We start from the raw sequence: 215,021 nt of genomic DNA, 5'->3' as shown, positions 1-215,021 counted from the left end.
CCCGGACGCAGCGCAGCGCTTCTTCAGCGGTGCGCTGCGTCCGGGGCCCATCGGAGCTTCTGGGTCCCGGCTCTGCGCCGCACCGCTACGCGCTGCGTCGCGTCCGGGACACGAGGGTGGAGTTACGGCACCACCGGCGTTCCCGCCGGCAGCGCAATTCCCTTCTCGCCCGCGACCTGCCGCAGCAGGTCGGGGCGGTCCGAGATGATCCCGTCGACACCGATCTCGATCATGCGCGCCATGTCCTCGGACTTGTTGACGGTCCAGACCACGACGCGCAGTCCGAGCGTATGGGCTTCCGTGATCAGTGCCGCGGTCACGTCGCCGAAATAGGGCGACCAGATCGCGCCGCCCGCAGCCTTGATGGTTCGCGGCAGCGAGCCGCCGTGATCGGCCGGACTGAAACCCGCGGTCCAGTTGGTGGCCTTGTCGAGTGCGACGGTCTGGCCCGAGCCGCGCTGGAGCGTCAGGTACACGGTCGGCATATCAGGCGCCTGCTGCTGGACGAGCCGCAAGGTCCGCCAGTCGAACGACTGGATCATGACGCGGTCTGAAAACTTTTCGGTCGCGATCAGCCCGAGCAGCTTTGCGACGAAATCTTGCGGATCGCGCGATTCCTCCGGATGGTTCGGATCGATCTTGGTCTCGATATTGAAGCGCATGCGGGTGTTGCCGGACTTGCGCACCAGCGCGAACAGCTCGCTCAGCGTGGGAATGCGCGTGCCCGGCACGGCACGCTGGTCGGGGAATTGTTTGGCGTAGGCACTGTCGGGACGGATCTGGCCGACGTCATAGGTCATGACCTCTTCGCGCCGCAGTTTCACGAACGGCGTGCCGGGCGGGGCGATGTAAGCGCCGCTCGCGTCCCGTGTGATGTCAGGATTGAGCCCGCGCTCATGCGAGATGACGACCTCGCCATCGGCGGTGATGCCGACGTCGAGCTCCAGCGTGTCCACGCCCATCGACAGCGCGTTGGCGAAGGCTGGCAGGGTATTTTCCGGCATCAGCGCGCGCCCGCCGCGATGTGCCTCGAGATCGAAGGCCATGGCCTCTCCCGCGATCAGGATCGAGATCGCAGCCAGAACTGTCGCAGCAGGTGACGGCATCACAGACCGAACGGCAAGAGGAAGGGGCGGAATTCACACGGATTTTGGCGGGCAGAGCCTATTCTATAGGCTTTTGCGCCTGTTGAAACCCTGGGCTGCGGCTTGGGTTGCGCCCGCCCGGCTTGTATATACTCATGGAGGCCGCCCTGGAATTCCGACCGTGCAACAGAAACGCGATCACCGCATCATTCGCAGCCGGCATTTTCACAAGATGCAGCGGCGGCATTTCATCGTCTTCGACGTCCTGCCCTTCGTCGGTACGCTGATTGCGTTGGGCTTGCTGCTCTATCGTCCGATCGGCGCCATGGAGCTCGGCCTGTTCTTCGGCTTCTGGCTGATCACCGGCCTCGGCCTCACCGTCGGCTACCACCGCCTGTTCACCCACCGCGCCTTCGCGACCTCCACGACGATGAGCGCGATCCTGATCATCATGGGATCGATGGCGGGCCGCGGTCCCATGCTGTCCTGGGCGGCGATGCACCGGCGGCACCATGAGTTGTCCGATCACGACGGCGATTTGCATTCGCCGCGGCTGCATGGCGACGGCTTGCTCGGCCGTCTGCGCGGCTTCATTCATGCGCACCTGACCTGGATGATCGCGCACGATTATCCCAACGTCGCGCATTACGTGCCGGACCTGATGGCGGACCGCAGGCTGGTCGCCGTCAACAGCTACTATTACAGCTGGGTTGTGCTCGGCCTGCTGCTGCCAGCTGTGATCGGCGGCCTCGTGACGATGAGCCTGTGGGGGGTGCTGAGCGGCTTCTTGTGGGGCGGCGTGGTTCGCATGTTCGTGGTCGAGCAGACCTTTTCCGCCATCAACTCCATCATGCACACTTTTGGTGCGCAGCCTTTCGTCACCCGCGACGACAACAGCCGCAATCTCGGCCTGATGGCCTGGCTCGGCTGGGGCGAAGGCTGGCACAACAATCACCACGCTTTTCCGTATTCCGCGGCCTTCGGCCTGCGCTGGTTCGAGTTCGATCCCGGCTTCATCTTCATCCGGGCGCTGGAAGCGCTCGGGCTTGCCTGGGACGTCAAGGTGCCGAGCGAGGAGAAGATCGCGCGGCGCATGTCGCGGCAGCCGGGCGATGCCGCGCCCGACCTGGAAACGGGCTGAGCATCATCGGCCGGCGTGAGCGCCGGCGATGGTGCAGCCTTGATCCGATGCTGTTCAGCGACTACCCCTTTCTCCTGGTCTTCCTGCCGGCGGCGCTGCTGATCTACCGTCTGGCCGATCCGTATCCGCATCTGCGGGTCGGCGTGCAGGTCGCGTTGTCGCTCGCCTTCTATGCCTGGGGCAGCCCGTCCTTCATCCTGCTCCTGATCGCCTCGATCGCGATCAACTGGATCGCATCGGTCGCCTATGGGCGGGTGAAGTGGAAGGCGGTGCTGACGCTCGTGATCGCGCTCGATCTCGCGGTGCTGGCGCTGTTCAAATACGCCAACTTCCTGCTCGCCAATCTCGGCCTTGTGCTTGGCACGACGCTGCCGGCGCTCGACATCGGGCTGCCGCTCGGCATCTCCTTCTTCACCTTCCATCACATCATGTATCTGGTCGATCTGAAGCGTGCCCGGGCGCCGCTCTACACGCTCGACCGCTACGCGCTCTACATCGCCTTCTTCCCGCAGGCGATCGCGGGGCCGCTGGCGCGCTGGTCGGAGGTGATGCATCAGTTCGGCCAGCAGGTCTATGTGCCAGGCTGGCAGCGCCAGTTCTGCATCGCGACCTGCTTCATCGCGCTCGGCCTGCTCGAGAAGGTCGTGATCGCCGACGGCATCGCGCAACTGCTCGATCCCGTCTACGTGCAGGCCGCCAACGGGCCGCTTGCGAGCGGCGATGCCTGGCTCGCCTTCTGCTTCTCGTTCCAGATACTGTTCGACTTCTCCGGCTATTCCGACATCGCGATCGGCCTTGGCCTGCTGTTCGGCGTGCAGCTGCCCTACAATTTCAATGCGCCGCTGCGTTCGACCAATATCCAGGATTTCTGGCAGCGCTGGCACATCACCCTGATGCAGTTCCTGCGCGACTACGTGTTCTATCCGCTGGTGAACACGCGCCTGTTGCCGCGGCGCTTGCTGCCGGTGCAGTTCTTCGGCGCGATGATGATTACGATGGCGCTGTGCGGTCTGTGGCACGGCGCAAGCTGGACCTTTGTGCTGTGGGGCGTGCTGCACGGCCTTGCTCTCGTGGGCTGCACTTTGTGGCGCCGCTATGGTCCGGATTTCCCGTCATGGCTCGGATGGGTGCTCACCGTCCTGTTCGTGCTCGCGACCGGCGTGATTTTTCGGGCGGGATCGGTGGAGGCGGCCTGGCATGTTTTCGTCGGGCTGGCTTCGCCGCTGCCGCTGGAGCGCGGCGGGCAATTGTGGCCGCTGGTGGCCGCGCCGTTGTTCGCCTTCTTGCTGCCGGCGAGCCAGGACATCGTCGCATTCTTCACCCGCCGTCCGAATGTGGTGATGGCGAGCCTGCTCGGCATCGGGATTCTGGCCCTGCTGATTCAGATCGGCGAACGAGGGATACATGAGTTCGTCTATTTCCAGTTCTGACGTCTCACCCGGATGGGGGCGTAGCCTTGCGGCCTGCTTCGGCACGCTGGTGCTGAGCGCTGCGTTGATTGCGACGCTCGTGATCCTGGTCGATCCCTATGACAGCGGCCGGTTTGGCGCCTTTGGCATTGTCGGCGTGAGCGATCGCAACCCCTGGACGGCCAATGCCAGCCGCGCCCGCGACCCGCAGTTTGATTCCGCCATCCTGGGCAATTCCACCGGGCAGTTGCTCGAGCCCGCAAGACTGGATGTGGCAACGGGTCTGCGCTTCGTTCAACTCGTCGCGCCCGGTGCCGATCCGCGCAGCGACCTCGCGATCCTCGATTTCTTCGCCAGACACCACCACACGATCCGGGCCCTGGTCGTCTCGGTGGATCAGCCCTGGTGCAGCAACACCGTGCTGCCCCTGCCGAAGGACCCGTTTCCGTACTGGCTCTATGAGGGCGGCGCGCTGCGCTACCTTGGCAATCTCTTCACCTGGGCCGCGCTCGATCGCTCTTTCCAGCGCATCGCCATCGCGCGCGGCGCACGCCAGCCGGTCCGCGCGGACGGTTATTGGAATTACGAGGAACTATGGGCGCCCGGCGCGAAACACCCCACCGCCGCGGAGCCCGCGAAGGCGGCGCCGTTCACGGGAAAAATCACCGATAGTTTTCCCTATGCCGGCATGCTGGCGGCTGAGATCGCAAAACTTCCGCGCGATGTGTCGGTCGTGCTGGTGATGCCGCCGACCTTTCACACGATGGTGCCTGTGCCCGGCAGTCGTGATGCCGCGGTTCATACGGCTTGCAGGGAGGCCTACCGCGCCATCATCAGCGGGCGCGCGAACAGCAACCTGATCGACTACCGCATCGGCAACGCGCTGACGCGGGACCCCGCGAATTTCGCCGACCTCGTCCACTACCGCGCGCCCATCGCGCGCAGGATTGAAGAGGGCATTGCAGCCAGCCTGCGCGCCGGTGAGGCGGCCGAGATCAGCTTCTGAAGCCTAGCCGATCTCCTCGAACCCGCCGTCGAGCCAGAGTTTTCGCGCCAGCGTGCGCTGGATCTTGCCGCTGGTGGTCTTCGGCAGGGTGCCGGGCCGGATCAGAACGATGTGACGTGCGGAGAGCTCGTGGCTGTCGGCAATGGCTTCGCGGATCCGGTCCTTGATCTTGTCGCTGTCGATCGCATGGCGTGCGGTGCGCTCGACCTCCTGCACGATGACCAGTGTTTCTTCGCCGCTCTCGTCCGGCACCGAGAACGCCGCGCCGCAGTTCTCGCGAAGTGCGCTGTCCAGCGTCTGCACCGTGCGCTCGATGTCCTGCGGATAATGATTGATGCCGCGGATGATGATGAGGTCCTTGATCCGCCCGGTGACGAACAGTTCTCCTGATGCGTCGAGGAAGCCGAGATCGCCGGTGCGCAGCCACGTGCCGTCCGCGCCGGCGATCTCCGCGTTGAGGCCGTCGCGCGTCGCCTCGTCGTTGCGCCAATAGGCGCGGGCGACATTGGCGCCGCTGACCCAGATCTCGCCAATGCGGTCGGCGGGCAGCCGTGCGCGGTCCTCCGGGTCCACGATCGCGATCCGCTCGCCGGCGAGGGCGCGCCCGCAGCCGACGGCAATCTGGGTGTCTTCTCGGCTGGAAGGCGGCTCCGCAGCATGCGCCTGAAGCGCCGTGCGGCTGACGCTGCGTGTGACGTGACCGTCCCCGCGCGCCCCGCCTGAAATCAGCAGCGTCGCCTCCGCCATGCCGTAGGCCGGATACATCGCGCGCGGATCGAAGCCATGCGGTGCAAATGTCTGGACAAACCGTTCAATGGATTCCGCATGGACGGGCTCGGCGCCGTTCAGCGCGATCCTGAGCGAGGAGAGATCGACGCCCTCCATCTGGTCGGCGCGATAGCGGCTGACGCAGAGGTCGAAGCCGAAATTGGGGCCGCACGCGACCTCCGCGCGATAGTGCGAGATCGCGCGCAGCCAGCCGAGCGGCCGCTGCATGAACGCGTTCGGCGCCATCAGTACACAGGTTGCGCCGACATAGAGCGCTTGCAGTGCGTTCAGAATCAGCCCCATGTCGTGATAGAGCGGCACCCAGTTGACGTAGGTGGACTGCCCGGTGTTGCCGAGCGCGAGCCGGATCATCTCGAGATTGGCGAGCAGATTGGCATGGCTCACCATCACGCCCTTGGGCTCCGACGTCGAGCCGGAGGTATATTGCAGGAAGGCGATGGCGTCCGAAGTCGGCTCGGGCAGATCCGCTGACACGCCATGATCGGCGAGATCGACCTCGATCCACCGGATGTTCTCTTGCGCAAAGCGTGCCTGCAGATCGCCGCGGAGCGCGAAAGCTGACGTGGTGAGCGCCAGCGACGGCGTGCAATCGGCAAGGATCGCGGCGCTGGCATCACGCGCGCTGTTTCGCCGGGGCATCATCATCGGCACTGCGATGATGTCAGCCATCAGGCAGCCGAAGAATGCCACCAGAAATTCGAGGCCGGGTGGAAACACCAGGATCGCACGGTCGCCGGGCCGCGCGACTTTGGTCAGGCGCGAGGCGAGCGCCGTTGCGCGCTCATGCAGTTCGCGGAAGGTGAGGGTGGTTTCCTCCGTCCCGCGATCGGAGACGAAGACATAGGCGCGGTCGTCGGCCTGCTCTGCCGCGCGCTGGGCCAGCACAGCCACGAGCGAGCGGAAGGTTTCCATCGGGCTGCGCCGGTTTCAGCCGCCCTCAGGCGGCGGTGCGGATCGCGCGCTTGTCGGCGAGAAATCGCGACAGCGCCTCTACGGTCGGATGGTCGTAAAAGTCGTCGGTCGACAATTCGATGTCGAGCTTCTCCTCCAGTTCCATCATGAGATAGACGAGCATCGCCGAATCGAGGCCGAGGCGGTTGAACTTTGTGGCGGTGTCGACCCGATCCCTCGAGATTCGCAGGATGTTGGCCAGAGCGGTCACGCAGAAATCCGAAATCTGCTCGCGAGTCATGTCATTTCCCAGAAACAATCAGAAAGACAATACGGGCGACCCCAAGGTTGTCAATTTGGCTGAAACGCCGCGGCGTTGAAGGTTGGGGACTGTTGCCTTCCTGCGTCGCTCGGCTGCTCAATTCATGCACAAGCCGGCGCTATCTCCAACTGTCGACAGGGCCAATGGCTGCCCGTATCCTCCCGAAATTGCCTTTCGATGCGCGTGACGGGGTTTTCGCATGAGCCGCGCCCGCTTGTTTGCCGCATTTTTCCTTCTGGTCCTGCTGTCCGGGCCGGCCTCCGCCCAGCGCGGCAATGATTTTGATTCGCTGCTGGCGCAGATGAATGCGGCCACGCAAACCGGGCGCTGGGCCGACGGGCTCGCCGCCGCCCAGAAGCTCGAAAACCTGGTGCGCCGCCGGCAGGGCGCCGACACCATGAACTATGCCGGCGTGCTGCACAACGAGGGCATGTTCCTGCACAATCTCGGCCGCTACCCTGAAGCCATCGACAAGCTGAATGCGGCGCTCGCCATCAAGCTGCGCAACAACGACGTCGCCTCGACGCTACGCACCTCGCACATCCTGGTCGGATCGCTCGGCATGCTCGACCGCCGCGCCGATGCGACCAATGTGGCCGAACGCGCGCTCGCGCTGGGCACAAGCGCTTTCGGCGCCAATGACGTGCGCCTCGCGGACACGCTGGCCGCGCTCGGCGGCCTCGCGCGTGACAAGGAGAATTTCAAGGAAGCGACCGGCTATTTCGAACGGGCGCTCGGCGCACTGCAAGCCGCCAATGCGCCGCCCTCCGACGTTGCCTCGGCGATGGACAGTCTCGGCGACGTCTACGGCCTGCTCGGTCGGTTCGACGACGGCGAGCGGCTGCTGACGCAGGGGCTCGATTTGCTCGACCGCAGCTTTGGCAGAGGCGCCGAGGCCGCGCCGAACTACGACAAGATGCTCAACGATCTCGGCAACCTCTATTCGGACGCGGGCCGCCTGACGGAAGCCGAGGCGGCGATGCGGCGCTCGCTCGCGATCACCCGGATGCGCAATGGGGAAGCGCATCCGAACACCGCGGCGGCCATCGGCAATCTCGCAACTGTGCTCGAGCATGAGGCGCGCTATGCCGAGGCGGAAAAGCTCTACCAGCAGGCACTTCAGGCCTATGAGCGGATCTACGGTCCCAACCATCCGACCACCGCGATCGGGCTGAACAATCTCGCCAATGCCTATTCCGCCCAGGGCAGGAACGAGGCGGCCGCAGGCCTTCAGGAACGTGTGCTCGTGATCTACGAGAAGGCCTTTGGCCCTGACAGCCCCGATGTCGGCCGCGCCCTGAACAATCTCGCCAACAGCTATGCCAGCCTCGGCCGCAACGATCAGGCGCTCGGTCTCTACCGCCGCTCTCTGGCCGTGATCGAGCGCAAGTTCGGCGAAGGCAGCGGCCCGAGCGCGCTGGCGATCGGCTCGCTGGGACAGTCCCTGATGGACGCCGGCCAGTTGGATGAGGCCAGGCAATATCTCGTCCGATGCCTCGAGATCGACGAGCGCATGCTCGGTGGCAAACATCCGCAGCTCGTCAAGGATCTGCGCGCCGTCGCGCTGCTCGATCTCAAGAGCGGCAATGTGGCGGACGCGCGCAGCCGGCTCGACCGCGCGCTGGCGATTGCGCTGGACAGGCTCGGTCCGCGCCATCAGGACACCATTGCAACCCTGATCAACCTCGCCGACGTCGATCGCCGCGAAGGCAAATGGCCGGACGCCCTGGCGCGGCTGCGGTTGGCATCCGCCACGCTCAACGCGCAGCGGAATACGCAATTCACCCGCTTCACCGAGCTCGATCCCTGGCTGATCGAGGCGATCTGGCGCGTCACGGATGGCAAGCCCGACGACGCGGCAAAGGACGAGGCTTTTGGCGCCGTGCAACGCGCGCACGAGACCAGCGCGGGCGCCGCGCTGGCGCAGATGGCGGCGCGGTTCGGTGCCGGCAATGACGCGATCGCAGGGTTGGTGCGACGGCAGCAGGACCTGAAGGTGAGCCTGGAGACTCTCGACAAGCGCGTGACGTCCGAACTCGGACAGGCGGACGGCAGGCGTAACGACGCACTGATCGCCAGCCTGCGTGCGCAGGCGGCGCAGACGCACAAATTGCTCGATGACATCACGGCGCAGCTCGACCGCAACTTTCCCGCTTACGCCGATCTGTCCAACCCGCAGCCGCTGTCGATGGCACAAACGCAGGGCCTGTTGAAACCGGACGAGGCGCTGGTGACGTTCATCGCGCTCAGCGACAAGACCTACGCCTTTGCCGTGACGCGCGAGACGAGTGCGCTACGCCAGATCGCATTCGGCAACCGCGAGATAAGCGACCGTGTCGCACATCTGCGGCAGGGGCTCACTGATCCGGAGGCCGCCAAGGCGTCGTTCGACCTCGATGCGTCTTTCGAGCTCTACGCCGCGCTGTTCGGACCGATCTCCGCAGATATCGCCGGCAAGCCGAAACTGCTGATCGTCCCGGTCGGCGCGCTCACCAGCCTGCCGTTTCATGTGCTGGTGACGCAGAAGCGGGACGCTGTGTCCGCCGATCGTTACCAGCAGGCCGCGTGGCTGCTCAACGAGCGCGCGATTACGGTGCTGCCGTCGGTGCCGAGCCTGCGCGCGCTGCGGAGCTTTGCCAAGGACTCGCGGGCGCAAAAGCCGTTCATCGGGTTCGGCGATCCCGTGTTGCAGCGCTCGCCGGGTGACAAGCGCACGGGGCGCAACGTGCAGCCGTACCAGAGCTACTATGACGGCTCCGCCGTTGACCTCGATCGGCTGCGCGCCGGCCTGCCGGCGTTGCCGGAGACGGCAGGCGAGCTCCGGGCCGTGGCGCGCGCGCTCGGCGCTTCGCCGCAGGACGACGTCAAGCTCGGCCCGGCGGCAACCGTGACCAGTGTGAGCGCCTTGCCGCTCGATCAATACCGCGTCGTCGATTTCGCCACCCACGGCCTTGTCGCCGGCGAGGTCAATGGCCTCAGTGAGCCGGCGCTGGTGCTGACGCTGCCGAACCGGCCGACCAGCGACGACGACGGTTTGCTCACCGCCAGCCGCATCGCAAAACTCAAGCTCGATGCGGACTGGGCGGTGCTCTCCGCCTGCAACACCGCGGCCGGCGACAAGCCCGGTGCGGAGGGTCTCTCAGGCCTTGCGCGCGCATTCTTCTATGCCGGCGCACGGGCGCTGCTGGTCTCGCACTGGCCGGTCGATTCCGATGCGGCCGTGCGCCTGACCACGGGGGCGTTCTCGGAACTCACAGCGCATCCCGGCGTCGGCCGCGCCGAGGCATTGCGGCGGTCGATGAAGGCCTTGATCGCGGACCGGTCCTCGCCGCGCAACGCCGATCCCGCGGTGTGGGCGCCGTTCGTGCTGGTCGGCGAGGGCGGTTGACGGCAGCCGCGAAGGAGCGAAACTGATCCGCAAAAGAAGATCGGTTCCGGGAGCGATTCACATGCGGCATGTCTTCATCGCAATAATGGCGGTTCTCATGGTCGGACAGGCGGCAGCCAAGGATGTGCTTTCGGGGGCGAGCCTCTATGAAGATGTGAAGCGCTATGCCTCCTTCGGTCTGCACCGCTTCGGCTCGCCTGGCGATCGTGCGACGGCGGACTGGATCGCCGGCGAAATGAAGCAGGCCGGGTTCGAGGTCAGTTTCCAGCCCGTCGTGCTCGGGCGGCAATATGTCGTCGAGCGGGCCAGCGCCGAGGCTGATGGCACGAGGATCGAGGCGACGCCGTTCTGGTGGCCGCCGGAGGACAAGGCCAGCTTCCATCTCGCCGCGCCGCTCGCGCGCGATGGCGATGTCACCGGCAAGGTCCTTTTGCTCGATCTGCCGTTCGATCGCGGCGCCTATCTGGGGCCGACCCACCGTGCGGCGATCACGGAAGCCGCGGCAAGGAAGCCGGCGGCCATCCTGCTGACGATCGGTAATCCCGCCGACGATCGCTTCGCCTATAACGTCACCCAGGAGGATGCGCCCTGGCCGGTGCCGGTGATCGTGGTCGGTGCGGCATCGCGAGCGGTATTCGAGCGCGCGCTTGCCTCAGGCGCGCCGGTTACCTTCGACGTCAATGGCCACTACGAGCGCGATGTTGCCGGCCGCAACGTCATCGCCGAGATCGGGGCCGGCCACGGGCCGACCGTCGTTGTCTCCACGCCGATGACCGGCTGGTACTCCTGCGTCTGCGAGCGCGGTCCCGGCATCGCCAATTTCCTCGCACTGGCGCGCACCGTCGCTGCGGAAAAATGGCCGGCGCACTTTGTCTTCATCGCCACCGCCGGGCACGAGATCGGCCATGGCGGCATGGAGCTGTTTTTGAAGCACGGCGCGCCAGCGCCGAAGGACACGCTGGCATGGATTCATTTCGGGTCGTCGAACGCCTGCTATGCCTTTGCGGAAGGCGCCCGCACCGAGCGCCCCGAGCAAGAGCGTTATCTCGTGCTGAGCAAATCCGCAGTCGCGCTGACCGACGAGGCCTTTGCAAAAGTCGAAGCCAAACGCCTGGTGACGGAGAAGCAGGCGGTCGGTGAGCTGCGCGACGTGCATGCGGCGGGCTACGCCAATTTTCTCGGCATGGCCGGGCGCCATCGCACGTTCCACACGCCCTCGGACGATCTCGGCGCGACCGGGCCCGAGATCCTCGAGCCGGTCGCCCGTGCCTTCGTCGATGCTGCGCGAAAGATCGTTGAACGCGGCAACGCCGCGTTCCGGTAGCGTCAGTTCTGATAGTAATAGCCGCGCGGCTGGTAATACTGCCGGGGCTGGGGCTGATAGTAGGTGCCCTGCTGGCCATAGCCCTGATTGTAATATTGCTGCGGCTGCTGTTGATAGACCTGCGCGTCATAGAGCGGGCGGCTGGCCGAACGCGGTGCGGGATAGCGCGCGCCGGCGTCGCTGCCGTCGGCCGGATAGATGTAATTGTCGTCCTGCGGCATGTAGCGGCGGGCCGGCTGCGCCGGCGGCGCGAGATTCACGGGATCGCCCGATGTGGCGTACTGCTCTTCGGCGGGTTGCGGAGCGCGGGCGACCGCGGTGGGGTTGCGGCCACGCGGATTGCGCGCCAGCGCTACCTGCGCCGAGCCGGTCAGCGTCACCGTGGTGTTGAGCACGCCCTGCTGCTGCACCAGCGCATAGAGCGTCGAGGCGTTCTGCCGCGACAGCCGCACGCAGCCGTGCGACGCCGGTGAGCCGAGGCGGCCGACCGAGTCGGTGCCGTGGATGGCGTGCCCGACCTTGGTGAAGAAGATCGCGTGCGGCATCGGCGCGTCGTCGAATTCCTTGGAGTAGTGGTCCTCTTCCATGCGGAAGGTGCGGAACGCGCCGTTCGGCGTTTCGCGCGAGGGGATGCCTGTCGACACCGGCCAGTGATAGCGCGCGACGCCGTCGACGGCGACGGTCATCTGCTGATTGTCCTTGTCGACGGTGATCTCGACCTTGGCTTGCGCGGTGCCCGCGCTCAAAAGCATCAGGGATGTGAAAGCAATAAAAAACGAACGCATCTGACTTCTGGCCTCCGGCCTGTTCGCGCAAGCGCCGCGGCTCTCCGTCCCCCGGCGTGCACTATGCCCGCAATCCGGCTTTCGTTCCCGCGGCCCGCCTGCCCATCGTTAACGCTACGCCGGGCGTAAGCAAGGTCGCTTTGTGCCGCGCCGCCCGTGGCGATGCTGACATTTTCGCGAGCGGATCCGTTCATGTTGGCGCCAATTTGTCATGAAGACGCAACCAATTGGCCGCATCGGCGTTGAGACGGAGCCCACCTTTGCCAGCGGCTTTCGCCGCGGGCTCACCCCTTAGGAAACGTGATGAACAAAGCTCATGTCGCCGCCGCGTCGTTGCCGTCGGGCTTGCCTTGCCGCTTGCTCCTTGCAGGTGCCGCTATCGTTCTGACCCTGACGTGCCTGCCGCATCCTGGTCATGCCCAAGGCATCGTGCGCGGCGCTCAGGATGGTGCCTATGAAGGTAACCGTATCGCCGGACCGGTGGGCGGCGCGGTCGGAGGTGTCGTCGGGGCCGGCGTTGGCGGAGCCGTAGGTGCCGTGGATGGCATCCTCGGCATTCCCTATCACGGCCATCGCCGCTGCCGCGGATATTACGACGGCTATAATCGCTTCCACTGTTACCGGTGAACCGACTGTCGTTACTCCAGGCGCGCGACTTCGTCGCGCCCTGGAATGCAGCTCAATTCTTCAGCCGGTACCCGGTGCGGAAAATCCACCAGATCGCGGCGAGGCAGATCACCAGGAACGCCGTCGTCATACCGATGCTGACGGCGACGCTGACATCGGCGATCTCGTAAAAGCTCCAGCGAAAGCCCGAGATCAGATAGACGACCGGGTTGAGCAGCGCCACCGTGCGCCACGTCGGCGGCAGCATGTCGATGGAATAGAAGCTGCCGCCGAGGAAGGTCAGCGGCGTCACCACCAGCATCGGGATCATCTGCAGCTTCTCGAAGCCGTCGGCCCAGATGCCGATGATGAAGCCGAACAGGCTGAAGGTCACCGCCGTCAGCACCAGGAAGGTCAGCATCCAGACCGGATGGTGGATGTGCAACGGAACGAACAGCCCGGCGGTCGCCAGGATGATCAGGCCCAGAATGATCGACTTGGTCGCGGCGGCGCCGACATAGCCCAGCACGATCTCGACGTATGAGATCGGCGCCGACAGGATCTCGTAGATCGTGCCGGTGAATTTCGGGAAGTAGATGCCGAACGAGGCGTTGGCGATGCTCTGCGTCAGCACCGAGAGCATGATCAGGCCCGGCACGATGAAGGTGCCGTAGCTGACGCCCTCGACCTGGCTGATGCGCGAGCCGATGGCGGCACCGAATACCACGAAATAGAGCGACGTCGAAACCACGGGCGAGACGATGCTTTGCAGCAGCGTGCGCCAGGTGCGCGCCATTTCGAACAGATAGATGGCGCGGACAGCGCGATAGTTCATGACGTCCTCACGAGGTCGACGAAGATGTCCTCGAGCGACGATTGGGTCGTGTCGAGATCGTTGAAGCGGATGCCGGCATTGCGGAGGTCGCTCAGCAGGCTGGTGATGCCGGTGCGCTCGCCCTTGGTGTCGTAGTCGTAGACCAGCGTCGCGCCGGAATCGCAGAGGTCGAGCTCGTAATGGGCAAGACTCTCGGGCAGCACGGAGATCTTGCCCTGCAAGTGCAGCGTCAGCCGCTTCTTGCCGAGCTTCTGCATCAAGGTCGCCTTGTCCTCGACCAGCACGATCTCGCCCTTGTTGATGACGCCGATGCGGTCGGCCATCTCCTCGGCTTCCTCGATGTAGTGCGTGGTGAGGATGATGGTGACGCCGGACTGCTGAAGCGTGCGCACCACTTCCCACATGCCCTTGCGCAGCTCGACATCGACGCCGGCGGTCGGCTCGTCCAGGAACAGGATCTGCGGCTCGTGCGACAGCGCTTTCGCAATCATCACGCGGCGCTTCATGCCGCCGGAGAGCGTGATGATCTTGTTGTCCTTCTTGTCCCACAGCGAGAGGTCCTTGAGGACCTTCTCGATATGCGCCGGGTTCTTCGGCTTGCCGAACAGGCCGCGGGAGAAGCTTACGGTCGCCCACACGCTCTCGAAGGCGTCGGTGTGGAGTTCCTGCGGGACGAGGCCGATCAGCGAGCGTGCCTTGCGGTAGGAAGTCTGGATGTCGTCGCCGCCGACGAGGACCTTGCCCTCGCTCGGATTGGCGATGCCGCAGATGATCGAGATCAGCGTGGTCTTGCCGGCGCCGTTGGGGCCGAGCAGCGCAAAGATCTCGCCGCGCTTGATGTCGAGATTGACGTTCTTGAGCGCCTTGAAGCCGGACCCATAGGTCTTCGACAGATTGGCGACGGAAATGATGGAAGACATGATGGCCGCAGGGCTGGGGGCAAGACTGGGGAAGGGGGAGGCTGGAACCGGCCCGGGCGGGGCAGGTCAGCGGAGCCCTGAGATAGGAAGGCCCTTGCCCGGTCGCAATTGGCCGGAGAAAAATGGCCTCAAAACAGGCCCTTCGGTGGCAGGTTTCGGGCAAGTGTTGCGCTATGGCCACGGGCTGCTGCTAAGATTGTCGCTCACGCGGCTCTTTGTTGCGTCTGCGAGCAGGCCATGGCTACGATTCCGGCCAATCGCAAAGCGTATTGTCCCCAGGGAAAAGATCGATGAGACCGAACGGCCGTCACACCGCCGGCGCCAGCCAATTGCCCGCCCTCCGTGTGTGGGCGATCTGCCTGCTCCTGCTGTCAGCTGTTGCCATCAGCCCGACCACCGCCAAGGCGGCGCCGAGCCAGGCTGCGGCTGCGACCACGCATGTCTACCTGCTCCGCGGCGTGCTCAACATCTTCTCGCTCGGTCTCGACACGATCGGCTCCCGCCTCCAGGCGCAGGGCGTCCCGGTGACCGTCGCGAACTTCGTGTCCTGGTCCTCGCTCGCCGATGAGGCCGCGGCCAACTACAAGGCTGGTCGAGTCAGGACCATCGTCCTGGTCGGGCATTCCTCCGGCGCGACCGCGCTGCCGGACATGATCGCCAAGCTCAATCAGCTCGGCGTGCCCGTGAAGCTGGCGATCGGCCTCGATTCCGTGTTCAAGACCAAGCTTTCGACCGGCGCCGAGCGCTACATCAACATCTATATCGGCGATGGCCCCGGCGAGCCGGTGCGGGCCGCGGCCGGCCTGCGCGGCAAGCTCGACAATGTCGACGTACGCGGCACCGGTGTCGGACATATCTCGATCGACAAGAACGAGGCGATCCAGCGCCGCGTCATCGGCGAGATCGACGCCGCGATCATGCGCTCGCGCGCTCCGGCGCCCGTCGCAGAACCCGGCGCACCCGCCGCACCGCGGCAGGCGCGCTCCGCGGCGGCAACGGCGCCCCGGAACTGAAGTTTCCTGCCAGAAACGAGCTGACCTCGTCATGCCGCCGTCGACTTGATTGTCGTCGGCGGCATTGTCCTGTCTGGGCACTGAAAGCGCTTCGCAAGGGCTCCTCGGGCGAGCCGAGCGGAACCCGGCGTTCAATCGGGTGTTGTTGCACCATGGCCCAGAAACGCAATGCCGGTCCGATGTCAGTTCAGCCCGAACGCACCTGGGCAGCGCGGCCTGTTGGCGGGAATGCGCCCGCCGTGAAGCCGCGCTTGCGATCGAACCATTTGAGCGCGAAGCGAGCTGGCATGTTAAGACAGCAGGCACTCCGGATGCAGCGTGCGTTGCTCGCCGGCAGGAACGACGGCGGCAAGAGCCCTTTGAAGTGATGAGCCGGTCTTGCGGCGTGCCGTCCGTTTGGGGCCAGAACACGTGAAGATATTTCAGTGCCCGTCATGCCTTCAGCCTGTCGCGTTCGAGCACGTCGCGTGCGCGAATTGTGGCACCCAGCTGGTGTTCGATCCTTCGTGCATCAACCTGACGAAACTCGCGCTCAATCAGTCCTGCCGCAATCGCGAGATCATCGGTTGCAACTGGTGTGTCGAGGGTGCGGACTGGTACTGCGCCTCCTGTCGCCTCACGCGGACCATCCCGCATCTTGGCAGCACCAGGAACGTCATGCTTTGGCGGCGGGTGGAGGAGGCCAAGCGCCGTCTTCTCTACGATCTCCGTCGGCTGGGGCTTCCGCTCGTATCCCGCAGCGGTGACCGTGTGGTGTTCGACATTCTCTCCGACGAGATCAATCCGATCCTGACGGGGCATCTTTCGGGCGTGATCACGCTCAATCTCGCAGAAGCCGACGATGTCGAGCGCGAGGCCCGCCGCGTCGCGTTCCGGGAGCCGTACCGCACCCTGCTCGGGCATTTCCGGCACGAGATTGGACACTTCTACTGGGACCTGCTGGTCAACGGCACGGCATTCCAGGCGCCGTTCAAGCTGATCTTCGGCGACGAGACGCAGGATTATCAGGCCGCGATCAGCGGCTACTATGGACGCACCGATCGTTCATTCGACCGGAGCGGCTTCATCAGCGAATACGCGACGTCCCATCCCTGGGAGGATTGGGCGGAAACGTTCGCGCATTTTCTCCACATCCTGTCGACACTCGACTCGCTCGCAGGCCTGCCGCTGTCGCTGGACGAGCGCGCACGGCAGACCCTGGTGGACCCCTATCTGGAGAGCGACTTCGAGGCGCTGCTGGCGTTGTGGACCCCGCTCTCCCGCGGCCTCAACGAGCTCAACCGGTCGCTCGGGATGAGCGACGCCTATCCGTTCGACATTTCGCCGGCGGTGAAGGGCAAGCTGCACCTCGTGCACATGGCGATCAGCGCATTCCGCGAGCAGCAAAAGCTGGCGGCGTAACGTCGCAAAGAACAGCTTCCGTTACGTCAGGAAGCCGCGAATGGCATCCGCGATCTCGCTGGCATGCGTCTCCAATGCGAAATGACCAGTGTCGAAGAACTGCACCACGGCATTGGGATTGTCGCGCTTGAAGGCCTCGGCGCCAGGCGGGATGAAGAACGGATCGTTCTTGCCCCAGGCTGCGAGGAATGGCGGCTTGTGCGTGCGGAAATATTCCTGGAAGGCGGGATAGAGCGCGACGTTGCTCTTGTAGTCGCCGAACAGGTCGAGCTGTACGTCGTCCGAGCCGGGGCGCGCGAGATAGAATTTGTCGAGGTTCTGGCCGTCCGGCGACACGGTCGTCGGATCGGAGACGCCATGGGTGTACTGCCAGCGCGTCGCCTCCGGCGTGAGGAAAGCGCGCAGCGCCTCGCGATTGGCGGGCGAGGGGTCCTGCCAATAGGCCTTGATCGGAGTCCAGCCGTCGCTGAGGCCGTCCTCATAGGCGTTGCCGTTCTGCGAGATGATGGCCGTGATGCGCTCGGGATGACGCAACGCAAGCCGGAAGCCGGTCGGCGCGCCATAGTCGAACACGTAGACCGCGAAGCGATCGAAGCCGATCACTTCGGTGAAGCGATCGATCACCTTTGCGACGTTGTCGAAGGTGTAGCTGAAGGTCTCGCGCGAGGGCATGTCGGACTGGCCGAAGCCCGGCAGGTCAGGCGCCACGATATGAAACCTGTCGGCGAGCAGTGGGATCAGGTCGCGGAACATGTGGCCGGCGCTCGGGAAGCCGTGCAGCAGCAGGAGCTTCGGCGCACCGGCGGGACCGGCCTCGCGATAGAACACCTTGAAGCCGTCGACGTCTGCAGTGCGGTAGGTGGTCTGGGTCATGGCCGTCTCCGTTGCCGGTAGTAACCTTTTAAATGCTATTATGGAGGTTACTTGCGGATGTCGTAACTTGTCAATGGCCATTTTAGAGGTTACTTAGGTCCGGCATCTCTCTGACCGGTCAGGGACCAGTTCATGAACAGACCGCCCGCCATGTTCATCGCCGACTCGCTCGGCCTCGACTTCCTCAACTCGGTGGCGACGCCGGTCGAAACGCCCGTCGACTGGATCGACGATGGCGACGGTCTGATCGACTGGCTCGCCCAGGCGAAGCTGGTGCCGGCGGACGAGTTGGAGGTGCTGAAGGCGCGCGCAATGCCAAGCGAGTGGGACAGGGTCGCGAGTGAGGCACGCGCCTTGCGCGAATGGTTCAGGGGCTTCGTGCGCAAGCATGCGGGCCGGCCGCTCACGGCGGCGGCTCTCAAAGAACTGGGTCCGTTGAACGGCCTGTTGGAACGCGACGAGACCTTCAGCCGGATCGAATCCGGACACGGCGATGGCGGCGCTCTGTCACTGCGCAGGAAGCGGCGCTGGCGATCGCCCGAGGCCTTGCTGCTGCCGGTCGGCGAAGCGATGGCGAAGTTTGTCTGCGAGGAAGACTTCACCGACGTGAAGGCGTGCGAAGGCCATCATTGCACCATGCTGTTCGCCGACCATACTCGCAGGCGTGCGCGGCGGTGGTGCATCATGGCAGTCTGCGGCAATCGCGCCAAGCAGGCGGCGCATCGCAGTCGGCTCAAGAGCAGGCAGTAATCGACGAGATCCCGCTGCTTCAGCAAGCGGACGCTCTATCGCTTCCTGACCAGTTTGAGCTGACGAGCAGTGCTTTGAGGGCGCGGCTTGCTCGCCGTGCTCTGCGCTTCAGGCGGCCTCAGGAAGCGGACGAGCATTGTCCTCAGATGCTCCACGCTCTTCCCGATATCCAGCTTGGGATCGCGGATTGGCATGGCGCGGGATCCGTCGATGAGGGCGATCAGGATGTTCGCCGTTGCGTCCGGATCGAGGCCGGCATCAACCCGTCCCTGGTTTTGTGCCTGGCGCAGGAAGTCGCTCCACATGCGCCGGACTGCCGCGGTGTGCCGTTCGATGACCTTGGCGAATTCGGGATTGCGGGCGGCCTCCGCGAGGCCGTCCAGGTTGAGGATTTGAGCGGGACGAAACCGCAGACTGGTTTCCTCGATGTCGGCGAGCAGCGCCTCGACCACGTCGGGGGCGGCGAGAATCTTTTCGAACCGCGCAGCCGTACGAGCGAGACCCATGTCGATCAACGTCTCGATGATCGCCACCTTGCTCGGAAAGTAGTGATAGAGGTGCCCCGGACTGATCCCGGCCTCGGTGCAGATGTCCGTCGTGCTGGCGCCACGGAAGCCGTCCCGGGTGAAGCAGCGAAGCGCCGCGCCGAGAATCTCGCCGCGCTTCTGCTCATGCTTGACGGGGTCGACTTTCCTCAAACCGGACATCTCCATTCACACTCGCCCCGTTTAGCACGACGATTCGCCACGAGAAAATCAAAATTAGAGAGTTCCATCTATTTATGTTGACGAACGTTGCGGGGCGTGACAGTGATTATTAGAGTAATCTCTCTAATAATGCGCCGATGCGGGAATGGGACCATGCGCTTTCCACGGACGGCCCTGATGAGCGTCGCGCTGGCTCTCGGTGGGTGCGCGGCCGCGCCGCTCGAACGCGCCGGTTCGCTTCGAAGCTACGACCGGATGTCTGACGCGAACGGGCTGGTGACGCGATCGCAGATCCGGGTGAACAAGAAGGATGTGCTGGCCGCGAAGACGATCCGGATCGCATCGACTGTCTTTCCCGCGCGCGCCGACGTCCCCTTGAATGAAAAGGAGCGGCGCCTGGTCGCGAACGCGATCAGCCGCGAGCTGTGCCTCCGCCTGAGCGAGCGTTTCCGCATCGTGTCTGCCGATGATGACGCTGACCTCACGGTGCAGGCGACGGTGACGCATGCCACGCCGACCAATCCGACCGCCTCCGGCGCGTCGAAAGCGCTGTCGATTGCCAAGACCGTTGTCCTTCCCGCCGTGCCCGTCCCGGTGCCGCGGCTTCCGGTCGGGCTCGGCGGTCTGTCGGTCGAAGCGGAAGCGCGCGACTTCGCGGGGTTTCAGAAAGCGGCGATGGTGTGGGCGCGCAACGCCAACTCCATCTCGAATTCTGCGCGGGTCGCCAACGAAGGCGATGCCTACGATCTCGCCGCTGATTTCGGTGCGGACTTCGCCAAGCTGGTCACCACAGGAGAGTCGCCGTTCGGCGGCATGCCTGCGCTGCCTCCGATGGACAGCATTCCCGTGCGGTTTGGTGGTGCGCCCAAATATGTCGCCTGCGAGGCGTTCGGACGGTTTCCCGGCATCACCGGCTTCGCAGGGCAGGGGCTCGGCCTGCCGCCGGCCTGGACGGATTCCGGCGCCAAGGAAAGTCCGACCAACAATCCGGCACCGGCGCCCCAGGTGACTTCAGAGCCGGCGCTCACGCAATGATCCGGCAATGATCCGGATGCATTGCCTGTTGCGCCCGACTTCAACAACTTTTCGTAGCCGACCAGAGTAGAGGACATGACCCGAGGAACAATTCGCCCCCTGCGCCAAAGTGCAGCGCGCGTGAGCGCGAGCAGCATTCCGCTCTTTACCGCTGACGAAGCGTGGAGCCGGACGAACGCGGATCGGCGTGCAGCCGGCGAGACGGACGACCAGGACTCGATGCTCGAGCCCGGCTTCTGGATGACGGCCCTGGTCGCGTTCCTGCCCACGGTCGCGGGCTGCCTCTATCTCTTCCTGACCCAGGGATGAGGCGCGTATCGAGCGCGGCGGCCCTGTCCGCCGTCCTGACGCTGCTGCTGGCGGGGTGTGCGTCGAGCGCGAATCTGCCTCCTGTCTATCAGCCCTCGCGTCCGCCGGCCTCTAAGGCGGTGCAGGAGGGCGTCAGGAAAGCAGCCGCCGAGGCCAAGCTGACCGGCGGACTCGAGACATCAGCCGTCCGCCATGCCGACCATGGTCCGGGATCGTATTTCGTCTGCCTGAGGCAGCGCGAGCCGTCAGCCGGCAAGCGTCCCGTCTATTCGGTCTTTTTCGATGATGATACCTACAAGGGGATCCAGACTTCGGTGATTCTCGAGGCCTGCGAAGCCGAGCCATGGGTTCCGTTCAATTGATGATGCTTGGGCGGTCAGAATGAGCACCCGGGGCTGCGGGTGTTGCGGGCCTGGTTCCGTGCCCCAAAAACCACCCAATCGGCGGTCACTAAGCGCCTTGGCGGAGGCCTTTGCCTCCCGCGGTGGGACTGCTGGACTGATGATTGATTTGAGGCGGTTAGTCGTGCTGGCAGCGGCCGCGCTGCTCGCTCTGGGCACCGGCATGGCCGTTGCCTCACCGGCCAAACCGAAGCGCGCGGCGACCGCAACCGCTGCGCCGCCGCCACCCGCCCCGCCCGCCGAGCCGCTGCCGCCGCCAAAAATCTACCTGTTCCGCGGCGCCATGGGGCCGATCTTCTCGACCGGCATGGACCGGCTCGGCGAGAAGCTGACGAAGGCCGGCTTCTCGGCCGACGTCAACGAATTCACCATCTGCCGTTGGATCGGCGATCGTGCCATCTCCAGCTACAAGGAGAGCCCGGCGCCGATCGTGCTGATCGGCCACTCGATGGGCGGGCTGTGTTCGGTCATCATCTCCGAGATGGCGGCCAAGGAGAACATCCCGATCAGCCTCGTCATCGCCATCGATCCGGCGCATGCGACCGACGACGTGCCGCTCAATGTCGAGCGTTTCATCAACATCTTCCTCTCCGACAGCGTGCTCGGCGGCGGCGACGTCGTGGCTGTGCCCGGCTTTCGCGGCCATTATGCGAGCTACGACCTGAAGGAAAACAGCCGCGTCTCGCACATCAACATCGAGAAGTCGGACGACATCCATCGCCAGATCGTCGAGATGGTGACGCAGCTTCCCCGCATCCCCCCGCAGACCCAGGCCGACGCCGTGCCGCTGCGCTATCGCGTGCCCGGGGATACGCTGGTGGAATTGTGGGACAGCGGCGTGCGACTGCCGGTCCGCCGCGGTGACACCATGGAGAGCATCGCCGCAGCCAATCGCGTGCCGCTCTGGTCGCTCGCACAGAGCAATTCGCTTGCAGAGAACGCGCAGCTGACGCCGGGCCAAACCATCATCGTCCCGCGTCATCTGACGCCGCCGGAGCCTGCCGCCGCGATGGCGGCGCCGCCGCCTGGGAGGAAGTAGTTGTTCTTCGCCTCTCCCCGCGTGCGGGGAGAGGCCGGCGCGCGAAAGCGCGGCGGGTGAGCGGGACTCTCCACGAGTCCGTCTGTTACCGATTTTGTGGAAGCAGCCCCTCACCCCGACCCGTAAGAACGGGGAGAGGGAGAGAACTACACATTCGACCCGTGGATCGCGTCGATCACTGCGTCGGTCACCTCTTTCGTCGTCGCCTTGCCGCCGACATCAGGCGTCAGCACGCCGGCGGCGCAGACGCGCTCGACGGCCGTCATCAGCCGCACGGCCGCGTCCTTCTCACCGAGATGCTCGAGCATCTGCGCGCCGGTCCAGAACGTTGCGACCGGGTTGGCGATGCCCTTGCCGGTGATGTCGAAGGCCGAGCCGTGGATCGGCTCGAACATCGAGGGGAAGCGGCGCTGCGGATCGATGTTGCCGGTCGGCGCGACGCCAAGGCTGCCCGCCAGCGCGCCGGCGAGGTCGGAGAGGATGTCGGCGTGCAGGTTGGTCGCAACGATGGTGTCGAGGCTCTTCGGATGCAGCGTCATGCGCACGGTCATGGCGTCGACCAGCATCTTGTCCCAGGTCACGTCGGGGAATTCGGTCGCGACTTCGGCTGCGATCTCGTCCCACATCACCATGCCGTGGCGCTGCGCGTTCGACTTGGTCACGACGGTCAGGAATTTGCGCGGCCGCGACTGCGCGAGCTGGAATGCGTAGCGCATGATGCGGGTCACGCCGACGCGGGTGAACACCGCAACCTCGGTGCCGACCTCTTCCGGCAGGCCCCTGTGTGCGCGGCCGCCCATGCCGGCATATTCGCCTTCCGAATTCTCGCGCACGATCACCCAGTCGAGATCGCCGACCCCGACATTGCGCAGCGGCGAGGCAACGCCCGGCAGGATTTTTGTCGGCCGCACATTGGCGTATTGGTCAAAGCCCTGGCAGATCGGCAGGCGCAGGCCCCACAGCGTGATGTGATCGGGCACATCAGGCGCGCCGACCGCGCCGAAATAGATCGCGTCGAACTTCTTCAGTTCAGCCAGACCATCGGCCGGCATCATCACGCCGTGCTTCTTGTAATAGTCCGAGCCCCAGTCGAACGTCTTGATGGTGAAGGCGAGGTCGCCACTGCGTTTGGCCAGTGCTTCCAGCACGCGGACGCCGGCCGAGATCACCTCGGGGCCGATGCCGTCGGCGGGAATGGCTGCGATCGAATGGGTGCGCATGAAGATGCTCCGTTTGGGATGTTAGCGGGATTGCGGGACGGGTTCGACGGGCGCGGTCTGCGCGCGCGACAATAGCAGGGTCAGGACCGCCGAGAGAATGAGCAGGCCGCTGACGAAATAGAGTCCGCCGACGAAGCTGCCGGTCTGGTCCTTGATCCAGCCGATCATGGCGGGGCCGACGAAGCCGCCGAGATTGCCGATCGAGTTGATGGTGGCGATGCCGGCCGCCGCGGCAGGACCGGATAGGAACAGCGTCGGCATGCTCCAGAGCGGCGGTTTTGCCGAGGAGATGCCGATGTTCACGAGCGCGAGCGCGACCAACACGGCGACGACGCCGCTCGCGAGCCCGGCATAGGCGAGGCCTACGGCGGCGATCAGGCAGGCCCACACCACATGCCAGGTACGCTCGCCGGTGCGGTCCGAATGCCGCGCCCACAGGATCATGGCGATGACGGCGGCGGTCGCCGGCAATGCGTTGAGGAAGCCGACCTGGAGCGAAGACAGGCCGAACTGCTTGATGATCTGCGGCGCCCAGACGCCGAGCGTGTAGAGCCCGGCCGAGGTGCCGAAATAGATCAGCGACAGCGCCAGCACGCGCGGATCGGCGAGCCCGCGCCAGATGCTGTGGCTCGCCGTCGCGGCCTTGCTGGTGGTCTCCACGTTCATGGTCTCGATCAGCCAGCGGCGCTCGTCATCGGCGAGCCATTTCGCCTTCTCGGGACGATCAGTCAGGAAGCCGAGCACGACGAAGCCGAGCAGCACCGCCGGCACCGCTTCCAGCACGAACAGCCATTGCCAGCCCTTGAAGCCGAGTAGTCCGTCCATCTCCAGCAGCGCGCCCGAGATCGGCGAGCCCAGCACGGTCGAGAGTGGTGCTGCCGCCATGAACAGCGCGGTGACAGCGGCGCGCTGGCGCGCCGGGAACCAGTAGGAGAGATAGAGGATAATGCCGGGAAAGAAGCCGGCTTCGGCAACACCGAGCAGGAAGCGCAGGATGTAGAAGCTGGTCGGCCCTTGCACGAACGCCATCGTCGCCGAGACGATGCCCCAGGTGATCATCACCCGCGCGATCCAGATCCGCGCGCCGATCTTGTGCAGGATGATGTTGGAGGGCACCTCGAACAGGAAATAGCCCCAGAAGAAGATGCCGGCGCCGAAGCCGTAGACCGCGGGCGACAGGCCGATGTCCTTGTTCATCGTCAGCGAGGCAAAGCCGATATTGACGCGGTCGATGAAGGCCACGAAGTACAGCAGCATGATGAAGGGAACGATGCGCCAGGTGATCTTGCGCAGCACGCGCGTCTGAATCTCGCTCGTCATCCTGGCCTCCCTCAAGTTCTGGTTTGTTGTTGTGAGACGGACCCATGGGGGTCCATGCAGGTCACGAGCCTAGGCGGGGGAGGCGCAGGGACTCAATTGGCGCTGGTTTATACAAAAAAATGATATAATCCTTGCCGGGGGAGACGAGAGGACCTGGGATGGAATTGCATCAGCTCAGATGCTTCGTGGCGGCAGCCGAGCAGTTGCATTTCGGCCATGCGGCGCAGCAGCTCCAGATGCTGCCCTCCGCCCTCGGCCGGCAGATCAGGCTGCTGGAGGAGGATCTGGGCACGCGGCTGTTCGCGCGGACGACGCGCGCCGTCTCGCTCACGGAAGACGGCGCGACACTGCTGCGCGACGCCCGTGCGATCCTCGCCAAGGTCGAGGCGGTCGAGAACAATTTGCGCAACCGCTCGCGTGCGGGCGCTGCCCGGCGGCTGCGGGTCGGCGCCATCGACAGCGCCGCGGCGGGATTATTGCCACCGCTGTTGCGCGATTTCCGCGACAAGCATCCTGAGATCGCGGTGCAGCTGCTCGAGGACAAGACCGTTCGGCTGCTGCCCAAAATCCTCACTGGCGCGCTCGATCTCGCCTTTGTCCGTCCGCCCGACAGTGCCGACAAGCGGCTCGAATTCCGCGATCTGCTCCAGGAGACCGCCATCGTCGCATTTCCGCAGCGGCATGCGCTCGCCGAGCGCAAGTCGGTCACGCTGGCGCAGATCTCCGACGAGGCGATGCTGGTGCCGGACCGCCGCTCGCGGCCGCACAGCCACGACCTCACCATCAAACTGTTCGAGCAGGCCGGTCTGACGCCGCGCATCGTGCAGGTCGCCGACGAGAAGCAGACCATCATCCATCTGGTGGCAACGAAGCTTGGGGTCGCGATCGTGCCTCGCTGGACCACGCGAATGGCGGTGACCGGCGTCCGCTTCGTGCCGCTGCGGCCGAAACAAATCGGCCCGGTCGGCCGGCTGCCGCTTGCGGCCGCCTGGCTGCGCGGCTCGCGCGATCCGGCCCGCGATGCCATGCTGGCAGTGCTGGCGGCGCGCCTGCGCAGCTATGCGCGAGAGGCGTGAGCAGCTATGACATTGGCCTGGACAGAAGGTGGAAGGTGATGACGGATCAGAAAGCTTCGAGCGAATTGCGGGTGGCCATCGCGGGCCTGGGCTCGATCGGCACCAAGATCGCGACCGCGCTCGATCAGGGCATCGAAGGGCTGGTGCTGTCGGCCGTGGCCGTGCGCGATCCCGCCAAGCATCAGGCGTTTCTGGGCGGCCTGCGCCGTCCGCCATCCGTGCTGCCGATCGACCAGCTCGGCGAGGCCGCCGACATCGTGGTCGAATGCGCGCCGAGCAGCCAGCTGCGGGCGATCGTCGAGCCGGCGGTGAAGCGTGGCAAGGCCGCGGTCGTGGTCAGCGTCGGCGGCCTGCTCGACAATTTTGATCTGGTCGATCTCGCGCGGGCCAATGGCGGCCGCATCATCGTGCCGACCGGTGCGCTGATCGGGCTCGACGCCGTCAACGCCGCGGCCATCGGCACCATTCACTCCGTTAAAATGGTGACGCGCAAGCCAATCGACGGCCTGAAGGGCGCGCCGTTCATCGTCGAGAACAAGATCGACATCGACAATCTGCGCGAGCCTCTGAAACTGTTCGAGGGCAGCGCGCGCGAAGCGGCGAAGGGCTTTCCGGCCAATCTCAACGTCGCGGTGGCGCTGTCGCTCGCGGGCATCGGGCCGGACCGCACGCAGGTGCAGATCTGGGCCGACCCGACCGTGACCCGCAACGTTCACCGCATCGAGGTCGAGGCGGATTCGGCGCGCTTCTCGATGTCGATCGAGAACATTCCGTCCGAAAATCCCAAGACGGGGTTGATCACCGCACTGTCCGTGATCGCACTGCTCCGCAAGCAGCGCGCCACGCTCTGCGTCGGGACGTGATTTCTTGGCCGAGGCGACGGTGCGCTCCCTCTCCCGCCTGCGGGAGAGGGCAGGGGAGAGGGTGTCTCGACAACGAAGAGCCTCCCAGAGGTGAGAACCCTCTCCCGGCGCTTCGCGCCGACCTCTCCCGCAAGCGGGAGAGGTGACCGCCGATGCCGCAATCGACTCGACCTCAACTCGCTTGGCCCTAAGCCCCCGTCACGCGCCAGATCACGTTGCCGACGTCGTCGGCCATCAGCAGCGACTTCTTGTCGGGGCCGATCACGACGCCGACCGGGCGGCCGTAGGATTCCTTCTCGTCCGGGGACAGGAAGCCCGACAGGATGTCGCGACCGGGGCCGGAGGGTTTTCCGTTCTCGAACGGGATGAACACCAGCTTGTAGCCGGACAGCGTGCTGCGATTCCACGAGCCGTGCTGGCCGATCACCATGCCGTCGGGGAAACCGGGCAGGGTGCCCGCGGGCATCCAGCACAGGCCGAGCGAGGCGGTGTGGCCGCCAAGCGCGTAGTCCGGGGTGAGCGCCTTGGCGACCATCGCAGCATCCTGCGGCACGCGGTCGTCCACCGTCTTGCCCCAATAGCAATAGGGCCAGCCATAGAAGCCGCCGTCGCGCACCGAGGTGAGATAATCCGGCGGCGTCTCGTCGCCGAGGCCGTCGCGCTCATTGACGACGGTCCACAGCACGTTGGTGTTCGGCTCCCAGGCAAGGCCGACGGGATTGCGCAGGCCCGCACCAAAAATGCGATGCGTGCCGGCGACGAGATCGAGTTCGTAAACGGCTGCGCGGCCTTCCTCGACCTCCATGCCCATCTCGGCGATGTTGCTGAGCGAGCCGACGCCGGCGTAGAGCTTCCTGCCGTCGGGGCTTGCGAGCAGGCTGCGCGTCCAGTGACCGCTCGGCTTGAAATTGGTGAGCCGCTTGCCCGGCGCGGTGATGCGGTCGGCATTGGCGACATAAGGAAAGGCCATCACGCCGTCGGTGTTGCCGACGTAAAAAGTGTCGCCGACCAGCGCCATGCCGAACGGCTGGCTGAGATTTTCCATGAAGGCGCCACGGACTTCGGCGACACCGTCGCCGTCCTTGTCGCGCAGCAGCGTGATGCGGTTGGCGGAAACGCCGAGCGCTGCGGCGCGCCGCATCGTCGCCTGCATCGCGTAGTGAAACACGCTGCGCGGCGCGCCCGCAATTTGCGTCGCTTCCGCGATCAGCACGTCGCCATTGGGCAGCACCTCGATCCAGCGCGGATGGTCGAGCCCGGTCGCGAACGCATTGACCTTGAGCCCAGGTGCGGTGGTCGGCTTGTGGCCCTCGCTCCAGCCGCGCGCAGTCGGCATCTTCAGCGTCGGGATCGCGCCTTGCGGCTTGGCTTCGGGAATGGCGGGGGTCTGGCCCCAGGCGGGCGCGAACTCGGTGCCCGTCATTTTGCGCCATTGCAGCGCGATGCCGCCGATGAACGCGACGAACTGCGCGAAGATACTGGAAAAATTCATGAGAAGCCCCTGTCGAACCCTGAAGGCACAGTCAGACGCCGGATCGCCCAAGCCCCGCGCGGGCCAAGGCCTAGTATTCCTGCCTGATCGTCGACCTCTCCAGATCCACGATGAAATGTCGACGTGCCTCGTTGCGCGCGCATCCAACTGGCTGGCGGCAAAAAGGTCAACCGCCGGGGAACGCGATGGACGTCTATTCCCGCGGAATGGCAGCCGATCAAATTTGCATGGAGAGGGGGCGATCTCGGTTTCTGGCTAACCGCTCCAGGCGCACCTCAGGATGGCGGGACTGGTCGCAGTGCTTGCGGAGAAAGCGGAAGGCGCGGCCCGCCTTTACCGCGGCGACAAAAACGGAATGATCATCGGCACGCGGCGGCAATAGGCGCCATACGCGTCCTCGCCGAGCTCCTTCGACAGGAACACTTCTTCCATCCGGCCCTTCTGCCACATGCCGAGCGAGATCAGGATGGCGCCGAGGATCGTCGTCACCAGGCCGATCGCAACGCCGGTCACCAGCATGCCGAAGATCAGCCCGGTGTAGATCGGGTGGCGCACGATGCCATAGGGGCCGGTGTCGATGACGCGGTGATCTTCCTTGTGGGTGATGGTATTGGACCAGAACTTTCCGAGATGCAGCCGGCCCCACCAGGCGAAGGCGATGCCGGCGATCGAGAGGATGGCGGCAACGGCGATGCCGGTGTTGCCGAGCACCCAGAGCGGCTTCCAGCCCAGGATCTCCGCAATCCAAGGCGTGTACAGGATGCCGCCGACCAGGATCGGCAGGCGATAGCGCTGCGACTCCAGCGTCATGACCTGCTTCTTGGTCCGCCCCTGCCAGAACGAGGCGCCCACCCAGCTGGCGAGAAAAGCGACCCAGATCAGGGCCAGGAGCTCAGTCGGCCAGGTCGTGGTCCAGCCGCCCCAGGCGACAGAGAGAAGCTTGCTGAAATCGAAGGACATGAAGGTTCTTTGCGTTTGGGCGGCGGCTTCAGCTCGCGCGCGAGGACAGCGCGTGGTGCTCGATGGCGCCGGAGGGCCGCTGGCCGTTGCGGGCGAGCAGGTGGGTGATGGTCTCGCGCAGCACGGGCTCGATCGGGCGCGGCGAATAGCCGAGCTCGTTACGCGCTTTGCCGATCGAAAGGTCGCTCGCGGCCAGCGCAATGCGCACGCCCTCGGCGGTGCCGTTGGGCGGCCGGCGCGTGAAGTTGTCGGACAGATATTCGAGCATGATGCCGGAGAGCTCGGCGATCCGGCCGGGCACGACGACCGGGAACTGCCGGCGGCCACTCATCGCCGACATCATCCGCAGGATCTGGCCGAGCCGGACGCAGTCGCCGCCGAGGATGTAGCGCTGGCCGATGCGGCCGCGCTCCATGGTCAGCACGAGGCCCATCGCGACGTCGCGGACATCGACGAGATTGACCAGGAAGTTGAGATGCGGCTGCACCTTCTTCTGGAGGAAGTACCAGAGCATCGCGGTCGGCGGCGTCAGATTGTGGTCGGCAGCGCCGATCGGCATGGTCGGCGTGCCGATCACGAGCGGAAAGCCGCTGGCCGCAGCCTTCGCCGCAAAATGCTCAGCGAGCGACTTCGACCGCGTATAGGCGCCGGGCATGGCGTCGGCCGGCTGCAGCGCCTCCTCGGCCGGAATGCCGTTGAGGTCGGTATAGGGGAACAGGATCGATTCCGTCGAGCAGTGCAGAAAGCGCGACACGCCACGCTTCATCGCGGCGGCGAGCACGATTTCGGTGCCGCGGCAATTGACGTCGTGAAAGTCCTGCTTGTTGGCGACCCACATGCCGGGCAGGCCGGCGAGGTGATAGACCTGATCGACGCCGGCCAGCGCGGCATCGACCGCGGCGCCGTCCAGCACCGAGCCATGAACATATTCGACGTCGGCGTTGGCCGCGGCCGGTGCCCGGACATCGAGCACGCGCACGCGCTGCCCACGGGTGCGGAGCGCTTCGACGAGATGATGTCCGATGAAACCGCTGCCACCGGTAACCAGTACGAGAGCCATGAAGAAGGTTTGCTGTTTCGCTTCTGGAGCTATCGGGTTGAAAGGGAGTTGGTCGGAACAGGCGCCAGAATCGCGGCAAGGTCGCGACGGAAGCCCAATGCAATGAACAATTTCGCCATGACAAACATCGGTCCAAGCAGGAAATGCGCGGGATGGTCCACCATCGAAGGCTGCCGTTCCTCGAAAACCCTGTGGCCGACGATCTGTGCGGCGACGCCAAATCCGATCAGCACCGCAAAAATCGACCACATCATGACGATCGAGACCTGATTGCCGATTGTGGTTGCGACCGAAAGCAGCACGATCATCGCCGCGAGGATGCCGAGGCCGATCCCGGCGTCCAGCATCAGCCAGTAGGCCAGCACGGGCAGGGCCAAAATCACCGCCAGGCTCACCTCGACCCCGAAGACGGAGAAATGCACGAGGGTCAGCGGCAGCACGGCGCCGGTGAAGAGCAGGAGGATACCGATAACGTGCATCGCGCAGTTCCAGGGATCGCGATGATATTCGACGTAATCGGCCAGTTGGCGTTGAAAATAGCCAGCCATCTCAGTCTCGTGCAGCATTGGGGGCGGAAGGACGAACAGAGCCTATAGCACCGGATAGGGCAGTGCACAAACCGGTGCTATTGTCGCGCGAAACCGTGCTGTCGCGCTGTGAGACAGGTCACAAAACGGTCAGGACTTCAAAGGGTTCCGTCAGGCGCCGAGGTATGCTCGCTCAGTGCTTCTTGGCGGGCTTTTTCGCCGCAGGCGCAGGTGCCGCAGCCGGGTGCGCGGGCGCCTCCTCCGGCACCTTGGCATAGGTTGCGATTTGCAACTGGCCGTTGACGGCGGAGGTCGGCTTGGCCCGGTCGAGAAACTGCTCCTCGCCGAGGCCGATCGGGTGCAGCCGCTTGGTCGAGATCTTGAACGTGTTCACCAGCACGTCGCGGATCGCGTCCGCCCGGCGCTGGCTCAGGATCGCGTTGGCCTCGCGCGTCTTCGAATTGGACTCGACGTGGCCGACGATCAGGAAGGTGTAGGGCAGCAGCGAGGCGTGAACCAGCGCGTCCGCGATGCGGCCGACGGTCTGGTAGGAGGCCGGCTGGATGATCGGGGTGTCGGCATCGAACTGGATCTGCGCGTTGAAGGTCGGCAGCTTGGCGAGATCAGGCGCGATCAGCGGCCGGTTCACCGGACCCGGATCGTTCTTGATCCTGGCCTTGGCGCGCTCCATCACCTGCAGCTTCAGCGCGGGAAGATCGACCTCGGCGGCTTCCTCGAAATGGTTGAGCTTCTCGACGATGTCGTCGCGGGTCGGCGGCGCCGTCTGCGCGCTTGCTGTGCCCGCGAGCAAAGCGAGACCAAGAGCGATGCTGATTCCGGCGGCGGAGAATCCCCTGGCGCGCATCAGCGATACCCCGCGTCGTCGACGGCCTTCAGGCAGTTGTTGCTGATGCCCTTGGGCGTCGAGACCAGGCAGGGGATCGACTTGCTGGTCTCCTTGGTCGAGCCGCCGCAGACCTTGACGATCTCGCGCTGGCAGGCGTTCGCCACCGTGACGCGCGCGGCAACCCGCTTCTGGATGGCGTCGAAGGCGCCGAGATAGTCGCTCTGGCACTGCTGGGACAGCACGTCGCGGTTGCGCGACAGGCATTCCTTCAGCCGGGTGGAATCCGGATTGACGCCGCGGCAATTGGCGACGATTTCCGCGCCGCAACTCTTGGCCAAAAGCCCGATCGAATCGCCAAAGCTCATGGTCTCCGCCGCGCTAAGCGACGGCATAACCAATGCCAGCAAGATCAGTGTGATGGAGCCCCGGACCATGGGCGCATCTGATACGGGGAAGTTCGCGGTGGTCAAGGGGCGTTCGGGCGAGAACTGTCGAGAGTCCGGCGAGTGCGGCGAACAGTCCTCACTCCGTGGCCTCGGTGAGGGGTGGCCATTCGATCAGGGCGATTGTGTGTTTCCCGAGGTCGTCGGTAAATTCCGGATCGGCCTTGAGCTGGTCCAGCGTCCGCGGCGGGGGAAGCTGGCGGCCGTCCTCGGCCAGCTCCTGAGCGTAGAATTCGAGAGCGTCCGGCGCGCTCTCGAGGGCCTCGTCGACGTCGTCGCCGCCGGAAATGCAGCCGGGCAGGTCCGGAAACCACAAGCTGACGGCGTCGTCCGGGCCGGCATCTTCGATGATGGCAACGTACTGAGGCATGTCAGCCTCACGCCCGCTGCACAAAGCTGTCCACGACCTTCTTCTCGCCGGCCTTGTCGAAGGCGATGGTGAGCTTGTTGCCGTCGATCCTGGTGACGCGGCCGTAGCCGAATTTCTGGTGGAAGACGCGGTCGGAGAGCGAGAATTCGGACGTCGTGCCGGTGGATTTGGCGACCAGCTCGCCCTCGATCGTCAGCGGCCCGCGGCGGCGCGAGGAGAAGCTGCCGAAATCGGGGCCTGCCGATGAGGAGGACGAGAACGTCGCGGCCTCTTCCTCGAAGCCGCTGTGTCCGCTACCGCCATTGCGGCCACCACCCCGGTTGCGGTTGCCTTCTCGGTTGGCCTGCGCACGCTGCCAGCCCGGTGTCGAATAGGTCGAGCCGAACGCCTCCATGTCGTCGAAGCGCGAGGCGCCGTAGCCCCCGGTGCCGCCCCAGGCCGAGCCGCCCTTGGATTCGGTGATCTCGACATTGGCCGCCGGCAATTCGTCGAGGAAGCGCGACGGGATCGTGGTTGTCCAGGTGCCATGGATGCGCCGGTTGGTCGCAAAATAGATCATGGCCCGGCGGCGGGCGCGGGTGATGCCGACATGGCCGAGCCGGCGCTCTTCCTCGAGGCCCGCGCGGCCCTGTTCGTCCAGCGTGCGCTGGCTCGGGAACAGGCCTTCCTCCCAGCCGGGCAGGAACACGTTGTCGAATTCGAGGCCCTTGGCCGAATGCAGCGTCATCAGAGACACCGCGTCGTCCTCGGCGCCGTTGTCGCGGTCCATCACGAGGGAAATATGTTCGAGGAATCCTTGCAGGTTCTCGAACTCCTCCATCGAGCGCACGAGTTCTTTCAGGTTCTCCAGCCGGCCCGCAGCGTCCGCCGAACGGTCCTTCTGCCACATCTCGGTGTAGCCGCTCTCGTCGAGCACGATCTGGGCGAGATCGGTGTGTGCGGTGACCTCGCGTGCGGCGCGCCAACGGTCGAACTGGGCGACGAGATCGCGCAAGGAGCCGCGCGCCTTGGGCTTGAGCTCGTCGGTCTCGACCACGGCACGCGCCGCCTCGAACAGCGGAATGCGGCGCTTGCGGGCGTGGTCGTGCAGCATCTGCACGGTGGCATCGCCCAGGCCGCGCTTGGGCGTGTTGACGATGCGCTCGAAAGCGAGATCGTCGGCCGGCGAATTGATCACGCGCAAGTAAGCCAGCGCGTCGCGGACTTCGGCGCGCTCATAGAAGCGCGGGCCGCCGATGACGCGATAGGGCAGGCCGAGCGTGACGAAGCGGTCTTCGAACTCGCGCATCTGGTAGGAGGCGCGCACCAGGATCGCGATCTCGTTCAGCTTGTCGCCCTGGCGCTGGATCTGCTCGATCTCCTCGCCGATGCCGCGGGCTTCCTCTTCCGAATCCCAGGAGCCTGTGACCGTGACCTTCTCGCCCTCGACGTCCTCGGTGCGCAGCGTCTTGCCGAGCCGGCCTTCATTGTGCGCGATCAAATGCGAGGCCGCTGCAAGGATGTGGCCGGTCGAACGGTAATTGCGTTCGAGGCGGATCACCTTGGCGCCGGGGAAATCGTGCTCGAAGCGCAGGATGTTGTCGACCTCCGCGCCGCGCCAGCCATAGATCGACTGATCGTCGTCGCCGACGCAGCAGATGTTCTTGACGTGCTCCCTCGCCCCGCTTGCGGGGAGAGGGTCGGGGTGAGGGGGAGTCTCCACGAGTTCGCTGCTTGGAGAGTCCCCCTCACCCGCCGCGCCTTGCGCGTCGGCCTCTCCCCGCAAGCGGGGAGAGGCGAAGGAAGAAGCTGTCGGCGCCTGCGACAAAAGCCGCAGCCACAGATACTGCGCGACGTTGGTGTCCTGATATTCGTCGACCAGGATGTATTTGAAGCGCTGCTGGTACTGCCGCAGGATGTCCGGGTGCTCGCGGAAGATGCGGATATCTTCCAGCAGCAGATCGCCGAAATCGGCGGCGTTCAAGATCTTCAGCCGCTCCTGGTAGCTCGCATAGAGCTTGCCGCCCTTGCCGTTGGCGAACATGGCAGCTTCGCCTGACGGCACCTGCGACGGCATCAGGCCGCGGTTCTTCCAGCCGTCGATCAGGCCGGCCAGCATGCGCGCCGGCCAGCGCTTGTCGTCGATGTTCTCGGCCTGGAGCAGCTGCTTGAGCAGCCGGACCTGGTCGTCGGTGTCGAGCACGGTGAAGTTCGACTTGAGCTGCGCCAGCTCGGCATGGAAACGCAGGATGCGCCCGCCGATGGAGTGGAAGGTGCCGAGCCACGGCATGCCTTCCACCGCGTGGCCGAGCATCTGGCCCAGCCGGTGCTTCATCTCGCGTGCGGCCTTGTTGGTGAAGGTCACCGACAGGATTTCGGCGGGCCGGGCCCGGCCCTGGCTCAGGATATGGGCGATGCGCGTGGTCAGCACCCGCGTCTTGCCGGTGCCGGCGCCGGCCAGCACCAGGACCGGGCCGTCCAGCGTCTCGACCGCCTCGCGTTGCTCCGGATTGAGGCCGGACAGATATTGAGGACCCACCGAGGCGCGCGCACGCGCGGCGATGCCGCCGGCTGCGGGTTGGTGGTCGGGTACGCCTGTGATCTTGCTCGGCTCGGTCATGCGAATCATTGGCCCACGATGGCACCACGCCGTCGCGGGAGGGAGCCTTCATAACAGGGATTGGTGCCTATATGGGGCGCCGGGGCGGGGTTTTCCACGTGCGCGGCAGGCCGATTTGTTCCTGCTGGCGACGCGAATTTCCAGCGGCAACCGGCCGGAACCAACGTTCCGCGTCGGAGATTGTTTGGGCAAGTGAGGCGCGCCAGCCGCGCCGATCGCAGACAGTCATCCAAACAGAGGTTCGGGCCATGCTGAGCTGGGTTGTGACGTTTCTGGTTATCGCACTGATCGCCGGTATTCTGGGCTTTGGCGGCATCGCCGGCGCATCGATCGAAATCGCCAAGATCATCTTCTTCATCGCGATCGTTCTGTTCCTGGTCTCGGCCGTGGTCGGACTGGCGCGCGGCCGCAGGGTCTAGCGCCTTCACCTCTCCCCGTCGGGGAGAGGTGAACCAAAATCGGCTGACGATATTTGAGCCACTACCGTTTCGAGGGCATCGTCACGCTGCGGCCGATGCCCTCGGGCCGCGCCAGGGTACTGTGAACCTTGGCGATGCCCCCGATGCGCTGCTGGATATCGGGCGGAAACGCCGCAACGCGCCGCGCTGTCATGTCCATATGCAGCGACATGTTCTCGGACGTGGCGGACAGCCAGCCCTCGGTGCCGTGCCGCATCTCTTCGAACGTATGCAGCCGCTTGTCGTCGGCTTCCAGCAGCCACACCAGGATCTGCACGGGATCGCGGAGATGGATCTCGCGCAGATAACGGACATGGCATTCGGCGGTGAAGGTCGAGCCGTGGCGCTCTTTCTTGTAAGTAGGACCGATCCCGAGCTCGAGCCAGAACTCGTCGATCGCACGGTCGAACATCACGTTATAATAAGCCATGTTGAGATGGCCGTTATAGTCGATCCATTGCGGCTCGATCTGCATGATCGAGGAGCGGAACGGCTCGGCCTTGGTCGCTGCGGCAACGGTCTCCGGCATGTGTTCTTCCCTAGCTATGCGTCCGGTCGCTTGACTTGACCGGTTAGATGTCCTTTGCCACGGTCTCTTCTCGTCGGAGGAATTTCCGTGGGTACGACCATCACCAATAATCCGCCGCGGCCGGAGCCGAAAGCCCTCGCGAGCGCATTGGAGCAGCTTGCCGCACGCTTCGGCAACCGCCTCATCACCTCGCAGGCCGTCCGCGAGCAGCACGGCCATACCACCACATGGATCGTCAACCAGCCGCCTGACGGCGTGGTGATGGCGCAGGAGACCGCCGACATCCAGGACGTGGTGCGGATCTGCGCCAGGAATGGCGTGCCCGTCATTGCCTTCGGCACCGGCACCTCGCTCGAGGGCCAGGTCAACGCGCCCGCGGGTGGCATCTCGATCGATCTGCGCGACATGAACAAGGTGCTGGCGGTGCACGCCGAGGACCTCGACTGCGTGATCCAGCCCGGCGTCACCCGCAAGGCGCTCAACGAGCATCTGCGCGACCAGGGGCTGTTCTTCCCGATCGATCCCGGCGCCGATGCTTCGCTCGGCGGCATGGCCTCGACCCGTGCCTCCGGTACCAATGCGGTGCGCTACGGCACCATGCGCGACAGCGTGCTGGCGCTGAAGGTGGTGCGCGGCGACGGCGAGATCATCACCACGGGCACGCGCGCCAAGAAGTCATCGGCCGGCTACGACTTGACGCATCTGTTCATCGGCGCCGAAGGCACGCTCGGCATCATCTCCGAGCTGACCATTCGCCTGCGCGGCATCCCCGAGACGATCGCGGCCGGCGCGGTGTCGTTCGAAACCGTGCATGGCGCGTGTCAGGCCGTGATCCTGGCGATCCAGACCGGCATTCCCGTGGCGCGCATCGAGCTGCTCAACGCCGCGCAGGTGAAAGCCTGCAACGCCTATTCGAAGCTGACGCTGCCGGAGACGCCGCTGCTGCTGATGGAATTCCACGGCAGCGAGATCGAGGTCGCCGAGCAGTCCAAGGCCTTTGGCGAGATCGCCAGGGATTGCGGCGGCGGCGATTTCTCCTGGACCACCAAACCCGAGGACCGCACAAAACTGTGGCAGGCACGGCATGACGCCTATTGGTCCGTGAAGGCGCTGCGGCCCGGCGACAGCATCGGCGTGGTCGCAACCGACGTCTGCGTGCCGATCTCGCGGCTGGCCGAATGCGTCGGCGAGACCGAGGAAGATCTCAAGCGGCTCAATCTGTTGTCGCCGATCGTCGGCCATGTCGGCGACGGCAATTTCCATTGCTCGCTGGTGTGCGACACCAACGATGCCGACGAGATGGCGCGCGGCGAGGAATTCATGCATCGCCTGGTCGAGCGCGCGCAGGCGATGGACGGCACCTGCACCGGCGAGCACGGCATCGGCCAGGGCAAGCAGAAATACCTCAAGGCGGAACTCGGCCCTGAGGCGCTCGATGCGATGCGCGCGCTGAAGAAGGCGCTCGATCCCCAGAACATCTTCAACCCCGGCAAGATCGTGCCGGAGGCATAGCGCGCGGCGTGATCGCCGTTTATGCTCGCTCCATCATCACGGAGCGGGCAATGCGCTGGTTCGCGCGCAAGACGCGACAGGACATCTGGGACGAAGCGATAGAATGGCCGCTCGGCGATATCGAAGCCGCCGATCGCATCCGTGCGATCTGTGAGGCCGCGGCCGCAAGTGCCGCAGGTTCAGCGCGCAACGACAAGCGCGCCAGCGAGCGATACGAGCGCGCGGCCAAGGTCGCGATGGAAATCGCCATGAAGATCGCGGACGCACTGATGCGCGACGACGCGGTGCATCGTATTGTCGATCTCTGCATGAAGGCCAACGACCTCAAGACGGCGCAGATCCTGTTCCGCGCGATCCACGCCAGCTGGATCCGCGAGACGATACAGCGGGATCACCCAACGCTGGTGCAGTGAAGGCGGTGCGCTCCCTCCCCCGCTTGCGGGGGAGGGCTGGGGAGAGGGTATCTCCGCAACGGGACAATCCCTAGAGGAAAGAACCCTCACCCGGCGCTACGCGTCGACCTCTCCCGCAAGCGGGCGAGGTGCACCGAGACCGCGGCACGATCGGTTCGACTCAGAACCCGCTGACTCTACTTCGCCAGCTTGCGCACGGCCTCGTCCACGCTGCGGAAGACGTGCGCGCGGGGCAGCGCATCGAACAATCTGAAGCGCTCGAACGCGGCCTGCGCGCGCACCGATTCCAACCGCGCCAGCGCAACCGTGACGCCCTGTTCGCTGCACGCCCTGAACACGTCGAGCAGGATCTGCGCGGCGGTGAAGTCGATCTCGACCATGCCGCTCGCTTCCAGCACGAGGAGCTGCGGCGTCCCGCTGCTGAGCACCTTGGTCACGTCGCTGCGGAAGCCCGGCGCGTTGAGGAAGGACAACGGCGCCTGGAGGCCGATCACGGCGACGCCTTCGATGCGTTCGCCCTCGATGTGCGGATGCGCCGGCCACCAGATCGTGGTGCCCGGCACGCGCTCGAACTCGACGAGTCTCGCGCGCGTGGTGCTCCAGATGCCGTGCAGCAGCGACAGCACGATGCCGAGGAAGGCGCCCTGCTGGATCGGCAGCACGATGATCAGCGCGGCGGTCGCGACGATCAGCAGGAACTCGCTCGGGGATTGGCGGTAGATCGTGACGATCTGCTTCAGACGAATGATGCGCAGCGCAACGAACAGCAGGATGCCGCCGAGGGCTGCGTCCGGAACGTGCTGCAGCAGTCCCGTGCCGAACGCGAGCAGCGCCAGCACGATCGCCGCCGCGGCAAGGCCCGCGAGCTGCGATTGTCCGCCGGTCTCGGCGACGATGCCCGTTCGCGGCGGGCTGGCATTGACCGGAAACGCGCCGAACAGGCCGGATAGCACGCTGCCGGCGCCGGCGCCGAGGAAATCGCGATCGACATCGGCGGGCTTGTCGGGGTCGGACGGGAATGAGCGCGTCGTCGCGGCGGTCTGCACCATCACCACGATCGTGATCACGAAGGCGAGCGACACCAGATGCACCCAATGCTCCGGCGCAAGCTCGGGCAAGGTGAGCCGCGGCAGCGTTCCCGGCACCACGCCGACCACGCTGACGCCCTTGCTTTCGAGGCCGAGACCGATCGTGGCCAGCGTCGCGGCGACGAGCCCGATCAGCGCTCCTGGAATTCTTGCGCTGATCTTCTCGGAGACGAAGACTGTTGCGAGCACACCGAGGCCGATGCACAGCGTGAAGGGATTGCTGCGGCCGAGCTCGCCAGCGAGCACGCCGATGCGATCGAGCGTCGGCCCGCTCGGCGACTTCAGTCCCAGCACGCCGGGCAATTGCGACACGATGATGTGGACGGAGATGCCGGCGAGGAAGCCGACCATCACCGGGACCGACAACAGGTTGGCGATGCCACCGAGACGAAAGGCGCCGCCGGCGAGCATCATCGCGCCGACCATCAGCGCCAGCGCGATCGCAAACCCCTGGTATTCGGGCGAGCCGGTAGCGGCGAGCGCCGCGAGCCCGCCGGCGAAGATCGGTGTGATCGTGGAATCGGCGCCGCAGGACAGGAAGCGGTTGCCGCCGAGCAGCGCGAAGCCGAGCGAGCCCGCCATGAAGGCGAAGAAGCCGATCTGCGGCGCGAAGCCGCCGAGCCGCGCGGTCGCCATCTGCTCGGGGATCGCGATCGCCGCCAGCGTCAGCCCCGCCATCAGGTCGCCGGGCAGCGAGTAGGATGCGAGCGAGCGGAAAAGCGGCCAAGAGTCCTTGGCAGGCGTGTCGTGCGGCATCGATGTGGAATCCCCGGAAAGGCTGACGTCGGCCGATCAGACTACAGCATTTCCGGATTGGAAGGAGGCGAATGAGAATATCCGCAACTCTCGTGTCCCGGACGCGGTGCGGCACGACGTGCCGCTCCGCAGAGCCGGGACCCATCGTGCCGCACGGTACGCTGCCGCATGGGCCCCGGCTCTGCAGGGCACCGCAAGAGCGCTGCGCTGCGTCCGGGGCACGAGAGGTGCGGATACTCTCAATACCTGCTGCGGTTGCCGTAGTCGCCGCGTCCGTAGCCGCCACCACCACGGCCGCCCATGCCCATGCCGAGACCGATCCCGACACCGATTCCGACGCCTAGGGCTTCGGGCGGCGGGCCGGGCGGCGGCGCGCGTTCGTAGACCACTTCGTCCGGCGGCGGCCGGCGCGGCTTCGGCGGCGTCTCGACCACCTTGCGCTTCGGCGGGGTGTCGTCGACCCGCTTCTTGATCAAGGGCGCGACCGCCGGGTTCACCGGCGAGGCCGGCGGCGTGGGCGTCGAGCACGGGCAGGTCGGCGCCATTGCCACGGCGACCGGGGCAGGGGTCGCTGCGGCCGCAACCGGCAAGGCATAGTTGCGGTTCTGCACGCGAAGCAGCAGCCGGCGCGCGGTCGCAGCCAAGTCGCTGTTGTCCCAGTTGTTCAGATAAGCCTCGAACGAGGCGCGGGTGTTGATCGCGGTGGCGCGCTCCCAGGCCAGCATCTGGCGCCGGCGCTCCAGCACCGTACGCAGGCGCGGCGCGCGGGCGTCCTGCGTGTACAGCTCGATATAGGCCTGATACGCCTCGATGGTATCGTCGGCGATCACGAGCTCATAGGCAGCCTTCGGCTCCTTGCCCTGCAAATCCTTGCGCCAGTCCGCGACGCTGCGCGTGCCGCCGGCCAGCGCCATGGCGGATGCGCCGGGAATGGGAGGCTGCGGGCTGCTGCTCTCGCCGCCGAAGAACTTGAAATCGGTCGTCAGCGACGAGCTTTCCCACGGAATCTGCCGTCCGTCGGTCGATTGCGCGACGGCGATGCGGATGCGCTTGAACACTTCCTCGATCGGCAGGTTCGGTTGCTTGGCAACCGAGAGCGCCGCCGTGGTGTAGGGGCTGTCGATGCCGGAGCCGTCTTCGGCTTCGGCACCGGGCGAGGTCGAATAGGAAATGAAGGAGCCGGGCGCGCCGGCCTTGGTGTCGACGATCGCAAGCCCGTGGCCCGCGCCGCTCAGCGCAGGGAACGGGTTGTTGCGGCAGGCATCTAACATGAAGATGCGCGCCCGCGTCGGCAGCGCGCCGAGCGTGTTGAGCAAATCGTTCAGCCGCACGCCCTGGAGCGGAATGTCGGCCTCGCGCTTGGGATCGAGATCGACCGGCACCAGATAGTTCTCGCCGTCGATCTGCAGGCCGTGGCCGGCATAGAACACCAGCGCGACGGTGTCGGCGCCGCTGGCGCTGACCTTGCCGGCGAAGTCCGAGATCGCTGTGCGCATCTCGCTCTGCCCGAGGTTGGCCGCCGTGGTGACGGTGAAGCCGGCATTGCCGAGCAGTTCCGTCATGCCCTTGGCGTCGTTGGCGGCGTTGGGCAGCTCCGGCACGGTGCGATAGGCGGACTGGCCGATCACCAGCGCAAGCCGCGCTTCGGCCGCGGCCTCCGTCGGCGCCATCAGTTGCGTGAGCGCAACAAGGCCGGAGGCAAGGAACAAACTGCGAAGGACCGGACGGCGCATGGTGTCAACTCCATCGGCAATGCGCGCGAAGATGTCACCTTTTCTAGCCGTTCGCCATGACCCTGTCTGTGCACTGGATCACGCTCCGGGCTGGAGCAAATGGGCAGCGGAACTGCCGGAGCTGGCGCCTCAGGCCTTGCGTCGTCAGAACAGGTCGCGATCCCAGGGCGGTTCAGGCGCGAAATGCGCGGCAAGAAAGTCGATGAAAGCGCGCACCTTGGCCGGCGGACGCCGGTCGGGCAGGTAGACCGCATGCACCGCCGAGGCCTGGATTTCCGGCTGGTCGAGCGGAAGCGCGACCAGCGTGCCGGCGCGAAGGTCGTCGGCGATGATGAAGGTCGGCTGCCGCGCCAGCCCGAGGCCGGCCAGCGTCGCGGCGCGCAGCGCATCGCCATTATTGGCGCGCAAGGTGCCGCTGACCTGGACGCGGATCTCGCCGTCGACGCCGAACAGCCACTCCGCCGCGCTTGCCTGCTGCGAGAGCGTGTAGCCGAGACAATTATGCGCGGCGAGGTCGGCGACACTGCGCGGTGTGCCGTACCTGGCAAGATATGAAGGTGCCGCGCACACCACGAGGCGGTTCGGCGCGAGCTTCCGCGCCATCATGCTGGAATCGCGGAGCCTGCCGATGCGGATCGCGAGGTCCCAGCCTTCCTCGGCGAGATCGACGAGGCGGTCGTTGAGGCCGAGCTCGACGGTGACCTCGGGATGCCGCGCCAGGAACTCGGCGATCACTGGCGCGATCTGCCGCGTGCCGAACACGACGGGGACGTTGACCCGGAGCAGCCCGCGCGGCTCGACGCGCTCGCGCGCAACCGCGGCGTCGGCGGTCTCCATGTCGGCGAGGATGCGCTCGGAGGATTCCAGATAGCTCCGTCCGGCCTCGGTGATCGACAGCCGCCGCGTGGTGCGGTGAAACAGCTTGGTGCCGAGCCGCGCCTCGAGCGCGGCGACATGCTTGGTCACCATGGTCTGCGACAGGCCCATGGCCCGGGCCGCCCCCGACAGGCTGCCGATTGCCGCCACCTTGGCGAACACTTCCAGGCCGGTCAGCCGGTCGAGCATCTATTTCACTCTGCTGGTGTGAGGTATAATTCCAAAATAGCCAATTATCATTCGAATGGGAATAGATCATAGCGCAGTGCAGCAAAGGAGACTGCCATGATCGATTCCCGTACCGCCCCCTACGCCGCGCTGGTGCTGCGCGTGACGCTGGGTGCGCTGTTCCTCGCGCACGCCAGCCTGAAGCTGTTTGTGTTCACCCCGGCCGGCACCGCAAAGTTCTTCGGCAGCCTCGGCTTCCCGCCCGAGCTCGCCTATCTCATCATGACGGTGGAAGTCCTCAGCGGCTTCGCCCTGATCCTCGGCGTCTGGACCCGCTATGCGGCGCTGGCCGGCATTCCGATCCTGCTCGGTGCCATCTTCACCGTGCACGGCGCCGCCGGCTTCTTCTTCACCAATCCGAAGGGCGGCTGGGAATTCCCCGCCTTCTGGGCGATCGCGCTCGCGGCGCAGGCCCTGCTCGGCGACGGCGCCTATGCGCTGCGTCCGTCCCGCGATGTCGCGGCGGCAAGCGGCCAGCTCAGCGGCGCGCACTCGCGCTGAGGTCCCGGCATCTGCACAAACATGGAAGCCGCGGGATCATGGTCCCGCGGCTTTCGTCATTTTGCTGCGTGCCAAACCATCAATCTGCGTTCGGCATTGATCCATACCTGAATTGGATCGATCCGCGTCAAACTTGCATGGCGGGCTTTGTCGCTGCCGTGCGGCATGATCGAAAAAACCTATGAAAGCAGGCGTTCCGCTGCGGTCTCTGCCGAAGCGCCTGCGTCTCTCGCCATCGCGGTGCCCCGGCCGCAACCCTTGCCTGTGCCGTCGCTTTGGCCATACAGTCGATGCAAAGGCCACGGCAACGATCGCGGCCGCGAACAAAAATATCGGGGAGAGACCGCACCATGACCATCGTGCCCGTGAACCGTCGCGCGTTCATCAAGTCATCGGCGGCGGTCACCGCCGGCCTCGTGCTCTCTCCCGCCATCATCGGCCGCGCCGAAGCTGCGACGCTGAAGCTGAAATGCTCCTCCTCGCTGCCCAACGATCCCAAATACGCCAACGGCCGCGTCTACTACGACAACCTCGTCAAGAACCTGAAGGCGAACGGCCTCGGTGAGCAGATCGAGGTCGCGTTCTTCCCGGACAACCAGCTCGGCCAGGAAATCGACGTCATCAATTCGGTGAAGCTCGGCGTCATCGACCTCATGGTGTCGGGCTCCTCGATCTCGGCCAATCTGGTGCCGCTGGTCGGGACCTTCGATCTCGGCTTTCTGTTCTCGAGTTTCCCCCAGCAGACCAAGGCATTCGATTCCGGCGCCGCCAAGCCGATCGAGGACGCGCTGCTCAAGGGCGGCAATATCCGCATCATCGCCTGGGCCTATAATTTCGGCTCACGCAGCGTGCTGGCGAGGAAGCCGGTGAAGACGCCGGAGGATCTCGCCGGCCTCAAGATCCGCACGCTGCCAAATCCCGTCATCACGGAATGCCTGCGCCTGATGGGCGCTGCCGCGACGCCGCTGGCATTCGGCGAAATCTACACGGCGTTGCAGGCCGGCGTGCTGGATGGGCTGGAGCACGATCCGCCGACCATCCTGGCCAGCAAGTTCTTCGAGACCGCAAAATTCTATGCGCTGACGCAGCACAATTTCTCGCCGCTCGCGATCTACTTCAGCGACATGACCTACAACCGCATGGATCCGAAGCTGCGCGACGGCTTTCTCGATTCCGCGAAGAAGGCCGCGATCGACACCCGGGCCCATGGCCTTGCGGTCGAGAAGGAAGCGCTGGCGGCCTTGACCGAGAAGGGCGTGACGGTGGCCGAATGCGACCGCGAGGCGTTCAGGAAGCGCGTCGCGCCGCAGCACGAGAACTTCATCAAGGCGCGGCCGGACTCCAAGGCCGTCATCGACATCATCCGCGCGACGCAGGCCTGAGATGGCGATGGCGAGCGCCGTGTCTCTCTCGGGCGAGCGGCACGGGAGCATTAGTCTTTTGCTTCGTCTCAGCGACGCGATCGCGGCGGTCTTGCTTGCCGCCGATCTCGTGGTCGTCTGCGCCTCCGTGCTGCTGCGCTTCTGCTTCAACGCGCCGGTCGAATGGGCTGACGACGTCGCGCGAGGCTTGATGGTCGGCTCGGCCTTCTTTGGCGCTGCGAGCGCGCTCGCGCGCGGCGAGAATGTCGGCGTGTCGTTCTTCCGCGACCTGTTACCGGTCCGCCAGCGCACGCTGGTCGACGCCGCCAGCGCGCTGCTGGTCGTGCTGATCTCGGGTTATGTCGCCTATAACGCCATCAAGCTGGGATCATTGACGGCTGGCCAGACCACCGGCTCCGGCCTGCCGCTGGAGCTGACCTTCTATCCGATGGGCATCGGCGCGCTGTTCATGACGGTGTTCGCGATCGATCAGCTCTGCGCCAGGCCGCTCCCTGATATCGTCAGGGGTCTCGTTGCGATCGCCATCGTCACCGGCCTCTATCTGGCCTGGGATTATCTGTCGCCGTCCTCGGTGCCCTCGGCGGGGACGCTGATGCTGATCGGCTTCTTCGCGACGCTGTTCGGCGGATTACCGATCGGCTTTGCGCTGGCGCTGGCCGCGCTGATCTTCATCTGGGTCGAGGGCGCGCTGCCCGGCGTGATCTTCGCCCAGCAGATGGCGCGCGGCATCGACAATTTCGTGCTGCTCGCGATTCCCTTCTTCATCCTCGTCGGCTACCTCATGGAAGCCAACGGCATGTCGGTGCGCCTGATCGAGCTGTTGCAGCGCGCGGTCGGGCGCATGCGCGGCGGTCTCAACGTCGTGATGGTCGCCTCGATGGTGCTGTTCTCCGGCATATCGGGCTCGAAGATGGCCGATGTCGCTGCGGTCGGCTCCGTCTTGATCCCGGCGGCGCGCCGCTCGAAGCAGAATCCGGGCGGCGCGGTGGCGCTGCTCGCGGCCTCCGCGGTGATGGCGGAGACGATTCCGCCCTGCATCAATTTGATCATCTTGGGTTTCGTGGCGAACCTGTCGATCGGCGGTCTGTTCATGGCGGGGCTGCTGCCGGCGGCGCTGATGGCGCTGGTCCTGATCGCCGTCTCCATCATCTTCGGCAAGCCGCCAACGGAAGTCGAGGACGTCGAGCCGCAGGCGCCCGTGTCGGGCCTGTGGAGCGGCGCGATCGCGGCGTTCGGACTGATCTTCATGATCTTCTTCGGCTTCAAGAGCGGCTTTGCGACCGCGACCGAGATATCGGCCTTCGCCGTGGCCTATGCGCTCGTCGTCGGCAGCCTCGTGTTCCGCGAGCTCAGCTTCAGAACGGCCGCGCACAGCTTTGTGCAGGCCGCGACGCGCGCGGGACTCGTGCTGTTCATCGTCGCCGCCGCGCAATCGCTGGCGTTCACGCTGACCCTGCAGCAAGTGCCGCATGCAGTCGGCGACTTCATGCTCGGATTGTCCAAGACCAGCGGCACCTGGCTGTTCATCCTGCTCGCGATCGCCGTGCTGATCGTGATGGGCTCGGTGCTGGAGGGCGCGGCCGCGCTGATCATCTTCGGGCCGCTGCTGTTGCCGGTGGCCGTGCAGCTCGGCGTCGATCCCCTGCATTTCGGCGTCGTGCTGGTGATTGCGATGGGCATCGGCCTGTTCGCGCCGCCGCTCGGGCTCGGGCTCTACGGCGCCTGCCTGATCGGCAACGTCCCGATCGAGCAGACAGTGAAGCCGATCATGGGTTATCTTGGCTTGCTGTTCCTCTGCCTGCTCGTCATTGCCTTCGTGCCATGGCTCTCGACCGCGCTGCCGCGGGCATTCGGCTATTGACGGAGTCTTGTCGTGAAGGTCCTGCTCGCACACACGCCGGAGATGCGGCGCAATTACTACGGTAACCGCAGCCTGAACGGCTTGCGCGCGGCCGCCGAGGTGATCCTGCACGAGAGCGACGAGACTCTGGACGCAGCCGGCCTCGTGCGTGCTGCGAAAGATGTCGACATCATCGTCGCCGATCGCATGACCGAAGGGCGCACCGAGATCTTTGCGCAACTGCCGCGCCTGCGGGCCTTCGTCCGCTGCGCCGTCGATATCCGCAATGTGGATGTCGATGCGGCCTCAAACGCCGGCGTGCTCGTGACCCGTGCCGGTCCCGGCTTCGTGCAGGCGGTCGTCGAGCTTGCGGTCGGCTTCATGGTCGATCTCTCCCGCGGCGTGTCGCGGACGACGGCCGACTACCAGGCCGGCCGCAAGCCGGAGGCGCGTATGGGGCGCCAGCTCGCCGGCAGCAAGATCGGCATCATCGGCTATGGCAGCATCGGGCGCTACCTCGCCGAGGTCGCAAAAGTCCTGCGCATGGAGGTGCTGGTCGCAGACCCCTTTGCGACGATCAGCGACGGTGCGATCAAGCATGTCAGTCTCGACGAGCTCCTCGCCGCATCGGACTACGTGGTCTGTCTCGCCATCGCCAACGAGCAGACCGAGAATCTGATCGGGGAGGCGGCACTGGCGCGCATGCAGGCGCATACTGTCTTCATCAATCTCTCCCGCGGCAATCTCGTCGACGAAGCGGCGCTGGCCAAGGCGCTGCGCGAGAATCGTATCGCGGGTGCGGCGATGGATGTCGGCCGCGCGCCCGACCAGATGCCGGCGCCCGAACTGGCGAAACTTCCCAACGTCATCGCCACGCCGCATGTCGGCGGCCTGACGCCGCAGGCGATCGAATACCAGTCGCTGGAAACCGTGCGGCAGGTGGAAGCGATCGTCAAAGGCGAGGCGCCGCAAGGCGCGGTCAACGCCGACCGCTGGACGCGGCGGCCCTAAAGCCTGTCCACCGCCCTGAACGTCCCGTCCTTCTGGATCACCGTCAGAAACACTTTTGGCGGCGTGTCGATCATGTGCATGCCGACGGTGACGACGTTGCCGCTGATGTCGAAGCGGCCGACATCGTTGATAACGCGCAAGAGGCTCGCGCGCGTCGGTTGCGGTCCGGCCTTTTCCAGCGCGGCGGCCGCGAGGCGGCCGGAGAGATAGCCTTCGAGCGATACGAAATCCGGCGTCAGCGTCGGGTCGACCGCCTTCTGCGCCGCCTGGTAATCCGCGACGAGTTTGAGCGAGCGATCCCACGGAAACGGCACGACCTGCGAGACGATGACGCCCTCGCCGTCGGGGCCGAGCTCCTTGGCGAGCGCATTGGCGCCGACGAAGGAGATGTTGACGAAGGTCGGATAGGCGCCGCTGCGGTGCGCGAGCTTGATGAACTCGGCGCAGGGCCCGTAGGTCCCGACCATGACGATGGCCTCGGGCTCGGCGCGCTTGATCATCCGCCAGGCCGAGGCGACGGCGCGGGTGTTGCGCTCGAAGGTGCCTTCGGAGGCAAGCTCGAGGCCGCGCTTGGCGAGCGCGCGCTTGACGCCGGCAAGACCATCGCGGCCGAAGGAATCGTCCTGGTAGAAGATGCCGATGCGGGTGAAGTGGCGATCCTCGGTGAGGTGCTTGACCCATGCCTCGGCCTCCGCGCTGTAGCTCGCGCGGATGTTGACGACGTTCGGAAGCTCGAGGTCGCGCAAAAATTCGGCGCCGGTGAATGGGCCGATGAAGGGGACGTTCCGGGCGCTGGTGATCGGGATGGTCGCGATCGCGGTCGGTGTGCCCACCGCACCGATCAGCGCGAACACCTTGTCGTCCTCGATCAGCCGCAGCGTCTGCGCCACCGAACGATCGGGATCATAGCCGTCGTCGCGGCTGACGAGCTGGAGCCTGCGGCCATGGACGCCGCCCTTGTCGTTGATTTCGGTGAACGCGGCGACGATGCCTTGCCGCATGCGCTGCCCGAGCGCGGAGGAGGGGCCTTCGAGCACGGCCGCCTGGCCGAACAGGATCGCATCGTCGCTGACGCCGACCTCGTCGCCTTTCGCCGGCAGCAAGGCTGCGGCCAGCAATGCGATGATCAAGGCGAAATATGTCGCGGATCGCGATCGTGTCATGTCGATGCTTGTCGGATAGGGACGGTTCCCGGAAACGATAATTCTGTCGGCTGAACAGGTCGCTAAGGCGTGCCGCAGTGGTGATCCGTAAGACTCCGGGTAAAACCGGTAACTTATTGCCAGACTGCGGCAATCTGCTGGGCAATCGTTAACTAAGCCGTGCAATGCGGGACGACCGGGTTCCGAAATTTCGCACTTTTTAACCCCGATCCTTGTCCGATAGTGGCTTCGGCGGCTCAACCAGAAGTACGAGCTGCCGCACGGATGGGGACTTGCGGATCAAGATGGGCGGTCGCGATCAGAACGATCAGGATCGGGGGCGGAAGACCGGATGGTGGCGTGCCGCGCCGCTGCTCGGGCTCTATCGCCCTGCGCTGGTCGCGGTTGCCGTCGGTCTGCTGTTCTCGATCGTCGGTGCGGCCGCCGTTGCGCGGTGGGAAGACCGCGTCAACAAGATCGAGTTCGAGAACGCCGCCGAGACCGAAGCGATCGTCATGCAGAACGGCATGAGCGAGTACATCTCCAGGCTCGTCGCGTTGCGCACGCTGTTCGAATCGACCAACGAGGAAATCACCCGCAGCGAATTCGAGACCTTCAGCTCGCGCCTGTTCGAGCGCCATCCCGGCATGCTGCGCATCGCCTGGCTGCCGCGCGTCAACCGCAAGGAGCGCGCCGAATACGAGGCCGCGGCGATCACTGACGGCGTATCGGGCTATCGCATCAAGTCGCTCCAGGGGGACGCCTTCGCGGCCGCGCCGCAGAGCGACGAATATTTCCCGGTGTTCTACTCGACCCAGCCGAAGACCTCGTCGGTCTATGGCATGGATTACGCGACCATCCCGGAGCGTCGCGCAGCGCTGGAGCGCGCGCGCGACAACGACCGGGTCGCTGCCATCCGCACGCGTCTCTACGAACCCAAGGAAGGCGGCCGGCTGCCCGACGTCCTCGTCGCCATTCCCGTCTATGCCAAGGGGACCTCGCGCGAGACGGTTGCGGACCGGCGCCGCAACCTCGCCGGCTTCGTCGTCGGTATCTTCGATCTGCCGCTGCTGATCCAGTCCATTCGCGTGACCACCGGGGCAAGTCCCGCGGTCAGTATGAACATCTATCCGCCGTTCACGGGGCAGATCGTCAGCCTGGAAGAAATGCTGCCGGATTTTTCGTCGGCCGCCACGGCGCCGCAGTCGATGCGGGATATCGCGCGGGCTCTGCACTGGTCGGGCGGCCTCAAGATCGGCGACACCGACTGGCAGGTGCGCGCCGTGCCGACGGCCGGCGGCGCGCTGGAGACGGCCTATGACCGCGCGGTCGCGGTCCTCATCGTCGGCATGTTGCTGACGTTGTCGCTCTCGACCTATCTGATGCTCGCAAGCCGCAATTCGCGGCGGCTCTCGCTGGCGAACCGTCGGGTGCTCGAGCTCGCCCAGACCGACATCCTGACAGGCCTGCCGAACCGCGCCTTCTTCCTCGCCCGGCTCGACGAGCTCAACGGCCAGCTCAACGACGGAGGTTCGACCTTCTCGATCCTGATGCTTGATCTCGACCGCTTCAAGAACGTCAACGACTCGCTCGGTCACGGCGCCGGCGACATGCTGCTGCGCCAGGTGGCGCAGCGGCTGAAATCCGCGCTGCGCGCCGGCGACGTGCTGGCGCGGCTCGGCGGCGACGAGTTCGCCATCATCCAGGAAGCCTGCGAGGACCAGCGTGCCGGCTCGACCGAGCTGGCGGGGCGGATCGCAAAGCTCGTATCCGAGCCGTTCCTGCTGCCGGGACATCGCGTCGAGATCGGCACCAGCATCGGCATTGCGATCGCGCCGGATCACGGCAGCGACCAGGAGCAGTTGCTGAAGAAAGCCGACCTTGCGCTCTACCGTTCGAAATCGGCGGGCCGCAACTGCTTCACCATCTACGACGAGGCGATGTCGGCCGAGCTCGAGGCGCGCAGCACGCTGGAAGGCGATCTGCGCGACGCCATCGCCCGCTGCCAGCTCGAGGTGCACTACCAGCCCTTCGTCGATGCGCACAGTGGTGAGCGGCGCGGCTTCGAGGCGCTGGTGCGCTGGCGGCATCCGACACGCGGCCTGATCCCACCGGATCAGTTCATTCCGCTCGCCGAGGAGACCGGGCTGATCGTTCCGCTCGGCGAGTTCGTGTTGCGGCGCGCCTGCGCGGATGCGGCCGGCTGGCCCGCGGGCCTCGCGGTCGCCGTGAACCTGTCGCCGATCCAGTTCAAGGAGGCCGAGCTGTTCGGGATGATCTCCGCGGCGCTCGCCGATTCCGGCCTGCCGCCGCAGCGGCTGGAGATCGAGATCACGGAATCCGTCCTGCTGGAGCGCGGTGTCGAGAACCTCGCCTTCATGGAACGGCTGAAGCACATCGGCATCGAGTTCGCACTCGACGATTTCGGCACCGGCTATTCCTCGCTCAGCTATCTGACCACGTTCCCGTTCGACAAGATCAAGATCGACAAGTCGTTCATCCGCAACCTCACGCACCAGCCGCGCTGCTCCGCTATCATCGCCTCGATCGTGACGCTGGCGCGCGGGCTGGACATGTCGGTCACGGCCGAGGGCGTCGAGACAGCCGAGGAGTTCGAGCGGCTGAAAGCGCTCGGCGTGAATTTTGCGCAAGGCTATCTGTTCGGACGTCCGCAGCCGGTCGACCAGATCGCGTTCGACGAATCTGTCCGGCCCTCGCGGCGCGACGCGGCCTGAGCGCACGCCTAGAAACATTTGAACATCAACGAGAGGTCGTCATGCCCGGGCTTGTCCCGGGCATCCACGTACTTTGTTCCGCGTAGCGAAGACGTGGATGGCCGGGACAAGCCCGGCCATGACGTTGTGGCAGCTGTTGCGCTGCGCCAGAAATACATTCGCGAAAATCGCTTGACCCAAGCCTTCCCGGATGGTCGGTAGCACCATCTAGGGATGAAACAAAAACAACATGCGGCTTCCGTTCTTCTACGGCTGGGTCGTGGTCGCGGTGACCTTCGTCACCATGGCCATTGGGGTCAACGCGCGCACCGCCTTCTCTCTGTTCTTTCCGCCGATCATCTCCGAGTTCGGCTGGGAGCGCGGCATCACCGCGGGCGCTTTCTCGTTCGGTTTCGTGGCCTCCGGCGTGGCGAGTCCGTTGATCGGCCGCCTGATGGACCGCGCAGGTCCCCGCGCGGTGATGGAGCTCGGCGTCGTGCTGATGAGCGGCGGGTTGCTGCTCGCCCCGCTCACCAGCGAGCCCTGGCATCTCTACGTGACCATCGGCGTCATGGTCGGCGCCGGCAGCGTCTGTCTCGGCTATTCCGGCCAGTCGCTGTTCCTGCCGAACTGGTTCATCCGCAAGCGTGGCTTCGCCATCGGCATCGCCTTTGCGGGCGTCGGCATCGGCTCGGTGACGCTGCTGCCATGGGTGCAGCACATGATCGAGCAGACCGGCTGGCGCACCGCCTGCACGGCAATGGGCCTGCTCATCCTCATCGTGCTGGCGCCGATCAACCTGTTCCTGCACAGGCGCCCCGAGGATATCGGCCTTCAGGCGGACGGCGACGCCGCGCCGGCCGCCGGCGCCGTCAAACCAATCTCCAACGTCGTCGATCCCGTCTGGGTCAATACCGAGTGGACGCTGAAACGCGCCGTCGCGACGGCCCGGTTCTGGTGGATCGCGGTTGGCTATTTCTCCGGCTTGTACATCTGGTATGCGGTGCAGGTGCACCAGACAAAATTCCTGCTCGACATCGGCTTCAGCCCCGGTGTTGCGGTGTGGGCGCTCGGCGTCGTCAGCCTGCTCGGCATTCCCGGCCAGATCCTGCTCGGCCATGTCTCCGACCGGATCGGGCGCGAGTGGGTGTGGGCGATCAGCTGCGCGGGCTTTGCGATCTGTTTCGCGGCGCTGATCGCGTTGAAATTCCAGCCGTCGCTGTGGCTGGTCTACGTCATGGTGTTCACGCAAGGTGCGCTCGGTTACGGCCTTACCTCGATCATGGGCGCGGTGGTGTTCGAGATTTTCCAGGGCAAGCACCAGGGCAGCATCTTCGGCATGATCATGCTGGCGGCACTGGCGGGCGGCGCGGCGGGCCCGTGGCTGACGGGTTTCCTCTACGACCGCACCGGCGACTACACACTCGCCTTCGCCATCGCCATGGTCGTGAGCGGCCTGTCGGCGCTGTCGGTGTGGCGGGCATCGCCGGGCAAGGTGCGGGCTGTGGCGGGACGGTTGCACAAGCTCAAGCCCAACCTTGCTGCTGAATAAGTTCCGTACGCATCAAGATACCTTCGCCGTTTTCGCGAAATGTTAAGCACGTCGCCTCATGGCCCGAGGCGAGGGATTTGCAAAAACGTCTTGGACACCATCGGAGCGTTAGCGTCGGGTCGATTGCCGTATTTTCCCGATGCCTTCCGGGTCGAACGATGTCCGCCTCCGATTGTCTTGTGACAGAAATTCCGGACGTGCTGCGCGCCGCGCTCGAATGCGCCGACGATGCTGTCGCCATCGTCGATGACACGCATCGCATCACGCATTTCAATGCCGCGGCCGAGCGGATCTGGAAGCTTGCGCGCACCGACGTGCTCGGTCGCGATGCAGCCATTCTTACCCTCAAATGCCTTCAGGCCGACGCGGTCACGGATTTCCGCGATGAGATCAGCCTCGTCCGGCGTGACGGCAGCCGCATCAAGGCGCTCGTGTCGATGTCGTCTGCGAGCGTCGACGGCAGGGTCCATCACATCGTGTTCGCACGCGACGTCACAGCCGACGCGGAACGCCGCGTCAGGATCGGGTTGCTCCACGCCGTCGCCGACCAGACCAACCGCGCGGTCATCATCACCGACGTCGAACAGAACATTGTCTATGTCAATTCGGCTTTCACCGCGCTGTTCGGCTACTCCAGCGAGGAGGCCGAAGGCCGCCGCGCCGGCGAGCTCATCGCCGGCTGCCACACCGATCGCCAGGCCATCGCCAGACTCGTCAAGCGCCTGATGCACGGCGGTCGCCGCGGCGAAGCCGAGGTGCTCGCCTACGACAAGGACGGCGAGGAGATCTGGGTCTGCGCCCGCCTCGACGCCTTCCGCGACAGGAAGGGCAGGGTCAAGCATATCTTCGCGCTGCTCGAGGACATCACCGAGACCAAGCAGCTGCGCTCGCTCCAGCAGCTCATCATGGGTGCGCTGGCCGACGAGGTTCCGATCACCGACATCGCCGACCGGCTGTGTCGCCGCGTCGAGGAGATTGCGCCCGACGTCGTCTGCTCGCTGCTGCACGTCGATGCCGCGGGCCTGGTGCATCCGCTCGGCGGTCCCAGCCTGCCCGAGGACTACTCCCGCGCGCTTGACGGCATCGCGATCGGCCCCAATGTCGGCTCCTGCGGCACCGCCGCCTTCTATGGCGAGCCGGTGCTGGCCGAAGATATCGACACCGATCCGCGCTGGCAGCCCTACAAGGCGATGCCGCTCGGGATCGGCCTGCGCGCCTGCTGGTCGACCCCGGTCAAGGCCAAGGACGGACGGGTCATCGCCACCTTCGCCTTCTACTATAGGGAACCGCGTGCGCCGAGCAACTGGCACCGTCGCATCGTCGATGCCTGCGTCAACCTCGGTGCGTTTGCGATTGAGCGCAAGGAGGCACGCGCGGAGATCGCGCGGCTGGCCTATCACGACATCCTGACCGGCCTGCCCAATCGCGCGCAGCTGCGGCACCTGATCTCGGCCGCAATCGACGCCTGTCCGGCCGGCAGCCACGTCGCGCTCGCCTTCCTCGACGTCGACCATTTCAAGGACGTCAACGACACGCTCGGTCACGCAGCCGGCGACGAGCTGCTGATCCAGCTCGCCCAGCGCCTGCGCGAGCAGATCGGGCCCGAAGATATCCTGGGCCGGCTCGGCGGCGACGAATTCGTCATCCTGCTGCCGCAACGGACCGCCGAGGGTGCCGAGCGCGTCGCGGCCGGGATCACCGAAGCGCTGTCTGCGCCCTTGCGGCTTGGATCCAGGCAGATGCAGATGTCGGCCAGCATCGGCATCAGCCTCTATCCCGATCATGCCACCGACATCGACACCCTGATGCAGCAGGCCGACGCCGCCATGTACATGGCCAAGCAGGCCGGGCGTTCGACTCATCGCATCTTCAGCGCGGAGATGAACGGGCTCACCGAGCAGAGGCTGGCGCTGATCGCGGCGTTGCGCAAAGCCATCGCAGAGGGCGCGCTGACGCTGAGCTATCAGCCGCAGATCCGCAGCTCCGACGGCGCCATCCACGGCGTCGAGGCGCTGGCACGCTGGCACGATGCCGTGCTCGGCGATGTCTCGCCGGCAAAGTTCATCCCGCTTGCCGAGGAGTGCGGCCTGATCGAGCAGATCGGCCTGTGGTCGGTGCGCGAGGCCTGCCGGCAGATGGCGAGCTGGCGCCGTGCCGGGCTCAATATTCCATGCGTGTCGGTCAATTTGTCGCCGATCAATTTCCGCAACGTCACGCTGGCCGCACGGCTCAGGGGCATCCTCGCCGAATACGATCTGCCGTCGGATGCGTTGATGCTCGAGATCACCGAGGGCGCGTTCATGCAGGACAGCGTCGCCGCGCTGGAGACGATGAACGCGATCCGCGAGCTCGGCGTGGGGCTCTCCGTGGACGATTTCGGCACCGGCTATTCCAGTCTCAGCCGTCTCGCTCATCTGCCGATCCGCGAACTCAAGATCGACCGCAGTTTCATGCGCGACATCGAGAAGGACGCGGGCGCCCTTGCGATTGCCACCGCCGTGGTGCGCGTCGGCCAGGGGCTCGGCATGACCGTCGTCGCCGAAGGCGTCGAGACCGAGGGCCAGCGCAAGGTGCTGGCCGAGCTCGGCTGCGACGTCGTGCAGGGCTTCCTCTACGCACCCGCGCTGGCGCCCGTCGCCTTCGAGCGCTGGCTGATCGAGCACTGCGCCGAGCAGGCGCGGGCGATGCTGGGACGGCTCGATCTTGCGGCGGCGGGTGAGGGCGCGGTGAGGCGGTCGGCCTAGGGCGCGCGGCTTGTCTCGTCGCGTTGGCATGGCACCCAGGGACAATGCCTATCGCGATCACATCGCGTTATAGCGCGCCGCACTTCTGACCGCGTCGTCGATCTCACCAGCCAGCTCGTCTTCGCCGATTTGATGCAGATCAGTTGCCAATGACGATGCCTGCTCGGTGCTCATCGAGAGCGGCTGGTCAATGTCGTAGCAGAATTTGATGCGCCAGATCGGGTCGCGATTTCGATGAGGCTCGATCAGCACCACCGGAAGATCGGGCAAGCCGTTCCGGAGCAGCAGCAGCGACAAGCTGGTCATTGGAGCCAACGCATCAAGTTACTCCAATCGTACCTAGTTTGATTTTGGTCGCCTTTGATGTCGTGGCAACGCGTAGTGAATGGTCAGCAGGCTTGGCTTGCCGTCATCGAAGATCAAGTGATCCGCCAGGCCCATTTCCGCGCGCATCGCGTTACAGCAGAAGATCATCCATGGATCGAAAAGCGGGAGCTTGCTCACGGACCGGTAAAGCTCACCACATTCGATGGTCAGGTCCTGCCGGCCTTGCGCGCTCGCCAGTTCGAACCGGGATCGAATCTCTTGCCGGAAATGATCCATTGAAACCATGCGACATCCGATAGCCGCTCCGAAAGGCGGATCAGCCAGCCAAGGTTGGGATTGAGCAAGTGTCCCTCGTCAACTCAGACGTCAGGTCTTGTGACCATAGAGCAATGCCAACACAAAGATACAGCTAATAAAGCCAATCTGGTTGATGCTCTGGTCTCGCTATTGGGCGACGACGTTTCTATATGTCGAATATCACCGCCCGCCCTTGGCCGTTACCGGTGACTGAGAGCATTGCGCTCCCGCCTCGACCAGGAAGGCGGTTGGATGTCTGATACTCCCAAAATTCAAGATTCGTGAGTGGCTGGCGCCTCCGGTGCCGCCGCCTGTTTTCATTGTTTTGCTGGTCGCCGCGTCGGTCATGATGCATTGGGCGTCCATTTTTAGTTGATCTGCAGCAGCAATCTCGCACGCAGATCGGTCAGGAGGTTACTTGGCAAATACAGCAACGATCCGAAACTCGAACGGACTTCCTGCCACATTCGCCGGATCGAAGACCGGGCAGGACGACGCTCCGTTTGTTTTTGTCAAGGTCGGCGGTGAGGAACGCCGCATGCGATGGGCTGAATGGGATGCGCTCCCGCCCTGGACCGGCCCGCGTCCTGCACGAACAGTCAACGACTGAACGCACAGGCCTGGGGAGGCCCGCTTGACGATCGAACATGCCATCGTGCGAACCAAGCCGAAGCCCTGGGGCAGCCGCGATCTGCGTCCCTGGAGCTTGGCGTCGACGGGCGACGGCCCGATCGGGGAATTGTGGTTTGAGCGCCCCGGACCTGCTGCGCCCAAGACGGCGTTGCTGCTCAAAATGCTCCTCACCACCGAGCCGCTATCGATCCAAGTTCATCCGGATGATGCGTTCGCGCGCTCGATCGGACTTGCCAACGGCAAGACCGAGGCCTGGTACATCGTCTCTGCCATTCCCGGCGCCAAGGTCGCGGTGGGATTGAACTATCCGCGCTCCGCTGCCGCGTTGCGAGCTGCCATCATCGATGGCTCGATCGCCAATATCGTGCATTGGTACCCGGTTCGTCCCGGCGACGTCATCTTCATTCCCGCTGGAACCATTCATGCGATCGGCGCCGGCATCGTGCTGGTCGAAATCCAGCAGAACAGCGACGCCACATTCCGGCTGTTCGACTATGGACGAGAGCGTCAGCTGCACATCGAAAATGCCGTCGCGGTGGCGACGGCGGGCCCTCGCAAGATCCAGCCGCCTCCCGAACGATTGAGCGGCGCGCGAACGGCGCTCGCGGTCAATTCCTACTTTGTCATGGAGCAAATTGACCTCGCTCCGGGTTCAGTGTGGACGCTCGACGCACCGAAAGAGACTTGGCTGCTGGCGATCGAAGGTCACGCCCAACTCGGCTCCAGGGGGCTGGAGCCGGGTGAAGCCGCTTTCCTCGAAGCCGACCATGCGGACATCGAGGCAGGTGCGAGCGGGTTGAAAGCATTGCTGGCCTATCCCGGCCCGAGCGTAAATCACGGTGCGTTAACAGAGCGCAGCGCACACGCCTCTCCGAGCGTCCTGGTCCCGACCTCCTTCGAGACTGCCGCGCTCAAACCATCGGAGACGTCAAATTGGCTGCCGTAAATCGTATCGCCTTCATCGGAAACTCGCTTCCACGCCGCTGTGGCATTGCGACCTTTACCACCGACTTGCAGAGCGCCATCGCAGCCTCCCGAGGTGATCTGGAGACCGTCATCGTTGCGATGACCGATCATGGTCAAGTCTACGATTATCCCCCTACCGTGGGCCTTGAGATCAACGATGACCGGCAGGATGACTACGTCCGTGCCGCCGCCTATCTGAACAGCGGCGGCTTCGAAGCCGTTTCGCTGCAGCATGAATTCGGCATTTTCGGCGGCGAAGCCGGGGGGCAGATCCTGGCTCTTCTGTCACGTCTGACCATACCGGTCGTGACAACGCTGCATACGGTCTTGTCCGAGCCGACGGAGGTGCAGCGCGATGTCATCGCGCGCATCGTGGAGGCCTCGTCCAAGGTCGTCGTGATGGCTGAGAAAGGTCGGGAGTTGTTGCGCTCAGTCTATCACGTGGCTGACGAGAAGATCGAAATCATCCCGCACGGCATCCCGGAATTCGCGTTCGTCGAACCCGACGCGGCCAAGGCTGCGCTCGGATTCAGCAACAAGTCGGTCATCCTGACATTCGGATTGCTGTCGCCGAACAAGGGCATCGAAGTCATGATCGATGCGATGCCTTCGATTCTGAAAACACGGCCCGATGCCGTTTACGTGGTGCTCGGTGCGACGCATCCCAACCTCGTGCGCGATCAGGGCGAAGCCTATCGCGAGGCCCTGATGGCGCATGCGCGCCAGGCCGGAGTCGAGCATCACGTGGTGTTTCTCGATCAATTCGTCGATCAGAAAACGCTGCTCGATTTCATCTCGATGTCCGACGTCTACGTCACGCCGTACCTCAATGAAGCCCAGATGACGTCAGGCACGCTTGCCTATAGCTTCGGCCTCGGTAAGGCCGTGGTTTCCACCCCGTATTGGCACGCCCGCGAGCTGCTGGCCGATGGCCGCGGTATTCTGGTTCCGTTTGGCGATGCAGCAGCGCTCGGCACCGAGATCGCCAAGCTGCTCACCAACGACGTGCTCCGGCAGGCGATGCGCAAGCGCGCCTATGCGAGCAGCCGTGCAATGACATGGGAGAGGGCCGCCGAACGCTATATGTCGGTCTTCGAGAACGCCGGGCGCCGGCATCGGCTTAAGACCATCGCGCGCTCGGATACCGGCACGTTGCTGCGCGACAGCCGCGCGCCGCCGGAGATGCAGCTCGACCATTTCCTGTCGATGTGCGACGACACGGGACTGTTTCAGCATGCCGTTCATAGCGTGCCCGATCGTGCCCACGGCTATTGCGTCGACGACAACGCCCGCGCGCTGCTTGTGGCCTGCGCGCTCAATAATCCGGGCGAACAGCGGCTACCGGAAGCCCTGACGGCGCGATTTGCCGCCTTCGTCCAGCATGCCTGGAATCCGGATACACGACGCTTTCGCAATTTCATGGGCTTCAACCGCTGCTGGTTGGAAGACAGGGGATCGGAGGATAGCCACGGACGAACGCTCTGGGCCCTGGGCGTGTGCGCGCTGACCGATGCCAATCTGTCGCGGCGCTCATGGGCCGCGGCGCTGTTTTCCGAAGCGATGGCGACAGTGAAAAGTTTCAGTTCGCCCCGTGCGTGGGCGTTTGTGTTACTTGGGCTCGATGCCTACTGCTCGGCCGTTCCGAACGATGTCCGCGCGACCCGCCTGCGTACCGTGCTTGCCGATCGGTTGAGTTTGACCTTCGACACCGTGGCAACGGACGATTGGGTCTGGTTCGAGGATGGAGTGGCCTACGATAACGCTCGCTTGCCCCAGGCGTTGATCATGACCGGCATGGCCAGCAAGACCTCGCGTTATGTCGATATCGGCCTGAAGTCGCTGCGCTGGCTCGTGAAACGACAGACCTCAGCGAAGGGCCAATTCCGCCCGATCGGCACGGCGGGATTTGGTGATCGACGCCAACCGCCGCACGCCTTCGACCAGCAGCCGCTGGAGGCCGCGGCGACCATTGCGGCATGCCTCGCCGCTTGGCGCGCCGATCACGATGTCGAGTGGAAAGCCGAAGCCGCACGGGTCTTCGCATGGTTTCTGGGCAGCAACGATTTGTCGGCCTCGCTGGTCGACCTGGAAACCGGAAGCTGCCGGGATGGCCTGCACCCCGACCGTCCCAATGAGAACCGGGGAGGGGAATCCGTCGTGTCGTATCTGCTCGGCCTTTCCGAGATTCGACAAATTGCGCGCCTCAGCGAAAGCCGCGCCAAGCCGGCTCCGCTGGTCGCCTGACCGCGCCGATCGCAATTTCCTCCTTCAACCAACCGAGGCCGTCTTGTCGCAATCTCCCTTCCTCAAACGCCAAGCCCTTCATCTGCGGCCGGACCCGAGCCGTGTGCTCGTTCGGCCTTTCAAGCCGGCGACCGAGCCGCGCGACCTCAATCCGACGGACAAGACCCGCGCCAACCATATCGTCGAACGGGTTCTCGCGCTCGACCCCGAGACGGCCGACCGTCAATTGGCCGACGTTCTCGAGAACTTCCTCGGCCGTCACCGCAACCTGTTAAAGACCTTCGAGGCACGCGCCGCGGAAATGGAGGAGGCGCTGGCCGACCATGCTGTCTTCACACAGGTGCAGCGCCAGCTCGTGGGTGCCTATTTTCTCAACGAGTATTCGTTCGAGGCCTCGGCATTATTCAATCCGTGCATCGTGCCGCATCCCGATCAGTCCGGAACGCCGGAAGGCAGCCTCCGCTTCATCCTCAGTCTTCGGGCCGTCGGCGAGGGCCATGTATCTTCCCTGACATTTCGCTCGGGGTTCATTGCGGCAGACGGGACCTTGACCATCGATCCGACGGCGCGTCTTGCATCCAGTCCGGATCTTGTCCGGCTGACGGCGGGCGTCGGCGGCGACGATATTGACGTCACATTCGCGGCCGGAGAAGATCTGAGCGAGCGGGTGATTTTTCCGGTCACCGAAGCGCAGTCGAACGGGATCGAGGACGCCCGCTTTGTGCAATTCAGCGACGCCGGACAGAAGATCTACTACGCGACCTACACCGCCTATAGCGGACGGGCGATCCGGTCGGAGCTGATCGAGACATCCGATTTCGTATCGTTCCGGCTGTCGACCTTGAAGGGCAATGCCGCGCGCAACAAGGGCATGGCGTTATTTCCCCGAAAGATCGACGGCAAATACGCAATGATCGCGCGTCAGGATAACGAAAACCTCTATCTGATCCTGTCCGACGATCTCCACACGTGGGATGGCGGCCAGCCGATTCTCAAGCCTCGATACCCCTGGGAATTCGTGCAGATCGGCAATTGCGGATCGCCGATCGAGCTCGACATAGGGTGGCTGCTGCTGACGCACGGCGTCGGCCCCGTGCGGAAATATTCGATCGGGGCCGCGCTGCTGGACAAGAAGGATCCGTCGAAGGTGCTTGGCCGCCTGCGCGAGCCGCTGTTGCGGCCGGACCCTTCCGAACGTGAAGGATATGTTCCGAACGTCGTCTATACCTGCGGCGCGATGCGCCATCGCGACAAGATCATCTTTCCTTATGCGGTCTCGGACACCTTCTGCAACTTCGCGACGATCGAGATCGCCTCCCTGATCGCGGCGATGGACAGTAGCGAACGGCATTAGCCATGATCGAGATCAATCAGGTCTGAGGGCACGCCCCCGGCAGCCGTCACTCCGGCCCTAGCCCCGTCCTTCGCCGCAAATCCATAATCGCCCGCAAAAAACTGTCCGCCGGCGTCGTCTCCGGATCGATCAGCCGGTGCAGGCGAAAGCCGTCTTCCAGCGCCAGCACGATTGAGGCCATCCACGGCGGGTTCAGCGCGTCGTTCTTGCCGTTGCTCTTCAATGTCGCCTCGACGATGTCGGCGATCAGTTTGCGCCGCGCGCGCAGGCGTTTTGCAAGTTCCGGGCGGCGCTTCTCGGCGCGCGCGACGAACAGGATCATCTCCATGTGCAGCAGGGGCGAGCGGCCGAGCGGGTCCTGCCGGGTGCGGTCCATCGCCTTCAACGCCGCGATGAAATCGTCGAGATTGTCGTGCTGCGCGAGGATGTCCATGTTGCGCCGGATCGACTGCTCGACATGGTCTTCGAGCATGGCGATGATCAATTCGTCCTTGCTCCTGAAGTTCGAGTAGAACGCGCCGCGCGTGAAACCGGCTGCTGCGGCGATCGCCTCGATGCTGGCGCCGCCGATGCCGTCGTCCTCGAACACGCGCGCGGCGGCCTCGAACAGCTTGTCGCGCGTATCGTCCCTGGTCGGCCTGGTTCTCACCCTTGACATCGGCGCAGGTTAAGGCAAAATGCAACTCGATACAACAATGTATCGAGTTGATAATTTCAGGGGATGGTTACGCCGGGCATCGGGGCTGCCCGCGTATCGTGTCATGCGGCAACCCGATGTGAGGTCACCATGAACGAGCAAGTGCAGCCTGCGAACGGCGATCCGTTGTTCAACCCGCTGTCGCCGGACTTCATCCGCGATCCCTATCCGCACTACGACCGGCTGCGCACGCTCGATCCGATCCATGTGACGCCGTTCGGCCAGTTCGTCGCCAGCCGCCATGCCGATGTCAGCCTCGTGATGCGCGACAAGCGCTTCGGCAAGGATTTTATCGAGCGCTCCAAGCGCCGCTATAGCCCTGCCATCATGGACGAGCCGGTGTTCCGCAGCATGAGTCACTGGATGCTGCAGTCCGATCCGCCCGACCATACCCGCCTGCGCGGCCTCGTCGTGAAGGCCTTCACCGCGCGCCGGGTCGAGGACATGCGGCCGCGCATCCAGGAGATCGTCGATCAGACGATCGATGCCGTGATCGAGCGCGGCCACATGGACCTGATCGAGGATTTTGCCTTCCGCCTGCCCGTCACCATCATCTGCGACATGCTCGGCATCCCCGAGGATCATCGCGAGACCTTCTACAAGAGCTCGCGCGACGGCGGGCGGCTGCTCGATCCCGTGCCGCTCTCGCCGGAGGAGATCGCCAAGGGCAACGCCGGCAACATGATGGCGCAGATGTATTTCCAGCAGCTGTTCGAGCTGCGCCGCAAGAACCCCGGGGACGACCTCATCACCCAGCTGGTGCAGGCCGAGGAAGACGGCAACAAGCTCACCAATGAGGAGCTGACCGCCAACATCATCCTCTTGTTCGGCGCCGGCCACGAGACCACGGTCAACCTGATCGGCAATGGCCTGTTGGCGCTCCATCGCAATCCGGACCAGCTCGCGCTGCTGAAAGCGCGGCCGGAGCTGATGGTCGGCGCGATCGAGGAATTTTTGCGCTACGATTCCTCCGTGCAGATGACCGGGCGCGTCGCGCTGGAGGAGATCGAGGATCTCGGCGGCAAGACAATCCCCAGGGGCGAGACCGTGCTCTGCCTGCTCGGCTCGGCCAACCGCGATCCCGCGGTCTATCCCGATCACCCTGACAGGCTCGATGTCACCAGGCAGAACGTCAGGCCGCTGTCGTTCGGTGGCGGCATCCATTTCTGCCTGGGGGCCCAATTGGCCCGCATCGAGGCCGAGATCGCCATTGCCACGTTGCTCCGCCGCCTGCCGGATCTGCGGATCGACGACGTCGAGAACCCCAAATGGCGGCCGACCTTCGTGCTGCGTGGCCTGACGCAGCTGCCGGCCAGTTGGTGATGCCGTGGTCCTGCGAGCAGTTTTCCTCATCCAGAGGAGCCCGCCGAAGGCGGGCGTCTCGAAGGATGGCCGCGGGCGCGATCCGGGCCAGCATGGTTCGAGACGGTGCTAACGCGCCTCCTCACCATGAGGGTCTCCCACCAGCGTTAACCTCCGCGCGCAACAGTCGCTGTGACTTCGCCACACTTCCCCTTATATAAAGGGCAAGTTCCGGCGCGCCTGAGGCCCTCAGGTTGGGCCCGGGCCGGTTTGGCCGAGGGGAGACCCGTGCAGACGACGCTGCTCGGATTGGCGATTGCCTTCATCATTGCGCTGCTGGCCGCACTGATCGGGCCTTACTTCATCGACTGGAACCAGTTCAGGCCCCAGTTCGAGGCGGAGGCGGGCCGGATCATCGGCGTGCCGGTGCGGGTGGCAGGCGAGCTGGATGCGCGGCTGCTGCCGGCGCCGACCCTGCGGCTGCGCTCGGTCACCTTTGGCGGCAACAACGACCTCGGCCGCCTGCGCGCCGAAAAGCTCGACGTCGAGTTCAGCCTGAGCTCCCTGATGCGGGGCGAATGGCGCGCCACCGAGCTCACGGTCAACGGCATGGCGGTCGATCTCGGCCTGGATGCCCGCGGCCGGGTCGATTTGCCGTCCACCGCCAGCGGCACCTTCAACCTGGCCTCGCTGGCCATCGAACGGTTGAACCTCACCGGCCGCATCGCCCTGCATGATGCCGCCAGCCGTTCGACCCTGGAGCTGAACGACATCGCCTTCTCCGGCGACGTGCGCTCGCTGGCCGGTTCGGTGCGCGGCGACGGCAGGTTCACCGCAACCGGCGTGCGCTACCCCTTCCGCATCTCGTCCGGCCCGAGCGCCGATGGCAGCGCCACCCGTCTCCATCTCAATATCGATCCCGGCGAGCGCGCCATCCTCGCCGATCTCGAAGGCGTGCTTGCCTTCGACAACCGCCTGCCCAAATTCGAGGGCGCGCTCACGCTGGCCGTGCCCGCGGCGAAGAAGGCCGGCGAGGCCGGGCCGACGCCCTGGAAGCTCACCGCAAAGCTCAAGGCCGACCCGGCCGGCGCCAAGTTCGACCAGATCGATGCGAGCTTCGGCGCCGAGGACAATGCGTTGAAAGTCGGCGGCGTCGGTGACGTCAGGTTCGGCGCCTCGCCTTTGCTGCGCGCGGTGCTGTCGGCGCGCCAGATCGATGCCGACAAGCTCGCCGGCAAGGACGATGCCGAGCCGCTGCGCATCCTGCCGGCGCTGCGCGCCGGGCTGGCTGCGATCCCGCAGGCGCCGATCCCGGCGCAGATCGAGTTCAACTCCGACCAGATCATGCTCGGCGGCCGTCCGCTCCAGAACATCGCGGCTGAGCTCAGGACTGACGGCCGATCCTGGACCTTTCAGCGGCTCGAGCTGCGCGCGCCCGGCATGACGCAGCTCTCGCTCAACGGCTCTGCGCCCGGCGCCGACAGTTTCAGCGGCCGTCTCAGCGTCGAGTCGTCCGATCCCGATACGCTGGTGGCCTGGCTTCAGGGCCGCAGCGAGATCAACCGCCGCAGCACGCGGCCGCTGCGGCTTGCCGGCGACGTGACCATCGCCGCCAATCATCTCGCCATCGACAAGTTGAAGGCCGATATCGAAGGCGGCGCGGTCGAGGGCCGCATCGGCTTCGTGCAGACAGGCGCGAGCAAGGGCTCGCGGATCGACGCCGAGCTCAAGGCCGATCGTCTCGATCTCGACGCCGCCGCAAGTTTCGTGCGCGCGCTGGCCGGGCCGCAAGGCGAATGGCCGGAGGAAGCAAAGCTCTCGCTCGATATCGGCCGCGCCATTTCCGCCGGACAGGAGCTGCGGCCGTTCGCGGCCAAGCTCGGCTACGGTCCGAACGCGGTGTCGCTGGAGCAGTTGCGGTTCGGCCAGACCAGCGGCGTGACCACCGAGGCGAGCGGCAGTTTTGATCGCACCAAAGCCACCGGCAAGCTCGCGCTGAAATCCTCGGCCAACTCGCTGCGCGAGCTTACCGCGCTGATCGAGCCGTTCGCCCCTTCGGTGCGCGCGCGGTTCGATGCCCTCCCACAGCTGCCCGGCGCGACCCGGCTGAAGCTCGACCTCAGCCTCGACAAGAACGCCGAACATGCCGATCGCGGCGACGCCCGCGCCGTGCTCGATCTCGACGCACCGCAGCTCAAGGCCACTGCGACGCTGGCCGCGCAGACACCGCTCGCGGCCGTCAACGGCATCGATATCGACAAATTGCGGAGCAGCGATTTCACGCTGGACTCGAAGCTCTCGACGCCGCAGGCCGGCGCCTTGCTGGCGCTGCTCGGCCTCGATCGCGTGGTGGCCGCAGGCGAGGGCGCCTCGCAGTTCGAAGGCCGGTTAAGCGGCGCCTGGCGGCGGCCGCTGCAATTGAATGCAAAGCTGAGCGGCGGCGGGCTCGATGCGGACGCGCAGGGCAGCGTCGAGCTGTCGGAGCCCAAATCGTCCGAAATCAAGGCAAACGTGAATCTGCGCGTGCGCAACGTCAACCTCGCGCCGCTGTTCGGCACTGGCACGGCGGACAAGTCGACGCAGCTCGTCAGCCTGTCCTCGCGCGTCGGGCTGTCAGGCAATCGCCTGACCTTCGACGATCTCGACAGCACGGCCTCGGGCTCGCATCTGCGCGGCCATCTGGCTGTCACGCTCGATCAGGAGAAGAGCGTCGACGGCGAGGTGGGCCTTGATACGCTCGATCTTGCGCCCGCGGTCGCGATGGCGATCGGTGCCGCCGGACACGAGGCGAGCGAGCCGCTGAGCGCGGGGCTGCTCGGTGGCTGGCGCGGCCGCATCGCCTTCCAGGCGTTGCGCGGCACATTGCCTGGTGGTGTCGAGCTGCGTCCGTTCGGCGGGACGATCCGCAGCGACGGCCAGTCGCTCGCGCTCGATGCGCTCAAGGGCGGCGTCGGCGGCGGCGAGATGTCCGCGAGCTTTGACGCGAGGAATGGCGCCAATGGTGTTGCGCTGAATGCGCGTATCGAGCTCAGCAATGTCGATGCGACGACGCTGCGCTACCGCGACCTCGCGCTGCCCAAGGGCCGCGCCTCGGTGCAGATGGCGCTGACCAGCCAGGGTCGCAGCGTCGCTGCTCTCACCGGCTCGCTCGCCGGCAACGGCACGGTGACATTGGACTCCGCTGAAATCTCAGGCCTCAATCCGCGCGCCTTCGAGATCGCCATCCGCGCCAGCGACGGCGGCCAGGTCGCTGACGACGTCAGGCTGCGGCAGCTGGTCGAGCCTGCGCTGGCGGCCGGTCCGATCGCGGTTGCTTCGGCCCAGATCCCGTTCACGATCCGCGACGGGCGGCTGCGGGTCGGAGCCACGCCGCTGGAAGCGAAGAACGCCCGTGCCATCGTCTCCGGCGGCTACGACATTCCCGCCGACCAGGCCGACATCCGCGCCAGCCTGACGCCGATCATGACCGGGCTGTCAGGCGCGCCGCCGGAGATCCAGCTGTTCGCGGCGGGGCCTCCCGACAGGCTCAATCGCACTGTCGATCTTGCGCCGCTGTCCTCGTGGCTCGCGGTGCGCACGATCGATCGCGAGACGCGCCGGCTGGACGCGATCGAGCGCGGCGAGCCGCCGCCGGCAACCGCCGCACTGCCGACGCTCGTCTCTCCCGATCCCGCGCCGGAGCCCTCGCTCACCGACGTGCCGATGCCCGGCCGCGATCCGCGCCGGGCGCCGCCGCCGAAGCCAAAGGCCGCGCCGATACCGAAGGCGCCGCAGGCCGCTCCCGCAGCGCCAAGTCCGGCACTGACAAGCCCGGCACCGACAAGCCCGCCGCTCACAAGCCAGGTCGCGCCGCTGCCGCCCGCGATCGAGGTGAGACCCGCTCCGGGCCCGCCGCCCGCGAAGCCCAAGCCGAAGCCGCCGCTGGTGCTGACGCCGTCAAATCCGTAGGCGAGACGCCGTCATGCCCGGGCTCGTCCCGGGCATCCACGTTCTTCGCGCCGGGCGGTAAGGCGTGGATGGCCGGGACAAGCCCGGCCATGACGCCGGAGAGGCTTTCGCGCCAAGCTCTCTCGCGCCGCACATCACCCGCCGGTCAACCGATTCCCTCGCATTTTAACGAATTCTGCTCGGCAAAACTGATCTGCCGGTTTTACTGGATTCTCGCGTTTGTTCCCTAGTCTCGGCTCTCAGAGGAATTCGGTGTCGCGCCGGTATCGGCGGGACGGCTCGGCAAAGAACGACCAAGAACTGGGGTATCGACATGAACGGGGCGAAAACGCTTCTACAGGATCTGGACGACGCGATCGCGCGCGGCACCGACGAAAGCCGGACGCGGGCGTTGTGGCATGCGACCGACATTCTGATCACCGGCCGCTACAGCGACGACGAGATCAGCATGTTCGGCGAGGTCATCGGCAAGCTCGCCGACGAGATCGAGGTCGCCGCGCGGACGCAGCTCTCCGAATTGATGTCGGCCTGCGATCACGCTCCGCTCAACGTCATCGAAAAGCTCGCTCTTGACGACGAGATCGCGGTCGCCGGTCCGGTGCTGCGCGACTCCACGCGGATCGACGAGAAGATGCTGATCCAGAGCGCCATGACCAAGGGCCAGTCGCATCTGCTCGCGATCGCCCAGCGCCAATCGATCGGCGAGGCCGTGACCGACGTGCTGGTCAAGCGCGGCGACCAGGAGGTCGTGACCTCGGTCGCAAAGAACGAGGGCGCGCGCTTCTCCGGCTCGGGCCTTCTGCACATGGTCCGGCGTGCCGAGGGCGATTCGATTCTCGCCGAGCAGCTTGGCCTGCGCAAGGACGTGCCGCGGCACATCTTCCAGCAGCTCATCTCCAAGGCATCGGAAGACGTCCGCCGCCGGCTCGAGCGCGAGCGCCCGGAGATGATGGCGCAGATCCAGAGCTCGGTGACCGAGGTCACCGGCGATCTGCAATCCAAGTTCGGCCCGTCCTCGCGCAGCTATTTCGTCGCCAAGCGCGTGGTGACGACGCAGTACCGCCAGGGCAATCTCAACCAGGATTCGATCTCGAACTATGCGCGCCAGCATCGCTTCGACGAGGTGCAGATCGGCCTGTCGCTGCTGTCGGCGCTCCCGGTCGACGTGATCGAGCGCGCGATGATGGACCGCAATCGCGAGATCCTGCTGGTGTTGTGCAAGGCGCTCGACTTCTCCTGGGACACCACGATGTCGCTGCTGTTCCTCGGCGCCAAGGATCATCTGATCACGGCGCGCGAGCTGCAGGACAACGAGCGCGAGTTCAGCCGGCTCAAGATCGAGACCTCGCGCAGCATCCTGAAGTTCTACCAGTCGCGCAAGACCGGCGTGGGTGCCGACGCGGGCCGTCAGCCCGAGCTTCAGGTTCACTGAGCGGGAAATCGAGGGAGTATTTGTAATGTTGCCTCAATTCGGCACCGCGGTTCGCAAGAACAAGAACCTCAACGCCGACGTCGGCGGATCGGCTCCGGAGAAAGCTTCCGTCGACGCCGCCTGGCTCGTGCTGGAAGCCGCCAACGATCTCGGCGACCACGCTGCCATCGAAGCCTGCCGCCGCGTCATCGACGCCGAGCTGAACGGCACGGTGGCCGGCAGCTCGGATATTGATCTGGTGTTGGGGTATTTCAGGTAAGGTTCCGGGCTACGCGACCATTTCCGAGCAGTCATTGCGAGGCGACGAGGCAATCCAGACTGTCTCCACGGAAAGAGCCTGGATTGCTTCTGCGTTGAGAGCGACGTAGCTCGAAAATACTTTAAGCGTTCGCGCCGCCGTCGACCGTCAATGTCGATCCCGTGATGTACTTGGCTTTCGCGCTCGCCAGGAACGCGACCGCGCTCGCGATGTCATCCGTCGCGCCGTATCGGCCGAGCGCCATGAACTGCTTCAACGTCTCCGCGGTCGGGCCGCTGGCCGGATTCATGTCGGTGTCGATCGAGCCTGGCTGCACCAGATTGACCGTGACGTCCCTGGGACCGAGCTCGCGCGCCAGGGCCTTGGTGAATGCGCTGAGTGCCGACTTCGACGCCGCGTAGATGCCGAGCACCGGCGACGGCACGCGGTCGGCGAAATAACTGCCGATGGTGATGATGCGGCCGCCCTTGCCAAGGTGCGGCAGCGCGGCCTTGCTCGCGACGATCGGGGAGCGCACGTTGACGTTCAGCAGCGCATCGATGTCGGCGAGCGAGATGTCGTTGAGGCCGCCCAATCGCAGAATGCCGGCGTTGTTGACGAGGATATCGAGCCCGCCCAATGCGGCGACGGTCTTGTCGACCGAAGCCTGAACGGCGGCGACATCGGCGCTGTCGGCCTGGATCGCCACGGCCTTGCGCCCGCCTGCCTTGATGGCGTCAACGAGCTTCGCGGCGCTGTCCGCGGACTTCTCGTAGGTGATCGCGACATCGGCGCCTTCGGCGGCGAGCGCCGCCGCGATGGCCGCTCCGATACCCCTGCTTGCGCCCGTCACCAGGGCCCGTTTTCCTGCCAGCGTCATCTGCCTTCTCCTATTCTGTAACGATCGACACAGAATATGTGGAGACTTGATCGGCGTGGTCAAGTGAATTATGTGTTGATCATTACAGAAAGGCGGGCGATGGCAGGTCGGCCACGGGAATTTGATCGCGACGCAGCGCTCGAAGCCGCCATGTTCCTGTTCTGGCGCAAGGGGTACGAGGCGGCCTCGATGCACGACCTCTGCGACGCCATGGGCGTCCGCTCGCCGAGTCTCTATGCTGCTTTCGAAAGCAAGGAGGCTCTCTATCTCGCCGCGATCGAGCATTACGTCGAGACCCAGGGCCAGCCGGTCTGGGACCGGCTTGCGGAAGGCGCAACCGCACGCGCCGGGATCGAGAACCTGCTGATCGCGGCGGCAGAGACCCTGCCGAAATCCCGCTCGGCTCCGGCCGGGTGCATGGCCGTGCTCGGCGCCGTCAGCGACGAATGGCCGGCCACGATTGCCCGCGCGATCAGGAATGTCCGGCTCGACATGCTCGGTAATCTGCGCGCACGGATCGAAGCAGCGGTCGGCGGCGGCGAGTTGCCTGCCGCAACCGACATCGATGCGCTGAGCCGGTTCTACCTGAGCGTCTTCCAGGGCATGGCGATCCAGGCCAGGGACGGCGCGACGCCGGCGGAGTTGCGGGGCGCAGCCGAGGCGGCGATGGCGGCGTGGCCGGGCGAGGGGTAGCTCGCGGCCTACGAGTTGCGAAAGTGGTTGAACCCGACATCGGTCACTTTGTTGCCTTGCGCTCAGCGTCCTATCGTTATTCGCCGCGATCCGGCGCAATGGCGACAACTCGATGCGCGACAAGGAATAGGTGCTCAATGAATGAACCTACCGACGGTCAGCCAAGCGCTCGACAAGCCGGATTTGCCGGTGTCACGCGCAAGGTTCTCGAGCGTCTTCCAATGCCCGGCAATCAGGAGCTCATGGTCGTCGAGGTCTCCTATCCGCCCGGCGGCGTGGCGCCGCTTCACCGGCATCCCGTCGCGGGCGCGATCTACATCGTCGAAGGTGTTGCCGAGTCCGCTTACGGCAGCGACGAGCCGCGACAGTACCGGGCGGGCGAGACATTGCAGGATCGGGCGGATCTTCCACACACCCTGTTTCGCAATTGTGATCCGGATCGTCCGCTCCGCTTCCTGACCATCTACGTGCTCGAAGCCGGGCGCTCCTACACGACGCAGCCGTGAGCGGACAGACGCATCGCACGCGGCTGTGATCCGTGAAACCGCCGGGCGCAGGTAACGACGGACGCTCCCCTCCGTAGAGCCCATAGCGAACGTGTCGTTTGCCAACAGATGCGTGTCTACTCCGGGAGAAATCGTCACATGAAAGGATTCAACATCGCCGAGATTGGCGGCGGTTCGTATCGTCCGCTCGCCATTCTTCGCTGGGTCATGGTGCTCATCTTCGTATCGTTCGGGATGCAGAAATTCACGCTGCAATCCGCACAGGGCATCGCCCAGTTCATCACCAGCAGTCCGTTCATCTCCTGGCTGTCGATCTTCGGCCTGCGGGGAGAGGCCTATGTCCTCGGTGTTTCCGAGTTCGTGATTGCGGCGCTGCTCGCGGCGGGCGCGTTCAGTCCGGTCCTGTCCGCCCTCGGTTCACTCATGGGCGTGGTGACCTTCGCTGTGACATGGTCGTTCTTCTTCACGACGCCGGGCGTCGTCACGTGGAGCCTGTCAACCGATCCGATGGCGTGGAATCTGGCCGGCGAGTTCCTGTTCAAGGACATCGTCCTGCTGTGTGTCTGCGTCGTGCTGTTTCTGGCGTCGTTGCCGCAATCGGTCATTCAGCTACGCGCAGGCTGAGCGCCGGGCCGTCCCTCATCGCCGCAAGCGCCCGAGCCAGACGGTGTGACGTCCGCATTCGGGATCCTCGATCACGTGGTCGAGGACGTCAAAACCGTTGCTGTCGAGCAATCGGTGATATTCGGTCGTGTCAAGACTCGCATGATAGAGCGGCTCGCCCTCGAAAGTCCCGATGGCTTCTCCAAAGGACGGGCCGCTGGTGAACATCAGCGCTGCGCCGGCAGCGGCATGCCGCCGGAAGATCGGAAACATCAGGCGCTGGTCCTCGGGACTGAGATGGAAGAAGCTGTCCCAGGCCAGCAAGCCATCGAACGTCGCGTTCAGGTTCAGAGAGCGCATGTCCGAAACGAGCCAGGTCGCGTCGGGAAAATAGCCCTTTGCGATCTCGATCATTTCCGGAGCAGCATCGATCCCCGTGACATCACACCCCGTTGCACGCAGATAGCGCGCGATCGGCTCGCCGGGACCGCAGCCGATATCGAGCACCTTCGGCTTGGCGGGCAGCTGCGCGACGAATCGATCGAGCCATTTGCGCTCCATCACAGTCCGCCCGCGCTGGCGCAACCACGCCGTCGCGTGCCGGCGATACAATCCGACGATGTTGTCCGCGTCAGAACTCATCGACGTCGATCCAGTCCGTAGCTACCCATCCTGCAAGCCGCCTCTCATCGCGTGATACGATAGATCACCACGTCCTCGCCATGATGGATCGTGCTCTTCTCGAGGATGTAGTTCGCCTTCTCCAGCACGCGGCGGGACGCGCCGTGCCTGACGAAGACCAGGCCGATGAGCGACGGCAGTTCCAGCTGCGACAGACCAATCTCCGTCAGCGCGACCGCGATCTCGCTCGCAAGTCCCTGGCCCCAGAGGCTCCGCTTGAAGGTGTAGGCAATCTCGATCTCATCCACGCCATCCACGAGGATGTGCCTGATGCCCGCCCGCCCGGCGAACGCGCCGTCTTGCGTCCGCAGCACCCACAGCCCGAAACCGTGCCGGTCCCAATGGGCCATGTTGGTCGCAAGGTAGGTCTTCGTGACCTCCGCCGAGCGCACGCCGCCGAGATAGCGCGATACTTCGGGATCGAGGTGGAGCGCAACGAGGTCGGCCAGGTGATCTTCGTTCAGCCTCTCGGCGATCAGCCTGTTGGTGCCGAAGTGATTCATGGACGCAGATGGTCGCTTGACGCTTGTCGCGAGCTTGATGCCGTAGGGGCCGAGGATGCCACTATGCTCCTGTTTTGCCCGACGGGTCAAATGGATTTCGGATAATTCGTAAGCTATTGTTTTCGTTGACCCCGTCTACTGTGCATGGGGTTGTTTTCGCAGTTTTTAGTTTCGAGGGCTCTATCCCGCCCCGAGCGCCACCGCGACATTGTAGGTCACGAGGCTCGCCGCATAGGCCAGTACCAGCATGTAGGTGAAGGTCACCGCCATCCAGGTCCAGCTTCCGGTCTCGCGCCGGATCACGGCCAGCGTGGAGGCGCATTGCGGGGCGAAGATGTACCAGGCGAGCATCGACAGCGCGGTGGCGAGCGACCATTTCGTCGCCAGCACCTGGCCGATCTGCTCGGCCGCTTCCTTGCCGCCTTCGATCGCGTAGACGGTGCCGAGCGCTGCGACCGCGACCTCGCGCGCCGCCATGCCCGGGATCAGGGCCACCGCGATCTGCCAGTTGAAGCCGACGGGGGCGAGCAGCGGCTCGAGCGCCTTGCCGATGATCGCGGCGAGGCTGAAGTCGATGGCGGGCTCGGTGCTGCCTGCGGGCGGCTGCGGGAACGAGGCCAGAAACCAGATCAGCACCATCATCGAGAAGATCGTGGTGCCGGCGCGGTACAGGAACATCTTGGCCCGCGTGTAGACGCCGATCGCGATCGATTTCAGCCGCGGCATCTTGTAGTCCGGCAGCTCCAGCATGAACGGCGCCGGCGCATAGTCGCGCAGCATGAAGAACTTGATCAGGAACGAGACGGCCAGGGCGCTGGTGATGCCGGCGGCGTAAAGGCCGAACATCACGAGCCCCTGGAGGTTGATGAAGCCCCAGACGTCCTTCGCGGGGATGAAGGCGGAGATGATCAGCGTGTAGACGGGGATGCGCGCCGAGCAGGTCATCAGCGGCGCGATCAGGATCGTGGTCAGCCGGTCGCGCTTGTTGTCGATCACGCGCGTCGCCATGATGCCCGGAATGGCGCAGGCAAAGCTCGACAGCAGCGGAATGAAGGCGCGGCCGTGCAGGCCGGCGCCGCCCATGATGCGGTCCATCAGGAACGCGGCGCGCGCCATGTAGCCGAAATCTTCCAGCAGCAGGATGAACAGGAAGATGATGATGATCTGCGGCAGGAACACGATGACGCTGCCGACGCCCGAGATCACGCCGTTCTGAAGGAAGCTCTGCAACAGGCCGGCGGGGAGCGTGGCGTGCACGAGCTCGCCGAGCGCGTCGAAGCCGTTGTTGAGCAGGTCCATCAGCGGCTGCGCCCAGGCGAACACCGCCTGGAACATCACGAACAGGATCAGCGCCAGCACGATCAGCCCGCCGACGGGATGCAGCACCACGGCATCGATCCGCGCGGTCCAGGTGTCGGGCCTGGCAGGCAGGCTGACGCAATCGGCGATGATGCGGTCGGCCTCGCGCTGGGTGGAACGCAACTCGCTGACGCTGAGCGTGCGCCAGGAGTTTTCCTGCGGCGCGGCCGCGAGCTTGGCCGAGATCTCATCCGTCAGTGCCAGCAGGTCCGCCGTGCCGCCCTTGCGCACCGCGATCGAGGTGACCACGGGCACGCCGAGCTCCTTGGCGAGCCGCTCGACGTCGACGGTGATGCCGCGGCGGCTGGCGATGTCGAACATGTTGAGGACGAGGACCATCGGCCGGCCGGTGCGCTTGAGCTCCAGCAGCAGGCGGATGGTCAGGCGCAGATTGGTGGAATCCGCCACGCACAGCACGAGGTCGGGCAGGGTTTCGCCGGTGGCCTTGCCGAGCACGAAGTCGCGGGTGATCTCCTCGTCAGGGCTGCGGCCGCGCAGCGAATAGGTGCCGGGCAGGTCGACGACGGAGACCTGGCGTCCCTGCGGGGTGACGAAGAAACCTTCCTTGCGCTCGACGGTGACGCCGGGATAGTTCGCGACCTTCTGTCGGCTGCCGGTCAGCGCGTTGAACAGCGAAGTCTTGCCGCTGTTGGGCGTGCCGACCAGAGCGAGATGCAGCAGGGGTGCTTCCATGGAATCAATTATCCGGTCGCTGTCTACGCGACGATGATGGCCATGGCTTCGCGACGGCGCACCGCGATCGTGATGTTGTCGACCCGCACGGCAATGGGGTCGCGACCGACCAGCCCCTCGTGCAGGACCTCGACCCGGGCCCCCTCGACGAAGCCGAGCTCGATCAGCCGGCTCTCGAGCTCGATGTCCGAGAGCGCCGAGTCGGTGTCCTTGGTGGAAAGGTGCTGAATGACGCCGGTGTAGCCGCGCAGGGCCAGACCCAGCGGCATGTGTGGGCGCGTATCATGATGGTCGGTCATGCCCTGTATTTTCAACGCAGGGCATTGAGGTCAAGCGCGCATGCTCGCTGAAACTGCACCTTAGAGTGATTTTAAAGTGCAGATGGTGGGGAGCGCCGGAAAGGCGCCCCAATGCCTACTGGGCCGGGACCTTTTCCGGCTGGATGGCGGCCATGGCGCGGCTCTTGAAGTAATCGAGCACGAACAGGCGGATCGCCGAGGACAAATTGCCCTGCTGTCGGGCGCCATCGATCTCGCCGACGAGTTCGGACAGCGTCATGTTGCGCAGGCCCGAAATCTCCTTCATGCCGTTCCAGAACGCCTCTTCCAGGCTGACGCTGGTCTTGTGGCCGGCGACCACGATCGATCGCTTCACGACGGGCGACTTCATGACTGATCCTCGCGATCGATCTGATGCTGGTCCAGATGCGACTTCGCCTGGTCCGCGCGCGTCTCCTCCGCCGACCGTTCCGCCTTCGTGCGGCCGAACTTCGCCCGATTGGCGTCCGCCTGCTTCGCCGAGGCTTCCCGCTCGGCGCGCTTCCTGAAACGATTCAGGTTGATGACGTTCCCCATGCCGCGTCTCCATCATCCGATCCTCTTCAGGCAGGATGAAACATTCAGAAACAGGGGGCCGCGTTGCGCCCCAAAAGACTTGATCGCCATTCGCTCGTCCTCGTCAATCGGCCCCTTGGGCCATCAAACGATGAATTTCGTCCCGTCAAGGGCAGAAGAGCTGCGTAACACGCCGCCCCGCCGCAACATTGACGGTAATCAAATCCCGCCTCTAAAGCCGCATCTTTCTGTGCATCAAGCGTCCGTATCAATACGGATGACTATCGGAATTCGGAATTTTATCCCGGGCTGGTCATCTTCTCGGGGCGCACCAGGCGGTCGAATTCGTCTGCCGTGACGAAGCCGAGCCGCAGCGCCTCCTCCTTCAGCGTGGTGCCGTTGGCATGCGCCGTCTTGGCCACCTTGGCTGCGTTATCATAGCCGATTTTCGGGGCCAGCGCCGTCACCAGCATCAGCGAGCGCTGCATCAGCTCACTTATGCGCTTTTCGTCGGCGCGGATGCCGTCGACGCAATGTTCGGTGAAGGAGCGCGCGGCGTCGGCCATCAGGCGGATCGAGTGCAGCATGTTGTAGGCCAGCACGGGCTTGTAGACGTTGAGCTCGAAATGGCCCTGGCTGCCGGCGACCGTGATCGCAGTGTGATTGCCGAACACCTGGCAGCACACCATGGTCATCGCCTCGCACTGCGTCGGATTGACCTTGCCCGGCATGATCGACGAGCCCGGCTCGTTCTCCGGCAGGATCAGCTCGCCCAGGCCTGAGCGGGGGCCCGATCCGAGCAGGCGGATGTCGTTGGCGATCTTGAACAGGCCTGTCGCGACCGAATTGATGGCGCCGTGCACCAGCACATAGGCGTCGTTGGAGGCCAGCGCCTCGAATTTGTTGGCGGCGCTGGTGAAGGGCAGCTTCGTGATCCCCACAACGTGCTTTGCGAACAGTTTTGCGAAGCGTGGCTTCGAGTTGAGGCCGGTGCCGACGGCGGTGCCGCCCTGCGCCAGTGGATAGAGGTCCTTCACCGCGACCTTCAGTCGCGCGATGCCGCTTTCGACCTGCGCGGCATAGCCGGAGAATTCCTGGCCGAGCGTCAGCGGCGTCGCGTCCTGGGTGTGGGTGCGGCCGATCTTCACGATGCTGGCGAACTCTTTCTCCTTCGTGCGCAGCGCGCGGAGCAGCTCGCCGAGGGCAGGGACGAGATCGGCATTGATGCGGCTGGCGGCCGCGATGTGCATCGCGGTGGGAAACGAGTCGTTCGACGACTGGCTCATGTTGACGTGATCGTTGGGATGTACCGGCTTCTTGGCGCCGAGCTCGCCGCCGAGCAGCTCATTGGCGCGGTTGGCGATCACCTCGTTGAGGTTCATGTTGCTCTGGGTGCCCGAGCCGGTCTGCCACACCACCAACGGGAAATGGTCGTCCAGCTTGCCCTCGATCACCTCGCGCGCGGCGCGGATGATCGCATTGGCGCGGCGCCGGTCGAGCAGGCCGAGCTCGAGGTTGGACTGCGCGGCCGCGAGCTTGACGATGCCGAGCGCATGCACGAGCGAGATCGGCATACGATCGGTGCCGATGCGGAAGTTCTGGCGCGAGCGCTCGGTCTGCGCCCCCCAATAGCGATCGGCGGGGACATCGATGGGACCAAAACTATCGGTCTCGGTGCGGGTCGCGGAGCGGGCAGTCGTCGAGCGGGTAGCTTTGGCCATGAGCACATCCATTCTGCCGCGCGAAACGCCGCGCGGCCTCTTCATGTGCTCTTCTATATAGGGAGTTTGGCCGGGCGCGACGGTCCCGCACCCAACCTAGATCATTTCTTGCGGAAACGATCGAGGCGCACGACTTCGGCACCGCCCTGGCTCGGCGGGGTCGGCTCTTCCGCGGTCTCCGCCTTTTCGGTGGCGGGCGCGGGCACCGACAGGGCCGAAGGGGCGGGGGCTGCCGGCAAAGTTTCGGCTGCGACCTCGGCGACATCGGAGGTGTCGAACTGGAGGCCGAATTTCACGGACGGATCAAGGAAGCTCTTGATGGCGCTGAACGGCACGATCAGCCGCTCCGGAATGCCGCCAAAGGACAGGCCGACCTCGAACCGGTCCTCGAGCACGGTCAGGTCCCAGAACTGGTGCTGCAGGATGATCGTCATCTCTTCCGGATATTGCGCCAGCAGCCGCGACGAGATCTTCACGCCGTCGGCCTTCGAGACGAAGGTGATGAAGAAATGGTGCTCGCCCGGCAGTCCATGGGACGCGGCGTCGGTCAGCACCTTCTTGACCACGCCGCGCATCGCGTCGCTCGCCAGCACGTCGTATCGGATGTGATCGGTCGCCATGGTGGTCCTGTTGCATTCCAGGAGTTGGGCCCTGCCGGCCCGACTCGCCAAGCCGCAATAATATCGCGCCAGACGGGTCAGCAGGAGTCCCCGCCGGGGAAGAAATGAAATGGTAGTGGAGGCTTCTGTTGCCAGGTGCCTCCGAACCCCGCCTAACGGAGCTTAACCCGTTAGGACTTCAGAATGGTCTTTCAAACTGCGTTACGCAGCCTGAGCAACCGGAGCAAAGTTGTCGTTGGCAACTATTGCAGTAGCCCGATAACGGCGGAACAATACCGGGAAAAAGTTCGCCCTTTACGCCCTCGTCGATCCTATTTCGCCCCCGCCAAAACCCGCCTTTCGGAAGGTCACAGCCCGCTAGCCGGTGGGCTTTGGTGGAGGCGCCGGGTACCGCCCCCGGGTCCGAATGGTTTATTGCGACGACCGTTTATTTCCATAGCCGGCGAACCGGCACCCCCAATATAGGGGGCAAAGGTTTCAAATGACAGGTGTTTCGAGGGGCCGCGGCGAGGTTCCCTTTGGATAGGTTCCGGATAGCCACAGGTCTGATCTTGGCCGCGCCGCGGCCGGCGTTCTAAGCTCCTGACATGTCCACGGATTCAGCATCGGCCGCCCAAGAGCCGGATCGTGCCACAACGAGCGGCCCTCCGCCCAGCCTGGCCGAGCTATTCGTGGCCTTCGCCCGGATGTCGCTGGCCGGTTTCGGCGGGGTTCTGGTGTTTGCCCGGCGGGCGATCGTCGAGCAGCACCGCTGGATGACGGCGGACGAGTTCAACGAGACCTTTGCGCTCTGCCATTTCCTGCCCGGACCCAACATCGTCAATCTGTCGATGGTCTTTGGCGCGCGGTTGCGCGGGATCGCGGGCGGCGTTGCCGCCTTCGCCGGTCTGCTGCTGCCGCCGACGCTGATCATGACCGTGCTTGCGATCATCTACGCCCGGTTCGGCGACGTGGAGGTGCTGCGGCGAATTCTCGCGGGCATCTCCTGCGCCGCGGTCGGCCTCCTGATCGCGGTGGTCTTCCGCATGATGACGCCGCTCCTGAAACGAATGGAGGCTGTCGCGCTCATCCTGATGGTCGGTGTCTTCCTCGCCATCGGCGTGCTGCGGCTGCCGCTCCAGGCGGTGCTGCTGGTCGCGATCCCCCTCAGCATCGGCGCCACATTTCTCCTGCGGCGGAAAGTAGCAGCATGAATTCCGAGAACCCGATCTGGGCGCTGATCTCCACCTTTGGTCTAATGTCGCTGTTCGCGGTCGGCGGCGCCGCCGCCGCGGTGCCCGAGATGCACCGCATCGCGGTCGACGTGCATCACTGGATGACCGACAAGCAGTTCGCCGATGCCTATGCGATCGCGCAGCTCTCGCCAGGTCCGAACGTGCTTATCGTTACGTTAATCGGCTATGCCGTCGCGGGAATCCCCGGTGCACTCGCGGCGACGCTGGCGATGTGCCTGCCGACAGCGCTGGTTGCCTATTATGTCAGCCGTCTCCTGAACCGGCCCAGCCAATCGCGCTGGCCCGGCCTGATCCAGGCTGCATTGGTTCCGCTCTCGATCGGATTGATGGCAGCCAGCGCCCTGATCCTGGCCCAGGCGACCGATCGGACGATTGCTGCACTGCTTCTGACCGCGATGGTTGCGGTGGTCGCGTCCGTCTCGCGCATCAATCCGCTATGGCTTTTGCTCGTAGGAGGCCTGTTTGGTTTTGCTGGCATTGTGTGATGAAAATCGCTAGGCAGTGATCCGGGCGGGGGATCCATTTCCAGCCGATTAGAACAACAGTGCTCGTGACTTATGGGTCGCGGAGGAGACATGCATGGCCGACACGATGGGCCACTCAGCGGCTGCCACCCGAAACACTTCGGTGGCGATCGGCTTTTGCCTGCTGGCGATAGCGCCGCAGATTTTCGAATTCATCTGGTCAATCGGGACGATATTCGGCTGGGGTGCGGGACGCGGCCCGGCCACCGTCCTGATCGGGCATGCGACCGCGCTGGTCGCGGGCGCTCCCGCAGCGCTGATCGGGGCGGCCAGCGGTGACACCAAGAAGGCGTCATCCGATGTGTTGCTGGCGCTGATCTATTCCTACCCGATTTTTGCGGTGGCGATCTTGACGCTGTTCATGACCGTCAGGTCCGCACAGGACTATGTCGGCGGCATCGCTCTGATGGCGCTGGCCTTGTTCGCGCTGTGGGCCTCCAGCGATCTGCAGGGGATGCGCGGCTTCTCCTTCGGTGCCGGCACGGCGCCGCGGATGTTTGGCGGGCTCCTCGTCGCGCTCGGCGCGGGCATCGCATTGACGGGACTGCTGACCGACGGACCGGCGATGGCGCACTATTCCTGGCGCGGGCCGCTGTTCGTGATGGCCTCGATCGTCTTTTTCGCCCTGGCGATCCGTCCGCTCGGGGTGGTGGTTTCGGCGTTCACGAGCTTCCTGGTTGCGGCGATGGGCACGCATGAGACGCGCTGGGTCGAGACGATCATCGTCGGCGCCTGCCTGACGGCCGGCTGCGCAATCCTGTTCCCATATGTGCTCGGGCTGCCGATGCCGATGTTCCCGCGTTTCCTGGTCCAGTGAGGGTGTGATGGATATTTTTGCCAACCTCGCTCACGGGTTCGCCGTCGCGCTTTCCCCGATCAACCTTCTGATGTGCCTGATCGGCGCACTCGTCGGCACGCTGGTCGGCGTGCTCCCTGGCATCGGCACCATCGCCACGGTCGCGATGCTGTTGCCGATCACCTTCGGTCTGCCGCCGGTCGGCGCGCTGATTATGCTCGCCGGCATCTATTACGGCGCGCAATATGGCGGCTCGACCACGTCGATCCTGGTCAATATTCCAGGTGAGGCGACATCGGTCGTCACCGCCATCGACGGTCACCAGATGGCCAAGCAGGGCCGCGCCGGCCCGGCGCTGGCGATCGCTGCGATTGGCTCGTTCTTCGCCGGCTGCGTTGCGACTGTCCTGATCGCCGTCCTCGGCGCGCCACTCACAAAACTCGCGCTGGCGTTCGGCCCGGCCGAATATTTCTCGCTGATGGTGCTCGGCCTGATCTTCGCGGTCGTGCTGGCCAAGGGCTCGGTGCTGAAGGCGATCGCGATGATCGTGTTCGGCCTGTTGCTCTCGATGGTCGGCTCGGACATCGAGACCGGCGCCTCGCGCATGGCGTTCAACATTCCGGAACTCGCCGACGGTCTCGGCTTTGCGACGGTGGCGATGGGTGTGTTCGGCTTCGCCGAGATCATCCGCAATCTCGACGCCGGCGCAGAGATGAACCGCGACCTCGTGCAGCAGAAGATCACCGGCCTGATGCCGACCAGGAAGGACCTGATCGATTCGGCGCCGGCGATCCTGCGCGGCACTGCGCTCGGTTCGATCCTCGGCATTCTGCCGGGCGGCGGCGCGGTGATCGCGTCGTTCGCGGCCTACACGCTCGAGAAGAAGCTCGCCAAGAACCCGTCGCGGTTCGGTCGCGGTGCGATCGAGGGCGTGGCGGCGCCGGAAAGCGCCAACAACGCCGCGGCGCAGACCTCCTTCATCCCGCTGCTGACGCTCGGCATCCCGCCGAACGCGGTGATGGCGCTGATGGTGGGTGCGATGACCATCCACGGCATCGTGCCGGGCCCGCAGGTGATGCAGAAGCAGCCGGATCTGGTCTGGGGCATGATCGCCTCGATGTGGATCGGCAATCTGATGCTGATCATCATCAACCTGCCGCTGGTCGGAATCTGGGTCCGCCTGCTGCGCGTGCCTTACCGGCTGATGTTCCCCTCGATCGTGATCTTCTGCGCGATCGGCATCTATTCGGTGAACAACGCGCCGGTGGACGTCATCCTCGCAGGCGTGTTCGGTCTGGTCGGCTACTGGCTGATCAAGCACGATTTCGAGCCGGCGCCGCTGCTGCTCGGCATGGTGCTGGGGCCGCTGATGGAAGAGAACCTGCGCCGTGCGCTGCTGATCTCGCGCGGCGACTGGAGCGTGTTCCTGACGCGTCCGCTGTCGGCCGTGCTGCTCGCGATCGCGGCATTCCTGCTGACGCTCACGCTGTTGCCCATGCTGCGCGCCAAGCGCGATGAGGTGTTCACCGAATCCGAGAACTGATCGCGCCCTGCGTCGGCGCCGCGCCCTGCGTCGGCGCCGCGCCCTGCGTCGGCGCGCCGCATTCGGAAGTCGAATCGACTTGTGTGACGCCTTCGTGAAATGAAAATGCCGGCCCTTGTGGCCGGCATTTTTGTTTGTAGCCCGGGGGAAACGACATGACTTCCATTCGCGCGCTTGCTACGGGCGCATGTGCAGCCGTACTCGCATCGCTGTGCGCCTTTGTCGCACCGGCTGGAGCGCAGACCTATCCGACGCGCGGCATCACCATGATCGTTCCGTTCGCGGCGGGCGGGCCGACTGACGTGATCTCACGCATCGTCACCGGGCACATGGCGCAGACGCTTGGCCAGAGCATCATCATCGAGAACGTGGTCGGTGCCGGCGGCACCACCGCGACCACGCGCGCCGCGCGCGCGGCCAATGACGGCTATACGCTCATCACCGGTCATATGGGCACACATGCTGCCTCGGTGCCGCTCTATCCGAAGCTCGCCTATCATCCCGAGAAAGACTTCGAACCGATCGCGCTGCTTGCGGGCACGCCGATCCTGATCCTCGCGCGCAAGGACTTTCCGCCGAAGGACCTGAAGGAGTTCATCGCTTACGTGAAGGCGAACGCCGAGAAGGTGAATGCCGCGCATGCCGGTGTCGGCTCGGTCTCGCACGTCTCCTGCGAGCTCTTGCACTCCATCCTCGACATCAAGCCGGTCGGGGTGCCCTTCAACGGCACCGGTCCCGCGATGAACGCGCTGGTGGCGGGGCAGGTCGATTACATGTGCGACCAGATCGTCAACGCCGTGCCCCAGATCAACGGCGGCACCATCAAGGCCTATGCGATCGCGACGCCTGAACGCAATCCGTCGCTGCCGAACGTGCCGACGACGGCGGAGGCGGGCCTGCCTGCGTTCCAGGCCCAGGCCTGGAACGCGATGTTCGCCCCGAAGGGAACGTCGCCCGCGATCATCGCCAGCCTGAACGCCGCCGCCATCAAGGCGCTCGACGACGAGACCGTGAAGAAGCGCCTGCTTGAGCTCGGCAGCGTCATCCCGGGCCCTGCGGACCGGACGCCGGCGGCGCTGGCGACCCTCGTCAAGAACGAGATCGCGAAGTGGACCCCGGTGCTCAAGCCGGCAACTTAACCAGTATTTTCAAGCCGATAGGTGAGGGGCGGGACGTCAGTTCCGCCCCTTGTCGTTTGCCCCGGGAGCGCTCACTTTTCGGGGTATAATCGGTGGAGGCAGCGAATCGCCGCTGTCGCAGCGCGGGGGGCGCCGCTAAGTTCGCCGCCTCCCCAAAGGCTCTATCGCACATGCACCAGTATCAGGACTTGCTCGAGCGGATTCTTTCAGACGGCGCCGAGAAGACCGACCGGACCGGCACCGGTACGCTCTCGGTGTTCGGCCATCAGATGCGCTTCAACCTGTCCGCCGGCTTCCCGATGCTGACCACCAAGCGGCTGCCGCTGAAGGCGATCGTGCATGAGCTGCTGTGGTTCCTGAAGGGCGACACCAACATCAAATATCTCAAGGACAATGGCGTCACCATCTGGGACGAGTGGGCCGATGCCAATGGCGATCTCGGCCCGGTCTACGGCCATCAATGGCGCTCCTGGCCAACGCCGGACGGCGGGAGCATCGATCAGATCGCCAAGGTCATCGAGATGATCAAGCGCACTCCGGATTCGCGCCGGCTGATCGTCACCGCGTGGAATCCGGCGGACGTCGACAAGATGGCGTTGCCGCCCTGCCATCTGCTGTTCCAGTTTTATGTCGCCAACGGAAAACTGTCGTGCCAGCTTTATCAGCGTTCGGCCGACGTCTTCCTTGGCGTGCCCTTCAATATCGCCTCCTATGCGCTGCTCACCATGATGGTGGCGCAGGTCACGGGTCTGAAGCCCGGCGACTTCGTGCATTCGCTCGGCGACACGCATCTCTACTCCAACCATCTGGAGCAGGCGCGGCTTCAGCTCACCCGCGCGCCGCGTGCGCTGCCGGTGATGCGGATCAATCCCGAGGTGAAGGACATCTTCTCCTTCCGCTACGAGGACTTTGAACTGGTCGGCTACGACCCGCATCCGCACATCAAGGCTGCGGTTGCGGTCTGACGCGGATGTCGCTCAACATCCGCGGCGCACGTCCCGGCGAAGCTGGGCTCGTTCTTTCCTTCATCCGTGAACTCGCCGAATACGAAAAGCTCTCGCACGAGGTCGAGGCGACCGAGGCTGACATCGCAGACGCGCTGTTCGGCGAGCGGCCGCAGCTCTATTGCGCCATTGCCGAATGGGACGGCGAGCCGGTCGGTTTCGCGGTCTGGTTTACGAACTTCTCCACCTTCAGCGGCCGTCACGGCATCTATCTCGAAGATTTGTATGTGCGGCCGTCGCATCGGGGCAAAGGCCTCGGCAAGGCGCTGCTGGTCCATCTCGCCAGGGAATGCGTCGACAACGGCTGGTCGCGCCTGCAATGGGCGGTGCTCGACTGGAACGCGCCGTCGATCGCGTTCTACAGATCGCTCGGTGCCGTCATGATGGACGACTGGACGCTGTGCCGCGTCTCCGGCAACGCCTTGACGCGGCTCGCTGGGAGGGCGCCCTGATGGAGATCGTGCTTATCGTCGCTGTTGCAGAGAACGGCGTGATCGGCCGTGACAACACGATTCCCTGGCGGCTGAAGGCGGACCAGCAGCGCCTCAAGGCGATGACGTTGAATAAGCCTCTCATCATGGGCCGGAAGACGTTCGAGTCGCTGCGGCGGCCGCTGCCCGGTCGCACCAACATCGTGGTCACCCGCGATCTCGCCTACCGCGCGTCGGGTGCCGTGGTCACGACGTCGTTGGAAAACGCCTTCGCCATCGCGCAGGGCGATGCGCTGCGACGCTCGGTCACAGAGATTATCATTTTTGGCGGGATCGACATCTACACGCGCGCCTTGCCGCGGGTGGATCGGCTCGAGATCACGGAAGTCCATGCTAGGGTTGAAGGCGACACGCACTTCCCCGCGATCGTGCCTGCAGAATGGGACGAGGTCGCGCGCATCCGTCATCCTGCCGGGGCGGACGACAGCGCCGACTTCTCCTATGTGACATATCGTCGGCGGTCGCCCCATTAACCGCTTTCGCCAATGTTTACATTGACTTTTTCGTGCCCGAGCATAGCTCGGAGGGCGGCGAGGGCTGCGTTGTAAGGGACTTGCCTGTCCCCTATAAAGCCGGACCGGACAAAGCGGGCGGGGGCAATTCCACCCTGCCGAGGAGAGCGTCGAATGCCGTGGAAGAATCAGGGCGGTGGCCCGTGGGGCTCGGGTCCGAAGGGACCGTGGGGCTCAGGCCCGCAACCGGTCGGGCCGAGGCCGCCGGATCTGGAAGACCTTCTGCGCCGCGGCCAGGACCGTCTCCAGCAGATCATGCCGGGCGGCTATTTCTCCGGCGTCGGCGTCACGCTGATCATCCTGCTCATCATCGCGTTCTGGCTGCTGTCGGGCTTCTTCCGCGTGCAGTCCGAAGAACGCGGCGTCGTGCTGCGCTTCGGCAAGCACGTCCGCACCGTGGATCCGGGCCTGAATTATCATCTGCCTTATCCGATCGAGACCGTGCTGCTGCCCAAGGCGCTGCGCGTCAACACCACTTCCATCGGCATGACGCTGATCGACGATCCGGCACGGCGCGGCCGCTCCATTCGCGACGTGCCGGAAGAGAGCCTGATGCTCACCGGTGACGAGAACATCGTCGACGTCGACTTCACCGTGCTGTGGCGCATCAAGCCTGACGCCGGCGGCGTCGGCGACTTCCTCTTCAACATCCAGAACCCCGAAGGCACCGTGAAGGCGGTCGCCGAGAGCGCGATGCGCGAGGTGATTGGCCGTTCGCAGATCCAGCCGATCCTCACGGGCGCGCGCAACGTCACCGAACAGGGCGTGCAGGAATTGATGCAGAAGACGCTCGACGGCTACGGCTCCGGCATCCTTATCACCCAGGTGCAGATGCAGAAGGTCGACCCGCCGGGGGACGTGATCGCTGCGTTCCGTGACGTCCAGGCCGCGCGCGCCAATCTCGAGCAGTTGCAGAACGAAGCACAGACCTACGCCAACCAGGTGGTGCCGCAGGCCCGCGGACGTGCGGCGCAGATCATGCAAGCCGCCGAAGGCTACAGGGAGCAGACGGTTGCCGAGGCCAAGGGCCAGAGCTCGCGCTTCCTGAAGGTTTACGAGGAATACAAGAAGGCGCCCGACGTGACGCGTGAACGGATCTATCTGGAGACGATGGAGCGCGTGCTCGGCGGCGCGGACAAGCTCGTCTATGACGGCGGGCCCTCGGGCCAGGGCGTCGTGCCCTATCTGCCGCTCGGCGAATTGACGGCCAAGCGGCCGCCTACCACCGGTCAGCAATCGAGCGGAGGCACGAGATGAGGTCTCCGGTCACAGGTATCGTCACTCTCCTCGGACTCCTGCTCGTCGTGATCGTCGGCTACATGTCGCTGTTCACGGTGCAGCAGACCGAACAGACCATAGTGCTTCAGTTCGGCAAGCCCGTCGACGTCGTCACCGATCCCGGCCTGCACTTCAAGGCGCCGTGGAATTCGGTGATCAACGTCGACAAGCGTATCCTCGATCTGGAGAACCCGTCGCAGGAAGCGATCGCATCCGACCAGAAGCGGCTCGTGGTCGACGCCTTCGCGCGCTATCGCATCAAGGACGCACTGCGCTTCTATCAGAGCGTCGGCTCGATCCAGGCCGCCAACATCCAGCTCACCACGCTCCTGAACGCGGCGCTGCGCCGCGTGCTCGGCGAGGTCACGTTCATCAACGTCGTGCGTGATGACCGCGAGAAGCTGATGGGGCGCATCCGCGACCAGCTCGACCATGAGGCCGACGGTTACGGCATCCAGGTCGTCGACGTCCGTATCAGGCGCGCCGACCTGCCGGAGCAGAACAGCCAGGCGGTCTATCAGCGCATGAAGACGGAGCGTGAGCGCGAAGCCGCCGAGTTCCGCGCGCAGGGCGGCCAGAAGGCGCAGGAGATCCGCTCCAAGGCCGACCGCGAGGCGACCGTGATCGAGGCGGAAGCCAGGTCGCTGGCCGAGCAGACGCGTGGTGTGGGCGACGCCGAGCGCAACCGGCTGTTCGCAGAAGCCTATGGCAGGGACGCCGACTTCTTTGCGTTCTACCGGTCGATGGCAGCCTACGAGAACGGGCTGCGCGCCAACGACACCCGTTTCCTGCTGCGCCCGGACTCGGATTTCTTCCGGTTCTTTGGTAACCCAACCGGCAAGATGGCGACCGAGACGCCGGCGAAACCGTGAGCTAGACAGGGGCGGCAGTTCTGCCGCCCCTCGTCCAGACAAGAACAGCACAACGGGAGGTTCCAATCCGATGAGGTCCATTGCGTTCGCCGACTTCCTCATCGGCTTAGGCATTCTGTTCGTGCTGGAAGGCTTGATGTTCGCGGCAAGTCCGAACTGGATGCGCAAGGCCATGAAGAGCGCCATTGCCACGCCGGACAATATCCTGCGGGCGGTCGGGATCGGCTCGGCCGTGGCCGGCCTGATCCTGATCTGGGTGATGCGGCGTCCGATTTAGCCGTCCCGCCAACGCCAAAGTGAAGGCGAGAGGCCGGTTTTCGCCATATTATCTGGGTCTTGAGACCCGTTAAGGTCCGCGCTTGCGCCGTCCCCCCGTTCGAGCGCAGTCTGGCGACGAATCTATTTTCTGGAGATACCAATGACCGCAGCCATCATTGCCCCGTCCCGCTTGCGCTTAGGGCTGGCCGCGCTCGCGCTCAGTGCTTTCAGTGCGTTCGGTACGCCGGCTCAGGCGCGCGGCCCGGAGGGTATTGCCGACGTCGCCGAGAAGGTGATCGACGCGGTCGTCAACATCTCGACCTCGCAGACCGTCGAGGCCAAGGGCGGCGGCAGCAACAGCATGCCGCAACTGCCGCCCGGCTCGCCCTTCGAGGAGTTCTTCGACGACTTCTTCAAGAACCGCAAGGGTCCCGGCGGCAGCAAGGGCGGCGACAACGGCCCGCCGAAAAAGACCAATTCGCTCGGAAGCGGCTTCATCATCGACACGTCAGGCGTCGTCGTCACCAACAACCACGTCATTGCGGATGCCGACGAGATCAACGTCATCCTCAACGACGGCACCAAGATCAAGGCCGAGCTGGTCGGCGTTGACAAGAAGACCGACCTCGCGGTGCTCAAGTTCAAGCCGACCAAGCCGCTTGTGTCGGTGAAGTTCGGCGACTCCGACAAGCTGCGCCTCGGCGACTGGGTGGTCGCGATCGGCAATCCGTTCAGTCTCGGCGGCACCGTGACCGCCGGCATCGTCTCGGCCAAGAACCGCGACATCTCGTCGGGCCCCTATGACAGCTACATCCAGACCGATGCCGCCATCAACCGCGGCAATTCGGGTGGCCCGCTGTTCAACCTCGATGGCGATGTCATCGGCGTCAACACACTGATCATCTCGCCCTCCGGCGGCTCGATCGGCATCGGCTTCGCCGTGCCGTCGAAGACGGTCGCAGGTGTGGTCGACCAGCTCCGCCAGTTCGGCGAGCTGCGCCGCGGCTGGCTCGGCGTGCGCATCCAGAGCGTCACCGACGAGATCGCCGAGAGCCTCAACATCAAGCCGCCGCGCGGTGCGCTGGTTGCCGGCGTCGACGACAAGGGCCCGGCCAAGCCGGCCGGCATCGAGCCTGGCGACGTCGTCGTCAAGTTCGACGGCAAGGACGTCAAGGACCCGAAGGACCTGTCCCGCGTCGTCGCCGACACCGCGGTCGGCAAGGAGGTCGACGTCATCATCATCCGCAAGGGCCAGGAGGAGACCAAGAAGGTCACGCTCGGCCGCTTGCAGGATCCCGACAAGGTGCAGGCCGCGGTGAAGACCGACGAGCCCGCGCCCGAGAAGCCGGTGACGCAGAAGGCGCTCGGCCTCGATCTCGCCGCGCTGAACAAGGATCTGCGCACGCGCTACAAGATCAAGGACAGCGTCAAGGGCGTGGTCGTCACCAATGTCGACGCCAATTCGGATGCCGCCGAGAAGCGCCTCTCCGCCGGCGACGTCATCGTCGAGGTGGCGCAGGAGGCGGTGTCGAGCGGTGCCGACATCCAGAAGCGCGTCGACCAGCTCAAGAAGGACGGCAAGAAGTCGGTGCTGCTGCTGGTCTCCAATGCCGACGGCGAGCTGCGCTTCGTGGCGCTGAGCGTGCAGTAGGGGCGCTCGCTCTCGACCGCGCACTCAACTGTCATGCCCCGCGAAAGCGGGGCATCCAGTACGCCGCGGCTTCTCCGTATACGTCGCCGTCTCTGGAATACTGGATCACCCGCCTACGCGGGTGATGACGACGGAGGGGAGGCTAAGCCTCCACGAACTCCTCGCGCCGATACCCTTGCGCATACAGCAGCGCGGTGAGATCGCCGTGATCGATCCGCGCCGCGGCGGCAGCGGCGACCGCCGGCTTGGCGTGATACGCCACGCCCAGCCCCGCCGCCTGGATCATCGCAAGATCGTTCGCGCCGTCGCCGACGACGACCGAGTCGATGTCGTCGAGATCGAACGATTCCATCAGATCCACCAGCGTCGCGAGCTTGGCCGCGCGGCCCAGGATCGGCTCCTTCACCTCGCCGGTGAACTTGCCGTCGCGCACGATCAGCTCGTTGGCGCGGTTCTCCTGGAAGCCGATCCTGGCGGCGACTGCGCTCGTGAACAGCGTGAAACCACCGGAGACGAGGCAAGTGTAGGCGCCGTGGGCGCGCATGGTTGCGACCAGTGTGCTGCCGCCCGGGGTCAGCGTGATGCGCTTGGCCAGCACCTCGTCGACGACGTTGGCAGGAAGGTCCTTCAGCAGCGCCACGCGTTCGCGCAGCGCCGGCTCGAACTCGATCTCGCCGCGCATGGCGCGTTCGGTGATGGCGGCGACGTGGGCCTTCATCCCGACCAGATCGGCGAGCTCGTCGATGCATTCCTGGCCGATCATGGTGGAATCCATGTCGGCAAGAAAAAGCTTCTTGCGCCGGACGCCGGCAGGCTGCACGACGATGTCGATCGGCAAATCGCCGCGAAGCTCGCGGAGCCGCTGTTCGATGGCGTGACGGTCGGCTTCGAGGTTACTGTCGGCGCCGAAGGGGATGTCGACCGCAACCCCGTCGAACAGCCAATGCGCCGGCGTCGCCTGGGGCAGCACGGCGCGGGCGCCGTCGACAATGGTCGAGTCGAGCGCGGGATTGTCAGGGTTGCAGATCAGCGTGGCGACGAGGGACATTTGAGGTTTTCGTGAGCGAGGGACAAGTCAGCAGAAGCCATGTCGGCAAGGCCGTGCTTATCGCAGGCCCGACCGCCAGCGGCAAGTCGGCGCTGGCGCTCGAGCTGGCCCTGGCTGCGGGCGGCGTCGTCATCAACGCCGATTCCATGCAGGTGTACCGCGACCTCCGCATCATCACGGCACGTCCCACACATGGCGATGAGGCGCGCGTTCCGCATCGCCTCTATGGCCATGTCGATGCGGCCGTGAACTTCTCGGCCGGTGCCTGGGTGAGCGATGCGGCGAGGGCGCTCGAAGAGGTGCGTGCCGAGGGCCGGCTGCCGATCTTCATCGGCGGCACCGGGCTCTATTTCAAGGCGCTGACGGCGGGCCTGTCGGTGGTGCCGCCGATCCCTGCCGAGGTGCGCGACGGCGTGCGCGCGCGGCTGGAGCGGAGCGGCGTCGAGGCGCTGCATGCGGAACTCGCAGGTCGTGATCCGCGGGCGGCCGAGCGATTGAACCTGCGCGACCGCACCCGCATCGCCCGTGCGCTCGAAGTGGTCGAGGCGACCGGGCGCTCGCTGCTCGACTGGCACCACGAGGGCCAGCCGCCTTTGCTGCCAAAGGACAGTTTTCGCGCAGTGTTCCTCGCCCCCGAGCGCGACGAGCTCTATGCGCGCATCGACGCCCGCTTCGACGCCATGCTGGGCGCCGGCGCCTTGAAGGAGGTCGAGCGGCTCGCGGCCCGGCAGCTCGATCCGCTGTTGCCGGCCATGAAGGCCCATGGCGTGCCGGCCCTGATCCGGCATTTGCGCGGTGAACTCAGCCTGGAGGAGGCCGCCACGATCGGGCGGGCGGATACCCGCCACTATGCCAAGCGGCAATTCACCTGGTTCCGGCACCAATTGCCCGAGTTTGAATGGGTCAGGCCGGAGCAGGCGAGGGGATGGCTCGCGGCGATCGTGAACGCGGCGCGGGATCCCGACTGACGCGCTTTTGTGCCGGGTTTCCCGAATTTACCTCTCGCCGAACCCGGGGAACGCCGCTACACTGCCAAAATCGCGCGGGAGCGGCCGGTTTGCCTTGACATCGAGGCTTTGGTCGTTATGTTTCGCGCAACCTTTGGGATGCTGAGCACCTACCATGCGTAACATTATTACCAAACTCCTTATCGCCGTCGTACCCAGGCACACCGCCGGGGGTGGCTAGCTGCCATCCACATGACAGGCGGTGTGCATGGGCCCTCTTCGGGGCCTTTTTTATTTCCCGAACCCGACACGAATGAAGCCGCTGGCAACAGCGCATCCGGAGCAAGCCAATGAGTGACAAGAGCCACGATCCGAACCAGATGACCGGCGCCGCGATGATCGTCCGCGCGCTCATCGACCACGGCGTGACCGACATTTTCGGCTATCCCGGCGGCGCCGTGCTTCCGATCTATGACGAGATCTTCCAGCAGAGCGAGGTCCAGCACATCCTGGTCCGTCACGAGCAGGGCGCGGGCCATGCCGCCGAGGGCTATGCGCGCTCGACCGGCAAGCCGGGCGTTGCGCTGGTCACCTCCGGCCCCGGTGCCACCAATATGGTGACGCCGCTCACTGATGCGCTGATGGACTCGATCCCGCTGGTCTGCATCTCCGGCCAGGTGCCGACGCATCTGATCGGCAACGACGCGTTCCAGGAATGCGACACGGTTGGCATCACGCGTCCCTGCACCAAGCACAACTGGCTGGTGCGCGACGTCAACGACCTCGCAAAGGTGCTGCACGAGGCGTTTTACGTTGCGACCACGGGGCGTCCGGGCCCGGTGCTCGTCGATGTGCCCAAGGATGTGCAGTTCGCGACCGGCACCTATCATCCGCCGCGCAAATCCGACGTGCACCGCTCCTATGCGCCGCGCGTGAAAGGCGATGCGACGCAGATCCGCAAGGCCGTCTCGCTGCTCGCGAACGCCAAGCGCCCCGTGATCTATAGCGGCGGCGGCGTGATCAATTCCGGCCCCGAGGCGACCAGGCTGCTGCGCGAGCTGGTCGAGGTCACCGGCTTTCCGATCACCTCCACGCTGATGGGCCTGGGTGCTTATCCGGCGTCGGGCAAGAACTGGCTCGGCATGCTCGGCATGCACGGCACCTACGAAGCCAACATGACGATGCATGATTGCGACGTCATGCTGTGCGTCGGCGCGCGCTTCGACGACCGCATCACCGGTCGCGTCGATGCGTTCTCGCCGAACTCGAAGAAGATCCACATCGACATCGACCCGTCCTCGATCAACAAGAACATCCGGGTCGACGTGCCGATCATCGGCGATTGCGGCAACATCCTCGGCGACATCCTCCAGGTGTTCAAGGCCGAGGCGAAGAAGCCGGACATCAAGGCCTGGTGGCAGCAGATCGCGCAGTGGCGCGCCCGCAACTCGCTCTATTACAGGAAGAGCAACGACGTCATTCTGCCGCAGCACGCGATCCAGAGCCTGTTCGAGGCGACGCGCGGCCGCGACACCTACATCACGACCGAGGTCGGCCAGCATCAGATGTGGGCGGCGCAGTTCTTCGGCTTCGAGGAGCCGCATCGCTGGATGACGTCGGGCGGTCTCGGCACCATGGGCTACGGCCTGCCGGCCGCGGTCGGCGTGCAGGTGGCGCATCCGGACAGCCTCGTCATCGACATCGCGGGGGATGCCTCGGTGCAGATGACGATGCAGGAGATGTCGACGGCGGTTCAGTACGAGCTGCCGATCAAGATCTTCATCCTGAACAACCAGTATATGGGCATGGTGCGGCAGTGGCAGCAGCTGCTCCACGGCAACCGGCTGTCGCATTCCTACTCCGAGGCGCTGCCGGATTTCGTCAAGCTTGCGGAAGCCTATGGCGGCGTCGGCCTCCAGGTGCACAAGCCGTCCGATCTCGACGGCGCCATCCAGGAGATGATCTCGGTCAAGCGCCCGGTGCTGTTCGACTGCCGCGTCGCGGCGCTCGAAAACTGCTTCCCGATGATCCCCTCCGGCAAGGCGCACAACGAGATGCTGTTGCCGGAACAGGCCAATGACGAAGCCACGGCAAAGGCGTTTGCCGGCGGCAAGGCGCTGGTGTGAGGTTTCGAGATGTTTGATCTCAAGGAGCTCGAACGCGCCCACGAGATGGTCGGCACCGCCATGACGCCGACGCCGGCGCACGCCTGGCCGCTGCTCGGCCAGCGCTTGGGGACGCACGTCGTCGTCAAGCACGAGAACCACACGCCGACCGGCGCGTTCAAGGTGCGCGGCGGTCTCGTCTATCTTGACCGGCTGAAGCGGGAGCGGCCGAACGTGCTGGGCATCATCTCGGCCACCCGCGGCAATCACGGCCAGAGCCTTGCATTTGCGGCGCGGCGTCACGGCGTGCCCGCGGTGATCTATGTGCCCAAAGGCAATTCGGTCGAGAAGAACCATGCCATGCGTGCGTTCGGCGCCGACCTGGTCGAGCATGGTGACGATTTCCAGCTGGCGCGGGAGGAGGCCGGCCGCCGTGCGCAGTTCGAAGGCCTGCACATGGTGCCGTCGTTTCATCCCGACCTCGTGCTGGGTGTCGCGACCTACGCGCTGGAGCTGTTTCGCGCGGCGCCTGATCTCGACGTACTCTACGTTCCGATCGGGCAGGGCTCCGGCATCAGCGCCTGCATCCTGGTGCGCGACCTGCTCGGCCTGAAGACCGAAATCGTCGGCGTGCAGTCGACCGAGGCGCCGTCCTATGCGCTGTCATTCGCTGCCGGCAAGGTCGTGACGACCGAGACCAGCAACACGCTGGCCGACGGCGTGGCGACGCGCTTTCCGGACGCGGAAGCCGTCGCGCTGATCCGGAAGGGCGCTTCCCGCATCGTGCAGGTCACGGATGACGAGGTTGCCGCCGCGATCCGCGCCTACTGGACCGATACGCATAACCTCGCCGAGGGCGCCGGCGCTGCCGCGCTCGCCGCGGCGCTTCAGGACAAGACAAAGCTGTCGGGCAAGCGCGTCGGTCTCGTGCTGTCCGGCGGCAATATCGATTTCGATCTGTTCAAGCAATGGGTGGTCGCATGATCGCGCCAGCGCTTGCCAATAACTCCGCTGTCATTGTCCGGCTTGACCGGACGATCCAGTACGCCGCGGCCGTCGTGGGAATCTCGGCGCTGGTGATTGCTGGATGCCTCGCCTGCGCCGGGCATGACAGGAAAGAATAGAGGGGACGACAATGAACCAGCCGGCATCCGCCTATTTCATCGAGGAGCGCCACGATCCCAACGAGACGCACACGCTCGCGGTGCTCGTGCAGAACGAGCCCGGCGTGCTCGCGCGCGTCATCGGCCTGTTCTCCGGCCGTGGCTACAACATCGAGAGCCTCACGGTCTCGGAGACCGAAGCCCAGAAGCATCTGTCGCGCATCACCATCGTCACCACGGGCACGCCGATGGTGATCGCGCAGATCAAGCACCAGCTCGACCGCATGGTCCCGGTCTACCAGGTCGTCGACATGACCCAGACCAAGCGCTCGATCGAGCGCGAGCTGGCGATGGTGAAGGTGCGCGGGCAGGGCGAGCATCGCGTCGAGGCGCTCAGGCTGGCGGATGCGTTCCGCGCCCGCGTGATCGACGCCACCACCGAGAGCTTTGTGTTCGAGATCACAGGCAATACCGACAAGATCAATCAGTTTATCGACCTGATGCGCCCGCTCGGCCTTGTCGAGGTGTCGCGCACCGGCGTTGCCGCGATCGGCCGCGGGCCTGAAGGGATGTGAACCATGCTGGCGCGCGACTGGTACTATAATGAGCGGAACCGGATGGGCATCGGGCCCACGGTGGCGTCGATCTACGACTCCCACGACGATGCCGATCTGCGTGCGCGCGCCGCGCTGAAGATGTTGGGCGTAGAGCGGGGCTGGCGGATTGCCGATATCGGCTGCGGCAACGGCGTGCTGGCGACCGAAGCGTCGCTGATGGGCGCGCAGGTCGATGCCATCGATATTTCGCCGGCGATGCTGGCGCTCGCAGAGATCTATGCGCGGGACCGCAAGACCAAGGTCGCGACGCAGTCGGCCGGCCTGCTCAGCTTCGCCTACCAGCCGGAATCCTACGATTTGATCGTCAGTGAGTTCACGCTGCATCATCTGCCGGATTTCTGGAAGGCGGTGGCGATGTCACGGATCTTTCGCGCGCTGAAGCCGGGCGCGACCTTCTATCTGCGCGACATCGTCTATGCGTCGATGCCCGATGCAATCGAGCGCGACGTCGAGCAATGGGCCGACTTCCATATCAAGAACCACGATTTCGCGCGCGAGAGCGTGGTGGCGCATATGCGGGACGAATATTCCACCTTCGGCTGGGTGATGGAGCGGATGCTGACCGACGTGGGCTTCACGCTGGTCTCGGCCGACTATCACGCGCCGATGCATGGCACTTATCTGCTGCGGAAGCCGAAAGCCGGCGAGCAAGGCTAGACCAGAACAACAAACAGGCTGCACGACAGAGCAGAACCGGGAACAACAATGAAGCCGGCCGACACCCTCATCGCCATCCTGGTGGCGATCATCTGGGGGCTTGCCTTCGTGGCGAGCCGGATTGCGCTCGACGAGTTTTCGCCGGAGCTGATGACCGCGATGCGCTTCACCATCGCCGCGGTGCCGTGCCTGTTCATCCCCAAGCCCAAGGTCGCCTGGTCGCTGCTGATCGCGATCAGCTTCACGCTTTTCCTCGGTCAGTTCCTGAGCCAAGCCTATGGCATCGCCCACGGCGTGCCGGTGGGCTTGACCTCCGTCGTCGTGCAGAGCCAGGCGTTGTTCACCATCGGCCTTGCCGCGATCGCATTCGGCGAGCGGCCGACGCCGGTGCAGGCGCTGGGCATCGTCATCGCAGCGGCCGGCCTGCTGATGATCTGTGGCACCGTCGGTTATGATTTCAGCGTTAGTGCCTTCGCGGTGCTGATGATCGCGCCGATCAGCTTTGCGATCGGCAACGTTCTGTTGCGTGGTGCCCGTGGCGCACCGATGTTCGACCTGTTCGCCTGGCTGTGCCTTGCCTCGGCCGTGCCGCTGTTCGCGCTGGCGCTGGTCGTCAACGGGCCGGCGCCGACATGGACATCGCTGGCGCATATGTCGCTGACCGCCGCGCTGTGCATGCTGATGCTCGGCGGCATTTCCACCAGCATCGCCTACTGGCTCTGGGGCCGGTTGCTGCGCGACTATCCGGCCGCCCACGTGGTGCCGTTCGCGCTGCTCGTGCCGTTTGTCGGCTCGCTCGCCTCCAGCATCGTGTTCGGCGAACGGTTCGGGCCGTTGCGTCTGGCCGGCATGGTCACCGTGATCGGCGGTATCGCGGTGATGGTGCTGGTGAAGCGTCCGCAAGTCCTGCCGAAGACGGCATGAGGTGATGATGGCCTACTCGCTCTTCTATGCCTTCCTCGCCTTCATGGTGGTGATGTACTTCACCCCCGGGCCGAACAACATCATGCTGCTGGCCTCGGGCCTGACCTACGGCTTCCGGCGCACCATCCCGCACATCGCCGGCATCGTCATCGGCTTTGCCTTCATGGTCGCTGCGGTGGGCCTCGGGCTCGGCACCGTGTTCCTGGCCTATCCCATCCTCCAGACCATCCTGAAATATGCCGGCGCGGCCTATCTGATCTATCTCGCTGCCGCGATCGCCATGTCCGGCCCGACCACGCCGGGCGGCGACAGCGGCCGCGGCCCGATGACCTTCTGGGGCGCCGCGATGTTCCAGTGGATCAACGCCAAGGGCTGGGTGATCGTGATCGGCACCATCACCGCCTATGCGGCGATTGCCCAGTTTCCGGTCAACATCGCGATCCAGACCCTGATCAGCCTGCTCGTGGGCACGGTCTCGACCGTGGTCTGGGCCCTGTTCGGCACTGCACTACGGCCGGTCCTGACCTCCGAGCGGCTGGTCCGGGCCTTCAACATCGTGATGGCAATCTTGCTGCTCGCCTCCCTCTACCCCGTTTTTATGGATGCATGATGTCGCGGATTTCCATGCAGAAACGGGTTTCCTTAAGGGGCCAAAATGCTCTAGACAGCCCCCGAAATCCGCAAATTTCGCCCTTCGGACACTGACCTTTGGCCGATTCTGGCCCTGAATGAGGAAACGACTATGCGTGTTTATTACGATCGCGACGCCGACCTGAACCTGATCAAGGGCAAGAAGGTCGCCATCGTCGGCTACGGTAGCCAGGGCCACGCCCATGCGCTCAACCTCAAGGATTCCGGCGTCAAGGACGTCGCCATTGCGCTGCGCAAGGACTCGGGCTCGGTCAAGAAGGCGGAAGCCGCCGGCTTCAAGGTGATGGAAGTCGCCGAAGCCGCCAAATGGGCCGACCTCGTCATGATGCTGACCCCGGACGAGCTCCAGGGCGACATCTACCGCGAGCACCTGCACGACAACATGAAGAAGGGCGCCGCCCTCGTGTTCGCGCACGGCCTCAACGTCCACTTCAACCTGCTCGACCCGCGCGCCGACCTCGACGTGCTGATGATCGCGCCGAAGGGCCCCGGCCACACCGTGCGCTCGGAGTATCAGCGCGGCGGCGGCGTGCCCTGCCTGATCGCGATCGCCAAGGACGTCTCGGGCAACGCCCATGATCTCGGCCTGTCCTACGCCTCCGCTGTCGGCGGCGGTCGCGCCGGCATCATCGAGACCACCTTCAAGGAAGAGTGCGAGACCGATCTGTTCGGCGAGCAGGTCGTGCTCTGCGGCGGTCTGGTCGAGCTGATCAAGGGCGGCTACGAGACCCTGGTCGAAGCCGGCTACGCTCCGGAGATGGCCTATTTCGAGTGCCTGCACGAAGTGAAGCTGATCGTCGACCTGATCTATGAAGGCGGCATCGCCAACATGAACTACTCGATCTCGAACACCGCCGAGTACGGCGAGTACGTTACCGGCCCGCGCATCGTCACCGCCGAGACCAAGGCCGAGATGAAGCGCGTTCTCGCCGACATCCAGGGCGGCAAGTTCGCCCGCGACTGGATGCTCGAGAACAAGGTCAACCAGACCTCGTTCAAGGCGACCCGCGCCAAGCTCGCCCAGCACCCGATCGAGGAAGTCGGCGCCAAGCTGCGCGACATGATGCCCTGGATCAAGAAGGGCGCGCTGGTCGACAAGTCGAAGAACTGAGGTTTGCATTCCCCGGACGCAGCGGCGCGTAAGCGTGCGCTGCTGATCCGGGACACGCGAGCGAAAAACACAAGCTTCGCTCGCCAAACCAAATCTTAAACCTTCACGACTATATTCGAGCGGGATCGCAAACAGCGGTCTCGCTCTTTTCTACTCGCGCGAAGCATTGCTGCTTCATTCAAATTCTTCGCGAGTTGAAGTGGCCTCCGAGCACGAAGAACTGACGCCTAAACCACATTCTTGGTCTGGCGTCGTTTTTCAGAACTTTTTCAGAAACCTCCAATCGCCAAAAGCGCTGCGTTTTCAGAGTCGAGGATTCGGCTCTTCATCCGCATTTTGAAGGCGCATTTGATCTGATGTCGCGACGCTCGCGCGCCGCTTCATCTTAAGAACCGACATAGGCTGCGCTGGCTGAGAGTCGGGGCGGCATTGCGCACCGGTACCTTCCTCCTACATGATCCCGGGAACTCTTGGGGGGAAAGACCATGCGATCCGTCGTCGTCACCGGCGCGTCCACCGGCATCGGCTGGGCCATTGCAAAATTCCTGATCGGGCGCGGCTATCGCGTCTTCGGCAGCGTTCGCAAGCAGGCCGATGCCGACCGGCTCACGCGTGAGTTCGGCACCAATTTCACGCCGCTCTTGTTCGACGTTACCGATGAGGTCGCAGTCCTGGCTGCTGCGCGAACAGTCCGCGAGGCGCTGGGCGGCGAGACGTTGGCGGGCCTCGTCAACAATGCCGGTGTCGCGGTCGCCGGTCCCGTGCTCGAATTGCCTGCCGCCGATTTCCGCCGCCAGATGGACATCAACGTCATTGGACCCGTCATCGCGACGCAGGCTTTCGGGCCACTGCTCGGTGCGGACCGGTCGCTGAAGGGGCCGAAAGGGCGGATCGTGATGATCAGCTCGGTCGCGGGCAAGAACGGCAATCCGCTGTCGGCGCCCTACTGCACCTCCAAGCACGCCGTCGAGGGCCTCTCGGAGAGCCTGCGCCGCGAACTGATGCTGTTCGGCATCGACGTCATCATCGTCGCCCCCGGCGCGGTGAAGACGCCGATCTGGAGCAAGGCCGAAGAGATCGATCTCTCCGTCTACAAGAACTCGCCCTATCTGCCGGCGTTGAACAAGGTCATGGCGTATATGATGGCGCTCGGCGCCAATGGGCTGCCCGCCGAGCGCATCGCCGAAATCGTGTTCGAGGCGCTGACGGCGGCAAGCCCCAAGGTCCGCTACCAGATCACGCCCAACCGGATGCGTCATCTGATGGCGGTCGTGCTGCCGAAGCGGACGCTCGATCGGATCATCGCCAAGCAGCTCGGACTGCTGCCGCAGGGCTGACGCCCCGCTTCAGCGGGCCACGACGGTCCGTTCGCGTGGATGGGCAGCCATCGCGATCAGCCGCAGTGCCATCACGGCAAGCAGCGGAACGAGGAAGGCGGCATAGAGCGGCATCGCCGGCACGCGCTTGCCGAACGACACCATGAACTGGAACCAGAGGTAATAGCCGCCGGTGAGGTGCAGCGCGCGCCAGGCGCGGGGTCCGAGCAGCGCGGCGGTGCGGTCGAACGAGGTCGCGCTCATGGCGATGATGATGGCATAGCCGATGCCGCCGAAGATGTAGGAAGCGGCCGACGTCGCCTCCGCAAAGCCGGAAGGATCCATGCTGGCGAACGCGGCAATCGCAATTGCATGGACGGTGTGGGAGACGGCAAAACTCAGGCCCAGATAGCGGCGGTTGCGGCGTTGCCAGCGCGTCCAGGCATTCGGCCACAGCCGGGCGAGAGCCGCGGCGCTGAAGGCGAGGCAGAACAGCAGCAGCGAGCTTCTCGCGGTAAAGCGGATCACCATCCGTACGCCCTCGACCTCGAACTGACGCATCGAGGCGATCCACAGGCTGAGCGCGATAAGGCTCAGTGCGAGGACGGCCAGCAGCCGCCAGCCTTCGAACCAGTTTTGACGTCGCGACATGGCAATCTCCTCCATTATGTAATCATCGATTACATTTCGGCATAGCTGTCCCGTCAACGGTGTAATCGCTGCTTACATTCACGTTCGGGTGATGCTAGGAAGCGCCATGCCTGCCCGACAGCCTCCCAAGCCTCGCGCCCGCCGCCAAACGCCCGAAGCCCGGCCGTACCATCACGGCGACCTCCGCCGCGTCCTCATCGACGCTGCGCTGCAGCTGGCAGCCGAGGGCGCCGAAGTCTCGGTCCGCGAGGCCGCGCGTCGTGCAGCCGTGTCGCCGGGGGCGCCGTTCCGGCACTTCCCCAACCGCGATGCGCTGATGGCGGCGGCGGCCGAGGAGGCGCAGCGGCGCTTCCGTGCCGAGATCGAGGTAGCGCTGGGCGAGGCTCCGGCCACGGATCCGCTCGCGCGTTTCCGCGCCTTTGGCCTTGCCTACTTGCGCTGGGCGATGCGCAACCCGGCTCATTTCGAGATCATCTCGACGGGGCGCTACTTCACCCATGGCAGCTCTGCGGAGCTGACCCGCGACAATGCCGAGCTGGTCGCGCTGACGGAGCGGATGCTGACGGATGCGGCAGAGCAGGGCCTGCTGTGGCCGGATGACCTCAAGCGGGTCCAGATCGCCGGCCGCGCCCTGGTCTACGGTTTTGCCCGGATGAATCTCGATGGGCATTTTCCGCGCTGGGGCGTGGAGGCGGGGGAGATCGAGCGGATGGCGGAGGGAGTGATCGATCTGTTCATCGCCGGGATCGCCAAGCGCTAGCGTTGCTCGCCGTGCGGCACATTCGCCGCGTGCTAACATTAAGCGAAGGTCGGACCGGGAACACGCGTTGCTTGTCCTTGACCATTCAATTACAGTTTTGTGACACGGTGCAGGCTTTCCGGCTGCGCCGAACGCCGCAGGCCCGCCAGGCGGCTTGGCATTTCCGCGCCGGACCAGCTGTTGCGTGTCGTCGATGGCGTCCGCGCCCAATCCAGGTCCTTCTGCCACGACCGCCGTGCTGGCGAGCGTCGCCGCGCTCGGAATCTGGCGGCTGCTGGCGGTTGCCGCCCCGCACCTCGCAGCGCTCGGTCTGATGTACGAGACCGAGACCGATTTCGGCGCGCGGCTGTCCTTCGTGCTCGCTTGGGGCATCCTCAACTTCTTCTGGATCACGCTATTGCGGCGGCCGGCGCTGTCGGGTGCGCTGTCGCTGACATTGGTCGTCGTGCTGGTGCTGCTGTCGCGGCTCAAGCACGACGTCGTGCAGATGACGGTCAACTTCATCGACCTGATGATGATCGACCGCGACACCGTCGCGTTTCTGTTCACGATCTTCCCGAATTTGCGCTGGTCGGTAATCGGAGCCGGCCTCGTCACGCTGCCGCTGATGTACGCGCTGTGGTGGCTCGATCCGTTCCGCATCCGCCGCCTGCCGGCGCTTGCCTGCAAGCTCGCCTGCCTTGCCGCGCTGGTCGGCTATTCGCTCTATCAGCCGGACGAAGCCTGGCGCGGCTATTACGACGACGGCTATCTCTCGAAATTCTTCCGCTCCGGCGTCACCGCCGTGTCCGACTTCGCGCAATACGGCTTCATGGAATCGGCAGCCTCGACCAATGAACGGCTCAACATGCCGCTGGTCGATGCCTGCCATCCCACCGGCCGCCGGCCGAACATCATCATGATCCATGATGAATCGAGTTTCGACATCCGCGCCGCGCAGGGCATCAAGGTGCCGCAGGGCTATGGCAGCCACTTCAAATCCTGGGACGGCAAGCAGCGCACGTTCCTCGCCGAGAGCAATGGCGGGCCGAGCTGGTTCACCGAATACAACGTGCTTGCGGGGCTATCGTCGCGCTCGTTCGGCCGCTTCGCCTATTTCGTGACGCGCATCGCAACGGGCCGCGTCGAGCGTGGCCTGCCGCTGGCGCTGCGCCGCTGCGGCTATGACACCCTGTCGCTCTATCCCGCCTATGGCGGCTTCATGGGCGCGCGCAGCTTTCAGATGACGACCGGCGTCGAGCGCTTCCTCGATTCGAAGGATCTCGGCGCCAAGGACGTCGAGCCGGACTCTTTTTTCTACGACAAGGCGCTTCAGCTGATGGGCCTGCAGCCGCCGAACAAGCCGCTGTTCACCTTCATCTATCTTGGCGCCAATCATTTTCCCTGGGAGACGCGCTTCCGCCCGGACCTGATGCCGACCTGGCGCGCGCCGGGCAACGTGGCGTCGATCGACGAATATCTGCGCCGGCAGGCCATGAGCGCCGAGCAGTACAAGATTTTCGTTGCCGGCCTGAAGAAGAATTTTCCGGGCGAGCCCTTCCTGATCGTACGTTATGGCGATCATCAGCCCGAGTTTGCACCTGCCATCCTCGAGCCGCGGCTCGACGAGGGTGCCATCGGCAAGAAGCTGGATGCTTATGATCCGCGCCTCTACGCGACGTATTACGCGATCGACGCCGTCAATTTCGAGCCGGTCAAGAGCGAGGCCGTGATGGACACGATCGACGGTCCGTACCTGCCGCTGGTCATCCAGGAAGCCGCCGGCATTCCGCTCGACCCGTCCTTCGCCGAGCAGAAGGACATCATGCTCCGCTGCAAGGGCACCTTCTACGGCTGCAAGGACGGCGCCGAGGCGCGCCGGCTGAACCGCCTGCTGATCAATGCGGGCATGATCAGGGGGCTGTAGCCTCTATCATCGTCATCCTTCGAGGCTCCGCGCGCTGTTTGCCTCGCGCTGTCCTCCGAACGATGGACGCGGTGAAAGACGATGCCGGCTAGTGGGGGCGTTCGACAAACCGCGAACCCAAGGAGAAGTCATTGGCAATATCCGTGAAGCAGATGCTGGAGGCCGCCAACGCGGCCGTGCCGAAGATCACGCCGGCACAAGCCAAGGAGATGATCGGCAAGGGCGCGCTCGTGCTCGACGTGCGCGATGCGCCTGAGATCGAGAAGAGCAGCAAGATTCCCGGCGCCCTGAATATCTCCCGCGGCATGCTGGAGTTTCGGGCCGATCCGGACTCGCCCTATCACGACAAGGCGCTAGCCAAGGACAAAGTCGTGATCCTCTATTGCGCCTCCGGCGGTCGCTCTGCTCTCGCCGGCAAGCTGCTTCAGGACATGGGCTACGGCCACGTCTACAACGTCGGCGGCTTCAAGGACTGGGTCGATTCCGGAGGGGCAACCGAGAAGGCGTAGCAAAGGCGCCGGCGCGGAGCCATGTTCTAGCGCCGGCCCACCTTTTCCCACAGCCATTTCGCCACCGCATCCGGCGACGAATTCGCGTCGTTGCCGCTGGCGCGCAAATTGGCCTCGCGCATCGTGGCGATATCGATTTTGCCGAGCAGCGGGTTCAGCGCCGTCTTGAGCCGCTCGTCGCCGGCGCGTTTCGGCGCGAGCAGCAGGATCGCGTCGTAGGGTGGGATCGCTTGCCTGGGATCGTCGAGCACGACGAGGTCGTATTTCGCGATCAGCCCGTCGCTGGTGTAGCCGGCGATGACGTCGACCTCGCCGCTGGCGACCGCCGCGTACATGAAGTCCGGCTGCATCTGGCGCTGGGCGCGGAACGACAGCCCATAGGCCTTTTGCAAAGCCGCCCATTCAGGGCGCGAGAAGAACTCGTAGTCGCCGGCAATCGACATCGTTGACGCATGGGCGGCAAGATCGGCGATGGTGCGAATACCGAGCGCTTCAGCGCGCTTCCTCGGCACCACCAGCGCATAGGCGTTCTCGAAGCCGAGCTCGCCGAGCAGGGTGATGTTGTCCTTGGCAAGCGCCGTCTTCAAATCCGCGAGCAGCTCGGCGCGCGGCTTGATGTCGGTGCGATGGAGCTGGTTGGCCCAGAGCGTGCCGGAATAATCGACATAGAGATCGACGTCGCCCGCCTTCAGCGCCTCGAAGATCACGCTCGAGCCGAGGCCCGAGCGCGCGGTGGCCGGCAGGCCGGCCGTCTTGAGGCGATCCCTGAGCAGGGCTGACAGCACATATTGCTCGGCGAAGGTTTTTGCACCGACGACGTAGCCCTGCGATGAGCGGCCCATCGACGGCACCAGCGCCGCCGCGACCAGCGCCGCGATCCCGACCGCGCCGAGCCCGGTACGCAGGCGGCTGCGGCGGCGCAGTCCGCCCTCGATCAGGCCGAGCAGCTGATCGACGGCGAGCGCCAGCAGGGCGGAGGCAAAACAGCCGAACAGGACGAACACCCAGTTCTGGGTCTGAAGTCCTGCAAAAATGTAATTGCCGAGGCTGGTCTGCCCGATCGGGGTCGAGAGCGTCGCGGTGCCGATCACCCACACCGCGGCGGTGCGGATGCCCGCCATCATCACCGGCAGCGCCAGCGGCAGCTCGACCATGACCAGCGACTGCCGCGCGGTCATGCCGACTCCCTCAGCGGCTTCGATCAGCGCCGGGTCGATGCCGTTTAGCCCGGTGATGCCGTTGCGCAGCACCGGCAGCATCGAATAGAGCGCCAGCGCCAGCATCGCCGGCAGGAAGCCGAACGCGGAGAAGGACACGCCGAACCAGGCGAGTGTCAGGGAGGCCGCCGCGAGCAGCAGTGGATAGAACAGCGCGAGCAGCGCCAGCCCCGGCACCGTCTGCACGATGCTGGCGAGCGCAAGCAGAATGGCGCGCGGTGCAGGGCGGTTACGGGTCAGGATCGCGAGCGGCAGGCTGACGGCAAGGCCGAGCGCGAGCGCGGCGAGGCTGACCTGCACATGGTTGCCGAGATAGTCGGGCAGATGCGACAGCGCATCGCCCCAGCGCGGATCGGTGAACAGGCTCATGCCGCACCGCTCTGCGGCAATAGCGCGTTCAGCCGCTCGACCTGGCGCCGCGGCGTGCGCAACAGCTCCAGCACATAGGCGTCGCCGCTTGTGGAGAGTTCCGCGGGCGTGCCCTGCGCGAGCAGCTTTCCGTTGCGCATCACCGCGATGCGGTCGGCGAGCAGGATGGCCTCCGTCATGTCGTGCGTGATCATGACGGTGGTCAAGCCGAGCTTGCGATGCAGCGAACGATAATCGTCGCCGAGCGCGTCGCGGGTGAGGGGATCGAGAGCGCCGAACGGCTCGTCCATCAGCACGATGCGCGGTTTTGCCGCGAGCGCCCGCGCCACGCCGACGCGCTGGCGCTGACCGCCTGAGAGTGCCTCCGGCAGGCGGTCGCGATGCGCGGCCCTGTCCAGCTGCACGAGCTCCAGAAGTTCGTCGACGCGCGCTGCGATCGCCGCAGCCGGCGCGCCCAACAGCTTTGGCGTGATCCCGATATTGTCGGCAACGCTCAAATGCGGGAACAGCCCGCCGCTCTGGAAGACGTAGCCGATCCGCCGCCGCAGCGCGACCGGATCGACGTTCCGCACGTCCTCGCCCTCGACCGTGATCGCGCCGGCATTGGCCTCGATCAGCCGGTTGGCGAGCCGCAGCAGCGTCGTCTTGCCCGAGCCCGAGCCGCCGACGATGGCCAGAAACTCACCCTCGGCGATGTCGAGCGATACGTCGTCCACGGCCTTGAGGCGACCGAAGCTCTTGGTGACCTCTCGGTAGCTGATCGCCGGCTTGGAAGGCATCGCGGGTGGGCTCTAGGAGGGGAAGGGGGCGGCAAGATCCCATGCGTAGCACGCTTGGCGCCTTGATTGAACTTGGCCGCGCGAGCGGCTAAGGCATCGACCGAGTTCGGAGGAAACACATGACAACGCCCACGGCAGTGGCGCTGGAAGATGCCAAGGTCGCGTTCCGGCTGGGGGACGACCGGGTCTATACGGCGGTGGAGAAGGCGCATCTTTCGGTGGCGCAGGGCGAGTTCGTCGCCATTGTCGGCCCGACCGGCTGCGGGAAATCGACGCTACTCAACGTCGCGGCCGGCCTGCTCAAGCCCGCCGCCGGTAGCGTCAAGATTTTCGACCAGCCGCTTGCGGGGCTGAACCGGGATGCCGGCTATTTGTTCCAGGCGGACGCACTGTTCCCCTGGAAAACCGCGCTCGACAACGTCGCAATCGGGCTTGAGATCCATGGCACGCCGCGCACTGAAGCGTTGTCGCGGGCGCAGAAATGGCTGACGTCGGTGGGCCTGGGCGCCTTCGCGGGTCGCTATCCGCACATGCTCTCGGGCGGCCAGCGCAAGCGTGTGGCGCTGGCGCAGGTCTTGATCCGCGACCCGAATATCCTGCTGATGGACGAGCCGTTCGGACCGCTCGATGCGCAAACGCGGCAGGTGATGGGTAATCTCTTGCTCGATCTCTGGAACGCCGATCGCAAGGCGGTGCTGTTCGTGACCCACGACCTCGAAGAGGCGATCGCGCTGGCCGACCGCGTCGTGATCATGTCGGCCGGGCCGTCCTCGCACATTATCGGCGACTGGCGCGTGACACTGCCACGCCCGCGCGACATTTTCGAGGTGCGGCTGGACAAGGAGTTCCACGCACTCCACCGCGAGATCTGGAGCGTACTCAAGGATGAGGTGATGAAGGGCTACGCGCAATCCACCCAAGCGGCGGAGGCGGTCTGATGTCGCGCGTGACGCTGCTTGCGCTGCAAGTCCTTGTCGCGGTCGTCTGCCTCGCACTTTGGCAGCTCCTTGCGACCGTGCCGGTGTTCGGCAAGATCCTGCTGCCGCCGTTCTTTTTCTCGAAGCCCGTCGACGTTTTCGCCCAGATCGTGAAGTGGTTCTCGTCCGGCGTGATCTGGAGGCATCTCGGTATCACGCTGACCGAATCGGTGCTGGCCTTCGTCATCGGATCGGCCGGCGGCGTGCTGATCGGCTTCTGGTTCGCGCGCCAGCCGCTCGTTGCCGCCGTGTTCGATCCTTACGTGAAGATGGTCAATGCGTTGCCACGCGTGGTGCTTGCGCCGATCTTCGCGTTGTGGCTGGGCCTCGGCATCTGGTCCAAGGTCGCGCTTGGCGTGACGCTGGTATTCTTCATCGTGTTCTTCAACGTCTATCAGGGCGTGAAGGAAGTCAGCCGGACCGTGCTCGACAACGGCCGCATGCTCGGCATGAGCGAGCGGCAATTGATGCAGCACGTCTACTGGCCCTCGGCGCTGTCCTGGATGTTCTCGTCACTGCATACGTCGGTCGGCTTTGCCGTGGTCGGCGCCGTCGTCGGCGAATATCTGGGATCTGCGGCGGGGCTCGGCTATCTGATCCAGCAGGCCGAAGGCGTGTTCGACGTTGCCGGCGTATTTGCCGGCATGTTCGTGCTGTCGGCCTTCGTCATCCTGATCGATTATGGCGTCACGCTGGTGGAGCGTCGCCTGCTGGTGTGGCGGCCGGCTGTGGATGGTCGCGGGTAGCCGCAAAAGGGGCCCGCGCATCGGCGCGAGCCCCGACATTGTGAAACCCTAGTCCAGCAGCTTGGTATCGTCGGGCGCCTGCGGCGGCGTCTTGATCGCGATCGCCTTGACCTGACCGCTGATCGGCTTGGTCCCGCCATGCGGCGTGCCCTTGGGGATGATCACGAGGTCGCCCGGCTTCACCGTGACTTCCTTGTCGCCGAGCCAGATCGTTCCGGTCCCGTCCAGGATGTACTGGATCTCGTTGGTGTTGGGATGCATGTGCTTGGGCACGTTGCCGACCTGGATCGAGATGGTGGCGCCGTCGGCGCTCGCGAACATTTTTGAGCGGTAGCCGACATTGTTGGCAGGGCCGAGCGCGTCGCCCTCCATCTCGCCGGTATGGATGATCTGTGCGGTGACGTTCTCGGCGGCCAGCGCCGGCCGAAGCAGCTGGTTGGCGCCGCATCCGGCCGCAAAGGCGGCGGCGATCGACAGCCCGATTGCAAGGCGATTCATGGATAATCCTCCCCATCAAGAATTGTTCTTGTGGACCCATGCTATTGCGCGGAAAGGCCGATGGCGAGTCGCACTTAGGCAGTGCTTCTCAAGCCAGTCCCGCTGCTTTATGGTGCCGCCAGCCGAACGGAGGAAACCAATGAAGAACACGATTGCCAGGCTCGCTGGTGCGCTGCTCGCGCTGACGCTCACCACCGGTCTTGCCGCGGCGCAAAGCAAGGTGACGGTCGCGGTCGGTGGCGGCGCCTGCCTGTGCTACCTGCCGACAGTGCTGGCCAAGCAGCTCGGCGAATATGAGAAGGCCGGCCTCAATGTCGAGCTCGTGGACCTCAAGGGCGGCTCGGATGCGCTCAAGGCCGTGCTTGGCGGCAGCGCCGACGTGGTTTCCGGCTATTTCGACCATTGCGTCAATCTGGCCGCCAAGAAGCAGGAGCTTCAGGCCTTCGTGGTCTATGACCGCTATCCCGGCCTCGTGCTGGTGGTCGCGCCGTCGCGGACCAATGACATCAAGTCGGTCAAGGACCTCGCCGGCAAGAAGGTCGGCGTCAGCGCGCCCGGCTCCTCCACCGACTTCTTCCTGAAATATCTCCTCAAGAAGAACGGGCTCGATCCCGCCGGCACCGCCGTAATCGGCGTCGGCCTCGGGGCTACGGCCGTGGCCGCGATGGAGCAGGGCCAGCTCGACGCGGCCGTGATGCTCGATCCCGCCGTCACCGTGCTCCAGGGCAGCCACCCGGACCTGCGCATCCTCAGCGACACCCGCACGCAGAAGGACACGCTCGAGACGTTCGGCGGGGAATATCCGGGCGGCGCGCTGTACTCGACGGTGGCCTGGATCAATGGCCACGAGAAGGAAACGCAGGCGCTCACCAACGCAATGCTTGCCACGATCGCCTGGATCCATTCGCATTCGCCTGAGGAGATCATGGCGAAGATGCCGGAGGAGATGGTCGGCAAGAACAAGGAGCTCTATCTCGCCGCACTGAAGAACACGATCCCGATGTTCTCCGAGACCGGCAAGATGGATCCGAAGGGCGCCGATGCCGTGCTCGCGGTGTTCAGCGTCGGCTCGCCCGAGGTCGCTAACGCCAAGATCGACGTCAGCAAGACCTTCACCAACAAATATGTCGAGCAGGCCAAGAAGACCACGGGGAGCGCCAAATAACTGACGCGAAGGCATTGTAAACAGGCGTCATGACGTCATTGGTCATTCATCGCGTTACGACGCTTGATCTTGCGGTGCGGCCGATCGTCTGGCCGTTCGCTGAGGCGCGGCGCGCCGAGATCGCAGCGCATTTTGCCGAGAAACAGCGTGAGCGGCCAAAAATCTGGAACGGCCGCGTCCTGCTGGGACGCGATGCCGTGTTCTCGGACGGTCATCTTTCGGCGACCTATTTCGAGATCGATTTCGCGGACTTCCTCGCCTGGCGCGACTGGGGCTACCCCGACAAGGCGGTGTTCAACGGTTTTGGCATGGGCGCGCTGCGCGCCTCCGACGGTGCCTTCGTGATGGGCGAGATGGCCCAGCATACCGCCAATGCCGGCCGCATCTATTTCCCCTCGGGCACGCCGGACCTCGACGATGTCAGGGACGGCGCACTCGACATTCCCGGCAGCGTTGTCCGCGAACTCGGTGAGGAAACCGGTCTGACGACTGCCGACTACCAGATCGAGCCCGGCTGGCACTGTGTCGCCACCGGTCCGTCGATTGCAATGATCCAAATCATCAACCTGGACATGCCGGGTGAGGCGGCCCGTGCCCGGATCGAAGCCAATCTCGCGCGCGAGGACGAGCCGGAGCTATCGGCCATCCATCTCGTGCGCGGTGTGAGTGATCTCACGCCGTCCATGCCGCGATTTGTCACGGCCTTCGTCGAGCAGCAGTTCGCTTCGCGCTGATGCGCGAGGCTTGACATCGCTGCGCGCAGCCCATGTGATGGGCCAAAAAGCAAAAGCAAGAAGAATGCAATGCACAATCGTCCAGGGAGGTTTAGATGCGCCTGCGCATGGCTGCCCGTTTGGTACGTGGGCTGTTGGTCGCGATATCAGCGACGGGCTTGATGGCTTCGGCCGAGGCCCAGGACAAGGCTCAAGACAAGGCTCAAGAGAAGAAGATCAAGATCGGCGTCGTGTTCGACCTGACCGGGCCACTCGCAGGCGGCGGGTCCGAGCTCAACTATGTCGGCGCCAAGATCATCCTCGATCATTTCGCCAAGACCGGCGTTGAGGGCTACAAGATCGAGGCGGTCTACGCCGACGCCCAGAGCAAGCCCGACATCGCCATCAACGAATCCGTCCGCCTGCTCGAGCAGGAGAAGGTCGACATGGTGCTCGGCTTCTTCTCCTCCGCGCAATGCGTGCCGGTCGCGGCCCGCGTCGAGCAGCTCAAGAAGTTCATGTGGATGACGACCTGCATCTCGTCGGCCGTGTTCAACGAGAAGGGCTACAAATACGTCTTCCGCCCGCAGGCGAGCGGCGACCAGTTCGGCATGATGACGATGGATTTCATCGCACAGAATGCCAAGGCGAAGTTCGACAAGGAGCCGAAGGACCTGCGCGTCGCCATCATCCATGAGGACGGCGCCTATGGCGTCGATGTCTCCAAGGGCAACGAAGTCGGTGCCAAGAAGGCAGGCTTCAACGTCGTGATGAAGGAGGGCTATTCGGCGACCGCGCCCGATCTCTCCGCGCTGGTGACCAAGCTGAAGCGCGCAAAGCCCGACGTGATTTTCCACACCGGCTACAACCCCGACATCACGCTGTTGCTGCGGCAGGCCCGAGAGCAGGGGCTGAAGTTCGGCGCGCTGATGGGGCATGGCGCGGGCTACGGTGTCTATGAGAAGCTGAAGGAGGGCATGGGCGCGGACGCCACCTACATCTTCAACACCGATCCGATCTCGATCTGGCTCGCCAACCAGAAGACCATGGACCCCAAGCTTCCGGCCGTGATCAAGATGGTCGGCGAAGAGTTCGACAAGATCAAGCCCGGCGTTGCGATCCGTTCAGCGCATGTCGGCATCGGTGCCTCCAACACCTATGTCTTCATGAGCGACGTGCTGCCGCGCGCGATCAAGAAATATGGCGGGGTCGATCCCGATGCGCTGCGCAAGGCGGCGCTCGACACCGACATTCCCGAGGGCGGCACCATGCTGGGCTTCGGCGTCAAGTTCTACGGCGAGGGCACGCCGATGTCTGGCCAGAACGAACGCTCTTTTCCTGTCGTGATCCAGTACATCGACGATAAGTCCTCCGTGGTGTGGCCCAAGAGCCAGGCGCAGCGCGAGGCCGTGCTGCCGCTGCCCAAAGGCACCACCTATAGCAACCAGTAGCGGCGGAGAGCTGAGGTGCTGGACGTCAGTGGGCTGGTGAAGCGGTTTGGCGGCTTCACGGCCGTGAACAACGTGTCGTTCAAGGTCGATCAGGGCGAGATCCTCGGCCTGATCGGGCCCAACGGCTCGGGCAAGAGTACGATCTTCAACATGCTCTCCGGCACGCTGGCGCCGACCTCAGGTTCGATCCTGTTCGCGGGACACGAGATCGCCGGTCTTGCGCCACACCGGATCATCAACCGCGGCATCGGCCGCACCTTCCAGATCCCACGCCCCTTCCGCCGCCTGACCATCTTTGAGAGCGTCGCGCTCGCTGGCTTCTACGGCCAGGGCCGCCACAGCCGCGTCAAGGCCGAAGAAGCGGCCGAGCGAGCGCTGGCGATGGTCGGCCTGCCGACCGATCGCCATGCCAGCGTTGACGGCCTCGGCGCAGCCGGGCTGAAGAAGCTCGAATTGGCGAAAGCACTCGCCACTGCGCCAAAGCTCCTGCTCGCCGACGAGAGCCTCGGTGGTCTCGACGAGGCCGAGATGGGGCAGGCCGCCGACATGCTGCGCAACATCCGCGACGAGCTCGGCATCACCATCATCTGGGTCGAGCACATTATGGGTGTGCTGATGCGCGTCGTCGATCGCGTCATGGTGCTCGATCACGGCGAGAAGATCTCGGAAGGCCTGCCGAGCGCCGTTGCCGGCGATCCACGCGTGATCGAGGTCTATCTCGGCACCGATGCCGAGACCACCCAGGCCGCGGCCGCCGCAGCGCGCCGCCGGGCGGGAGGCTAGCCGATGCTGGAGCTCCGCGGCGTCAACGCCGGCTATGGCACTTTCCAGGCGCTGTTCGACGTCAATCTCGACGTGAGGGCCGGCGAGGCCGTCGGCGTGATCGGCCCGAACGGTGCGGGCAAGACCACCTTGATGCGCGTGATCTCCGGCCTGATCCGCCCCTCGCGCGGGTCGATCGCGATGGAGGGCGTCGATGTCGTGGCGACGCCGCCGCACAAGATCGTCAGCCTCGGCATCGCGCATGTGCCGGAAAACCGGCGGCTGTTTCCGCAGCTCAGTGTCGACGACAATCTCAAGATGGGCGCCTTCATGAAGGAAGCGCGCGGTCACTATGCCGAGCGGCTGGAGGTCGTGTTCGACCTGTTCCCGCGCCTGAAGGAACGCCGCCACCAGATGGCCGGCACCATGTCCGGCGGCGAGCAGCAGATGTGCGCGATCGGCCGCGCGATGATGTCCAATCCAAAGCTGCTGCTGCTCGACGAGCCGTCGGCGGGGCTGGCGCCGGTCGTGGTGCAGCAGGTGTTCGAGCTGGTGAAGCGCATTCGCGCAAGTGGTCTGACGGTGCTGATCGTCGAGCAGAACGTGCAGCAGGTGCTGCGCGTGGTCGACCGCGCCTATCTGATCGAGGCCGGCACGATCCGCAGCTCAGGCACCTCGGCGGAGATGCTGGCGAGCGACACGGTCAAGGAAGCATATCTCGGGGTGTGAGGTTCATGCAGGGGTTCCTGGACATTTTCGACATCTACCTGCTGGAGGCCGTGATCAACGGCATCCTGCTCGGCGGCGTGCTGGCGCTGCTGGCGCTCGGGCTCAATCTGATCTTCGGCGTCATCGACGTGACCTGGATCTGCTACGCCGAGCTCGTGATGATCGGCATGTACGCCATGTATTTCCTGGTGCAGTATTACGGCCTCAGCTATTTCGTCGCGGCACCGTTCACCATTCTTCTGGTGGCGATGCTCGGCGCGGCGCTGCACTACCTCGTGATCGCGCCGCTGCTCACCGCGCCGCCGATCAACCAGCTGCTCGCCACCGGCGGCGTGCTGTTCGTGCTGCAGAGCTTTGCCACCGTCGCCTTCGGCATCGACTTCCGCAATCTCGGCATCCGCCTGCCGGTGCTCGCCTTCGGCGAGATGAACTTCAGCTATGCACGGCTGCTGTCGTTTCTGGCGGCGCTGGTCGGCATGGTTGCGGTGTATCTGTTCATGACGCGCACCTTCACCGGCACCGCGATCCGCGCCATCTCGCAGGACCGGCAGATCATGGCGCTGATGGGCGTCGACACCAAGAGGATCTACCTCATCACGTCCGCACTCGGCGGCGCGCTGGCCGGGCTCGCCGCCTGTCTGCTGGTGCTGCAATATGATGTGCATCCCTTCGTCGGCCTGTCGTTCGGGCCGATCACCTTCCTGATCTGCGTGCTCGGCGGCCTCGGCAATTTCATCGGCGGCTTTATCGCCGCCTTCGTGTTCGCCGAGATCATCTCGCTCGGCGGCCTGTTCTCCGATCTCGAATGGGGCTACGTGCTCGCCTTCGCCTTCTTCATCGTCATGATGTTCATCCGGCCCGCGGGCCTGCTTGCGAGGCGCCGATGATGGGGCAGGGGCGGCTGGCGGCATGGGGGATCGGACTGGCGGCGCTGATTGCGCTGCCCTTCGTCTATCGCGATCCCTATCATCTGCATATCCTGGTGCTGATCCTGATCTGGTCGTTCGCCTACACGTCGTGGTCGATGATGGGACGGTTCGGCCTGGTCTCGCTCGGTCATGGCGGCTTCATGGGCATCGGCGCCTATGTCACGGCGCTGCTCTGGAATCATCTGGGCTGGTCGCCCTGGATCGGCATCCCCCTCGGCATGGTCGCGGCCGGCACGCTGGCGCTGATCGTCGGCTATCCCTGCTTTCGCTTCCGCATCACCGGACACTATTTCGTGCTGGTGACGCTGGCGCTGTCCGGCATCGTGCTTCAGGTCATCACCGCGACGCGCGACTATACCGGCGGCTCGCTCGGCTACACGCCGAACCGGGCATCCGGCAGCAAGCTGCTGGCTCTGCAATTCGACGACAAGATCACCTGGTACCTGATCGCGCTCGGGGTCTGGCTGTTCGGCATATTGGTCTGGCACTGGGTCGACCGCAGCATGGCGCGCTATGCGCTGGAGGCGATCTCGGAGGATGAGGACGCCGCGGCCGCGGCCGGCGTCGACGTCACCGCGGAGAAACTGAAGATCACGCTGCTGAGCGCGCTGATGACGGCGCTGGCGGGTGCGATCTACTGCCAGTACCAGATGTTCATCACGCCCGACACCGTCAGCGGCATCGCGGTGTCGCTCCAGATGGTGTTCGCAGCGATCGTCGGCGGCCTGTTCGTCTCGCTCGGCCCGACCGTCGGCGCCATCATCACGATCCTGCTGGCCGAGACCTTGCGCATCGGCTTCGGTACCAAGGCGGTCGGCTGGGACAATTTCGTCTACGGCGTGCTGCTGGTGCTTTTCATCATATTCCTTCCCAAGGGCATCCTTGGTAGCGTGCTCGACCGACTGAAGCCGCAACGCAAGGTGCCCCGCGCCCATGAGCAAGAAGCCGTCCAAATCGCTCGCCCAGGAACTTGACCGCTACATCACGCCATTCCGCTACGATGGCGCGGGCAAGTTTCATCTCAAGGCGCACAAGACCAACGAGAAGGGCGATCTCGACAAGGAGAAGGCGCAGGAGATTCTCGACGCCAACAAGAAGCGGCTGACCGAGTTCCAGGAGAAGCTCTATGCCCAGGACCGCTGGTCGCTGCTGATCGTGTTCCAGGCGATGGACGCGGCCGGCAAGGACAGTGCCATCAAGGCGATCTTCGAGGGCATCAATCCGCAGGGCTGCGAGGTCACGGCCTTCAAGGCGCCGAGCAGCAAGGAGCTCGACCACGACTTCCTCTGGCGCCATGCCATCGCGCTGCCCGAGCGCGGCCATATCGGCATCTTCAACCGCTCCCATTACGAGGAATGCCTGGTGACGCGCGTGCACCCGGAGATCCTCGCCAAGGAGAAGCTGCCGCCGAAGCTTGTGACCAAGGAGATCTGGAAGGAGCGGTTCGAGGACATCTCGGCCTGGGAACGCTATCTCTGCCGCAACGGCACCGTGGTGCTGAAATTCTTCCTCAACCTCTCCAGGGAGGAGCAGCGCGAGCGCTTCCTCGACCGGCTGAACGAGCCGTCCAAGCAATGGAAGTTCTCGATGGACGACATCAAGGAGCGCGCGCTGTGGCCGCGCTATCAGGCCGTGTATCAGGACATCGTCCGCCACACCGCGACGCCTCATGCGCCGTGGTATGTCGTACCGGCCGACCACAAATGGTTCGCCCGCGTCGTGATCGGCTCGGTGATCAATGCCGCGCTCGAAAAACTCGATTTGCGCTTCCCCCGCGCCGACAAGGCCTCGGTGGCGGAGTTCGACGAGGTGCGCAAGGCGCTGGAGAAGGAGGAGGGGAAGGGCGGCAAGAAGCAGTCGAAATGAAAACAGCGAAAACAACCCCATGCACAGTAGCCGAGGATAGTGGAATCAATGACTTGCGGGCGAGCGGGAAGGGAGTTCGGATTTTAAGAAGTTTGCTTGACCCGTCGGGCAAAACAGGGGTATGGTGTCATCATCGCGACGTTGCCGTCTCCGCCCTTCACCTCGCCCCGCTTGCGGGGAGAGGTCGGATTGCATCGAAGATGCAATCCGGGTGAGGGGGACTCTCCGCGAATCCGACTGTCACCGTCCTTGCGGAGACTCCCCCTCACCCCGACCCTCTCCCCGCAGGCGGGGAGAGGGAAAAGAGCTCAATAGCCGCGGCCCCACCAGTAGCAGAAGCGCTCGACATTGGCGGGAAGGCTCGTCTCGTAATTCGCCCATTTCTCGTATTTCGGCAGCTTCACGTCCTTCATCGCGGTGTCGAAGCATTTGCCTGAATCCGCCGCCTTCTTCACCTCGGCCGAGAGGTCCTCCATGTAGGCGATGTCGTCCTCGACGTCCTTCTTGGTGCCGAAGCGGCCGCCGGCATAGGGATGGCCGGGGATCATCCGCTCCCAGTCGAGCGACGCCAGCTTTTTCAGCGAGGCGATGTATTCGAGCGGCGAAGCGTTGTCGGGAATGTTGCGGAACTGGACCGATTCGATCGGCGCGAAGTCGACCACGAACACGATCTTCTCCTTCGGCAGCCGCATCACCAGCGAATTGTCGGAATGGTTGCGACCGACATAGTTCAGCTCCAGCGTGGTACCGCCGAGCGTGATGGCCTTCTTGTCATCGACCACCTGGTCCGGCATCACGATGTCGGCGAGCAGTGAATTCTGCTTCTTCAGCTCGAGCAGGCGCTCCTTGGTGCGGCGGTGGGCGATGAAGGTGGCGCCGAGATCCTTGAACGGCTGGCCGCCGGCGATGTGATCGTAATGGTGGTGGCTGTAGACGACGTATTTGATCGGCTGGTCGGTGACTGCCTTGATCGCGTCGATATAGGGTTTTGCCGGCCGCAGATACGAGATCGGATCGGTCGCGATCACGCCCTTCGGCGTCACTACGAACATCGACTGATGGCCGCCATAGCGGAAGATGTAGACGTTGTCGGTGCCGTCGACTTTCCTGGTCGAGGTCTGCGGCGGGGTCTGCGCGAACGCTGAACCGGTCGCGAGGGCCGCGACAATTGCGATGCAAAATGATGCTTTCATCTCTGGCTTTCTGGAAAAGGGGGAGGCGGGAGCGACGAGTATGCTCTTCGAGACAAACGCTGCGTCGAGGGATTTATTCCGCTGCTTCACGCGGCCAATCTGTCGCGGGAACGGATGGAACGTGTCTGCAAATGTGATTTGAAAGCCATTGATCCCGCTTGACAGTTTTATGTCACAGGAGGACCATGCTGACGGTCGCGAATACGCGACGCGCAACGTCCACATCGTGAGCAAGGGGAGGTCTATGACTCCACCTCCGCAAATCCAGCCGCGTTAAGTGCGATGGAGCTCGTTCGGACTATCGCATAGCGGCAGAAACCGCGAACGGCACGCCGGGTACAGGTTTAGAGGGCTGCATCAGTGTGGCATAGCCCCTACCTGCCCGGCGCTGTGCGTTTTGGGGCGTGCTGCGTATGAGATCTGGAAGTTGCTGGACGAGTCCGGCCTGCATGGTTCGAGACGCCCGCGTTGCGGGCTCCTCACCATGAGGATCTCGAATCTCGATGAAGGTCTGGAAATCTCGCCCCACAGCACGACCTCATCCTGAGGGCCCGCCGCAGGCGGGCGTCTCGAAGGATGCGCCGCGAGCGAACTTCCCGCCAACTGCGAATGGCCACGAAGGCCTGCGGTTCCCGACCTGCGGCAAATGCCAAGAGATGGTCGCCTCATCGGCAAACTTCCGACACAGGACGCGGGCGAATAACCCCCTATCCGACATGACGCATGCGCTGCGGCGGTGACTCCTCCGATTCCGCCGTGGCGCATCTATTTTTTCCAAGGAATCCTTCGTGTCGCATAAGCTTGCTCCGGCGCTTCTCGCAGCGTTCTTCCTCGCCATCTTCTCTCTCTCCCCAGCCCGTGCCGAGCCGGCTGCGCCTGCCGTCGGCAACGCTGCCGCGCTGTCGCCCGACGAGGCCAAACGCGCGCTGGAGACCCTTCAGGACGACAAGAAGCGCGCGCAGATGATCGACACGCTGCGCGCTATCGCGAATGCATCAGGCCCGCAACAGCCTGCGCCCGAGCCGAAATCGCCGATCCCGCTCTCGGCCGACGGTCTCGGCGCGCAGCTGCTGCTCACGGTGTCGGAGGAGATCGGCGAGATCTCGGGCGAGATTGCCGACATGGCGCGAACGCTCACGCATTTTCCGGCGTTCTATTACTGGATCATGCGCACCGCGAACGATCCGGCGGCCTACAATCTCCTGATCGAGATCGCCTGGAAGCTGGCGCTGGTGCTCGGCTGCGCGCTTGCGGCCGAGTGGGTGATCTTCCGCCTGATCCGGCGTCCGGTCGCCTTCCTGGAAGGGCGCATGCCGCAAACCGCGCGCCTGCCGGCGCAGGCGCTGCCCGTTGCCGATCCGCCGTCATCGGTGGCCGATGTCACCCCCGCGCCCGACCTGCACAGGCGGCGCCACAACCTGGCGCGGATCTGGCAAGTGATGCTGCGGCTGCCCTTCGTGCTGGGGCGCCTCCTGCTCGAACTGCTTCCCGTGTTTGTCCTCATGGGCGTTGCATCGGCGCTGCTCGGGACCGAGATTGGCCAGCCCACGACCGTCCGCCTCGTGATCCTTGCGGTCGTGAACGCCTATGCTTTCTCGCGCGGGCTGATCTGCGTCGTCCGCGCGCTGGCGGGGCCGTTCGGCCTGTTTCCGGTTCGCCCCGAGACCGCGGCCTATATCGAGATCTGGGCGCGGCGCATCGTCGGTGTCGGTGTCTCCGGCATCGCCTTCGCCAATGTGGCGCTGCTGCTCGGCCTGCATCGCGCCGGTTATGCCGCGCTGCTGCGCATGGTGATGCTGGTCGTGCATCTCTTCGTCGTCGTCATCATCCTGCAATGCCGCCGCCAGGTCGCCGACGCCATTCGCGCGCCTGCGGACCGGCAGGGGATCGCAGCGCGCCTGCGCAACCGCATTGCCGGCGGCTGGCATTATCTTGCCATCGCGCTCGATCTTGCGCTGTGGGCGGTGTGGGCGCTCAACATCCGCAACGGCTATGCGCTGCTGCTGCAATATTTCGTCGGCACCATCGCCGTGGCGCTGATCACGCGCGTCGCCATCATGCTGACGCTCGGCCTGATCGACCGCGGCTTCCGCATCAAGCCGGAGATCCTCCAGCGCTTTCCGGGACTGGAGGTCCGGGCCAACCGCTATCTGCCGCTGCTGCGCAGGATCGTGTCCGGCGTGATCGCCTTCATCAGCTTCGTGGCCGTGCTCGAAGTCTGGGGCGTGGATGCCATCGTCTGGTTTTATGGCGGCCAGATCGGAGGGCGGTTGATTTCGGCGGTGGTGACGATCGGCGTCGCCGTGTTCATCGCGGCCGCGATCTGGGAGGCCAGCAACGCACTGCTGGACCGCCAGATCAATACGCTGTCGCGGGACGGCCACTATGCCCGTGCCGCTCGCCTGCGCACCTTCCAGCCGATGCTGCGCACCGCCTTGCTCTGCCTGATCGCCACCGTCGTCGGCCTCACGGCGCTGAGCGAGATCGGCGTCAATGTCGCCCCGCTGCTCGCGGGCGCCGGCATCGTCGGTATCGCGATCGGCTTCGGTTCGCAAAAGCTGGTTCAGGATCTCATCACCGGTCTGTTCCTGCTGCTGGAGAACACGGTGCAGGTCGGCGACAATGTCAGCGTCTCCGGACTCTCCGGGGTGGTCGAGAACGTCTCGATCCGCACCATTCGCCTGCGCGCCGGTGACGGCGCCGTGCACATCGTGCCGTTCAGCGCGGTGACGACCATCACCAATGCTAGTCGCGGCGCCGGCAATGCCTCCGTCAGCGTCAACGTCGCCTACAAGGAGGACACCGATCGCGCCGGCCAGATCCTCAAGGACATCGTCGAGGAGATGCGCCGCGAGCCGGACTTCCGCGCCCTGATCCGCGGCGACCTCGAACTCTGGGGCATCGACAAGGTCGACGGCGCCATGGTGTCGATCGTCGGCCAGATCCGCTGCACCGAGGCCGGCCGCTGGCCGGTGCAGCGCGAGTTCAACCGCCGCATGAAGCAGCGCTTCCAGCAGAATGGCATCGAGGTCGCCTCCGCCACCCAGACCATCCTGATGCACGTCGCGCCGCCGGCAGATCATGCCGCAAACCTCACGCCGCGGCGCGCGGCCGGATAGCGGGCCGGTCAACTTACCGCTTGCCTCCACGCACCCGGCATCGTTCACTCCAGCTCCAGCCCGCTGACAACATGCGGGCGGCAAAAAGGGTGGGAGAGACTGATGCGGGGGCTGTGGGCCGGATTGCGCGGTCATGTGATTGTCGCATGCGCGTTGATTGGATGTGCGGCGGGGACCGCGCCAGCAAGCGGCCAATCGTTTCCATCGCGCCCCATCACCCTTGTGGTGCCGTTCGCGGCGGGCGGCCCGACCGACACGCTGGCCCGGATCCTGTCCGAACGGATCGCCGCCGAGCTGCACACCACGGTCGTGGTCGAGAACGTCGCCGGCGCCTCCGGCAGCATCGCAGGCGCCCGCGTCGCGCGCGCGACGCCCGACGGCACGACGATCACGATCGGCCATTGGGGCACCCATGTACTCAACGGCGCAATCTTCAAGCTGCCTTATGATGTGATCGCCGATTTCGAGCCGGTCGCGACGATCGCGATGGGGACGCAGCTCATCGTCGGCCGCAAGTCGCTCGAGGCGAACAACCTGAAAGAGATGATCGCGTGGCTGAAAGCCAATCCCGGCAAGGCCACTGCCGGGACGGCCGGCGCGGGGACCGGCGCCCATGTCGCCGGCGTCTTCTTCAAGGAGAAGACCGGCACCGACTTCCAGTTCGTGCCCTATCGTGGTGCTGGCCCTGCGATGATCGATCTCGTCGCCGGCCAGATCGACATCATGTTCGACCAGGCCTCGAACTCGATACAGCAGTACAAGAACGGGGCGATCAAGGCGTTCGCGGTGACCTGGCCGACGCGGCTTGCTTCCGCGCCCGATATTCCGACCGTCGACGAGGCGGGCCTGCCGGGCCTCTACATCTCCTACTGGCACGGCATCTGGGCACCGAAGAACACGCCGAAGGAGATCGTCACGAAGCTCAACGCGGCGATCGTCGCGGTGCTCGCCGACCCATCCGTGAAGCAGCGCTTCGGCGAATTGGGGCAGGAGATTCCGCCCGCCGATCAGCAATCGCCCGCAGGGCTCGCTGCCTTCCAGAAAGCCGAGACCGAGAAGTGGTGGCCGATCGTGAAGGCCGCGGACATCAAGCCGGAGTAGAGCGGCGCCACAAGCGCTTCTCCTCATCCTGAGGAGGCCGCGTAGCGGCCGTCTCGAAGGATGGCCGCAGGCGGGATAGGAGCCTTCATGGTTCGAGACGGCGCTTGTGCGCCTCCTCACCATGAGGGGAAAGACTGGCTTTTCCGCGTTAACCTTTTCGCACACGCAATTGCTTGTTCTCGCGCAAATCTCGCTGCGGTGCGAGATCACAATCGATGCGCGGGGTGCTACGTCCTTGATATCGGGGGAGCGGTGGCCGACAATGGCTGCGGTTCAATAAGAAACTCCTTGGGGGAATTCGTGAATAGACCTGCCCGGGTCGTTGCCCAGCCGACATCGTCCGATCAATCGCATGGCATGGCGCTGTTGCGCGATCCCTTGCTCAACAAAGGCACCGCCTTCACCGAAGCGGAGCGCGATGCGCTCGGCTTGCGCGGCCTGCTGCCGCCCTGCGTGCTGACGATGGAGACACAGGTCGAGCGCGTGCTCGTCAATCTGCGCACGCTGCCGACCGACCTCGAAAAATTCGTCGCGCTGAACGCGCTGCATGACCGCAACGAGGCGCTGTTCTTCCGCGTCGTCGTCGACAATATCGACGAGATCCAGCCGATCATCTACACCCCGACGGTCGGGCTCGCCTGCCAGAAATTTGGCCTGATCTACCAGCGGCCGCGCGGCATGTTCATCTCCTCGCGCGATCGCGGCCAGATCGCCGACATTCTGAAGAACTGGCCCAATCCCGCAAAACTCATCGTCGTGACCGACGGCGAGCGCATTTTGGGACTTGGCGATCTCGGTGCCAACGGAATGGGTATTCCGGTCGGAAAGCTGTCGCTCTATTCGGCCTGCGCCGGCGTGCATCCCGAGCATTGCCTGCCTGTCGTGCTCGACGTCGGCACCAACAATGAAGAGCTGCTGAACGACCCCTATTATCTCGGCCTGCGCGAGCGCCGGCTCACCGGCGAGGCCTATGACAGCTTCGTCGACGAGTTCATGCAAGCGGCGCGAAAGACGTTTCCGGGTGTGCTGATCCAGTTCGAGGATTTCGCCAATCACTCCGCGTTCAAGCTGCTGCACAAATACCGGGATGAGACCTGCGTCTTCAACGACGACATCCAGGGCACCGCGGCGGTGGCGCTCGCTGGCCTGTTTTCGGCGTTGCGCGTCAACGGCGGCAAGCTGAAGGACCAGAAAATCCTGTTCCTCGGGGCAGGGGAGGCCGCGACCGGCATCGCCGATCTCGTGGTCTCCGCGATGATGGCGGAGGGCGCCTCCGAAGCCGAGGCGCTCCGGCGCAACTGGCTGGTGGATTCCCGTGGCCTCGTCGTCAGCGGCCGTGACGGCCTCCATGGCCACAAGCTCCGCTATGCCCATACCGATCAGGCGCCGATTGCCGACTTCCTCACCGCGATCAGGACGCTGAAGCCGACGGCGATCATCGGCGTTGCCGCGGTCGGCGGCGCCTTCACGCCCGAGGTGCTCAAGGCGATGGCCGAGCTCAACGAACAGCCGATCGTGTTCGCGCTCTCCAATCCGACCTCGAAGGCCGAGTGCTCGGCGGAAGATGCCTATCGCTACACCGAGGGCCGTGCGCTGTTCGCCTGCGGCAGCCCCTATGATCCGGTGAAGCTCAACGGCCGCACCTTCGTGCCGCGCCAGGGCAACAACTCCTACATCTTCCCGGGCGTCGGTCTCGGCGTCATCGCCAGCCGTTCGCGATTGGTGACGGACGAGATGTTCATGGCGGCCGCCCATACGCTGGCCGATTGCGTCGGCAAGGAGGATCTCGCGCAGGGCAGCCTCTATCCGGCGCTGCCGCGCATCCGCGAGGTCTCGGCCCGCATCGCCGTTGCGGTGGCGGATGTCGCCTACCAGCGCGGGCTGGCGGACGGACCGGCGCCGAACGATGTGAAGGGCCTGGTGCAGTCGCAGATGTACGAGCCGAAGTACTGAGGGCTCCCTCACCGTCATGGCCGGGCTTGTCCCGGCCATCCACGCCTTGCCGGGTGGTACGAAGAACGTGGATGCCCGGGACAAGCCCGGGCATGACGGCCCGCCTGAGCAATTCCCATTAGGTCAGCCCCCGCCGCCATTTCCTCCGGAATCGCCGTTGCGCGGCGCGGACCTATATGCGACGATCTGTAACGTTACAAGAAACCTCAATCCGCAAGGTCAGATACCATGGACGATCGTTTGCCCGAACTCGGCGACCTCGAGCACGAGGTCATGCAATTGGTTTGGGCCCATGGTCCTGTCACGGCCGAAATCGTGCGGGAGCGGCTGTCGCGGCGTCTGAAGGAATCCACGGTGCGTACGGTGCTGCGCCGGCTCGAGGAAAAGGGCTATGCTAACCACACCGTGGACGGACGTACCTATGTCTACCACGCCGCCGAAGAGCGCTCGCGGGTTGCGGCCAAGGCGGTGCAGCGCATCGTCGACTGGTTCTGCAACGGCTCGATGGAAGAGGTCCTCGTCGGCATGGTGGACAATGCGATGCTCGACCAGCAGCAATTGCGCACGCTGGCCGACCAGGTGGCCAAGGCGAAGAAGGCGAGAGGAGTGAAGAAAGAATGATCGCAACTCTGGCTGAGGCGGCGCTGCGCTCCTTTGTGCTGGGAGGCGTCGTCTGGTTCGGTCTCACCCTGTTTCGCGTGCGCAATCCGCACGTTCACATGACGGCCTGGGTCGTCGTGCTCGTGGCCTCGCTCGCGATGCCGTTCGTGATGCATTGGCCGACGCTCACCATCGATCGGCTGCCTCTGTCCGTGCCGGTGCCGGACGAATTGTGGCCGGCCGATATCTCGATGCTGGAGACGTCGCAGCCTGCGCTGCCGATCGCGCCCGGTGCGGCCGTCGCGCCGCCCGTGAAAAACGTCGTCTCGATCAATTGGTGGCTGCTTGCCACGATCGTCTATGCCGGCGTCGCCGGCCTGTTGCTGCTGCGGCTTGCGATCGGCCTCGGCCTGACCTGGCGGCTGGCGCGCGCGGCCAAGCCGATGCAGGGCCCGCAGATGATCGACGCCGACGTGCGCGTCAGCCGCGATGTCGGCGGCCCCGTCACCTTCGGCTCGACCATTCTGGTGCCGCCGCAATTTTCCGGCTGGGACGCCAAGAAGCGCCTCGCGGTGCTCGCGCATGAAGGCGCCCATGTCGCCAACCGCGATTTCTACGTCCTCCTGCTCGCGGCGCTCAACCGCGCGGTGTTCTGGTTCAGCCCGTTCTCGTGGTGGCAGCTCGCGCGCCTTGCCGAGCTCGCCGAGATCATCAGCGACGCGCAGGCGATCGAGGTGATCGACGACCGGCTGTCCTACGCGGAAATCCTGCTCGATTTTGCCAGCAGCGTAAAACCGCGCTCCGTGGAGCTCGCGATGGCGCGGGCCTCGACCGTGCGCGCCCGCGTCGAGCGCATCATCGCGGCTGCCGCGCTGCCCGTCGCGGTCGGCTGGCGCAAGCGGCTGTGGATCGCGGCAGCGATCGTTCCGGTCGTGGTCGTGTCCGCCGGCATGATTGCCTATCGCACGCCGGACCCTGCGCCCGGCATCGCCGATAGCGGCGAGGTGCCGGCCCAGCATTACCGCCCCTTCGTCAATTTCTATGCCATGGGCCCGTCCTCGGTGTTTGCGATCTTCCGCGAAGGCGACGAGCTCTACGGTCAGCTCACCGGGCAGCGCAAATTGCGTCTGACGGTCGGCAGCGACGGCACCGCGTCCTACCCTGCTTCGTCCGGCGAGATCACCTTTCCGCTGGATGCCGAGCGCCGCTCCGCCGGGCTGACGCTGCGCATGAACGGCCGCGACATCCGCGCGGTTCGCGTCGCCGAGATGCCGACGGCGGCGGCCGATTCCGCCGCGCTCGATCAATATGTCGGCTGGTACAGGGTGGCGCCGAACCGCGTGCTCACCGTGCGCCGCGACGGCGATCGTCTTCAGGTGCAGGAAACCGTGCAGGGCCGGGCGACGCTCCTCACGGAGGGGGCCGACGTCTTCTCGATCCACGGCGAGAACCTCCTGATCTTCCTGCGCGACGAGCAAGCCAAGGTCTCGCGCGTGCTGGTCCAGAACGCGGTCTTTGGTGCCCGTCTCGCGCCGCGGATCGATGCGGCGCTGGCGCAGGCGATCGAGGCCGACTTCGCGCGCCGTGTCGCGGAAGTGCCGGATCGTTTCCGCGAGCAGGTTCCGGTCGCGGGCGGCAAGGACATGATCCTGCGCGGGATCGAGGATATGCGCCGCGGCACGCCGAACTACGATCGCATGAGCGCGCCGCTGGCTGCCAAGATCCAACGTCAGCTCAATGAAACGCAGGCGACGTTCGTGGCGCTCGGCGCGGTCGAGTCGATCTTCTTCCGTGGCGTCGGGCCCGGCGGCTACGACATCTACGGCGCCAAGTTCGACAACGGCACCGCCGAATTCCGTCTGCTGCTCGAGCCCGACGGCAAGGTCGGTGACGTGCTGTTCCGGGCCGACGGCAATGACGAGCTCGGCGGCATCGTGCCCTGCACGGATGAGGCGAATGTGCGCGGCCGCGCCGGCACCTCGCCGATCCGGATCATGGTCTACAACGAGATGGGCGAGGACATCCGCGTCTTCAATCTCGATGCCGACGGCAATCGCAAGAGCCAGAGCGTGGTGAGGTCCAACATGAGCTGGGCCGTGACGACCACCGTGAACAATCCCTGGGTGATTGCCGACAAGTCCGGACGTTGCCTCGAGGTCCTGGTGCCGGGCCGGCAGACGCGCTTCCACAATGTCGAGGCTTCGAACATCGGCGCAAAGCCGGGACGCGCGGCACGCCGCGCCGTTCCGATCGCCAATGGCGAGGAGATGCTGCGCAGCTATATCGAGGGGCTCGGCAAGGGCCAGCCGGATTACGAGCACATGACGCCTGAGGTCGCCGACATCACGCGCCAGCAGCTTCCGTTCGACCAGGCGATCCTGGCGAAGCTTGGCACGCTGCGTGCGGTCTCGTTCCGCGGCGTCACCGCGCTCGACAGCGACATCTACATCGCCCAGTTCGCCAACGGGTCGGCGGAATGGCGCATCGGTGTCAGGAACGGCACGATCACCAAGATCGCGCTCGGGCCCAACTTCTAGGATCGTCGCGGCCGTTCGTTCGCCGCGTCGGATGGGCGGCTGCCGATACCCGGACGGGACCTCTCAATCTCCGCTTGCCGGGCCGCGCTCTAAGTGTTACGTTGTGTAGCATTACGGTTCGTAGCCTCGCCGGCGTGCCGCCGGCAGGCGCGAGAGAATTGGGCGTTCGCGATGAGCAATCCTGCAAAGGCCGCTTCTGTGCTGGCACTTCATCGCTTCGGCATGGGGCCGCGGCCGGGATCGATTGCGGCACTCGGCACCGACCCGCGCGGCGCGCTGATCGCCGAGCTCGACCGGCCGCTCACGCTGACCGCCGCCGCCGTCCTTCCCACCAGCGCAAAGGCGTACCGCACGGTTGCCGACGCCAATGCGCGGCGCGCGGCGCGCGCCAAGCAGGCGCAGTTGCAGGCGAAGAAGCAGCAGGTGGCGGCCGCGCCGGTCATGTCGGAAGACCAGACGCAAGGTCAGGCCCAGGACAAGGACGCCGCCGAGATGGCGGCCAAGCAGGCGGCTGAAGCCGTGCCCGATCCCGGACGGCCGATCTATCTGCAGGAAGCCAAGCTGCGCACCGAAGCCGCGCTCGCCGCCGACATTGGCTTTGCCGAGCGGCTGGTGTGGTTCTGGTCCAATCATTTCTGCATCTCGGCCTACAAGATCCAGAGCATGTCGGGGGCTTACGAACGTGAGGCCGTTCGCGCCAATGCGCTCGGCCATTTCGTCGACCTGCTGCAGGCCGTCGAGGGCCATCCGGCGATGCTGTTCTATCTCGACAATCTCGGCTCGATGGGCGCGAACTCGATCGCCGGCATCAACCGCAGCCGCGGCCTCAACGAGAACATCGCGCGCGAAATCATGGAGCTGCATACGCTCGGTGTGCGCACCGGCTACACCCAGGACGACGTGATCAGCTTTGCCAATGTGCTGACGGGATGGACGCTTGTGCCGCCCGGCGACAATCCCGAGCACGGCGGCGAATTCACCTTCAATCCGCGGCTGCACGAGCCCGGCGGGCAGACCGTGCTCGGCAAGCGCTACGAGCAGGAGGACGTCGAGCAGGGCCGCGCCGTTCTGCGCGATCTCGCCGCGCATCCGGCGACGGCAACCCATGTCGCCACCAAGCTCGCACGGCATTTCGTCGCCGACGAGCCGCCGCCGGCGCTGGTCGAGCAGATGGCGAAGACCTTTCGCGACACCGAGGGCGATCTCAAGCAGGTCGCGATCGCGATGGTGTCGTCGGACGATGCCTGGCGCGGGCCGCCGTCAAAACTGAAGCGTCCGAGCGAATGGGGCATCGGCATGGTGCGCGCGACCGGCATCACGACCGTCGATCCCGTCCGCTTCACCGGCGGCCAGGAGCTGCTCGGCGAAGGGCTGTGGCGGCCGTCGGCGCCCAAGGGCTATCCGGATGATGAGGCGAGCTGGATCGACGGCATCGGCCGGCGGCTCGACATCGCCAACAATTTCGCCGAACGCGTGGCGGCCACGGCCGATCCGCAAGTGATCATCGAGGATGTCTTCGCATCGGAGATATCGCCCGAGGTGAAGCAGGCGGTCGGCCGCGCCGAGAGCCGGCAGCAGGCGCTGGCGCTGCTGTTCATGTCGGCGGATTTTCAGAGGAGGTGAGCATGGGCTTTGACCATCATCTGCCCACGCGGCGCGAGCTTCTGGTCGGCTCCGGCGCGCTGTTCGCATGGAGCCAGATGCCGCGGATCGCGCGCGCCGAAGGCCGCGATCCGCGCCTGCTCGTCATCGTCCTGCGCGGCGCGCTCGATGGCCTGGGTGCGGTTGCGCCGGTCGGCGATCCCGACTGGATCTCCCTGCGCGGCGATCGCGCGCTGCTGCTGGACGGCAAGCCGCCGGCGTTGCCGCTCGATGCCTTCTTCGCGCTCAATCCAGCGATGCCGAACCTGCACCGCCTCTACAGAGGCGGCAAGGCCGCAATCGTCCATGCGGCCGCGACGCCGTATCGCGAGCGCTCGCATTTCGACGGCCAGGACGTGCTGGAGAGCGGGTTCACCAGGCCCGGTGCGACCGCATCGGGATGGCTCAACCGCGCGCTGCTCGCGATGGAATCGGGCGGCCGTGTCGATCCGCGCGGCAGCCGCGCGCTGGGCATCGGCTCGGTGACGCCACTGGTGGTGCGCGGCTCGGCGCCTGTGATGACGTGGGTGCCGCAAAAACTCCTGCCGGCGAGCGAGGATACGCAGAACCGGCTGCTCGACCTCTACCAGCACACTGATCCCAAGCTTGCGACCGTGCTCCAGGCGCGCATGAAGCTCGCCTCGCTCGGCGGTGCGCCCGGCACCGGCGATCCGATGTCGGACGATCCGACATTGATGCCGCCCGGCATCGCGCGCGTGCGCGCCTATTTTGCCGAAGCCGCCGGCACGGCTGCGCGCTATCTCGCCAAGCCCGACGGCCCGCGCGTCGGCGCGATGGGCTTTGTCGGCTGGGATACCCACATCGCCGAAGGCGCGGCCTCGGGCCAGCTCTACAATCTGCTCGGCGCGCTCGACGGCGCGTTTGCCGCGATCGAAAGCAACATGGGCGAGGTGTGGGGCGAGACGGTGGTCGCGGTCGTCACCGAATTCGGCCGCACCGCGCGCATCAACGGCACGCAAGGGACAGACCATGGCACCGGCACGGTCGCCTTCCTCATCGGCGGCGGGCTATCAGGCGGCCGCGTCATCGCGGACTGGCCGGGCCTGAAGCCGGCGCAATTGTTCGAGGATCGCGATCTCAAGCCGACCACGGACTTGCGCGCCGTGCTGAAGGGCCTGCTCAGGGACCATCTGCGTGTGGATGAGAAGGTGCTCGCCGAGGCGGTCTTCCCGGGCAGCGCCGACGTCAAACCGATGGGCGGCCTCGTCGGCTGACGGCGCGGCGCTCGCGACAGGATCGGGTTCATGATGTGCACACTGACACAGCGGGAGCTCGACTTTCTCGCCAGCCTGAAAACCGGTTGGCGGCGGCTCTATCGGCGCGAGCTGATGCGGCTCATCAGGGGCGAGGCCGATCCGGACGATGCTCAGGCAGAGGCGCGTCCGATCCTCTGGCGCGTCGTATCGGGCTGATATTTCGCTGATCTGTCTCGATTCAGGACAGGCCACTGTGGTGGAATCGCCACAGCTCGCGCGAAACGGCCGCGGCCTCAGGCCTGCTTTCCTTCAGCCAAGGTTCTGCCCCGATTGCCCACCGAAACTCAGGGTTGTTCGGAGGGCGCATCATGTCTCGCATTGCAAGTGCCGAAACTGCAGGGATCTCGCTGGCAACCTCGAGCCGGTTGCTGCTCGCCATCGTCGGTGCAGCCTCGCTCGCCGCCTGTGCACAATCGCCGGTCGGTCGTCAGAAGGCCGATCTTGGTACCAACCGGCAGGCAGCGGTCGAGCGGCCGCACAGGGTGGCGGCGCTGCATCCGCGGCCGATCAGCCGGGCGCGCATTCCCGACGGTGACGCCAAGCAGACCGCCGCGCATGGCGTCGCCAGCTTCTATTCGGATACGGAGACCGCGAGCGGCGAGAAGTTCGACAAGAACGAATTGACCGCGGCGCATCCGAGCCTGCCGTTCGGCACCAAGCTGCGCGTCACCGACGTTTCCTCGGGCCGCTTCGTCACCGTCAGGGTCAACGATCGCGGCCCCTTCGTTCGCGGACGCGTCGTCGACATCTCGCCGTCCGCGGCCGAGGCGCTCGGCATGGTCGACAAGGGTGTCGCCAATGTCCGGCTCGACGTGGTTCGGTAGGCCCGCGATTCATCGATCCGAGCCCCGCCGCTTAACCGGCTGTTAGCCGCTTCTCACGCACCATGGCTGCCCAAACAATTTGGGGCTTTTGGGGAGGCGGACGCTTGAACACGATCCAGTATCTCGAAGATCAGGCCGCGCGTGCCGAGCGGCTCGCCAAACGGATCACGGATACGCTGACGATCGAGAAGCTCCTGACCTTTGCCGGCGAACGTCGCCGCGAGATCGAGGTCATCGCCGCCAGGCGCCGACACGCATAGCTCCAATAAGCACGATACGCGGTCAGGTGTGGCCCTCGACGAAATCGCTGAGATAGTCGGGCAGCCTAATGCCGTCGATATCGCAGCGTGCGCGGATCTCGCCGGCGACATCGATCGAGATGTCCTTGGTCCAGTGCTCGAGCGTGTTGAACGAGATCACCTTGACGGGATCGTTGAAGCAGCCGGCGACGAGCTCGCCGATCGTGGCTTCGAGATCGCTCCGCTCGACGCGGATTTCGGTCGCCTTGTCGCGGCGATCGATCACCACGAACAGGGTCTGGTCTGCGCCATAGGGCACGACAGGGGATGGTACGCCAGCTTCAAGCATCTCAGACACTCACGCCTTGGCTTCCGATCCCCGTTAACGGGAAAAGCCGGACGAAGGTTCCTGCCGCGATGAGAAGCTGTGATAAGCGTGCAGTCCTGGCGCCTGCACGCAATCAGAGAAATTCTCTCCAGCGCGAGAGCTCGATGACATGCTCGGGCGAGAGGATCTCCGTCACCAGCGGCGGCTGCGCTGCCGTGTGGATCTCGTAGAGATGCCGGGTCGTCGCCGGCTTCTGCATGAAGGCCGAGATGCATTCATCGAGCGTGCCCTCGCTGACCTGGTATGGCTCGCGATCCGGCTGACGCTGGTTGGCAAGCGACGGCCATTTATGCAGCCCCGCAAGCGCACCAAAATCGACCTTTGACTCCGAAACAACGTCCCCCATCGTCCCGCCTCACGCAAAAGGACCCCAGCACGCAGATCTGCGCGCCGGGGCCTGCACCAATCGCTGCATCTCAATGCCACAAGCCCCTCAACGCGGCGGCCGGGAATTTGTTCCCCGCCAATTCGCTGCGGCGTCAATCAACGGGAATTTTCGGAATCCGCAGGACCCAGTCGACGAACGCCTTCACGCGGGGATCCTGGGCCATTGCCGCGGGCCAGCGCACGACCTGTGCCTTGCTCGATGGCAAATCCCACGACTGCGGAAGCACGCGCACCAGCCTCCCGTCCTTGAGCGCATCCTGAACCAGCAGCGAGCGTGCGAGCACGATTCCGTTGCCCGCGAGGGCGGCAGCTATGGCGGTCGCTATTGTTGCAAAACGGATATCCGCAGGGGGAGGGCGGCCCAGCCCCAATCGTTCGAACCAGGTCGTCCACGACCACTCGACCCCGCTGTCTTCGCCCGCCCGGCCCTTGTGCAAGAGCGGCAAGGATCTCACGCGCGTGATGTCGGTAAGCGGGCGCCGACCTGGCAGCAGGCGGGGGTGGCAGACGGGGTAAATGTGCTCACGGAATAGCAAGCGCTGGGTCGACGTCGCTCTCAAGCCCGTCGCCGGCTGCCACAGCACCGTGACGTCGAGATCTGCCGACCTTGCGTATGCGTCTCCCTGGAGAATGACAAGCTCGACCGGTATGCCGGGATGGGCTTCCGCAAAATGCGGCAAACGGCGCACGAGCCAGTAGTCGGCGAGCGCAGCGCCGACGCCCACCCTCAAGGCCGGGGGCGGCGCAGCGGCGCGGCACAGCGCTCGAAAATCGGCCATCCGATCGAGCAAGCCGGCCAACTCGTTCGACAGGGCGATGCCGGCGGCTGTGGCGCTCAGGCCGCTCGGCTGCCGGATGAGCAGAGGCATGCCGACGAAGTCTTCGAGCTTGCGAAGGCGATGACTGACCGCGCTCTGTGTCAGTCCGAGCTCTGCCGAGGCGCGCGTGACGCTCGCATGTCGCAGGGCGGCCTCGAACGCAATCAGGCCATCGAAAGGAGGAAATGAGCGCATCGCATCATCATGAATGAATTTCATGGCGATGTGAACAGCTCGCATTGGCGTGCGGCCCGCGCGGGCGTGCATACCGAGAGAGAGGTTTTTACGATCGGAGAACGATGGCCAGGACTGAACTCCATCCGCAGCCGCTTAGCTTTTGGCGCGGGCTGCTGCCGGCGACGGTGCTTGGCATGGCGGCCTTCCTGACGCAATTCGACGTGACGGCGGTCGTCGTCGCCATGCCGGCCATGGCGGCCGAGCTCAATTTCGGCGTTGCCGCCTATGCCTGGGTCATGGATGCCTACAGCCTGGCCTTTACCGGGGGACTGCTGGCCGCCGGTGCGCTTGCCGACAGGTATGGACGACGACGTGCCCTGCTCGGCGGCAACGTCGTGTTCCTGGTGGGCTCGATCGCCTGCGGCTTTGCGGCGGGAGGCCCGGGGCTGTGGGCAGCTCGTGCAATTCAGGGCCTCGGTGCAGCGTTCGTCATTACCGGAGGCATCGCGCTGCTCGCGAGCACCTATACAAGGCCTGACGAGCGCGCCCGCGCATTCGCGCTGATGGGGGTGATCTCGGGGACGGCCATGGCTCTCGGGCCGACGCTTGGAGGGCTCATCTCGACCTGGATCGGGTGGCGCTGGATTTTCCTGTTCAATATCCCGCTTTGCTTGCTCGCTGTTCTGGCCGTCCCGCGGCTGGTCGCAGAATCGCGCGGTCCTGCCGACCGTCCGCTGGATTGGAGCGGCGTCATTCTCCTCACGTTTGCTCTGGGTCTGGCGATCGAGAGCCTGTTGATGGGGCGTGAGGCACCGGTCCGGGTTGCGGTCGGTCTCGGGGCAAGTGGGTGTCTGCTCGCCATCTTTGTGATGCAGCAGCGGCGCCGGCCTGCGCCGATGTTCGACCCGGCTGTATTTGGTCGGCCAGTCATGATCGGAATTTCGTCGTTGCTGATTGCCGTCTCCATCGGATACTGGGCCGTCCTTGTCTACCTGCCGTCGTTTCTGGGGGCAGCGTTTGGCTGGACGGGCTCGTCGGTCGGCTTTGCATTGCTCTCCGCGACGCTGCCGATGCTCCTGCTGCCGCCCTATGGTGCCGGTTTGGCGAAACGCTGGGGTTGGCGCAAGTTGTTCGCGACCGCGATGCTGGTGCTGCTGGCAGGTAATCTCACTTTGATGCTGGTCGCGAGTGGCTGGCTCCCGAACACTGCAGTCGTTCTCGCCGCGGCGGTCACCGGGATGCTGTTGATAGGACTTGGCGCCGTGCTGGCGCACCCGCAACTGTCGGGTGCTGTCGTCGCGTTGGTGCCTCCGGACCAAACCGGCATGGCCTCGGCAGTGACTGTGGTCATGCGCCAGGGCGGCTTTGCACTGGGCATCGCGGCGCTCGGTACAACGCTGCCGTATGACACCACGGCTGCCAGCTACGTATGGCCCTGGCTTCTTGCTGCTCTCGCGTCCGCAGGCGGGCTGATCGCGGCCTCGATGTTATTGCCGCACCATCAGCCCTAGCCGCAGCTCCCGGCCGCCTTGCAATGATCAGCTCGCGGCCGCCGCGATTCTGTGTCCCGGGCTGGTATGACCCTGGCTGTGCTCGTCGCCACGGATGACCTCCGGAGGCAGCCCGGCAAAGCGCCGCAAGGCGTCGGCCATCTGCACGCGGCCCGGCGCGCCGGTGATGATCACGTCCACCATCGTGAAGGACGAGTGGAAATGGCCGCGCGCCTTGAGCTGTTCGACCGGGACGCCAGCAGCCGCCATCGCCTCGGCATAGGCGATGCCTTCGTCACGCAGCGGGTCGAACTCGCAGGTGACGACGAAGGCCGGCGGAAGGCCTGCGACCTTGCCGCGCAGCGGCGAGACGCGCGGATCGGTGCGGTCGGCCGGCGAGCAATAGAGGTCCCAGAACCAGTACATCAGTGAGCGCGTCAGGAAATAGCCGGTCGCATTGTCGTTGTAGGACGGGCGCTCGAAGTCGCAGTCGGTGACCGGGCACACCAGGAGCTGGCCGGCAATCTCTGGCCCGCCGCGGTCGCGCGCGAGCTGGCAGGTGACGGCGGCGATGTTGCCGCCGGCGCTCCAGCCCGCAACCAGCACCGGGCCGGGTCTGCCGCCGAGCTCGGTGGCATGCTCGGCGATCCAGCGCGTCGCCGCATAACCGTCTTCAGCCGCGGCCGGGAAGCGATGCTCCGGCGCGTGGCGATAGCCGACGCTGACGAACATCATGCCGGTCCGCCGCACCATGTCGCGGCAGAACGGCTCGTCCGACTGCTCGTCGCCGAGCACCCAGCCACCGCCGTGGAAATAGACCACGACCGGATGCGGTCCTGATGTTGCCGGCTTGTAGACACGATAGGGCAGGGGACCGTCGGTGCCGGGCAGGGTGCCGTCGACGATCTCGCCGATCGGCCGTCCGGCGGGACGGCCCTTGTTGAACTCGTTGACGAACGCGCAGGCGCCTTGCGCGCCCATCGACTCGATCGGTGGCAGGTTGAGCGTCGCGAGCAGGTTCAGCACCAGCCGCACGTCCGGCTGCAGCCGCACCACCTCGCCGTCATTGCATTGTGCGGCGCCATCGGGGCCGGTCAGCTTGAAGCCGAGCATGCCGCGGCTGGTGACCTCGTCGCAGATGCTGCGATAGGGGCCGACGCCGCCGGTATAGGGCATCAGCCCCTGCACCTTGCCCGGCACGTTGGCGCCCGTGTACCAGGTGTTGGCAAGCCGGTGCAGCGTCACCATCGCGCAATCGGCCATGTGCCTGTTCCAGCCGGCTTGCGCCGTCTCGGTCGGCTCCATCGTGGTGAAGCCGGCATCGCGCAGCGCCTTGAGCCGATCGACGACCCAGTCGACATGCTGCTCGATCGACACCGCCATGTTCGACAGCACCGACGGGCTGCCGGGACCGGTGATCATGAAGAAGTTCGGAAAGCCCTCGACCGTGAGCCCGAGATAGGTCTGCGGCCCCTGAGCCCAGACATCGGTGAGCGACTTGCCGCCGCGTCCGGTGATCGGATGCACGGCGCGGATTGCGCCGGTCATGGCGTCGAAGCCGGTGGCGAACACGATGACGTCCACGTCCACGTTGCGCTTGGCCGTGGTGATGCCGCCTGCGGTGATCGCCTTGATCGGCTCCTGGCGCAGATTGACCAGCGTGACGTTCGGCCGGTTGTAGGTGGCGTAGTAATTGGTATCGAGGCAGGGACGCTTTGCACCGAACGGATGATCGTCCGGCATGAGCGCCGCAGCGGTCTCGGGGTTGTTGACGGCGGCGCGGATCTTCTCACGGATCAGGTCCTGGACGATTCTGTTGCCGTCGACATCGACGGCCTGGTCGGCCCAGAGCTGCGTCAGGATGTGGACGAGGTCGCCAGCGGCCCAGGCACGTTCGAACCGCTCACGACGCTCGGCGTCGGTCAATTGCCAGCTCACGACCGTCTGCTGCGGATAGGGCACGCCGGCCATCGATTGCCGGGCCTGCTCGCGATAGGCCGCGCGATCGCCTTGCAGCAGGCTCATGCGGTCCGAGGGCGCAGGACCGTTATGCGCCGGCAGCGCGAAATTCGGCGTGCGCTGGAACACGGTCAGATGCGCTGCCTGTTCGGCGATGAGTGGGATCGATTGAATGGCCGACGATCCTGTGCCGATGACGGCGACCCGTTTTCCCGCGAGGTCGACGCCGTCATGCGGCCAGCGCCCGGTGAAATAGACCTCGCCCTTGAAATCCTTGACGCCATCGATCTCCGGCGGCTTTGGCGCGGACAGGCAGCCGGTGGCCATGATGTAATGGCGACAGGAGACCGGCGCGCCGTGATCGGTGGTGAGCTGCCAGCGCTCGGCCGTCTCATCCCATCTGGCTTCGGTGACCCTGGTCTTGAAGCGGATGTCGCGGCGCAAATCATAGCGGTCGGCGACGAAGCCGAGATAGCGCAGGATCTCCGGCTGGGTCGCGTATTTCTCCGACCAGGTCCAGGCGGCCTCGAGTTCCGGATCGAAAGTGTAGCTGTAGTCGATGGTCTGGATATCGCAGCGCGCGCCGGGATAGCGGTTCCAGTACCAGGTGCCGCCGACATCGCCGGCCTCTTCGAGGGCGACGGTCGTGAACCCGGCCTTGCGCAGGCGATGGAGAAGATAAAGGCCGGCAAATCCGGCGCCGACCACGGCGACATCGACCTGCTGGGCGGTTCCACTCGCCGCCTTGGATTCACGTGCGGCAACCATTGCATCCGGCATGGTATTCCTCCCGTGTATTTTATTTTGCCGGCAGGCTAACGCTGCAGGCTCGGCTTGTCATCAGAGCAAGTGCAATCTTCGGTAGGCGTTTGCGGCGTCATCGTGGCGGCGTGAATGGGGATTCAATGCACGCATCGCGATGCACAATGGCCGTGATTACCCGGGCTAATCATGACCGATCCGTCTGTGTATGCTTGCGGTTACTAGCCACGCGTGCCCAGGGCGTCATGACAGAGTTGAGTGAGCGGACCAAAGCGAACATGGACGTCGTCCTGGAGGAGACGTGTCGCCAATTGCCGCATGGCGGCGATCACGACAGCCGCAGGTTCATCGCCGAGCGCCTGATCGAAGCGGCGCAGTCCGGGCACTCCACGCTCGGCGAACTCGGCATCATCGCCCGCCGCGCGCTCGCGGAGATTATCGCGAAGGGCGGGTAGCCTTCCTTGCGGCCAAGCTAAGCCGCTTGCCGCGACGAAGGTGCGCTCCCTCGCCCGGTTCTTACGGGGGCGCGACGAGCTTTGCTCGCGCTGAGAGGGTTGGGGTGAGGGGCTCTCTCCGCGAGTTGTGCCCTATCGATGGACCTGTACCCCCTCACCCGGATCACATCTGCGATGTGATCCGACCTCTCCCCGCAAGCGGGAGAGGTTAAGAGGCAGCTTGCCTCTTCGTGTACTGCGGACATAACCTCATTGGGAACCTTTCCGCGCATCGAGATCTCGAAGATGCGGTCGCTGCTTGCACTTATTGCGGCTGTCCTTTGCTTCGCCGGCCCGGTCGTAGCCCAGCCGGTCGGACAGTTTCCGTTTGCGCTGACGCGTGAAGGCCAGATGCTTGGCGCCGTCGAAGGCGAGGTGGCTTTCTTCAAGGGCCTTGCCTATGCAGCCCCGCCGGTCGGCCCGCTGCGCTGGCGCCCGCCGCAAGCGACGACGGAAAGCTCGGAGATGCGCACCGCCTATGATTACGGCGCGCCCTGTCTCCAGCCCTCGCTGCGAGAGGCGAGCGAGGATTGTCTCACGCTCAACGTGTTCCGCCCGTTCGGCGTCGACGGCCCGCTGCCGGTGATGGTGTTCATCCATGACGGCGCCTTCGTCAGCGGCACCGCGAACGATCCGCTGTTCGACGGCGCCAAGCTCGCGCAGGCCGGCCTCATCGTGGTGACCGTGAATTATCGCCTTGGCGCGCTCGGCTCGCTCGCTCATCCCGCGTTGTCCGAAAACGGCTCCGGAAATTACGGGCTGATGGACCAGATCGCGGCGCTGCATTGGGTCCACGACAACATCGCGGCGTTCGGCGGCGATCCCAACAGCGTCACCCTGTTCGGCAGCGGCGCAGGTGCGACGTCGATCGCGCTGTTGATGCTGTGCGAGGAGGCGCGCGGGCTGTTCCAGAAGGCCATCCTGCAATCGGTGCCCGGCCGCGCGCGCCTTCGCTCGGCGCAAGAGGCGGAGGCTGCCGGCCGTCAATTCGTGACTGAACTCGGACGTCCCGCAGATTTGCGTGCAGCCGAGCCTCGTCGCCTGCTGGCTGCGGAAAAACATCTGCTGGAAAAATCCCAGCCCAGCTTTGCGCCGGCGATCGACGGAAGCCTCGTGACGGAAGATATCGCCGCAGGCTTTGCGGCCGGACACGAAAGCCGGATTCCGCTGATCATCGGCTGCAATGATGACGAGACGGATTTCGACAGCGAACCTGACATCGCGAAGGCGCTTGCATCGTCCAGCCTCACCATCGACGAATGGCGCAAGCTCTATCCCGATCTCGCCAAATCCTCGGACCCTGCGGCAAGGCTCTATACGGACAAGGTCTTCTCCGAACCGGCAAGGTTGCTCGCGCGCCTGCATGCCGCAACCGGCGCGCCTGTCTTCCGCTATCGCTTCGCCTATGTACCGGAGGCCCGGCGCGCAAATCCGGAAGGCGGGCACGGGCGGGAATTGCAATTCATCTTCGGCGTGGAAGGCATGCCCGGCGCGGGCATCTTTTCACGGCGCGATCGCGAGGTCGCAAGCCGCATGCGCGCCTACTGGATCAACTTTGCCCGGAGCGGCGATCCCAACGGTCCCGACCTGCCGCGCTGGGATGCTGTGGCAGGCGGCGATCGTCTGCTGCTAATGACGAACGATCGCATCGCGAGCGGCGACGATCCCCTTGCGGAGCGTCTGGACCAGCTCGCGCGCTAAAGCGCGATGAGATCTGGATGAATCGTCATCGCGCTTTAGGTTGTTGTTTACGCATGATCTTTCCGGAAAACCGCTTCGCACTTTTCCGGATCATGCTTTAACGCGACAAAAGAAGTTGGATCTAGGCCGCGAGCTCGACGCGCGGCGCCGGGCTCAGCCGGTCTTCCTCCAGATAGTCCATCGCACCGTCCTTCTCGACGGCGTAGAACTGCTGGCCTTCCCTGGACCTGTAGGCGGCGCGAACCACGCCGCGGCGGCCCTTGTCACTGTTGACGACGTCCCCCAGCGAAAACTTCCTCATTTCACGTCCTCGTCTTCTGGCCGACTCCTTCGGCCATGACGGGGATTTTGGAAGGCAAATCGTTAACGACTTGCTAACCATACGACATTGCCTATGCTCGCCGCCGATCGCGCGGGATGCACCACGCGCATGTCGTCAACGAAACGAGCCTGCGCCCATGACGCGACTTCCGACCCTGTTCCTGTCCCATGGTGGCGGCCCCTGGCCCTTCATGGAGGACAGGCGGGTGCAATATGCCAGGACCGCCGAGGAATTCGGTCGGCTGCCGCAGCTTCTCCCCGAAAGACCAAAGGCCGTGCTCGTCATATCAGGCCATTGGGAGGCCGACGCCTTCACCGTGTCGACCTCGGCGCATCCGCCGATGGTGTACGACTATTACGGTTTCCCCGAGCATACCTATCACCTCAAATATCCGGCGCCGGGCAAGCCCGAACTTGCCGCGGAGGTGAAGGCGCTGCTCGAGCACGCGGGCCTCGATTGCCGCGAAGATGCCAACCAGGGTTTTGATCACGGCACCTTCGTGCCGCTCGGCCTGATGTATCCGAACGCCGACATGCCGATCGTGCTGCTGTCACTGAAATCGACCTATGATGCGGCCGAGCACATCAAGGCCGGGCAGGCGATTGCATCGCTCCGGGACGAAGGCATCCTGATCGTCGGCAGCGGGCTCACCTACCACAACATGCGCGGCTTCAACCGGCCGGAGTCCAAGCCGGTCTCGTACGATTTCGAAGCCTATCTGAACGAGGCGATCAGCAATCCGGATGCGGCGCGCCGCAACGCGATGCTGGTCGACTGGGAAAACGCGCCGAGCGCACGCCTGGCCCATCCCCGCGAGGACCATCTGTTGCCGCTGATGGTGGCGGCCGGCGCTGCCGGCAGCGACGTCGGTCACCGCGTCTTCGTCGACGAGGTCGCAAACGTCGCGATGGCGTCGTATGTGTTCGGCGGCCAGCCCTGAAGCGCGCGCCTGCCGGCAATCACAGTTTACGATAGGATTGCGTCGACCTTTCGCGCCGTATCCGTTCCCAGCAACTGCTCATAGCGAGCCTTGACGGCAGCGTAACATTCGCACGTGCCCTCCTCGAGCCCCTCGGCATCCAAAATCCGGATCTTGCCGCGCGCGTAGCGGATCAGGCCGGCCGCCTGCAGCGTGCGCGCAACCACGGTCACGCTCGAGCGCCGAACGCCCAGCATCTGTCCGAGATATTCCTGCGTGAACTGGAGTTGATCGCTGCCGGACAGATCCCGCGCGCGCAGCAGCCAGCGGCACAGCCGGGCCTGGACGCTATGCGAGGCGAAGCACGCTGCGGATTGCTGGGCCTGAGCGTAGACGGCCTGCTCATGCCGCATGAGCAGCGCCAGCAGCCTGGGGCTGTGCAGCGCGGCCGCCTTCAGCGCGTCGATATTGCAGACGACGATGTTTCCGCCCAGTTGAACGATACCGCGACAGAGCGACATTCGCCCGTCCAGTGCCGCGGCTGCGCCGACGACGCCGTCGATGCCGACCATCGCGGTTTCGATCATCTCGCCGGTCGACAGGGTCACGACAAGCGAGACCACTGCGCCGGCAGGAAAATAGACCGAACGAATTTCCTGATCCGTTTCGAACAGCAGAGAGTGCTGCTCGAAGGCGACGGTCTTCAAATGCGGTTCGAGGGTTTTGAAATCGGCTTCGGAAAGCTGCCTCAGCAAGAGGTTCTTCATTCGTCGCTCCCTGGGACAGGCGGGAGCGCAGAGAACTCTCAGCTATCGGTGCCTCATGCGGATATCCGATAATGGAACCACAGTAAGAGCCGTACCGCACATAGCGAGCATTTTTTTCCCTATGTCAGTTCTTGACATAAGGATCAGGATCTTCAGGAAATTCCGCTGCTGCAAAGCGTCAGCAAGGCTCGCCCGTATCTGCGGCGGGACCAGCCCCCGAGGCGACGGCTTCATATGTCTCGGCCAGCAGCCGAATCCGATACAGGGGCTGTTTTCCCGGACCCAGAAGCTCGATCCGCCATTCGGCATTTTCCTTGAGGCCGCAGCCTCGGGCCAGATCCCCGAACACCTTCGTCGTTTCCGTCCACGCTGATTCCACGTCCGCGATCTCGGCCAGATGTTCGATCGTGCCACCGTCGCTGTTGGTAATCCGGAAGTAATGGTGGGACATGATGCGCTCCGAGCGGCCGCGAGGGATATCGCCTAGTCCAACCGGACCGCCGAGTTATGCCCGGTAACGCACATAAAGACCCTGGGCGCGTGCGGGGGCAAAAGCAAGGCAAATCGGCGGGTGGTTCCCGCAATAGTTGACGGGAGGCATCGAGCCGTCGGCAGAAATATCGACGCATCCGCCCGCTACCGTGCTTATGCGGGCATTTCAGACGGTTTCGTTCGACTTGACATCGCGCTATGGTTGCACTCATTGCTCTAAGAATTTTCCGAAGAGTTGGATGGCGTCAGCAGACCCTTTTCAGAACGCTTTTCTCAAGTCGCTCAGTCCGGCGGACTTCGCGGCCATTCGCCCGCACCTCAAGACCGTCGAGCTTCCGGAGGGGGCTTCGCTGATCGAGCTCGGCCAGACCGTCGTGTGGGCCCATCTTCCGCTCACAGCCGTTGTTTCTCTCGTTGTCGAGCTTGAAGCGGGAGAACGGATCGAAGTGGCGTTGGTCGGCTCCGACAGCATCTTGGGCACCTTTGGCGTATTGGGAGAGCCTGTCGCATTGGTTCACGCCGTCGTCTTGGTGCCCGGTGCGGCGTTGCTGGTCGAGGCCGCCCGCCTTCGGGCTCTCGCCCAGCAGAGCGCGGATTTTCGGGACAATTTGACGCGTCACAGTCAGGCCCTGTTCGTTCAGGCCCAGCAATCCGTGGGCTGCAATGCATCGCATACCGTCGAGGCGCGACTGGCGCGGTGGCTCCTGCGCGTTCGCGATCTATCCGGCAGCGATCGCTTCAAGCTCACGCAGGAATTGATGGCCGAGATGATCGGGGTTCGCCGGAACAGCGTCTCGTTCGTCGCCCACGCGCTTCAGGAGGCGAACGTCATTCGATTCAGCCGCGGCCATATCGAGATCGTCAATGTCGCCGAGCTCACCAGGGCCACCTGCGAATGTTATCGCGCGGTGAAGCTGCAATACAGGCGGCTTCGTTTTCTGACCGAAGAAGAACCCGGGGCGTGATGAAGCTCAGCCGTATCTCAGCTTCATCACCAGAATGCCGCCGGCGAGCAGCATGGTGACGGCGTTCGAGGCGATCAGCGGCGCGTCGCCGGAGAGCAGGCCGTAGACCAGCCAGAGCGCGAGGCCCAGCACCATGATCAGAAACATGCCGAGCGAGATGTCGCGCGCCGAGCGGGTCTTCCACACCTTGATGACTTGCGGCGCGTAGGCCACGGTGGTGCAGGTGGCGGCGGCAAAGCCGATCAGCTTGATTGAGAGGGGATCCATGCTGGCTCTATAGCATGGATTCGACGCCGGTCATGCCTGGAGCGCTCTTCCGATGAGATCCAGGTGCGTGGCATCCGAATGCGCGATACGGCTATCGGGCGTATGCGAGATCGACAGGTGCGCCGGCGAAGCGCGTTGCAAAGTAACGCTCCACCATGTGACGATCGGCTGAAAACGCGAAGCTTGGCAATTCGTCTGCAAGCGAAAACCATTCCAGTTGGTCGACGTCGTCCCCAGGACACATCGCGCCGCCGACCGGGCTCGCGAGCACGGCAACCGCCAATGTGTGGATGTCGGGGCGCAGAAAGTTTGATGCCACGCCCAGCAGGGCGGCAATTTCTATCTCAAGGCCGGTCTCCTCCTTCACCTCGCGCCTGGCTGCCGTCAGATAGTCTTCGTGAAATTCGATGTAACCGCACGGCAGGCACCACTTGCCTCCTTCCAGGGTATCCGGCTTCCGCCGGCACAACAGGAACTTGTCGCCCTCGACGACAAGAACCGCGATGATCGGAGTTGGATTCCGGTACAACACGAAGGCACAGGCAGAGTTCGTGCACGCCTTTGCCGCCTCGACCTCGCTCGCCCGGATCAGGCCGGAGCCGCACATCGGACAGAAGGCCCAATCGTGTTCGGCGCGTGTGCGACGATCGTATGCCGCAAAGACCTGACAGGTTTTCACTGGATGTCCTTTCGCGTCATGCTCGGCAGATTTCCGGCCCAGAAGGCTTTCAGCGCGTCGGCCAGGTCGCGCGGATTGTCTTCCTGCACGTTGTGGCCCGCGTCCTTGACGTTGATCCACCGTCCATCGGGAAACCGCGCAGTAAATTCCTGGGCGGCGTCTTCGGAAACGATCGAGCTATCGCCGCCCCTGGCCAGCAGAAACGGTGCGGTCATGCCGGGAACGCGCGCCTCGAAGCCTGCGAGGTGCTGCAGGATCACGGGATAATCCGAGGGACGTCGGCGGTCGGCCTTCCAGACGAGGCGCCCGTCGTCGCCACGCTTCAACAGGGCACGCATGCGATAGCGCAGGCGCTCTGGATCGCTCCTGGGACTGACCGTGAGCGCCATCTCGACGACCTCATCCACGGTGGCCGCGCCACCAAAGTCTGCCATGAAGGCGCGCAGCCGCGCCGTCGCGGCAAAAACGGGCCGGGAGGTCACATCGACCATCACGAGACTTTCGGTGCGGCCCAAGTGACGTAGCGCGAACTCGCAAGCGACAATTCCGCCCAACGACATGCCAACGATGCGGGGGCGCTCGATCCCGAGGCCGTCGATGACCGCCGTGAGGTCCGACGCGCAGCTCACGATCGAATAGTCGTCGGTCCAATCGCTTGCACCGTGGCCACGCATGTCGAGCGCCACGAGCCGGAAATCTGCCCGCAGTGCAAGGGCGACATAGTCCCAGGTGCGGGCGGTGAGTGAGCCGCCGTGCAGCAGCACGGCTGGCGGTCCTCGCCCTCCCCAGTCCAGGACGTGGATATTGGGACCACCCGGTGAGCGGAAAACGTGTGACAGCGGCGGCGCGAGGTCCGTAAAGGCAATTCCGAGCCGGTCAGCGATCGTCGTCAGCGCCTTGGGGTGCCAATCGTCCATGGACGATTTCCTTACTTAGGATATCCTAAGTAAGACGTGCGAGGATGAAGATGTCAATGGCCGTGCGAAAACGTCTGACGCCGCAAGCGGCGAAGCTCGCTATTCTCAATGCTGCTGAGCGTCGATTGCACGACGAGGGTCCCGAAGGCGTGCGCTTCCAGCGCATCGCCACAGACCTGGGCATCACGGATGCGGCCGTTCACTACCATTTTCGTACGCGCGAAGCTTTGATGGACGCCCTCCTGCGCCGTATCGGACGCCGCCTGGTAGACGATATCGAGTCCATCATCGAAAGCTGGGCGCCGGATCAGATCGACGTCTCCGCCCTCGGCCGATTGTTTCAGCGCGCCTATGCCGATGAACGGGCAGCCCGGCTCGCCCTCTGGCTAAGCCTCGCCGGCTGGCGCCCAAAGGGATCAGGCATGCTCAAGGCGCTGGTCGAGCGCGTTCATCGCGCCAGGGTCAACGCGGCGCGAAAGACCCGGCGAGCGGCGCCGAAGCTCTCCGACACCCAGTACGCCATTGCTCTCCTGAGTGCGGCCCACATGCATGCCGCGATGTCGGGCGACGCGTTGCTGGCCAGCGTATCCGAAGATCCAAGGGGGCTTGACCATCGCGGCTTCCTCGATTTCGTGGTCAAGTTGATCGCGCGCCACCTCGTCGACGAATGACCAGGCGACATCCGAACATGCGACATCGCGTCGCCCGAGAGCCGTGCGCAATGGCCCGATCTTTGGACCCCAATGACGGTTGAATCCATGGACTGCCCGGGTTCTAGCTCAAATGGCGGGCAATGAGGGGGGCAACGATTTCCGCCTTGTTGGAGGCCAGACCGTGATCGCCACCGCGAACAACATGCAGCTTGGCGTTCGGCATGCGACTCTCGAGATGGAGCCCAACGGTGACCGGGCTAATCGGATCAGAATCCCCCCAAATGAGAAGTGTGGGTGCCTCGATAAGCTCAACAGGAAGCTCTGCCGACCTGCTGCTCTCCATGATCCAGTCGGCAGCTTGCGGAAATTGCCCGCGGTACTCCGCTCTCCAATCGGAGGCTCCAAATCGATCCATACTTACACCTCCCGACGTGACGGCCAGGACGAGCCGATTGACAATTTTCGGTCTATTGAGAGCTATCCGGGCGGCGATGACGCCGCCCATGGACTGGGCCACCAAATCGACCGGACCATCAAGCCTTTCATCAAGCCTTGCCTCGACAAGCCGAACGAGGTCGTCGATGCTGTTGATCGTGGGATCATGGGGTTGGTTGCCGAGGCCAGGCCAGCCGAAAAACACCTTGTCACGCTCATTCGGCAAGAGCCTGGCCACTGGTTGCCAAAATTCGGGTGAACCGCCGGCGCCGGGAAGAAAGAATATCTTACGCATTGTTAGCCCAGGCTTTCAGGTCGGAAACATTCTGCATCGTTAGTTCAGGTGCTGATCCGCGAACCGGTATCCACGTCACTCGAACACGCTTTACACCGGGCGCGACGCCATGAGACCGCGATAGAGCGCGGCGTAGTCGCCGGCACGGTTGCTCCAGGAGACGTCCGTCGCAAGGCCGCTCAATTGCAGCCGGCGCCACGCCGCCTTGTTGCAGAACGCGGCGTTGGCCTTGCGCAGCGCGCCGGCGAGGGCATCCGCCGTGACGGGTGCAAACTTGAAGCCGGTGGCATCGCGGCCGGCCTCACCGACATCGACGATGGTATCCTCGAGACCGCCGACGCGGGACACGATCGGCACGGCGCCATAGCGCAGCGCGCAGAGCTGGGTCAGGCCGCATGGCTCGAACCGCGACGGCACGATCAGCGCGTCCGAGCCGGCCTGGATCAGATGCGCCAAAATCTCGTCATAGCCGATCACGACCCCGATCCGGCCGGGATTGGCGCGGGCTGCGGCCTGATAGCGTTCCTGGAGGTCGCGGTCGCCGCTGCCGAGCAGCGCGAGCTGCATGCCTTCGCGCAAGATGGTCGGAATGGCCTCGAGCAGGAGGTCGAGCCCCTTCTGCCACGACAGCCGGCTGATGACGCCGAGCAGGGGGGCTTCGTCCGAGGAATCGAGATTGAATTGTTGCTGAAGCGCGGCCTTGTTCGCAGCCCGGAACGTGAGATCTTCCGCGCCGAAGCGATAGGCGATGTGCGGATCGGTTTGCGGATTCCACACCTCGATGTCGATGCCGTTGAGGATGCCGCTCAGCGCATCAGCGCGTTCGCGCAGCAGGCCTGCGAGACCCATGCCGCCCTCGTCGCTCTGGATCTCCTGCGCATAGGTCGGCGACACCGTGGTGATGCGATCGGCGAGTTGCAGGCCGGCCTTGAGGAAGCTGATGCCGCCGAAATATTCGAGGCCGTGGACGTTGAACGAGTCCCACGGCAGCCCGATCGCGCCGATCAGCTCAGGGGCGAACTTGCCCTGATAGGCCATGTTGTGAATGGTCATCACGGTGCCCGGCCGCGGGCGGCCGTCATAATGCAGGTAAGCAGGCGCGAGACCGGCCTGCCAGTCATGGGCGTGGACGACATCGGGTACGAAGGCCGGAACGAGGCCGTGGCCGATATCGGCGGCGACGCGCGACAGCGCGGCAAAGCGCACGCCGTTGTCCGGCCAGTCGACGCCTTCATTGGTGACGTAGGGATTGCCCGGCCGCGCGTAGAGATGCGGCACGTCGAGCACGAACAGGTCGAGGCCGTCATGGGAGCCTGCGAGCAGTCGTCCGGGACCGCCGAAATAATCCGGCCAGTGCCAGACTTCCTCGGCGCCAGATACCAGCCGCATCACGTCGGGATAGCCCGGCATCAAGGTTCGCATCTCGACGCCATGCGCCTTCAGCGCAATCGGCAAGGCGCCTGCGACATCCGCGAGGCCGCCGGTCTTGACGATGGGATAGACTTCAGAGGCGACCGCGAGGACGCGAACAGGCGTCATGTATTGAGCCTGTCGATCATCGGCTGGGTGATGAGGGAGATGCCCTGCTCGGTGGTGCGGAAGCGCTTTGCGTCGAGCTCGGGATCCTCGCCGATGACGAGTCCTTCGGGGATCTCGACGCCGCGGTCGATCACGACGTTCGTCAGCCGCGCGCCGCGCCCGACATTCACATAGGGCATGATCACGGCGTTCTCGACATTGGCATAGGAGTTGATGCGCACGCCGGTGAACAGCAGCGAGCGGCGCAGCGAGGCGCCGGAGATGATGCAGCCGCCCGAGACCAGCGAGCTCACCGCCTGGCCGCGCCGGCTCTCCTCGTCATGGACGAATTTTGCGGGCGGCGTGATCTCCGAATAGGACCAGATCGGCCAGGCGCGGTCGAACAAATCGAGCTCAGGCACCACGTCGGTGAGGTCGATGTTGGCGGCCCAATAGGCGTCGACCGTGCCGACGTCGCGCCAGTAGGAGCGGGGGTCCTCGCCCGAGCGGACGCAGGAGGTCGAGAACTGATGTGCGATGGCACGGCCGTTCTTGACGATGTAGGGAATGATGTCCTTGCCGAAATCGTGGTTGGAGTTTTTGTCCTCGGCGTCGCGCTTGAGCTCCTCGAACAGGAATTTCGCGTCGAACACGTAGATGCCCATGCTGGCGAGCGAGACGTCCGGCTTGCCCGGCATCGGCGGCGGATCGGCGGGCTTCTCCAAAAACTCCTGGATCCAGCCGCTCTCGTCGATATGCATGATGCCGAAGCCGGAGGATTCGACGCGCGGCATTTCGAGGCAGCCGACCGTGACGTCGGCGCCGCTGTCGACGTGCTGGCGCAGCATCACCTCGTAATCCATCTTGTAGATGTGGTCGCCGGCCAGCACGACGATGAAGCGGGCATTGTGCGACTCGATGATGTCGATGTTCTGGTAGATGGCATCCGCAGTGCCGACATACCACATGCTCTCCGACACGCGCTGGCTCGCGGGCAGGATGTCAAAACTCTCGTTGCGTTCGGGGCGGAAGAAGTTCCAGCCCATCTGAAGATGCCGGATCAGGCTGTGCGCCTTGTATTGGGTGGCGACCGCGATGCGGCGGATGCCGGAGTTCACCGCGTTCGACAGCGCGAAATCGATGATGCGGGACTTGCCGCCGAAATAGACTGCGGGCTTGGCGCGCCGGTCGGTCAGCTCCAGCAGCCGGCTGCCGCGTCCGCCGGCGAGGACGAACGCCAGGGCCTGACGGGCAAGCGGCTCATTTCCGGCGGCACTCATGTCATCCTCCCACGTTCTGGCGCAAGCCGGGGCCTTCGCAAGATGCCTCTCGGCCGCGCTCCATTGGAACCGATAGTAACGGTACGAATAGTCAATCGGGAAGGTGGTTGTTGGTTGCGAACGCGCGGGAAGCTTAATGCTTTCCGTGGTCTCTCCGCTTCCCGGCTCCGTCGCGCGGGTGTCATATCCGCGCGGGCGCCGGCGGTGGCTTGACCACAATTGAGGCATCCGGGTGAAGGCTATTGCGGGCTCTCTTGTGCGGTGCACGCAATCGGAGCTGTGACTTTTGGAGGCTTTGACTTGGCGCACGGATGCCCGATCATGGCCATGCGATCCTTTCCCGGATGAAATGTCAGACAGGGAGCAAGTCGATGATTACATGGAAAACGGCAATTGCCTGTTCGCTGGCGGGCGCGGTGATGGCCGGACAAATCGAGCAAGCGGCGGCGGCCCCGCTGCCGACCAACGTCGCGACCATGAAGGCCGCGGCCGGCGATGACGTCACGCAGGTGCATTGGCGCGGCGGCGGCTGGGGATGGGGCATCGGCGGCCTCGCGGCCGGCGCGATCATCGGCAGCGCCATCGCCAGCGGGCCCTATGGCTATTATGGCGGTGGCCCGTACTACGGCGGCTATGGCTATCCGGGGCCGGGCTACGGCTATGGTTATGCGCCGGCCTATTACGGTTATGGCGGGCCGTATTATGCGCCGCGTCCCCGGTATTACGGCTACAGGGCCTATCGTCCGTATTACGGCCCTCGCTACGGCTACTATCGGCCGTACCGCGCCTATCCGCGTCCGTATTGGTGATAGCGCCTTAAAGCGAAAGCCACACGATCAGGCTCATGCAGGCGAAATGCGCGAGCACGATCGCGGCGAGATGCAGCGGGCCGGCCTTGAGGCGAAGCCTGCGCATTTCGCCGTCCTTTGCCTTGTTGGATTGGCCTGTTGCCGCGAACAACAGTGCGCTCCCTCCCCCGCTTGCGGGGGAGGGCTGGGGAGAGGGTCTCTCCGCAATCGAGAACCCCCAGGAGGAGAAAGCCCTCACCCGGCGCGTTGCGCCGACCTCTCCCGCAAGCGGGAGAGGTTGAGCGAGCCTGCGGTTCCATCGGAGACTCATCTTGCCTAATTCGATCCCGCGGCCGCGGCGGTGAAGCTGCGGTCGACGGCTTGGTTGACGTCGAGCTTTTTCGGCAGGATGCCGTAGCGCGTCGAGCGATCTGAAGCTGCCTGGATCTCCTTCACGACATTCTCATCGATCACGATCGGGCTGGTGCGCTGCGCGGTGTAGGCCGACAGCAGCACGTCCTCCGGCAGCTTGGTCAGCTCGGCGGTGCTCTTGGCGTATTCGGCGATATGATCCAGCGACCAGAGCCGTGCCTTGTTCAAGCGCTGGACCAGGTCCTGCACCGCCGCGCGCTTGGTGGCGATGGCGTTGTCGGAGGCGACGATGAAGGTGATGGTCGGCGTCAGGCCCTCGCCGTCGGCGATCACGCGGGCCTTGTCCTTCAGCGTCGCGAACGAGACATAGGGCTCCCACACCGCCCAGGCGTCGATCGAGCCCGCGACCAGCGCGATCTTGGCATCAACAGGGCCGAGCGGCGCGAAGGTCGCGTCGTCGAGCTTGATCTGCGCCTTCTCCAGCGTCGCGTCGATCAGGAACTGGCCCCAGCCGCCACGTGTGCCGGCGAGACGTTTTCCCTTGAGGTCGGCCGCCGACCTGATCGGCGAATCCTGGCGCACCAGGATCGCCTGCGTCTTCGCATCCGACCTTGTGCCGCCGATTGCCTTGATCGGCGCGCCCGCCGCATAGACCGACAGGAACGAGAGATCGCCGGTGTAGCCGACGTCGAGCGCACCGGCGTTCAGCGCTTCCAGGATCGGCGCGGCCGCCGGGAATTCCGACCATTCGATCTTGTAGGGCAGGTCCTTGGCATAGCCGGAGATTTCGAGCAGCGAGCGGTTGCCGCCTTTCTGGTCGCCGACACGCAGCACGACCGTGTCGGCCGCGAACGATGCGGCGGCGGTCGACAGCGTGATGACGGCGGCGAGCAGCGATGCCGCAAGCCGGCGGGTGATGGAATGGTCGTCGGAGTTGATGCTCATGTGGCCTGTCTTGTTGCTTTGCTCACGACGTGTGAGCGGACGATCGAGCGAGACGATCAAGTTTATGGCCGCGCGATACGCAGTCAATGAAATGGCCATCCGTATTGCCCGCGCATCGGGCAAGGACATTTCAGCGTAGCGCTGCCTTTGAGAATGTGCGGCGTGCGCGGCTGAAGACACGCTGGGATGACGCAGGAGAGGGAGTCGCGGTGCCGCGTTGCAAGACCAGGCATCGACGAAAATCGTTTCATCGCTGTTCCATGTACTGATGGAGAGAATGACTTCGCATCGCGCCACATTCGAAATTCCATTTCATTGACGATGCGACCGGGGGGCCGCATCATTTGCGCATCGCATCAACGCGGCGCGTAAGGCGCCGACGGAAAAACTTTCTCTCAACGCAGCTCCATCAGGAACATGCGCAACGTGAACCGTTGCGCAGACGGTGGAGCCGTGCCAGCGCAGGAGCCGGGGCCGATGAACAACGACAACAAGCGCGGCGGATCGAGTCTCGATCGGCGCCATCTGCTCCAGGCGGGGCTGGCTGCGGCGTTCGCCGCGCCGCTGGGTGCCTTTGGTGCGGCACAGGCCTTTGCGCCGCAGGCGATCGCGCCCGGTGTCGATCTCTCGGAGTTTCCGCTGTGCCGGACGGCCTCGGACGCCCCCGCGCTCACCGGCGCGCCGCGCAAGCTGAAGCTGTCGTGGAATGCCGGCGCGGTGTGTCTCGCGCCGGTGCCGGTCGCTATCGAGCACGGCTTCTTCCAGAAGCACAATCTCGACGTCGAGCTCATCAACTATTCCGGCTCGACCGACCAGCTGCTCGAGGCGATTGCGACGGGAAAAAGCGATGCCGGGCTCGGCATGGCGCTGCGCTGGCTAAAACCGCTGGAGCAGGGCTTTGACGTCAAGATCGCCGCCGGTACCCATGGCGGCTGCATGCGCGTTCTGAGCCGGGCAGACTCCAACGTGAGCAAGCTCGCCGACCTCAAGGGCAAGATCGTCGCGGTTGGCGACCTCGGTGGGCCCGACAAGAACTTCTTCTCGATCCAGCTCGCCAAGCTCGGCATCGATCCCAACAAGGATGTCGACTGGCGCGCTTATCCCGGCAACCTTCTCAACGTCGCCGTCGAGAAGGGCGAGGTGCAGGCGTTCCTGTCGTCCGATCCGCTCGGCTATCTCTGGCTCAAGGATATCAAGTACAAGGAGGTCGCCTCCAATCTCGACGGCGAATATCGCGACAAGAGCTGCTGCATCCTCGGCCTGCGCGGCTCGCTCGTGCGCGAAGAACCTCAGGTCGCCCGTGCTCTCACGCAGGCGCTGCTCGATGCCGCGACGTTCACCGCGCAGAATCCGGCCGTGACGGCAAAATCGTTCCAGCCTTACGCGCCGAAGACGGCGAGCATCGCCGATATCGAGGGCATGGTGCGCTACCACACCCACCATCACCATCCCGTCGGCGAAGTGCTGAAGCGCGAGCTGAAGGCCTATGCCGACGATCTCAAGAGCGTGCAGGTCTTCAAGCAAAACACCGATACCGCCAAATTCGCGGAGCGCATCTATGTCGACGTATTCGCTGTCTGACGGCCTCGCCTCCGGCGCGCCGCGGGCCTCGCGCGCGCCGGTCCTTGCGACCTGGCTCCGGGAGTCGGGCGTCGGCGTGCTCGCCAGCATCGCCTGGATTGCCTTTGGTGTCTCCTGCCTGTGGTGGGAGGATGTCGGCGACTGGTCGCGTACCCATTCGCTCGGCATCGCTGCGTTCATCATCGCTGCGATCGCCTTGTTCGGGACTGTCGGTGCCGACTATCTCGGCTCGCCGGGAAAGGCGCTGCACAAGCGCGCGCCGTGGCTGGTCGCGCTCGGCGTGTTCCTGACCTTATGGGAGGTCGCCACCGCGAAATTCGCCTGGCTGCCGCTGCCGTTCTTTCCCCCGCCGCAGTCGATCATCGAGGTCTATACCGACGATCTGCCAAAGCTGCTCGACAGCGTCTTTGCTTCGGTCAAACTTCAGCTCGGCGGCTATCTGATCGGCGCCACCCTCGGCTTCGTCACCGGCGTTTCGATCGGCTGGTCGCGTGCGGTCGGCTATTGGGCGCATCCGGTGCTGCGCTTCATCGGCCCGCTGCCGGCGACCGCGTGGCTGCCGATCGCCTTCTTCACATTCCCGTCGAGCTGGAGCGCCTCGACCTTCCTGATCGCGCTGGCGACCGGCTTCCCCGTCACCGTGCTGACCTGGTCGGGCGTCGCGAGCGTCAGCAACGCCTATTACGACGTCGCGCGCACGCTCGGAGCAAAACCGTCCTTCCTGGTGTTGAAGGTCGCAATCCCCGCCGCACTTCCGCATGTCTTCGTCGGCCTGTTCATGGGGCTGGGCTCGTCCTTCGCCGTGCTTGTTGTCGCCGAGATGATCGGCGTCAAGGCCGGGCTCGGCTGGTACCTGCAATGGGCGCAAGGCTGGGCCGCCTACGCCAACATGTATGCGGCGCTGATCGTGATGTCGCTGCTCTGCTCCGGCGCGATCACGCTGCTGTTTTCGATCCGCGATCGCCTGCTGGTCTGGCAGAAGGGGACCGTGAAATGGTAGCCGCAACTGCACTGGCTGAAATCGACGCTCATCCGGCCGCAGGCGCCGCGCTCGATATCGAGCAGGTCAGCCACGCCTTCGACATCGACGGCACTGAACTGCCTGTTCTCAGCGACGTCAGCATCTCCGTCGAGCCTGGCGAGTTCGTCGCGCTGCTCGGCCCGTCCGGCTGCGGCAAGTCGACCTTGCTGCGGCTTGTCGCTGGTCTCGACAAGCCCAAGGCGGGGACGCTGCGTGAGGACGAAGCCCGCATCACCCGGCCGCATCCTTCGCGCGTGGTCGTGTTCCAGGATCCGACGCTGTTTCCCTGGCGGTCGGTCTGGGACAACGTCGCCCTGGGTCTGGAAGCGCAAGGCATCCTGAAGAGCCAGCGTCGGCGGGTCGATGACGCGCTCGATCTGGTCGGTCTTGCGTCGTTCCGCAATGCCTATCCGCATCAGCTCTCCGGCGGCATGGCGCAGCGCGTCGCGCTGGCGCGTGCGCTGGTCAACGATCCAAAAATCCTGATCCTCGACGAGCCCTTGGGAAAACTCGACTCGCTCACCCGCATCACCATGCAGGCCGAGCTTGTCTCGCTGTGGCAGCGCAAGGGCTTTACCACGCTGCTGGTGACGCATGATGCCGAGGAGGCGCTGGTGCTCGCCAACCGCGTCATCGTCTTCAGCGACCGCCCGGCGCGGGTGAAGGCGGACATCCGGGTCGACCGTCCCTATCCGCGCCATCGCGGCGATCCATATCTTGCTGATCTGCGCCGCCAGATCCTTGGCCTTTTGGGGTTGGATGCCACATGGTGACTTCTGCAGCCAAGGGCCGCACGGCCCATAGCGAGCCGGACTACATCGCACACGCGGAAGCGCTGGCCGAAGGCTTTGCCGCGCGCGCGGCGGAGCACGATCGCACTGGAAGCTTTCCTTTCGAGAATTTTCGCGAGCTCTCCGAAGCCGGCCTCTTGTCTCTGACGGTGCCGGCGGCCTTCGGTGGGGCCGGTGCCGGCGCGAGATACGCCGCGCGTGTCCTCGGTATCGTCGGCAAGGCCTGCTCATCGACGGCCCTGGTGCTGTCGATGCACTACATCAACCATCTGGTGATGGCGCGAAGCCCGACCTGGCCGGTGCGGCTGTCGCGCAAGCTTGCCCACGAGACCGTCGAAGGCCTCGCGCTGATCAATGCGCTGCGCGTCGAGCCCGAGCTCGGCTCGCCCGCCCGTGGCGGCCTGCCGGCAACCATCGCGCGCCGCACCGAGACCGGCTGGCGCCTCTCCGGCCACAAGGTCTATTCGACGGGGGCGCCGATCCTGAAATGGTATCTGGTCTGGGCCCGCACCGGCGAGGCCGAGCCGCGCGTCGGCCAGTTCCTGGTGCCGGCGGACCTGCCGGGCACGCGCATCGTCGAGACCTGGGACCATCACGGCCTGCGCGCCAGCGGCAGCCACGACGTCATCTTCGACGACGTCGTCATCCCGCTCGACGCCGAGGTCGATGTCCGCAAGCCCGCGGATTGGCGCGCGCCGGATCCGACCCAGTCGACCGTCCACACCATCTTCGTCGCCGCGATCTACGACGGCATCGCCCGTGCGGCGCGGGACTGGCTGGTCACTTTTCTGAAGACGCGGGCGCCGGCCAGTCTCGGCGCGCCGCTGGCGACCTTGCCGCGCGCCCAGGAGATCCTCGGCGGCATCGAGGCGCGGCTCGCGGTCAACGCACGTTTGATCGACAGTTTCGCCTCTGATTTCGACGACGGCTTGCAGCTCGGCGCGATCGAGTCCAACATCATCAAGCTGACGGTGACCAATAACGCCGTGGCCGCAGTGGAGGACGCCTTGTCGCTGACCAGCAATCACGGTCTGTCGCGCAAAAATCCGTTGGAGCGGCATTACCGCGACGTGCTCTGCGGCCGCGTCCATACCCCCCAGGACGACTCCACCAAAATCACTGCCGGGCGCGCAGCGCTGGGCGTCTGACCACCACTCATAAGGAGTTCCCGATGTCGGTTGAGTTCATCGGCTTTATCGCCAACAGCAATGCTTCCGAGACCATCGTGCGCCAGGGGCCGGTGCTCGATCCCAACTATATCGAGACGGTGGCGAAGGCGCATGAGCTCGCCGGTTTCGACCGCGCGCTGCTGGCGTTCCATTCGACCACGCCGGATGCGCTCCAGATCGCCCAGCACGTGCTGACCATCACCAGGAAGCTCAAGGTGATGATCGCGCAGCGCCCGGGCTTTACCGCGCCGACGCTCTTGGCGCGCCAGCTCGCCACGCTGGACCAGCTTTATGAAGGCCGCGTCTCGCTGCACGTCATCACCGGCGGCAACGCCATCGAGCTCCGGCAGGACGGCAACACGCTCGACGACAAGGACGAGCGTTACGCCCGCACCAGCGAATTCCTCGATGTGGTGCGGCTGGAATGGACCAGCGAGAAGCCGTTCAACTACAGCGGCAAGTACTACAATGTCGAGAACGGTTTTTCGCAGGTGAAGCCGCTGCAAAAGGGCGGCATCTACACCTTCGTCGGCGGCGGCTCCGATGCCGCGATCGAGGTCTCGGGCAAGCATGCCGACACCTTTGCGCTGTGGGGCGAATCCTACGCGCAGGTGCGTGACGTCACTGCACGGGTGCGCGCCGCGGCAGCGAAGTACGGGCGGCCGAGCCCGCGCTTCAGCCTGTCGGTGCGGCCGATCCTCGCAGACACCGAGGAGAAGGCGTGGCTGAAGGCCGAGGCAATTCTGGAGCGTGCCACCGCGCTGCAGGACCAGACCGGCTACCGCCGGCCCAATCATGCCACCGATGGCGCCAAGCGCCTGCTGGCGCTGGCCGACCAGGGCAGCCGCATCGACAAGCGGCTGTGGACCGAGATCGCAAAGCTCACCGGCGCCAACAGTAACACCACCGCGCTGGTCGGCACGCCCGAGCAGGTCGCCGAAGTCTTTGCCGACTATTACGACCTCGGCGTCAGCCACTTCCTGATCCGCGGCTTCGATCCGCTCCCTGATGCCATTGACTACGGCCGCGAGCTGATCCCGTTGACGCGTGAGCTGATTGCGAAGCGTCAGGCCGTTCGCGGCGAGGCGGCGGAATGATCCGCCTCATGCTGGCCGGCGCGCTGCTGTTTGGTTCGCTTGAACTGGCGGTGGCGCAAACCACCCTGCGCGTCGGCGACCAGAAGGGCAATTCGCAGGCGGTGATGGAAGCCGCCGGCGTGCTCAAGGACGTCCCCTACAAGATCGAGTGGAAGGAGTTTCCGGCGGCCGCACCGCTGCTGGAAGCGCTGAGCGCCGGCGCGATCGAGACCGGGCTCGTCGGGGACGCGCCCTTCACCTTTGCCGCCGCCTCGGGTGCGCCGGTGAAGGCGATTGCCGCGATCCGGCAGACGCGCGAGGGGCTCGCGATCCTCGTGCCGGAGAATTCGCCGATCAAGAGCTTTGCCGATCTGCGGGCTAAGAAGATCGCGACCGGCCGCGGCTCGATTGGCCATCAGCTGATCCTGGCCGCGCTCGAGAAGAATGGCTGGGCTGCGTCCGACGTGCAGATCGCGTTCCTCGCACCGTCCGATGCCAAGGTCGCCTACACCCAAGGCTCGGTCGATGCATGGTCGACCTGGGAGCCTTATGTCAGCCAGGAGGAGGTGCTGTTCAGGTCGCGCCGTGTCATTACCTCCGAAGGCCTGACGCCGGGCCTCAGCTTCCAGGTTGCGCGGCCTGATGCGATCCGCGACAAGCGCGCGGAGCTGACCGACTTCATCCGGCGCCTCACCGCGGCGCGAGCGTGGTCGCTGAACAATATCGACAGCTACGCCGCGACCTGGGGCAAGCTGATGAACATCCCGGTCGCCGTGCCGCGGAACTGGCTGTCGCGTGCAAAAATTCGTATCGCTGCGATTGACGACAGCGTCGTCGCGGACGAGCAGAGCACCATCGATCTCTATTTTCGCTGGGGCCTGACCAAGCAGAAGCTCGATGCGGCCGAGATCGTGGATCGCTCCTTCACGGATGCAATCGCGAAGGCGGAGCTGTAGGCACCCTCTCGTGTCCCGGACGCGCCGCAGCGTGAAACGCTGCGCCGCAGAGTCGGGACCCAGATCACACGGAATGCTCTTGGTTAGATGGGCCCCGGCTCTGCGGCGCACCACTGCGTGATGCGCCGCGTCCGGGGCACGAGATCTCACGAGGCTCTCAAGCATCCGTGAAGCGGACAGGGCGCATTCCAACCCGACAGGATTCCGCGAAACATTCCTTCTGCGTTTCGCATTGACGACAACACCCTCATTGCTATTTGCACCGCCTCCCTTGCGCCGCATCGACCGCCGTCAAAAATCAATTCGACGACCACATCGGGAGACCGGCCATGGGCCTGCAAGAAACAAAAATCGAATCGCTTCCCTTCGTCACCGCTGAACTCAACTATCTCGCGCCGACATCAGGCAAACCCCGCACCTACGCCTTCGATCCGCCGCCCGGCGAGCCCAAAAGCACGTCGCTGCCGGAGCCGCACCAGGTCCCGATCTTCGATGCGCGGCTGATCGCGAACAACATCTCGCTCGATCGCGAGGGCTTTGCGCTGGTGCGCCATCCGAACCAGGTCAAGGACTTCTACAACGACGAAGAGGTGAGGAAGGTCTACTATCCCGCCGTCGAGGCGTTCCTGCGCGCGACGCTGAACGCCGATCGCGTTGTCATCTTCGATCATACCGTGCGCCGGCGTGTCGAGGGCGCCCCCGATATCCGCGACGGTGGCCCGCGTCAGCCCGCGACGCGCGTCCATGTCGACCAGACTGCCTTGTCCGGCGCCAACCGGGTGCGCGAGCATCTGCCCGACGAAGCGGAGGAATTGCTTAAGGGCCGCGTGCAGGTGATCAATCTGTGGCGGCCGATCCGCGGCCCATTGCGCGATTCACCGCTGGCGATGGCGGACGGTACGACGGTCGCGCCGGAGGATCTCATTGCGTCCGACCTGATCTATCCGAACCGCCGCGGAGAGACCTATTCGGTGAAATATAATCCGAACCATCGCTGGTTCTATTTCCCCGAGATGACCGCCGACGAGGCGCTGCTGCTCAAGTGTTACGACTCGGCAACCGACGGCCGCACCCGGTTCGGACCGCATACCGCCTTCGTCGATCCGACCACGCCGGCGGACGCGGCGCCGCGCGAGAGCATCGAAGTGCGGACGCTGGTGTTCCACAAACAGTAACAATGTGTGATGGCACTGCCGGGCACTGCCCGGCAGTGTTCCCGGAACTTCAGGGAACAATGCGACGTTTGCAGCGCGGGGCAGGGCCAACCGGGGAGCGGTGCCGTGCGAGCGTTAACCACTTTATTATTTTGTCTTGCCACATTTTCTCTGGCGCATGCTGAAAGCGGGCTTGCCTCATATTACGGATACGGAAAAGGCAAGGGCGCCGAGCTGACCTGCGCCCACCGGACGCGCCCGTTCGGCAGCGTGCTCACGGTGTCTTATGGCGGCCGCACGATTCAATGCCGCGTCAACGATCGCGGGCCCTTCATCCGCGGCCGGATCGTCGATCTCTCGGTGCCCGCCGCCCGCGCGCTGGGCATGATGAGCGCCGGGGTGGTGCGGGTCTCGGTGGAATAGGTCTTCAGTCGCGCTATAGTGCCGCCCAAAGCAGGGGTGAGGGGGCGCTATGGCCAAAATCAGGGTTGGGCTCGTCGGCTGCGGCTTCGTGTCGGAGCTGCACATGTATGCGTTCCGGCGCGTCTATGGCGTGGACGTCGAGGTTGCGGCAGTGGCCGCGCGCGGCGACAAGGTCGTTGCGTTCGCGCAGCATCACAATATCCCGCGTGTTTACCGCAGCCTCGCCGAATTGATTGCGGACGCTGATATCGACGTCATCGACATCTGCACCCCGCCCAATCTCCACGCCGAAATGATCGTCGCGAGCATGCAGGCCGGCAAGCACGTGATCTGCGAAAAGCCATTTGCCGGCTATTTCGGCCGCGAGGGCGATGCGCAGCCGATCGGCAGGCATGTGCCGAAGGCGCTGATGTATGAGCGCGTGCTGGAGGAGATGGACGCGACCCGGGCCGCGATCGAGCGCACGGACAGGCTCTTCATGTATGCCGAGGACTGGATCTACGCGCCCGCGGTGACCAAGACCGCGGAGATCATCAAGGCGACCAAAGACAAGATCCTGTTCATGAAGGGCGAGGAGAGCCATTCCGGCTCGCACGCAGCCCATGCCGCGCAATGGGCGATGACCGGCGGCGGCTCGCTGATCCGCATGGGCTGCCATCCGCTCTCGGCCGTGCTCTATCTCAAGCAGGTCGAGGCCAAGGCGCGCGGCGAGACCATCCGCGTCGCCAGCGTGACCGGCGATGTCGGCAACGTCACAGCTAGCCTGAAGCCCGAGGAGCGCACCTATATCAAGGCCAATCCGGTCGACGTCGAGGACTGGGGCACGCTGACCGCGACCTTCTCCGACGGCACCAAGGCGACTGTGTTCTCCGGCGACATGATCATGGGCGGCGTGCGCAATCTGATCGAGACCTATACGTCAGGCGGCTCGCTGTTCGCCAACATCACGCCGAATACGCATCTGATGAGCTACCAGACCAGCGAGGAGAAGCTCGCAAGCGTCTACATCACGGAGAAAGTCGACCGCAAAACCGGCTGGCAATATGTCTGCCTCGAGGAGGAATGGACACGCGGCTATTTGCAGGAGATCCAGGACTTCATGGAATGCGCCGCGACAGGGAGGCAGCCGCTGTCGGATCTCGCGCTGGCGTATGAGACGATCAAGGTGAACTACGCCGGCTATTGGGCCGCGGAGGAGGGGCGGCGGGTGGTGTTGTAGGCGGGATGCTCACCGCGACGGGACTGTACTCCCTCGCCCCGCTTGCGGGGAGAGGGTTGGGGTGAGGGGGACTCTCCACGGGGACGGTGAGAGCCGGACTCGCGGAGAGTCCCCCTCACCCGGAATCCGCGCTATGCGCGCGTATTCCGGCCTCTCCCCGCAAGCGGGGAGAGGCGAAGAACCTCACGTCCCGTACGTCGATCCCTTCGGCAGCGGAAACACCGGGTCCTGCGTGCGAATGTTGGTCGGCCACACCACCGAGATGTGCTCGCCGGCGTTCTGCATCACCACCGGGGTCGAGCGCTCGTTCTGGCCGGACATCGGTGTGCCCGGCGGGAAGAACTTCACGCCATAGCCCTGGATGGTGCCGCCGGCGGGAATGTCGACGTCGAGTGCGGCCTTGCGGATCGCTTCGGGCTCGAAGCTGCCGTACTTCTCCTTGGCGACAGGCAGTACGTTGTTGAGCAGCACCCAGGTCTGGTTGAAGCCCATCGAGCAGTGCGGCGGCACGTCGGTGGCGCCGGTCTTGGCCTGGTAGCGCGTGACCATGGTCTTGGTGAGATCGCCGATTCCAGGCGCGAGCTTTGCGGGATCGAGCAGCTGCGCCGGTACCGGATCGATGTTGCAGAAATTGTCGATGTCCGGGCCGAAGGTCGCGCGCAGCTTGTCGAGCTGGCTGTAGCCGGCACCGGCGCCGAACAGCATCTTGAAGCGCAATCCGCTCTCGCGGGCCTGGCGCAGGAACAGGGTGATGTCGGGGTTGTAGCCGGCATGCGAGATCACATCGACCTTGGCGCGCTTGAGCTTGGTCACGAGCACCGAAAGGTCTGGCGCGGACGCCGAATAGCCTTCGCGCATCACCACCTGGATGCCGGCCTGCTTGGCATAGGCCTCGTCCGCCGCGGCGACGCCGACGCCGTAGGGGCCGTCCTCGTGGATCAGCGCGACCTTCACATCGCCCGGCTCCATGCCGAGCTTGCCCTTGGCGTGCTCGGCGATGAAGCCGGCGAATGCCTGGCCATACTGGTCGGAATGGATCTGCGCGCGAAACACGTATTGCAGGTTCTTGTCTTTGAACACGGCGGTCGAGACCGCGGTCGTGATCCAGAGGATCTTCTTCTGCTGCTCGACCTTCGCCGCCATCGGCACCGCATGCGCGCTGGAATAGACTCCGTTGATGATGTCGATCTTTTCCTGGCTGATCAGCCGCTCGGCCTCGTTGATGGCGACATCCGCCTTGCTCTGGGAGTCCGCCGCAACAGGCACGATCTTGGTCTTGCCGCCGATGCCGCCCTTCTCGTTGACGAGGTCGATGGCGATCTGTGCGCCGACCGAGGAGGCGACCGATCCGCCGGCGGCAAACGGGCCTGTCAGGTCGTAGATCAGGCCGACGCGCAAATTCTCGGCTTGCGCCTGGGCCCGTGTCCAATCGAGGCTGAGTGTGGCGGCGGCAGCCGCCGTACCCTTCAGCAGCTGCCTGCGTGAAGTCGGCATCCTATCCTCCCTCAAAACCGTCTGATGATCGGTTCTTGTTATTTTTTGCGAAGTATGAGGAGCGGGCCGGCGGAAAGTCAACATCGCACAAGGTCGATACGCGGCAGTGGCCGCACCCAACGCATCTGCGAAAGCCAAAGAAAAATCCCACCGCTCGCAAGCGAGCGGTGGGCGCAGATGGCAGCAACGGCTGACTTATTGCGACAGCTTCACAAAATTCGGAAACTTCAGCTTCCCTTCCGCGATCTTCTCGGGCCAGACCACGACCTGCTTCTGGTCCTGCCACTGGAAGACGAGGCCGGTCACGGTGGTGGGACCGGACTTGATGCCGTGGGTGAACTCGTCGTCCTTGCCGTAGAACTGGATGCGACCGATCGTGCCTTCATAATCGGTCTTCTCGATCTCGGCGACCATCTTGTCGGGATCGGTCGAGCCGGCGCGCTTGATCGCATCCGTGATGAAGTAGACCTCGTCATAGGCGGTGTAGCCGGTATAGGCCGGCGGCTGACCGAACTTGGCCTTGAAGGCGGCCGCAAACGGCTTGGTCTTCGAGGTCACGGCGACGTCGGGCGTCGCCACCGCAAGCGACGGAATGCCGTCGGCGGCGGCATTGGTGTCCTTCCAGAAGGTCGGGCTCAGCGCCTGCGCGCTGATGCCGAACATCGGGATCGGCACCTGCTGGTTCTTCCACTGCACCGTCGGCTGAACGCCGACATGGGAGATGCCGGTCACGATCACGTCGGGCTTCTTGCCTTCGATATTGTTGAAGATCGGCGTGAAGTCGGTGGTATCGGGCGAGAAGCGCACATGCTCGACCACTTTCAGGCCGGCCTTGGGCAGGCAGGCCTCGTAGCCGACGTCGAGCGGCTTGGTCCAGGCCGCGTCCTCGCTCATGATCGCGACGGTCTTGAACTTTAGCTTGTCGACGAGGAGATCCTTGGCGGCATCGCAGACCAGCTGGGCCTGCGCCGCCGAGGTCAAATAGCCATGGAAAGTGTACTTGTTCTTCTCGTAGTCGTTGTGGATCGCCTTGGTGATCTCGTTCGAGGCCGCACCGGGCGTGATCAGCGGCATCTTCAGCCGCGCGGCCCAGGGCTCCAGCGCCAGCACGACCTCGCTGATATAGCTTGCGATCACCGCGGAGACCTTGTCCTCGCTCACCGCGCGCTGGAACGCGCGCACGGAGTCCGCCGAAGAGCTCTTGTTGTCATAGGTGACGATCTCGATCTTGCGGCCGAGGATGCCGCCCTTGGCGTTGATCTCGTCGGCGGCAATCTGCGCGCCGCCCGGCGTCGCCGCGCCCGCGATCGACTGCACCTCGGCGATGACGCCGATCTTGATCGGATCGTTCGACTGCGCGTAGGCAGGCGCGGCAAGGCACAGCGCCAGCGCGGAGGTGAGCAGGCTGCTGCCGAGAAGTGTCGATGGTTTCATGGTCGTTTCCCTTTCTATGCTTTTTGTTGATGTTGACGGACTACAGGAAATCGGCGCCGGCCTCGCTGGCGAAGCGGCCGGGATCGCCCTCCCAGACGATCCTTGCGTGTTCGAGCACATAGACGCGGTCGGCATGCGGCAGCGCGAAGGTGACGTTCTGCTCGCCGAGCAGCACGGTGATCGACGTCGTCTGCCGCAGCTTCGTCAGCGCCTTGGACAATTGTTCGAGGATGACCGGGGCAAGCCCCAGCGTCGGCTCGTCCAGGATCAGGATCTGCGGCTGCATCATCAGCGCGCGGCCGATCGCGAGCATCTGCTGCTCGCCGCCGGAGAGCGTCTGCGCCATCTGGCCCTGGCGCTCCCTCAGGATCGGAAACAGCTCGAACAGCCAGGCAAGCTGCGCGGCGCGCTTGTCGTCGGAAAGGTGCTGCCCGCCGAGATCGAGGTTTTCCCGCACGCTCATCTCGCCGAACAGCTCGCGCGATTCCGGGCATTGCACGAGGCCGCTGCGGGCGATCTTCGCCGGGCTGGTGCCGCGCAGCTTCTCGCCGCCGCGCGCGATCTCGCCGCTATAGGGCAGGAAGCCGGAGATGGTGTTGAACAGCGTGGTCTTGCCGGCGCCGTTGAGGCCGACCACGGAGACGAACTCACCTTCGTGGACGTGGATCGAGACGTTCTCCAGCGCCTGGGCCTTGCCGTAGAACACGCTGACATTCTCGACCTGCAGCAGCGGGACCTTATCGCCAAAACTGGTCTCGGGCCGGGCATGGGTCTCGATGGCGCCGCCGAGATAGACCCGGCGGACCGTCTCGTTCTTCATGACGTCCTCGGCCTTGCCGGTGACGATCTCCTCGCCGAGATACATCGCGAGCACGCGGTCGACGAGAGCGGCGACGCTCTTGACGTTGTGGTCCACCAGCATCACGGCGCGGCCGTCATCGCGGAAGCTGCGGATCAGGTCGGAGAACACGTCCACTTCGGCCCGCGTCAGGCCGGCGAAGGGCTCGTCCACCAGCACGACTTTGGGATCGCGGGCGATCGCTTTGGCGAGCTCGAGCCTTCGCAGATCGGCGAACGGCAGCGTCGGTGGGCGGCGGTTCATGACGGCGCCTAAGCCCACGCGGTCCGCGATCCATTTGGCTCGCTCGACCAGCGCCTTGTCGGGAAACAGCATGAACAGGCTGTCCGGCAAGAGCGCGACCAGGATGTTCTCCAACACGGTCTGCCGGTTCAGCGGCCGCGAGTGCTGGAACACCATGCCAAAGCCTTTTCGCGCGATCTTGTGGGCAGGGAGACCTGCAACGTTCTCGCCCTCGAAGATGACCTCGCCAGCAGTGGGGCGTTCGATCCCCATCACGCTCTTCATCGCGGTCGACTTGCCCGAGCCGTTCGGCCCGATCAGGCCAAAGATCTCGCCGCTGTTGACCTCAAAGCCGAGATTCTTCACCGCGGTCAGTCCGCCGAAGCGCTTGGTCAGGCCGCGGACTTCGAGCACCGGCCGGTTTGAAAGCCTCATATCCATCACGAACGAGCCTCGCGCGAGAGGGCCGCTCCGAGGAAGCCCCCGGGGAAGAACAGCACGACGAGGAGGGCGACCGCCGAGACGATGAAGGTCGCAAGCTCGCCGGTCGGCCGCAGGAACTCGCCGGCGACGATCAGGAAGATCGCGCCCAGTGCCGCACCCAGCACGGTGCGGCGGCCGCCAAGCACGGCCGAGACGATCACGTTCACGCCGACAGCGACATCGACGACGGTGCCGACCGAGGCGGTGCCGAAGTAGAACACCAGCAGCGCCCCCGATAGCCCGGAGAAGAACGCGCTGACGATGAAGGCGGCGAGCTTGTGCTTGACGATATTGAAGCCGAGCGCGCCGGCCTGCACCGGATCCTGGCCGCTGGCCTGGAGCACGAGGCCGATCGGCGATTGCGACAGGCCGTAGAGGATCGCCGCCGAGATCGTCATGAAGCCGAGGGCGATCCAGTAGTTGACGCCGGCGTCGATCGAGATGACGTCGGGGATGGTGAGCCCGATCTCGCCGCCGGTGAGATCGGCGAACACCACGATGAAGTTTTGCAGCATCAACACCGCGACCAGCGTGGTCAGGCCGAAATAGGGCCCGCGCACCCGCAAAGCCGGCAGCGCCAGCACCAGGCCGGCGATGACCGAGGCAAGGGCGCCGAGCACGATGCAGAGATAAACCGACCAGCCGAACTGGGCATTCAAAATGCCGGCGGTGTAGGCCCCGACGCCGATCAGGAAGGTTGGTCCGAAATTCACTTCGCCAGCGAAGCCGAACAAGAGGTCCCAGGCCATCGCGAACACGCCGAAATAGAAGGCGACGGTGAGCAGGCCCAGCACGTAGCCGGAGACATAAAGCGGCAGCGTGGCCGCGATCACGACCAGTGCGAGCGAGACGAAGAACAGGCGGGTGGTGAAGAAGTTCGCCATCTCAGCGCCTCCCCAGAAGGCCCTGGGGCCGGATGTACATCACGAACACCAGCAGCAGCAGCGCAGGAATGGTGCGGTAGGCCGGCGAGACCAGATAGGCCGTCAGCGTTTCGAGATAGCCGACCACGAAGGCGGCGATCAGCGAGCCGGACACGCTGCCGAGCCCGCCGAGCACCACGATCGAGAATGCGCTCGCCGTCAGCGGCCCGACGCTGTAGGAGCTGACGCCCAGAAACATGCCGAGCAGCACGCCGGCGATGCCGGCGAGGATGCCGTAGATCGCCCACACCACGATGTAGATGTTGGTGAGCTCGAGCCCGAGCAGCGTCACGCCGCGCGGGTTCATCGAGGCCGCCAGCACCGCCTTGCCGGTGCGCGTGCGGTTCACCAGCAGCCAGAGCAGCGCGATGACGAGGCAGCACACGATCGCGGTGAAGATCTCGTTCTTCGGCGTGCGGACGCCGAGGATCTCGACCACGCCTTCGACGATCGGCAGCACCGTCTTGGCATTGTTGGTGAAGAAATAGGCGATCAGTTCCTGGATCATGATGCCCCACAGCAGCGTTCCCGTGAGGACGAAGATCTCCTTCTCTTCATTGGGGATGCGCCGGGAGTCCTGAATGGGCTTCACCACCGCGAAATAGGTGGCGAAGGCGGCGAGGAGGGCAACGGCGACCCCGATCAGCGCGCCGGCATAGGTGCCGACACCAAGGATGCTGGCGGCGGCCCAGGCCGCCACTGCTGCCGCGACCATGATGGCACCGTGGGAGAGGTTGAGCACGCCGGAAACGCCGAAGATCAGCGTGAAGCCGGTGGCACCGAGAGCGTAGAGGGCGCTGATGGCAAAGCCATCGATCAGAATCTGGAAGGCTCGCATTGATGATAAGGCTGCCGCTTGGAGGGAAGGTGCTGCGGGGGGCCGCAAGTGGAAGCTCCCGGGAGGTGGTCCCGGGAGCTGTTCCGGCTAGTTGCTGAGCTTGATGAAGCTCGGGAACTTGATGTCGACCTTGGCGACATCCTTGGGCCAGACCGCGCTCTGCTTGCCGTCCTGCCATTGCAGCATCAGCCCGGTGATCAGGCCCTTGCCGTATTTGATCGAGTGGGTGAACGGATCGTCCTTGCCGTAGAACTGGACGCGGCCGATCGTGCCTTCCCAGTCGGTCGTCTCCAGCGCCGCGACCAGCTTGTCGGCGTCGGTCGAGCCCGCGCGCTTCACCGCGTCGGCGATATAGTAGACCTCGTCATAGGCGGTGTAGCCGGCATAGGACGGATAGTTGCCGAACTTCTTCTTGAAGTTTTCCGCGAACGGCACCGACTTCGGCGTCACCGCGACGCCGGGTCCGGAGACGCCCTGATACAGCACGCCTTCGGCGGCCTGGTTGGTGTCCTTGCCGAAGGTCTCGTTGGTGGCCTGCGAGGAGATGCCGAACATCGGGATCGGCACCTGCTGGTTCTTCCACTGCACCGTCGGTTGCACGCCGACATGCGAGATGCCGGTGATGATCACGTCGGGCTTGGAGCCTTCGATCTTGTTGAAGATCGGGGTGAAGTCGGTGGTATCGGGCGAGAAGCGGATGTGGTCGAGCACCTTCAGCCCGATCTTCGGCAGGCACTCCTCGTAGCCGACATCGAGCGGCTTGGTCCAGGCGGCGTCCTCGCTCATGATGACGGCCGTCTTCATGTGCATTCTGTCGACGAGCAGGTCCTTGGCGCCGTCGCAGACCGAGAGCGCGAGCGCGGCCGAGGTCAGATAGCCGTGGAAAGTGTATTTGTTCTTCTCGTAATCGGCGTGGACGCTCTTGCTGATCTCGTTGGAGGCCGCACCCGGCGTCACAAACGGCGTCTTCAGGCGCGAAGCCCAGGGCTCCAGCGCCAGCACCACCTCGCTGATATAGCTCGCGATGACCGTGTTGACCTTGTCCTCGTTCACAGCGCGCTGGAATGCGCGCACCGAATCCGCCGAGGAGGAGTGATTGTCGTAGGAGATGATCTCGATCTTGCGGCCATCGACGCCGCCGCTCGCATTGATCTCGTCGGCGGCAAGCTGCGCCGCCTGTGGAATCGAGGCGCCGGCAATGGCCTGCGCCTCCGCGATCACGCCGATCCTGATCGGATCGGCCGCCAATGCCGCGCCTGACGCCGTCATCAGCACACCGGCCGCGGCCGTACCGAGTGCTATTCGCAACGCAACAGAGAGTCGTTTTTTCATGTTGTTCTCTCCCTTTGAACAGGCCTCTTGTGAGCCATTGTGTCGCAACTATACCGGCGAGGATGTTCTCGGCAAGTGAAACTGCGTTCAGGATTGTGAGAGAAGGACGAAAGTCTAGCGCTTGCGCAAATCGTGGGCAGCGCCGCGCGCCGCCTTGGCGGCCTGCTTGCTCTCCTCCCGCAACATGTCGACAAAGGCGCGAAGCCCGGCTGTCATGTGCCGGTGACCGGGATAATAGAGGCGCAAGCCAGGAAATGGCGGCGTCCAGTCTTCCAGCACGGCCCGCAATGTGCCGTCGGCGAGATGCTTGGCCACCCAGAAATCGCTCACGAACACGAGCCCCAGTCCTTCAAGTGCGGCTTCGACCATCAGACCGTCGTTGTCGAGCGTGAGTCTGCCCGGCACATCCAGGGCTATCTCCTCTCCGCGCTTCTCGAACTCCCAGCGATAGAGCGTGCCGCCCGGCATGCGCCTGCGAATGCATTCATGCTTGAGCAGATCCAGAGGCGACTTTGGCAACGTCACGCGCGCGAAATAATCAGGCGCCCCAACCACGATGAAACGGGAAGCCGGGCCGCAGGGAATTGAGACCATGTCCTGCGGCACGGCTTCGGCCAGCCGGATTCCGGCATCGAATCCTTCCGCGACGATATCGATGGTGCGTCCCTCCAGAGCCAGTTCGACGTTCATGTCCGGATAGCGCCGCAGGAATTTTGCAACGACGGGGCGGAGGATCTGGTGCGCGGCACGCTCCTTCAGATTGATGCGAAGGGTTCCTGTCGGCGTGTCGCGAAACTCGTTCACATCTTCCATCGCTCCGGCAATTTCGCGCAATGCGGGGCTGACGCGCGCGAGAAAGCGCTCGCCCGCCTCCGACAACGACACGCTGCGTGTGGTGCGATTGATCAGACGCACGCCGAGCCGTTTTTCCAGCCCGGCGATCGCATGGCTCAATGCCGAAGGCGAAATGCCGAGCTCGGTTGCGGCGGCGCGAAAGCTGCGATGTGCGGAAATCGCGGCAACGGCGTTCAGCTCGAAAAGACCGGTGTTAAGCATTGTGCGATATCCTGCATCAGGTCATGCCAATTTATGCCGATTGTTGCACTAATCAACCCGCCTATATGGAGATCACACTCAAGACTGGGAAGAGATCTCACATGGCAAAGACATTCCTCATCACCGGCGTTTCATCCGGCTTCGGCCGCGCGTTGGCGGAGGTCGCCTTGAGCGATGGCCATGCCGTCGCGGGTACCGTGCGCAACGACGCCGACAGGCGGAGTTTCGAAGCGCTCGGACCGGACGCATATGCGGTGGTTCTGGACGTCACCAACACCGACGCCATCGCGCCAGCGGTTGCTGACATCGAAAGCAAGATCGGCGCGATCGACGTTCTCGTGAACAATGCCGGCTACGGCCACGAAGGCATCTTGGAGGAATCGTCCATTGACGATCTGCGACGCCAGTTCGAGGTCAACGTGTTCGGCGCTGTGGCGATGATCCAGGCCGTGTTGCCCTTCATGCGCAGGCGGCGCGCCGGACATATTCTCAACATCACGTCGATGGGCGGGATCATCACGCTGCCGGGCCTGAGCTATTACCACGGCAGCAAGTTCGCGCTCGAAGGGATCTCCGAATCCCTTGGCAAGGAGGTCAAGGAACTCGGCATCAAGGTCACCGCGGTCGAGCCGGGTGGATTCCGCACCGACTGGGCTGGACGATCGATGGTGCGAGCGGTCCGATCGATCGGGGATTACGACGCTGTGATGGAGCCGATCCGCAAGCGGCGCATGGAAATGAGCGGCAAGCAGGTTGGCGATCCTAGGAAGGCGGCGCTGACGATGCTGGAAGTTGCCATGTCGGCGGAGCCGCCGGCACATCTGCTGCTCGGCAGTGACGCCGTGCGTCTGGTCGATGAAAAGATCTCATCTTTGCAGGTCGAGTTCGCCGCATGGAGAAGCGTCTCGCTCGCCACCGATGTTACCTGACGCGATCCATTCGATCGGATCGTTTTCGAAGGGCGTCAGCAGATCGCGCCGACGCCCTTGCCCATGTCTTGTGCCGATCCGCTCAGCCCGGCCCCGCACCCTGCGTCGCCGGGAGCACGGCATCAAGTGACTGGCTCGCGGCCATGAGCAGGCGGTTGTGCTTGGGGGCGCCGGAAGCGGAGATTGCCCTGCCGATCGGGGGAGGTGAGGCCGATCGAACCTGATCTCGTCACCGTCTAGCTCGTGTAACCCCGTTCCAGGGATTGCCGCTGCCGGTGCCGGTCCAGTGCCAGATCGACGAGGCGCGTCAGCAGCTCTGCATAGGGCACGCCCGAAGCTTCCATCATCTTCGGATACATGCTGATCGAGGTGAAGCCGGGCAGGGTGTTGATCTCGTTGAAATAGAATTTTCCGGTTTGCCGGTCGAGGAAGAAGTCGACGCGCGCGAAGCCGCTGCATTCGAGCGCCGCGAACACTTTTGTGGCGAGTGAGCGCACGCACTCCATCTGTGCCGGGTCGAGCCTGGCCGGAAGGTCAACCCGGGCGCCATCGGGATCGAGATATTTTGCCTCGTACGAATAGAATTCGTGATGGGCGTTGGGGTTCAGCTCACTGGCGACGCTCGAAAACAGCGTCTCGCCCTCGAGCACCGCGACCTCGATTTCGCGCGCGTCGATACCTTGTTCGACCAGCACCTTGACGTCATAGCGAAACGCATCATCGAGCGCCGCGCCGAGCGCATCCCATGTCTTCACCTTGTGAATGCCGACACTCGAGCCCATGTTGCATGGCTTGACGAACACCGGCAGGCCCAGGCCCTCGACCGCCTTCGCAAGCGATGAGGACCGGTCTTGAACGAAGGCCTTGCGGGTGAGCACGCGATAGGGCGCGATCGGGATGCCGGCGAATTCAGCGAGCCGCTTGGCGACGTCCTTGTCCATGCTGACGGCGGAGGCGAGAACACCCGATCCCACATAGGCGACGTCGGCCAATTCCAGCAGGCCCTGCACGGTGCCGTCCTCGCAGAGAGGCCCATGCATGACCGGAAAGACGACGTCGATCTCGATCGGGGCGACCGCGCCTTGTGTGATCGGCATGAGGACGCCGCGTCCATCGGGGCCTCTGGCGAGCCGGATCTCCGGCGCATCGGGCAGGATTGGCAAAGATGCCGCGTTCGCCTGATCGAGCGTGCGAAGGTCGTTCCATTGCCACCGACCTGTCTTGTCGATGGAAACGGGGATCACCTCGAAGCGGGCGCGGTCGAGATGCCTGAATGCGGAAGCTGCCGATTTCAGCGAGACCTCATGCTCACCGGACCGGCCGCCATAGAGAACAACGACGCGAGTTTTGTCTGCCATGGTTCAATTATCACGCGCTCTGCCCGGAAGTCACCTCTGTTGCCCGATTCAAGCATCAACAGAGCGATGAAAACAATTCGGCGCCGGCGAGGTATGCCGGCGCCGTGGGGCAATTCAAAGGCTTGTGCCGTTCAGCCCGGCCCCGCGCCCTGCGTCGCCGTGAACACCGCGTAGAGCGACTGGCTCGCGGCCATGAACAGGCGGTTGCGCTTGGGGCCGCCGAAGCAGATGTTGCCGCACACTTCCGGCAGGCGGATGCGTCCGAGCAGCTTGCCCTCCGGCGACCACGTCGTCACGCCGCTATAGCCAACGGCGCGGCCGGCTGTGTGATCCTTGAATTTGCTACTATGCTCAACTTGTTCTGGGTTCATGACTTGACAGGTGACAGTGATGGCAGTCGTTCATCTAAAGCATTGGAATCTTTCGTTCGGGACAGGCCAGCCTCTGCTCATAATCGCCGGCTTGAATGTCTTGGAGAACCTTGGATTGGCCCTGAGCGTTGGGCGTCACCTGCAGGCGATCACTGCCGACCTCGGCTTGCCGTTCATATTCAAGGCCAGCTTCGACAAGGCCAACCGCTCGTCGATCACGAGTTACCGGGGCCCCGGCTTGAAGGACGGCTTGGCCATGCTGGCCGAGGTCAAGCGCGCGCTAAACGTGCCTATCGTTTCTGACGTCCATGAGATCGACCAGGTCGAACCCGTGGCCAGCGTCGCGGATTTGGTGCAAATCCCCGCCTTCCTCTGTCGCCAGACCGACCTGATTGTCGCAGCCGCGCGTGCCGCCCGCGCAGCCGGCGGTTGGCTGCACGTCAAGAAGGCTCAATTTCTGGCTCCTTGGGAGTGTAAGAACATCATTGCTAAGGCCTGGGAGGCCGCGCCCGGAGTCGACATCGTCCTGTGCGAGCGGGGCAGCTCCTTCGGCTACAACAACTTGGTGGTCGACATGTTGGGTATTGGAGAGATGCAGCGCTTGGGCGTGCCGGTAACCATCGACGCCACCCATGCCGTGCAACTCCCTGGCGCTGACCCCCGCACCAACGGTGGCTCGACGGGCGGAAGGCGAGAAGGCGTGCCGATCATTGCAAAGGCGGCTGTGGCGGCGGGAGCCGACGGCGTATTCTTGGAATTTCATCCTGCCCCCGACAGGGCGCTGTGCGACGGGCCCAGCTGCCTTCCACTCGACGCGGCTGCAAGCCTGCTTTCGACTCTGAAGGCGGTACATCATGCCGTGCGGGCCTGATTTTGTGGACGACAATCCGACCAGCAAGAATGTCTGACGGTCCTGCCTAGACTAGGTATTCTTGGCCGCCAAAAGTTCTCTGGCGCGCTCCAGATCAGCCAGCGTGTCCACACCCAAGGGCTCAGTCTGGATCACTTGCACGTCCATCCGCATGCCGTGCTCGATCGCTCTGAGCTGTTCAAGGTTTTCTCGCTGCTCGAGAACACCTCGTGGCAGGCCGACATATTTCGTCAACGCCTCGCGCCGATAGGTATACATGCCGACGTGATGATAGTACTTCCCGGAGCCTGCGGGAATGACGGCCCGGCTGAAATAGACCGCGCGACCGATTGTGTCTCCCGGGTGGATCGCAAGGGCGATCTTCACAACGCTAGGCGCCTGAAGCTCGATGGGATCCTCGATCTCGGTGGCGAGCGTGGCAATTGCGCAATCGGCATGCCGGGCCAATGGCTCCATTGTCGCCCGTATCGTCGCTGGATCAATGGTAGGCAAGTCGCCCTGAAGCACAACGGCGACATCGTAGGCTGCCTCCGCGTCGATCAACTGCAATGCTGCGTGCGCACGATCGGACCCCGTCGGGAGGGTCGGATCAGTCAGGACTGCCCGGCCGCCCAAATCGTCGATGACGTCCCTGATGGCTTGATCTCCACAGGCAACGACGACAGGGCCGATATCGGCCTCGAGACCTCTTCGCCAGACGTGAACGATCATCGGCTCACCGTTGATATCCGTCAGCGCCTTGCCTGGGAGCCTGGTTGAACCGAGCCGGGTGGGTATGATCACGATTGGACGCATCGGAACCTTTCGCTTTCTGAACGGGCAACGTAGGGCGCGAGTTTGAGGCGCAAGCGTGCCCCGCTGGCGCCTCATCATAGTTCGCATCTGGCCTGCTCAGCCCGGCCCCGCGCCCTGTGTCGCCGTGTACACCGCATACAGCGACTGGCTCGCAGCCATGAACAGGCGGTTGCGCTTGGGGCCGCCGAAGCAGATGTTGCCGCACACTTCCGGCAGGCGGATGCGTCCGAGCAGCTTGCCCTCCGGCGACCACGTCGTCACGCCGCTATAGCCTACGGCGCGGCCGGCATTGCTGGAGGCCCAGACATTGCCGTTGACGTCGCAGCGCACGCCGTCCGGTCCGCATTTCACGCCGTCGATCGTGCAATCCGAGAAGCGCTTCCCGTTCGAGAGCTTGTTGTCCGCGCCGACGTCGAACACAAAGATCTCGCCCTTGCCGCCGGGGCCGGTGTCGCCCGGTCCCTTGCCGGTCGAGACGACGTAGAGTTTCTTGAAGTCCGGCGAGAAGCACAGGCCGTTCGGATCGGGCACCTGCTCCTCGGTGACGACGAGATCGACGCGCCCTGAGGGGTCGATGCGATAGCAGTTGGTCGGCAATTCGCGCTTGCCCGGCACGAATCCGGCCGGCTGTCCGATCCGGGGATTGAGCTTGCCGCTCGCATTGCTCGGGCCGCCGGCGACGTCGGGCTCGCCTTCGTAGAGTTGGCCGCCATAGGGCGGATCGGTGAACCAGTAGCTGCCGTCGGGATGCGCGGCGACATCGTTCGGCGAGTTCAGCTTTTTGCCCTGATAGGAATCCGCCAGCACGGTCGCGGTGCCGTCATGCTCGTAGCGCGTCACCCGCCGCGTCAGGTGTTCGCAGGAGAGCTGGCGGCCCTGGAAGTCGAACGAGTTGCCGTTGGAATTGTTGGAGGGCGAGCGGAACACGCTGACGCGTCCGTCGTCCTCGGTCCAGCGCATCTGCCGGTTGTTGGGAATGTCGCTCCACAACAGATAGCGGCCTTGCGCGCTCCAGGCCGGGCCCTCGGCCCATAACAGTCCGGTGTGAAGCCGCTTGATCGCGGTGTTGGGCTGCGCCAGATCGTTGAAGGACGGATCGACTGCGATGATGTCGGGATCCCAGAAATAGGTCGTCGGCGCGCCATTGGGACTGAAATCGCGCGGCGGGGTAGTGATCGTCGTCGGCGGGGCGGCCGGGCCGTTCTGCGCAAGCGCTGCGCTGGTGCCCGCCATGGTAGCGCCGGCGCAGAGGGCAAGCCCCTGCACGAGCGATCGTCGTGAAAGCGCAGCATCCTGCTCACGCTGCTGTTGGCGTGTCATCGCGTCCTCCCGGTCATGTTCGGCTAGCCGGTTGATCCGGCCGAGCAAGTGCGAGGTTAGTCTGGTCCGCGGCTGGTTGCGAGGGCTGCGGCCGCATCTTCTGCGCGATTTCGATTTCGTCAGCGCCGTCCGGTCTGCGCAGAAACATGCGCGTGCGCTGGTTCCGCAAAGTGTGATCCGCTATTCGTTCGTGACGTGTGATGCCTTGACCTTGCCCTCATTGCTGCGCACAAATCTCTGGGGGCGAAGCCGGAGTTGAGTGTGGATGGCTTGATATTGATTGTGTTGATCGGGATCGCGTTTGCGGCCGGCTATTCCACGCGTGATTACATCTCGCGCAAACGGCGTGCGGAAGCGCGCCGCATGCGCGGTTACGGGCAGCCGGATTGGCTCGCCGCCGCGCCCGCCAACACCAACGAGGTGTCGACTCCGGTCACTGGTGAGCTCGGCCAGATGCTCGACCGCTGGGAGAACAGGGCCCGCGCCCGCCGCGCGGGTTGAAATGCGAATTGGTCGTTCGCGACATCGCACCTTGCTCCGTCGCGCTCGCAATAACGGTGTGGATGCGTTAGCGCGCAACTGCCTCGCCCTGGCGAAGGGCAGGCCCATGACGAGCTCCGGTTCATAGTGGGTCAGTCTTCCTGACCATCTTTTGGCGTTGCAGGTACGCCCATTTCTCGTCTAGAAACACGCTCATTGAGCCTCCCGGCAACCAACCGTCAACGGTTTTGACCGAGGATTTGAGGGCTCAAAAGGGTCTGGCAATGCTGATTCGTGGCCGAATCGATGGGATTTCGGGGGAGGTGGCTCTGGCCGCCGCCACGATCCCGGCCGCGCTGCTGCCCACCCTGCTTCTTGGCGGGCTTCTTCTTAGCTGCCCCTGAGGGCCGGCTGGGCGCGACGCGCCTGGGCGCTCAGGGGTTGGTCGAGATCACCGGACACCTCAAGCGCCCAGAAGACTGACGGCGCAAAAGCTCAAAAGGAATTTTGCTATGGCCACCGCGAACAAGTCCGACAAGGACCGCGTCATCATTTTCGACACCACCCTGCGCGACGGCGAGCAGTGCCCCGGCGCCACCATGACCTTCGAGGAGAAGCTCGAGGTCGCCGAGATGCTGGACGATATGGGCGTCGACGTCATCGAAGCCGGCTTTCCGATCACCTCCGAAGGCGACTTCCAGGCGGTGAGCGAGATCGCGCGCCGCTCCAAGAATGCCGTCATCGCCGGCCTGTCCCGTGCGCATCCCGCGGACATCGACCGCTGCGCCGAGGCGGTGAAGTTTGCAAAGCGCGGCCGCGTCCACACCGTGATCGCGACCTCGCCGCTGCACATGCGAGTGAAGCTGAACAAGACGCCCGAGCAGGTGCTCGAGACCTCGGTCGCCATGGTCGCGCGCGCCCGCAACCAGATCGACGACGTCGAATGGTCGGCCGAAGACGGCACCCGCAGCGAGATGGACTATCTGTGCCGCATCGTCGAAGCCGTCATCAAGGCCGGCGCCACCACGGTGAACATCCCCGACACCGTCGGCTACACGACGCCCGACGAATATACCCACTTCATGAAGACGCTGATCGAGCGCGTGCCGAACTCGGACAAGGCGGTGTTCTCCGTGCACTGCCATAACGACCTCGGCATGGCCGTGGCGAACTCGCTGGCCGGCATCGTCGGCGGCGCGCGCCAGGTCGAGTGCACCGTCAACGGCATCGGCGAGCGCGCCGGCAACGCCGCGCTCGAAGAGATCGTGATGGCGATCAACGTGCGCAACGACAAATTCCCGTACTGGAACAAGATCGACACCACGCAGCTGACCCGCGCGTCCAAGGTCGTGTCGGCGGCGACCTCGTTTCCCGTCCAGTACAACAAGGCCATCGTCGGCCGGAATGCCTTCGCGCATGAGAGCGGCATTCATCAGGACGGCGTGCTGAAGGACGCTTCCACCTACGAGATCATGCGGCCCGAAATGGTCGGCCTGAAGCAGTCCTCGCTGGTGCTCGGCAAGCACTCCGGCCGCCATGCCTTCGTGCACAAGCTGGAAGAGATGGGCTACAAGCTCGGCCCGAACCAGCTGGAAGATGCGTTCACGCGGATGAAGGCACTCGCCGACCGCAAGAAGGACATCTACGACGAGGACATCGAGGCGCTGGTCGACGAGGAGATGGCGGCGTCCCACGACCGCATCAAGCTGACCTCGCTGACCGTGATCGCCGGCACCCATGGCCCGCAGCGCGCGACCATGAAGCTCGACGTCGACGGCCAGATCAAGATCGAGGAAGCCGAGGGCAACGGTCCGGTCGATGCTGTCTTCAACTGCATCAAGCGCCTGGTGCCGCACGAGGCCAAGCTCGAGCTGTACCAGGTCCACGCGGTGACCGAAGGCACCGACGCCCAGGCCGAAGTCTCGGTGCGGCTCTCGCACGAGGGACGTGCGATGACGGCGCGCGCGGCGGATCCGGACACGCTGGTGGCCTCGGCAAAAGCCTATCTCGGCGCGCTCAACAAGATCGTCATGAAGCGCCAGCGCGACACGGTGACGACGGCTGCGGCGAGCTGAGAAGCGACGCTGCGGGTTGTTGCACCTCTCCCGCGTGCGGGAGAGGTCGACGCGAAGCGGCGGGTGAGGGCTCTTTCCTCATCGGGAATGTCCCGTTGCGGATGCACCCTCTCCCCAGCCCTCTCCCGCAAGCGGGCGAGGGAGCGCGGCGGCGTTCGCCGTGAATACCTGCCCTGCTAACGGCCAATAGCACGCGCGTGTGCCGGCCTGTATTGATGCTGTCGGCATAAAGATCGGCCATCCGCGCGCCGGGCGGCCCAAATAACACCAGGGAGAGATCATGCGCACCTTCGCGATCGCAGCGTCCATCGCGGCACTGGCTCTTGGCTTGAATCTTGGCCTCACCGGGCCGGCATCGGCCCAGTCGCCTATCATCATCAAGTTCAGCCACGTGGTCGCGACCGACACGCCGAAGGGCAAGGCGTCGGAAAAATTCAAGGAACTCGCCGAGAAGTACACCGGCGGCAAGGTCAAGATCGAGGTCTATCCAAACTCGTCGCTCTACAAGGACAAGGAAGAGCTTGAGGCGCTTCAGCTCGGCAGCGTGCAGATGCTGGCGCCGTCCAACTCCAAGTTCGGCCCGCTCGGCATCCGCGAATTCGAGGTGTTCGATCTGCCCTACATCCTTCCCGACCTGAAGACGCTGCGGAAGGTGACGGAAGGCCCGCTCGGCCTGCGGCTGCTCAAGCTGCTGGACTCCAAGGGCATCACCGGTCTCGCTTACTGGGACAACGGCTTCAAGCAGATGAGCGCCAACAAGAAGCTGGTGACGCCGGCCGACTATCAGGGCGTCAAATTCCGTATCCAGTCCTCGCGCGTGCTCCAGGCCCAGTTCAAGTCACTCGGCTCGCTGCCGCAGGTGATGGCGTTCTCGGAAGTCTACCAGGCGCTCCAGACCGGTGTCGTCGACGGGCAGGAGAACACCTGGTCGAACATCTATACCCAGAAGATGCACGAGGTGCAGAAGTACATCACCGAGACCAACCACGGCTACATCGGCTACGTCGTGATCGTGAACAAGAAGTTCTGGGACGACCTGCCGGCCGATATCCGCGACCAGCTGTCGAAGGCGATGAAGGAGGCCACCGACTTCAACAACGCGCAATCGCAGAAGGAGAATGACGACGCGTTCGCCGAGATCAAGAAGAGCGGCAAAAGCGAGATCATCAAGCTGACGCCGGAGCAGGACGAGGCGATGCGCAAGGCGATGGAGCCGGTCTACAAGGACGCCGCGAGCCGCGTCGGCCAGCCGCTGATCGACGAATTCCTGAAGGAATCGAAGAGCACGACGAACTGATTCAATTCGCGCGTGGATATATAATGCATGAGCGAAGGGCTTCCGTGCACTGCACGGAAGCCCTTTTTGTTGCAAATCATTTCAGTCTGCACCTGAACGGACATTCACGGCCGTTACATCTCTGTAAGAACGCCTTCCCTGTCCAAGTTGTAAGTTGCGCGCAAGCCTCGCGCCCCTCATCTTCAGCACACCCTTCCAGAGGAGAGGTACGTCATGAGGAAGTTCACCATCGCTGCCATCGCCGTGCTCAGCATCGCCGGCTCGGGCGCGGTCTATGCCCAATATCATCGCCCGTGGATGGAGCATTTCCGTCACATCCGCATGAACCCGGAAGATCGCGCCGCCTTCGTCGACGCGCGGATCGCCGCCGTCCATGCCGGGCTGAAGCTCAATGCCGACCAGGAGAAGCTGTGGCCGCCGGTCGAGGCGGCCGTGCGCGACTTCGCCAAGCTGCGCATCGATCGCGCCAATGCGCGGATGAATGCCGCCCCCGGCGATGCCGCCAAGGATGGTGACAAGCCGGAGGATCCGGTTGCCCGCCTGCGCCAGCGTGCCGAGGACATGGGCGCCACCTCCGCGGCACTGAAGAAGATCGCCGATGCCGCCGATCCGCTCTACAAGACCCTGGACGAGGGCCAGAAGCGGCGCCTCGCCGTGCTGACCCGCCACCGCGGCCCGTTCGGCGGCGGCGAGGACGGCCCGCCACCGCCGCCCCGCCACTTCATGGAACGCGGCATGGACCGCATGATGGAGCGTGGCATGGACCGCTTCCACGGCGACCGTTTCGACCGCGATGGCGGCCCGGACCGGGATCGCGAGGGCCGGCTCTGAGCCACCCCGTATTTTCCGAGGAATTAACCCTTGGATGAGCGTTGGCGAAGCCGCTGGAATCCAGCGGCTTTTCGCTTTTTGGGCCTTGTGGAAGAACCCTGGGAAAAGATGCGCCGCATCGCTTGCCATCCCCGGATCGCTTTGCTAAACGACCGGCCTCGCAAGGCATTGACCGCCTTTCGGGCGCATAGCTCAGTTGGTAGAGCAGCTGACTCTTAATCAGCGGGTCCCAGGTTCGAGCCCTGGTGCGCCCACCATATAAATCAAACGCTTAACGGTTTGAGCAAACGGCAAAAAGAGCGCCGTTTACACCACCGTTTACAGTTTTGTTCTCGCTTCGAGCTTCAGCGCCGCAGCTTCTGCGAGCTGAATGTCACGACCGAGATAGTGGGCGTCGAGAATGGCCTCGACATCCTTCAGGGAGTGGCCGGTCACGGCAGCGATTTGCGGGAAGCTGGCGCCGGCAATGGCCAACCGAACGACCGCCGTACCGCGCAGGTCGTGAAACGTCAGACCGTTGATGCCTGCGCGCGCAAGCCTTCGCCCACGACGTACGGAAACTGTCGGACGTCCAGGGACGGCCCAGCGTGTTAGTGAGGATAAGCGGCTCCCGGCGGCTCGTCGCATCGAGCAGGGTCCTCAAGGGGGCGCCCGCGGGCATGGCGACACGGCGGCCACCTTATCGATTGCGGAAGGCGAATATAGGGGGTCTCGTAGGCCGAGCAGGGTAGTCGCAGCAGATCTCCCCGCCGTTGCCCGCTCCACAATGCCGAGAACCCCAGCCTCGAGGCAGCCATCGTCAAGGATTTGGGAGCATCGATTGAACAGGAAGTTCCGGACGTCGTGCGATCGCTGATCGATGTCGAAGCTGATTCCGAACACATGAGTGAACTCATCCGGACGCTTTACCACACCGTACTCGCGGCTCCTTCGTTCTCATTGCGGGGAGGGACACGCAAGATCCTCCGCGGTATCATCGCGCGCGGACTAGGCTTGCGTTAGGAAGACAGCACGCGAGAACGTCGTATTCGCCGCTCGATCTCGCGATCGAGTGGCAAACCTCATTGCAACTCATGGGCAATCCGCAATCAACGCCAGGCGAGAAATGAGGTGCAAATCAATAGATCGGTGGGGTCACCGTGATAAGCACGCTTGTTTCGGTGTCCGTATTGTTGTGCCACGTATGCGGTGTATTAGCATCGAAGCGGAAGCTGTCCTCTTTGGCCATCTTGATCCGGCGATCACCGAGCCGCAACTCGATCTCGCCCGTGATGACCATGCCAGCAACTTCTCCGTTGTGAGTGAACGGTCCGCTACCCGAGCAGCCTCCGGCGGAAATCTTCATGAGGACTACCTGGAGTGCGCTTTCCGAATCGTGGGTCAGCAACTCCTTCACCATACCAAACTGGTCGAAGGCAAGCTTGCGCCGCGCGAAGTGCCGGACGACGATGTCGCTGTCGGGGTCGCCATTCGAGGTCTCGCCGAACAGCCAGGGGAACGGCATGTCGAGCGCGGCGGCGATGCGTCGGAGCATCTGCAACGACGGAGAGGTCAATCCACGTTCGATCTGGCTCAACAGCCCGATGGAAGCTCCGACTTCGGAAGCCAGCCTGTCGAGAGACATTTTCTTGATCTTTCGGCGGCCCCTTATCTTGGCACCAACGATCTGATCCTGGTGCCAATCACGGTGATCGTCCGTATCAGGCGGCTCACCTGAGGAAGCTTTCTTGGGCACAGCCACTGTTTGACGAGTCCTTCATTGAGTTCCGGCTTCTGGTCCGGAATTACCCTTCTTCTTACACGGGTTTGTCGGGCTTTGAGACAGAGAAGACCCACCTATCCCATAAGGATTGGTGGGGCATGTCTCGGTTCGTCCGACTCGCATCTTTACGGCTATGGCTGGCCGCACGTTATGCGTCCACGCCTCAATTTCCTGGAGAAGCTCGGGTATTGCCCATCTCTGCGCGATACCAGTCGCCGATTTCACTTGCCGTCATCAAGGCAACGCCGTCGTGCCCGACGACGTAGTCGAACAGCTCTTCCAGATACCTGATCCGGTGAGGTACACCGGTGATGTAGGGATGGATCGAGATCGCCATCACGCGTGCATTGTCGGCACCCTCGAGATAGAGCCGGTCGAACTGATCGACGCAACGCTTTAAGAACTGATCCGATGGAAGGTGCTGGAGCGCATGGACGACGATGTCGTTGGTCTCGACCGAATAGGGAATTGTCGTGATGGTGCCGTAGGGCGTAGGAACGTCCTGCGGAAGATCGTCGATCACCCAGTCCGCGACATACTCGATGCCGTTGAGGCGCAGCAGGTCCAGCGTCTCCTCGGTCTCGGTCAGCCCCGGAGACTCCCACGAGCGCGGCGCGCGTCCGGTGAATTTTGCGATGGTCTCGACCGAACGCTTGATCGCATCGGCCTGGTCGGTGAGCTTGTGCATCGGTCCTTGTATGAAACCGTGCCCCATGAACTCGAAGCCGGCCTCTCGGGCCGCCGAGGCGACGCGCGGATAGGCGTTGCAGACATCGGCATTCGCAGCCAGCGTGACCGGGATATTGCGGTCTGTCAGTGCCTTGAACTGCCGCCAGAAGCCCGCGCGCATTCCGTATTCGTGCCATGACCAGTTCGGCACGTCGGGCAGCAGCGGCTGCCCCATCGGCGGGCTCAGCACGACGCGTGGCATCGCGTTCTCGATCCGCCACTCCTCGACATTGAGGATCACCCACACCGCGAGGCGCTTGCCGTTCGGCAGCGTCAGCTTCGGTCGGTCGATGAGAGCTTGATAGGGAATGCGGTCGGTGAGGGCCATCACGAGCCTCCTGTCCAGTTGAGGGGCCGAAACTATTTTGTGCCTGCGGCGACACGCGGCATCACTTGCTCAGCCATCAAGATCATCGAGCGACGTGCGAGATCGCGGTCCGCCCAGTCCTTGCCGGCGTAGAGCAGGGTGCCAAACTGCCCGACCTCCTCTTGAAACGCCAGGATCTGGTCGGTGACACTGTCGGGCGTCCCCCAGATGATCAGCTTATTGCAGACGTCTTCGAGCGTGACCTCGTCGTCCGGCTGGTCGCGCCGTGTCTTGAACAGCTCGATGCGGCCATTGCGCTTCAGCTTCGTGAATAGTGAGCGGTAGTAGTAGACGTAGGGGCTGTCCGGGTCGGTGGCATAGGCCTTTGCGGTCACCATGTCCTTCGCGACGAACACGCTCTTGGCCACGCGCCAGTTGTTGTGATCGACGATCCTGCCGACGCGCTCGCAGCCCTCGACATATTTCGGCCAGTGGCTCTTCACCCACATCGGCATCAGGAAGTTGGCGGAGATCGGATCCCAGCCACGCGCGGCGGCCTCGGTGACGCCCTTCGAAAACGGCGCGACGGCGGTGACGACGATCGGCGGATGCGGCTGCTGCAACGGCCGGGCGATGGTGCCCTGGCCGATATCAGCCATCAGCGTCTTCTGCGTCGTGATGTTCCAGAACTTGCCCTCGATGTTGTAGGGCGGCTCGCTCGTCCAGATCTGCAGCACCTGATTGATTGCTTCGAGGAACATCGCGTTGCGATCGCGTTCCAGCGTGCCGAACAGCTCCGCGTCGGAGAGCAGGCCGCCCGGGCTGATGCCGAAGATCAGCCGTCCGTCGAGCATGTGGTCCAGCATCGCGATGGTGGCGGCAACCGTCGCCGGATGGACGTTCGGCATGTTGACGGTGCCGGTGCCGAGCTTGATCTGCTTCGTGGCCGCGGCGATCCAGGCGAGAAAGGCGACGCAGGAGGTGATGTTCTCGGCCCGGTCGGTGACGTGCTCGCCGACATAGGCCTCGCTGAAACCCAGCTCATCGGCCAGCAGGAACGCTTCGCGATCCTCCTGCAACGACAGCCGCCAGTCCTTGTCCAGCGGATGGATCGGCATCGTGAAGAAGCCCAGTTTCATGGCCGGCACCTTTTTCAGTTCGTCGGGTGGATCACCGATCGTTGTCAGTTGTCGTCCGGCGAGCTCAAGCCTAGGTCCCCATCAGCTTGTCGACGGTGGTCCTCAAATGCCGCCGCATCGCCTCCATCGCCCGGATACGATCGCGCTCTTCGATCGCATCGATGAGGGCGTCATGCTCGGCAAAGGACGAATAGTCCCGCGGGGGACGCGCTGGTCGTGTATCCAGCCATCGCCAGACCACGGCGCGCCTCACGTCGTCGACGGTGCGATGGATTTCCGACAGAAGGGGATTGCCGGTCGCTTCCGCGATCAGGCGATGCAGCCGCCCGTCCAGAGTCTCGTAGTCTTTCCACGTCTCGGCCTCGCGCATCTGCCGTGCCAGCACGCGCATGCCCTCGATCTGCTTGAAGGTGGCGTTGACCGCGGCGAGACTTGCGAGCTCGGGCTCGAGTACGAGCCGGGCCTCCATCGCATTGCGCGGGCTGGTGCTGTCGCGCAGTGCGTCGAGATTGGAGGTCACGGTTTCCGCAGGCGCGCGGATGAACGTGCCACGGCCGACCTCGCGCGAGAGGCGGCCATCCAATTCCAGCCGCGCGAGCGCCTTGCGGATCTCGTTGCGCGAGACGCCGAACTGGGCCGCGAGTTGCCGCTCGGGAGGAAGGCGCGTGCCGGGGCCACCCTCAGCAAGCCGAGTCAATAAGTCGAACACCGGTTAAATCCCTTTGCAACCAATTTCAACCAATCTGTATCTCGATGCGCCTCCGTTCACAAGTCAAAGACCAAAGCGGAAATGCGAAAAAATAGTTCTTGACTGAAGGAGGAAGGAAGACGAGGCTCCAACCAATTAAGCAGCCAAATGAGAAATTGGTTGACCAATAGGTGAGGATCGTTGCGATGTTCGAGGCCGCTGGCGTTCACACGTCACCCGACATGCCCATTCCCGATACAATGCAGGCTTGGGTATTGGGCGACCCCGGCCAGCTTCGCCTGACCGAAAAACCTCTGCCGACGCCGAAGCGGGCGGAGGTGCTCGTTCGTATCGATGCGGTGGCAATCTGCGCCACCGATCTGGAAATCATCGAGCATGGAACGCCGGCGTTGATCCAGGGCGGTCCACCCTTCAACAAGAACTTCACGCCCGGCCACGAATATATGGGCACGGTCGCCGCACTCGGCCCGGGTGTCGATGAATACAAGATCGGCGAGCGCGTCACGGTCGAGATCCATGCCGGCTGCGGCCAGTGCAAGCGGTGCCGGCAGGGCATGTACACGTCCTGCCACAACTACGGTCTGAACTACGGCAAGGCGGACAAGGGCCACCGGGCGAACGGTTTCACGACCGACGGCGGCTTCGCCGAATATGCCGTCAACAACATCAACACGCTGTCGCGCGTGCCCCATGACATGAGCGACGAAGAAGCGACGCTGGTCGTCACCGCCGGCACGTCGATGTACGGCCTCACGGAGCTCGGCGGTCTCGTTGCGGGCGAAAGCGTGGTCGTCACCGGTCCGGGCCCGATCGGCCTCCTCGCCGTGGCGGTTGCCAAGGCGCTCGGCGCCAGTCCGGTGATCCTGTCGGGCACCCGCGATGCCCGCCTCGCCATCGGCACCAAGCTCGGAGCCGATCGTGTCGTCAATGTGCGCAACGAGGATCTCGTCGATGTCGTGAGAGAAATGACGGGCCGTGGCGCCGACTATGTCGTCGAATGTGCCGGCACCGATACGGCGATCAACGAGGCCGCAAAGATGGTCAATCGGGGCGGAAAGATCTGCCTCGCCGCCTTCCCGCACGAGCCTGTGCTCGCCGACATCGGCGCGCTGGTGAAGAACAACGTCTACGTCTACGGCATTCGCGGCGAAGGCAAGAGCGCAACCCATCGCGCCATGGCCCTGATGGCAGCCAAGCGCTTCGATGCCACGCTCATCCATACCCACACATTCCCGCTCGCGGACCTGCCGATGGCGCTGCACTACGCGCGCAACCGCGTCGACGACGCTATCAAGGTCGTCGTCAAGACCCGCGGCGCGGTGACCCGGACGAAGAAGGAAGTGGCGTGATGAGCAAGGCCAAAAAGGGAGTATACGCGGCGGCCATTACGCCAATCGGGCCGGATGGCGAGCCGGATCTCAAAGGTCTCGTCAACTATTGCCGCGAGCTGATCTCAGCCGGTTGCGATGGCGTCGCGCCGCTTGGCACCACCGGCGAGGCGGCGGCGCTGCCGTTCCTGTTTCGCCAGCGCGTGCCTGAAGCCCTGGCCGCGGCCGGCATTGCGCCGGATGCGGTCATTCTCGGGGCAGGTTCGCCATCACCCGGCGACGCTATCGCCATCGGCAAGGCGTCGCTGGCCGCAGGTTACTGCAATCTCCTGGTCCTGCCGCCGTACTACACCAAGGATCCCTCCGACGAGGGGCTCTACGACTATTATTCGCGGATCATCGAAGCGATCGGCCACAACGGCCTTCACCTCTATCTCTATCACATCCCGCAGGTGACGATGGTGCCGATCTCGCACGCGCTCGTGGCGCGGCTGCGGGACAGGTTCGGCCGCATCATCGCCGGCATCAAGGATTCCTCCGGCAATTTCGATTCCGCCAAATCCTATGTAGGCCCCGAGGATTTCGACGTCTATCCCAGCACCGAGGCCGTGCTCACCGCGGGTCTTGCCGCCGGCTGCGCCGGGGTCATCTCCGGATCGACCAACATTTCCGTCGCACTTGCTCGCGACGTGCTGCGCGCGAGCGGAGCCGAGCGCGAAGCCCTGCAGGCGAGACTCACCGATTTCCGCCAGACCATCCAGAAATTCCCGCTCATCCCCGCCGTCAAGCAGTTGCATGCGTGGCGCAGCAACGATGCCGGCTGGCTGCGCATGCTGCCGCCGCTGCGTGGTCTGTCGGCGGAGCAGACGGCTTCGCTCAGGCGGGAGATGGAGCGCTTGGGCCAAATCGGCGGCGCCCGCGACGCCGCCTGAATCAAGGGCCGCGGCAGCGGCAAACATCTGGAAGGAGACGGCTCATGTCAGACTCAAATCCACGCGCACACTGGCCTGTCGAGCTGCAGCGCGAATACGAAGAAGGGCGCGACAATGGTTGCGTCGGCAGCGTGCTGGTGTCCGAGACCGACCGCGTGCGCGTCTGGCACCTGTTGATCCCGCCGGGCAAGCGCTGCGGCTTCCATCGCCACGTGCTGACCTATTTCTGGACGGCACACAATCCGGGCAAGGCGCGTGGCTATTTCGAGGACGGCCGCATCGTCGACGTCGAGCACTACAAGGGCGAGACCAGACATCTGGCGTTCGGCGCGGGAGATTACATGGTACACGCGGTGGAGAACATCGGCAGCACAGACCTGTTGTTCACGACGGTCGAGTTCCTCGACAGTGCCAATACGCCTCTGCCGGTCCCCGACAGCGTACGGCTGGCGATCCCGCAGGACGCCGGCATCAAGCTGGCGTCGTAACCACGCAGGATCGGGACACGGGAATTCGAATATGGGTACGAAAGCCAAGGCAATTCGCATGGCCTCGCAGGGCGGGCCGGACGTTCTGAAGCTCGAGACGGTCGAGCTGGCCGCGCCCGCCAAGGGCGAGGTGCTGATGCGCCAGACCGCGATCGGCCTGAACTTCATCGACGTCTATTTCCGCGACGGCTCTTATGCGCTGGACTTGCCGGCGGGCCTGGGCGCAGAAGCCGCGGGGGTCGTAGAGGCGGTCGGCGAGGGCGTGACCGAATTCAAGGTCGGCGACCGCGTTGCCTATGGCGGCTCCGCGCCGGGCGCTTATGCAACCCATCGGCTGATGCCGGCTGCACGCCTCGTGCCGGTCCCGCAGTCCGTAAGTGACGATGCTGCGGCGGCGGTGTTGATGAAGGGCATGACGGCGGAGTACCTCTTGAACCGGTGCGTTCCGGTCAAGCCGGGTCAACAGGTCTTGTTTTATGCCGCCTCTGGCGGCGTCGGCCTGATTGCGGGCCAATGGGGCAAGCATCTCGGTGCCCGCATGATCGGCGTGACCAGTGGCGGTGACAAGGCGGCTCTCGCCCTCTCTCATGGCTACGATGCCGTGATCGATCGCAAGACTGAACGGATCCCCGAGCGGGTGAAGGCGCTGACCGGCGGCAAGGGCGTCGCGGTGGCCTACGATTCCGTCGGCAAGGACAGTTTCGAGGCGACACTCGCCTCGCTCGCCCCGCGCGGATTCTTCGTCACCTTCGGCGCCACGACCGGTACGCCGCCGCCGCTCGAGGCGGCATTGCTCCAGAAGAACGGCTCTCTCTATTATACAAGGCCGACGCTTGCGACCTACATCGCCGCGCGCGACGATCTGGTCGCATCGGCGGCCGCCGTGTTCGATCTGGTCGGCAAGGGCGTGATCAAGCCGATGATCGGGCACCGCTATGCTCTGTCCGAGGCGCCGGCTGCCCACCGCGATCTCGAGGCCGGATCAACCCGAGGGTCGTCGCTGCTGATGCCCTGAAATTATCGATGGAGGCGGAAAAGTCGCCTCCATGCCACCGCCGAAACAAGAACAACAAAGTTCATTGCGTGCGCGAACAGGAGGAGGCCGGGAGCGGATGGGACAGGTCGCAGGACTATTGCTCGATTCTATCGTGTCCGGCGTGCTCGTCGGCGGATTCTACGCCGCCATGGCGGTCGGCATCTCGATCGCGTTCGGCATGCTCGGCATCAGCAACATAGCGCATCCCGCGCTCATCCTCCTCGGATCGTTCATCGCCTATGTGCTCAATTCCCAGTTCGGCTGGGACCCGATCCTGATTGGCATACTGGCCACGGTTCCTTTCTACTTCCTAGGAACGCTGCTCTACAGCGCTTACGAGATCGCGTTCGAGCGCCGTGGAACGCAGTTGATCCGCGGCCTCGCATTCTTCTTCGGTCTCTTGTTCATCACCGAGGTCGGCCTTCAGCTGATCTTCGGCGTCGACTATCGCCTGGTCGAGGCGCCCTATATCGGGCCGTCATACAATATCGGGCCGGTGTCGTTGCCGGTCAGGATGTTGATCCCGTTCCTCGCGTCCGTTCTGCTCCTGGCCGGCCTGCAACTGTTCTTCACGCGCACCTTCACCGGCCGCGCCGTCATGGCGGTGGCGCAGGACAAGTTCGCGCTTCAGCTCATGGGCGCCGCGCCCGTTCGCATCAAGCGCATTGCCTTCGGCCTGTCCACCGCAACCGCGGCGATGGCGGGCTCCTTTCTCATCATTCTCCAGCCGGTCGAGCCGTCCATGGGACGCGACTACATCGGTCGGATATTCGCGATCTGCGTTCTCGGCGGTATCGGTTCGCTTCCTGGCACCTTCATCGCGGCCGTGATCGTCGGCGTGGCCGAGAGCATCACGGCGACCTTCTACGGGCCGTCTTGGTCGCCGGCCATCGCATTCGGGTTCCTGCTCATCGCTTTGGTGGTCAGGCCGGCCGGCCTGTTCGGGAGAGCTTGATGTCGAACGGACGCTTTATCGCTCTCGCCTGCCTGGTCGGGATCGCGCTGGTCGCCGGCAGCATGTTTGTGACCAACGAATATTACGTGTTCGCGGCTTACTTCGTGCTGCAATACGTCGTGCTCGCCACCGCCTGGAACATCCTTGGCGGCTACGTCGGATACGTCAATTTCGGCACGACGGCGTTCCTGGCGATTGGCCTGTACAGCGCAGCCGCCCTGAACAAATGGCTCGACCTGCCGATTCCCGTCCTCATTCTCATCGCGGGAGTGCTGTGCGGAGCCGTCGGTCTGGCCATGGGCTATCTGACGATCCGCCTGCGCGGTGTCTACTTCACGATCGCGACGTTGGCGCTCTCCGTCGTCGTCCAGACCTTCATCACCAACTGGGATTACGTCGGCGGATCGCGCGGCATCTACATCATGCGGCCGAGCGAGATCCCGGTGTTCGGCAACTATGTCGCCTATCTCTTCTTCCTCATGACGGTCCTTGCGGTCGGCGCGGTCGTGACGGCGCGTGTGATCGAGCGTTCGACCTTCGGCTTCGGCCTTGCCGCCATTCGTGACGACGAAACCGCGGCGGCCGCGTCCGGCGTTCCAGTGTTGAGGCTCAAGCTGGTCGCCGCCGCCATCAGCGGTGCCTTGATGGGAATGGCCGGTGCGCCGCTCCCGTTCTATCTGACCTATGTCGAGCCGACCTCGTCCTTCAGCCTCGCCTATACCGTGAACAGCGTCGCGATGCCGCTGGTCGGGGGGACCACGAGTTGGCTGGGGCCGGTGATCGGTGCGGTCCTGCTCGGCACGATGCAGCAGGCCATGACGGTTTTGATCTCTTCTTCGGTCAACCTGCTCGTGGTCGGCGTCCTGCTCGTGATTTTCGTCATTGCCGCGCCGAATGGAATTCTGGGATTGATCCGCTCGATGGCCGGGAAGAAGGCGGATCCCGAGACGAATCCGCTCGCCGCGATGCTCGTGACCGAGAAGCGGGGCAGCCAATGACGATCGGGGCGAACGCAGTGGCGGCGAATGATGTCATTCTCGATGCGCGGGGCATCACCAAGCGTTTCGGCGGATTCGTGGCGCTGAATAATATCGATCTTGCGGTGCGGCCAGGCGAGCGGCTCGGCCTGATCGGCCCCAATGGCTCGGGCAAGAGCACGTTGACCAATTGCTTGTGCGGTGCGCTCCGGACCGACGGCGGCTCGATCTCGTTTGCAGGAAGGACGATTGACAATTTGTCGTCCTACCAGCGCGCGCGGCTCGGGCTGGGCCGCAGTTTCCAGTTGCCGCGTCCGTTTCACAGCCTGACGCTGCTCGACAATCTGCGAATTCCGCTGGAATACGCCGTCAATGCGCGCGGTGGCACGCGCCTGACCGACCAGCAGATCCGGGCGCGCGGCATGGAATTGCTCGGCGAGTTCAGTCTCGGCGGCAAGCTGCATCGTCTGCCCGGCGACCTGACGCAGGTCGAGATGCGCAAGCTGGAGCTGGCGCGCGCCATGGCAACCGATCCGACGCTGCTGGTGTCGGACGAGGCGCTAGCCGGCCTGTCGCACTCGGAGGTGGACGAGATCCTGGCGCTGCTGCTTGCGCTCAACAAGCGCGGCGTCGCCGTGATCTTCATCGAGCACATCATGCGCGCGGTGATGGCGTTCTCGGAGCGGCTCGTGGTGCTCGTCGCCGGCGAGAAGATCGCCGACGGGACACCGCAGGACGTGATCGCCGATGAACGGGTGATAGGGGCGTATCTTGGCCAGTAGCATTCGCATCGACAATATCCATGCCGGCTACGGATCGGTCCGCGTTCTCCACAACGTGTCCTTCAACGTTGCGCCGCGGGAGACGGTGACGCTGCTCGGCACCAATGGCAATGGCAAGAGCACGCTGATCAAGACCATTATGGGCGTGGTGCGGCCGACCTCGGGACGCATCGTCGCGACCATCGACGGCAAGGACCATGACCTGATCGGCATGGAGACCGAGGAGATCGTCGACCTCGGCGTGGCGCTAGTGCCGGAAGGCCGTCGGCTGTTTCCGCGCCTGACGGTCGAGGAGAATCTCCTGCTGGGCGCCTACCGTCCCACCGCGCGGGCGCGGCTGAAGGACAACATGGCCTATTGCTATGAGGCGTTCCCGCGACTTGCGGAACGCCGGGCGCAGCTCGCCGGCACGATGAGCGGCGGCGAGCAGCAGATGCTGGCGCTGGGACGGGCGCTGATGTCGGCACCGAGCATCCTGATCGTCGACGAGCCCTCGGTCGGGCTCGCGCCACTGTTCGTCAGCCGCACCATCGACATGATCGCGCAGCTCAAGGAACGCTATCACCTGACCGTGCTGATGGCAGAGCAGAATTTCACGCAGGCGATGCGGATCGCCGACAAGGGTTATGTGATTGTCCACGGGGAAATCGCGTTCCGAGGCGAGAGCCCCGAAGAAATGCAGCAAAGCGATCTCATACGGCAACATTACCTCGGAACGTAAAACCAGAAGCAATAAACAAGGGAGGAAGGCGTGAGGATGTTTCGGCTGAACGGCTTGAGGGGCGTCACACTGGCGCTCTCGACTATGATTGTCGCGCTGCATGGGTCGACCGACGCGGTGCGGGCGGCGGATCCGATCAAGATCGGATTCGGCATGCAATTGACGGGCCCGCTCGCCGGCAACGGCAAGGCGGCGCTCCTCGGCGCGCAGATCTGGGCCGACGAGGTCAACAAGGCCGGCGGTCTGATCGGCCGGCAGGTCGAGCTCGTGGCCTATGACGACCAGAGCAATCCCGGCCTCGTGCCCGGCATCTACTCGAAGCTCCTGGACGTCGACAAGGTCGATCTCCTGCTGTCGAACAATACCAACCAGACCGCGCCGGCAATGCCCACGATCATCCAGCACAAGCGGCTGATCATGGGAATGTTCGCGCTGGCCATCAACGAGCAGTTCAAATACCCCGGCTATTTCCAGATCCAGCCCTATGGACCGAACGGCAAGGACTCGCTGACCCGCGGCTTCTTCGAGAACGCGATTGCGATGGACCCGAAGCCGACCACGGTGGCGCTGGTCGGCGCGGATGCGGAATTCGCCAAGAATGCGCTTGAAGGCGCGCGTGCGCAGGCCAAGCGGCTGGGCCTGACTGTCGTCTACGACAAGGTCTATCCGCCGACGACGGTGAATTTCACGCCGGTGCTGAAGGCCCTGCAGGCGACGTCGCCGGACCTGGTGTTCGTCGCGTCCTATCCGTCCGATACGGTCGGCATCATCCGGACCGCGCATGAGATCAACCTCGAGCCGAAGGTGTTCGGCGGTGCCATGGTCGGCACCCAATATGCCGCGATCAAGCAGCAGCTCGGCGAGGCCCTCAACGGCGTCGTCAGCTTCGAGCAGTATATCCCGGAGCCGACCGTCAAGTTTCCCGGCATCGAGGAGATGCTTAAGAAGTACCAGGCCAAGGCGGCGGAGGTTGGTGTCGATGCTCTGGGGTACTACGTGCCCGCGTTCGTCTACTCGGCGCTTCAGATCCTTGGCGAGGCGGTGACCAAGACCGGTGGGGTCGATCAACAGAAGCTGATCAGCTACATCCACAGCAATACGTTCCAGACCGTGGTCGGCGATATCACCTTCGGCCCCGACGGCGAGTGGGTCGAGCCCCGCATGTTTGCGGTACAGTTCCGCAACATCAAGGGCAACGATATCCAGCAATTCACCCAGCCCGGCAAGGAGGTGATCATCTTCCCGCCGAAGTACAAGTCCGGCGACCTGGTCTATCCCTTCGCCAACGCGCAGAAGGCTGCGCAGAACTGAAGCCGCGCGCGACCGGAATGGCGTGATCATGCGCGATTCCGCGTACCGTTCAGAACAAGAAACGAGACGTCATGACTGAAACGATCGGCATATTCGGCATCGGGATCATGGGTTCCGCTATGGCGCGGAACCTGATCAAGGCCGGCTTTGCCGTGGTCGGCTACGATCCCGTGCCGGCGGCACGGGATCGTCTTTCCGATATGGGCGGCAGGGCGCTGTCGTCGCCGAAACATGTCGCGGAGGTCGCGGCGATCAGCTTCGCGTCGCTGCCGAGCGCGGGTGCTCTGGCCGAGGCCGTCGCGGGTGTCGTCAGCGCGGGCGGCTCCGGACAGATTCTCATCGAATGTTCGACGCTCCCGCTCTCCGCCAAGCGTGCGGCGCTCGCCGCGATGGAAGGCGCAGGAAAGCTTCTGCTGGATTGCCCCGTCAGCGGCACCGGCGCGCAGGCGGCAACCGGCGATCTGGTGCTCCTCGGAAGCGGCGACGAGCAGGCCTTCGCGCGCTGCGCGGCTGCGTTCGCCGCCATGTCGCGCCGGCAGGTCCATCTCGGCGAGTTCGGCACCGGCAGCATCATGAAGTATATCGCCAATCATCTCGTGACGATTCATAACGCCGCTGCGGCCGAGGCGATGCTGCTTGGCATGAAGGCGGGGATCGATCCGGCCCTGGTCTACGACACGCTCGCGGACAGTGCGGCCACGTCGCGCATGTTCCAGATGCGCGGGCCGTTGATGCGGGACGACAACTACGACAGCCCGACCGCGACCATCCGGACCCATCTCAAGGATCTCTCCATCATTTCGGGCTTCGCCGCCGAACTCGGATGCGCGTTGCCGGTGTACGCCGCCGCGGAGCAGCTCTATCGCGCGGGTGACGGGCTGGGCTTTGCGGCGCGCGACACCGCTTCGCTCTGCGCCGTGCTGGAGCGCCTGAACGGATTCGATCGTCACCGGAGCGCAGGTGTTTCCAAAGCCTCGTCCTCCCAAACGTAAAGGAAGATCCATGTCGGCCTATTGGTGCTCGCGCGTTCACGTGACCGATCCGGAGACTTATGCGAAGTATGCGGCGCTCGCAGGGCCCGCGATCGAGAAGCATGGCGGCGTGTTTCTCGCGCGCGGTGGAGCCCAGGTCATCCTCGAGGGAGGAAACTACGAGAGAAGCGTCGTTGCCCGCTTTCCGAGCCTGGATGTCGCGGTCAAGTGCTACAATTCGCCCGAATATACCGAGGCCCGCAAATACACGATCGACAGCTCCGAACGACACATGGTGGCGGTCGAAGGGATTGAATAGCGGGACGGAAAATCAGCTTGGCGCTCTACGAAATGCTCCGGCGGATCCGTTGAGACGGACGAGCGGTGGAGATGTCGCAGACTTGAGCGATGTTAGGAAAAGGCGGCAGCGGTCTGGCGACTCAGACCCCCGACGGCTCGGGCGCGTCTCGCACCCAAGGTCAGGGTGTTTTCCGACTTTCCGGTGCAGAAGTTGAAGAACGTGCCGTGGTAGCTCGGAGCACGCGCCACGCGAAGCTGCGCGTGCACGGGATTGCCGCCAGCCGGGACCGCTTTTGCGGGCGGTCCAGGGGCATGGTGATGGTCTCACGAAAGCTGAGCGGATGCGGTAGCGATGCGCCGGCAAGCTTCGTTCAGCTCGGCCATCGATGTTGCGTAGGAGATCCTGAAATATGGCGCGAGGCCAAAGGCCGAACCGGGGACGACCGCAACGCCTGTCGTGTGCAGAAGATATTCCGCAAAGACGGTGTCGCAGTCGATCAATCGACCGTCGGGTGTCTTCTTGCCAATCAGGCCCGCGCAACTGGCGAATGTGTAGAATGCGCCCTCTGGTACCCGGCATGTGATGCCATCGATCCTGTTCAATGCTTCGACGACAAGATCACGCCGCTGCTGGAACGACCGACAGCGCTCGCGGATGAAGTCCTGCGAACCGTTCAGCGCCTCTACAGCTGCGGCCTGGCTGATCGAGGAGGGGCAGGAGGTCGATTGGCTCTGGACGACAGCCATGGCCCGGATCAGGGCGTTTGGTCCACCGCCGTAACCGATTCGCCAGCCGGTCATCGCGTAGGCCTTCGAAACGCCGTTCACGGTCAACGTCCTCTCTCGGAGCGCCGGTTCGATCGCTGCCGGCGTGACGAAGCGGAAATCGTCGTAGACGATATGCTCGTACATGTCGTCCACGATCAGCCAGACATGCGGATGCCCGTGAAGCACATCGAGGATCGGCCGGTAATCAGCCTGCGAATAGGCGGCGCCGCTGGGATTCGAAGGCGAGTTCAGCATCAGCCATCGCGTGCGGGGCGTGATCGCGCGTTCGAGCTCCTCGGCTGAGAGCCGGAACCCGTTGGCTTCCGAGCACGGCACGAGCACGGGATTTCCGCCGGCGATCAGGACGATGTCTGCATAGGTCACCCAGAAGGGAGTCGGGATGATCACCTCGTCGCCGGGGCTGATCGTCGCCATCATGGCGTTGAAAAGCACCTGCTTGGCGCCGGCAGAGACCGTGATTTCGTCCTGCGCGAAGTCGAGGCCGTTGTCGCGTTTGAACTTGGCGCGGATGGCGGCCTTGAGTTCGGGCGAGCCGTCCAGCGCGGTGTATTTCGTCGCGCCGGTGCGCATGGCGCGCTCTGCGGCGTCCTTGATCGGGTCCGGCGTGTCGAAGTCGGGCTCGCCGGCACCAAGAATGATGATGTCTTGCCCTTGGCGCTTCATCTCGGCGGCAAGTCCGGTGATCTTCAGGATCTCCGAAACCCCGATCGCGGAGAGGCGTTTCGCCGGTCGGAACAGCGAAGAGGCTTGAATGGGCGCGTTCATGGGCTCTCTCTCTAGGCCACGTCGAACTGGACGCCCTGGGCGAGCGGCAACGTCCGGCCGAAATTGATGGTGTTCGTAGCGCGCCGCATGTAGGCCTTCCACGCGTCCGACCCCGACTCGCGCCCGCCGCCGGTCTCCTTCTCACCACCGAAGGCGCCCCCGATTTCGGCGCCCGACGGCCCGAGATTGACGTTGGCAATGCCGCAATCGGAGCCGCGCGCCGACAGGAACGTCTCCGCCTCGCGCAGGTCGTTGGTGAAGATCGAGGAGGAGAGGCCCTGCGGCACGGAGTTATGGAGTTCGAGCATCGCGTCGAAGTTGCGATATTTGATGACATAGAGTATCGGCGCAAAGGTCTCGTGTTCGACCGGCCCGACTTGTCCCGCCATCTCGACTAGCGCCGGGCGCACGTAGTGGGCCTGGTCGGCGCCGGAGACGGTGACCCGGTCGCCGCCGAAGACTGTGCCGCCTGCGGCCCGTGCTTCGCTCAACGCGCGCTGCATCGACGCATAAGCCGCCGCATCGATCAGCGGGCCGACCAAATTGCCGTCCTGGAGCGGATTGCCGACGGTCACGCTTTCGTAGGCTCGCTTCAGGCGCGGCACAAAGGTCTCATAGACGCTCTCGTGCACGAAGAGGCGGCGCAGGGTGGTGCATCGCTGCCCGGCCGTGCCCATGGCGGCGAACGCGACGCCGCGCAAGGTGAGGTCGAGGTCAGCAGTGGGCGCGACGATCGCTGCATTGTTGCCGCCAAGCTCGAGGATCGCGCGAGCAAAGCGTCCCGAGAGCCGCGGTCCGACAATCCTGCCCATCGCCGTCGAACCGGTTGCCGAGACCAGCGGAACCTTGGCGTGGTCGACCAGGATCTCGCCGATCTCGCGGCCGCCAAACAGCACGACCGAGAGCCCGCCCGGCGCTGCGCCACCCTCCTGCCTGAAGCGCTCGAGCGCGCGCCCGAACAGCGCTTCCGTGGCGAGTGCGGTTAGTGGCGTTTTCTCGGAAGGTTTCCAGACGATGCTGTTGCCACAGATCAGGGCCAGCGCCGCATTCCAGGACCAGACGGCGACGGGGAAGTTGAACGCCGAGATGATTCCGGTGACGCCGAGCGGATGCCACGTCTCCATCATCCTGTGTTCGCTGCGCTCGGTCGCAATCGTCAGGCCGTAGAGCTGGCGGGACAAACCCACGGCAAAGTCGCAGATGTCGATCATCTCCTGGACCTCGCCGAGGCCCTCTGAAGCGATCTTGCCGACTTCGATCGAGACCAGCCTGCCGAGGGCCTGCTTGTTGGTGCGCAGTTCCTCGCCGAGAAGCCGGACCAGTTCGCCGCGTTTCGGCGCAGGCACCAGGCGCCATTCGAGGAAGGCGGCGTGGGCTTCGTCGATCGCAGCCCGCGCCTGCGCGGGACCGATCTCGTGCACGTGGGCGGTGATCTCGCCTGTGATCGGTGAGCGAGCGGCAAGCCTGCCGCCGGTGTAGCGGCCCCGCTCGACGCCAAGTTTCTCCAGGAGCGCGTCGACTTCGCCCACCAGGGATTTGACGGTGTGTGTTCGGTCGTTGGTCATGGCGGGGTTCTCAAGCGGTTGGGTGTTGATATGCTTCGTCAGGCGATTGCCTTGCGCACGACATGCGGCGACCCGAGTCGGACGAGGGCCTGGTCCAGGGATGTCCGTTCCGCCTGGGCGTACAGCTCCAGCTCATCGCGAACCTCGGCGCCGAGCGCGGCTTCGAAGGCGGCTCGGTTGGAGCGCTCGGCGTAATTCTGCTGCTGATCGGCGCCGAGATTCGACTGGAATATCCCGGCGGCGCTGACAGGGAGAAAATCCTCGTAGACGATCGGATCGGTATGCAGGAAGCCTCCGGCGATCAAGCCGTCCACGGTGGACGGCAACGCCCGGTGCTTGCTCGCCTCGATGCCCGACGGCGTCGCCGAATAGCGGAAGAAGGCAAGGCCTTGAGCTCGGAGCTCGGCCCAATCATCCGGAAACGCCCTGAAGTGTTCAGCAAGTTCGGCACCGTAGTCGCCGGCATCTGTTCCGGCCCTGTTGGTCCCGACGTGACGGCGTACCGAGCCGAGTAACTCGTCATAGAGTGCGCGGCCTTTCGGCGTAAGAGCAACGCCGCGCTGCTCGATCTCGCCAAAGCGCGCGGTGTGCGTTCCGGTTGCGCTCTCGCCGTTCGCTTGCGCGAACCTGATCGGTTCGTCGAGCGCCTTGAAACTGGTCTGGCGCAACAGGATCGCGCAGTTGCGGCGTGGCGGGCCTTCGATGATGGCCTTCGGCGTGACGCCGCGCTTGGGCATTGCCGCCTGGACCGCGTCGATGTCGAGCGTCCGCGGCGTCAGGTGATTGATATGCGGGCCCCTGAAACTCACCACGTCGGCAATGAGACGATGGGCATCAAGGAGTTTCTGGTAGACGTCGAGGCTCACTTTGGCATCGCTATGCCATCGGAAGGTTTCCAGTGCCTCGCGCACGAACTCCGTGGCCTGCGGACGGATCAGGCCGCCTTCGGATTCGAAGACGCCGACCAGTTCGAGGGTCCGCGGCGTGAGAATCCGCCGGGCGGTCAGGATTTGCGCGGCCTCGGCGCGAAGCCCGTCGTCCTCGATCAGTTCCAGGCGCAGCAGCGAGGTAAACACACGGAAGGGGTTGCGACGGAGCGCTTCGTCCGCGATGGGCCGGAATGCCGTCGCGTGAACGGGGACGCCCGCGACCGACAAGTCATAATAGCCAACCGGGTACATTCCCATCACGGCGAAGACGCGACGGATATTGAACAGTTCTTCCGCGCTTCCCAGACGGATGGCGCCATGACGCTCGACATTCAATCTGTCGAGTTCGTCGTTTCTTTCGAGGCTCGTGCGAAGCTCGCTGTGTCGCTGCAACGTCTCGCGATTGGTGTCATCGACGAGCTCAACCAAAGCCCCATATTGCGGCACTTCGGCCCGGTACATTTCCGACATGGCGCCGGAAAACAAGGTGCGGATCTCGTCCGGCTCGATGTGCGGCGCTGCCATCAGAGTCTCCATTGCCGTGCGACCATCCCCTCGGATGTGGCGCGGTCCGGCTTGCTGTTCATGCATTCTGGTTATGAACCTCGACATTAGTCTTGCATTCAAGGCCGGTTCAAACGATGTTTTCTTGGAATATCATTCTGAATTGGAATGACCATGCAGACGCCCCGCCGCTTCCTTCCATCGACTGCGCTGTTGGCGGCGTTCGAAGCCACCGCCCGAACTGGCAGCATGACGCTTGCTGCGCGCGAGCTCCTTCTCACCCAAAGCGCGGTGAGCCGGCAGATCAAGGTTTTGGAGGAGCAGCTCGAGGTCGAACTCTTCGTCCGTGAGCGTCAAACCATTCGCCTCACCGCTGCCGGCGGTGCCTATGCCCGCGAAGTTCGCGAGGCGCTGCACAAGATCAGCACTGCCTCCTTCAATCTGCACGCCAATCCGAGCGGGGGGACGCTCAATCTTGCCATTCTGCCGACATTCGGCACGCGCTGGCTCGCGCCGCGCCTGCCCACGTTCCTGGCGGCGAACCCGGGAATCACGATCAACCTCACCACGCGATTGTCCTATTTCGATTTTCGCGCGGAAGCGTTGGATGCTGCGATCCATTTCGGCCAGCCGGAGTGGCCCGGTGCGGAGATGGTTCTCTTGCGGTCCGAACAAGTCATTCCCGCATGCAGCCCCGGCCTGAAGCGGAAGTTTGATTTCCGTGTTGCAAACGATCTCAGGAAGGCCCCGCTGCTCAGCATCTCCACCCGCCTTCAGGCCTGGGGTCGCTGGTTTTCGATCCACGAGGTGCCGGGAAGAAATTTCCAGGGGATGGTTTTCGACCAATTCGCGACGGTCGCTCAAGCCGCAATCGCTGGCGTCGGCGTCGCGTTGTTGCCTACCTTCCTGATCCAGGACGAACTGGCGAGCCGCAAGCTGGTCCGCGCGATCAACCTGCCGATGGAAAGCCCGGAGCGATACTTTCTTGTCTGGCCGTCCGAACGTGCGTCGCATCCGCCGCTGTCGGTATTTCGGGAATGGCTCGTAGCGGAGACAGCTCCCGATCGATGAAAGAACTCGGCCGGAAGGCAGCAGTGCCTGGCAGTTGCGGCTCGCGGCACGAGCAATCGCGACCTTCTCGGTTCCAATCTCCGCGAGGATGCTCATACGGCGATCGTGAGTGCGGAGAGCGGCACCGCCTGGCAAGTCAGGCAGCGATCCGGCTCGCCGTCGAATTCGGCAAGATGCGCAAAGCGTCCTTCTGTCACCCGCACGGCGCAGCTTTCGCACTGGCCGACCCGGCAACCGCTGGGAAGCGGGAGGCCTGCCGCCAGCGCGGCGTCGAGCAGCGGACCGGCGGCTGGTTTCCATACAAATGACTGGCCGGTGCCGGCGATCGTCACGGTCTGCGGCTCCAGTCGCGCCGGTACCTCGTTCCGTGACACGAAGGCTTCCGAGAAAATGTCGAAGCGAGGTACACCGAGTGCCGCCAGCGCCTCGGTCATCGAAGTGATGAAGCTGGGCGACCCGCAGATATAGGCCAGCGGCCGGGCAGGGATGGCGTCTGCGATGACGGAGACGTCAAGCCGGCCCTCTTGGTCGAAACGCCGGAGGACATGGTCGTCGCGGCTCGGCTGGGAATAGGCGGTGATCCGCCGCAGTGTTCCAATCTCGCGCGCGAGCTCGTCCAGACGGCCAGCAAGATGATGCTCGGCGCCGCTGCGACAGCCATGAAGGAGATAGATTGAATGGGCCGAACGTGGCTGCGCCTGCGCCACGGCCTCCAGATAGCCGACGAAGGGCGTTATGCCGATGCCGCCGGCGACCAGGATCACCGGTCGCGTGCTGGCGACGGGAGGCGTGAAGACGCCGGATGGCGCCTCCAGCAAAATCTCGTCGCCGACGCGCACGTGCTGAAGCTCATACGAAAGCGACGTCTCATGCCCGGCCTTCGAACGCTCGGGATGGCAGCGAACCGCAATCGACAGGTGGCCGGGTGCAAGTGCCGCTCCCGTCAGGGAGTAGGCGCGCGCCAGCGGGTGATCCGGCAGCCGGGCGATGACGTGCTGTCCCGGCAGAAAATCAGGAAGATCCAGATCGTCGCATGGCGCAAGCGACAGCGCCATGGCGTCCGCTCCTTCAGGTGTTGCCGATACGACCTTGAATCGGCGCTGCCCCGACCAGCGCCCCCGATTGGCGGACGGGTGCCGAAGGATGTCGCAGGTGACGGCACGTAGTGGTACGGAACCACTGATCGGGTCGCGCTGCTCGTCCCTCAGGATGGCATTGATATTTGCGGTCGCGGGGCCATCGACCGTGCTGCTCTCGCGACCCAGCGGCACGCACTCTTCCCACCAGCCGAACTCGGCAACGACCGTTCGATCATCTAGCGCCGTGTTGGTACGGACGCGGAGCGTTACGTGGCCGGCGCGCGTGGTGACGAGTACCCAGTCTCCATTCGCAAGCCCTCGCGCGTTGGCCAGCGCCGGACTGATCTCGACCATGGGATCGGGGGATTTGCGGCGAAGCGAGGCGACATGACGATGCGATGTATGGACGAACCAGCCGCTCTTCGCGGTTGTCAGCACCAGCGGCAGGCCTCCGGTCGCGGCGGGACTGTCTTCCGGCTCGACGAAGTCGGGAAGCGCGTCATGGCCGTGCTCGAGGAGTAGTTCGGAGTACAGCTCGACGCGCCGGGTGGGTGTTGCGAAGCCTCTGACGCCGCCGTCCGCCGTCGCGGAGAATTTGCGGTAACCGAAGGGTTGAGGGAAGCGCCTGCCATTCGGCACGCCGCGCAAATCCTCGACCGTGACCCCCAAGGGCGCAAGCTGATGATTCCAACCGGCGACGATGTCACCATCGAAGAATTGAGCATCCATGCCCATGCGCACGGCCAGGGCCATGACGATGTCGTAGTCAGCGCGGCACTCGCCGAGCGTGGGCAGCATTTGAGAACGAAACTGGACGGTCTCAACGGCTTCCTGCGTGATCTCGAATCCGATGCGGAGCGCTTCTCGCTCCCAAGGCATGCTGACCGGGAGAACGATATCGGCACACTCCGCCGTCGGATTCATGAACATATCGGCATGCACATGAAATTCGAGAGCGCGCAACGCGGCCAGATTCCGCCTGGTGTCGATCTGGGACACGGCCAGATTGGTACCAAAGCTCATTAAAGCCCGGACGCGGTAGGGCTCACCTTTCAGAACAGAGCGGCTGAAGTCGCGAGCCGTGATCCAGCCTCGTGCGGGCGGCCCGAGCGGCAGCTCGTTGAGGCCGAGCGCTTTTTCTTTCTGGCCCGGAGGCAACAGGGACAGGTCGTTGATGATGTTCATCGGCGGCAGCACAGTCCAGACGTTGCCGCCTTCGCGATCGCACGATCCGGTCAGGGCGAAGAGACTGGCGATAGCTCGCTCGGTCATCGTGGCGTTGGTGTGCTGACCGACGCCGGTCCAGGTGTAGTAGGCGAGACGAGGAGCATTTTCGAGCAGTGCGTAGAACGCGCCGATGTCGGCTTCAGCGAGCCACGTCAATGTGGCGACATGCGAGATGGAGTATTCGCGGGTCCGTGCGGCGAGGAGGCTGAAGACGGTCACAGCCCGAACGTCGCGCCCATCCAATGTGCGCAACGTTGTCTGCGCGTCGAGTTCGACATCGGTCGGGCAGGGCAGGGCGCGCTGCGTATCGTAGGCTCTCGGCCTGCCGCCGCGATCAAGGACCACGAAGCAATCGTCGGGCGCGCCCTCCACGATATCGCTTGCCCGGACAAAGCGGCCGGTGTCGGTGTAGACAAGGAGCGCGGCATTGGTCCAGTTTCGGACGAACTCGTCATCATAAGTGCGGGTCTCGATCAGGTGACGGATGGCGCCCATGGCGAGCGCGCCGTCCGCGCCGGGACGCATCCGCAGCCACAGATCAGCCTGCTGACCGGAGCCATCGGGCTTGGGATCGATGACGACGACCTTGGCTCCGCGGCGCCGCGCGTCGGCGACGCGGCCCGCCTGCGTCAGCCACGTTCGGGCTGGATTGTGGCCCCAAAGCAGGATGACGTCCGCCCGATCATACTCGGGAACGCCCAGACCGCGCCCGAACGTCAGTGCATGGGCATAATCCTTGTGCCAGCCGCAAACCTCGACGGCGTAAACCAGGTTGGGGCTGCCGAAACAGCGAATGAACCGCTCCACCCAATCATAGCTATCGACGATCGGAGTGCCGCTGAACGTGGTCATGGCGAAAGCAACGGCCTCCGCTCCGGACTCGGTCCGGATCGACAGGAGGCGCTCGGCGATTTCAGCCAGCGCCTCGTCCCAGCTGATTTCCGTCCATCGAGGCGCATCCTCCTTGCTCCCCAACCTGCGCAATGGTCTCGTCAGGCGCTTTGGGCTGTGCACCAGTTCCGGTGCGGCGCGGCCCTTGGCGCAGAGAGCGCCTCCGGTCGGATGATCAAGGCGCGGTTCGACCCCAACCATCCGGCCGTTTTCGATCAATGTGATCGACCCGCAACGCGAGCGACAGAGGGTGCAATAGCCATGATGTCTTTCGGTCATCGGGTGCCTCGATCGGCCTCTTGCGACGGTGCGGCCGTCGGGTTCGGCGACGCGTCGACGTTCAGAAAGTGATCGTGGCGGCTGTCGGCCATGACGCAACCACTTGATCGCCCGGCTTTGGCGGAGCGCTTGGCGATGCATCGTCGTTCTGTCGATGAGCGATCAACTGGAGGCCGGAGTGCGTTTTGACGACGAACTCCGTCAGCGAGCCCCGATACGTGACTTCCTCGACAGTCACCGGCAGGCTGTTTGCGCCAGGATTTTTTGCATCGAGGCTGGAAGCCTCGCGCTCTCGCAGGTTGATCTGCTCGGGGCGTATCGCCACGGCGGTCGTCGCGTCCGCGCAGCTCTCGGATATCGCCAGCTTCTCGCCCCCGGCGGTATGGAAACAGCCGGCGGCGCCGACCTGTCCCGTGATGAAATTGGTCAATCCGATGAACTCCGCGACGAAACGGGTCTTGGGCCGCTGATAGATATCGCGGGGGGAGCCGACCTGCTCGACCTTGCCGGCCGACATGACGACGATCCGGTCGGCGACGCTCAGGGCCTCGTCCTGGTCGTGGGTGACGAAGATCGTTGTCAGGCCAAGCTTGGACTGCAGGCGCCTGAGGTCGCTGCGAACCTCGTGCCGGAGCTTGGCGTCAAGAGCCGAAAGAGGTTCATCGAGCAGAAGCACGTCGGGCTCGTAGACGATCGCGCGCGCGAGTGCGACGCGCTGTTGCTGCCCGCCGGACAATTGCTTGGGAAGCCGCTCGGCCAGATGATCGAGCTTGACGAGCGCCAAGGCTTCCATGACGCGCTGCCGTCCCTCTGCTCGATCAACCTTGCGCATCTCCAGGCCGAAGGCGACGTTCTGGGCGACGCTCATATGCGGGAACAGCGCGTAGCCCTGGAAAACGAGGCCGGCGTTGCGCAGATAGGGCGGCAGGTAGGTAACGTCGCGGTCACCGAAAAAAATATTGCCTTCGCTCGCCATGGTGAGACCGGCGATCATTCGCAGCGTCGTCGTCTTTCCGCATCCCGACGGTCCGAGAAATGCGATGAATTCTCCTTGTTCGATCTCGAGGGAGACGCGGTCGACCGCCGTCGCGTCGCCGTGCCGCTTCGTAAGATTGCTCAGTGTTATCTTCGACATTGACGCCTTCTCAGAATGCGCGCGTAAGCTTGAAGTACCGGTCGCCGACAATCAGGCCGGCTGCGATCACGACGATTTGCACCGTTGCGACCGCCGCAATCGTCGGGTCGATGCTCCATTCCAGGTAGTTCACGATGGCAATCGGCAACGTGGTGCTCCCAGGACCGACCAGAAACAGCGATTTCTCGAGGTCAACGAACGAAATGATGAAAGAGAACAGCCCGCCGGCCACGACGCCCGGACGAATGACCGGCCATGTGACGAGCCAGAACGCCGTGAGTGGACGGGCACCCATGACGAGCGCTGCCTCTTCCAGTTGTCGATCGGCACCGATGAGCGAAGCCGTGACCAGTCGGACGGTCCACGGCAGGGCGATGAGGCTGTGGGCCAGCGCAAGACCGCCGAACGTCATTGCGACCTGGATGCCTGTCTCGATCTCGATCTCGATGAGAAACATGTACAGGGCGGCGCCCGCGACAATGCCGGGGACGATAAGAGGGGCGAGCAGGATGGATTGAACCAGTTCCCGGCCGGGAAACGCGCCGCGGGCCAGCACCACGGAAGCTGGCACGCCGACCAGCAGGCTCACCAGGGTTGCTACGATGCCGAGCTTCAGACTCGTCAGAAAGCCATCCCGAAATCGCTCCAGCTCCCAGGCCGCGACATACCAGTTCAGCGTGTATCCGCGGGGTGGAAAGCTGATGATCTTGTTGTCGAAGAAGCTGACCCACACCACCGCGAACAGCGGAGCGAGCACCATGACGAAGGTGATGATGCTGGCTCCGATCATGACGGGTCGGAAAGAGCGCGCAGGTGTCGAGGCTGTTGGTTGCATCGCTACACCGTCCCGTAGCGCTTCTGAAGCGTCACGCTGGAGAGAACGGTCAGGACAAGGGTCACGCCCATGAGAATGAAGGCGAGGCTTGCTGCGAAAGGCCAATTGTAGACCTTGATCGCCTGCTCATACACCTTCGGTGCCATCATCTGGAATGAAGGGCCGCCGATCAGCACCGGCGTCGCGTATGCATTGACGGCCAGGACAAAACACAGCAAGCAACCCGAGAAGATGCCCGGCACGGCCAGGGGCAGCAGCACGCGAAAGAACATTTTCCATGGCCGCGCACCGAGACTGAGTGCCGCCTCTTCGTAGATTTCACCAATGCCTTCGAAGACGCTCTGCAGCGAGATGATCATGAAGGGCAGCAGCACGGCAATGAGACCGATCACGACCGCGCTGCCGGTGTAGAGAATCCGGACCGGTTCGGAGATGATGCCGGCAAAGATAAGGGTCGAATTGACCAGGCCGCGATCCGCGAGCAGCACCATCCATCCGGCGGCGCGCACGGCGTTTCCCATCAGCAACGGAATGACGGTGGCGAGAATGAGCGCCGTCTTGATCACGGGATGCGAGATGCGGCTCAGAATGTAGGCGGCTGGAAGGCCAAGCAGCAGGCATACCACCGTGCAGCTCAACGCGACCGTCAGCGTGCGCAAAAGGATCCAGAGATAAAACGGATCGCTGAAGAAGCGCACGTAATTTTCGAGTGTCAGTCCTTGGGCGACTACTTCGCCGGCTTCGAAGTGCGAAACGCTGTATTTGGCCATCAGGAACAGCGGCAGGATCAGCCCGAGCAGAACCAGCGCCAGACTGGGCAGCAGCAGCCAGCCTGCCCTCGATCGAGGAATCGAACTGGCCGTCCGGTCGTCTGCGCCAGCCGCGAGAGTCTTGCTCAAGCCTTGAATTCCTTGTTCCACCACTCGACCCATTTCGGATCGCTCTTTGCCGCGTAGGGATAGTCAACGAAGTTCAACTTCGAAATCTGGTCGGCGGTGAACTCGAGGGTCTTGCGCGCTTCGGGGTTGAGCTCTGCGTTGTCGGTGGCGACGGAATACGACGTCGCGACGGAGATCGCGCCCATCGGCTTTGGCTGCAGCATGGCTTCGAGATATTGGTAGGCGGCCTCGGTGTTTCGCGCGCGTTTGGTAATCCCGGCGCCGAAAGAAATGAAGATGGCACCCTCCTTGGGGTAGGACCAGCGGACCGGGAGCCCTTCCTTCTCCCATTGAACCGCTCGAGCGCTGTAGTTCGCCGAGATCCAGATCTCCTCGGACTGGAACGCGGCCGCCAGCGCCTGATGCGAGGGATAGAGACGCGGCTGCACCGCCTTCTTCAGGTCGAGCAGAGCCGGGAAGGCCTTGCTGACATCTCCCATCGTGCCGCCGTTCACCAGCGAGGCGGCATAGATGTAGTTGAAGTAGATCTGATCCATGAGCCCGACGCGCCCGGCGTATTTCGGATTCCACAGATCGGAAAAATTGCTCGGCGGAGTCGGGATCTTCGCCGGATTGTAGAGAACGACGACGCCGCCATAGATGCAGGGTACAAGATACGGCAGGCGGAACTTGTCGATGATGTGCCCACTGCTCGGGATGCGCGATACATCGAGTGTCTCGAGCACGCCTTGTGAGTTCATCTCAAATGCATCGGCATCGCTGAGCCATGTGACGTCGACGGTGCCCCGCGGCAACCGCCGTTCGGCCAGCAGCTTGGCCTTGCGCTCGGGGACCGGCGCGAGATCGTGGATGATGCGCAGCTGCGACGAGCCGAACGCCGGATTCTCGAACCCCTTCACGATGCGCTCGTTCCAGTCGCCGCCCCAATTCGAGACGACGAGTTCTGCGCCCTGTGCTTTCGTTTCGGCGGGGAGCAGGGTTCCCAAAGCTGCGGCCGACCCCAGGCCGAGAAAATGTCGTCGATCCAATCGGCCCTGAAAATCGTGCCTGTCCGTCACGGATGCCCCCAAATGTTTGCGCGGCGGCTCATCGGCCTCGCGGTAACTCTTCCCGGCGATGAAACCCTAGGGGCGCGGTGCTTCCTGAATGTGTTGCAATTGTTTCACGATTGTTTCATATTTCGCCCGCCGGTGCCTGGAGGCATTCGATCAAAAGGCTTTTGCTCATCGAGGATGACGACACGTTCGCCATCCTGCTCGCTGCCTACTTCAGGACCGCAGGCTACGCCACAGAGCGCGTTGGTTCGGCAGAAGTGGGATTGAGGAAACTCGACCGCGAGGCGTGGGACGCCATTGTCGTAGACCTCAATCTGCCCGACGAAGATGGGATCGTGCTGATACGCATGCTGAGGGCGAGGTCGTCGATTCCGATCGTCGTGGTGACGGGCCGGAGTGAGGCCGAGGATCGGTTGGTAGCGCTGGAGATCGGCGCCGACGATTTTGTGCCCAAGCCTTTCGAGCCGCGCGAACTGGTGCTTCGTCTCAACAACATCCTGCGACGCGGTGACCGGCAGGCGGGCGAACCCGGATTGCGGCTGGATTGCGCGGGAGGCGAGCTGGATCTGCGCGGCCGAACGTTGCTCAACGCCTCGGGCGAGAGCGTGGATCTCAGTGCTGCCGAGTTCTCGTTGCTCAATGTGCTCGCCAAGAGCCAGGATCGTGTGCTGACCCGCGCCCAGATCATCGATGCCGTGGCGAGCGGCGAGTCTCCGGATTCCGAGCGCGCCATCGACATCCGGATTTCGCGGCTTCGTAGAAAAATGGCGCAGGCGGGGCTCAATTCCTCGTTGCTGCGGACGGTGCGAGGTTACGGCTACAAGCTGGAGTCGGTCGGGCGGAGAGGTCAGGTCAGAGGCAAGGCCGGCGCCTCGAGTTCGGACGCGTAGGCCTGCATCTGTCTAATCGCCCTGGTCAGGTCGTCACGCAGCGCTTCCACCTGTGATCTCGACATCGCTTCTTCGTCGCCCTGCTTGGGGACGAACGCCTTGGCTGCAAGCTCGTCGAAGCCAAAGAGGCCCGCAACCGAGTGAACCTTGTGCAGCAGACGTCCAAGCTTGCGGCGATCGCTCGTGCGCCTGGCCAACTCGGCCGCGGTCTGTCGGAAGGTCGCGATGGCTGCGACGATGATCGCACGAACGTTCTCGCGCCCGATATCGACGACCATGCGGTCCACGCGTGCGCTATCGAAGGCGCCGACCACATTCGCTCGCTGTGGAAAACGTATGCGATCCTTTGGCTGCAGAACGCTTGCGCCTTCGGGAGCGCGCGTATTGGCAAGGGCTTCGGCGAGTTGTTCCAGCGATACCGGTTTCTCGACGAATCCGGTGAACCCGGCCGCAAAGTAGGTTTTGACTTCTTCGGGCAAGGCATTGCCCGTCAGGGCGATAATCGGCGGATGTCTCCCGCCGAGGTCCATGAGCGCGATTTTCCGGGCTATGTCGATGCCGGACATTTCCTGCATGGAAATATCGAGAAGCACCGCATCGTAGGAATCCCGTTGAAGCGCGTGCAACCCTTCCATGCCGTCGAGCGCGGTCGTCACCTTGTGGCCGAGGCGTTTGAGAAGCGCCTGCACCACAATCAGATTGGTCTGTTCGTCATCCACCACGAGGACATGTAGCGGCGGACCGGCGAAGGCCGGTCTCGATCGCGCGATCGGCCGCGTTTGCGCCGCCTCACCTGTGCCGGTGATGGGAACTTCGACCCAGGCGCGTGTCCCGCGGCGAGGGGCAGGCGACAGTCCGACCCGGGCACCGATCGCTTGCGCCAACTCCTCGCAGATCGAGAGGCCGAGGCCGTGGCCTTCGATACCCGCCTCGATATGCTCCTTCTGTCTGGAGTACGGAGTAAACAGTTCATCCTTTCGGTCCTCGGCGATGCCCGGACCGGTGTCTGTAATGGTAATCCGCATCACGGCATCGCCCGTTTCAGTCCGGCTCGCCGATGCCGCGAACGAAATTGTTCCGGACGACGTGTATTTGAAAGCGTTTCCCAACAGGTTCAGAATGATTTGTCGCAGCCTTCTCGGGTCGGTCGCGACCGAGGCCGGCAAGTCGTTCCGTATTCGCGAGTGGAATTTCAATCCCCGCTGATCCGCCATCAGTTTCGCGATGTTGGTCATTTCTTCCAGCATCGGACGGCACTCCACCGTTTCGCGACGAATGTTGACGTGGCCCGAATTGACGCTCGCGACATCGAGAATGTCGTTCAGCACGTCGCGCATGGAGCGTGCGGCCCCCAGAAGACTGGACATCATGGCCTTTTGCCGCTTGGACATCTCCTCACCCTCGAGAAGCTGGGCGACGCCGAAGATGACATTCAACGGATTGCGTAGTTCATGGCCGACCTTGGCGATGAACTGGGTCCGCATCGCGATCTCGGCCTCCGCTTGGGCACGAGCGGCTCGCAGGTCGCGTTCCCGCTCTTTCAACACCGTTATGTCGGCGCGAATGCTGGTGATGCCTCCAGACGCCGTGCGCCGTTCGCTGACCTGGATCCAACGGCCATCCGAAAGTTGCTGTTCGAAAAAGCCGATGCCTGCCTGATGAAACGAAATCCGCCGTTGGGTCCAGATTTCCTCGTCTTCGTTGATCTTGAATACGCCCCTGCGGATGCTGTCGCGAACCAGATCAGGAAAGTACAGACCGGGTACCATGAGATCGGCCACGGCGGGATAAAGGCCCCTGTATTGCTCGTTGCAAATGAGCAGCCGATCCTGCGCGTCATACAGCACGAAGGCCTCGGGGAGCGCTTCTATTCCCTCGATTAATGCGCTTGTCAGATCGCGATCGTGCCTGCTCTCGTCGACCGGTTGCTGAAAGACGGCGCCGGACGCATCAAGGCCGCTGAATTTCCGGCCGAAAGCCAGACCACGCTCTGCAGCTGGAAAGGCAGGGCACGTTACTACCCGCGCGGCGAAAGCGGAATCGTCGTTGACGGCGGTTCGCGCGAGGCGGCTCAGGGACATCGTAGTCCCGTTGATCTCAACCTGAGCATCGCCCTCGATCGAACGGCTCTTTGCTGCCCGCAGCGGAGCTGGGGCCGACGGATCGGTCCAGACGATCCTGTTGGAGCGACTGGACCACTGCCACAGTGCAAGCGCTTCCATTTCAATCTGCTTCAGCTTGGGCGGGTTGACTGAACAAAATACGGATGATGTTGTCGGTGGGCAACCCGCGCGATGCCTCGGATGGATATCTTGACAAATTGTAAGGCCGCAGAGGTCGAGCTGGGGCCCGGTGCCTGATGCCGAACCACGTGCATCTCGTCCTGGTGCCGTCCGACCCTGACGGTCTGCGCGCCTACAGGAATGTGGATGTTCTCTTCACTCGACAGCGCAAATGGATCTTAACAAGAACCTTATCCAGGAATTCCAAGAAATGGCAGGGCGTGCCATCCCGCCATCGCAGCTGATACTGCACATCGGTAATCGATTGGGGATGCGGGACATTCATTTCCGTCTGCTGGCGATCGCATACTTTCGAGAGGCGTTTGCCTTGTCGCTCAACGATGCAATGAATATCGGCGCGTCGTCCATCTTTCCGGATGGAGCAAGCGACGACGATGAATTGAATGAAAAAGTGATATTGATGATCCAACAAGCCAAGCCCTTGCGGGGAGCGGAAGGAAGTCGATCTGATCGCGGTACGTAGGCGGATCAGCGAAGAATTACAGTGCTGGACTGCACTCCTGAAGTGAGACACGGTAATTGCAGCGACAGGCATTCCGGGGATGACTTGCGGCAGCAGAAGGAAAAGACTGTCGGTTTCCGGTGGTGTTAAAAAGAGAGTTGAACGAAGCAATGGCGATCCAGGCCGCCGATAGGCGGATGCTATCCAGCCGGTTGGCATGAAGATTGCTGGATTTGCCGTATGTAACGCGCGCTTCTTGCCCCAATTCGATAGTTCGGTCAGGCGCGGGCGAAACGGCCTGTGAGGATGCCATGCAGTCATTGATAGCTGACAAGAAGCCTTCAGCGGAAACTTGGCGGCTGTCCGAAGATTCGATGGGTCATTGGCGGCATTTTGACGCCAGTCGCGAATTGCGGCTGATTGCCGGGCAGACGCTTTACCACCAGGGTGAAGTGTCCACATATTTCTACCTGATCATCAGCGGAAAAGTCGAAGTGTCGATGGTGCGCGAAGACGGTAGCTATTTCATGGTCGAGATCATGGGGGCGAGGGCGCTGTGTGGTGAAGGCGCCGCCCTCGATGGGATGCCTCGATTTTCATCCGCGGTCGCGACCTGCAACACCATCGTCAAGCGCTTTGATGCGTCCAGGCGATGCGAAGCCTTCCAGGAAGATCCAGAGCTTGCGATGTCCTATCTCACCACGGGCAATGTAAGGAGGCCTTCGCTTGTATCCGCCGCTTGGTAATGGTGGAGATGCGACAGGCGCGCGCTAGCGGCCAACGTTAGTTTCTTGAAGATCGAAATCGACGCCTCCTCTTGCTCTGCGCAGCTAGAAGGCGAACGGATGCGCCTGGTCCTGGCGTGGGATCCATCAATCGCATGACAGAATGACTTGGCGAGGTCCGGACTGCCGCGAGTAGCGAACTCTCCCGGCGCCCCCACTACGTATGCTGTCATCGGAGCGAGCATGGGCCCCGCGCAGCGCTCAGCGTTGACTCTTTCGAGTCCGTAGATAACGTCTAGACATATTTCTTGACTGGAGAAGTGGCGTGCCACCGATCTATATCGCCTACCTCAATCGCCTCGATATTGAAGAACTCAAGATCACCGACGAGGAAGTCCTCGCGGCGATCGAGACGAGCCTGGCGGCCCAGGGCAGGGGAGACACCGTAATCGAACCGCGGGTGCATCTCGAACCGGGCGCTGCGAATGGACACTTCAACGTGCTGCGCGGCGCGATCAAGGCGCCGATTGACCGGGCCGGGGTCAAGATCGTCGGTGACTTCGTTGATAACTACAAGCTCGGACTGCACTCGGAGCTCGGCATCCTAACGTTGTTCGATCCGCGCACCGGCGCGCCGAAAGCGATCATGGACGCGAGCGGCATTACCGACATGCGCACCGGCGCGGTCACCGCGATCGGCGCCAAATATCTGGCGCGCCAGGGCTCAAAGAGTCTTGGTCATATCGGCGCGCGTGGCACCGCCTACTGGAATATCCGGTTGCTCGATCACTTGTTCGACTTCGACGAGATTCGCGTGCATTCCCGCCGCGAGGAGAGTCGCAACAGTTTTGCCGAGCGATTGAGCAGGGATCTTGACAAGAAAGTTGTGGCGACGGACGACTGGCAAAGCTGCGTTGAAGGAGCGGACATCGTGGTCGAGGCGTCGCGGCTCGACAAGCCGACGCCGATGCTAAAAACCGATTGGATCAAGAAAGGCGCGTTTGTCGTACCATATGGCACAATGAGCGCGATCGAGCTGTCCCTCACCGATGTCATGACAAAGCTGGTCGTCGATGATTGGGGACAGTGCAAGGGTGGTAAGTTTGGCAGCCTGCGTGCTCATGTTGAGGCGGGCAAGCTCTCCGAAGCGACCTTGCATGCGGAACTCGGACAGATCGTGGCCGGTCTCAAGCCAGGTCGGGAAAGTGACGCTGAAACCAATCTGCTCTGGCATCGTGGGTTGTCGCTGTCCGATATCGCGCTCGGACATGCCATGCTCGAGAAGGCAGAGCGTATCGGCATCGGGCAACGTTTGCGCTTTGCCTGAAGCAATGGAATCTCCTTAGATGCGCCTAGTTGCCAACGCGAGAATGTACTCTGTCAATCCGCAGGCAGCGGCCGCTTGGAAGGAGCTGTTCGGCTGGCTTGCGCATGGCAGCGGCGTGGACCTCGATATCATCGACCACGCATTCCCGCTCAAATTAGCCGATCTCTGGTCGCGGGACGATCTTGGCTGCGTTTTCATGTGCGGATTTCCGCTGATGTTGTCGAAACGGCGTCCAAAGCTTGTCGCGGCCCCGATTCCGGCCAACGCACCTTTGCCAGGGCGCCCTGTCTATGCCACGCGACTACTCGTTCGTTCGGACTCCGGCTTTCGAAGCCTCCAAGACACTTTTGGCGGCCGGTTGGGCTACACCGTTCCTGACTCGCATTCGGGCTACAACGCGCTACGTCATCATTTGCTGCCGTACTATCGGCTGCGCGGAGAAAAACTGTTTGGCGAAAGCGTCGGCCCGCTCACGACGCCCCGACGCGTGGTCGACGCGCTGCTGAACGGTGACATAGATGTCGGACCGCTTGACAGCTACGCGCTGGACTTGATGTTGCGCCATGACGAGGCACTTCGATCGCAAGTCAGGGTTGTCGAAAGCACGGACGCCGCTCCAATTCCTGCGCTGGTTGCGGCTCCCAATTGTCCCGACGAGGTCATCGCGGCATTGCGAAGCGCTCTCGAACGTGTCGCCGACGCCGCTGAATGCACGGCACTAAGAGATTGCTTGTCTCTCCACGGATTTGCTCAAGTGTCGATGCGCGACTATGCATTGACCTTGCGGTGGCACTCGGAGGCGCGTCTCGCAGGATATCCTGAACCGGCCTGACCGCGGGCGCATGGAACCGGCGAGATGCGCCACTTCGGACGATGCATTATCGAAACTCATTGCGCGGTTCGGCAAGCAACTGGCTCTTCCGAGAGGTGCGAGAACGAACAAATTCACAGCATTTGTTGATGGCGTTTTGAGCAGGCTGACTAACCAGTTCGCTTTCTCGCATCATGATCGCGAAATCTATCGCCTGAGACATCAACGGCTATTGGCCGTCCTAGACCTGTCGGACTAGTCTTGCTGCGGCAGTCGAGCAGCGCAATGTCGGTGGCCAACCGAGCCGTTTGCAGGGTTCGTGCATGGCCAGCGCGCGGTTCGGGAGACGACATGCTCTACTACGTATTTCGCCGCCTACTGATGCTGCCGCCGGTCATGCTGATCGTGGCTTTCATCGTATTTGGGCTCCTCTACGTCACTCCCGGAGATCCCGCCGCGATGATCGCCGGCGATCAGGCGACTCCCGAGGAAGTCGAGCGCATCCGTGTGTCGATGGGGCTGGATCAGCCGTTCCATATTCGGTTCGGCTTCTGGATATGGCAACTGATGAACGGCGATCTCGGTACATCGATCTTCGCCAATCAGCCGGTGGTGCAAATGATCGGTCAACGCATCGGGCCGACATTCTCATTGCTCATATCCAGCCTCGTGATCTCGGTGGCCATCGCCGTTCCTGTCGGAGTTTTGGCGGCTTGGCGGCGCGGCCATGCGATTGACAGGATCATCACCGGGCTAACTGTGCTCGCTTTCTCCTTGCCGGTGTTTGTCGTTGGATATCTGCTCGCGTTCTCGTTCTCAACGTCGCTTCACTGGTTGCCGGCACAAGGCTATGTCCCTCTCGCCGACGGCTTCGTGCCCTACATTTCTCATCTCATCTTGCCGTCGCTCACGCTGGGCGTGTCCTACGCAGCCATTCTGGCGCGGACGACGCGAGCCTCCATGCTCGACGTGCTCACCCAGGATTATGTGAGGACCGCGATCGCCAAGGGCGCGGGCCCGCGGGTCATTCTCTACAAGCATGCGCTGAGAAACGCGTCGGTGCCGATCGTGACGGTCATCAGCATCGGTATCGCAACGCTCATGGGTGGTTCGGTGATCACAGAAAGCGTGTTTTCAATCCCCGGGCTCGGACGTCTTACGCTCGATGCAATCCTTCATCGCGATTATCCGGTAATCCAGGGCGTGGTCCTGCTGTTCAGCGCCAGCTACGTCGCAATCAACCTCATTACCGACCTTGCTTACACAGTCGTGGATCCGAGGATCCGATATTGAATCATCAAGCGCCTACCTCCAGCATCGCGGGCCCGTTGCAGGCAACTGCGCTTCCGGTGCGCCGCGCGAACTCGGAGTGGCGGGTGCCGCGTTTCCTGAAGCGTCATCCACAAATTGGTGTCGGCGCCCTGATATTGCTTGCGGTTATGCTTATCGCGATTTTTGCGCCGATCCTCGGCACCGTCGATCCGCGGGCCCTCTCCGTGACCAAGAGGTTGCGACCGCCGTCGGCGGAATTCTGGTTCGGCACGGATGCCTTGGGACGCGATCTCTACTCGCGTGTCATTTACGGCGCACGAATCTCCGTAGGGGTGAGCGTATCATGCGCGCTTCTGTCCTGCGTTGGCGGCACGATCGTCGGAATGGTGTCCGCTTCGGGACGATGGGCGGATTCCGTCGTGATGCGGATCATGGACGGCTTCATGTCGATCCCATCCATGTTGCTCGCCATCGCCTTGATGGCCGCCACGCGTGGGTCCGTCGGGACTGTGATCGCTGCGATCACGGTGGTCGAAATTCCTCGCGTTGCGCGCGTGATACGCGGGGCCATGCTGGCGCTTCGCGAGATGCCCTTCGTAGAGGCCGCGATCGCGGCCGGCTCGACAACGCCGAAAATCCTCATTCGCCATCTGCTTCCGGCAGTCGTGTCGCCGTTGACGGTGCAGGCAACGTTCGTCGGCTCGGCAGCGATCATCATCGAGGCGAGTCTGTCGTTTATCGGTGCGGGAACGCCGCCGACCATTCCCTCGTGGGGGAATATCATGGCCGATGGCAAGGCGCTCTGGCAGGTCAAGCCGCATTTGGTCTTTATTCCGGCCGTGTTTCTCGGCGTGACGATCCTGGGCGTGAATTTGTTGGGTGACGGGCTGAGGGACGCGCTCGATCCGAGAATGGCAGAGCGGTCGTGACAATCGTCCTGGATGTTCAAGGCCTGAACGTTTCGTTCGCGGGGGCCTCGGGAAGTGTCCGGGCTGTCCGCGGGGTTTCGTTCTCGGTCGCACGATCGGAAACGTTGGCGATCGTCGGTGAATCCGGATCCGGCAAGAGCGTGACGGCCCTGTCATTGATGCGGCTGCATGACGCGGAAAGAACGGAGATATCGGGGAGCGTGAGATTCAAGGGCGCCGAGCTGCTTCAGATGTCCGAGGCCGAAATGCGATCGGTGAGGGGCAACGAGATCGGCATGATTTTCCAGGAGCCGATGAGTTCGCTGAACCCGCTGATGCAGATCGGAGGTCAGATCTCCGAAGCAATCCTGCTGCATCAGGACGTGCCTCGCAGCGAGGCCAGGCAGCGCGCTTTGCGGCTCCTGATTCAGGTCGGAATCGCCGATCCGGAGCGCCGGATGCGGGAATACCCGCATCAATTATCCGGCGGAATGCGTCAGCGTGTGATGATCGCCATCGCGCTGGCTTGCGATCCCGAGATCTTGATCGCGGATGAACCGACGACCGCGCTCGATGTGACGGTACAAGCGCAGATTCTGGATCTCATGCGTGAGCTT

At 64.2% G+C, this 215,021-nt stretch carries 201 protein-coding genes, 1 tRNA gene, 1 other RNA gene and 1 pseudogene (1 of these 204 cut by a window edge); 124 read left to right on the top strand and 80 right to left on the bottom strand.

Translation table 11 applies throughout. From position 1 onward, the window contains the following. Positions 1-122 precede the first annotated feature (122 nt). Entirely contained in the window at positions 123-1,106 is a 984-nt protein-coding gene (locus tag AC1RR3_RS08815) for a glycerophosphodiester phosphodiesterase (RefSeq protein WP_492821393.1), read from the bottom strand. 160 nt (positions 1,107-1,266) lie between these two features. On the opposite strand from AC1RR3_RS08815, the gene AC1RR3_RS08810 reads away from it, so the two are divergent. The 3 genes from AC1RR3_RS08810 (at position 1,267) to AC1RR3_RS08800 (ending at position 4,641) form a co-directional block, all read left to right on the top strand. Then, positions 1,267-2,226, top strand: coding sequence for an acyl-CoA desaturase (locus AC1RR3_RS08810; RefSeq protein ID WP_492821391.1), 960 nt, complete (start codon positions 1,267-1,269; stop codon positions 2,224-2,226). 47 nt (positions 2,227-2,273) lie between these two features. Next, on the top strand, positions 2,274-3,656 hold the full coding sequence (locus AC1RR3_RS08805; protein WP_492821389.1) for an MBOAT family O-acyltransferase: 1,383 nt from the start codon (positions 2,274-2,276) through the stop codon (positions 3,654-3,656). A 79-nt stretch (positions 3,657-3,735) separates the two neighbouring features. After that, positions 3,736-4,641, top strand: a complete 906-nt coding sequence (locus AC1RR3_RS08800; RefSeq protein WP_492821387.1) for a hypothetical protein — start codon at positions 3,736-3,738, stop codon at positions 4,639-4,641. 3 nt (positions 4,642-4,644) lie between these two features. Here the strand turns inward: AC1RR3_RS08800 and AC1RR3_RS08795 are convergent, their stop codons facing one another. Together AC1RR3_RS08795 and AC1RR3_RS08790 are read right to left on the bottom strand one after the other, a co-directional pair. After that, positions 4,645-6,342 (bottom strand): fatty acyl-AMP ligase, encoded by a 1,698-nt coding sequence (locus AC1RR3_RS08795; RefSeq protein WP_492821385.1) that lies wholly within the window; start codon positions 6,340-6,342, stop codon positions 4,645-4,647. Positions 6,343-6,367: 25 nt separating this feature from the next. After that, on the bottom strand, positions 6,368-6,622 hold the full coding sequence (locus AC1RR3_RS08790) for an acyl carrier protein (RefSeq protein WP_492821383.1): 255 nt from the start codon (positions 6,620-6,622) through the stop codon (positions 6,368-6,370). A 220-nt stretch (positions 6,623-6,842) separates the two neighbouring features. Between AC1RR3_RS08790 and AC1RR3_RS08785 the strand changes: the two genes are divergently transcribed. Together AC1RR3_RS08785 and AC1RR3_RS08780 are read left to right on the top strand one after the other, a co-directional pair. Beyond that, a complete protein-coding gene (locus tag AC1RR3_RS08785; protein WP_492821381.1) occupies positions 6,843-10,031 on the top strand; it encodes a CHAT domain-containing tetratricopeptide repeat protein in 3,189 nt (1,062 codons plus the stop codon). Positions 10,032-10,092: 61 nt separating this feature from the next. Continuing rightward, positions 10,093-11,355 (top strand): hypothetical protein, encoded by a 1,263-nt coding sequence (locus AC1RR3_RS08780; protein WP_492821379.1) that lies wholly within the window; start codon positions 10,093-10,095, stop codon positions 11,353-11,355. A gap of 2 nt (positions 11,356-11,357) precedes the next feature. On the opposite strand, the gene AC1RR3_RS08775 is transcribed toward AC1RR3_RS08780, so the two are convergent. Beyond that, positions 11,358-12,140, bottom strand: a complete 783-nt coding sequence (locus AC1RR3_RS08775) for a L,D-transpeptidase (protein ID WP_492821377.1) — start codon at positions 12,138-12,140, stop codon at positions 11,358-11,360. 303 nt (positions 12,141-12,443) lie between these two features. Between AC1RR3_RS08775 and AC1RR3_RS08770 the strand changes: the two genes are divergently transcribed. After that, entirely contained in the window at positions 12,444-12,767 is a 324-nt protein-coding gene (locus tag AC1RR3_RS08770) for a hypothetical protein (protein ID WP_492821375.1), read from the top strand. Positions 12,768-12,819: 52 nt separating this feature from the next. Here AC1RR3_RS08770 and AC1RR3_RS08765 read toward each other — a convergent pair whose 3' ends face one another. Next, positions 12,820-13,581, bottom strand: coding sequence for an ABC transporter permease (locus AC1RR3_RS08765; protein ID WP_492821373.1), 762 nt, complete (start codon positions 13,579-13,581; stop codon positions 12,820-12,822). After that, positions 13,578-14,501 carry an ABC transporter ATP-binding protein gene (locus tag AC1RR3_RS08760; protein ID WP_492821371.1) on the bottom strand — a complete coding sequence of 308 codons (924 nt, stop codon included), beginning with the start codon at positions 14,499-14,501 and terminating at the stop codon, positions 13,578-13,580. The genes AC1RR3_RS08765 and AC1RR3_RS08760 overlap by 4 nt, the downstream gene beginning before the upstream one ends. A gap of 290 nt (positions 14,502-14,791) precedes the next feature. Here AC1RR3_RS08760 and AC1RR3_RS08755 point away from each other — a divergent pair, with 290 nt between their 5' ends. Together AC1RR3_RS08755 and AC1RR3_RS08750 are read left to right on the top strand one after the other, a co-directional pair. Further along, positions 14,792-15,514: a hypothetical protein gene (locus tag AC1RR3_RS08755; RefSeq protein ID WP_492821369.1), complete on the top strand. Its 723-nt coding sequence runs from the start codon at positions 14,792-14,794 to the stop codon at positions 15,512-15,514. Between the two features lie 411 nt (positions 15,515-15,925). After that, positions 15,926-16,915 (top strand): zinc-binding metallopeptidase family protein, encoded by a 990-nt coding sequence (locus AC1RR3_RS08750; RefSeq protein ID WP_492821367.1) that lies wholly within the window; start codon positions 15,926-15,928, stop codon positions 16,913-16,915. A 21-nt stretch (positions 16,916-16,936) separates the two neighbouring features. Here the strand turns inward: AC1RR3_RS08750 and AC1RR3_RS08745 are convergent, their stop codons facing one another. After that, positions 16,937-17,788, bottom strand: a complete 852-nt coding sequence (locus AC1RR3_RS08745) for an alpha/beta fold hydrolase (RefSeq protein WP_492821365.1) — start codon at positions 17,786-17,788, stop codon at positions 16,937-16,939. 132 nt (positions 17,789-17,920) lie between these two features. Between AC1RR3_RS08745 and AC1RR3_RS08740 the strand changes: the two genes are divergently transcribed. Next, a complete protein-coding gene (locus AC1RR3_RS08740) occupies positions 17,921-18,538 on the top strand; it encodes a CGNR zinc finger domain-containing protein (RefSeq protein ID WP_492821363.1) in 618 nt (205 codons plus the stop codon). 35 nt (positions 18,539-18,573) lie between these two features. Here AC1RR3_RS08740 and AC1RR3_RS08735 read toward each other — a convergent pair whose 3' ends face one another. Continuing rightward, a complete protein-coding gene (locus tag AC1RR3_RS08735) occupies positions 18,574-19,251 on the bottom strand; it encodes a TetR/AcrR family transcriptional regulator (protein ID WP_492821361.1) in 678 nt (225 codons plus the stop codon). A 171-nt stretch (positions 19,252-19,422) separates the two neighbouring features. Here AC1RR3_RS08735 and AC1RR3_RS08730 point away from each other — a divergent pair, with 171 nt between their 5' ends. The 4 genes from AC1RR3_RS08730 to AC1RR3_RS08715 all read left to right on the top strand — a co-directional run bounded on the left by AC1RR3_RS08730 (position 19,423) and on the right by AC1RR3_RS08715 (position 22,029). Beyond that, positions 19,423-20,280 (top strand): DUF3313 domain-containing protein, encoded by an 858-nt coding sequence (locus AC1RR3_RS08730; protein WP_492821450.1) that lies wholly within the window; start codon positions 19,423-19,425, stop codon positions 20,278-20,280. Between the two features lie 120 nt (positions 20,281-20,400). Next, the gene (locus AC1RR3_RS08725) at positions 20,401-20,589 is read left to right on the top strand and encodes a hypothetical protein (protein ID WP_492821359.1); all 189 of its coding nucleotides are present in this window, start codon (positions 20,401-20,403) and stop codon (positions 20,587-20,589) included. Next, complete coding sequence (locus AC1RR3_RS08720; protein WP_492821357.1) at positions 20,586-20,951, top strand: hypothetical protein; 366 nt, start codon at positions 20,586-20,588, stop codon at positions 20,949-20,951. Before AC1RR3_RS08725 ends, AC1RR3_RS08720 begins: the two co-directional genes overlap by 4 nt. Before the next feature lie 139 nt (positions 20,952-21,090). Then, complete coding sequence (locus tag AC1RR3_RS08715) at positions 21,091-22,029, top strand: LysM peptidoglycan-binding domain-containing protein (RefSeq protein WP_492821355.1); 939 nt, start codon at positions 21,091-21,093, stop codon at positions 22,027-22,029. A gap of 146 nt (positions 22,030-22,175) precedes the next feature. Here the strand turns inward: AC1RR3_RS08715 and AC1RR3_RS08710 are convergent, their stop codons facing one another. Next, positions 22,176-23,249, bottom strand: a complete 1,074-nt coding sequence (locus tag AC1RR3_RS08710; protein WP_492821353.1) for a tartrate dehydrogenase — start codon at positions 23,247-23,249, stop codon at positions 22,176-22,178. Positions 23,250-23,270: 21 nt separating this feature from the next. Continuing rightward, positions 23,271-24,569: an MFS transporter gene (locus tag AC1RR3_RS08705; RefSeq protein ID WP_492821351.1), complete on the bottom strand. Its 1,299-nt coding sequence runs from the start codon at positions 24,567-24,569 to the stop codon at positions 23,271-23,273. A 158-nt stretch (positions 24,570-24,727) separates the two neighbouring features. Here AC1RR3_RS08705 and AC1RR3_RS08700 point away from each other — a divergent pair, with 158 nt between their 5' ends. Together AC1RR3_RS08700 and AC1RR3_RS08695 are read left to right on the top strand one after the other, a co-directional pair. Then, positions 24,728-25,645, top strand: a complete 918-nt coding sequence (locus AC1RR3_RS08700) for a LysR family transcriptional regulator (protein ID WP_492821349.1) — start codon at positions 24,728-24,730, stop codon at positions 25,643-25,645. Between the two features lie 38 nt (positions 25,646-25,683). Beyond that, positions 25,684-26,508 carry an aspartate dehydrogenase gene (locus tag AC1RR3_RS08695; protein WP_492821347.1) on the top strand — a complete coding sequence of 275 codons (825 nt, stop codon included), beginning with the start codon at positions 25,684-25,686 and terminating at the stop codon, positions 26,506-26,508. A 187-nt stretch (positions 26,509-26,695) separates the two neighbouring features. Here the strand turns inward: AC1RR3_RS08695 and AC1RR3_RS08690 are convergent, their stop codons facing one another. The 8 genes from AC1RR3_RS08690 to AC1RR3_RS08655 all read right to left on the bottom strand — a co-directional run bounded on the left by AC1RR3_RS08690 (position 26,696) and on the right by AC1RR3_RS08655 (position 34,815). Further along, on the bottom strand, positions 26,696-28,000 hold the full coding sequence (locus tag AC1RR3_RS08690) for a PQQ-dependent sugar dehydrogenase (protein ID WP_492821345.1): 1,305 nt from the start codon (positions 27,998-28,000) through the stop codon (positions 26,696-26,698). 333 nt (positions 28,001-28,333) lie between these two features. Then, entirely contained in the window at positions 28,334-28,960 is a 627-nt protein-coding gene (locus AC1RR3_RS08685) for a methyltransferase family protein (protein WP_492821343.1), read from the bottom strand. A 28-nt stretch (positions 28,961-28,988) separates the two neighbouring features. Then, on the bottom strand, positions 28,989-30,020 hold the full coding sequence (locus tag AC1RR3_RS08680; RefSeq protein ID WP_492821341.1) for an NAD-dependent epimerase/dehydratase family protein: 1,032 nt from the start codon (positions 30,018-30,020) through the stop codon (positions 28,989-28,991). 29 nt (positions 30,021-30,049) lie between these two features. Then, positions 30,050-30,586, bottom strand: a complete 537-nt coding sequence (locus AC1RR3_RS08675; RefSeq protein ID WP_492821339.1) for an Mpo1 family 2-hydroxy fatty acid dioxygenase — start codon at positions 30,584-30,586, stop codon at positions 30,050-30,052. A gap of 154 nt (positions 30,587-30,740) precedes the next feature. Continuing rightward, positions 30,741-31,412, bottom strand: a complete 672-nt coding sequence (locus AC1RR3_RS08670; protein WP_492821337.1) for an OmpA family protein — start codon at positions 31,410-31,412, stop codon at positions 30,741-30,743. Then, positions 31,412-31,828: a hypothetical protein gene (locus AC1RR3_RS08665; RefSeq protein WP_492821335.1), complete on the bottom strand. Its 417-nt coding sequence runs from the start codon at positions 31,826-31,828 to the stop codon at positions 31,412-31,414. Before AC1RR3_RS08665 ends, AC1RR3_RS08670 begins: the two co-directional genes overlap by 1 nt. Before the next feature lie 88 nt (positions 31,829-31,916). After that, positions 31,917-32,207, bottom strand: coding sequence for a type II toxin-antitoxin system HicB family antitoxin (locus tag AC1RR3_RS08660; protein ID WP_492821334.1), 291 nt, complete (start codon positions 32,205-32,207; stop codon positions 31,917-31,919). 7 nt (positions 32,208-32,214) lie between these two features. Then, positions 32,215-34,815, bottom strand: coding sequence for an ATP-dependent helicase (locus AC1RR3_RS08655; RefSeq protein ID WP_492821333.1), 2,601 nt, complete (start codon positions 34,813-34,815; stop codon positions 32,215-32,217). Positions 34,816-35,054: 239 nt separating this feature from the next. On the opposite strand from AC1RR3_RS08655, the gene AC1RR3_RS08650 reads away from it, so the two are divergent. Next, the gene (locus AC1RR3_RS08650; protein ID WP_441237845.1) at positions 35,055-35,225 is read left to right on the top strand and encodes a DUF1328 domain-containing protein; all 171 of its coding nucleotides are present in this window, start codon (positions 35,055-35,057) and stop codon (positions 35,223-35,225) included. A 61-nt stretch (positions 35,226-35,286) separates the two neighbouring features. On the opposite strand, the gene AC1RR3_RS08645 is transcribed toward AC1RR3_RS08650, so the two are convergent. Further along, on the bottom strand, positions 35,287-35,793 hold the full coding sequence (locus AC1RR3_RS08645) for a thioesterase family protein (RefSeq protein WP_492821332.1): 507 nt from the start codon (positions 35,791-35,793) through the stop codon (positions 35,287-35,289). An 87-nt stretch (positions 35,794-35,880) separates the two neighbouring features. Between AC1RR3_RS08645 and AC1RR3_RS08640 the strand changes: the two genes are divergently transcribed. Together AC1RR3_RS08640 and AC1RR3_RS08635 are read left to right on the top strand one after the other, a co-directional pair. Further along, complete coding sequence (locus tag AC1RR3_RS08640) at positions 35,881-37,305, top strand: FAD-binding oxidoreductase (protein WP_492821331.1); 1,425 nt, start codon at positions 35,881-35,883, stop codon at positions 37,303-37,305. A gap of 50 nt (positions 37,306-37,355) precedes the next feature. Beyond that, positions 37,356-37,718, top strand: coding sequence for a hypothetical protein (locus AC1RR3_RS08635; RefSeq protein ID WP_492821330.1), 363 nt, complete (start codon positions 37,356-37,358; stop codon positions 37,716-37,718). 176 nt (positions 37,719-37,894) lie between these two features. Here AC1RR3_RS08635 and AC1RR3_RS08630 read toward each other — a convergent pair whose 3' ends face one another. From AC1RR3_RS08630 to AC1RR3_RS08620, 3 genes are all read right to left on the bottom strand, one after another. Further along, entirely contained in the window at positions 37,895-39,562 is a 1,668-nt protein-coding gene (locus AC1RR3_RS08630; protein WP_492821329.1) for a SulP family inorganic anion transporter, read from the bottom strand. 239 nt (positions 39,563-39,801) lie between these two features. Further along, positions 39,802-41,295: a caspase family protein gene (locus tag AC1RR3_RS08625; protein WP_492821328.1), complete on the bottom strand. Its 1,494-nt coding sequence runs from the start codon at positions 41,293-41,295 to the stop codon at positions 39,802-39,804. A 144-nt stretch (positions 41,296-41,439) separates the two neighbouring features. Then, positions 41,440-42,360: a LysR family transcriptional regulator gene (locus AC1RR3_RS08620; RefSeq protein ID WP_492821327.1), complete on the bottom strand. Its 921-nt coding sequence runs from the start codon at positions 42,358-42,360 to the stop codon at positions 41,440-41,442. A 96-nt stretch (positions 42,361-42,456) separates the two neighbouring features. On the opposite strand from AC1RR3_RS08620, the gene AC1RR3_RS08615 reads away from it, so the two are divergent. The 4 genes from AC1RR3_RS08615 to AC1RR3_RS08600 all read left to right on the top strand — a co-directional run bounded on the left by AC1RR3_RS08615 (position 42,457) and on the right by AC1RR3_RS08600 (position 47,133). After that, a complete protein-coding gene (locus AC1RR3_RS08615) occupies positions 42,457-42,900 on the top strand; it encodes a DoxX family protein (protein WP_092021988.1) in 444 nt (147 codons plus the stop codon). 350 nt (positions 42,901-43,250) lie between these two features. Beyond that, complete coding sequence (locus AC1RR3_RS08610; RefSeq protein WP_492821324.1) at positions 43,251-44,282, top strand: TRAP transporter substrate-binding protein; 1,032 nt, start codon at positions 43,251-43,253, stop codon at positions 44,280-44,282. A 7-nt stretch (positions 44,283-44,289) separates the two neighbouring features. After that, on the top strand, positions 44,290-46,143 hold the full coding sequence (locus tag AC1RR3_RS08605) for a TRAP transporter large permease (protein WP_492821322.1): 1,854 nt from the start codon (positions 44,290-44,292) through the stop codon (positions 46,141-46,143). Positions 46,144-46,155: 12 nt separating this feature from the next. Next, positions 46,156-47,133, top strand: coding sequence for an NAD(P)-dependent oxidoreductase (locus AC1RR3_RS08600; protein ID WP_492821320.1), 978 nt, complete (start codon positions 46,156-46,158; stop codon positions 47,131-47,133). Here the strand turns inward: AC1RR3_RS08600 and AC1RR3_RS08595 are convergent. After that, entirely contained in the window at positions 47,130-48,296 is a 1,167-nt protein-coding gene (locus AC1RR3_RS08595) for an ABC transporter substrate-binding protein (RefSeq protein ID WP_492821318.1), read from the bottom strand. The two genes, AC1RR3_RS08600 and AC1RR3_RS08595, sit on opposite strands and share 4 nt — an antisense overlap. A gap of 284 nt (positions 48,297-48,580) precedes the next feature. Here AC1RR3_RS08595 and AC1RR3_RS08590 point away from each other — a divergent pair, with 284 nt between their 5' ends. From AC1RR3_RS08590 to AC1RR3_RS08580, 3 genes are all read left to right on the top strand, one after another. Next, positions 48,581-51,010 carry a putative bifunctional diguanylate cyclase/phosphodiesterase gene (locus AC1RR3_RS08590; RefSeq protein ID WP_492821448.1) on the top strand — a complete coding sequence of 810 codons (2,430 nt, stop codon included), beginning with the start codon at positions 48,581-48,583 and terminating at the stop codon, positions 51,008-51,010. A 229-nt stretch (positions 51,011-51,239) separates the two neighbouring features. Further along, positions 51,240-52,541, top strand: coding sequence for an MFS transporter (locus tag AC1RR3_RS08585; protein WP_492821316.1), 1,302 nt, complete (start codon positions 51,240-51,242; stop codon positions 52,539-52,541). Between the two features lie 158 nt (positions 52,542-52,699). Beyond that, on the top strand, positions 52,700-55,285 hold the full coding sequence (locus tag AC1RR3_RS08580) for an EAL domain-containing protein (RefSeq protein ID WP_492821314.1): 2,586 nt from the start codon (positions 52,700-52,702) through the stop codon (positions 55,283-55,285). 57 nt (positions 55,286-55,342) lie between these two features. Here AC1RR3_RS08580 and AC1RR3_RS08575 read toward each other — a convergent pair whose 3' ends face one another. Continuing rightward, on the bottom strand, positions 55,343-55,591 hold the full coding sequence (locus AC1RR3_RS08575; RefSeq protein WP_492821312.1) for a hypothetical protein: 249 nt from the start codon (positions 55,589-55,591) through the stop codon (positions 55,343-55,345). Positions 55,592-55,648: 57 nt separating this feature from the next. Here AC1RR3_RS08575 and AC1RR3_RS08570 point away from each other — a divergent pair, with 57 nt between their 5' ends. The 4 genes from AC1RR3_RS08570 (at position 55,649) to AC1RR3_RS08555 (ending at position 61,106) form a co-directional block, all read left to right on the top strand. Beyond that, positions 55,649-55,891 (top strand): hypothetical protein, encoded by a 243-nt coding sequence (locus tag AC1RR3_RS08570; RefSeq protein WP_492821310.1) that lies wholly within the window; start codon positions 55,649-55,651, stop codon positions 55,889-55,891. A 652-nt stretch (positions 55,892-56,543) separates the two neighbouring features. Then, complete coding sequence (locus AC1RR3_RS08565; protein ID WP_492821308.1) at positions 56,544-57,488, top strand: class I mannose-6-phosphate isomerase; 945 nt, start codon at positions 56,544-56,546, stop codon at positions 57,486-57,488. Continuing rightward, entirely contained in the window at positions 57,476-59,752 is a 2,277-nt protein-coding gene (locus AC1RR3_RS08560) for a glycosyltransferase family 4 protein (protein WP_492821306.1), read from the top strand. The genes AC1RR3_RS08565 and AC1RR3_RS08560 overlap by 13 nt, the downstream gene beginning before the upstream one ends. A 43-nt stretch (positions 59,753-59,795) precedes the next feature. After that, complete coding sequence (locus AC1RR3_RS08555) at positions 59,796-61,106, top strand: glycoside hydrolase family 130 protein (protein WP_492821446.1); 1,311 nt, start codon at positions 59,796-59,798, stop codon at positions 61,104-61,106. A gap of 46 nt (positions 61,107-61,152) precedes the next feature. On the opposite strand, the gene AC1RR3_RS08550 is transcribed toward AC1RR3_RS08555, so the two are convergent. After that, positions 61,153-61,764 (bottom strand): TetR/AcrR family transcriptional regulator, encoded by a 612-nt coding sequence (locus tag AC1RR3_RS08550; RefSeq protein ID WP_492821304.1) that lies wholly within the window; start codon positions 61,762-61,764, stop codon positions 61,153-61,155. Between the two features lie 129 nt (positions 61,765-61,893). On the opposite strand from AC1RR3_RS08550, the gene AC1RR3_RS08545 reads away from it, so the two are divergent. From AC1RR3_RS08545 to AC1RR3_RS08530, 4 genes are all read left to right on the top strand, one after another. Continuing rightward, positions 61,894-63,126: a cytochrome P450 gene (locus tag AC1RR3_RS08545; protein ID WP_492821302.1), complete on the top strand. Its 1,233-nt coding sequence runs from the start codon at positions 61,894-61,896 to the stop codon at positions 63,124-63,126. A gap of 267 nt (positions 63,127-63,393) precedes the next feature. Further along, positions 63,394-67,053 (top strand): AsmA family protein, encoded by a 3,660-nt coding sequence (locus AC1RR3_RS08540; RefSeq protein WP_492821300.1) that lies wholly within the window; start codon positions 63,394-63,396, stop codon positions 67,051-67,053. Positions 67,054-67,366: 313 nt separating this feature from the next. Continuing rightward, positions 67,367-68,485, top strand: coding sequence for a DUF2336 domain-containing protein (locus AC1RR3_RS08535; RefSeq protein WP_492821298.1), 1,119 nt, complete (start codon positions 67,367-67,369; stop codon positions 68,483-68,485). Between the two features lie 25 nt (positions 68,486-68,510). Then, entirely contained in the window at positions 68,511-68,744 is a 234-nt protein-coding gene (locus AC1RR3_RS08530) for a hypothetical protein (RefSeq protein ID WP_492821296.1), read from the top strand. A 121-nt stretch (positions 68,745-68,865) separates the two neighbouring features. Here AC1RR3_RS08530 and AC1RR3_RS08525 read toward each other — a convergent pair whose 3' ends face one another. Then, the gene (locus AC1RR3_RS08525; protein WP_492821294.1) at positions 68,866-69,603 is read right to left on the bottom strand and encodes an SDR family oxidoreductase; all 738 of its coding nucleotides are present in this window, start codon (positions 69,601-69,603) and stop codon (positions 68,866-68,868) included. 99 nt (positions 69,604-69,702) lie between these two features. Between AC1RR3_RS08525 and AC1RR3_RS08520 the strand changes: the two genes are divergently transcribed. The 3 genes from AC1RR3_RS08520 (at position 69,703) to AC1RR3_RS08510 (ending at position 71,426) form a co-directional block, all read left to right on the top strand. Further along, on the top strand, positions 69,703-70,296 hold the full coding sequence (locus AC1RR3_RS08520) for a TetR/AcrR family transcriptional regulator (protein WP_492821292.1): 594 nt from the start codon (positions 69,703-69,705) through the stop codon (positions 70,294-70,296). A 221-nt stretch (positions 70,297-70,517) separates the two neighbouring features. Then, positions 70,518-70,802, top strand: coding sequence for a cupin domain-containing protein (locus AC1RR3_RS08515; RefSeq protein ID WP_492821290.1), 285 nt, complete (start codon positions 70,518-70,520; stop codon positions 70,800-70,802). 138 nt (positions 70,803-70,940) lie between these two features. Continuing rightward, on the top strand, positions 70,941-71,426 hold the full coding sequence (locus tag AC1RR3_RS08510; protein WP_492821288.1) for a YkgB family protein: 486 nt from the start codon (positions 70,941-70,943) through the stop codon (positions 71,424-71,426). Between the two features lie 15 nt (positions 71,427-71,441). On the opposite strand, the gene AC1RR3_RS08505 is transcribed toward AC1RR3_RS08510, so the two are convergent. The 9 genes from AC1RR3_RS08505 to ssrA all read right to left on the bottom strand — a co-directional run bounded on the left by AC1RR3_RS08505 (position 71,442) and on the right by ssrA (position 78,306). After that, a complete protein-coding gene (locus AC1RR3_RS08505; protein WP_492821286.1) occupies positions 71,442-72,047 on the bottom strand; it encodes a class I SAM-dependent methyltransferase in 606 nt (201 codons plus the stop codon). A gap of 44 nt (positions 72,048-72,091) precedes the next feature. Then, on the bottom strand, positions 72,092-72,589 hold the full coding sequence (locus AC1RR3_RS08500; RefSeq protein ID WP_492821284.1) for a GNAT family N-acetyltransferase: 498 nt from the start codon (positions 72,587-72,589) through the stop codon (positions 72,092-72,094). Positions 72,590-72,769: 180 nt separating this feature from the next. Continuing rightward, the gene (gene feoB / locus AC1RR3_RS08495) at positions 72,770-74,641 is read right to left on the bottom strand and encodes a ferrous iron transporter B (RefSeq protein WP_492821282.1); all 1,872 of its coding nucleotides are present in this window, start codon (positions 74,639-74,641) and stop codon (positions 72,770-72,772) included. Positions 74,642-74,664: 23 nt separating this feature from the next. Beyond that, on the bottom strand, positions 74,665-74,940 hold the full coding sequence (locus tag AC1RR3_RS08490; protein ID WP_492821280.1) for a FeoA family protein: 276 nt from the start codon (positions 74,938-74,940) through the stop codon (positions 74,665-74,667). Positions 74,941-75,055: 115 nt separating this feature from the next. Then, positions 75,056-75,310, bottom strand: coding sequence for a ribbon-helix-helix domain-containing protein (locus AC1RR3_RS08485; protein WP_027529561.1), 255 nt, complete (start codon positions 75,308-75,310; stop codon positions 75,056-75,058). Next, a complete protein-coding gene (locus AC1RR3_RS08480) occupies positions 75,307-75,495 on the bottom strand; it encodes a DUF4169 family protein (protein WP_492821278.1) in 189 nt (62 codons plus the stop codon). The genes AC1RR3_RS08485 and AC1RR3_RS08480 overlap by 4 nt, the downstream gene beginning before the upstream one ends. Positions 75,496-75,773: 278 nt before the next feature. Further along, positions 75,774-77,207, bottom strand: a complete 1,434-nt coding sequence (gene fumC, locus AC1RR3_RS08475; RefSeq protein ID WP_492821444.1) for a class II fumarate hydratase — start codon at positions 77,205-77,207, stop codon at positions 75,774-75,776. Between the two features lie 89 nt (positions 77,208-77,296). Continuing rightward, positions 77,297-77,815, bottom strand: coding sequence for an SspB family protein (locus tag AC1RR3_RS08470; protein WP_492821276.1), 519 nt, complete (start codon positions 77,813-77,815; stop codon positions 77,297-77,299). A 114-nt stretch (positions 77,816-77,929) separates the two neighbouring features. Further along, positions 77,930-78,306: a transfer-messenger RNA gene (ssrA, locus tag AC1RR3_RS08465) on the bottom strand. Positions 78,307-78,402: 96 nt separating this feature from the next. On the opposite strand from ssrA, the gene AC1RR3_RS08460 reads away from it, so the two are divergent. The 12 genes from AC1RR3_RS08460 (at position 78,403) to AC1RR3_RS08405 (ending at position 89,118) form a co-directional block, all read left to right on the top strand. Further along, positions 78,403-79,008: a chromate transporter gene (locus tag AC1RR3_RS08460; RefSeq protein ID WP_492821274.1), complete on the top strand. Its 606-nt coding sequence runs from the start codon at positions 78,403-78,405 to the stop codon at positions 79,006-79,008. After that, on the top strand, positions 79,005-79,535 hold the full coding sequence (locus AC1RR3_RS08455; RefSeq protein ID WP_492821272.1) for a chromate transporter: 531 nt from the start codon (positions 79,005-79,007) through the stop codon (positions 79,533-79,535). Before AC1RR3_RS08460 ends, AC1RR3_RS08455 begins: the two co-directional genes overlap by 4 nt. A gap of 94 nt (positions 79,536-79,629) precedes the next feature. Next, positions 79,630-80,391: a tripartite tricarboxylate transporter TctB family protein gene (locus AC1RR3_RS08450; RefSeq protein WP_492821270.1), complete on the top strand. Its 762-nt coding sequence runs from the start codon at positions 79,630-79,632 to the stop codon at positions 80,389-80,391. A 7-nt stretch (positions 80,392-80,398) separates the two neighbouring features. Beyond that, positions 80,399-81,913, top strand: coding sequence for a tripartite tricarboxylate transporter permease (locus AC1RR3_RS08445; RefSeq protein ID WP_492821268.1), 1,515 nt, complete (start codon positions 80,399-80,401; stop codon positions 81,911-81,913). 155 nt (positions 81,914-82,068) lie between these two features. Then, positions 82,069-83,052, top strand: coding sequence for a tripartite tricarboxylate transporter substrate binding protein BugD (locus AC1RR3_RS08440; RefSeq protein WP_492821266.1), 984 nt, complete (start codon positions 82,069-82,071; stop codon positions 83,050-83,052). A 170-nt stretch (positions 83,053-83,222) separates the two neighbouring features. After that, positions 83,223-84,017, top strand: coding sequence for a thymidylate synthase (locus tag AC1RR3_RS08435; RefSeq protein ID WP_492821264.1), 795 nt, complete (start codon positions 83,223-83,225; stop codon positions 84,015-84,017). 5 nt (positions 84,018-84,022) lie between these two features. Further along, complete coding sequence (locus AC1RR3_RS08430; RefSeq protein WP_492821262.1) at positions 84,023-84,508, top strand: GNAT family N-acetyltransferase; 486 nt, start codon at positions 84,023-84,025, stop codon at positions 84,506-84,508. Beyond that, complete coding sequence (locus tag AC1RR3_RS08425; protein WP_492821260.1) at positions 84,508-85,020, top strand: dihydrofolate reductase; 513 nt, start codon at positions 84,508-84,510, stop codon at positions 85,018-85,020. The genes AC1RR3_RS08430 and AC1RR3_RS08425 overlap by 1 nt, the downstream gene beginning before the upstream one ends. A gap of 153 nt (positions 85,021-85,173) precedes the next feature. Further along, positions 85,174-86,316 carry an FtsH protease activity modulator HflK gene (gene hflK, locus AC1RR3_RS08420; RefSeq protein WP_492821258.1) on the top strand — a complete coding sequence of 381 codons (1,143 nt, stop codon included), beginning with the start codon at positions 85,174-85,176 and terminating at the stop codon, positions 86,314-86,316. Then, positions 86,313-87,209: a protease modulator HflC gene (gene hflC, locus AC1RR3_RS08415; RefSeq protein WP_492821256.1), complete on the top strand. Its 897-nt coding sequence runs from the start codon at positions 86,313-86,315 to the stop codon at positions 87,207-87,209. The genes hflK and hflC overlap by 4 nt, the downstream gene beginning before the upstream one ends. A gap of 70 nt (positions 87,210-87,279) precedes the next feature. Then, complete coding sequence (locus tag AC1RR3_RS08410) at positions 87,280-87,486, top strand: DUF2065 domain-containing protein (protein ID WP_057747247.1); 207 nt, start codon at positions 87,280-87,282, stop codon at positions 87,484-87,486. Positions 87,487-87,627: 141 nt separating this feature from the next. Further along, positions 87,628-89,118, top strand: coding sequence for a Do family serine endopeptidase (locus AC1RR3_RS08405; protein ID WP_492821253.1), 1,491 nt, complete (start codon positions 87,628-87,630; stop codon positions 89,116-89,118). A 142-nt stretch (positions 89,119-89,260) separates the two neighbouring features. Here AC1RR3_RS08405 and serB read toward each other — a convergent pair whose 3' ends face one another. Then, the gene (gene serB / locus AC1RR3_RS08400) at positions 89,261-90,166 is read right to left on the bottom strand and encodes a phosphoserine phosphatase SerB (RefSeq protein WP_492821251.1); all 906 of its coding nucleotides are present in this window, start codon (positions 90,164-90,166) and stop codon (positions 89,261-89,263) included. 11 nt (positions 90,167-90,177) lie between these two features. Here serB and miaA point away from each other — a divergent pair, with 11 nt between their 5' ends. The 10 genes from miaA (at position 90,178) to AC1RR3_RS08350 (ending at position 99,618) form a co-directional block, all read left to right on the top strand. Then, positions 90,178-91,134 (top strand): tRNA (adenosine(37)-N6)-dimethylallyltransferase MiaA, encoded by a 957-nt coding sequence (miaA, locus tag AC1RR3_RS08395; protein ID WP_492821249.1) that lies wholly within the window; start codon positions 90,178-90,180, stop codon positions 91,132-91,134. Between the two features lie 329 nt (positions 91,135-91,463). Continuing rightward, on the top strand, positions 91,464-93,239 hold the full coding sequence (locus tag AC1RR3_RS08390; RefSeq protein WP_492821247.1) for an acetolactate synthase 3 large subunit: 1,776 nt from the start codon (positions 91,464-91,466) through the stop codon (positions 93,237-93,239). Between the two features lie 9 nt (positions 93,240-93,248). After that, complete coding sequence (locus tag AC1RR3_RS08385; RefSeq protein WP_492821245.1) at positions 93,249-94,202, top strand: threonine dehydratase; 954 nt, start codon at positions 93,249-93,251, stop codon at positions 94,200-94,202. Next, positions 94,199-94,342 carry a hypothetical protein gene (locus tag AC1RR3_RS08380; protein WP_492821243.1) on the top strand — a complete coding sequence of 48 codons (144 nt, stop codon included), beginning with the start codon at positions 94,199-94,201 and terminating at the stop codon, positions 94,340-94,342. The genes AC1RR3_RS08385 and AC1RR3_RS08380 overlap by 4 nt, the downstream gene beginning before the upstream one ends. A gap of 11 nt (positions 94,343-94,353) precedes the next feature. Then, on the top strand, positions 94,354-94,896 hold the full coding sequence (ilvN, locus tag AC1RR3_RS08375; RefSeq protein WP_492821241.1) for an acetolactate synthase small subunit: 543 nt from the start codon (positions 94,354-94,356) through the stop codon (positions 94,894-94,896). A 3-nt stretch (positions 94,897-94,899) separates the two neighbouring features. After that, a complete protein-coding gene (locus AC1RR3_RS08370) occupies positions 94,900-95,595 on the top strand; it encodes a class I SAM-dependent methyltransferase (RefSeq protein WP_492821239.1) in 696 nt (231 codons plus the stop codon). A 48-nt stretch (positions 95,596-95,643) separates the two neighbouring features. After that, complete coding sequence (locus tag AC1RR3_RS08365; protein ID WP_492821237.1) at positions 95,644-96,519, top strand: EamA family transporter; 876 nt, start codon at positions 95,644-95,646, stop codon at positions 96,517-96,519. A 7-nt stretch (positions 96,520-96,526) separates the two neighbouring features. Then, a complete protein-coding gene (locus tag AC1RR3_RS08360) occupies positions 96,527-97,129 on the top strand; it encodes a LysE family translocator (RefSeq protein WP_492821235.1) in 603 nt (200 codons plus the stop codon). Positions 97,130-97,261: 132 nt separating this feature from the next. After that, positions 97,262-98,281 carry a ketol-acid reductoisomerase gene (ilvC, locus tag AC1RR3_RS08355; protein ID WP_028145443.1) on the top strand — a complete coding sequence of 340 codons (1,020 nt, stop codon included), beginning with the start codon at positions 97,262-97,264 and terminating at the stop codon, positions 98,279-98,281. A 485-nt stretch (positions 98,282-98,766) separates the two neighbouring features. Then, complete coding sequence (locus AC1RR3_RS08350; protein ID WP_492821232.1) at positions 98,767-99,618, top strand: SDR family oxidoreductase; 852 nt, start codon at positions 98,767-98,769, stop codon at positions 99,616-99,618. A gap of 9 nt (positions 99,619-99,627) precedes the next feature. Here the strand turns inward: AC1RR3_RS08350 and AC1RR3_RS08345 are convergent, their stop codons facing one another. Then, a complete protein-coding gene (locus AC1RR3_RS08345) occupies positions 99,628-100,248 on the bottom strand; it encodes a hypothetical protein (protein WP_492821230.1) in 621 nt (206 codons plus the stop codon). Positions 100,249-100,354: 106 nt separating this feature from the next. Between AC1RR3_RS08345 and AC1RR3_RS08340 the strand changes: the two genes are divergently transcribed. The 3 genes from AC1RR3_RS08340 (at position 100,355) to AC1RR3_RS08330 (ending at position 103,423) form a co-directional block, all read left to right on the top strand. Beyond that, positions 100,355-101,008 (top strand): TetR/AcrR family transcriptional regulator, encoded by a 654-nt coding sequence (locus AC1RR3_RS08340; RefSeq protein ID WP_492821228.1) that lies wholly within the window; start codon positions 100,355-100,357, stop codon positions 101,006-101,008. A gap of 193 nt (positions 101,009-101,201) precedes the next feature. Continuing rightward, on the top strand, positions 101,202-102,914 hold the full coding sequence (locus tag AC1RR3_RS08335) for a sulfatase-like hydrolase/transferase (RefSeq protein ID WP_492821226.1): 1,713 nt from the start codon (positions 101,202-101,204) through the stop codon (positions 102,912-102,914). Positions 102,915-103,045: 131 nt separating this feature from the next. Continuing rightward, complete coding sequence (locus AC1RR3_RS08330) at positions 103,046-103,423, top strand: rhodanese-like domain-containing protein (RefSeq protein WP_492821224.1); 378 nt, start codon at positions 103,046-103,048, stop codon at positions 103,421-103,423. 26 nt (positions 103,424-103,449) lie between these two features. Here AC1RR3_RS08330 and AC1RR3_RS08325 read toward each other — a convergent pair whose 3' ends face one another. Both AC1RR3_RS08325 and AC1RR3_RS08320 read right to left on the bottom strand, forming a co-directional pair. Further along, positions 103,450-105,009, bottom strand: coding sequence for a glycine betaine ABC transporter substrate-binding protein (locus AC1RR3_RS08325; protein ID WP_492821222.1), 1,560 nt, complete (start codon positions 105,007-105,009; stop codon positions 103,450-103,452). Continuing rightward, complete coding sequence (locus AC1RR3_RS08320; protein WP_492821220.1) at positions 105,006-105,788, bottom strand: ATP-binding cassette domain-containing protein; 783 nt, start codon at positions 105,786-105,788, stop codon at positions 105,006-105,008. Before AC1RR3_RS08320 ends, AC1RR3_RS08325 begins: the two co-directional genes overlap by 4 nt. A 119-nt stretch (positions 105,789-105,907) precedes the next feature. On the opposite strand from AC1RR3_RS08320, the gene AC1RR3_RS08315 reads away from it, so the two are divergent. Further along, positions 105,908-106,726: an ABC transporter ATP-binding protein gene (locus AC1RR3_RS08315; RefSeq protein WP_492821218.1), complete on the top strand. Its 819-nt coding sequence runs from the start codon at positions 105,908-105,910 to the stop codon at positions 106,724-106,726. Then, positions 106,726-107,511, top strand: coding sequence for an ABC transporter permease (locus AC1RR3_RS08310; RefSeq protein WP_492821216.1), 786 nt, complete (start codon positions 106,726-106,728; stop codon positions 107,509-107,511). Before AC1RR3_RS08315 ends, AC1RR3_RS08310 begins: the two co-directional genes overlap by 1 nt. Positions 107,512-107,559: 48 nt before the next feature. Here the strand turns inward: AC1RR3_RS08310 and AC1RR3_RS08305 are convergent, their stop codons facing one another. Next, on the bottom strand, positions 107,560-108,009 hold the full coding sequence (locus tag AC1RR3_RS08305; RefSeq protein WP_015684397.1) for a cupin domain-containing protein: 450 nt from the start codon (positions 108,007-108,009) through the stop codon (positions 107,560-107,562). A gap of 139 nt (positions 108,010-108,148) precedes the next feature. On the opposite strand from AC1RR3_RS08305, the gene AC1RR3_RS08300 reads away from it, so the two are divergent. From AC1RR3_RS08300 to AC1RR3_RS08265, 8 genes are all read left to right on the top strand, one after another. Then, entirely contained in the window at positions 108,149-109,174 is a 1,026-nt protein-coding gene (locus AC1RR3_RS08300; RefSeq protein ID WP_492821213.1) for an ABC transporter substrate-binding protein, read from the top strand. Positions 109,175-109,203: 29 nt separating this feature from the next. Continuing rightward, a complete protein-coding gene (locus AC1RR3_RS08295; RefSeq protein WP_492821211.1) occupies positions 109,204-109,908 on the top strand; it encodes an NUDIX hydrolase in 705 nt (234 codons plus the stop codon). A gap of 95 nt (positions 109,909-110,003) precedes the next feature. Next, positions 110,004-111,338 (top strand): ABC transporter substrate-binding protein, encoded by a 1,335-nt coding sequence (locus AC1RR3_RS08290; protein ID WP_492821209.1) that lies wholly within the window; start codon positions 110,004-110,006, stop codon positions 111,336-111,338. 15 nt (positions 111,339-111,353) lie between these two features. Beyond that, on the top strand, positions 111,354-112,121 hold the full coding sequence (locus AC1RR3_RS08285; RefSeq protein WP_492821207.1) for an ABC transporter ATP-binding protein: 768 nt from the start codon (positions 111,354-111,356) through the stop codon (positions 112,119-112,121). A 3-nt stretch (positions 112,122-112,124) separates the two neighbouring features. Then, on the top strand, positions 112,125-112,829 hold the full coding sequence (locus AC1RR3_RS08280; protein WP_492821205.1) for an ABC transporter ATP-binding protein: 705 nt from the start codon (positions 112,125-112,127) through the stop codon (positions 112,827-112,829). A 5-nt stretch (positions 112,830-112,834) separates the two neighbouring features. Next, positions 112,835-113,716, top strand: coding sequence for a branched-chain amino acid ABC transporter permease (locus tag AC1RR3_RS08275; protein WP_492821203.1), 882 nt, complete (start codon positions 112,835-112,837; stop codon positions 113,714-113,716). Then, on the top strand, positions 113,713-114,732 hold the full coding sequence (locus tag AC1RR3_RS08270; protein WP_492821201.1) for a branched-chain amino acid ABC transporter permease: 1,020 nt from the start codon (positions 113,713-113,715) through the stop codon (positions 114,730-114,732). The genes AC1RR3_RS08275 and AC1RR3_RS08270 overlap by 4 nt, the downstream gene beginning before the upstream one ends. Beyond that, positions 114,692-115,624, top strand: coding sequence for a polyphosphate kinase 2 family protein (locus AC1RR3_RS08265; protein ID WP_492821199.1), 933 nt, complete (start codon positions 114,692-114,694; stop codon positions 115,622-115,624). Before AC1RR3_RS08270 ends, AC1RR3_RS08265 begins: the two co-directional genes overlap by 41 nt. A 308-nt stretch (positions 115,625-115,932) precedes the next feature. Here the strand turns inward: AC1RR3_RS08265 and AC1RR3_RS08260 are convergent, their stop codons facing one another. Beyond that, positions 115,933-116,817, bottom strand: a complete 885-nt coding sequence (locus AC1RR3_RS08260) for an MBL fold metallo-hydrolase (RefSeq protein ID WP_492821197.1) — start codon at positions 116,815-116,817, stop codon at positions 115,933-115,935. Between the two features lie 788 nt (positions 116,818-117,605). Here AC1RR3_RS08260 and AC1RR3_RS08255 point away from each other — a divergent pair. The 10 genes from AC1RR3_RS08255 to AC1RR3_RS08210 all read left to right on the top strand — a co-directional run bounded on the left by AC1RR3_RS08255 (position 117,606) and on the right by AC1RR3_RS08210 (position 130,129). Then, positions 117,606-119,936: a mechanosensitive ion channel domain-containing protein gene (locus tag AC1RR3_RS08255; protein ID WP_492821195.1), complete on the top strand. Its 2,331-nt coding sequence runs from the start codon at positions 117,606-117,608 to the stop codon at positions 119,934-119,936. Positions 119,937-120,038: 102 nt separating this feature from the next. Beyond that, positions 120,039-121,037 carry a Bug family tripartite tricarboxylate transporter substrate binding protein gene (locus tag AC1RR3_RS08250; RefSeq protein ID WP_492821193.1) on the top strand — a complete coding sequence of 333 codons (999 nt, stop codon included), beginning with the start codon at positions 120,039-120,041 and terminating at the stop codon, positions 121,035-121,037. A 357-nt stretch (positions 121,038-121,394) separates the two neighbouring features. Next, positions 121,395-122,990: an NAD-dependent malic enzyme gene (locus AC1RR3_RS08245; protein WP_492821442.1), complete on the top strand. Its 1,596-nt coding sequence runs from the start codon at positions 121,395-121,397 to the stop codon at positions 122,988-122,990. 228 nt (positions 122,991-123,218) lie between these two features. Further along, complete coding sequence (locus AC1RR3_RS08240; protein ID WP_247504690.1) at positions 123,219-123,611, top strand: BlaI/MecI/CopY family transcriptional regulator; 393 nt, start codon at positions 123,219-123,221, stop codon at positions 123,609-123,611. Next, positions 123,608-126,127, top strand: a complete 2,520-nt coding sequence (locus tag AC1RR3_RS08235) for a M56 family metallopeptidase (protein WP_492821191.1) — start codon at positions 123,608-123,610, stop codon at positions 126,125-126,127. The genes AC1RR3_RS08240 and AC1RR3_RS08235 overlap by 4 nt, the downstream gene beginning before the upstream one ends. A gap of 171 nt (positions 126,128-126,298) precedes the next feature. Further along, complete coding sequence (locus tag AC1RR3_RS08230; RefSeq protein WP_492821189.1) at positions 126,299-127,750, top strand: DUF1800 domain-containing protein; 1,452 nt, start codon at positions 126,299-126,301, stop codon at positions 127,748-127,750. 2 nt (positions 127,751-127,752) lie between these two features. Further along, positions 127,753-129,003 (top strand): DUF1501 domain-containing protein, encoded by a 1,251-nt coding sequence (locus AC1RR3_RS08225; RefSeq protein ID WP_492821187.1) that lies wholly within the window; start codon positions 127,753-127,755, stop codon positions 129,001-129,003. 30 nt (positions 129,004-129,033) lie between these two features. Then, positions 129,034-129,201 carry a hypothetical protein gene (locus tag AC1RR3_RS08220; protein ID WP_492821185.1) on the top strand — a complete coding sequence of 56 codons (168 nt, stop codon included), beginning with the start codon at positions 129,034-129,036 and terminating at the stop codon, positions 129,199-129,201. Positions 129,202-129,353: 152 nt separating this feature from the next. Continuing rightward, positions 129,354-129,869 (top strand): septal ring lytic transglycosylase RlpA family protein, encoded by a 516-nt coding sequence (locus tag AC1RR3_RS08215; protein WP_492821183.1) that lies wholly within the window; start codon positions 129,354-129,356, stop codon positions 129,867-129,869. A gap of 104 nt (positions 129,870-129,973) precedes the next feature. After that, positions 129,974-130,129 carry a hypothetical protein gene (locus AC1RR3_RS08210; RefSeq protein WP_492821181.1) on the top strand — a complete coding sequence of 52 codons (156 nt, stop codon included), beginning with the start codon at positions 129,974-129,976 and terminating at the stop codon, positions 130,127-130,129. Between the two features lie 22 nt (positions 130,130-130,151). On the opposite strand, the gene AC1RR3_RS08205 is transcribed toward AC1RR3_RS08210, so the two are convergent. From AC1RR3_RS08205 to AC1RR3_RS08195, 3 genes are all read right to left on the bottom strand, one after another. Further along, positions 130,152-130,457, bottom strand: coding sequence for a hypothetical protein (locus AC1RR3_RS08205; RefSeq protein ID WP_492821179.1), 306 nt, complete (start codon positions 130,455-130,457; stop codon positions 130,152-130,154). A gap of 112 nt (positions 130,458-130,569) precedes the next feature. Next, positions 130,570-130,842, bottom strand: coding sequence for a hypothetical protein (locus AC1RR3_RS08200; RefSeq protein ID WP_492821177.1), 273 nt, complete (start codon positions 130,840-130,842; stop codon positions 130,570-130,572). A gap of 133 nt (positions 130,843-130,975) precedes the next feature. Then, positions 130,976-131,920, bottom strand: coding sequence for a LysR substrate-binding domain-containing protein (locus AC1RR3_RS08195; protein ID WP_492821175.1), 945 nt, complete (start codon positions 131,918-131,920; stop codon positions 130,976-130,978). Positions 131,921-132,000: 80 nt separating this feature from the next. Here AC1RR3_RS08195 and AC1RR3_RS08190 point away from each other — a divergent pair, with 80 nt between their 5' ends. Further along, on the top strand, positions 132,001-133,389 hold the full coding sequence (locus AC1RR3_RS08190) for an MFS transporter (RefSeq protein ID WP_492821173.1): 1,389 nt from the start codon (positions 132,001-132,003) through the stop codon (positions 133,387-133,389). 27 nt (positions 133,390-133,416) lie between these two features. Here the strand turns inward: AC1RR3_RS08190 and AC1RR3_RS08185 are convergent, their stop codons facing one another. Continuing rightward, entirely contained in the window at positions 133,417-136,107 is a 2,691-nt protein-coding gene (locus AC1RR3_RS08185) for a flavin-containing monooxygenase (RefSeq protein ID WP_492821171.1), read from the bottom strand. Between the two features lie 260 nt (positions 136,108-136,367). Between AC1RR3_RS08185 and AC1RR3_RS08180 the strand changes: the two genes are divergently transcribed. Both AC1RR3_RS08180 and AC1RR3_RS08175 read left to right on the top strand, forming a co-directional pair. Then, positions 136,368-136,544: a hypothetical protein gene (locus AC1RR3_RS08180; protein WP_249141655.1), complete on the top strand. Its 177-nt coding sequence runs from the start codon at positions 136,368-136,370 to the stop codon at positions 136,542-136,544. A gap of 285 nt (positions 136,545-136,829) precedes the next feature. Next, positions 136,830-138,284 (top strand): carboxylesterase/lipase family protein, encoded by a 1,455-nt coding sequence (locus AC1RR3_RS08175; RefSeq protein WP_492821440.1) that lies wholly within the window; start codon positions 136,830-136,832, stop codon positions 138,282-138,284. Between the two features lie 121 nt (positions 138,285-138,405). On the opposite strand, the gene AC1RR3_RS08170 is transcribed toward AC1RR3_RS08175, so the two are convergent. Then, complete coding sequence (locus AC1RR3_RS08170; RefSeq protein WP_063688946.1) at positions 138,406-138,585, bottom strand: hypothetical protein; 180 nt, start codon at positions 138,583-138,585, stop codon at positions 138,406-138,408. Between the two features lie 157 nt (positions 138,586-138,742). Between AC1RR3_RS08170 and AC1RR3_RS08165 the strand changes: the two genes are divergently transcribed. Next, complete coding sequence (locus tag AC1RR3_RS08165; RefSeq protein WP_492821168.1) at positions 138,743-139,546, top strand: DODA-type extradiol aromatic ring-opening family dioxygenase; 804 nt, start codon at positions 138,743-138,745, stop codon at positions 139,544-139,546. 26 nt (positions 139,547-139,572) lie between these two features. Here the strand turns inward: AC1RR3_RS08165 and AC1RR3_RS08160 are convergent, their stop codons facing one another. Then, positions 139,573-140,292: a Crp/Fnr family transcriptional regulator gene (locus tag AC1RR3_RS08160; protein WP_492821166.1), complete on the bottom strand. Its 720-nt coding sequence runs from the start codon at positions 140,290-140,292 to the stop codon at positions 139,573-139,575. 178 nt (positions 140,293-140,470) lie between these two features. Beyond that, on the bottom strand, positions 140,471-140,743 hold the full coding sequence (locus AC1RR3_RS08155; RefSeq protein WP_492821164.1) for a DUF6894 family protein: 273 nt from the start codon (positions 140,741-140,743) through the stop codon (positions 140,471-140,473). Positions 140,744-141,023: 280 nt separating this feature from the next. Here AC1RR3_RS08155 and AC1RR3_RS08150 point away from each other — a divergent pair, with 280 nt between their 5' ends. Further along, positions 141,024-141,749 (top strand): Crp/Fnr family transcriptional regulator, encoded by a 726-nt coding sequence (locus AC1RR3_RS08150; RefSeq protein ID WP_492821162.1) that lies wholly within the window; start codon positions 141,024-141,026, stop codon positions 141,747-141,749. A 6-nt stretch (positions 141,750-141,755) separates the two neighbouring features. Here AC1RR3_RS08150 and AC1RR3_RS08145 read toward each other — a convergent pair whose 3' ends face one another. From AC1RR3_RS08145 to AC1RR3_RS08135, 3 genes are all read right to left on the bottom strand, one after another. Beyond that, the gene (locus tag AC1RR3_RS08145) at positions 141,756-142,016 is read right to left on the bottom strand and encodes a SemiSWEET transporter (RefSeq protein ID WP_492821160.1); all 261 of its coding nucleotides are present in this window, start codon (positions 142,014-142,016) and stop codon (positions 141,756-141,758) included. A 91-nt stretch (positions 142,017-142,107) separates the two neighbouring features. Beyond that, positions 142,108-142,695, bottom strand: a complete 588-nt coding sequence (locus AC1RR3_RS08140) for a nucleotide triphosphate diphosphatase NUDT15 (protein WP_492821158.1) — start codon at positions 142,693-142,695, stop codon at positions 142,108-142,110. Then, complete coding sequence (locus AC1RR3_RS08135; protein ID WP_492821156.1) at positions 142,692-143,612, bottom strand: alpha/beta fold hydrolase; 921 nt, start codon at positions 143,610-143,612, stop codon at positions 142,692-142,694. Before AC1RR3_RS08135 ends, AC1RR3_RS08140 begins: the two co-directional genes overlap by 4 nt. A gap of 56 nt (positions 143,613-143,668) precedes the next feature. Between AC1RR3_RS08135 and AC1RR3_RS08130 the strand changes: the two genes are divergently transcribed. Continuing rightward, the gene (locus tag AC1RR3_RS08130; protein WP_157195729.1) at positions 143,669-144,283 is read left to right on the top strand and encodes a TetR/AcrR family transcriptional regulator; all 615 of its coding nucleotides are present in this window, start codon (positions 143,669-143,671) and stop codon (positions 144,281-144,283) included. Between the two features lie 103 nt (positions 144,284-144,386). On the opposite strand, the gene AC1RR3_RS08125 is transcribed toward AC1RR3_RS08130, so the two are convergent. From AC1RR3_RS08125 to glgC, 3 genes are all read right to left on the bottom strand, one after another. After that, entirely contained in the window at positions 144,387-144,995 is a 609-nt protein-coding gene (locus tag AC1RR3_RS08125; RefSeq protein ID WP_492821153.1) for an alpha/beta fold hydrolase, read from the bottom strand. Between the two features lie 90 nt (positions 144,996-145,085). Continuing rightward, positions 145,086-146,534: a glycogen synthase GlgA gene (gene glgA / locus AC1RR3_RS08120; protein WP_492821151.1), complete on the bottom strand. Its 1,449-nt coding sequence runs from the start codon at positions 146,532-146,534 to the stop codon at positions 145,086-145,088. Further along, entirely contained in the window at positions 146,531-147,793 is a 1,263-nt protein-coding gene (gene glgC / locus AC1RR3_RS08115) for a glucose-1-phosphate adenylyltransferase (RefSeq protein WP_492821149.1), read from the bottom strand. Before glgC ends, glgA begins: the two co-directional genes overlap by 4 nt. Positions 147,794-148,164: 371 nt before the next feature. On the opposite strand from glgC, the gene AC1RR3_RS08110 reads away from it, so the two are divergent. Continuing rightward, a complete protein-coding gene (locus tag AC1RR3_RS08110; RefSeq protein WP_492821147.1) occupies positions 148,165-148,602 on the top strand; it encodes a hypothetical protein in 438 nt (145 codons plus the stop codon). A 315-nt stretch (positions 148,603-148,917) separates the two neighbouring features. Here AC1RR3_RS08110 and AC1RR3_RS08105 read toward each other — a convergent pair whose 3' ends face one another. After that, positions 148,918-149,898: an ABC transporter substrate-binding protein gene (locus AC1RR3_RS08105; protein WP_492821145.1), complete on the bottom strand. Its 981-nt coding sequence runs from the start codon at positions 149,896-149,898 to the stop codon at positions 148,918-148,920. 477 nt (positions 149,899-150,375) lie between these two features. On the opposite strand from AC1RR3_RS08105, the gene AC1RR3_RS08100 reads away from it, so the two are divergent. From AC1RR3_RS08100 to AC1RR3_RS08060, 9 genes are all read left to right on the top strand, one after another. Beyond that, positions 150,376-151,479 carry an ABC transporter substrate-binding protein gene (locus AC1RR3_RS08100; RefSeq protein WP_492821143.1) on the top strand — a complete coding sequence of 368 codons (1,104 nt, stop codon included), beginning with the start codon at positions 150,376-150,378 and terminating at the stop codon, positions 151,477-151,479. Next, the gene (locus AC1RR3_RS08095) at positions 151,457-152,479 is read left to right on the top strand and encodes an ABC transporter permease (protein ID WP_492821141.1); all 1,023 of its coding nucleotides are present in this window, start codon (positions 151,457-151,459) and stop codon (positions 152,477-152,479) included. Before AC1RR3_RS08100 ends, AC1RR3_RS08095 begins: the two co-directional genes overlap by 23 nt. Then, positions 152,473-153,273, top strand: coding sequence for an ABC transporter ATP-binding protein (locus AC1RR3_RS08090; RefSeq protein WP_492821139.1), 801 nt, complete (start codon positions 152,473-152,475; stop codon positions 153,271-153,273). The genes AC1RR3_RS08095 and AC1RR3_RS08090 overlap by 7 nt, the downstream gene beginning before the upstream one ends. Further along, on the top strand, positions 153,267-154,439 hold the full coding sequence (locus tag AC1RR3_RS08085) for an acyl-CoA dehydrogenase family protein (RefSeq protein WP_492821137.1): 1,173 nt from the start codon (positions 153,267-153,269) through the stop codon (positions 154,437-154,439). Before AC1RR3_RS08090 ends, AC1RR3_RS08085 begins: the two co-directional genes overlap by 7 nt. 23 nt (positions 154,440-154,462) lie before the next feature. Further along, the gene (locus AC1RR3_RS08080; protein ID WP_492821135.1) at positions 154,463-155,557 is read left to right on the top strand and encodes an LLM class flavin-dependent oxidoreductase; all 1,095 of its coding nucleotides are present in this window, start codon (positions 154,463-154,465) and stop codon (positions 155,555-155,557) included. After that, on the top strand, positions 155,554-156,492 hold the full coding sequence (locus tag AC1RR3_RS08075; protein ID WP_492821133.1) for an ABC transporter substrate-binding protein: 939 nt from the start codon (positions 155,554-155,556) through the stop codon (positions 156,490-156,492). The genes AC1RR3_RS08080 and AC1RR3_RS08075 overlap by 4 nt, the downstream gene beginning before the upstream one ends. A gap of 329 nt (positions 156,493-156,821) precedes the next feature. Beyond that, on the top strand, positions 156,822-157,667 hold the full coding sequence (locus AC1RR3_RS08070; protein WP_492821131.1) for a CmcJ/NvfI family oxidoreductase: 846 nt from the start codon (positions 156,822-156,824) through the stop codon (positions 157,665-157,667). 105 nt (positions 157,668-157,772) lie between these two features. Then, positions 157,773-158,069: a septal ring lytic transglycosylase RlpA family protein gene (locus AC1RR3_RS08065; RefSeq protein ID WP_008132820.1), complete on the top strand. Its 297-nt coding sequence runs from the start codon at positions 157,773-157,775 to the stop codon at positions 158,067-158,069. A 49-nt stretch (positions 158,070-158,118) separates the two neighbouring features. Continuing rightward, positions 158,119-159,288, top strand: coding sequence for a Gfo/Idh/MocA family protein (locus AC1RR3_RS08060; RefSeq protein WP_492821129.1), 1,170 nt, complete (start codon positions 158,119-158,121; stop codon positions 159,286-159,288). Positions 159,289-159,471: 183 nt separating this feature from the next. Here the strand turns inward: AC1RR3_RS08060 and AC1RR3_RS08055 are convergent, their stop codons facing one another. From AC1RR3_RS08055 to AC1RR3_RS08025, 7 genes are all read right to left on the bottom strand, one after another. Next, positions 159,472-160,782, bottom strand: a complete 1,311-nt coding sequence (locus AC1RR3_RS08055) for an ABC transporter substrate-binding protein (protein WP_492821127.1) — start codon at positions 160,780-160,782, stop codon at positions 159,472-159,474. 195 nt (positions 160,783-160,977) lie between these two features. Next, positions 160,978-162,216 carry an ABC transporter substrate-binding protein gene (locus AC1RR3_RS08050; RefSeq protein ID WP_492821125.1) on the bottom strand — a complete coding sequence of 413 codons (1,239 nt, stop codon included), beginning with the start codon at positions 162,214-162,216 and terminating at the stop codon, positions 160,978-160,980. Positions 162,217-162,256: 40 nt separating this feature from the next. Further along, a complete protein-coding gene (locus tag AC1RR3_RS08045) occupies positions 162,257-163,738 on the bottom strand; it encodes an ATP-binding cassette domain-containing protein (protein WP_492821437.1) in 1,482 nt (493 codons plus the stop codon). Continuing rightward, complete coding sequence (locus tag AC1RR3_RS08040) at positions 163,738-164,664, bottom strand: branched-chain amino acid ABC transporter permease (protein WP_492821123.1); 927 nt, start codon at positions 164,662-164,664, stop codon at positions 163,738-163,740. Before AC1RR3_RS08040 ends, AC1RR3_RS08045 begins: the two co-directional genes overlap by 1 nt. 1 nt (position 164,665) lies before the next feature. Further along, the gene (locus AC1RR3_RS08035) at positions 164,666-165,541 is read right to left on the bottom strand and encodes a branched-chain amino acid ABC transporter permease (protein ID WP_492821121.1); all 876 of its coding nucleotides are present in this window, start codon (positions 165,539-165,541) and stop codon (positions 164,666-164,668) included. 87 nt (positions 165,542-165,628) lie between these two features. Further along, positions 165,629-166,873 (bottom strand): ABC transporter substrate-binding protein, encoded by a 1,245-nt coding sequence (locus tag AC1RR3_RS08030; RefSeq protein WP_492821119.1) that lies wholly within the window; start codon positions 166,871-166,873, stop codon positions 165,629-165,631. Positions 166,874-166,987: 114 nt separating this feature from the next. Beyond that, the gene (locus tag AC1RR3_RS08025; protein WP_492821117.1) at positions 166,988-167,929 is read right to left on the bottom strand and encodes a LysR family transcriptional regulator; all 942 of its coding nucleotides are present in this window, start codon (positions 167,927-167,929) and stop codon (positions 166,988-166,990) included. Positions 167,930-168,030: 101 nt separating this feature from the next. On the opposite strand from AC1RR3_RS08025, the gene AC1RR3_RS08020 reads away from it, so the two are divergent. Beyond that, a complete protein-coding gene (locus tag AC1RR3_RS08020) occupies positions 168,031-168,858 on the top strand; it encodes an oxidoreductase (protein ID WP_492821435.1) in 828 nt (275 codons plus the stop codon). Positions 168,859-169,094: 236 nt separating this feature from the next. On the opposite strand, the gene AC1RR3_RS08015 is transcribed toward AC1RR3_RS08020, so the two are convergent. After that, a complete protein-coding gene (locus AC1RR3_RS08015; protein WP_492821115.1) occupies positions 169,095-170,216 on the bottom strand; it encodes a D-alanine--D-alanine ligase family protein in 1,122 nt (373 codons plus the stop codon). Between the two features lie 131 nt (positions 170,217-170,347). Continuing rightward, positions 170,348-170,539: pseudogene (locus AC1RR3_RS08010) on the bottom strand (SMP-30/gluconolactonase/LRE family protein); the annotation flags it as partial. Between the two features lie 67 nt (positions 170,540-170,606). Here AC1RR3_RS08010 and kdsA point away from each other — a divergent pair. Continuing rightward, on the top strand, positions 170,607-171,458 hold the full coding sequence (kdsA, locus tag AC1RR3_RS08005) for a 3-deoxy-8-phosphooctulonate synthase (RefSeq protein ID WP_492821113.1): 852 nt from the start codon (positions 170,607-170,609) through the stop codon (positions 171,456-171,458). 51 nt (positions 171,459-171,509) lie between these two features. On the opposite strand, the gene AC1RR3_RS08000 is transcribed toward kdsA, so the two are convergent. Beyond that, the gene (locus AC1RR3_RS08000; RefSeq protein WP_492821111.1) at positions 171,510-172,253 is read right to left on the bottom strand and encodes a 3-deoxy-manno-octulosonate cytidylyltransferase; all 744 of its coding nucleotides are present in this window, start codon (positions 172,251-172,253) and stop codon (positions 171,510-171,512) included. Between the two features lie 96 nt (positions 172,254-172,349). Beyond that, complete coding sequence (locus tag AC1RR3_RS07995) at positions 172,350-173,573, bottom strand: SMP-30/gluconolactonase/LRE family protein (protein WP_492821109.1); 1,224 nt, start codon at positions 173,571-173,573, stop codon at positions 172,350-172,352. A gap of 270 nt (positions 173,574-173,843) precedes the next feature. Between AC1RR3_RS07995 and AC1RR3_RS07990 the strand changes: the two genes are divergently transcribed. The 5 genes from AC1RR3_RS07990 to AC1RR3_RS07970 all read left to right on the top strand — a co-directional run bounded on the left by AC1RR3_RS07990 (position 173,844) and on the right by AC1RR3_RS07970 (position 178,513). Beyond that, entirely contained in the window at positions 173,844-174,074 is a 231-nt protein-coding gene (locus tag AC1RR3_RS07990; protein WP_492821433.1) for a hypothetical protein, read from the top strand. A gap of 491 nt (positions 174,075-174,565) precedes the next feature. Next, positions 174,566-176,128 carry a 2-isopropylmalate synthase gene (locus tag AC1RR3_RS07985; protein ID WP_492821107.1) on the top strand — a complete coding sequence of 521 codons (1,563 nt, stop codon included), beginning with the start codon at positions 174,566-174,568 and terminating at the stop codon, positions 176,126-176,128. Positions 176,129-176,408: 280 nt separating this feature from the next. After that, the gene (locus tag AC1RR3_RS07980) at positions 176,409-177,425 is read left to right on the top strand and encodes a TRAP transporter substrate-binding protein (protein ID WP_492821105.1); all 1,017 of its coding nucleotides are present in this window, start codon (positions 176,409-176,411) and stop codon (positions 177,423-177,425) included. Between the two features lie 213 nt (positions 177,426-177,638). Next, complete coding sequence (locus tag AC1RR3_RS07975) at positions 177,639-178,256, top strand: Spy/CpxP family protein refolding chaperone (RefSeq protein WP_492821103.1); 618 nt, start codon at positions 177,639-177,641, stop codon at positions 178,254-178,256. 181 nt (positions 178,257-178,437) lie between these two features. Then, positions 178,438-178,513: transfer RNA gene (locus AC1RR3_RS07970), tRNA-Lys, on the top strand. A 61-nt stretch (positions 178,514-178,574) separates the two neighbouring features. Here AC1RR3_RS07970 and AC1RR3_RS07965 read toward each other — a convergent pair. From AC1RR3_RS07965 to AC1RR3_RS07945, 5 genes are all read right to left on the bottom strand, one after another. Then, on the bottom strand, positions 178,575-178,730 hold the full coding sequence (locus AC1RR3_RS07965; RefSeq protein ID WP_492821101.1) for a hypothetical protein: 156 nt from the start codon (positions 178,728-178,730) through the stop codon (positions 178,575-178,577). Positions 178,731-179,373: 643 nt separating this feature from the next. Next, positions 179,374-179,997 carry a helix-turn-helix domain-containing protein gene (locus tag AC1RR3_RS07960; protein WP_492821099.1) on the bottom strand — a complete coding sequence of 208 codons (624 nt, stop codon included), beginning with the start codon at positions 179,995-179,997 and terminating at the stop codon, positions 179,374-179,376. A 184-nt stretch (positions 179,998-180,181) separates the two neighbouring features. Further along, positions 180,182-181,075 carry a polysaccharide deacetylase family protein gene (locus AC1RR3_RS07955; protein WP_492821097.1) on the bottom strand — a complete coding sequence of 298 codons (894 nt, stop codon included), beginning with the start codon at positions 181,073-181,075 and terminating at the stop codon, positions 180,182-180,184. Between the two features lie 32 nt (positions 181,076-181,107). After that, positions 181,108-182,193: an LLM class flavin-dependent oxidoreductase gene (locus AC1RR3_RS07950; RefSeq protein WP_492821095.1), complete on the bottom strand. Its 1,086-nt coding sequence runs from the start codon at positions 182,191-182,193 to the stop codon at positions 181,108-181,110. A gap of 70 nt (positions 182,194-182,263) precedes the next feature. Next, complete coding sequence (locus AC1RR3_RS07945; RefSeq protein WP_492821093.1) at positions 182,264-182,902, bottom strand: FadR/GntR family transcriptional regulator; 639 nt, start codon at positions 182,900-182,902, stop codon at positions 182,264-182,266. Positions 182,903-183,087: 185 nt separating this feature from the next. Between AC1RR3_RS07945 and AC1RR3_RS07940 the strand changes: the two genes are divergently transcribed. The 11 genes from AC1RR3_RS07940 to AC1RR3_RS07890 all read left to right on the top strand — a co-directional run bounded on the left by AC1RR3_RS07940 (position 183,088) and on the right by AC1RR3_RS07890 (position 192,722). Next, positions 183,088-184,251 (top strand): zinc-dependent alcohol dehydrogenase, encoded by a 1,164-nt coding sequence (locus tag AC1RR3_RS07940; RefSeq protein ID WP_492821091.1) that lies wholly within the window; start codon positions 183,088-183,090, stop codon positions 184,249-184,251. Then, positions 184,251-185,162 (top strand): dihydrodipicolinate synthase family protein, encoded by a 912-nt coding sequence (locus AC1RR3_RS07935; RefSeq protein WP_492821089.1) that lies wholly within the window; start codon positions 184,251-184,253, stop codon positions 185,160-185,162. Before AC1RR3_RS07940 ends, AC1RR3_RS07935 begins: the two co-directional genes overlap by 1 nt. 44 nt (positions 185,163-185,206) lie before the next feature. Continuing rightward, complete coding sequence (locus tag AC1RR3_RS07930; protein ID WP_492821087.1) at positions 185,207-185,650, top strand: cupin domain-containing protein; 444 nt, start codon at positions 185,207-185,209, stop codon at positions 185,648-185,650. A 31-nt stretch (positions 185,651-185,681) separates the two neighbouring features. Continuing rightward, a complete protein-coding gene (locus tag AC1RR3_RS07925; RefSeq protein WP_492821085.1) occupies positions 185,682-186,665 on the top strand; it encodes a quinone oxidoreductase family protein in 984 nt (327 codons plus the stop codon). Between the two features lie 97 nt (positions 186,666-186,762). Continuing rightward, complete coding sequence (locus AC1RR3_RS07920) at positions 186,763-187,641, top strand: branched-chain amino acid ABC transporter permease (protein ID WP_492821083.1); 879 nt, start codon at positions 186,763-186,765, stop codon at positions 187,639-187,641. Beyond that, on the top strand, positions 187,641-188,639 hold the full coding sequence (locus AC1RR3_RS07915) for a branched-chain amino acid ABC transporter permease (protein ID WP_492821081.1): 999 nt from the start codon (positions 187,641-187,643) through the stop codon (positions 188,637-188,639). The genes AC1RR3_RS07920 and AC1RR3_RS07915 overlap by 1 nt, the downstream gene beginning before the upstream one ends. Next, positions 188,636-189,400, top strand: coding sequence for an ABC transporter ATP-binding protein (locus tag AC1RR3_RS07910; RefSeq protein WP_492821079.1), 765 nt, complete (start codon positions 188,636-188,638; stop codon positions 189,398-189,400). The genes AC1RR3_RS07915 and AC1RR3_RS07910 overlap by 4 nt, the downstream gene beginning before the upstream one ends. Beyond that, positions 189,390-190,121 (top strand): ABC transporter ATP-binding protein, encoded by a 732-nt coding sequence (locus AC1RR3_RS07905; RefSeq protein ID WP_492821077.1) that lies wholly within the window; start codon positions 189,390-189,392, stop codon positions 190,119-190,121. The genes AC1RR3_RS07910 and AC1RR3_RS07905 overlap by 11 nt, the downstream gene beginning before the upstream one ends. 36 nt (positions 190,122-190,157) lie before the next feature. Next, entirely contained in the window at positions 190,158-191,432 is a 1,275-nt protein-coding gene (locus AC1RR3_RS07900; protein ID WP_492821075.1) for an amino acid ABC transporter substrate-binding protein, read from the top strand. Between the two features lie 71 nt (positions 191,433-191,503). Further along, complete coding sequence (locus AC1RR3_RS07895; RefSeq protein WP_492821073.1) at positions 191,504-192,424, top strand: NAD(P)-dependent oxidoreductase; 921 nt, start codon at positions 191,504-191,506, stop codon at positions 192,422-192,424. Positions 192,425-192,434: 10 nt separating this feature from the next. Continuing rightward, the gene (locus AC1RR3_RS07890; protein WP_492821071.1) at positions 192,435-192,722 is read left to right on the top strand and encodes a DUF1330 domain-containing protein; all 288 of its coding nucleotides are present in this window, start codon (positions 192,435-192,437) and stop codon (positions 192,720-192,722) included. A 305-nt stretch (positions 192,723-193,027) separates the two neighbouring features. Here the strand turns inward: AC1RR3_RS07890 and AC1RR3_RS07885 are convergent, their stop codons facing one another. Genes AC1RR3_RS07885 through hglS form a run of 3 tightly spaced genes read right to left on the bottom strand, consistent with a single transcriptional unit; the run spans position 193,028 to position 197,276 of the window. Next, positions 193,028-194,257, bottom strand: coding sequence for a pyridoxal phosphate-dependent aminotransferase (locus AC1RR3_RS07885; protein WP_492821069.1), 1,230 nt, complete (start codon positions 194,255-194,257; stop codon positions 193,028-193,030). Positions 194,258-194,268: 11 nt separating this feature from the next. Continuing rightward, positions 194,269-195,822 (bottom strand): L-piperidine-6-carboxylate dehydrogenase, encoded by a 1,554-nt coding sequence (gene amaB / locus AC1RR3_RS07880; protein WP_492821067.1) that lies wholly within the window; start codon positions 195,820-195,822, stop codon positions 194,269-194,271. A 38-nt stretch (positions 195,823-195,860) separates the two neighbouring features. Continuing rightward, complete coding sequence (gene hglS, locus AC1RR3_RS07875; protein ID WP_492821065.1) at positions 195,861-197,276, bottom strand: 2-oxoadipate dioxygenase/decarboxylase HglS; 1,416 nt, start codon at positions 197,274-197,276, stop codon at positions 195,861-195,863. 147 nt (positions 197,277-197,423) lie between these two features. Between hglS and AC1RR3_RS07870 the strand changes: the two genes are divergently transcribed. After that, on the top strand, positions 197,424-198,326 hold the full coding sequence (locus AC1RR3_RS07870) for a LysR substrate-binding domain-containing protein (protein ID WP_492821063.1): 903 nt from the start codon (positions 197,424-197,426) through the stop codon (positions 198,324-198,326). A gap of 92 nt (positions 198,327-198,418) precedes the next feature. Here AC1RR3_RS07870 and AC1RR3_RS07865 read toward each other — a convergent pair whose 3' ends face one another. The 5 genes from AC1RR3_RS07865 to AC1RR3_RS07845 all read right to left on the bottom strand — a co-directional run bounded on the left by AC1RR3_RS07865 (position 198,419) and on the right by AC1RR3_RS07845 (position 205,657). Then, positions 198,419-201,802 (bottom strand): molybdopterin-dependent oxidoreductase, encoded by a 3,384-nt coding sequence (locus AC1RR3_RS07865; protein WP_492821061.1) that lies wholly within the window; start codon positions 201,800-201,802, stop codon positions 198,419-198,421. 61 nt (positions 201,803-201,863) lie between these two features. Further along, positions 201,864-202,937, bottom strand: coding sequence for an ABC transporter ATP-binding protein (locus AC1RR3_RS07860; protein WP_492821059.1), 1,074 nt, complete (start codon positions 202,935-202,937; stop codon positions 201,864-201,866). A gap of 10 nt (positions 202,938-202,947) precedes the next feature. Continuing rightward, the gene (locus tag AC1RR3_RS07855) at positions 202,948-203,727 is read right to left on the bottom strand and encodes an ABC transporter permease (protein WP_492821057.1); all 780 of its coding nucleotides are present in this window, start codon (positions 203,725-203,727) and stop codon (positions 202,948-202,950) included. A 47-nt stretch (positions 203,728-203,774) separates the two neighbouring features. Then, positions 203,775-204,671 (bottom strand): ABC transporter permease, encoded by an 897-nt coding sequence (locus AC1RR3_RS07850; RefSeq protein WP_492821055.1) that lies wholly within the window; start codon positions 204,669-204,671, stop codon positions 203,775-203,777. Beyond that, the gene (locus tag AC1RR3_RS07845) at positions 204,668-205,657 is read right to left on the bottom strand and encodes an ABC transporter substrate-binding protein (protein WP_492821053.1); all 990 of its coding nucleotides are present in this window, start codon (positions 205,655-205,657) and stop codon (positions 204,668-204,670) included. Before AC1RR3_RS07845 ends, AC1RR3_RS07850 begins: the two co-directional genes overlap by 4 nt. Positions 205,658-205,839: 182 nt before the next feature. Between AC1RR3_RS07845 and AC1RR3_RS07840 the strand changes: the two genes are divergently transcribed. Further along, positions 205,840-206,616 (top strand): response regulator transcription factor, encoded by a 777-nt coding sequence (locus AC1RR3_RS07840; RefSeq protein WP_492821051.1) that lies wholly within the window; start codon positions 205,840-205,842, stop codon positions 206,614-206,616. Here AC1RR3_RS07840 and AC1RR3_RS07835 read toward each other — a convergent pair. Then, on the bottom strand, positions 206,574-208,838 hold the full coding sequence (locus AC1RR3_RS07835) for an ATP-binding protein (RefSeq protein ID WP_492821049.1): 2,265 nt from the start codon (positions 208,836-208,838) through the stop codon (positions 206,574-206,576). The genes AC1RR3_RS07840 and AC1RR3_RS07835 overlap by 43 nt on opposite strands. A 232-nt stretch (positions 208,839-209,070) precedes the next feature. Here AC1RR3_RS07835 and AC1RR3_RS07830 point away from each other — a divergent pair, with 232 nt between their 5' ends. The 7 genes from AC1RR3_RS07830 to AC1RR3_RS07800 all read left to right on the top strand — a co-directional run. Continuing rightward, the gene (locus AC1RR3_RS07830) at positions 209,071-209,382 is read left to right on the top strand and encodes a hypothetical protein (RefSeq protein WP_492821047.1); all 312 of its coding nucleotides are present in this window, start codon (positions 209,071-209,073) and stop codon (positions 209,380-209,382) included. 290 nt (positions 209,383-209,672) lie between these two features. Continuing rightward, on the top strand, positions 209,673-210,107 hold the full coding sequence (locus AC1RR3_RS07825; RefSeq protein ID WP_492821045.1) for a cyclic nucleotide-binding domain-containing protein: 435 nt from the start codon (positions 209,673-209,675) through the stop codon (positions 210,105-210,107). Positions 210,108-210,411: 304 nt separating this feature from the next. Further along, positions 210,412-211,413 carry an ornithine cyclodeaminase family protein gene (locus tag AC1RR3_RS07820; RefSeq protein ID WP_492821043.1) on the top strand — a complete coding sequence of 334 codons (1,002 nt, stop codon included), beginning with the start codon at positions 210,412-210,414 and terminating at the stop codon, positions 211,411-211,413. A gap of 19 nt (positions 211,414-211,432) precedes the next feature. Then, positions 211,433-212,245 (top strand): phosphate/phosphite/phosphonate ABC transporter substrate-binding protein, encoded by an 813-nt coding sequence (locus AC1RR3_RS07815; protein ID WP_492821041.1) that lies wholly within the window; start codon positions 211,433-211,435, stop codon positions 212,243-212,245. Between the two features lie 330 nt (positions 212,246-212,575). Continuing rightward, positions 212,576-213,517, top strand: coding sequence for an ABC transporter permease (locus AC1RR3_RS07810; protein ID WP_492821039.1), 942 nt, complete (start codon positions 212,576-212,578; stop codon positions 213,515-213,517). Then, on the top strand, positions 213,514-214,425 hold the full coding sequence (locus AC1RR3_RS07805) for an ABC transporter permease (protein WP_492821037.1): 912 nt from the start codon (positions 213,514-213,516) through the stop codon (positions 214,423-214,425). The genes AC1RR3_RS07810 and AC1RR3_RS07805 overlap by 4 nt, the downstream gene beginning before the upstream one ends. Further along, a protein-coding gene (locus AC1RR3_RS07800) for an ABC transporter ATP-binding protein (protein WP_492821035.1) crosses the window boundary here: on the top strand, positions 214,422-215,021 show its 5' portion. It continues 384 nt past the right edge of the window; 600 of the gene's 984 nt are visible here — the first part of the coding sequence; the start codon lies at positions 214,422-214,424; its stop codon lies off the right edge, out of view. The genes AC1RR3_RS07805 and AC1RR3_RS07800 overlap by 4 nt, the downstream gene beginning before the upstream one ends.

Source organism: Bradyrhizobium sp. GW821-FHT13H05 (assembly GCF_058804065.1).
Note: the sequence above shows the minus strand (reverse complement) of the source record. Positions and strands in the feature narration are given on the sequence as shown.

Excerpts from the sequence above, each read along its gene's own strand:
- AC1RR3_RS08260 (WP_492821197.1), bottom strand. The coding sequence starts at position 116,817 with ATGAAAGCATCATTTTGCATCGCAATTGTCGCGGCCCTCGCGACCGGT.
- AC1RR3_RS08585 (WP_492821316.1), top strand. The coding sequence starts at position 51,240 with ATGCGGCTTCCGTTCTTCTACGGCTGGGTCGTGGTCGCGGTGACCTTC.
- AC1RR3_RS08480 (WP_492821278.1), bottom strand. The coding sequence starts at position 75,495 with ATGGGGAACGTCATCAACCTGAATCGTTTCAGGAAGCGCGCCGAGCGG.
- AC1RR3_RS08185 (WP_492821171.1), bottom strand. The coding sequence starts at position 136,107 with ATGCCGGATGCAATGGTTGCCGCACGTGAATCCAAGGCGGCGAGTGGA.
- AC1RR3_RS07930 (WP_492821087.1), top strand. The coding sequence starts at position 185,207 with ATGTCAGACTCAAATCCACGCGCACACTGGCCTGTCGAGCTGCAGCGC.
- AC1RR3_RS08250 (WP_492821193.1), top strand. The coding sequence starts at position 120,039 with ATGCGGGGGCTGTGGGCCGGATTGCGCGGTCATGTGATTGTCGCATGC.
- AC1RR3_RS08470 (WP_492821276.1), bottom strand. The coding sequence starts at position 77,815 with ATGGCGACCGATCACATCCGATACGACGTGCTGGCGAGCGACGCGATG.
- AC1RR3_RS08135 (WP_492821156.1), bottom strand. The coding sequence starts at position 143,612 with ATGGACGATTGGCACCCCAAGGCGCTGACGACGATCGCTGACCGGCTC.
- AC1RR3_RS08235 (WP_492821191.1), top strand. The coding sequence starts at position 123,608 with ATGATCGCAACTCTGGCTGAGGCGGCGCTGCGCTCCTTTGTGCTGGGA.
- AC1RR3_RS08780 (WP_492821379.1), top strand. The coding sequence starts at position 10,093 with ATGCGGCATGTCTTCATCGCAATAATGGCGGTTCTCATGGTCGGACAG.
- AC1RR3_RS08205 (WP_492821179.1), bottom strand. The coding sequence starts at position 130,457 with ATGCTTGAAGCTGGCGTACCATCCCCTGTCGTGCCCTATGGCGCAGAC.
- AC1RR3_RS08765 (WP_492821373.1), bottom strand. The coding sequence starts at position 13,581 with ATGAACTATCGCGCTGTCCGCGCCATCTATCTGTTCGAAATGGCGCGC.
- AC1RR3_RS08690 (WP_492821345.1), bottom strand. The coding sequence starts at position 28,000 with ATGAATTTTTCCAGTATCTTCGCGCAGTTCGTCGCGTTCATCGGCGGC.
- AC1RR3_RS08340 (WP_492821228.1), top strand. The coding sequence starts at position 100,355 with ATGCCTGCCCGACAGCCTCCCAAGCCTCGCGCCCGCCGCCAAACGCCC.
- AC1RR3_RS08775 (WP_492821377.1), bottom strand. The coding sequence starts at position 12,140 with ATGCGTTCGTTTTTTATTGCTTTCACATCCCTGATGCTTTTGAGCGCG.
- AC1RR3_RS08460 (WP_492821274.1), top strand. The coding sequence starts at position 78,403 with ATGTCCACGGATTCAGCATCGGCCGCCCAAGAGCCGGATCGTGCCACA.
- AC1RR3_RS07925 (WP_492821085.1), top strand. The coding sequence starts at position 185,682 with ATGGGTACGAAAGCCAAGGCAATTCGCATGGCCTCGCAGGGCGGGCCG.
- AC1RR3_RS08350 (WP_492821232.1), top strand. The coding sequence starts at position 98,767 with ATGCGATCCGTCGTCGTCACCGGCGCGTCCACCGGCATCGGCTGGGCC.
- AC1RR3_RS07955 (WP_492821097.1), bottom strand. The coding sequence starts at position 181,075 with ATGGCCCTCACCGACCGCATTCCCTATCAAGCTCTCATCGACCGACCG.
- AC1RR3_RS08035 (WP_492821121.1), bottom strand. The coding sequence starts at position 165,541 with ATGCGAGCCTTCCAGATTCTGATCGATGGCTTTGCCATCAGCGCCCTC.
- AC1RR3_RS08020 (WP_492821435.1), top strand. The coding sequence starts at position 168,031 with ATGGCAAAGACATTCCTCATCACCGGCGTTTCATCCGGCTTCGGCCGC.
- AC1RR3_RS08700 (WP_492821349.1), top strand. The coding sequence starts at position 24,728 with ATGGAATTGCATCAGCTCAGATGCTTCGTGGCGGCAGCCGAGCAGTTG.
- AC1RR3_RS08225 (WP_492821187.1), top strand. The coding sequence starts at position 127,753 with ATGGGCTTTGACCATCATCTGCCCACGCGGCGCGAGCTTCTGGTCGGC.
- AC1RR3_RS08110 (WP_492821147.1), top strand. The coding sequence starts at position 148,165 with ATGATTACATGGAAAACGGCAATTGCCTGTTCGCTGGCGGGCGCGGTG.
- AC1RR3_RS08015 (WP_492821115.1), bottom strand. The coding sequence starts at position 170,216 with ATGGCAGACAAAACTCGCGTCGTTGTTCTCTATGGCGGCCGGTCCGGT.
- AC1RR3_RS08305 (WP_015684397.1), bottom strand. The coding sequence starts at position 108,009 with ATGAATCGCCTTGCAATCGGGCTGTCGATCGCCGCCGCCTTTGCGGCC.
- AC1RR3_RS08720 (WP_492821357.1), top strand. The coding sequence starts at position 20,586 with ATGAGGCGCGTATCGAGCGCGGCGGCCCTGTCCGCCGTCCTGACGCTG.
- AC1RR3_RS08485 (WP_027529561.1), bottom strand. The coding sequence starts at position 75,310 with ATGAAGTCGCCCGTCGTGAAGCGATCGATCGTGGTCGCCGGCCACAAG.
- AC1RR3_RS08105 (WP_492821145.1), bottom strand. The coding sequence starts at position 149,898 with ATGAGCATCAACTCCGACGACCATTCCATCACCCGCCGGCTTGCGGCA.
- AC1RR3_RS08575 (WP_492821312.1), bottom strand. The coding sequence starts at position 55,591 with ATGACCAGCTTGTCGCTGCTGCTGCTCCGGAACGGCTTGCCCGATCTT.
- AC1RR3_RS08500 (WP_492821284.1), bottom strand. The coding sequence starts at position 72,589 with ATGAATCACTTCGGCACCAACAGGCTGATCGCCGAGAGGCTGAACGAA.
- AC1RR3_RS08620 (WP_492821327.1), bottom strand. The coding sequence starts at position 42,360 with ATGCTCGACCGGCTGACCGGCCTGGAAGTGTTCGCCAAGGTGGCGGCA.
- AC1RR3_RS08630 (WP_492821329.1), bottom strand. The coding sequence starts at position 39,562 with ATGCCGCACGACACGCCTGCCAAGGACTCTTGGCCGCTTTTCCGCTCG.
- AC1RR3_RS08050 (WP_492821125.1), bottom strand. The coding sequence starts at position 162,216 with ATGAAACCATCGACACTTCTCGGCAGCAGCCTGCTCACCTCCGCGCTG.
- hglS (WP_492821065.1), bottom strand. The coding sequence starts at position 197,276 with ATGGCAGCGCCGCACATCGAGCCGGACGAGATCCGCACCTTGTTTTCC.
- AC1RR3_RS07900 (WP_492821075.1), top strand. The coding sequence starts at position 190,158 with ATGTTTCGGCTGAACGGCTTGAGGGGCGTCACACTGGCGCTCTCGACT.
- AC1RR3_RS08755 (WP_492821369.1), top strand. The coding sequence starts at position 14,792 with ATGAGACCGAACGGCCGTCACACCGCCGGCGCCAGCCAATTGCCCGCC.
- AC1RR3_RS08730 (WP_492821450.1), top strand. The coding sequence starts at position 19,423 with ATGAGCGTCGCGCTGGCTCTCGGTGGGTGCGCGGCCGCGCCGCTCGAA.
- AC1RR3_RS08345 (WP_492821230.1), bottom strand. The coding sequence starts at position 100,248 with ATGTCGCGACGTCAAAACTGGTTCGAAGGCTGGCGGCTGCTGGCCGTC.
- AC1RR3_RS08070 (WP_492821131.1), top strand. The coding sequence starts at position 156,822 with ATGGGCCTGCAAGAAACAAAAATCGAATCGCTTCCCTTCGTCACCGCT.
- AC1RR3_RS08320 (WP_492821220.1), bottom strand. The coding sequence starts at position 105,788 with ATGCCTTCCAAGCCGGCGATCAGCTACCGAGAGGTCACCAAGAGCTTC.
- AC1RR3_RS08045 (WP_492821437.1), bottom strand. The coding sequence starts at position 163,738 with ATGGATATGAGGCTTTCAAACCGGCCGGTGCTCGAAGTCCGCGGCCTG.
- AC1RR3_RS08510 (WP_492821288.1), top strand. The coding sequence starts at position 70,941 with ATGAAAGGATTCAACATCGCCGAGATTGGCGGCGGTTCGTATCGTCCG.
- AC1RR3_RS08220 (WP_492821185.1), top strand. The coding sequence starts at position 129,034 with ATGATGTGCACACTGACACAGCGGGAGCTCGACTTTCTCGCCAGCCTG.
- AC1RR3_RS07885 (WP_492821069.1), bottom strand. The coding sequence starts at position 194,257 with ATGAACGCGCCCATTCAAGCCTCTTCGCTGTTCCGACCGGCGAAACGC.
- AC1RR3_RS07985 (WP_492821107.1), top strand. The coding sequence starts at position 174,566 with ATGGCCACCGCGAACAAGTCCGACAAGGACCGCGTCATCATTTTCGAC.
- AC1RR3_RS08440 (WP_492821266.1), top strand. The coding sequence starts at position 82,069 with ATGACTTCCATTCGCGCGCTTGCTACGGGCGCATGTGCAGCCGTACTC.
- AC1RR3_RS08060 (WP_492821129.1), top strand. The coding sequence starts at position 158,119 with ATGGCCAAAATCAGGGTTGGGCTCGTCGGCTGCGGCTTCGTGTCGGAG.
- AC1RR3_RS08155 (WP_492821164.1), bottom strand. The coding sequence starts at position 140,743 with ATGTCCCACCATTACTTCCGGATTACCAACAGCGACGGTGGCACGATC.
- AC1RR3_RS08570 (WP_492821310.1), top strand. The coding sequence starts at position 55,649 with ATGTCGTGGCAACGCGTAGTGAATGGTCAGCAGGCTTGGCTTGCCGTC.
- AC1RR3_RS08380 (WP_492821243.1), top strand. The coding sequence starts at position 94,199 with ATGATCGCGCCAGCGCTTGCCAATAACTCCGCTGTCATTGTCCGGCTT.
- AC1RR3_RS07860 (WP_492821059.1), bottom strand. The coding sequence starts at position 202,937 with ATGTCGAAGATAACACTGAGCAATCTTACGAAGCGGCACGGCGACGCG.
- AC1RR3_RS08550 (WP_492821304.1), bottom strand. The coding sequence starts at position 61,764 with ATGTCAAGGGTGAGAACCAGGCCGACCAGGGACGATACGCGCGACAAG.
- AC1RR3_RS07895 (WP_492821073.1), top strand. The coding sequence starts at position 191,504 with ATGACTGAAACGATCGGCATATTCGGCATCGGGATCATGGGTTCCGCT.
- AC1RR3_RS08310 (WP_492821216.1), top strand. The coding sequence starts at position 106,726 with ATGTCGCGCGTGACGCTGCTTGCGCTGCAAGTCCTTGTCGCGGTCGTC.
- AC1RR3_RS07995 (WP_492821109.1), bottom strand. The coding sequence starts at position 173,573 with ATGACACGCCAACAGCAGCGTGAGCAGGATGCTGCGCTTTCACGACGA.
- AC1RR3_RS08315 (WP_492821218.1), top strand. The coding sequence starts at position 105,908 with ATGACAACGCCCACGGCAGTGGCGCTGGAAGATGCCAAGGTCGCGTTC.
- AC1RR3_RS08815 (WP_492821393.1), bottom strand. The coding sequence starts at position 1,106 with ATGCCGTCACCTGCTGCGACAGTTCTGGCTGCGATCTCGATCCTGATC.
- AC1RR3_RS08390 (WP_492821247.1), top strand. The coding sequence starts at position 91,464 with ATGAGTGACAAGAGCCACGATCCGAACCAGATGACCGGCGCCGCGATG.
- AC1RR3_RS08370 (WP_492821239.1), top strand. The coding sequence starts at position 94,900 with ATGCTGGCGCGCGACTGGTACTATAATGAGCGGAACCGGATGGGCATC.
- AC1RR3_RS07835 (WP_492821049.1), bottom strand. The coding sequence starts at position 208,838 with ATGGAAGCGCTTGCACTGTGGCAGTGGTCCAGTCGCTCCAACAGGATC.
- AC1RR3_RS08300 (WP_492821213.1), top strand. The coding sequence starts at position 108,149 with ATGAAGAACACGATTGCCAGGCTCGCTGGTGCGCTGCTCGCGCTGACG.
- AC1RR3_RS08530 (WP_492821296.1), top strand. The coding sequence starts at position 68,511 with ATGTTGCCTCAATTCGGCACCGCGGTTCGCAAGAACAAGAACCTCAAC.
- AC1RR3_RS08200 (WP_492821177.1), bottom strand. The coding sequence starts at position 130,842 with ATGGGGGACGTTGTTTCGGAGTCAAAGGTCGATTTTGGTGCGCTTGCG.
- AC1RR3_RS07825 (WP_492821045.1), top strand. The coding sequence starts at position 209,673 with ATGCAGTCATTGATAGCTGACAAGAAGCCTTCAGCGGAAACTTGGCGG.
- AC1RR3_RS08520 (WP_492821292.1), top strand. The coding sequence starts at position 69,703 with ATGGCAGGTCGGCCACGGGAATTTGATCGCGACGCAGCGCTCGAAGCC.
- AC1RR3_RS07940 (WP_492821091.1), top strand. The coding sequence starts at position 183,088 with ATGTTCGAGGCCGCTGGCGTTCACACGTCACCCGACATGCCCATTCCC.
- AC1RR3_RS08545 (WP_492821302.1), top strand. The coding sequence starts at position 61,894 with ATGAACGAGCAAGTGCAGCCTGCGAACGGCGATCCGTTGTTCAACCCG.
- AC1RR3_RS08735 (WP_492821361.1), bottom strand. The coding sequence starts at position 19,251 with ATGGAGATGTCCGGTTTGAGGAAAGTCGACCCCGTCAAGCATGAGCAG.
- AC1RR3_RS08515 (WP_492821290.1), top strand. The coding sequence starts at position 70,518 with ATGCCCGGCAATCAGGAGCTCATGGTCGTCGAGGTCTCCTATCCGCCC.
- ilvC (WP_028145443.1), top strand. The coding sequence starts at position 97,262 with ATGCGTGTTTATTACGATCGCGACGCCGACCTGAACCTGATCAAGGGC.
- AC1RR3_RS07910 (WP_492821079.1), top strand. The coding sequence starts at position 188,636 with ATGACGATCGGGGCGAACGCAGTGGCGGCGAATGATGTCATTCTCGAT.
- AC1RR3_RS08265 (WP_492821199.1), top strand. The coding sequence starts at position 114,692 with ATGAGCAAGAAGCCGTCCAAATCGCTCGCCCAGGAACTTGACCGCTAC.
- AC1RR3_RS08280 (WP_492821205.1), top strand. The coding sequence starts at position 112,125 with ATGCTGGAGCTCCGCGGCGTCAACGCCGGCTATGGCACTTTCCAGGCG.
- AC1RR3_RS08670 (WP_492821337.1), bottom strand. The coding sequence starts at position 31,412 with ATGCGCGCCAGGGGATTCTCCGCCGCCGGAATCAGCATCGCTCTTGGT.
- AC1RR3_RS08160 (WP_492821166.1), bottom strand. The coding sequence starts at position 140,292 with ATGAAGAACCTCTTGCTGAGGCAGCTTTCCGAAGCCGATTTCAAAACC.
- AC1RR3_RS08125 (WP_492821153.1), bottom strand. The coding sequence starts at position 144,995 with ATGCGTAAGATATTCTTTCTTCCCGGCGCCGGCGGTTCACCCGAATTT.
- AC1RR3_RS08635 (WP_492821330.1), top strand. The coding sequence starts at position 37,356 with ATGCGCTGGTTCGCGCGCAAGACGCGACAGGACATCTGGGACGAAGCG.
- AC1RR3_RS08275 (WP_492821203.1), top strand. The coding sequence starts at position 112,835 with ATGCAGGGGTTCCTGGACATTTTCGACATCTACCTGCTGGAGGCCGTG.
- AC1RR3_RS08785 (WP_492821381.1), top strand. The coding sequence starts at position 6,843 with ATGAGCCGCGCCCGCTTGTTTGCCGCATTTTTCCTTCTGGTCCTGCTG.
- AC1RR3_RS07890 (WP_492821071.1), top strand. The coding sequence starts at position 192,435 with ATGTCGGCCTATTGGTGCTCGCGCGTTCACGTGACCGATCCGGAGACT.
- AC1RR3_RS08295 (WP_492821211.1), top strand. The coding sequence starts at position 109,204 with ATGACGTCATTGGTCATTCATCGCGTTACGACGCTTGATCTTGCGGTG.
- AC1RR3_RS07935 (WP_492821089.1), top strand. The coding sequence starts at position 184,251 with ATGAGCAAGGCCAAAAAGGGAGTATACGCGGCGGCCATTACGCCAATC.
- AC1RR3_RS08590 (WP_492821448.1), top strand. The coding sequence starts at position 48,581 with ATGGGCGGTCGCGATCAGAACGATCAGGATCGGGGGCGGAAGACCGGA.
- AC1RR3_RS08450 (WP_492821270.1), top strand. The coding sequence starts at position 79,630 with ATGGCCGACACGATGGGCCACTCAGCGGCTGCCACCCGAAACACTTCG.
- AC1RR3_RS08760 (WP_492821371.1), bottom strand. The coding sequence starts at position 14,501 with ATGTCTTCCATCATTTCCGTCGCCAATCTGTCGAAGACCTATGGGTCC.
- serB (WP_492821251.1), bottom strand. The coding sequence starts at position 90,166 with ATGTCCCTCGTCGCCACGCTGATCTGCAACCCTGACAATCCCGCGCTC.
- AC1RR3_RS08025 (WP_492821117.1), bottom strand. The coding sequence starts at position 167,929 with ATGCTTAACACCGGTCTTTTCGAGCTGAACGCCGTTGCCGCGATTTCC.
- AC1RR3_RS08445 (WP_492821268.1), top strand. The coding sequence starts at position 80,399 with ATGGATATTTTTGCCAACCTCGCTCACGGGTTCGCCGTCGCGCTTTCC.
- AC1RR3_RS08710 (WP_492821353.1), bottom strand. The coding sequence starts at position 23,249 with ATGCGCACCCATTCGATCGCAGCCATTCCCGCCGACGGCATCGGCCCC.
- AC1RR3_RS08660 (WP_492821334.1), bottom strand. The coding sequence starts at position 32,207 with ATGCCTCAGTACGTTGCCATCATCGAAGATGCCGGCCCGGACGACGCC.
- AC1RR3_RS07950 (WP_492821095.1), bottom strand. The coding sequence starts at position 182,193 with ATGAAACTGGGCTTCTTCACGATGCCGATCCATCCGCTGGACAAGGAC.
- AC1RR3_RS08195 (WP_492821175.1), bottom strand. The coding sequence starts at position 131,920 with ATGAAATTCATTCATGATGATGCGATGCGCTCATTTCCTCCTTTCGAT.
- AC1RR3_RS08455 (WP_492821272.1), top strand. The coding sequence starts at position 79,005 with ATGAATTCCGAGAACCCGATCTGGGCGCTGATCTCCACCTTTGGTCTA.
- hflK (WP_492821258.1), top strand. The coding sequence starts at position 85,174 with ATGCCGTGGAAGAATCAGGGCGGTGGCCCGTGGGGCTCGGGTCCGAAG.
- AC1RR3_RS08770 (WP_492821375.1), top strand. The coding sequence starts at position 12,444 with ATGAACAAAGCTCATGTCGCCGCCGCGTCGTTGCCGTCGGGCTTGCCT.
- AC1RR3_RS07865 (WP_492821061.1), bottom strand. The coding sequence starts at position 201,802 with ATGACCGAAAGACATCATGGCTATTGCACCCTCTGTCGCTCGCGTTGC.
- feoB (WP_492821282.1), bottom strand. The coding sequence starts at position 74,641 with ATGGAAGCACCCCTGCTGCATCTCGCTCTGGTCGGCACGCCCAACAGC.
- AC1RR3_RS08095 (WP_492821141.1), top strand. The coding sequence starts at position 151,457 with ATGTCGACGTATTCGCTGTCTGACGGCCTCGCCTCCGGCGCGCCGCGG.
- AC1RR3_RS08000 (WP_492821111.1), bottom strand. The coding sequence starts at position 172,253 with ATGCGTCCAATCGTGATCATACCCACCCGGCTCGGTTCAACCAGGCTC.
- AC1RR3_RS07810 (WP_492821039.1), top strand. The coding sequence starts at position 212,576 with ATGCTCTACTACGTATTTCGCCGCCTACTGATGCTGCCGCCGGTCATG.
- AC1RR3_RS08405 (WP_492821253.1), top strand. The coding sequence starts at position 87,628 with ATGACCGCAGCCATCATTGCCCCGTCCCGCTTGCGCTTAGGGCTGGCC.
- AC1RR3_RS08365 (WP_492821237.1), top strand. The coding sequence starts at position 95,644 with ATGAAGCCGGCCGACACCCTCATCGCCATCCTGGTGGCGATCATCTGG.
- AC1RR3_RS08430 (WP_492821262.1), top strand. The coding sequence starts at position 84,023 with ATGTCGCTCAACATCCGCGGCGCACGTCCCGGCGAAGCTGGGCTCGTT.
- AC1RR3_RS08170 (WP_063688946.1), bottom strand. The coding sequence starts at position 138,585 with ATGAGGAAGTTTTCGCTGGGGGACGTCGTCAACAGTGACAAGGGCCGC.
- AC1RR3_RS08695 (WP_492821347.1), top strand. The coding sequence starts at position 25,684 with ATGACGGATCAGAAAGCTTCGAGCGAATTGCGGGTGGCCATCGCGGGC.
- AC1RR3_RS08595 (WP_492821318.1), bottom strand. The coding sequence starts at position 48,296 with ATGACACGATCGCGATCCGCGACATATTTCGCCTTGATCATCGCATTG.
- AC1RR3_RS08535 (WP_492821298.1), top strand. The coding sequence starts at position 67,367 with ATGAACGGGGCGAAAACGCTTCTACAGGATCTGGACGACGCGATCGCG.
- AC1RR3_RS07975 (WP_492821103.1), top strand. The coding sequence starts at position 177,639 with ATGAGGAAGTTCACCATCGCTGCCATCGCCGTGCTCAGCATCGCCGGC.
- AC1RR3_RS08245 (WP_492821442.1), top strand. The coding sequence starts at position 121,395 with ATGGCGCTGTTGCGCGATCCCTTGCTCAACAAAGGCACCGCCTTCACC.
- glgA (WP_492821151.1), bottom strand. The coding sequence starts at position 146,534 with ATGACGCCTGTTCGCGTCCTCGCGGTCGCCTCTGAAGTCTATCCCATC.
- AC1RR3_RS07920 (WP_492821083.1), top strand. The coding sequence starts at position 186,763 with ATGGGACAGGTCGCAGGACTATTGCTCGATTCTATCGTGTCCGGCGTG.
- AC1RR3_RS08090 (WP_492821139.1), top strand. The coding sequence starts at position 152,473 with ATGGTAGCCGCAACTGCACTGGCTGAAATCGACGCTCATCCGGCCGCA.
- glgC (WP_492821149.1), bottom strand. The coding sequence starts at position 147,793 with ATGAGTGCCGCCGGAAATGAGCCGCTTGCCCGTCAGGCCCTGGCGTTC.
- AC1RR3_RS07870 (WP_492821063.1), top strand. The coding sequence starts at position 197,424 with ATGACCATGCAGACGCCCCGCCGCTTCCTTCCATCGACTGCGCTGTTG.
- AC1RR3_RS08525 (WP_492821294.1), bottom strand. The coding sequence starts at position 69,603 with ATGACGCTGGCAGGAAAACGGGCCCTGGTGACGGGCGCAAGCAGGGGT.
- AC1RR3_RS08150 (WP_492821162.1), top strand. The coding sequence starts at position 141,024 with ATGGCGTCAGCAGACCCTTTTCAGAACGCTTTTCTCAAGTCGCTCAGT.
- AC1RR3_RS08505 (WP_492821286.1), bottom strand. The coding sequence starts at position 72,047 with ATGAGTTCTGACGCGGACAACATCGTCGGATTGTATCGCCGGCACGCG.
- AC1RR3_RS08650 (WP_441237845.1), top strand. The coding sequence starts at position 35,055 with ATGCTGAGCTGGGTTGTGACGTTTCTGGTTATCGCACTGATCGCCGGT.
- AC1RR3_RS08790 (WP_492821383.1), bottom strand. The coding sequence starts at position 6,622 with ATGACTCGCGAGCAGATTTCGGATTTCTGCGTGACCGCTCTGGCCAAC.
- AC1RR3_RS08685 (WP_492821343.1), bottom strand. The coding sequence starts at position 28,960 with ATGTCCTTCGATTTCAGCAAGCTTCTCTCTGTCGCCTGGGGCGGCTGG.
- AC1RR3_RS08080 (WP_492821135.1), top strand. The coding sequence starts at position 154,463 with ATGTCGGTTGAGTTCATCGGCTTTATCGCCAACAGCAATGCTTCCGAG.
- AC1RR3_RS08625 (WP_492821328.1), bottom strand. The coding sequence starts at position 41,295 with ATGCGCCGTCCGGTCCTTCGCAGTTTGTTCCTTGCCTCCGGCCTTGTT.
- AC1RR3_RS07915 (WP_492821081.1), top strand. The coding sequence starts at position 187,641 with ATGTCGAACGGACGCTTTATCGCTCTCGCCTGCCTGGTCGGGATCGCG.
- AC1RR3_RS08610 (WP_492821324.1), top strand. The coding sequence starts at position 43,251 with ATGACCATCGTGCCCGTGAACCGTCGCGCGTTCATCAAGTCATCGGCG.
- AC1RR3_RS08605 (WP_492821322.1), top strand. The coding sequence starts at position 44,290 with ATGGCGAGCGCCGTGTCTCTCTCGGGCGAGCGGCACGGGAGCATTAGT.
- AC1RR3_RS08190 (WP_492821173.1), top strand. The coding sequence starts at position 132,001 with ATGGCCAGGACTGAACTCCATCCGCAGCCGCTTAGCTTTTGGCGCGGG.
- AC1RR3_RS08615 (WP_092021988.1), top strand. The coding sequence starts at position 42,457 with ATGATCGATTCCCGTACCGCCCCCTACGCCGCGCTGGTGCTGCGCGTG.
- AC1RR3_RS08040 (WP_492821123.1), bottom strand. The coding sequence starts at position 164,664 with ATGGCGAACTTCTTCACCACCCGCCTGTTCTTCGTCTCGCTCGCACTG.
- AC1RR3_RS08325 (WP_492821222.1), bottom strand. The coding sequence starts at position 105,009 with ATGAGCCTGTTCACCGATCCGCGCTGGGGCGATGCGCTGTCGCATCTG.
- AC1RR3_RS08130 (WP_157195729.1), top strand. The coding sequence starts at position 143,669 with ATGGCCGTGCGAAAACGTCTGACGCCGCAAGCGGCGAAGCTCGCTATT.
- AC1RR3_RS08410 (WP_057747247.1), top strand. The coding sequence starts at position 87,280 with ATGAGGTCCATTGCGTTCGCCGACTTCCTCATCGGCTTAGGCATTCTG.
- AC1RR3_RS08085 (WP_492821137.1), top strand. The coding sequence starts at position 153,267 with ATGGTGACTTCTGCAGCCAAGGGCCGCACGGCCCATAGCGAGCCGGAC.
- AC1RR3_RS08175 (WP_492821440.1), top strand. The coding sequence starts at position 136,830 with ATGCGGTCGCTGCTTGCACTTATTGCGGCTGTCCTTTGCTTCGCCGGC.
- AC1RR3_RS08290 (WP_492821209.1), top strand. The coding sequence starts at position 110,004 with ATGCGCCTGCGCATGGCTGCCCGTTTGGTACGTGGGCTGTTGGTCGCG.
- AC1RR3_RS08215 (WP_492821183.1), top strand. The coding sequence starts at position 129,354 with ATGTCTCGCATTGCAAGTGCCGAAACTGCAGGGATCTCGCTGGCAACC.
- AC1RR3_RS08645 (WP_492821332.1), bottom strand. The coding sequence starts at position 35,793 with ATGCCGGAGACCGTTGCCGCAGCGACCAAGGCCGAGCCGTTCCGCTCC.
- AC1RR3_RS08715 (WP_492821355.1), top strand. The coding sequence starts at position 21,091 with ATGATTGATTTGAGGCGGTTAGTCGTGCTGGCAGCGGCCGCGCTGCTC.
- AC1RR3_RS08740 (WP_492821363.1), top strand. The coding sequence starts at position 17,921 with ATGAACAGACCGCCCGCCATGTTCATCGCCGACTCGCTCGGCCTCGAC.
- AC1RR3_RS08075 (WP_492821133.1), top strand. The coding sequence starts at position 155,554 with ATGATCCGCCTCATGCTGGCCGGCGCGCTGCTGTTTGGTTCGCTTGAA.
- AC1RR3_RS08385 (WP_492821245.1), top strand. The coding sequence starts at position 93,249 with ATGTTTGATCTCAAGGAGCTCGAACGCGCCCACGAGATGGTCGGCACC.
- AC1RR3_RS08240 (WP_247504690.1), top strand. The coding sequence starts at position 123,219 with ATGGACGATCGTTTGCCCGAACTCGGCGACCTCGAGCACGAGGTCATG.
- AC1RR3_RS08745 (WP_492821365.1), bottom strand. The coding sequence starts at position 17,788 with ATGACCCAGACCACCTACCGCACTGCAGACGTCGACGGCTTCAAGGTG.
- kdsA (WP_492821113.1), top strand. The coding sequence starts at position 170,607 with ATGGCAGTCGTTCATCTAAAGCATTGGAATCTTTCGTTCGGGACAGGC.
- AC1RR3_RS07855 (WP_492821057.1), bottom strand. The coding sequence starts at position 203,727 with ATGATCGGAGCCAGCATCATCACCTTCGTCATGGTGCTCGCTCCGCTG.
- AC1RR3_RS08055 (WP_492821127.1), bottom strand. The coding sequence starts at position 160,782 with ATGCCGACTTCACGCAGGCAGCTGCTGAAGGGTACGGCGGCTGCCGCC.
- AC1RR3_RS08705 (WP_492821351.1), bottom strand. The coding sequence starts at position 24,569 with ATGACGAGCGAGATTCAGACGCGCGTGCTGCGCAAGATCACCTGGCGC.
- AC1RR3_RS08100 (WP_492821143.1), top strand. The coding sequence starts at position 150,376 with ATGAACAACGACAACAAGCGCGGCGGATCGAGTCTCGATCGGCGCCAT.
- AC1RR3_RS08680 (WP_492821341.1), bottom strand. The coding sequence starts at position 30,020 with ATGGCTCTCGTACTGGTTACCGGTGGCAGCGGTTTCATCGGACATCAT.
- AC1RR3_RS08270 (WP_492821201.1), top strand. The coding sequence starts at position 113,713 with ATGATGGGGCAGGGGCGGCTGGCGGCATGGGGGATCGGACTGGCGGCG.
- AC1RR3_RS08665 (WP_492821335.1), bottom strand. The coding sequence starts at position 31,828 with ATGGTCCGGGGCTCCATCACACTGATCTTGCTGGCATTGGTTATGCCG.
- AC1RR3_RS08230 (WP_492821189.1), top strand. The coding sequence starts at position 126,299 with ATGAGCAATCCTGCAAAGGCCGCTTCTGTGCTGGCACTTCATCGCTTC.
- AC1RR3_RS08490 (WP_492821280.1), bottom strand. The coding sequence starts at position 74,940 with ATGACCGACCATCATGATACGCGCCCACACATGCCGCTGGGTCTGGCC.
- AC1RR3_RS08180 (WP_249141655.1), top strand. The coding sequence starts at position 136,368 with ATGGACGTCGTCCTGGAGGAGACGTGTCGCCAATTGCCGCATGGCGGC.
- AC1RR3_RS08335 (WP_492821226.1), top strand. The coding sequence starts at position 101,202 with ATGGCGTCCGCGCCCAATCCAGGTCCTTCTGCCACGACCGCCGTGCTG.
- AC1RR3_RS08795 (WP_492821385.1), bottom strand. The coding sequence starts at position 6,342 with ATGGAAACCTTCCGCTCGCTCGTGGCTGTGCTGGCCCAGCGCGCGGCA.
- AC1RR3_RS08030 (WP_492821119.1), bottom strand. The coding sequence starts at position 166,873 with ATGAAAAAACGACTCTCTGTTGCGTTGCGAATAGCACTCGGTACGGCC.
- AC1RR3_RS08360 (WP_492821235.1), top strand. The coding sequence starts at position 96,527 with ATGGCCTACTCGCTCTTCTATGCCTTCCTCGCCTTCATGGTGGTGATG.
- ilvN (WP_492821241.1), top strand. The coding sequence starts at position 94,354 with ATGAACCAGCCGGCATCCGCCTATTTCATCGAGGAGCGCCACGATCCC.
- hflC (WP_492821256.1), top strand. The coding sequence starts at position 86,313 with ATGAGGTCTCCGGTCACAGGTATCGTCACTCTCCTCGGACTCCTGCTC.
- AC1RR3_RS07815 (WP_492821041.1), top strand. The coding sequence starts at position 211,433 with ATGCGCCTAGTTGCCAACGCGAGAATGTACTCTGTCAATCCGCAGGCA.
- AC1RR3_RS07980 (WP_492821105.1), top strand. The coding sequence starts at position 176,409 with ATGCGCACCTTCGCGATCGCAGCGTCCATCGCGGCACTGGCTCTTGGC.
- AC1RR3_RS08580 (WP_492821314.1), top strand. The coding sequence starts at position 52,700 with ATGTCCGCCTCCGATTGTCTTGTGACAGAAATTCCGGACGTGCTGCGC.
- AC1RR3_RS08425 (WP_492821260.1), top strand. The coding sequence starts at position 84,508 with ATGGAGATCGTGCTTATCGTCGCTGTTGCAGAGAACGGCGTGATCGGC.
- AC1RR3_RS08655 (WP_492821333.1), bottom strand. The coding sequence starts at position 34,815 with ATGATTCGCATGACCGAGCCGAGCAAGATCACAGGCGTACCCGACCAC.
- AC1RR3_RS08435 (WP_492821264.1), top strand. The coding sequence starts at position 83,223 with ATGCACCAGTATCAGGACTTGCTCGAGCGGATTCTTTCAGACGGCGCC.
- AC1RR3_RS08805 (WP_492821389.1), top strand. The coding sequence starts at position 2,274 with ATGCTGTTCAGCGACTACCCCTTTCTCCTGGTCTTCCTGCCGGCGGCG.
- AC1RR3_RS08145 (WP_492821160.1), bottom strand. The coding sequence starts at position 142,016 with ATGGATCCCCTCTCAATCAAGCTGATCGGCTTTGCCGCCGCCACCTGC.
- fumC (WP_492821444.1), bottom strand. The coding sequence starts at position 77,207 with ATGGATGTGCTCATGGCCAAAGCTACCCGCTCGACGACTGCCCGCTCC.
- AC1RR3_RS08165 (WP_492821168.1), top strand. The coding sequence starts at position 138,743 with ATGACGCGACTTCCGACCCTGTTCCTGTCCCATGGTGGCGGCCCCTGG.
- AC1RR3_RS08675 (WP_492821339.1), bottom strand. The coding sequence starts at position 30,586 with ATGCTGCACGAGACTGAGATGGCTGGCTATTTTCAACGCCAACTGGCC.
- amaB (WP_492821067.1), bottom strand. The coding sequence starts at position 195,822 with ATGACCAACGACCGAACACACACCGTCAAATCCCTGGTGGGCGAAGTC.
- AC1RR3_RS07830 (WP_492821047.1), top strand. The coding sequence starts at position 209,071 with ATGGATCTTAACAAGAACCTTATCCAGGAATTCCAAGAAATGGCAGGG.